219 protein-coding genes and 6 pseudogenes (2 of these 225 running past the window's edge) are annotated in these 222,117 nt (G+C 66.8%); 105 read left to right on the top strand and 120 right to left on the bottom strand.

Features of this window, described 5'->3' with window-relative positions:
- The 4 genes from WDLP6_RS33235 to WDLP6_RS33220 all read right to left on the bottom strand — a co-directional run.
- Positions 1-338, bottom strand: partial view of a hydantoinase B/oxoprolinase family protein gene (locus tag WDLP6_RS33235; protein WP_232077687.1) — the beginning only. The gene continues 1,309 nt to the left of window position 1, outside the view; only the first 338 of its 1,647 coding nucleotides appear in the window; its start codon is at positions 336-338; its stop codon lies beyond the left edge, outside the window.
- A 5-nt stretch (positions 339-343) separates the two neighbouring features.
- Positions 344-2,419 (bottom strand): hydantoinase/oxoprolinase family protein, encoded by a 2,076-nt coding sequence (locus tag WDLP6_RS33230; RefSeq protein ID WP_162595556.1) that lies wholly within the window; start codon positions 2,417-2,419, stop codon positions 344-346.
- A complete protein-coding gene (locus WDLP6_RS33225; RefSeq protein WP_162595555.1) occupies positions 2,416-4,014 on the bottom strand; it encodes an ABC transporter substrate-binding protein in 1,599 nt (532 codons plus the stop codon). The genes WDLP6_RS33230 and WDLP6_RS33225 overlap by 4 nt, the downstream gene beginning before the upstream one ends.
- A gap of 183 nt (positions 4,015-4,197) precedes the next feature.
- Positions 4,198-5,058: an IclR family transcriptional regulator gene (locus WDLP6_RS33220; protein ID WP_162595554.1), complete on the bottom strand. Its 861-nt coding sequence runs from the start codon at positions 5,056-5,058 to the stop codon at positions 4,198-4,200.
- A 117-nt stretch (positions 5,059-5,175) separates the two neighbouring features.
- Between WDLP6_RS33220 and gdhA the strand changes: the two genes are divergently transcribed.
- Positions 5,176-6,519 (top strand): NADP-specific glutamate dehydrogenase, encoded by a 1,344-nt coding sequence (gdhA, locus tag WDLP6_RS33215; RefSeq protein ID WP_162571912.1) that lies wholly within the window; start codon positions 5,176-5,178, stop codon positions 6,517-6,519.
- A gap of 30 nt (positions 6,520-6,549) precedes the next feature.
- Here gdhA and WDLP6_RS33210 read toward each other — a convergent pair whose 3' ends face one another.
- The gene (locus WDLP6_RS33210; RefSeq protein ID WP_162595553.1) at positions 6,550-7,383 is read right to left on the bottom strand and encodes an IclR family transcriptional regulator; all 834 of its coding nucleotides are present in this window, start codon (positions 7,381-7,383) and stop codon (positions 6,550-6,552) included.
- 105 nt (positions 7,384-7,488) lie between these two features.
- On the opposite strand from WDLP6_RS33210, the gene WDLP6_RS33205 reads away from it, so the two are divergent.
- The 5 genes from WDLP6_RS33205 to WDLP6_RS33185 all read left to right on the top strand — a co-directional run bounded on the left by WDLP6_RS33205 (position 7,489) and on the right by WDLP6_RS33185 (position 13,139).
- On the top strand, positions 7,489-8,373 hold the full coding sequence (locus tag WDLP6_RS33205) for an FAD binding domain-containing protein (RefSeq protein WP_162595552.1): 885 nt from the start codon (positions 7,489-7,491) through the stop codon (positions 8,371-8,373).
- Positions 8,366-8,860: a (2Fe-2S)-binding protein gene (locus WDLP6_RS33200; protein WP_162595551.1), complete on the top strand. Its 495-nt coding sequence runs from the start codon at positions 8,366-8,368 to the stop codon at positions 8,858-8,860. The genes WDLP6_RS33205 and WDLP6_RS33200 overlap by 8 nt, the downstream gene beginning before the upstream one ends.
- Complete coding sequence (locus tag WDLP6_RS33195; protein ID WP_162595550.1) at positions 8,857-11,217, top strand: xanthine dehydrogenase family protein molybdopterin-binding subunit; 2,361 nt, start codon at positions 8,857-8,859, stop codon at positions 11,215-11,217. The genes WDLP6_RS33200 and WDLP6_RS33195 overlap by 4 nt, the downstream gene beginning before the upstream one ends.
- 117 nt (positions 11,218-11,334) lie before the next feature.
- Entirely contained in the window at positions 11,335-12,333 is a 999-nt protein-coding gene (locus tag WDLP6_RS33190; protein WP_162595549.1) for an ABC transporter substrate-binding protein, read from the top strand.
- 92 nt (positions 12,334-12,425) lie between these two features.
- Positions 12,426-13,139: a DUF899 family protein gene (locus tag WDLP6_RS33185; protein ID WP_162595548.1), complete on the top strand. Its 714-nt coding sequence runs from the start codon at positions 12,426-12,428 to the stop codon at positions 13,137-13,139.
- 20 nt (positions 13,140-13,159) lie between these two features.
- Here WDLP6_RS33185 and WDLP6_RS33180 read toward each other — a convergent pair whose 3' ends face one another.
- The 10 genes from WDLP6_RS33180 to WDLP6_RS33135 form a co-directional block, all read right to left on the bottom strand.
- Positions 13,160-14,263: an ABC transporter substrate-binding protein gene (locus WDLP6_RS33180; protein WP_232077685.1), complete on the bottom strand. Its 1,104-nt coding sequence runs from the start codon at positions 14,261-14,263 to the stop codon at positions 13,160-13,162.
- A 52-nt stretch (positions 14,264-14,315) separates the two neighbouring features.
- The gene (locus tag WDLP6_RS33175; RefSeq protein WP_232077683.1) at positions 14,316-15,167 is read right to left on the bottom strand and encodes an ABC transporter permease; all 852 of its coding nucleotides are present in this window, start codon (positions 15,165-15,167) and stop codon (positions 14,316-14,318) included.
- Positions 15,164-16,003 (bottom strand): ABC transporter ATP-binding protein, encoded by an 840-nt coding sequence (locus WDLP6_RS33170; protein ID WP_162595547.1) that lies wholly within the window; start codon positions 16,001-16,003, stop codon positions 15,164-15,166. The genes WDLP6_RS33175 and WDLP6_RS33170 overlap by 4 nt, the downstream gene beginning before the upstream one ends.
- A gap of 8 nt (positions 16,004-16,011) precedes the next feature.
- Positions 16,012-16,836, bottom strand: coding sequence for an enoyl-CoA hydratase/isomerase family protein (locus tag WDLP6_RS33165; protein ID WP_162595546.1), 825 nt, complete (start codon positions 16,834-16,836; stop codon positions 16,012-16,014).
- On the bottom strand, positions 16,833-19,049 hold the full coding sequence (locus WDLP6_RS33160; protein ID WP_232077681.1) for an acetate--CoA ligase family protein: 2,217 nt from the start codon (positions 19,047-19,049) through the stop codon (positions 16,833-16,835). The genes WDLP6_RS33165 and WDLP6_RS33160 overlap by 4 nt, the downstream gene beginning before the upstream one ends.
- A 17-nt stretch (positions 19,050-19,066) precedes the next feature.
- Positions 19,067-20,050 carry an acrylyl-CoA reductase (NADPH) gene (gene acuI, locus WDLP6_RS33155; RefSeq protein ID WP_162595545.1) on the bottom strand — a complete coding sequence of 328 codons (984 nt, stop codon included), beginning with the start codon at positions 20,048-20,050 and terminating at the stop codon, positions 19,067-19,069.
- A gap of 148 nt (positions 20,051-20,198) precedes the next feature.
- On the bottom strand, positions 20,199-21,128 hold the full coding sequence (locus WDLP6_RS33150; RefSeq protein ID WP_162571902.1) for a LysR family transcriptional regulator: 930 nt from the start codon (positions 21,126-21,128) through the stop codon (positions 20,199-20,201).
- Between the two features lie 58 nt (positions 21,129-21,186).
- Complete coding sequence (locus tag WDLP6_RS33145; protein WP_162595544.1) at positions 21,187-22,173, bottom strand: Bug family tripartite tricarboxylate transporter substrate binding protein; 987 nt, start codon at positions 22,171-22,173, stop codon at positions 21,187-21,189.
- A gap of 31 nt (positions 22,174-22,204) precedes the next feature.
- Positions 22,205-23,326: a mandelate racemase/muconate lactonizing enzyme family protein gene (locus tag WDLP6_RS33140; RefSeq protein WP_162595543.1), complete on the bottom strand. Its 1,122-nt coding sequence runs from the start codon at positions 23,324-23,326 to the stop codon at positions 22,205-22,207.
- Positions 23,327-24,199, bottom strand: coding sequence for a TauD/TfdA dioxygenase family protein (locus WDLP6_RS33135; RefSeq protein ID WP_162595542.1), 873 nt, complete (start codon positions 24,197-24,199; stop codon positions 23,327-23,329).
- A gap of 99 nt (positions 24,200-24,298) precedes the next feature.
- On the opposite strand from WDLP6_RS33135, the gene WDLP6_RS33130 reads away from it, so the two are divergent.
- The 3 genes from WDLP6_RS33130 to WDLP6_RS33120 all read left to right on the top strand — a co-directional run bounded on the left by WDLP6_RS33130 (position 24,299) and on the right by WDLP6_RS33120 (position 26,223).
- Positions 24,299-25,255, top strand: a complete 957-nt coding sequence (locus WDLP6_RS33130) for a LysR family transcriptional regulator (protein ID WP_162595541.1) — start codon at positions 24,299-24,301, stop codon at positions 25,253-25,255.
- 59 nt (positions 25,256-25,314) lie between these two features.
- Positions 25,315-25,623 carry a UBP-type zinc finger domain-containing protein gene (locus WDLP6_RS33125; protein ID WP_162571897.1) on the top strand — a complete coding sequence of 103 codons (309 nt, stop codon included), beginning with the start codon at positions 25,315-25,317 and terminating at the stop codon, positions 25,621-25,623.
- Between the two features lie 111 nt (positions 25,624-25,734).
- Positions 25,735-26,223 (top strand): VOC family protein, encoded by a 489-nt coding sequence (locus WDLP6_RS33120; RefSeq protein ID WP_162595540.1) that lies wholly within the window; start codon positions 25,735-25,737, stop codon positions 26,221-26,223.
- Positions 26,224-26,239: 16 nt separating this feature from the next.
- On the opposite strand, the gene WDLP6_RS33115 is transcribed toward WDLP6_RS33120, so the two are convergent.
- From WDLP6_RS33115 to WDLP6_RS33105, 3 genes are read right to left on the bottom strand one after another with little or no spacing between them, the layout of a single operon-like run.
- The gene (locus WDLP6_RS33115) at positions 26,240-26,662 is read right to left on the bottom strand and encodes a hypothetical protein (RefSeq protein ID WP_162595539.1); all 423 of its coding nucleotides are present in this window, start codon (positions 26,660-26,662) and stop codon (positions 26,240-26,242) included.
- Between the two features lie 2 nt (positions 26,663-26,664).
- A complete protein-coding gene (locus WDLP6_RS33110) occupies positions 26,665-27,789 on the bottom strand; it encodes a hypothetical protein (RefSeq protein WP_162595538.1) in 1,125 nt (374 codons plus the stop codon).
- Positions 27,786-27,983: a hypothetical protein gene (locus tag WDLP6_RS33105; RefSeq protein WP_232077680.1), complete on the bottom strand. Its 198-nt coding sequence runs from the start codon at positions 27,981-27,983 to the stop codon at positions 27,786-27,788. The genes WDLP6_RS33110 and WDLP6_RS33105 overlap by 4 nt, the downstream gene beginning before the upstream one ends.
- A gap of 101 nt (positions 27,984-28,084) precedes the next feature.
- Between WDLP6_RS33105 and yghU the strand changes: the two genes are divergently transcribed.
- On the top strand, positions 28,085-28,969 hold the full coding sequence (gene yghU / locus WDLP6_RS33100) for a glutathione-dependent disulfide-bond oxidoreductase (RefSeq protein ID WP_162595534.1): 885 nt from the start codon (positions 28,085-28,087) through the stop codon (positions 28,967-28,969).
- Positions 28,966-29,598 (top strand): glutathione S-transferase family protein, encoded by a 633-nt coding sequence (locus WDLP6_RS33095; RefSeq protein WP_162595533.1) that lies wholly within the window; start codon positions 28,966-28,968, stop codon positions 29,596-29,598. Before yghU ends, WDLP6_RS33095 begins: the two co-directional genes overlap by 4 nt.
- A gap of 26 nt (positions 29,599-29,624) precedes the next feature.
- Here WDLP6_RS33095 and WDLP6_RS33090 read toward each other — a convergent pair whose 3' ends face one another.
- Both WDLP6_RS33090 and WDLP6_RS35580 read right to left on the bottom strand, forming a co-directional pair.
- Positions 29,625-30,071 carry a LysR substrate-binding domain-containing protein gene (locus WDLP6_RS33090; RefSeq protein WP_443083486.1) on the bottom strand — a complete coding sequence of 149 codons (447 nt, stop codon included), beginning with the start codon at positions 30,069-30,071 and terminating at the stop codon, positions 29,625-29,627.
- Positions 30,072-30,190: 119 nt separating this feature from the next.
- Positions 30,191-30,307 (bottom strand): annotated as a pseudogene (locus WDLP6_RS35580) (LysR family transcriptional regulator); the annotation flags it as partial.
- 35 nt (positions 30,308-30,342) lie between these two features.
- Here WDLP6_RS35580 and WDLP6_RS35315 point away from each other — a divergent pair.
- The 5 genes and pseudogenes from WDLP6_RS35315 to WDLP6_RS33070 all read left to right on the top strand — a co-directional run bounded on the left by WDLP6_RS35315 (position 30,343) and on the right by WDLP6_RS33070 (position 32,240).
- Positions 30,343-30,855, top strand: coding sequence for a Gfo/Idh/MocA family protein (locus WDLP6_RS35315; RefSeq protein ID WP_232077678.1), 513 nt, complete (start codon positions 30,343-30,345; stop codon positions 30,853-30,855).
- Positions 30,852-31,187: a hypothetical protein gene (locus WDLP6_RS35310; RefSeq protein WP_232077676.1), complete on the top strand. Its 336-nt coding sequence runs from the start codon at positions 30,852-30,854 to the stop codon at positions 31,185-31,187. Before WDLP6_RS35315 ends, WDLP6_RS35310 begins: the two co-directional genes overlap by 4 nt.
- A gap of 230 nt (positions 31,188-31,417) precedes the next feature.
- A pseudogene (gene glnQ / locus WDLP6_RS33080) lies at positions 31,418-31,599 on the top strand (glutamine ABC transporter ATP-binding protein GlnQ); the annotation flags it as partial.
- 57 nt (positions 31,600-31,656) lie between these two features.
- Positions 31,657-31,908 carry a hypothetical protein gene (locus WDLP6_RS33075; protein ID WP_162595532.1) on the top strand — a complete coding sequence of 84 codons (252 nt, stop codon included), beginning with the start codon at positions 31,657-31,659 and terminating at the stop codon, positions 31,906-31,908.
- Positions 31,902-32,240, top strand: a complete 339-nt coding sequence (locus WDLP6_RS33070) for a hypothetical protein (RefSeq protein ID WP_162595530.1) — start codon at positions 31,902-31,904, stop codon at positions 32,238-32,240. Before WDLP6_RS33075 ends, WDLP6_RS33070 begins: the two co-directional genes overlap by 7 nt.
- A gap of 56 nt (positions 32,241-32,296) precedes the next feature.
- Here the strand turns inward: WDLP6_RS33070 and WDLP6_RS33065 are convergent, their stop codons facing one another.
- Genes WDLP6_RS33065 through WDLP6_RS33045 form a run of 5 tightly spaced genes read right to left on the bottom strand, consistent with a single transcriptional unit; the run spans position 32,297 to position 37,372 of the window.
- Positions 32,297-32,980, bottom strand: coding sequence for an RraA family protein (locus tag WDLP6_RS33065; protein ID WP_162595528.1), 684 nt, complete (start codon positions 32,978-32,980; stop codon positions 32,297-32,299).
- Entirely contained in the window at positions 32,977-33,297 is a 321-nt protein-coding gene (locus tag WDLP6_RS33060) for a DUF4387 domain-containing protein (protein WP_162571884.1), read from the bottom strand. Before WDLP6_RS33060 ends, WDLP6_RS33065 begins: the two co-directional genes overlap by 4 nt.
- Entirely contained in the window at positions 33,294-34,652 is a 1,359-nt protein-coding gene (locus WDLP6_RS33055; protein WP_162595526.1) for an acyclic terpene utilization AtuA family protein, read from the bottom strand. Before WDLP6_RS33055 ends, WDLP6_RS33060 begins: the two co-directional genes overlap by 4 nt.
- Positions 34,649-35,635 (bottom strand): Bug family tripartite tricarboxylate transporter substrate binding protein, encoded by a 987-nt coding sequence (locus WDLP6_RS33050; protein WP_162595525.1) that lies wholly within the window; start codon positions 35,633-35,635, stop codon positions 34,649-34,651. The genes WDLP6_RS33055 and WDLP6_RS33050 overlap by 4 nt, the downstream gene beginning before the upstream one ends.
- A 30-nt stretch (positions 35,636-35,665) precedes the next feature.
- Positions 35,666-37,372 carry a thiamine pyrophosphate-binding protein gene (locus WDLP6_RS33045; RefSeq protein WP_162595523.1) on the bottom strand — a complete coding sequence of 569 codons (1,707 nt, stop codon included), beginning with the start codon at positions 37,370-37,372 and terminating at the stop codon, positions 35,666-35,668.
- Between the two features lie 77 nt (positions 37,373-37,449).
- Here WDLP6_RS33045 and WDLP6_RS33040 point away from each other — a divergent pair, with 77 nt between their 5' ends.
- A complete protein-coding gene (locus WDLP6_RS33040) occupies positions 37,450-38,151 on the top strand; it encodes a GntR family transcriptional regulator (RefSeq protein WP_162595521.1) in 702 nt (233 codons plus the stop codon).
- Positions 38,152-38,214: 63 nt separating this feature from the next.
- On the opposite strand, the gene WDLP6_RS33035 is transcribed toward WDLP6_RS33040, so the two are convergent.
- Complete coding sequence (locus tag WDLP6_RS33035; RefSeq protein WP_162595519.1) at positions 38,215-39,051, bottom strand: IclR family transcriptional regulator; 837 nt, start codon at positions 39,049-39,051, stop codon at positions 38,215-38,217.
- Between the two features lie 115 nt (positions 39,052-39,166).
- Between WDLP6_RS33035 and WDLP6_RS33030 the strand changes: the two genes are divergently transcribed.
- From WDLP6_RS33030 to WDLP6_RS32945, 19 genes are all read left to right on the top strand, one after another.
- Positions 39,167-40,072: an MBL fold metallo-hydrolase gene (locus WDLP6_RS33030; RefSeq protein WP_162595517.1), complete on the top strand. Its 906-nt coding sequence runs from the start codon at positions 39,167-39,169 to the stop codon at positions 40,070-40,072.
- Between the two features lie 45 nt (positions 40,073-40,117).
- Complete coding sequence (locus tag WDLP6_RS33025) at positions 40,118-41,701, top strand: FAD-binding oxidoreductase (RefSeq protein WP_162595515.1); 1,584 nt, start codon at positions 40,118-40,120, stop codon at positions 41,699-41,701.
- Between the two features lie 27 nt (positions 41,702-41,728).
- Entirely contained in the window at positions 41,729-42,991 is a 1,263-nt protein-coding gene (locus WDLP6_RS33020) for a 3-isopropylmalate dehydratase large subunit (RefSeq protein WP_162595514.1), read from the top strand.
- A 10-nt stretch (positions 42,992-43,001) separates the two neighbouring features.
- A complete protein-coding gene (locus tag WDLP6_RS33015; protein ID WP_162595512.1) occupies positions 43,002-43,535 on the top strand; it encodes a 3-isopropylmalate dehydratase in 534 nt (177 codons plus the stop codon).
- The gene (locus WDLP6_RS33010) at positions 43,532-44,392 is read left to right on the top strand and encodes an isocitrate lyase/PEP mutase family protein (RefSeq protein ID WP_162595510.1); all 861 of its coding nucleotides are present in this window, start codon (positions 43,532-43,534) and stop codon (positions 44,390-44,392) included. Before WDLP6_RS33015 ends, WDLP6_RS33010 begins: the two co-directional genes overlap by 4 nt.
- 55 nt (positions 44,393-44,447) lie before the next feature.
- Positions 44,448-45,608: an ABC transporter substrate-binding protein gene (locus WDLP6_RS33005; protein WP_162595508.1), complete on the top strand. Its 1,161-nt coding sequence runs from the start codon at positions 44,448-44,450 to the stop codon at positions 45,606-45,608.
- Between the two features lie 95 nt (positions 45,609-45,703).
- Complete coding sequence (locus tag WDLP6_RS33000; protein WP_162595506.1) at positions 45,704-46,591, top strand: branched-chain amino acid ABC transporter permease; 888 nt, start codon at positions 45,704-45,706, stop codon at positions 46,589-46,591.
- Positions 46,592-46,595: 4 nt separating this feature from the next.
- Positions 46,596-47,465 carry a branched-chain amino acid ABC transporter permease gene (locus WDLP6_RS32995; RefSeq protein ID WP_162595504.1) on the top strand — a complete coding sequence of 290 codons (870 nt, stop codon included), beginning with the start codon at positions 46,596-46,598 and terminating at the stop codon, positions 47,463-47,465.
- Complete coding sequence (locus tag WDLP6_RS32990; protein WP_162595503.1) at positions 47,462-48,283, top strand: ABC transporter ATP-binding protein; 822 nt, start codon at positions 47,462-47,464, stop codon at positions 48,281-48,283. Before WDLP6_RS32995 ends, WDLP6_RS32990 begins: the two co-directional genes overlap by 4 nt.
- Positions 48,255-48,950 carry an ABC transporter ATP-binding protein gene (locus WDLP6_RS32985; protein ID WP_162595501.1) on the top strand — a complete coding sequence of 232 codons (696 nt, stop codon included), beginning with the start codon at positions 48,255-48,257 and terminating at the stop codon, positions 48,948-48,950. The genes WDLP6_RS32990 and WDLP6_RS32985 overlap by 29 nt, the downstream gene beginning before the upstream one ends.
- Positions 48,951-48,999: 49 nt before the next feature.
- Positions 49,000-49,392, top strand: coding sequence for a DUF1801 domain-containing protein (locus WDLP6_RS32980; protein ID WP_443083485.1), 393 nt, complete (start codon positions 49,000-49,002; stop codon positions 49,390-49,392).
- 173 nt (positions 49,393-49,565) lie between these two features.
- The gene (locus WDLP6_RS32975) at positions 49,566-50,543 is read left to right on the top strand and encodes a Bug family tripartite tricarboxylate transporter substrate binding protein (RefSeq protein ID WP_162571863.1); all 978 of its coding nucleotides are present in this window, start codon (positions 49,566-49,568) and stop codon (positions 50,541-50,543) included.
- A 13-nt stretch (positions 50,544-50,556) separates the two neighbouring features.
- Positions 50,557-52,089 carry an acyl-CoA carboxylase subunit beta gene (locus tag WDLP6_RS32970; RefSeq protein ID WP_162571862.1) on the top strand — a complete coding sequence of 511 codons (1,533 nt, stop codon included), beginning with the start codon at positions 50,557-50,559 and terminating at the stop codon, positions 52,087-52,089.
- 1 nt (position 52,090) lies between these two features.
- Positions 52,091-53,443, top strand: coding sequence for an acetyl-CoA carboxylase biotin carboxylase subunit (locus WDLP6_RS32965; protein ID WP_162595500.1), 1,353 nt, complete (start codon positions 52,091-52,093; stop codon positions 53,441-53,443).
- 40 nt (positions 53,444-53,483) lie between these two features.
- Positions 53,484-53,705, top strand: a complete 222-nt coding sequence (locus tag WDLP6_RS32960) for an acetyl-CoA carboxylase biotin carboxyl carrier protein subunit (RefSeq protein WP_162571860.1) — start codon at positions 53,484-53,486, stop codon at positions 53,703-53,705.
- Between the two features lies 1 nt (position 53,706).
- A complete protein-coding gene (locus WDLP6_RS35305; protein ID WP_162595498.1) occupies positions 53,707-54,723 on the top strand; it encodes a Bug family tripartite tricarboxylate transporter substrate binding protein in 1,017 nt (338 codons plus the stop codon).
- Complete coding sequence (locus WDLP6_RS32955) at positions 54,720-55,961, top strand: CaiB/BaiF CoA transferase family protein (RefSeq protein ID WP_232077674.1); 1,242 nt, start codon at positions 54,720-54,722, stop codon at positions 55,959-55,961. Before WDLP6_RS35305 ends, WDLP6_RS32955 begins: the two co-directional genes overlap by 4 nt.
- A 12-nt stretch (positions 55,962-55,973) precedes the next feature.
- Positions 55,974-57,545, top strand: coding sequence for an acyl-CoA carboxylase subunit beta (locus WDLP6_RS32950; RefSeq protein WP_162595494.1), 1,572 nt, complete (start codon positions 55,974-55,976; stop codon positions 57,543-57,545).
- A 1-nt stretch (position 57,546) separates the two neighbouring features.
- Positions 57,547-58,104 (top strand): MarR family winged helix-turn-helix transcriptional regulator, encoded by a 558-nt coding sequence (locus WDLP6_RS32945; protein WP_162595493.1) that lies wholly within the window; start codon positions 57,547-57,549, stop codon positions 58,102-58,104.
- A 19-nt stretch (positions 58,105-58,123) separates the two neighbouring features.
- On the opposite strand, the gene WDLP6_RS32940 is transcribed toward WDLP6_RS32945, so the two are convergent.
- A complete protein-coding gene (locus tag WDLP6_RS32940; protein WP_162571855.1) occupies positions 58,124-59,089 on the bottom strand; it encodes a LysR family transcriptional regulator in 966 nt (321 codons plus the stop codon).
- Between the two features lie 140 nt (positions 59,090-59,229).
- On the opposite strand from WDLP6_RS32940, the gene WDLP6_RS32935 reads away from it, so the two are divergent.
- Genes WDLP6_RS32935 through WDLP6_RS32910 form a run of 6 tightly spaced genes read left to right on the top strand, consistent with a single transcriptional unit; the run spans position 59,230 to position 65,855 of the window.
- Entirely contained in the window at positions 59,230-60,201 is a 972-nt protein-coding gene (locus WDLP6_RS32935) for a Bug family tripartite tricarboxylate transporter substrate binding protein (protein WP_162595492.1), read from the top strand.
- A 13-nt stretch (positions 60,202-60,214) separates the two neighbouring features.
- The gene (locus WDLP6_RS32930) at positions 60,215-61,426 is read left to right on the top strand and encodes a CaiB/BaiF CoA transferase family protein (protein ID WP_162595491.1); all 1,212 of its coding nucleotides are present in this window, start codon (positions 60,215-60,217) and stop codon (positions 61,424-61,426) included.
- An 11-nt stretch (positions 61,427-61,437) separates the two neighbouring features.
- Complete coding sequence (locus WDLP6_RS32925; protein WP_162595488.1) at positions 61,438-63,015, top strand: acyl-CoA carboxylase subunit beta; 1,578 nt, start codon at positions 61,438-61,440, stop codon at positions 63,013-63,015.
- Positions 63,016-63,055: 40 nt separating this feature from the next.
- Positions 63,056-64,579, top strand: coding sequence for an acyl-CoA carboxylase subunit beta (locus WDLP6_RS32920; RefSeq protein WP_162595486.1), 1,524 nt, complete (start codon positions 63,056-63,058; stop codon positions 64,577-64,579).
- 19 nt (positions 64,580-64,598) lie between these two features.
- The gene (locus WDLP6_RS32915; protein WP_162595484.1) at positions 64,599-65,582 is read left to right on the top strand and encodes a Bug family tripartite tricarboxylate transporter substrate binding protein; all 984 of its coding nucleotides are present in this window, start codon (positions 64,599-64,601) and stop codon (positions 65,580-65,582) included.
- Between the two features lie 51 nt (positions 65,583-65,633).
- Complete coding sequence (locus WDLP6_RS32910) at positions 65,634-65,855, top strand: acetyl-CoA carboxylase biotin carboxyl carrier protein subunit (RefSeq protein WP_162595483.1); 222 nt, start codon at positions 65,634-65,636, stop codon at positions 65,853-65,855.
- 153 nt (positions 65,856-66,008) lie between these two features.
- Here the strand turns inward: WDLP6_RS32910 and WDLP6_RS32905 are convergent, their stop codons facing one another.
- Genes WDLP6_RS32905 through WDLP6_RS32860 form a run of 10 tightly spaced genes read right to left on the bottom strand, consistent with a single transcriptional unit; the run spans position 66,009 to position 75,704 of the window.
- A complete protein-coding gene (locus tag WDLP6_RS32905) occupies positions 66,009-66,932 on the bottom strand; it encodes an SMP-30/gluconolactonase/LRE family protein (RefSeq protein WP_162595482.1) in 924 nt (307 codons plus the stop codon).
- A gap of 26 nt (positions 66,933-66,958) precedes the next feature.
- Positions 66,959-67,951 (bottom strand): Bug family tripartite tricarboxylate transporter substrate binding protein, encoded by a 993-nt coding sequence (locus WDLP6_RS32900; protein ID WP_162595481.1) that lies wholly within the window; start codon positions 67,949-67,951, stop codon positions 66,959-66,961.
- A 31-nt stretch (positions 67,952-67,982) separates the two neighbouring features.
- Positions 67,983-68,987 carry a Bug family tripartite tricarboxylate transporter substrate binding protein gene (locus WDLP6_RS32895; protein WP_162595480.1) on the bottom strand — a complete coding sequence of 335 codons (1,005 nt, stop codon included), beginning with the start codon at positions 68,985-68,987 and terminating at the stop codon, positions 67,983-67,985.
- 30 nt (positions 68,988-69,017) lie between these two features.
- Positions 69,018-70,016 carry a tripartite tricarboxylate transporter substrate binding protein gene (locus WDLP6_RS32890; RefSeq protein WP_232077673.1) on the bottom strand — a complete coding sequence of 333 codons (999 nt, stop codon included), beginning with the start codon at positions 70,014-70,016 and terminating at the stop codon, positions 69,018-69,020.
- A gap of 49 nt (positions 70,017-70,065) precedes the next feature.
- Positions 70,066-71,136, bottom strand: coding sequence for a cyclase family protein (locus tag WDLP6_RS32885; RefSeq protein WP_162595479.1), 1,071 nt, complete (start codon positions 71,134-71,136; stop codon positions 70,066-70,068).
- 14 nt (positions 71,137-71,150) lie between these two features.
- Complete coding sequence (locus WDLP6_RS32880) at positions 71,151-72,083, bottom strand: NAD(P)-dependent oxidoreductase (protein WP_162595478.1); 933 nt, start codon at positions 72,081-72,083, stop codon at positions 71,151-71,153.
- Complete coding sequence (locus WDLP6_RS32875; RefSeq protein WP_162571843.1) at positions 72,080-72,769, bottom strand: RraA family protein; 690 nt, start codon at positions 72,767-72,769, stop codon at positions 72,080-72,082. The genes WDLP6_RS32880 and WDLP6_RS32875 overlap by 4 nt, the downstream gene beginning before the upstream one ends.
- 35 nt (positions 72,770-72,804) lie before the next feature.
- A complete protein-coding gene (locus tag WDLP6_RS32870) occupies positions 72,805-73,791 on the bottom strand; it encodes a Bug family tripartite tricarboxylate transporter substrate binding protein (RefSeq protein ID WP_162595477.1) in 987 nt (328 codons plus the stop codon).
- A complete protein-coding gene (locus WDLP6_RS32865; RefSeq protein WP_162595800.1) occupies positions 73,788-74,690 on the bottom strand; it encodes an amidohydrolase family protein in 903 nt (300 codons plus the stop codon). Before WDLP6_RS32865 ends, WDLP6_RS32870 begins: the two co-directional genes overlap by 4 nt.
- 36 nt (positions 74,691-74,726) lie before the next feature.
- The gene (locus WDLP6_RS32860; protein ID WP_162595475.1) at positions 74,727-75,704 is read right to left on the bottom strand and encodes a Bug family tripartite tricarboxylate transporter substrate binding protein; all 978 of its coding nucleotides are present in this window, start codon (positions 75,702-75,704) and stop codon (positions 74,727-74,729) included.
- Positions 75,705-75,834: 130 nt separating this feature from the next.
- Here WDLP6_RS32860 and WDLP6_RS32855 point away from each other — a divergent pair, with 130 nt between their 5' ends.
- The gene (locus WDLP6_RS32855) at positions 75,835-76,602 is read left to right on the top strand and encodes an IclR family transcriptional regulator (protein ID WP_162571840.1); all 768 of its coding nucleotides are present in this window, start codon (positions 75,835-75,837) and stop codon (positions 76,600-76,602) included.
- Here the strand turns inward: WDLP6_RS32855 and WDLP6_RS35425 are convergent.
- From WDLP6_RS35425 to WDLP6_RS32835, 4 genes are all read right to left on the bottom strand, one after another.
- Positions 76,599-77,012: an FHA domain-containing protein gene (locus WDLP6_RS35425; protein WP_162571839.1), complete on the bottom strand. Its 414-nt coding sequence runs from the start codon at positions 77,010-77,012 to the stop codon at positions 76,599-76,601. The two genes, WDLP6_RS32855 and WDLP6_RS35425, sit on opposite strands and share 4 nt — an antisense overlap.
- Positions 77,013-77,055: 43 nt before the next feature.
- On the bottom strand, positions 77,056-77,481 hold the full coding sequence (locus WDLP6_RS32845; RefSeq protein WP_162595474.1) for a PPC domain-containing DNA-binding protein: 426 nt from the start codon (positions 77,479-77,481) through the stop codon (positions 77,056-77,058).
- Positions 77,482-77,498: 17 nt separating this feature from the next.
- Positions 77,499-77,909 carry a DUF4189 domain-containing protein gene (locus tag WDLP6_RS32840; protein WP_162595472.1) on the bottom strand — a complete coding sequence of 137 codons (411 nt, stop codon included), beginning with the start codon at positions 77,907-77,909 and terminating at the stop codon, positions 77,499-77,501.
- Positions 77,910-78,003: 94 nt separating this feature from the next.
- Positions 78,004-78,546: a C40 family peptidase gene (locus WDLP6_RS32835; protein ID WP_162595470.1), complete on the bottom strand. Its 543-nt coding sequence runs from the start codon at positions 78,544-78,546 to the stop codon at positions 78,004-78,006.
- Between the two features lie 201 nt (positions 78,547-78,747).
- On the opposite strand from WDLP6_RS32835, the gene WDLP6_RS32830 reads away from it, so the two are divergent.
- The 4 genes and pseudogenes from WDLP6_RS32830 (at position 78,748) to WDLP6_RS32820 (ending at position 80,654) form a co-directional block, all read left to right on the top strand.
- Positions 78,748-79,182, top strand: a complete 435-nt coding sequence (locus WDLP6_RS32830) for a transporter substrate-binding domain-containing protein (RefSeq protein WP_232077671.1) — start codon at positions 78,748-78,750, stop codon at positions 79,180-79,182.
- Entirely contained in the window at positions 79,179-79,403 is a 225-nt protein-coding gene (locus WDLP6_RS35295) for a transporter substrate-binding domain-containing protein (RefSeq protein WP_232077669.1), read from the top strand. Before WDLP6_RS32830 ends, WDLP6_RS35295 begins: the two co-directional genes overlap by 4 nt.
- Before the next feature lie 3 nt (positions 79,404-79,406).
- A pseudogene (locus WDLP6_RS32825) lies at positions 79,407-79,838 on the top strand (cupin domain-containing protein); the annotation flags it as partial.
- An 84-nt stretch (positions 79,839-79,922) separates the two neighbouring features.
- Positions 79,923-80,654, top strand: a complete 732-nt coding sequence (locus tag WDLP6_RS32820; RefSeq protein WP_162595467.1) for an MBL fold metallo-hydrolase — start codon at positions 79,923-79,925, stop codon at positions 80,652-80,654.
- A 30-nt stretch (positions 80,655-80,684) separates the two neighbouring features.
- Here the strand turns inward: WDLP6_RS32820 and WDLP6_RS32815 are convergent, their stop codons facing one another.
- A complete protein-coding gene (locus WDLP6_RS32815; RefSeq protein ID WP_162595465.1) occupies positions 80,685-81,221 on the bottom strand; it encodes a cysteine hydrolase family protein in 537 nt (178 codons plus the stop codon).
- 245 nt (positions 81,222-81,466) lie between these two features.
- Between WDLP6_RS32815 and WDLP6_RS32810 the strand changes: the two genes are divergently transcribed.
- Entirely contained in the window at positions 81,467-82,537 is a 1,071-nt protein-coding gene (locus tag WDLP6_RS32810; RefSeq protein ID WP_162595464.1) for a lipocalin family protein, read from the top strand.
- Between the two features lie 27 nt (positions 82,538-82,564).
- Here the strand turns inward: WDLP6_RS32810 and WDLP6_RS32805 are convergent, their stop codons facing one another.
- The 5 genes from WDLP6_RS32805 to WDLP6_RS32785 form a co-directional block, all read right to left on the bottom strand.
- The gene (locus WDLP6_RS32805; RefSeq protein WP_162595462.1) at positions 82,565-83,629 is read right to left on the bottom strand and encodes a TAXI family TRAP transporter solute-binding subunit; all 1,065 of its coding nucleotides are present in this window, start codon (positions 83,627-83,629) and stop codon (positions 82,565-82,567) included.
- Positions 83,630-83,716: 87 nt separating this feature from the next.
- Positions 83,717-84,481, bottom strand: coding sequence for a hypothetical protein (locus WDLP6_RS32800; protein ID WP_162595460.1), 765 nt, complete (start codon positions 84,479-84,481; stop codon positions 83,717-83,719).
- 104 nt (positions 84,482-84,585) lie between these two features.
- Positions 84,586-85,446, bottom strand: a complete 861-nt coding sequence (locus tag WDLP6_RS32795) for a class I SAM-dependent methyltransferase (protein WP_162595458.1) — start codon at positions 85,444-85,446, stop codon at positions 84,586-84,588.
- Positions 85,447-85,489: 43 nt separating this feature from the next.
- The gene (locus WDLP6_RS32790; protein ID WP_162595456.1) at positions 85,490-85,639 is read right to left on the bottom strand and encodes a hypothetical protein; all 150 of its coding nucleotides are present in this window, start codon (positions 85,637-85,639) and stop codon (positions 85,490-85,492) included.
- A 116-nt stretch (positions 85,640-85,755) separates the two neighbouring features.
- Positions 85,756-86,280 carry a YgjV family protein gene (locus tag WDLP6_RS32785; RefSeq protein ID WP_162595454.1) on the bottom strand — a complete coding sequence of 175 codons (525 nt, stop codon included), beginning with the start codon at positions 86,278-86,280 and terminating at the stop codon, positions 85,756-85,758.
- A gap of 548 nt (positions 86,281-86,828) precedes the next feature.
- Here WDLP6_RS32785 and WDLP6_RS32780 point away from each other — a divergent pair.
- Together WDLP6_RS32780 and WDLP6_RS32775 are read left to right on the top strand one after the other, a co-directional pair.
- Positions 86,829-89,387: a beta-propeller fold lactonase family protein gene (locus WDLP6_RS32780; protein ID WP_162595452.1), complete on the top strand. Its 2,559-nt coding sequence runs from the start codon at positions 86,829-86,831 to the stop codon at positions 89,385-89,387.
- Between the two features lie 70 nt (positions 89,388-89,457).
- A complete protein-coding gene (locus tag WDLP6_RS32775) occupies positions 89,458-90,612 on the top strand; it encodes an NAD(P)/FAD-dependent oxidoreductase (RefSeq protein ID WP_162595450.1) in 1,155 nt (384 codons plus the stop codon).
- A 12-nt stretch (positions 90,613-90,624) separates the two neighbouring features.
- On the opposite strand, the gene WDLP6_RS32770 is transcribed toward WDLP6_RS32775, so the two are convergent.
- A complete protein-coding gene (locus tag WDLP6_RS32770; RefSeq protein WP_162595449.1) occupies positions 90,625-91,545 on the bottom strand; it encodes a LysR family transcriptional regulator in 921 nt (306 codons plus the stop codon).
- Between the two features lie 111 nt (positions 91,546-91,656).
- Here WDLP6_RS32770 and speB point away from each other — a divergent pair, with 111 nt between their 5' ends.
- Genes speB through argH form a run of 5 tightly spaced genes read left to right on the top strand, consistent with a single transcriptional unit; the run spans position 91,657 to position 96,838 of the window.
- Positions 91,657-92,637: an agmatinase gene (gene speB, locus WDLP6_RS32765; protein ID WP_162595447.1), complete on the top strand. Its 981-nt coding sequence runs from the start codon at positions 91,657-91,659 to the stop codon at positions 92,635-92,637.
- Positions 92,638-92,667: 30 nt separating this feature from the next.
- Positions 92,668-93,570, top strand: coding sequence for an amino acid ABC transporter permease (locus WDLP6_RS32760; RefSeq protein WP_162595445.1), 903 nt, complete (start codon positions 92,668-92,670; stop codon positions 93,568-93,570).
- Positions 93,567-94,379, top strand: a complete 813-nt coding sequence (locus WDLP6_RS32755) for an amino acid ABC transporter ATP-binding protein (protein ID WP_162595444.1) — start codon at positions 93,567-93,569, stop codon at positions 94,377-94,379. The genes WDLP6_RS32760 and WDLP6_RS32755 overlap by 4 nt, the downstream gene beginning before the upstream one ends.
- Before the next feature lie 7 nt (positions 94,380-94,386).
- Positions 94,387-95,307: a transporter substrate-binding domain-containing protein gene (locus tag WDLP6_RS32750; protein WP_162595443.1), complete on the top strand. Its 921-nt coding sequence runs from the start codon at positions 94,387-94,389 to the stop codon at positions 95,305-95,307.
- Between the two features lie 22 nt (positions 95,308-95,329).
- On the top strand, positions 95,330-96,838 hold the full coding sequence (argH, locus tag WDLP6_RS32745; RefSeq protein WP_162595442.1) for an argininosuccinate lyase: 1,509 nt from the start codon (positions 95,330-95,332) through the stop codon (positions 96,836-96,838).
- A 24-nt stretch (positions 96,839-96,862) separates the two neighbouring features.
- On the opposite strand, the gene WDLP6_RS32740 is transcribed toward argH, so the two are convergent.
- On the bottom strand, positions 96,863-97,807 hold the full coding sequence (locus WDLP6_RS32740; protein WP_162595441.1) for an aspartate/glutamate racemase family protein: 945 nt from the start codon (positions 97,805-97,807) through the stop codon (positions 96,863-96,865).
- A 117-nt stretch (positions 97,808-97,924) separates the two neighbouring features.
- Here WDLP6_RS32740 and WDLP6_RS32735 point away from each other — a divergent pair, with 117 nt between their 5' ends.
- Genes WDLP6_RS32735 through WDLP6_RS32725 form a run of 3 tightly spaced genes read left to right on the top strand, consistent with a single transcriptional unit; the run spans position 97,925 to position 101,270 of the window.
- Positions 97,925-98,926, top strand: a complete 1,002-nt coding sequence (locus WDLP6_RS32735; RefSeq protein ID WP_162571806.1) for a Bug family tripartite tricarboxylate transporter substrate binding protein — start codon at positions 97,925-97,927, stop codon at positions 98,924-98,926.
- Positions 98,927-98,940: 14 nt separating this feature from the next.
- Positions 98,941-99,912 carry a Bug family tripartite tricarboxylate transporter substrate binding protein gene (locus WDLP6_RS32730; RefSeq protein WP_162595440.1) on the top strand — a complete coding sequence of 324 codons (972 nt, stop codon included), beginning with the start codon at positions 98,941-98,943 and terminating at the stop codon, positions 99,910-99,912.
- Entirely contained in the window at positions 99,909-101,270 is a 1,362-nt protein-coding gene (locus WDLP6_RS32725) for an MmgE/PrpD family protein (RefSeq protein ID WP_162595439.1), read from the top strand. Before WDLP6_RS32730 ends, WDLP6_RS32725 begins: the two co-directional genes overlap by 4 nt.
- Here the strand turns inward: WDLP6_RS32725 and tcuA are convergent.
- Both tcuA and WDLP6_RS32715 read right to left on the bottom strand, forming a co-directional pair.
- Positions 101,261-102,775 carry an FAD-dependent tricarballylate dehydrogenase TcuA gene (tcuA, locus tag WDLP6_RS32720; protein WP_162595438.1) on the bottom strand — a complete coding sequence of 505 codons (1,515 nt, stop codon included), beginning with the start codon at positions 102,773-102,775 and terminating at the stop codon, positions 101,261-101,263. The genes WDLP6_RS32725 and tcuA overlap by 10 nt on opposite strands.
- On the bottom strand, positions 102,772-103,740 hold the full coding sequence (locus WDLP6_RS32715; protein WP_162595437.1) for a tripartite tricarboxylate transporter substrate binding protein: 969 nt from the start codon (positions 103,738-103,740) through the stop codon (positions 102,772-102,774). Before WDLP6_RS32715 ends, tcuA begins: the two co-directional genes overlap by 4 nt.
- Before the next feature lie 147 nt (positions 103,741-103,887).
- Here WDLP6_RS32715 and WDLP6_RS32710 point away from each other — a divergent pair, with 147 nt between their 5' ends.
- From WDLP6_RS32710 to WDLP6_RS32690, 5 genes are read left to right on the top strand one after another with little or no spacing between them, the layout of a single operon-like run.
- The gene (locus WDLP6_RS32710; RefSeq protein ID WP_162595799.1) at positions 103,888-105,351 is read left to right on the top strand and encodes an FAD-dependent oxidoreductase; all 1,464 of its coding nucleotides are present in this window, start codon (positions 103,888-103,890) and stop codon (positions 105,349-105,351) included.
- On the top strand, positions 105,348-106,121 hold the full coding sequence (locus WDLP6_RS32705; RefSeq protein WP_232077666.1) for an SDR family NAD(P)-dependent oxidoreductase: 774 nt from the start codon (positions 105,348-105,350) through the stop codon (positions 106,119-106,121). The genes WDLP6_RS32710 and WDLP6_RS32705 overlap by 4 nt, the downstream gene beginning before the upstream one ends.
- 40 nt (positions 106,122-106,161) lie before the next feature.
- Positions 106,162-106,743, top strand: a complete 582-nt coding sequence (locus WDLP6_RS32700; RefSeq protein ID WP_162571801.1) for a cysteine hydrolase family protein — start codon at positions 106,162-106,164, stop codon at positions 106,741-106,743.
- Positions 106,744-106,762: 19 nt separating this feature from the next.
- Positions 106,763-107,581 (top strand): aspartate/glutamate racemase family protein, encoded by an 819-nt coding sequence (locus WDLP6_RS32695; RefSeq protein ID WP_162571800.1) that lies wholly within the window; start codon positions 106,763-106,765, stop codon positions 107,579-107,581.
- Positions 107,578-108,975: an FAD-dependent oxidoreductase gene (locus WDLP6_RS32690; protein WP_162595436.1), complete on the top strand. Its 1,398-nt coding sequence runs from the start codon at positions 107,578-107,580 to the stop codon at positions 108,973-108,975. The genes WDLP6_RS32695 and WDLP6_RS32690 overlap by 4 nt, the downstream gene beginning before the upstream one ends.
- Before the next feature lie 16 nt (positions 108,976-108,991).
- On the opposite strand, the gene WDLP6_RS32685 is transcribed toward WDLP6_RS32690, so the two are convergent.
- The gene (locus tag WDLP6_RS32685) at positions 108,992-109,912 is read right to left on the bottom strand and encodes a LysR family transcriptional regulator (protein ID WP_232077664.1); all 921 of its coding nucleotides are present in this window, start codon (positions 109,910-109,912) and stop codon (positions 108,992-108,994) included.
- Here WDLP6_RS32685 and WDLP6_RS32680 point away from each other — a divergent pair.
- Complete coding sequence (locus WDLP6_RS32680; protein WP_162595435.1) at positions 109,911-110,885, top strand: electron transfer flavoprotein subunit beta/FixA family protein; 975 nt, start codon at positions 109,911-109,913, stop codon at positions 110,883-110,885. The genes WDLP6_RS32685 and WDLP6_RS32680 overlap by 2 nt on opposite strands.
- Positions 110,882-111,901 carry an electron transfer flavoprotein subunit alpha/FixB family protein gene (locus tag WDLP6_RS32675; protein WP_162595434.1) on the top strand — a complete coding sequence of 340 codons (1,020 nt, stop codon included), beginning with the start codon at positions 110,882-110,884 and terminating at the stop codon, positions 111,899-111,901. The genes WDLP6_RS32680 and WDLP6_RS32675 overlap by 4 nt, the downstream gene beginning before the upstream one ends.
- Here WDLP6_RS32675 and WDLP6_RS32670 read toward each other — a convergent pair.
- Positions 111,864-112,553, bottom strand: a complete 690-nt coding sequence (locus tag WDLP6_RS32670) for a zeta toxin family protein (RefSeq protein WP_162595433.1) — start codon at positions 112,551-112,553, stop codon at positions 111,864-111,866. The two genes, WDLP6_RS32675 and WDLP6_RS32670, sit on opposite strands and share 38 nt — an antisense overlap.
- Positions 112,553-112,900: a type II toxin-antitoxin system prevent-host-death family antitoxin gene (locus WDLP6_RS32665; protein WP_232077662.1), complete on the bottom strand. Its 348-nt coding sequence runs from the start codon at positions 112,898-112,900 to the stop codon at positions 112,553-112,555. Before WDLP6_RS32665 ends, WDLP6_RS32670 begins: the two co-directional genes overlap by 1 nt.
- 207 nt (positions 112,901-113,107) lie before the next feature.
- On the opposite strand from WDLP6_RS32665, the gene WDLP6_RS32660 reads away from it, so the two are divergent.
- Positions 113,108-114,133, top strand: a complete 1,026-nt coding sequence (locus WDLP6_RS32660) for a tyrosine-type recombinase/integrase (protein WP_162595432.1) — start codon at positions 113,108-113,110, stop codon at positions 114,131-114,133.
- Positions 114,134-114,177: 44 nt separating this feature from the next.
- On the opposite strand, the gene WDLP6_RS32655 is transcribed toward WDLP6_RS32660, so the two are convergent.
- Positions 114,178-115,722: an MFS transporter gene (locus WDLP6_RS32655; RefSeq protein WP_232077660.1), complete on the bottom strand. Its 1,545-nt coding sequence runs from the start codon at positions 115,720-115,722 to the stop codon at positions 114,178-114,180.
- Positions 115,723-116,135: 413 nt separating this feature from the next.
- Between WDLP6_RS32655 and WDLP6_RS32650 the strand changes: the two genes are divergently transcribed.
- The gene (locus WDLP6_RS32650) at positions 116,136-117,368 is read left to right on the top strand and encodes a CaiB/BaiF CoA transferase family protein (protein ID WP_162595431.1); all 1,233 of its coding nucleotides are present in this window, start codon (positions 116,136-116,138) and stop codon (positions 117,366-117,368) included.
- Positions 117,369-117,410: 42 nt separating this feature from the next.
- Complete coding sequence (locus WDLP6_RS32645) at positions 117,411-118,280, top strand: enoyl-CoA hydratase/isomerase family protein (protein ID WP_162595430.1); 870 nt, start codon at positions 117,411-117,413, stop codon at positions 118,278-118,280.
- Here WDLP6_RS32645 and WDLP6_RS32640 read toward each other — a convergent pair.
- Positions 118,277-119,065: an IclR family transcriptional regulator gene (locus tag WDLP6_RS32640; protein WP_162595429.1), complete on the bottom strand. Its 789-nt coding sequence runs from the start codon at positions 119,063-119,065 to the stop codon at positions 118,277-118,279. The genes WDLP6_RS32645 and WDLP6_RS32640 overlap by 4 nt on opposite strands.
- 11 nt (positions 119,066-119,076) lie before the next feature.
- Positions 119,077-119,844, bottom strand: a complete 768-nt coding sequence (locus WDLP6_RS32635) for an IclR family transcriptional regulator (RefSeq protein ID WP_232077658.1) — start codon at positions 119,842-119,844, stop codon at positions 119,077-119,079.
- A 204-nt stretch (positions 119,845-120,048) separates the two neighbouring features.
- On the opposite strand from WDLP6_RS32635, the gene WDLP6_RS32630 reads away from it, so the two are divergent.
- From WDLP6_RS32630 to WDLP6_RS32615, 4 genes are read left to right on the top strand one after another with little or no spacing between them, the layout of a single operon-like run.
- On the top strand, positions 120,049-121,215 hold the full coding sequence (locus WDLP6_RS32630) for an acyl-CoA dehydrogenase family protein (RefSeq protein ID WP_162595427.1): 1,167 nt from the start codon (positions 120,049-120,051) through the stop codon (positions 121,213-121,215).
- A gap of 24 nt (positions 121,216-121,239) precedes the next feature.
- The gene (locus WDLP6_RS32625) at positions 121,240-122,208 is read left to right on the top strand and encodes a tripartite tricarboxylate transporter substrate binding protein (protein WP_162595426.1); all 969 of its coding nucleotides are present in this window, start codon (positions 121,240-121,242) and stop codon (positions 122,206-122,208) included.
- 4 nt (positions 122,209-122,212) lie between these two features.
- Positions 122,213-123,199, top strand: a complete 987-nt coding sequence (locus tag WDLP6_RS32620; RefSeq protein WP_162595425.1) for an oxidoreductase — start codon at positions 122,213-122,215, stop codon at positions 123,197-123,199.
- Positions 123,200-123,249: 50 nt separating this feature from the next.
- Complete coding sequence (locus WDLP6_RS32615) at positions 123,250-124,434, top strand: acetyl-CoA C-acyltransferase family protein (protein WP_162595424.1); 1,185 nt, start codon at positions 123,250-123,252, stop codon at positions 124,432-124,434.
- A gap of 29 nt (positions 124,435-124,463) precedes the next feature.
- On the opposite strand, the gene WDLP6_RS32610 is transcribed toward WDLP6_RS32615, so the two are convergent.
- From WDLP6_RS32610 to WDLP6_RS32595, 4 genes are read right to left on the bottom strand one after another with little or no spacing between them, the layout of a single operon-like run.
- The gene (locus tag WDLP6_RS32610) at positions 124,464-125,654 is read right to left on the bottom strand and encodes a lipid-transfer protein (RefSeq protein WP_162595423.1); all 1,191 of its coding nucleotides are present in this window, start codon (positions 125,652-125,654) and stop codon (positions 124,464-124,466) included.
- 7 nt (positions 125,655-125,661) lie between these two features.
- The gene (locus WDLP6_RS32605) at positions 125,662-127,212 is read right to left on the bottom strand and encodes an AMP-binding protein (protein WP_162595422.1); all 1,551 of its coding nucleotides are present in this window, start codon (positions 127,210-127,212) and stop codon (positions 125,662-125,664) included.
- A gap of 13 nt (positions 127,213-127,225) precedes the next feature.
- The gene (locus WDLP6_RS32600; RefSeq protein ID WP_162595421.1) at positions 127,226-128,359 is read right to left on the bottom strand and encodes a DUF5938 domain-containing protein; all 1,134 of its coding nucleotides are present in this window, start codon (positions 128,357-128,359) and stop codon (positions 127,226-127,228) included.
- 40 nt (positions 128,360-128,399) lie between these two features.
- Positions 128,400-129,203: an SDR family NAD(P)-dependent oxidoreductase gene (locus tag WDLP6_RS32595; protein WP_162595420.1), complete on the bottom strand. Its 804-nt coding sequence runs from the start codon at positions 129,201-129,203 to the stop codon at positions 128,400-128,402.
- Between the two features lie 161 nt (positions 129,204-129,364).
- Here WDLP6_RS32595 and WDLP6_RS32590 point away from each other — a divergent pair, with 161 nt between their 5' ends.
- Complete coding sequence (locus tag WDLP6_RS32590) at positions 129,365-130,015, top strand: TetR/AcrR family transcriptional regulator (RefSeq protein WP_162595419.1); 651 nt, start codon at positions 129,365-129,367, stop codon at positions 130,013-130,015.
- A 31-nt stretch (positions 130,016-130,046) separates the two neighbouring features.
- Here WDLP6_RS32590 and WDLP6_RS32585 read toward each other — a convergent pair whose 3' ends face one another.
- The 3 genes from WDLP6_RS32585 to WDLP6_RS32575 all read right to left on the bottom strand — a co-directional run bounded on the left by WDLP6_RS32585 (position 130,047) and on the right by WDLP6_RS32575 (position 132,569).
- Positions 130,047-130,490 carry a hypothetical protein gene (locus WDLP6_RS32585; protein WP_162595418.1) on the bottom strand — a complete coding sequence of 148 codons (444 nt, stop codon included), beginning with the start codon at positions 130,488-130,490 and terminating at the stop codon, positions 130,047-130,049.
- A gap of 309 nt (positions 130,491-130,799) precedes the next feature.
- A complete protein-coding gene (locus WDLP6_RS32580; protein ID WP_232077657.1) occupies positions 130,800-131,570 on the bottom strand; it encodes a class II aldolase/adducin family protein in 771 nt (256 codons plus the stop codon).
- Positions 131,571-131,681: 111 nt separating this feature from the next.
- Entirely contained in the window at positions 131,682-132,569 is an 888-nt protein-coding gene (locus WDLP6_RS32575; RefSeq protein ID WP_162595417.1) for an IclR family transcriptional regulator, read from the bottom strand.
- 146 nt (positions 132,570-132,715) lie between these two features.
- On the opposite strand from WDLP6_RS32575, the gene WDLP6_RS32570 reads away from it, so the two are divergent.
- Positions 132,716-133,411, top strand: a complete 696-nt coding sequence (locus WDLP6_RS32570; protein WP_162595416.1) for a nitroreductase family protein — start codon at positions 132,716-132,718, stop codon at positions 133,409-133,411.
- Positions 133,412-133,461: 50 nt separating this feature from the next.
- Here WDLP6_RS32570 and WDLP6_RS32565 read toward each other — a convergent pair whose 3' ends face one another.
- Positions 133,462-134,721, bottom strand: coding sequence for an NAD(P)/FAD-dependent oxidoreductase (locus WDLP6_RS32565; protein WP_162595415.1), 1,260 nt, complete (start codon positions 134,719-134,721; stop codon positions 133,462-133,464).
- A gap of 10 nt (positions 134,722-134,731) precedes the next feature.
- Positions 134,732-136,102 (bottom strand): dihydroorotase, encoded by a 1,371-nt coding sequence (locus WDLP6_RS32560; protein ID WP_162595414.1) that lies wholly within the window; start codon positions 136,100-136,102, stop codon positions 134,732-134,734.
- Between the two features lie 222 nt (positions 136,103-136,324).
- On the opposite strand from WDLP6_RS32560, the gene WDLP6_RS32555 reads away from it, so the two are divergent.
- The 14 genes from WDLP6_RS32555 (at position 136,325) to WDLP6_RS32490 (ending at position 149,645) form a co-directional block, all read left to right on the top strand.
- Positions 136,325-137,194: a carbon-nitrogen hydrolase family protein gene (locus WDLP6_RS32555; RefSeq protein WP_162595413.1), complete on the top strand. Its 870-nt coding sequence runs from the start codon at positions 136,325-136,327 to the stop codon at positions 137,192-137,194.
- A gap of 124 nt (positions 137,195-137,318) precedes the next feature.
- On the top strand, positions 137,319-138,305 hold the full coding sequence (locus WDLP6_RS32550; RefSeq protein WP_162595412.1) for an LLM class flavin-dependent oxidoreductase: 987 nt from the start codon (positions 137,319-137,321) through the stop codon (positions 138,303-138,305).
- Between the two features lie 12 nt (positions 138,306-138,317).
- On the top strand, positions 138,318-139,349 hold the full coding sequence (locus tag WDLP6_RS32545) for a CobW family GTP-binding protein (protein WP_162595411.1): 1,032 nt from the start codon (positions 138,318-138,320) through the stop codon (positions 139,347-139,349).
- A gap of 32 nt (positions 139,350-139,381) precedes the next feature.
- The gene (npdG, locus tag WDLP6_RS32540) at positions 139,382-140,095 is read left to right on the top strand and encodes an NADPH-dependent F420 reductase (RefSeq protein ID WP_162595410.1); all 714 of its coding nucleotides are present in this window, start codon (positions 139,382-139,384) and stop codon (positions 140,093-140,095) included.
- Positions 140,096-140,134: 39 nt separating this feature from the next.
- Entirely contained in the window at positions 140,135-140,485 is a 351-nt protein-coding gene (locus WDLP6_RS32535; protein ID WP_162595409.1) for a RidA family protein, read from the top strand.
- Between the two features lie 9 nt (positions 140,486-140,494).
- Positions 140,495-141,649 (top strand): 7,8-didemethyl-8-hydroxy-5-deazariboflavin synthase CofG, encoded by a 1,155-nt coding sequence (gene cofG / locus WDLP6_RS32530; RefSeq protein ID WP_232077655.1) that lies wholly within the window; start codon positions 140,495-140,497, stop codon positions 141,647-141,649.
- 14 nt (positions 141,650-141,663) lie between these two features.
- Entirely contained in the window at positions 141,664-142,944 is a 1,281-nt protein-coding gene (cofH, locus tag WDLP6_RS32525; protein ID WP_162595407.1) for a 5-amino-6-(D-ribitylamino)uracil--L-tyrosine 4-hydroxyphenyl transferase CofH, read from the top strand.
- Positions 142,941-143,894 carry a 2-phospho-L-lactate transferase gene (cofD, locus tag WDLP6_RS32520; RefSeq protein ID WP_162595406.1) on the top strand — a complete coding sequence of 318 codons (954 nt, stop codon included), beginning with the start codon at positions 142,941-142,943 and terminating at the stop codon, positions 143,892-143,894. The genes cofH and cofD overlap by 4 nt, the downstream gene beginning before the upstream one ends.
- 6 nt (positions 143,895-143,900) lie before the next feature.
- Positions 143,901-144,515 (top strand): 2-phospho-L-lactate guanylyltransferase, encoded by a 615-nt coding sequence (cofC, locus tag WDLP6_RS32515; protein WP_162595405.1) that lies wholly within the window; start codon positions 143,901-143,903, stop codon positions 144,513-144,515.
- A gap of 8 nt (positions 144,516-144,523) precedes the next feature.
- A complete protein-coding gene (cofE, locus tag WDLP6_RS32510) occupies positions 144,524-145,291 on the top strand; it encodes a coenzyme F420-0:L-glutamate ligase (protein WP_162595404.1) in 768 nt (255 codons plus the stop codon).
- 304 nt (positions 145,292-145,595) lie between these two features.
- Positions 145,596-146,516 (top strand): ABC transporter permease, encoded by a 921-nt coding sequence (locus WDLP6_RS32505; RefSeq protein WP_232077653.1) that lies wholly within the window; start codon positions 145,596-145,598, stop codon positions 146,514-146,516.
- Positions 146,517-146,518: 2 nt separating this feature from the next.
- On the top strand, positions 146,519-147,334 hold the full coding sequence (locus WDLP6_RS32500) for an ABC transporter permease (RefSeq protein WP_162595402.1): 816 nt from the start codon (positions 146,519-146,521) through the stop codon (positions 147,332-147,334).
- A 109-nt stretch (positions 147,335-147,443) separates the two neighbouring features.
- Positions 147,444-148,448, top strand: coding sequence for an extracellular solute-binding protein (locus tag WDLP6_RS32495; RefSeq protein WP_162595401.1), 1,005 nt, complete (start codon positions 147,444-147,446; stop codon positions 148,446-148,448).
- A gap of 9 nt (positions 148,449-148,457) precedes the next feature.
- Positions 148,458-149,645: an ABC transporter ATP-binding protein gene (locus WDLP6_RS32490; protein ID WP_162595400.1), complete on the top strand. Its 1,188-nt coding sequence runs from the start codon at positions 148,458-148,460 to the stop codon at positions 149,643-149,645.
- Between the two features lie 51 nt (positions 149,646-149,696).
- On the opposite strand, the gene WDLP6_RS32485 is transcribed toward WDLP6_RS32490, so the two are convergent.
- The 6 genes from WDLP6_RS32485 to WDLP6_RS32460 are packed head-to-tail and all read right to left on the bottom strand — an operon-like array spanning position 149,697 to position 154,550.
- On the bottom strand, positions 149,697-150,179 hold the full coding sequence (locus tag WDLP6_RS32485; RefSeq protein WP_162595399.1) for an Lrp/AsnC family transcriptional regulator: 483 nt from the start codon (positions 150,177-150,179) through the stop codon (positions 149,697-149,699).
- 60 nt (positions 150,180-150,239) lie between these two features.
- Positions 150,240-151,340, bottom strand: a complete 1,101-nt coding sequence (locus tag WDLP6_RS32480; RefSeq protein WP_162595398.1) for a mandelate racemase/muconate lactonizing enzyme family protein — start codon at positions 151,338-151,340, stop codon at positions 150,240-150,242.
- A 38-nt stretch (positions 151,341-151,378) separates the two neighbouring features.
- A complete protein-coding gene (locus WDLP6_RS32475; protein WP_232077651.1) occupies positions 151,379-152,239 on the bottom strand; it encodes an amino acid ABC transporter ATP-binding protein in 861 nt (286 codons plus the stop codon).
- On the bottom strand, positions 152,236-152,913 hold the full coding sequence (locus tag WDLP6_RS32470) for an amino acid ABC transporter permease (RefSeq protein ID WP_162595397.1): 678 nt from the start codon (positions 152,911-152,913) through the stop codon (positions 152,236-152,238). Before WDLP6_RS32470 ends, WDLP6_RS32475 begins: the two co-directional genes overlap by 4 nt.
- Positions 152,910-153,575 (bottom strand): amino acid ABC transporter permease, encoded by a 666-nt coding sequence (locus WDLP6_RS32465; RefSeq protein WP_162595396.1) that lies wholly within the window; start codon positions 153,573-153,575, stop codon positions 152,910-152,912. Before WDLP6_RS32465 ends, WDLP6_RS32470 begins: the two co-directional genes overlap by 4 nt.
- A 39-nt stretch (positions 153,576-153,614) precedes the next feature.
- Positions 153,615-154,550, bottom strand: a complete 936-nt coding sequence (locus WDLP6_RS32460; RefSeq protein WP_162595395.1) for a substrate-binding periplasmic protein — start codon at positions 154,548-154,550, stop codon at positions 153,615-153,617.
- Positions 154,551-154,938: 388 nt separating this feature from the next.
- On the opposite strand from WDLP6_RS32460, the gene WDLP6_RS32455 reads away from it, so the two are divergent.
- Complete coding sequence (locus tag WDLP6_RS32455; RefSeq protein WP_162595394.1) at positions 154,939-155,808, top strand: aldo/keto reductase; 870 nt, start codon at positions 154,939-154,941, stop codon at positions 155,806-155,808.
- Positions 155,809-155,821: 13 nt separating this feature from the next.
- Here WDLP6_RS32455 and WDLP6_RS32450 read toward each other — a convergent pair whose 3' ends face one another.
- The 3 genes from WDLP6_RS32450 to WDLP6_RS32440 form a co-directional block, all read right to left on the bottom strand.
- On the bottom strand, positions 155,822-158,251 hold the full coding sequence (locus tag WDLP6_RS32450) for a hybrid sensor histidine kinase/response regulator (RefSeq protein ID WP_162595393.1): 2,430 nt from the start codon (positions 158,249-158,251) through the stop codon (positions 155,822-155,824).
- A gap of 95 nt (positions 158,252-158,346) precedes the next feature.
- Positions 158,347-160,218 (bottom strand): sensor histidine kinase, encoded by a 1,872-nt coding sequence (locus WDLP6_RS32445; protein ID WP_162595392.1) that lies wholly within the window; start codon positions 160,216-160,218, stop codon positions 158,347-158,349.
- A gap of 35 nt (positions 160,219-160,253) precedes the next feature.
- Positions 160,254-160,922 carry a response regulator transcription factor gene (locus WDLP6_RS32440; protein WP_162595391.1) on the bottom strand — a complete coding sequence of 223 codons (669 nt, stop codon included), beginning with the start codon at positions 160,920-160,922 and terminating at the stop codon, positions 160,254-160,256.
- A gap of 190 nt (positions 160,923-161,112) precedes the next feature.
- On the opposite strand from WDLP6_RS32440, the gene WDLP6_RS32435 reads away from it, so the two are divergent.
- Entirely contained in the window at positions 161,113-163,035 is a 1,923-nt protein-coding gene (locus WDLP6_RS32435; RefSeq protein ID WP_162595390.1) for a hypothetical protein, read from the top strand.
- A gap of 31 nt (positions 163,036-163,066) precedes the next feature.
- On the opposite strand, the gene WDLP6_RS32430 is transcribed toward WDLP6_RS32435, so the two are convergent.
- On the bottom strand, positions 163,067-164,200 hold the full coding sequence (locus WDLP6_RS32430) for a 3-deoxy-7-phosphoheptulonate synthase (protein ID WP_162595389.1): 1,134 nt from the start codon (positions 164,198-164,200) through the stop codon (positions 163,067-163,069).
- A 125-nt stretch (positions 164,201-164,325) separates the two neighbouring features.
- On the opposite strand from WDLP6_RS32430, the gene WDLP6_RS32425 reads away from it, so the two are divergent.
- Positions 164,326-164,544, top strand: a complete 219-nt coding sequence (locus tag WDLP6_RS32425) for a hypothetical protein (RefSeq protein WP_162595388.1) — start codon at positions 164,326-164,328, stop codon at positions 164,542-164,544.
- 35 nt (positions 164,545-164,579) lie between these two features.
- Positions 164,580-164,894 (top strand): ATP-binding protein, encoded by a 315-nt coding sequence (locus WDLP6_RS32420; protein ID WP_443083484.1) that lies wholly within the window; start codon positions 164,580-164,582, stop codon positions 164,892-164,894.
- A gap of 7 nt (positions 164,895-164,901) precedes the next feature.
- Here WDLP6_RS32420 and WDLP6_RS32415 read toward each other — a convergent pair whose 3' ends face one another.
- The 13 genes and pseudogenes from WDLP6_RS32415 to WDLP6_RS32355 all read right to left on the bottom strand — a co-directional run bounded on the left by WDLP6_RS32415 (position 164,902) and on the right by WDLP6_RS32355 (position 177,974).
- Positions 164,902-165,831 carry a YncE family protein gene (locus WDLP6_RS32415; protein WP_162595387.1) on the bottom strand — a complete coding sequence of 310 codons (930 nt, stop codon included), beginning with the start codon at positions 165,829-165,831 and terminating at the stop codon, positions 164,902-164,904.
- Positions 165,828-166,778 carry an SMP-30/gluconolactonase/LRE family protein gene (locus WDLP6_RS32410; RefSeq protein ID WP_232077650.1) on the bottom strand — a complete coding sequence of 317 codons (951 nt, stop codon included), beginning with the start codon at positions 166,776-166,778 and terminating at the stop codon, positions 165,828-165,830. The genes WDLP6_RS32415 and WDLP6_RS32410 overlap by 4 nt, the downstream gene beginning before the upstream one ends.
- Entirely contained in the window at positions 166,775-168,184 is a 1,410-nt protein-coding gene (locus tag WDLP6_RS32405; RefSeq protein WP_232077647.1) for an ABC transporter substrate-binding protein, read from the bottom strand. The genes WDLP6_RS32410 and WDLP6_RS32405 overlap by 4 nt, the downstream gene beginning before the upstream one ends.
- Positions 168,185-168,188: 4 nt before the next feature.
- Positions 168,189-169,013, bottom strand: coding sequence for a carbohydrate ABC transporter permease (locus WDLP6_RS32400; RefSeq protein ID WP_162595386.1), 825 nt, complete (start codon positions 169,011-169,013; stop codon positions 168,189-168,191).
- Between the two features lie 12 nt (positions 169,014-169,025).
- Positions 169,026-169,898: a carbohydrate ABC transporter permease gene (locus tag WDLP6_RS32395; protein WP_162595385.1), complete on the bottom strand. Its 873-nt coding sequence runs from the start codon at positions 169,896-169,898 to the stop codon at positions 169,026-169,028.
- A gap of 49 nt (positions 169,899-169,947) precedes the next feature.
- Positions 169,948-171,279, bottom strand: a complete 1,332-nt coding sequence (locus WDLP6_RS32390; RefSeq protein ID WP_162595384.1) for an extracellular solute-binding protein — start codon at positions 171,277-171,279, stop codon at positions 169,948-169,950.
- 33 nt (positions 171,280-171,312) lie between these two features.
- Positions 171,313-172,404, bottom strand: a complete 1,092-nt coding sequence (locus tag WDLP6_RS32385; RefSeq protein WP_162595383.1) for an ABC transporter ATP-binding protein — start codon at positions 172,402-172,404, stop codon at positions 171,313-171,315.
- Between the two features lie 10 nt (positions 172,405-172,414).
- Positions 172,415-173,188 carry a cytochrome b561 domain-containing protein gene (locus WDLP6_RS32380; RefSeq protein ID WP_232077645.1) on the bottom strand — a complete coding sequence of 258 codons (774 nt, stop codon included), beginning with the start codon at positions 173,186-173,188 and terminating at the stop codon, positions 172,415-172,417.
- A gap of 5 nt (positions 173,189-173,193) precedes the next feature.
- A pseudogene (locus tag WDLP6_RS32375) lies at positions 173,194-173,613 on the bottom strand (aldehyde dehydrogenase family protein); the annotation flags it as partial.
- Positions 173,614-173,824: 211 nt separating this feature from the next.
- The gene (locus WDLP6_RS32370; RefSeq protein ID WP_162595382.1) at positions 173,825-174,745 is read right to left on the bottom strand and encodes a dihydrodipicolinate synthase family protein; all 921 of its coding nucleotides are present in this window, start codon (positions 174,743-174,745) and stop codon (positions 173,825-173,827) included.
- Positions 174,746-174,758: 13 nt separating this feature from the next.
- On the bottom strand, positions 174,759-175,931 hold the full coding sequence (locus tag WDLP6_RS32365) for an L-rhamnonate dehydratase (protein ID WP_162595381.1): 1,173 nt from the start codon (positions 175,929-175,931) through the stop codon (positions 174,759-174,761).
- Positions 175,932-175,957: 26 nt separating this feature from the next.
- Positions 175,958-177,004: a 4-hydroxythreonine-4-phosphate dehydrogenase PdxA gene (locus WDLP6_RS32360; RefSeq protein ID WP_162595380.1), complete on the bottom strand. Its 1,047-nt coding sequence runs from the start codon at positions 177,002-177,004 to the stop codon at positions 175,958-175,960.
- A gap of 4 nt (positions 177,005-177,008) precedes the next feature.
- Entirely contained in the window at positions 177,009-177,974 is a 966-nt protein-coding gene (locus tag WDLP6_RS32355; protein ID WP_162595379.1) for a Bug family tripartite tricarboxylate transporter substrate binding protein, read from the bottom strand.
- Positions 177,975-178,086: 112 nt separating this feature from the next.
- On the opposite strand from WDLP6_RS32355, the gene WDLP6_RS32350 reads away from it, so the two are divergent.
- Positions 178,087-179,022 carry a LysR family transcriptional regulator gene (locus WDLP6_RS32350; RefSeq protein ID WP_162595378.1) on the top strand — a complete coding sequence of 312 codons (936 nt, stop codon included), beginning with the start codon at positions 178,087-178,089 and terminating at the stop codon, positions 179,020-179,022.
- 10 nt (positions 179,023-179,032) lie between these two features.
- Here the strand turns inward: WDLP6_RS32350 and WDLP6_RS32345 are convergent, their stop codons facing one another.
- The 4 genes from WDLP6_RS32345 to WDLP6_RS32330 are packed head-to-tail and all read right to left on the bottom strand — an operon-like array spanning position 179,033 to position 184,187.
- Complete coding sequence (locus WDLP6_RS32345) at positions 179,033-179,359, bottom strand: hypothetical protein (protein ID WP_162595377.1); 327 nt, start codon at positions 179,357-179,359, stop codon at positions 179,033-179,035.
- A gap of 23 nt (positions 179,360-179,382) precedes the next feature.
- On the bottom strand, positions 179,383-179,853 hold the full coding sequence (locus tag WDLP6_RS32340) for a FecR domain-containing protein (RefSeq protein WP_162595376.1): 471 nt from the start codon (positions 179,851-179,853) through the stop codon (positions 179,383-179,385).
- Positions 179,854-179,863: 10 nt separating this feature from the next.
- A complete protein-coding gene (locus WDLP6_RS32335; protein WP_162595375.1) occupies positions 179,864-182,512 on the bottom strand; it encodes a two-partner secretion domain-containing protein in 2,649 nt (882 codons plus the stop codon).
- A 22-nt stretch (positions 182,513-182,534) separates the two neighbouring features.
- Positions 182,535-184,187 (bottom strand): ShlB/FhaC/HecB family hemolysin secretion/activation protein, encoded by a 1,653-nt coding sequence (locus WDLP6_RS32330; protein WP_232077643.1) that lies wholly within the window; start codon positions 184,185-184,187, stop codon positions 182,535-182,537.
- A 215-nt stretch (positions 184,188-184,402) separates the two neighbouring features.
- On the opposite strand from WDLP6_RS32330, the gene WDLP6_RS32325 reads away from it, so the two are divergent.
- The 5 genes from WDLP6_RS32325 to WDLP6_RS32305 all read left to right on the top strand — a co-directional run bounded on the left by WDLP6_RS32325 (position 184,403) and on the right by WDLP6_RS32305 (position 188,252).
- Positions 184,403-184,633: a CopG family antitoxin gene (locus WDLP6_RS32325; protein WP_162595790.1), complete on the top strand. Its 231-nt coding sequence runs from the start codon at positions 184,403-184,405 to the stop codon at positions 184,631-184,633.
- Positions 184,634-184,868: 235 nt separating this feature from the next.
- On the top strand, positions 184,869-186,329 hold the full coding sequence (locus WDLP6_RS32320; protein ID WP_162595373.1) for a sensor histidine kinase: 1,461 nt from the start codon (positions 184,869-184,871) through the stop codon (positions 186,327-186,329).
- Entirely contained in the window at positions 186,326-186,952 is a 627-nt protein-coding gene (locus WDLP6_RS32315; RefSeq protein ID WP_162571741.1) for a response regulator transcription factor, read from the top strand. The genes WDLP6_RS32320 and WDLP6_RS32315 overlap by 4 nt, the downstream gene beginning before the upstream one ends.
- Before the next feature lie 113 nt (positions 186,953-187,065).
- Positions 187,066-187,560: a GlcG/HbpS family heme-binding protein gene (locus tag WDLP6_RS32310; RefSeq protein WP_162595372.1), complete on the top strand. Its 495-nt coding sequence runs from the start codon at positions 187,066-187,068 to the stop codon at positions 187,558-187,560.
- Between the two features lie 2 nt (positions 187,561-187,562).
- Positions 187,563-188,252, top strand: a complete 690-nt coding sequence (locus WDLP6_RS32305; RefSeq protein ID WP_162595371.1) for an ankyrin repeat domain-containing protein — start codon at positions 187,563-187,565, stop codon at positions 188,250-188,252.
- Between the two features lie 72 nt (positions 188,253-188,324).
- Here the strand turns inward: WDLP6_RS32305 and WDLP6_RS32300 are convergent, their stop codons facing one another.
- Genes WDLP6_RS32300 through WDLP6_RS32265 form a run of 8 tightly spaced genes read right to left on the bottom strand, consistent with a single transcriptional unit; the run spans position 188,325 to position 196,123 of the window.
- A complete protein-coding gene (locus WDLP6_RS32300; RefSeq protein WP_162595370.1) occupies positions 188,325-189,140 on the bottom strand; it encodes an SDR family oxidoreductase in 816 nt (271 codons plus the stop codon).
- The gene (locus WDLP6_RS32295; RefSeq protein ID WP_162595369.1) at positions 189,137-189,823 is read right to left on the bottom strand and encodes an EthD domain-containing protein; all 687 of its coding nucleotides are present in this window, start codon (positions 189,821-189,823) and stop codon (positions 189,137-189,139) included. The genes WDLP6_RS32300 and WDLP6_RS32295 overlap by 4 nt, the downstream gene beginning before the upstream one ends.
- 20 nt (positions 189,824-189,843) lie before the next feature.
- Complete coding sequence (locus WDLP6_RS32290) at positions 189,844-190,638, bottom strand: SDR family NAD(P)-dependent oxidoreductase (protein WP_232077642.1); 795 nt, start codon at positions 190,636-190,638, stop codon at positions 189,844-189,846.
- Positions 190,631-191,440, bottom strand: coding sequence for an acetoacetate decarboxylase family protein (locus WDLP6_RS32285; protein WP_162595368.1), 810 nt, complete (start codon positions 191,438-191,440; stop codon positions 190,631-190,633). The genes WDLP6_RS32290 and WDLP6_RS32285 overlap by 8 nt, the downstream gene beginning before the upstream one ends.
- A gap of 52 nt (positions 191,441-191,492) precedes the next feature.
- Positions 191,493-192,674, bottom strand: a complete 1,182-nt coding sequence (locus tag WDLP6_RS32280) for an ABC transporter substrate-binding protein (protein WP_162595367.1) — start codon at positions 192,672-192,674, stop codon at positions 191,493-191,495.
- 41 nt (positions 192,675-192,715) lie between these two features.
- Entirely contained in the window at positions 192,716-193,420 is a 705-nt protein-coding gene (locus WDLP6_RS32275) for an ABC transporter ATP-binding protein (RefSeq protein WP_162595366.1), read from the bottom strand.
- Positions 193,407-194,216, bottom strand: coding sequence for an ABC transporter ATP-binding protein (locus WDLP6_RS32270; protein ID WP_162595365.1), 810 nt, complete (start codon positions 194,214-194,216; stop codon positions 193,407-193,409). Before WDLP6_RS32270 ends, WDLP6_RS32275 begins: the two co-directional genes overlap by 14 nt.
- Positions 194,213-196,123 (bottom strand): ABC transporter permease, encoded by a 1,911-nt coding sequence (locus WDLP6_RS32265; protein ID WP_232077640.1) that lies wholly within the window; start codon positions 196,121-196,123, stop codon positions 194,213-194,215. The genes WDLP6_RS32270 and WDLP6_RS32265 overlap by 4 nt, the downstream gene beginning before the upstream one ends.
- 199 nt (positions 196,124-196,322) lie before the next feature.
- Here WDLP6_RS32265 and WDLP6_RS32260 point away from each other — a divergent pair, with 199 nt between their 5' ends.
- Positions 196,323-196,958, top strand: a complete 636-nt coding sequence (locus WDLP6_RS32260; RefSeq protein WP_162595363.1) for a TetR/AcrR family transcriptional regulator — start codon at positions 196,323-196,325, stop codon at positions 196,956-196,958.
- Between the two features lie 110 nt (positions 196,959-197,068).
- Here the strand turns inward: WDLP6_RS32260 and WDLP6_RS32255 are convergent, their stop codons facing one another.
- From WDLP6_RS32255 to WDLP6_RS32185, 15 genes are read right to left on the bottom strand one after another with little or no spacing between them, the layout of a single operon-like run.
- Positions 197,069-198,775 (bottom strand): flavin-containing monooxygenase, encoded by a 1,707-nt coding sequence (locus WDLP6_RS32255; RefSeq protein WP_162595362.1) that lies wholly within the window; start codon positions 198,773-198,775, stop codon positions 197,069-197,071.
- 22 nt (positions 198,776-198,797) lie between these two features.
- Positions 198,798-199,814 (bottom strand): branched-chain amino acid ABC transporter permease, encoded by a 1,017-nt coding sequence (locus WDLP6_RS32250; RefSeq protein ID WP_162595361.1) that lies wholly within the window; start codon positions 199,812-199,814, stop codon positions 198,798-198,800.
- Positions 199,815-199,838: 24 nt separating this feature from the next.
- The gene (locus WDLP6_RS32245) at positions 199,839-200,723 is read right to left on the bottom strand and encodes a branched-chain amino acid ABC transporter permease (RefSeq protein WP_162595360.1); all 885 of its coding nucleotides are present in this window, start codon (positions 200,721-200,723) and stop codon (positions 199,839-199,841) included.
- A 15-nt stretch (positions 200,724-200,738) separates the two neighbouring features.
- A complete protein-coding gene (locus WDLP6_RS32240) occupies positions 200,739-201,443 on the bottom strand; it encodes an ABC transporter ATP-binding protein (RefSeq protein ID WP_162571728.1) in 705 nt (234 codons plus the stop codon).
- Positions 201,436-202,197, bottom strand: coding sequence for an ABC transporter ATP-binding protein (locus WDLP6_RS32235; RefSeq protein WP_162595359.1), 762 nt, complete (start codon positions 202,195-202,197; stop codon positions 201,436-201,438). Before WDLP6_RS32235 ends, WDLP6_RS32240 begins: the two co-directional genes overlap by 8 nt.
- Complete coding sequence (locus WDLP6_RS32230; protein ID WP_232077638.1) at positions 202,194-203,075, bottom strand: SMP-30/gluconolactonase/LRE family protein; 882 nt, start codon at positions 203,073-203,075, stop codon at positions 202,194-202,196. Before WDLP6_RS32230 ends, WDLP6_RS32235 begins: the two co-directional genes overlap by 4 nt.
- 16 nt (positions 203,076-203,091) lie before the next feature.
- A complete protein-coding gene (locus tag WDLP6_RS32225; RefSeq protein ID WP_162595358.1) occupies positions 203,092-204,321 on the bottom strand; it encodes an ABC transporter substrate-binding protein in 1,230 nt (409 codons plus the stop codon).
- A 36-nt stretch (positions 204,322-204,357) separates the two neighbouring features.
- Entirely contained in the window at positions 204,358-206,688 is a 2,331-nt protein-coding gene (locus tag WDLP6_RS32220; protein ID WP_162595357.1) for an acyl-CoA dehydrogenase, read from the bottom strand.
- A gap of 19 nt (positions 206,689-206,707) precedes the next feature.
- Positions 206,708-208,369, bottom strand: a complete 1,662-nt coding sequence (locus WDLP6_RS32215) for a 3-(methylthio)propionyl-CoA ligase (RefSeq protein WP_162595356.1) — start codon at positions 208,367-208,369, stop codon at positions 206,708-206,710.
- 24 nt (positions 208,370-208,393) lie between these two features.
- Positions 208,394-209,152, bottom strand: coding sequence for an SDR family NAD(P)-dependent oxidoreductase (locus WDLP6_RS32210; protein ID WP_162595355.1), 759 nt, complete (start codon positions 209,150-209,152; stop codon positions 208,394-208,396).
- 11 nt (positions 209,153-209,163) lie between these two features.
- Positions 209,164-210,222, bottom strand: a complete 1,059-nt coding sequence (locus tag WDLP6_RS32205) for a tripartite tricarboxylate transporter substrate-binding protein (RefSeq protein WP_162595354.1) — start codon at positions 210,220-210,222, stop codon at positions 209,164-209,166.
- Between the two features lie 3 nt (positions 210,223-210,225).
- Positions 210,226-210,933 carry a TetR/AcrR family transcriptional regulator gene (locus tag WDLP6_RS32200; RefSeq protein WP_232077636.1) on the bottom strand — a complete coding sequence of 236 codons (708 nt, stop codon included), beginning with the start codon at positions 210,931-210,933 and terminating at the stop codon, positions 210,226-210,228.
- Between the two features lie 49 nt (positions 210,934-210,982).
- A complete protein-coding gene (locus WDLP6_RS32195; protein WP_162571720.1) occupies positions 210,983-211,759 on the bottom strand; it encodes an enoyl-CoA hydratase/isomerase family protein in 777 nt (258 codons plus the stop codon).
- A gap of 15 nt (positions 211,760-211,774) precedes the next feature.
- Positions 211,775-213,880 carry an acetate--CoA ligase family protein gene (locus WDLP6_RS32190; protein WP_162595352.1) on the bottom strand — a complete coding sequence of 702 codons (2,106 nt, stop codon included), beginning with the start codon at positions 213,878-213,880 and terminating at the stop codon, positions 211,775-211,777.
- A gap of 10 nt (positions 213,881-213,890) precedes the next feature.
- Complete coding sequence (locus tag WDLP6_RS32185; RefSeq protein WP_162571718.1) at positions 213,891-214,649, bottom strand: SDR family NAD(P)-dependent oxidoreductase; 759 nt, start codon at positions 214,647-214,649, stop codon at positions 213,891-213,893.
- Positions 214,650-214,728: 79 nt separating this feature from the next.
- Between WDLP6_RS32185 and WDLP6_RS32180 the strand changes: the two genes are divergently transcribed.
- Positions 214,729-215,292: a nuclear transport factor 2 family protein gene (locus WDLP6_RS32180; protein ID WP_162571717.1), complete on the top strand. Its 564-nt coding sequence runs from the start codon at positions 214,729-214,731 to the stop codon at positions 215,290-215,292.
- Positions 215,293-215,472: 180 nt separating this feature from the next.
- On the opposite strand, the gene WDLP6_RS32175 is transcribed toward WDLP6_RS32180, so the two are convergent.
- Positions 215,473-216,138 carry a TetR/AcrR family transcriptional regulator gene (locus tag WDLP6_RS32175; protein WP_162595351.1) on the bottom strand — a complete coding sequence of 222 codons (666 nt, stop codon included), beginning with the start codon at positions 216,136-216,138 and terminating at the stop codon, positions 215,473-215,475.
- 10 nt (positions 216,139-216,148) lie between these two features.
- Between WDLP6_RS32175 and WDLP6_RS32170 the strand changes: the two genes are divergently transcribed.
- Positions 216,149-216,541, top strand: a complete 393-nt coding sequence (locus tag WDLP6_RS32170) for a hypothetical protein (RefSeq protein ID WP_162595350.1) — start codon at positions 216,149-216,151, stop codon at positions 216,539-216,541.
- Between the two features lie 169 nt (positions 216,542-216,710).
- Here WDLP6_RS32170 and WDLP6_RS32165 read toward each other — a convergent pair whose 3' ends face one another.
- Positions 216,711-217,139, bottom strand: coding sequence for a DoxX family protein (locus WDLP6_RS32165; protein ID WP_162595349.1), 429 nt, complete (start codon positions 217,137-217,139; stop codon positions 216,711-216,713).
- Between the two features lie 101 nt (positions 217,140-217,240).
- Here WDLP6_RS32165 and WDLP6_RS32160 point away from each other — a divergent pair, with 101 nt between their 5' ends.
- Positions 217,241-218,149, top strand: coding sequence for a LysR family transcriptional regulator (locus WDLP6_RS32160; RefSeq protein WP_162595348.1), 909 nt, complete (start codon positions 217,241-217,243; stop codon positions 218,147-218,149).
- A 28-nt stretch (positions 218,150-218,177) separates the two neighbouring features.
- Here the strand turns inward: WDLP6_RS32160 and WDLP6_RS32155 are convergent.
- Positions 218,178-218,670: pseudogene (locus WDLP6_RS32155) on the bottom strand (fumarylacetoacetate hydrolase family protein).
- A gap of 115 nt (positions 218,671-218,785) precedes the next feature.
- Between WDLP6_RS32155 and WDLP6_RS35290 the strand changes: the two are divergent.
- Together WDLP6_RS35290 and WDLP6_RS32145 are read left to right on the top strand one after the other, a co-directional pair.
- Positions 218,786-218,959, top strand: a pseudogene (locus WDLP6_RS35290) (IS481 family transposase); the annotation flags it as partial.
- Positions 218,960-219,252: 293 nt separating this feature from the next.
- Positions 219,253-221,139 (top strand): feruloyl-CoA synthase, encoded by a 1,887-nt coding sequence (locus WDLP6_RS32145; protein ID WP_162595347.1) that lies wholly within the window; start codon positions 219,253-219,255, stop codon positions 221,137-221,139.
- On the opposite strand, the gene WDLP6_RS32140 is transcribed toward WDLP6_RS32145, so the two are convergent.
- Positions 221,121-221,588, bottom strand: coding sequence for a DUF3237 domain-containing protein (locus tag WDLP6_RS32140; protein ID WP_162595346.1), 468 nt, complete (start codon positions 221,586-221,588; stop codon positions 221,121-221,123). The two genes, WDLP6_RS32145 and WDLP6_RS32140, sit on opposite strands and share 19 nt — an antisense overlap.
- Positions 221,589-221,737: 149 nt before the next feature.
- Here WDLP6_RS32140 and WDLP6_RS32135 point away from each other — a divergent pair, with 149 nt between their 5' ends.
- A protein-coding gene (locus WDLP6_RS32135) for a Bug family tripartite tricarboxylate transporter substrate binding protein (protein ID WP_162595345.1) crosses the window boundary here: on the top strand, positions 221,738-222,117 show its 5' end (the start). The gene runs 604 nt beyond the window's last position; the window shows 380 of its 984 coding nt (coding positions 1-380); its start codon is at positions 221,738-221,740; the stop codon falls past the right edge of the window.

Below are 222,117 nucleotides of genomic sequence, written 5' to 3'. Positions count from 1 at the left end.
CGGCCGCCGGCGAACACCGGGCTGAAGAGAACGACGTCGGGCGTGTGCGTGCAACCCCGGTAGGGATCGTTGCAGATGAGGACATCGCCTTCCCGCCAGGTGTCGAGCGGGATCTCGCGGGCCGCGCCCTGCAGCGCATGGCCCATCACGCCCAGCTGGGCAGGAATCGTCTCGGCCTGCGCCAGCAATTCGCCGCCGGCCGTGAAGACCGCGCAGGAATAGTCGAGCATGTCCCAGATGATGGGCGAGAACGCCGAGCGCCGCAGTGCGGCCGACATTTCCTCGGCGATCGCGCTGAGCTGGAACTGGAAGACATCGCGGTCCAGAAGATTTGCCACGCCACTCATTGCGCTACCTCGCGATCACGGATTCGAAGAATGCCGCCCGGTGCGACGCACAGGCTCTGCTGCGGCAGAACGAACACGGTCGTGTCGGGCTGATTGACGACCAGCGGGCCGGGGACGGTGTCGCCCTCGCGCAGTTGCGAGCGCGCCATGACGCGGCTGCGCACCCATCCCGTTTGCGGCCCCAGATAGATGTCGCGCGTGCGCGGCGGCGCAGCGGGGCGGCTGTTGTCATCACGGTCATCGCGGTGCGTGTCCTGCTGCGCCTGCGGCCTGCGCACACGCCCGACCGCCTCGATGCGCACGTTGACGATCTCCGCCGGCGAGGCCGCGTCGGCGAAGCCGAACTCGCGTTCATGCCGCGCGCGGAACAGCTCGAACACATCCGCCGCGGACCACCAGTCTTCGAGCACGGCGGCAGGCATCTCGACCGTCAGCTCGTGCATCTGTCCCTGGAAGCGCAGATCGGCGAGCGGCCGCATGTCGCGGTCGGCGGGTGCGACCTCGTCCCGCGCGAACGCCTCTTCGGCGCGTTGCCGCAGCGCCTTGTAGGCTTCTCGCAGGGCCTCGGGCGCAACGGCCTCCAGGGATCCGTGAAAGGATTTCTGCAGCGCGTAACGAATGTCCGACAGCAACAGACCCTCCGCGGAAAGAACGCCCGGCCGCAGCGGAATCAAGACCTCCGACATGCCCAGGTCGCGTGCGAGGAAGGGCGCGAAGATCGAACCGGCGCCGCCGAACGACAGCAAAGCGAAGTTGCGTACGTCGTAGCCGCGCTCCACCGACAGCCCGCGGATCGCCTGCGCCATCTGGACATTGGCCATCGTCAGCATGCCGAAGGCCGCTTCCTCGATCGGCACGCCCAGCGGTTGCGCCACATGCGCATCGACGGCGCGGCGCGCGGCGGCCAGGTCGAGCTGCATCTCGCCATTCAGATACTCGTCTGCATTCAGCAGCCCGGTGATGAGCGCGGCGTCGGTCAAGGTCGGGTGCTCCCCGCCCAGGCCGTAGCACGCGGGGCCGGGCACCGAGCCGGCCGATGTGGGCCCGACGCGGATGGCACCACCGAGATCGACCCAGCCGATCGAGCCGCCACCGGCCGAGATGGTCTGGATGTCGAGCGACGCGATGCGCAGCACTTCGCCCTTGAGCAGCCGCTCATTCGCCATGCGCGACTGGCCGTCGCTGAGCAGGGAGAAGTCGGCCGAAGTGCCGCCCATGTCGAAGGTGATGAGCTCGGGCACGGCCAGGTCGTGGCTGATGCCCTGTCCCGCGATCACGCCGCCCGCCGGTCCCGAGAGCAGCATGCTTGCGGGGTTGTCGCGCGCGGCGCGCACCGTCGACACGCCGCCGTCGCTGCGCATCATCAGGATCGGCGCACGCACGCCGATCTTCGGCAACGCGCGCTCCAGCTTTCCGATGTACTGGTCGACGGCCGGGCCCACGTAGGCGGCCGTGACGGTGGTGTTGGCGCGCGGGTACTCCTCGATCTGCGGATTGATCACGCTGCTCAGGTACACCGGCACGTCGGGCAGGCGCTTGCGCAGCGCCTCCAGCAGCAGGCGTTCATGCGTGTCGTCGAGGTGGCTGAACAGAAGGCACACGGCCACGGCTTCCGGTTCGACCGCAGCGATCGCATCGGCGGCGCGGGCCGCGTCGGCCGCGGACAGCGCACGGACCACCTGGCCGGCCGAATCGGTCCGTTCGTCGACTTCGATCACGCGGGAGCGCGGCACCAGCGGCGCGAGCCGCTGCTGGGTCAGCGAGTAGGTTTGCGGCCGGCGCTGCGTGCCGATCTCGAGCACATCGCGAAAGCCGGCAGTGACCGCGAGCGCCACCCGCGCGCCCGACCGGGTGAGCCAGGCGTTGGTCGCGATCGTGAAACCGTGGACGAAGCTGTCGATGTCGCTCGCAGCCACACCGGCACGGCGCGCCAGCCGCTCGATGCCGTTGCAGATGGCGTCGCTGGATCCCGGTGTGCTGAGCACCTTCTCGGCATAGGTCGCGCCGGTGCGCCCGTCCGCGATGACGAGGTCGGTGAACGTGCCACCGACGTCTGCAGACAGCGCGATCATGCGACCACGATCTCGTCGAAGGGCGCGAGCGCGCCGAACACGCCGTTCGGAACGTTCTTCACCCGCTTGTGGTGGAACGTGACGTAGATGCTTTCGTTGGTCCAGATCAGCGGCAAGTCCGCGGTGACCGTCTTCTGGAAATCCGCGTACAAGGCGCGGCGCCTGCCGGGGTCCGGCTCCACGGCCGCGCGATCGAGCAGGTCGTCCACCTTCGGATTCGAATAGCCGCCCGTGTTGCTCCACGCCACCTTCTTGATGTTCGAGCTGAGGAAGGAACGATGCACGCCCACCAGCGGGTCGGACCAGTTCCACGTCGAATTCATCGTCAATTGATAGTTCCACTGTCCGACCTTGTTGGACCAGTCGGCGAGATCGGTGGACATGCGCAGCGTGATGTCGATGCCCACGCGCCGCAGCTGGGATCGCAGGTACTCGGCCACCAGCGACATGCTGTCCGGGTCGAAGGTCGGGATGTCCAGCGTCAGCGCGAAACGGGTGCCCTCTGCCTTTCGCAAATGGCCGGCCGCATCGAGCAAGGCGTTGGCCTTGGCCAGGTCGGTCGGATAGACCGTGACGGCCTTCGCGTCGAAGTACTCGTTCCCGCTGTGCAGCGGGCCGTCCAGCCGCTTCGACAGCTTGTGATGCAGCGTCTTGACGATGAAGTCCTTGTCGATCGCGTGGGCGATCGCCTGGCGTACGCGCAGATCGTTCAGTGGCGCCTGGCGCAGGTTCATCTCGAGGTAGGCAACAGGACCGAGTGCTTCATAGCCCGAGCGCACCGTCACCATGTTCGGGTTGGACCGCAGACTCACCATGTCCGGAATCCGCAGGAAGGAGAACGGGAGATAGTCGATATCGCCCCGTTCGAGCATGAGTCTGCGCGACAGAGAATCTTCGGCGATCTTCAGCACCACGCGTTCCAGGTACGGCCGATTCGGCCGGAAGAAATGGGGGTTGCGCTCCAGGATCACGTATTCGCCGGCCTTCCATTCGACGAACCGGAACGGGCCGGAGCCGACGGGTTTCGCGTTGGCCGGGTTGGTCTGGATCGGCCCGTTGGCCGGCCCGTAGACGTGCTCCGGGATGATCGGCGTGAGCGCCGGCGTCAGCACGCCGAACAAGCCTTGGAACGGATGCTTCAGGCGGATCTCCACCGTCAGGTCATCCACCGCGCGCACCGATTCGAGCACGGCCGAATAGGTCACCGACATCAACGGGTGCGATGCCTTGACCGTTTCGATCGAGAACGCGACATCGCGCGCCCTGATCGGCCGGCCGTCATGGAAGGTCGCGCCTTCGACGAGCTTGAAGCGAACCACCAGCCCGTCCGGAGAGACTTCCCAACTGCGGGCGAGGTAGGGCTGCGGCTTGAAACGACTGTCGAGTTGCACGAGCCCGGCGAAGATCTGCGTCGCCGGAACACCGGTCGCGTTGCCCGACTGGATCGCCGAGTTGAGCGTTCGCATGGTCTGGGACGCCAACGTGACGGTCCCACCTTGCCGCGCGGCCGGCTGAGCCCACGCCGGCGCGAGCGCCGTCAGCGAAAAGAGCAAGCCAGCCGATTGGCCCACGAAGTCGCGCCGGGATTCCTGCATGCCGTTCTCCATTCCGTTTCAAGATTTCGCGAGCAAGTCCCCGCGCAAGCTGTCCATCACCCGTTACTCGATAAATCGAATAGCGATATGCTTGTGGTGATAATCGATATGATGGATTTGAGCTTGTCCGTTGTCAAGCATGGGCTTGAAAGAACGGTCGACCTTGGAAACGCCGCGCGGATCTCAGGTTTTCCGGCGCGCCGCATTGCGCCGGCCGGGCACTGTCTGAGGGTGCAGGCCGACACGGAACGGCTCGGCATCCTTGGGTGAAGGCGGCGTCGTGCAAATCAGGCGCATTGTCTCCATCAGCATCGGCGCGATCTCCTCTTGCAGTCGATCCAGCGTCCACCGCGTGCTCGATCCCGAGACATTGATGCTCGCGATCGGTCGACCCATCCGATCGAAGATCGGCACACCGATGCCGAGGTCGCCCTGGTAGTACTCGCCGTTGGCGAGGCTGTAGCCGCGTTCGCGCGATTGAGCCAACAGCTCGAGCAATTCCGGGATCTCTGTCACGGTGGTCGGCGAGTAACGGCGTCGGTCCGAGCGCTGCAGGATTTCGCGCGCCGCATCTGTAGGCAATGCCGCCAGGTAGGCGCGCCCTGCCGCCGTGCAGAACATCGGCAATCGGCGCCCGACCGGCATGTAGACCGGCATGGTTTGACGGCCGGGGAAGCGGCCCACGAAGATCATGTCCACGCCGTCGGGTTCGGAAATGTTCACGGTCTCGCCGCACTGCCGATTCAACTCGAGCAGATAGGGATTCGCACGCTCGAGGGTGCGATCCACCTGCAGGTAGCGGTAGCCCAATTCAAGCACCCGGGGTGTCAGCGAATAGCGCTTGGACTCCGCATCCTTGGTCACATAGCCCAACGCCTCGAGCGTGAAGGCGAAGCGCTGTGCCGCGCTCTTGCTGATGCCGGCTGCCGAGGCGAGCTCGGGCAGGTTCATGCTCGTTCGACCCGCATCGAATGCGAGCAGCACGTCCAGGCCTTTCGCGAACGATTGAACGAACAACCCGCCGTCCACCACGCCTTCATTCATCGAGAGTCCCCGGCTTCTTCCATTGAGAGCAGCGCATTTTGCATGGTTCCTGCGCAGCAGTCGGCATCCCTCAAAATACGCGGCTCGATAAATTCAAGCCTCATTCCAAGGAGCCAGATGACGCACGCGACCGCCGATGATTTTCTTGCCTACGTAGGCCAACGCAACCCGGGGCAACCGGAATACCTTCAGGCGGTGACCGAGGTGATACAGAGCCTCTGGCCCTTCATTGAAAAGCACCCCAAATACCGCTCCTACGGGCTGCTCGAACGCCTGGTGGAGCCCGAGCGCGTGATCATGTTCCGTGTCTCGTGGGTTGACGATCGCGGCGAGGTCCAGGTCAATCGCGGATTCCGGATTCAGCACAGTCTGGCGATCGGTCCGTACAAGGGTGGCCTGCGCTTTCATCCCTCCGTCAATTTGTCGATCCTCAAGTTCCTTGCTTTCGAACAGACCTTCAAGAACGCGCTGACCACATTGCCGATGGGCGGCGGCAAGGGCGGCTCGGATTTCGATCCCAAAGGCCGCAGCCAGGGCGAGGTGATGCGCTTCTGTCAGGCGTTCATCACCGAGCTGTATCGGCATCTCGGCGCCTACACCGATGTCCCCGCGGGTGACATCGGCGTCGGCGCCCGGGAGGTCGGCTTCATGGCGGGCATGATGAAGAAACTCACGAACCGCGCGGACTGCGTCTTCACCGGGAAGGGTCTTTCGTTCGGTGGCTCGCTGATCCGTCCCGAGGCCACCGGCTATGGGAACGTCTATTTCGTGCAGGAGATGCTCAACCATGCGGGCCGCAGCCTCGACGGCATGCGCGTCGCCGTCTCCGGCGCGGGCAACGTGGCGCAGTACACGATCGAAAAAGCGATGGCGCTCGGCGCCAAGGTCGTGACCGTCTCGGACTCCAGCGGTACCGTGCTCGACGAAGAAGGATTCACGCCGGAGAAGCTGGCGATTCTGAGCGAGGTCAAGAACCACCTGTATGGCCGCGTCAGCGACTATGCCAGGCAGACCGGAACACGCTTCATCGCGGGTGCGACACCCTGGCACGTTCCCGTGGACGTCGCCATGCCGAGCGCCACGCAGAACGAATTGAACGAGGAAGATGCGAAGACGCTCGTCGGGAATGGGGTGATCTGCGTTTCCGAGGGCGCCAACATGCCGACGACGATCGACGCAGTGAGGGTGTTCGAGCAGCACGGCGTGCTCTTCGCGCCAGGCAAGGCGAGCAACGCGGGCGGCGTCGCGACATCCGGATTGGAGATGAGCCAGAACGCCGAAAGACTGTCCTGGCCGCGCGAAGAGGTGGACAAGCGCCTGCTCCAGATCATGCAAAGCATCCACGCGGCCTGCCTGCACAACGGCACCCGGGAGGACGGGCGCGTCAGCTATGTCGACGGGGCCAACGTCGCTGGCTTCGTCAAGGTGGCCGATGCCATGTTGGCCCAAGGCGTGACCTGACGCGACGAAGACGGCCTCGCGACCCAGGGCTCAGACCGAATCGCCCAGTTCGGACAGCAGCGCGGAGATCCGCGCGGCCGTTGCGCGCACGTCCCGTTCGATGCTGGCGCGCGCCCTCGGGCCGATCCGGAACGCCGGCCCGGCGACGGAGAGCGCCAGCACCACCTTGTCGGCCTGGCGGATCGGCACGGCAACCGCCCAGAGACCGGAGGTGATTTCCGCGCTGCTGTACCCGACATCGTCTGCGCGGATCTGGTCGAGTTCCTTGCGCAGCTGCGCGACAGCCTTGCCCTGGCCTCGTGCTTCGGCGCGAAGCTGCTGCAGGTAGCGCTCGCGCTCTGCGTCGGACTGGAACGCGAGCAGCACCTTCGGCGCCGCGCCGCGATGAAGCGGAAAGGCCGCGCCGAGTTCGTAGGCAATCCGCATCGCGTGCGGCGATTCCACCTTGTCGATGCACACGCCGTTGCCGCCTACGGGCTGGATCAGCAGCACCGTCTCTCCCGTTCGTGCCGCCAGGCTTGCGACCTCGGCCTTGGCAAGCTCCGGATAGCGGATGGCCTCGCGTCCCGCCGCGGCCACACGCAGCAGCGTCGGTGCGATGCAGTACCGGCCTTGCCCGTCATCGCTGAGAAAACCCATCTCCTTGAGCAGCGCCGCATAGCGGTAGGTCGTGCTGACGGGCGCGCCCACGGCTTCGGCCAGCGCGTCGATCGAGAGCCAGGGGCGCTTGGCGCTGAATTGCAGCAGCAGGCCGAGGACCTTGCGCGCGCTTTCGGCGCCCGTGGTCTGGCGGCTTGCCGGCCGCTTCGCGAGGCGATCGATGGGGGCGGGCGAAGGCTTTGACGGCTTGCGGGGAGGGGCCATGGGGGATCAGGTATTCGCGTCGTTTGACTGTTCTCAGTATGCGATAAATAATTCTCACCATGCAAGAACAATCCGCACAGCGCCAAGCTGCACTTCTGGAGCGCCATGAAGCCGCCGGTGTTTGACTATTTCGCGCCCACCTCGCTCGATGAGGCCTTGCATCTGCTCGATCTGCATGGCGAGGGCGCGAGGCCGCTTGCCGGCGGGCAGAGCCTGATGCCGGCCTTGAACTTCAGGCTGGCTGCGCCCAGCGCGCTGATCGATCTCAATGGCATCGAGGCGTTGTCGGGCGTTCGGGTCGAAGCCGATGGCTCGCTCGTGGCCGGTGCGATGACGCGGCATCGCTTCTTCGAGACCAGCCCGCTGATCCGCGAGCGCCTGCCGCTGGTCCACCACGCGATGCACCTGGTGGCCCACGTGGCGGTGCGCAACCGCGGCACCATCGGCGGCAGCCTCTGCTATTCCGATCCGTCGGCCGAGTGGCCCGCGCTGTGCCTCGCCTGCGAGGCGCAAATGGTGATGCAGGGGCCGGCCGGTGTGCGGCGCCTGCCGGCGCGGGATTTCCTGATCAACATGTTCGCGACCGCATTGGCCGCGGATGAAATCCTCACCGAGGTGGTTTTTCCCGCATGGCCGCCCACCCGGCGCTGGGGCTTTCAGGAAGTCTCGCGGCGCAAGGGCGATTTCGCGATCGTCGGTGCCGTGTGCGTGCTCGACATCGATGCCGATGGCCTGTGCGAATCGGCACGCATCGTCGTCTTCGGTGCGACCGACGGTCCGGTCGTTCTGCCCGAAGCGGCCGCCGAGCTGCAGGGACATCGACCCGATCCCGACCGCGTGCATCGGGCCGCGCTGCACGCGCGCGACGCGATCGAATGCCGCTCCGATCTTCATGCCAGCGCCGACTACCGCAGCGAGCTGGTGCAGGCGCTGACCACGCGCGCACTCCATCAGGCCCTGGCCGACGCCAACGCCTCTCACCATGCCTGACAAGATCTCGATCACCGCATTCGTGAACGATGCACCCGTGTCGGCCAGCGTCGAGCCGCGCTGGACGCTGGCGGATTTCCTGCGCGGCGCGCTGCGCCTGACCGGCACGCACCTCGGCTGCGAGCACGGCGTGTGCGGCGCCTGCACGGTGCTGCTGGACGGTGCAGCCGTGCGCTCCTGCCTGACGCTCGCGGTGCAGATCAACGGGCGGCGCGTGGTGACGGTCGAGGGGCTGTCGCCGCCGCGGGGACTGTCCGTGCTGCAGCAATGCTTCAGGCGCCACCACGCGCTGCAATGCGGCTTCTGCACGCCCGGCATGCTGGTCACGGCGCATGCGCTGCTGGCCGAGACACCGTGTCCGGCGCGCGAGCAGATCGTCGATGCCATCTCCGGCAACCTGTGCCGCTGTACCGGCTACATCCCGATCGTCGATGCGATCGAGGCCGCCGCCGCGCATCCACGCAGCGCGGACGGATCGGCATCATGAACCGCGATCTGCCTGAGGTCGGTCGTGCGCTGGAGCGCTTCGAGGACGCTCGCTTCCTGCGCGGCGAAGGATGTTTCGTCGACGACATGCAGCTGCCCGGCATGTGCCATGCGGTGATCGTGCGCAGCGCGGTGGCGCATGGGCGCCTCGTCGGCATCGATGCGTCTGCCGCGCTCGAGGTGCCGGGCGTGCTCGCGGTGCTCACGCATGCCGACATCGCCGCGTGGTGCTCGGAGATTCCGGTGCGCGTGGGGCCGGTGCCGGGGTTCGAGCACTTCCTGCAGCTGCCGATCGCCGTCGACACGGTGCGCTATGTCGGCGAGCCCTTGGCTGTCGTCATCGCGGAGGACCGCTATGTCGCCGAGGACGGCGCCGACCTCGTCTACGCGGACATCGAGCCGCTGGATGTGGTGGCCGACATGGACCGTGCCCTGCACGGCGAAGTCTTCGTGCATGCGCACCGGGCCAGCAACGTCGCCGCTCACTACGAGGTGAGCCGCGGCGATCCGGATGCCGTCTTCGCAAAGGCCGACTACGTGCGCAAGGAGCGCTTCCATTGCCATCGGCATTCGTCGGTGCCGCTGGAGACGCGCGGACTGCTGGCGCGGTGGGATGCCGCGACCGGGCGCCTGAGCGTCTGGGGTGCGGCCAAGGTGCCGTTCTACAACCGGCGCCTGCTGGCGCAGATGATGGGCCTGGCGGAAGACCGGATCGACCAGATCGAGATCGACGTCGGCGGCAGCTTCGGTTCGCGCGGCGAGTTCTATCCCGAGGATCTGCTGATCCCGGCGGCGGCGCGTCGGGTCGGCCGACCCGTGAAGTGGATCGAGGACCGGCGCGAGAACCTGATCGCGATGAACCATTCGCGCGACATCGATTGCGAACTGGAGATCGCGGCCACGCGCGAAGGCCGGATCCTGGGCCTGCGCGCGCGCATGCGCACCGACATCGGCGCCTATGCGCGCACCACCGGCGGCATCGTCTCGGCCAAGGCGGCGTCCTTCCTGCCCGGCCCCTACGACATCGCGAACTACCACTGCGAGGTGCATGCGCTCGTCACGAACAAGACGCCCTCGGGCACGTACCGCGGTCCGGGGCGCTACGAGGCCAACTTCTTTCGCGAACGGCTGATGGACATGATGGCGCAGGATCTCGGTCTCGATCCGGCGGCGATGCGCCTTCGCAACCTGATCCGGCGCGATCAGATGCCGTATCCGATGGGCAAGCTGGTGCCCTACGAGGGCGCGACGCAGTACGACACCGGAGACTATCCCGCGGTGTTCCGGCAGGCACTGGAGAAGATCGACTACGCCGCGCTGGCCGGCCTGCGCGGCCAGCAGGTGAACGGCAAGTTCCACGGCATCGGCATGGCCTGCTTCGTGGACAGCAGCGGCGCGGGGCCGGCCGAATATGCGCGCCTCGTCGTGCGTTCGGCGGACGAATTCGATCTGTACTCGGGCGCATCCAGCAGCGGTCAGGGCCATGAAACCACCTTCGCGCAGATCCTGGCCGACGAACTCGGCGTGGCCGCGCAACAGGTGCGCGTGCACCACGGCTCCACCACGGGCCTGGCGCACGGCTTCGGCACCTACCATGGCCGCGGCCTGGTCATGGGCGGCAGCGCGGTCAAGCGCGTGGGGGAGACCTTCGTGTCGCAATTGCTGAAGGAAGCGGCGCGGCGGCAGGAGGGTGCGGCGGACGATCTGCGCTACGAGCGTGGCGCTGTGATGAACGACCGCACGCAGCAACCCGTGCTCACGATCCGCCAGCTGTGCGAAGAGGCCGCGCAAGGCAGCGAAGTGGCACGCGGGCTGCTGGAAGTCGACGGCAGCTTCGAGCAGAAGGTCGTGACTTTCGAATACGGCTCGCAGATCGTTCACGTGACGATCGACCCGATGACCTGGGCGCTCGAGGTCGAACGGCTGGTCACGGTGGGCGATTGCGGCACGGTGATCAACCCGCTGATCGTGCACGGCCAGGTGCTCGGTGCTTCGGTCCAGGGATTGGGCGGCGCCTTGCTCGAGGAATTCGTTTACGACGAGCAGGGACAGATGGTATGTGGCAGCTTTGCCGACTACCTGCTGCCGACCAGCACCGACTTCCCGCGCGTGGAGGCTTACCACATGGATCTCGGGCCTTCGCTGCTCAATCCGCTCGGCGCCAAGGGCGTGGGCGAGGGCGGCATCGAGGGCGCGGGCGCAGCCGTTGCGAACGCGGTGGCCGACGCATTGCAGTCCTTCGGCGTCGAGGTCGTGGCGTTGCCCTTGTCGCCGAATCACATCGCACGACTCGTGCGCGAGGCGCGCCGCAGGTCGCTCAGCGATGGTCTTTCTGGTGCCTCGGACCCAATTGCGTGAATCCGTGGCCCGAGTTGGTGCCGATTCACGCGCAAAGGCGTCGCTGAGATTCGAATGCTTGACAGTCCGAATTATTGTGATCACAGTGTGTGATCTTCTCTATTCGGAGCCATTCCCATGACGACGGTTCGACGGTTTGCCAAGGTCCTTGTTCATTCGTTGCTCGGCATCGCCGTGTGGAGTTCGGTCAGCGCCACGGCCTTGGCCGCGGAGCAGGTCAATGTGCGATTCAGCTGGAAGCTCAAGGGCGAATACGCAGCCTTGTACGTCGCGAAGGAGAAGGCCTACTTCGCCCGCGAAGGCCTGGAGGTTCGCCTCGGCGAGGGCGCTGGCGCACCGGCCGCGCTGGGCGGATTGCTGCAGGGACAGGAGGATCTGGTGCTGCTGCCGGGCGTGTTCGCGCTGACCGCCATCAGCAAGGGCATGCCGATCAAGATCGTCGCGCTCTACCACCCGAGGACGCCGGTCGCGCTCATCTCCTGGCCCGAGAAGCCGGTGCGCGTGCCCAAGGATCTCGAGGGCAAGTCGATCGCGACATCGATCGGTGAAACCGGCACCACCTATCTGGACTCGTTCTGCAAGAAGAACCGCATCGATTGCGACAAGGTGAAGCGAGTGCAAGTGAATGCACAGACCCGCGTGACGCAGTTCATCCAGCACCAGGTCGACGTCGTGAGCGTCTACCAGACGAACGACCTGCCCATCATCGAAGAGAAGGAAGGCACCAAGTTCGTGGTGCTGGAGATGGACAAGCACGGCCTCGACGTGCCGGGCATGGCGCTGGTGAGCAGCGACGCCATCATCGCGAAGAAGCCGGAAGTCCTGCGCAAGTTTCTCAAGGCCGTCGGCGAAGGCGTGAGCGAGATGAAGAAGAACACGCCCGAGGCCGCCGAGATGATGATGAAGAACTGGCCCGGCCATCCGAGCGCTACGGCGGTCGCCGCGCAGGTCAAGGCGACGGCTGCGGCGATCCCGATGTCCAAGGGCCATCCCGTGGGCTGGACCGACGACAAGGTCATCGTCGATGCGTTGGCCATGCTCAAGGAGACCGGCGAGATCGAGGCGCCCAAGCCGAGCGCTGCCTACTTCACGAACGATCTGCTCGGCGGCAAGTAGCTTCATCCTGAAACCAGGCGGTGCTTGGCGTTCGGCCGGAAACTTGCCACCATGGCGGTGGAAGGAACGGTTGAACCCCAAGGAGCCGCCACATGACGCACGACCCGGCGCTGAAGCCCGCCACCCAACTTGCCAATGCCAGCCGCCGGCGCTTTCCCGGCGAGGGCGACGACTACCGCAGGGCGCGCACCGCGCTGCTCGCCGAGGAAATCGAACTGCGCCGGCACATCGAACGCGTCGCTGCCCAGCGCCGCACCTTGCCGCCGGGCGGCGTGGTGCCGCAGGACTATCGCTTCGAGGGCGAACGCGGGCCGGTTTCGCTGTCCGGTCTTTTCGAAGGGCACGACACGCTCGTCACCTACAACTGGATGTTCGGCCCGAAACGCGAGCGGCCCTGCCCGATGTGCACCTCGCTGCTGAGTGCGCTCGACGGCGAGATGCCGGACATCCTCCAGCGCGTCGCCTTCGCGGTGATTGCATCCTCGCCGCTCTCGCGCCTGACGGCGTTCAAGGCCGAGCGCGGCTGGCGCCATCTGAAGCTCTACGCGTCCGCGGGCAATCTCTTCAACCGCGACTACGCCGGCGAGACGCCCGACAGCGGCGACAACGCCGCCTTCAATGTCTTCCGGCGCGACGGCGACATCGTGCGCCACTTCTGGGCCGATGAGATGGGCATGGAAACGGCGGACCCCGGCCAGGATCCGCGCGGCCCGGTGGATGCGATGCCGATCTGGAACATCCTCGACAAGACCCCGGGCGGACGGGGAAAGGACTGGTATCCGAAGCTGAGCTACGAGGAGGGCTGAGGCAGGATTCGCTCGCCCGCCTACCGCGGTGCGCAGGCCTTCGCCTGTTTCACCACCGCTTCTGCATCGAAGTTGTTCACGCGCTCGAAGAAGCCTTCGTTCGCAACGATGAAAGTGGCGGGCGCGACCTTGCGCTCGATCATCCTGGCGTCGAGCATGAAGTCCTGCATGCGCCCGAAGGCCTCGGGCGTGGCGCGGCCCCAGAGCTTGCCGCCGTTCATCTCGAAGGCTGCCTTCATCGACTCGATCTGCGCGCGCAGCAGGTTGTCGTCCCAGCGCGCCAGCGTGGCATCGTCGCTGCCCGTCGGCTTGCTGTCGGGGAAGCGCGCCCAGTGCAGCTTGCGCACGCATTCGGGGTTGCTGACCGCGAACAGGCTGGCCTTGGCCGCGCCGCGCACGATGGCTTCCACCATCGCCGGGTCGCGCTCGGCAGTGCGCTGCAGCACGGTGAGCGAGAAGTCGGGCAGCCGCTGCCACTCGGGGCTGCGGAACAGCCGCAGCTTCGCGCCCGCGTTCTCGAAGCCCGCGATCGCCGCGTTCCAGAACATCAGCCCCTGCACGCGGTTGGAGCGCAGCGCCTCCAGCGCCGGCGCGCCGGCACCGGTGGGAATGATGTTCACGTCCTTGTCCGGGTCGAGTCCGTTGGCCTTGAGCAGCGAGCGCAGCAGCGGCAGGCCGCCGCTGGCCAGGCTCACGATGCCGATGTTCTTGCCCTTGAAGTCGGCCACCGTGCGCATCGGGCCATCGGCCTGCACTGCCACGGCCCAATCGATCACGCTGTTGTCCATCACCACCCGCGCCGGGATGTTGCTGGCGACATTGGCCTGGATCGCGACGTTGGAACTCACCTGCGCGAAGTCGACGTTGCCGGTGGCGAGCTGCTGCACCGCCTGTACCGAACCCGGCGCGGCGATGACGTTGACGTCGTAGCCCTCGCTCTTCCAGTAGTCGAGCGCGATCGGCATCATCAGCCAAGGATAGGTGACGTTGATCACGGTCACGCCGCCGAGCGCGATGCTGACTTTCTTCAGCGGCCTGGCAGCCTGGGCCGACGCGGCTGCCGGCACGATCCACGCGGCTGCGCACAGCGCGAGCGTGCATCCCATCTTCATCAGTCTCTGCATTCGGAACCTGCCTTTCATCGAAGGAAAAGTCGAAAGAAAAAAGAAGAGCGCTTCAAGCGCCCGAGATCCGCTCGTGCTCGGACTCGGCCCAGAACACCACCTTGCGCTCGGTCCACCGCACCACCCAGTGCAGGCCCAGCCCCATCGCCGACAGCAAGATCAGGATCGCGAACATGCCGGCCGTGTCCATCGAGAAGGTGCGTTGCAGGATCAGGTAGCCCAGGCCTGCCTGCGCGCCCACGAACTCGCCCACGATGGCGCCGATCACCGACAGCACGATCGAGACGTCGAGCCCGACGAAGACGAAGGGCAGCGCATGCGGAATGCGCGCCATCCGGAACACCTGCCAGCGCGAGGCGGTGAAGGCCGTCAGCAGCTCGAGCTGATCGGCCGGCACCGAGCGCAGCCCGACCACGGTGTTGGCCAGCACCGGAAAGAAGGCGATGGTCGCGGTGATCACGATCTTCGAGGCCATGCCGTAGCCGAACCAGATCACGAACAGCGGCGCGATCGCGACCTTCGGAATCGTCTGGAACGCGACCACGTAGGGATAGAGCGTGCGCTCGACCAGCGGGAACTGCGCGATCACGGCGCCCAGCAGCAGGCCCAGGCCGCCACCCAGCACGAAGCCCGCGATCGTCTCGTAGAAAGTGATGCCGAGGTGGTGGGTGAAGGTGTTGTTGCGGATGCCGTCCCATAGCGCGACGGCGACGGCCGAGGGCGCGGGCAGCAGCAGCGGCGTCACCTGCAGCAGGCGCACCGCGAGTTCCCAGCCGCCGACCACCAGCACGAAGAGCAGCGCCGACAGCGGCAGCTCGGGCCGAGGTCCGAGCCAGGCGAGGGCAGGGCGTTCGGCGATGAGCTCGTCGTGCGGCATGGCGGTATCGAGGGTTGCGGTGTTCATGCGTCGAGTCCCAGCGAATGGAAGTGCCGGCGGATGGCGGACACGTAGCCGCCGAAACGCTCCGAATTGATCATCTCCAGCGTGCGCGGCCGCGGCAGGTCGATCTCGAGGATCTCGGTGATACGCCCCGGGCGCGGCGACATCACGACCACGCGATCGGCGAGGAACACGGCCTCCGGAATGCTGTGCGTGACCAGCATCACCGTCTTGCGGCTCTGCGACCAGATGCGCAGCAGTTCGAGGTTCATGGTCTCGCGCGTCATCGCATCGAGCGCGCCGAAAGGCTCGTCCATCAGCAGGAAGGCCGGCTCGTGCACCAGCCCGCGGCTGATGCCCACGCGCTGCTGCATGCCGCCCGAGAGTTCGTTGGGGTACTTGTTCTCGAAGCCTTCGAGGCCCACCAGCTTGAGGTAGTCGCGCGCCCGCGGCTCGTACTCCTTCATCGACAGGCCCTGGATCTCGATCGGCACCAGCACGTTCTCGAGCACGGTGCGCCAGGGCAGCAGCACCGGCGCCTGGAACACCACGCCGACATCGCGGCTCGGCCCGTCGATCGGCCGCTGGCGGATCTTGACCGAGCCCGAGGAGCGCCGAAGCGTGCCGGCCAGGATCTTCAGCAGCGTGGACTTGCCGCAGCCGCTCGGTCCGACCACGGTGACGAATTCGCCATCGGCGATGTCGAAGTTCACGTCCGTGAGCGCCTCGATGTGGTGGCCCTCGCGCGTGCGGTAGATCTTGTTGAGGCCGGCGATCTCGATCAGGGCGCCGGAATCGCGCGCGGCCTGCGAGGTCTGCACGGAAGGCGCGATGACGCTGAGCTTGGCGGTCGCAGTCATGGCGCGCCTCAGGCCAGCGCTTCGCCGCCGAGCGCGAAACGTGCATCGCGCCACTTGAATGCCGCCTTCAATCCCTGCTTGCCCGCGACCTCGAAGAAGTCGCGCGACTCCTGCGATTCCGACATCAGCACCAGCGTGAAGATTTCCGCACCGAGGTCCACGGTGGACTGGAAGCCGCGCAGGTCATAGGCCCGGTTCAGGCCCTGCTTGTTCAGCTGCATGGCCGGCGGCGGAATCATCGCGAGCTTGAGCGCGAGCCGCTGCGCTTCCTTCATCAGGTCGTCCGCCGGCACCACGCGATTGGCCAGCCCGATGCGCACCGCCTCTTCGGCGCCGACGCGATCGCCGGTGAGCAGAAGTTCCTTGGTCTTCTTCATGCCCACTACCCACGGCATGATCGCAAAGGGTGGCGCCGACTGGAACTGGATCTCGGGCTCGCCGAACTCGGCCTTGTCGGCCGCGAGCGTGATGTCGCACACCATCGACAGGTCGCAGCCGCCGCCCAGGCAATAGCCGTTGACCGCGGCGACCACCGGCAGCCGCGAGCGCCAGATGCGGTACCAGGTGTCGTTGCCCAGCTTCACGTGCGCGCGCCAGTCCTGCACGCTGGTGAGAGGATCCTCGCGCGGGCTCAGGTCGAAGCCGGCGCAGAAGGCGCGGCCTTCGCCGGTGATGATCAGCGCGCGCACCGACTCATCGGCCTCCAAGGCATCGAGCGCGTGCTGCATCTCCAGCAGGATGTCGTCGTCCAGCGCGTTCATCTTCTCCGGGCGTGCGAGCGTGAGGGTGGCGATCCAGCGGTCGATGGACACGCGGATGCATCGGTAGTTCATGGCTTGTCTCCTGCTTTCGTTGATGGATGGGAAGGCGCGGCCCGCAGCTCGACGAGCGCGTCCAGCACGCGCACGCCCTGGCCCGCTGCGAGCACGGTCACGGGGTTGAGGTCGATCGCCTCGATGAAGCCGGCATAGGCGGCACCGATCTGCGACAGGCGCACGATCAGTGCCTCGAACGCCGCACGGTCGGCCGGCGGCGCGCCGCGAAAGCCGTCGAGCAGCCGCGCCGCGCGCGTGCCGCCCACCAGCGTTTGCGCGCGCGCTGCGCTCACCGGCGCCAGCGCGAGGCTGCTGTCGCGCACCAGCTCTACCCATACGCCGCCCGAGCCCGCGACCACCGCGTGGCCGAAGGGCGGCTGGTGCGACAGGCCGGCGATCATCTCGATGCCGCCGGCGACCATCTCCTGGATCAGCACGCCGTCGATGCGCGCCTCGGGCACGCGCCCGCGCACGGTGGCCAGCATTTCATCGAAAGCCGTGCGCACCTCGTCGGGGTCGCGCAGCGCGAGCCGCACGCCGCCGGCCTCGGTCTTGTGCGGGATGTCGGGCGAGTCGATCTTCATCGCCACCGGAAAGCCGATCGCGGCGGCGCACTGCGCGGCCTGGTCGGCATTCGCGGCACGCGCCTCGCGCGTGGCCCGGATGCCGTGCGCTTCGAGGAATCGCCTGGCTTCGTGTTCCGACAATGCGCGACCGCTCGCGAGCCGGTCGGCCCACGCGGGATCGGCGGCAAGCGGTGCTGCGTCGTCGTGCGTGGCGGGTGCCTGCCACAGATGCCAGTCGATGAAGTGCCGCATCGCGATCAGTGCAGGCCGCGCGCCCTGCAGCGCGGGCACGCCGCTGCCTTGCAGTGGTTCCACCGTGCGCGGATGCAGGCCGCCGCCGACATTGCTGTAGAAGGCCAGCGGCTTGCCGGTCCGCTTCGCCGCGGCGGCCGTGGCCTCGGCCATGGCGCGGTAGTTGTCGGCGCCCTTCGCGCCCAGGCCGACCGGGCAGTCCTGCGACACGGCCAGCAGTCCGACGTCGGGATCGGCCAGCAGGGCATCGATGGCGCGTGCGTACATCGTCATGTCGAACACTGCGGCGCCGGTGGCGTCCAGCGGATTGCTGGGCGTCGCGAAGGCCGGCAGGCAGCCGCGCAAGGCATCGATCGTGGCCGGCGCAAGAACCGACAGGCGCAGGCCCGTCGTCTGCGCGAGATCGCAGGTCAGCGCCACTTCGCCGCCGCTGACGTTGATCACCGCCAGTCCGTCGCCGGCCGGCCGCTTCGCCGACTCGGCCATCAGCGTGCAGGTCTCGACCATTTCGTCCATGTCCTCGACCAGCACCACACCGGCGCTGCGGAAGAAGTCCACCGCCGCCGCATGCGAGCCGGCCAGCGAACCCGTGTGCGCCGCGGTCGCGGCCGCGCCCTGCGTCGAGCGCCCGACCTTCAGCACCACCACCGGCTTGCGCGCCGCGCGCATGCGCTGCGCGGCGCGCAGAAAGCGCTCGGGATGCCGCACCGATTCCATGAAGAGCGCGGCCACGCGCGTGTGCGGATCGTCGGCGAAGAAGGCCAGGTAGTCGTCGATGTCGAGTACCGCGGCATTGCCCACCGACACCAGGTGGCTCAGCCCGAAGCGCCCGACGCCCGCGAGCGCGATGCAGCCCGAGCCCGAATGCGAGGCGATCGCCACGCCGCCGATGCGCAGCGGCTCCGGCAGCGGCGCGCTGTAGAGCGAGATGCGGTCGTGCAGGTTGGCCAGGCCGAGGCAGTTGGGGCCGCACACCAGCAGGCCGGTGCGCTTGCACAGCGCCGTCAGCTCGGCCTGCAGCGCACGGCCCGTGTTGCCGAGCTCGGCGAAGCCGCTGGCGAACAGCACTGCGGCGCGGATGCCGCGCGCGGCGGCCTGTGTCAATGCGGGCAGCACCTTGTCAGCAGGCAGCGCGATCACGGCGCAGTCAGGTGCCTCGGGAAGGCTCTGCAGGTCGGCGAAGCAGCGCAGCCCTTCGACTTCCGCCGCCGAAGGATGGATCGGATAGATGCGGCCGCCATAGCCGCCGGCCAGCAGGTTCTTCACCACCGAGTTGCCGAAGGAGTCGGGTCGCGGCGAAGCGCCGAGCACGGCGACCGACGAAGGGCGCATCAGGGGCGCGAGATCGCGCAGCGGCGCGGTTTCGGCAGGCAGGGCGGGCACGGATGCCGCGTCGAAGGAAGAGGGGCGCATCGGATGAGCGGCGGACATCAGACGCGCACGTTGACCACGGTCCGCCCGCGCACGCCGCCCGCGAGCAGCGCGGCGGCCGCATCCAGCGTCGCGGCCAGCGGGATCTCGTGCGTGATCGCGGCCAGGCGTTCATGGTCGAGCTCCTGCGACAGCCGCTGCCAGGCATTGAGCCGGTCGGCGCGCGGCGCCATCACCGAGTCGATGCCGATCAGGCTCACGCCGCGCAGGATGAAGGGCGCCATCGTGCCCGGCAGGTCCATGCCCTGGGCCAGTCCGCAGGCCGTGACCACGCCGCCGTATTTCGTCGTCGCGCAGGCATTGACCAGCGTGTGGCTGCCCACCGAGTCCACCACGCCGGCCCAGCGTTCCTTGCCCAGCGGTTTGCCCGGCGCGGAAAGCTGCGCGCGGTCGATGACCTCCGCGGCGCCGATGCGTTTCAGGTAGTCGGCCTCGGCGGCGCGGCCGGTGGAGGCGACGACGCGAAAGCCGCGCCCCGCGAGCAGGCTGATCGCCACGCTGCCGACGCCACCGGCGGCGCCGGTGACCAGGATCTCGCCGTCGTCCGGCCGCACGCGCTGGCGTTCCAGCGCCTGCACGCAGAGCATCGCGGTGTAGCCCGCTGTGCCGAGCGCCATCGCGGTGCGCGCGTCCAGCCGCTCGGGCAGCGGCACCAGCCATTCGCCCTGGAGCCGTGCGCGTTCGGCCAGGCAACCCCAGTGCTGCTCGCCGGCGCCCCAGCCGTTGAGGATCACGCGGTCGCCGGCCGAGAACTCGGCATGCGTGCTGTGCTCGACCACGCCCGCGCCGTCGATGCCCGGGACCATCGGCCACTTGCGCACCACGGGACCGCGGTTCGCGATCGCCAGTGCGTCCTTGTAGTTCAGCGACGAATAGTCGACGCGCAGCGTGACATCGAAATCGGGAAGCGCCGAGTCGTCGAGTTCGCGTACGGATGCGTCGAATCGCTCTGCATCTCGCTCCAGCAGGATGGCCTTGAACATGCCCGTCTCACTTCTCTTGGGTGGTTGACGGACGCGAATCTATCGCCGGGTCAATGCGCCGGGCAAGAACGGATTAGGTCGATATGCGTTCTCCAAATTCGCACGCAAGGGGAAACCCTCGGCGCCGGCGGCCGGTGGAAAAAGCCGCTCAGAGCTTGTGCCGCAGCACGTTCTCGATCTCCGCGATCAGCGACAGGCTGGCCACCGAGAGGTGCCTTCCCGCGCGCGTGCAGCACACCAGCACCTGCGGCTTGATGCGCGGATCGCGGATCGGCACGAAGGCCGCATCGGGATGGTTGGGGTCGCGCCCGAACAGGTACTGCGAGAGGATCGCGATGCCCACGCCGGCCGATGCGGCGCTGCGCATCAGCTCGTAGGAGTTGGTGGTGAGCACCACGCGCGGCTTCATGCCGACGCGCGCGAACATCTGGTCCAGCGTGGCGCGCAGGGCCAGGCTGGCATCGGGCATCACGATGTCGTAGGCCGCGCAATCGGTGAGCCGCACCCAGCTGCGCTTGGCCAGCGGATGCTTGCGCGGCACCATCACGCAAGAGCCCAGGCTGCGCTTGACCACGATCGCGAGGCCTGCATGCGCAGGCGGGTTGTAGCCGAGCGCGAAGTCGATCTCGTCGTCGAGCACGAGCGCCACCAGCCGCGGCGAACTCTCCACCCGCACCTCGTAGTTCACGCCGGGGTGCAGCCGGTGGAACTCGGCCAGCATCTGCGGCAGCAGCTCGCGCGAGAAGCCTTCGTTGACGCCGAAATGGACCGTGCCGCGCTGCAGGCCGCGCAGCGCATCGACCTCGGTGCGCGCGGTCGAGAGCTCGCCCATCGCGCGCTTGAGATGGTGGATGAAGATCTCGCCGGCGGCCGTGAGCTTGAGGCCGCTGCGTCCGCGGCCGCGCTCGAACAGCAGCGCGCCGACCTCCTCCTCCAGGTTCTTGACCTGCCGGTTGATCGCCGAAGCCGCGATGTGCGTGTGCTCCGCCGCGCGGCGAAAGGAGCCGGCTTGCGCCACCTCGTAGAAATAGCGCAGCGACGTCGGGTTCTTGAGATGAAGGCCGGGGTCACGGGACATGGTGACGCAGCTTAACCCGCGTGCGTCACCGCGAAATCCGGATCATCGAGAGGTCTTGCTATTCCCCGCGCAGGCCGAGCGTCTTGATCTTCGCGCCCCAGGTCGCCGTGTCGCGCGCCACGATGTCGACGAACTGCTGCTGCGACATGCTCTTGACCTCGAGGCCCTGCTCGCGCAGCTTGGCCGCGATCTCCGGATCCTGCAGGGCCTTGTTGACCGCGTCGTGCAGCTTCTGCTGGACCGCGGGCGGCGTGCCCGCGGGCACGAAGTAGCCGTACCACGGCTCGTACTCGAACTGCTTGACGCCGACCTCTTCCAGCGTCGGCAGGTTGGGCAGCGCCGGCGAGCGCTTCGCGCCCGAGGTGGCGAGCGCGCGCAGCTGGCCTTGCTGGATGAAGGGCATCACCGCCGGGATGGTCAGCAGCATGGCCTGGATCTGACCCGACATCAGGTCGACGATGGCCGGGCCCGAGCCCTTGTACGGCACGTGCTGCATCTTCAGCCCGGTGATCGACGACAGCACCGCCATCGGCACATGCCCCGCGCTGCCGACGCCGCCGGAGCCGTAGTTGACCTTGCCCGGGTTGGCCTTCGCGTAGGCCAGGAATTCGGCCGCGGTCTTGACCGGCATGCTCTTGGACACGACCAGCACGTTCGGCGTCGCGCCGATGTAGGCGACTGGCCGGATGTCGCGCGCCGTGTCGAAGGGCAGCTTGTCGTACAGCCCGGCGTTGAAGGCCAGGCCCATGTGCTGGACCATGACCGTGTAGCCGTCGGGCGCGGCGCGCGCGAGCATCGCGGTGGCGATGGTGCCGCCGGCGCCGCCGCGGTTGTCGACGACGAAGGACTGGCCCAGGTCGACGGCCAGCTTGTGGCCCAGGAGCCGCGCGATGATGTCCACCGTGCCGCCCGCCGCGAAGGGCGCGAGCACGGTCACCGGCTTGCTTGGGTAGCTGGCCGCGGCCGCATCGCCGCCCTGTGCCGTGGCGCACAGCGGCAGCCACAGCGCCATCGCCGCGAGCACGGCGATCTTCTTGAATCTCATGGATGTTGTCTCCTGCTTCGATCGCTGGGGGCTAGGCATCGAAGTGGTATTGCCTGATCTTGTCGTCGTCGAGCGTCACGCCCAGGCCCGGCCCGGCGGGCACGGCGATGCGGCCGCTCGAGAGATCGAGCTTGTGGGTGACGATGTCGTCCGCGGTCTTCAGCGGCCCCACGCATTCGAGCCCTTCGAGCACGTTCGTGCTGGTGCAGGCCAGCATGATCTCGGCGACCGTGTTGATGCCCAGGCCGAAGCCGTGGCCGATCACCACCTTCATGCCCGCGGCCGTCGCCGTCTCCAGCATGCGGCGGCAGGTCAGGAAGCCGCCCTGCTTCATGACCTTGAGCTTGACGATGTCCGCGCAGTCCGCGCGGATGACGTCGATGAGGCTGGCGTGGTCGGTGATCGATTCGTCGGCCATGACGGGGATGTCGATGGCCTGGCGTACGCGGGCCATGCCGGCCAGGTCGTCCGCCGCCACCGGCTGCTCCAGCAGCTGCATCGCGAAAGGTTCGAGCAGCCGGCCGAGCGCGATCGCGTCGTCCACCGAATAGCCCGCATTGGCATCGGCACGCAGGGCCATCTCGGGTCCGACCGCCGCACGCACGGCGCCGACGCGGTCGCGGTCCGCCTCGATGCCGCCGCCGACCTTGATCTTGGCCGAGCGGAATCCGCGATCGAACCACTTGCGCGCCTCGGCCGCGGCCTCGTCGGGCGAGAGGATGCCGATCCAGGCGTTGAAGCGCAGTTCGTCCACCATCTTGCCGCCGAGGTACTGGTGCACCGGAACGCCGAGGCGGCGCGACAGCAGGTCGATGCAGGCCATCTCGATCGCCGCCTTGGCATCGAGGTAGCCGGAGAGCGCCTGGTCCATGGTCTGCGAGAGCCGGTGTGGATTGCCGGCGTCCTGGCCTTGCACCGCGGGCGCGAGCCGCTCGCGCAGCGCGGTCAGCGATTGCTCGATCGTCTCGACCGAATAGCCCGGCGAGGGATCGATGTTGCCGAGGCCGACGCTGCCATCGTCGGCGGTCAGCCGCACGATGGCGCTCTTCTGCGCCTTCTTGGTGATGTAGGCATTGCGAAAGCCCGGGCCGACCAGCGGCACCGCGACGCCGAAGACCTCGACGCGGCGGATCGGAAGATGAAGCGCATCCATTCAGGCGGCCTCGAAGGCGGGCGCCACCGGCGTGCCCTTGATCTGCGTGCGGTGCATCACGCGGCGCGCCTCGGGGTCGAAGGAATCCCGCCGATGCAGCGTGCAGCGGTTGTCCCACAGGATCAGGTCATGCAGCTGCCAGACCTGGCGGAAGGTGAACTCGGGCTGCGTGGCATGCGCCCACAGTTCGTCGAGCAGCGCATTGCTGTCCGCGAGGTCGAGCCCGAGCACGTAGCTGTTGCGCCGGCGGCCGAGGTAGAGCGCCGCGCGGCCCGTGTCGGGATGGCGGATCACCAGCGGATGGTGCGCGCCGGGCGCTTGCCGCGGATCGGTCACTTCCTTCATGCCCTTGCGCATGATGCCGGCGCTGTTGTAGGTGGCATCGTGGATCGCGCGCAGGCCGGCGATGCGCTGCTTCGTCGCATCGGGCAGCGTCTCGTAGGCGAGGTACATGTTCGACCAGAAGGTGTCGCCGCCGCTCGGCGGGATTTCCAGCGCGTGCAGCAGCGCGGCGCGCGGCGGGCTCTCGACGTAGGTCATGTCGCAGTGCCACACCGCTTCGCCGTCGCCGAGGTTGCCGATGGGTGCGCCGCCGACTTTCACGTTGGAGATGACGTTGATCTCCGGAAACGCTTCCAGGAAAGGCTTGCCGTAGGGATTGGGACCGGGTGGGTCCAGCGGCCCGAGCAGGCGGCTGAGCGCGAGCAGTTGCGGATCGTCGAGCGCCTGGCCGCGAAAGCGAAGCACCAGGTGGGTGGCCCAGGCGTCCTTCAGCGCGGCGAGCGTGGCTTCGTCGAGCGGCGCGTGCAGGTCGATCCCGGAGATGTCGGCGCCGAGCGCCGGCGCGATCTTGGTGACGGTGATGCGTGGCATGGAGGCAGCGGAATGCGAAGTGGACATCCATCGAAGGTAGCAGCCATGGGTGATCGCGTAAACGATATATTTAAAGCATTCGGTGATATCAAGAATCAGATGGTCCAGATCAAACAGGCATCGCAGCAGCGCGCCGTGCAGCGCCGCCACCTCGAGGCGATCGTGGCGATCGACGACGGCAAGTCGGTCCACGGTGCCGCGCGCGCGCTCGGGCTGGCGCAGCCGGCGGTATCGCGCCTCCTGTCCGAGGCCGAGAAGGCGCTGGGCGAGCGCGTGTTCGAGCGTTCGAGCCGGGGCAGCCATCCGACGGCATGGGGCGAGCGCGTGCTGGCCCAGGCGCGCGCCGTGCTGCGCAGCCTGGAGCGCCTGGACCTGTCGGCCGGCCTCGATCGCGGGCCGGTGAGCCTCGGCTGCATCGCGCGCGCCATGCACACGCTGATGCCGAACCTGCTGGAGCGCGTCGCGCGCGACGGCGAGGCCTCCGGGCCCGTGCGCCTGCAGCTGATCGAGGAGAGCAGCACTTTCCTGTGGGACGCCGTGAGCCGCGGCACGCTGGACTTCGCGATCCTGCGCGGCCGCAGCGACACCGCGGGCGATGACGAGCTGCTCACCGAACGGCTGTACGACGAGCGCACCGTGATCATCTGCGCGCCCGATGCGGGCCCGCAAGGCAAGTCGGTGCTGTCCAGGGCCGAACTGATGCGCCAGCGCTGGGTGCTGCCCGATGCGCGCACCAGTTCGCGCGAGGCCTTCGATCGCTACTGCAGCGACGGCAGGCTGGGGCCGATCCATCCGGTCATCGAGACGCGCTCCTTCGAGACCGGGCTCGCGCTTGCGGCTCGCACGGGCTTCCTGTCGATCGCGCCCGAATCCATCGCGCGGCGGCACGAGGCCCTGGGCCTGGTGCGGGTGCTGCGCACGCGCGTGCCGCTGCCGACCAGTCCGACCGTGCTGGTCTTCAAGCGCTGGGCGGTGGAAGATCCGGTCCTCGCCGGCTTGCGCACGCAGATCCATGCGGCAGCCGCTGCGGCGCGCCATGCGCTGCGCGGGCGGTGAGTATGCTTGCCGTCGGATCGTGCCGAAGGCTGTCCGTTCGCACGTTCAAGGAGATCGAAATGAGCAGGTCCTGCACCCACACCGCCGGCATCGCCCACGTGGTTCCCAGCGCCCTCGGCTGCGAGGAGTGCCTGAAGATGGGCAGCGTATGGCTGCATCTGCGCCTGTGCCGCACCTGCGGCCACGTGGGCTGCTGCGACGATTCGCCGCATCGTCACGCGACCGCGCACTTCCACGCGACCGGGCATCCGATCATCGAGGGCTACGATCCGCCGGAAGGCTGGGGCTGGTGCTATGTCGATCGCGTGGCGCTCGACCTCGGCGAGGACACCACGCCGCAGAACGGGCCGATCCCGCGCTACTACTGATCGGCATCCCTGCAACGGCATCGGCTTCATCCGACAGACCGGGGCTCCGCGATGAGGACGATGGACGTTGTCCGGGCGGATGCCCGGCGCTCAACGCTTCAGGAGAAACGAATGACCCGCAAGAACACGGTCTGTCTCTGGTACGAAGGCGGCGCCGTCGAGGCCGCGAACTTCTATGCCAAGACATTTCCCGACAGCACTGTCGGCACCATCCACCGCGCACCGGGCGACTATCCCGATGGCAAGCAGGGCGATGTCCTGCTCGTCGAGTTCACCGTCGCCGGCATCCCCTGCATCGGCCTGAACGTTGGCCCGCAGTTCAAGCACAGCGAAGCCTTCTCTTTTCAGATCGCGACCGACGACCAGGCCGAAACCGACCGCTTGTGGAACGCGATCGTCGGCAATGGCGGACAGGAAAGCGTCTGCGGCTGGTGCAAGGACCGTTGGGGACTCTCGTGGCAGATCACGCCGCGCGCCGTCACCGAGGCGATGGCCGATCCCGATCGCGCGGTGGCCAAGCGCGTGTTCGACGCGGTGATGACCATGGGGAAGATCGACGTCGCCGCGATCGAGGCGGCACGGCGGGGCGGCAAGTCGTAGGCGGGCGTCGCTGGCGCTACTTGCCGAAGGTGATGAGGCTCCCCACGATGGCAACGAGCTGCGCGACGTTGATCACGATCGCGATGACGTGGGTTCGCCGAAATCCTGGAATGGCATCCATGACGTTCGACTGAATCTGCGCGCCGAGCGCGTCCATCTTGGGAATGATCTTCCTGCGCAGGACGACGGCAATCAACGCCAGCACTGCAGCACCCACCGCGAGCCCCGGGCGGCCCGCGCACGCAAGGCTGATCGCCGTGGCCATCGCGCTGGCGAAGGCAGCAACGTAGTAGGTGTTGAAGAAGCCGCGCACGAAGCGGGCGTCGAGCGGTGTGTCGTGCTTCAGAACCAGAAGCGGAATGGAGCCCATGATGAAGTAGGTCGTCGTGACGAGGAGTGCCACCGTGAAGAACAGAGCGGCGAACATGGCGGTCGACATCGTCAGTCCACCGTCCTGCGGCTGCGCACCCAGGCTTCGAACTCCTGGTCCTCGAAGCGGTAGACGCCGTGGTCGACCCGCGCCATGGCCTGCATCCGCGGGCCGGTGAGGCGCCGCAGGGAGGTTCTCGGCAGACTGGGCGTGACGTCCTCGGTGCCGAGCAGTTCGCGCAGTTGCTTCAGCGCCGCGGCGCCGTAGAGGTCCTGCACACCGGCCGCGGCGAGCAGCAGCACCGCGCGGTCCGGCCGGCCGAGCTCCTTCCAGGTCTTCGCATAGCCGGTGTCGTCATGCACGCGCGTCAGCGTGTGCGCCAGTGCCGCTTCGGGCCCCTGTTCCTGGTACAGCAGGTAGCGCTCGACATACCAGCGGAAGAACTCCGGCGTTTCCTTCAGCTTCCTGAAGGCCTGCTGCGCGACGGCCAGGGGCAGCGGCTGCTTGGCGAGCCGCTTGATGTGGGCCACGATCGCCACGACGAACTCGTCGCCGAGCAGCGGGAAGGGCTCGACCGGCGCCCAGTTGTAGAACGGCGCGGAGGCGCGCGAGAACATCTCGCGCAACGCGGCTTCCGAGGAGCCGGCGAACAGGACCTTGATGCCCGCCTTGCGAATGTCCAGCCCCGCGCGCAGCGAATGCGCGACCTGCCGGTGTTCCGGATTGGCGAGCACCTGGGCTTCGTCGAGCACCAGGACCAGGCGCTTCCTGCTCTTGTCGGTCAGCTGCAGCGCCGCCTGGATCGCGGGCACGGCCAGCTTCTCCTTGTCGGCCAGGTCGAGCTCGACCGAGCCCTCGACACCCATCGGCAGCTTGGCGCCGGCCTTCATCTTGCGCACAGGCGTCGACAGGTCGTCCCAGAATCGCGCCAGGCCCTTGGGCTGCACGGCGGACAGGATGGCGGCGGCAATGGCTTGGCCCGGATGGTCGGTGTCGTCCCAGAGATTGGTGTACGCCGCCGCGTACCCGGCGGCCTCGGCGGCCGGCAGCAGGTCGTGCTTGAGGAACTCGCTCTTGCCCATCCTGCGCCGGGCGAACAGCCCGCGGGCCGACACCAGGCCGAGGTCGAAGGCCTGCAGGTAGCGGCTCGCGAGGTCAGGGCGGGCAAAATGCCAGAGGTCGGCGGGGGTGCTCATCCGACAGATTCTGACATGGTTTTGTCAATTGACAGATGAGTGGAAATATTTGTCGGAAGGATCAGACCGGCTCGAGGAACAGTCACGATGGTGAGCGCGATGCCGATGAAGACCACGGCGATCCGCAGTGCCTTTTCGTTGAGTCCCGCAAACAGGAGGAGCGCGAACAACATGAGGTTCGCCGTGTCGCTCAATGGGGAAGGCGCAGGCCGGGCGTCGAATGCCGGCACCGGGCGAGGGACAAGCATTGCGCGGATACTGTGCGACTCTTCACTGCATCGAGAGAGATCGCCGCATGAATGGTGCTTCACCCTACACACCCCCTACGGTCTGGACCTGGAACGCTGCCAACGGCGGCAAGTTCGCGAACATCAACCGCCCGATCGCAGGCCCGACCCACGAAAAGGACCTGCCGGTGGGACGCCATCCGCTGCAGCTCTACTCGCTGGCCACGCCCAACGGGGTCAAGGTCACGGTGATGCTGGAGGAACTGCTCGAGCTCGGCCATCGCGGTGCGGAGTACGACGCGTGGCTGATCCGGATCAACGAGGGCGATCAGTTCGGCAGCGGCTTCGTCGCGGTCAATCCGAATTCCAAGATCCCCGCGCTGTGGGACCGCACCGAAGAAGCAAGGCCGGTGCGCGTCTTCGAGTCCGGTGCGATCCTGCAATACCTCGCAGAGAAGTTCGGCGCCTTTCTTCCGACCCATCCCGGCGAGCGGGCCGAATGCCTGTCGTGGCTGTTCTGGCAGATGGGCAGCGCGCCCTTCCTCGGTGGCGGGTTCGGACACTTCTATGCCTATGCGCCGAGCAAGATCGAATACGCCATCGATCGCTACGCCATGGAGGTCAAGCGGCAGCTCGATGTGCTGGACCGCCGCTTGGCCGAGAGCCCGTATCTGGCCGGGGACGCCTACACCATTGCCGACATGGCGGTCTGGCCCTGGTACGGCACGCTCGTGAAGGGGCAGCTCTACGAAGCGGGCGAGTTCCTTCAGGTCCACGAATACACCCACGTCCTGCGCTGGACCGACGCGATCGCTCAACGGCCGGCCGTGCGGCGCGGGCGCATGGTCAATCGAAGCTGGGGACAACCGTCGAGCCAGCTCCACGAGCGCCACGATGCCACCGACTTCGAGACCCGAACCCAGGACAAGATGACCGCGAAGGACCCCGCATGATCACGCTGTACGACTGCAGCACGGCGCCGAGCCCGCGCCGGGCGCGCATCCTCCTGGCCGAGAAGGGCATCGTCCACGAGACGGTCCAGGTGGACCTGCGAAACAACGAGCAGCTCGGCGACGCCTACCGCCAGCTGAATCCCCAGTGCACCGTGCCCGCACTGCGCACCGGAGAGGGCCCGCTGCTGACCGACAACGCAGCGATCACGGCCTACGCGGAGGCGCGCTGTCCGGAACCGCCGCTCCTGGGCATCACGCCCCATGAGAAGGCCGAGATCGCCAGCTGGAACTGGCGCATCGAGTTCGAGGGACTGATGGCCATCGCCGAAGCCATGCGCAACAGCGCGCCTTCGATGGCCAACCGGGCCTTGCCCGGACCGGTGGACTATGCGCAGATCCCCGAACTGGCGCAGCGCGGCCTGGCCCGGCTCCAGCAGTTCTTCGCCGTGCTGAACGAGCGTCTGGCGGGGCGCGATTTCGTCGCCACGGATCGCTTCAGCGTCGCCGACATCACGGCGGTGGTGGCCGTCGACTTCGCCCGGGTGGCGAAGGTGAAGCCGGGGGAACAGCACCCGCATCTGCAGCGCTGGCGCGCGGCGATGGCGCAGCGCGCGTCGATGTCGCTCTAGCGGAGCCGGGCCCTGCGCCCCTGCAGCTATCTGCCCAGCTTCGTCTTCAGCGCGTGCGGTCCATGCACGAGCTGTTTCTTCAGGAATTCCACGCACACCCTGACTTTCGCCGAGCCGGCCGACCGGGTGCTGGTCATGGCCCAGATGTCCGCCGGCTCGTGATGGGAGGGCAGCACCCTGACCGCGCGCCCGTCGAGCAGGGGCTGCGCGATATCCCAGACCGACAGCAGGCAGATGCCCTTGCCGTCGAGACTCCATCCCTTCACCACGTCGCTGTGGTTCGAGCTGAATCTGCTCGTGACCTTGACCGACTCGATGCCCTTCGGCCTGCTCAGTCGCCAGTTTCCGATCGGCTGGTCGCGCTCGCGGTAGAGCAGGCATTCGTGTTCCGCGAGTTCGGCCACCGTCTTCGGGTGGCCGCGTTGCGCGAGGTACTCGGGCGAAGTGCAAAGAATGTGCCTGCTCTCCACCATGCGTTGCGCAATGAGACTCGCTGGGTCGGGTCGCCCACGCGGATGTCGAGATCGAAGTTCTCGGTGATCACGACCCGGCGTGTCGTGCGATGGAACAGGCGCACACCCAGCTGCGCCTCCAGGATCGCAATGCGCTTGCTGATGTGCGCCGAGGTGGTCCCGATCTCGAGCGACGCCGCCACGAAACTGGAGCGGCGAGCCGCTTCGCAAGACACTTCGAGGTCCTTCAGGTCCATCGCTTTTTTATCAACGATTCGTTGATAAAAAGTCCATGAGCAAACTACCCATCGCCGTCATCGGAGCCGGTCTGATCGGCAAGACGCATATCGATTGCGCGCTGGCCGATCCGGACATCGAACGGGTCGGCATTGCCGATCCGACACCGGCTGCTGCCGAGCTCGCCAGAGTGATCGGCGTTCCCTGCTTCGCCGACTACCCGAGCCTGCTCGCCACCGCGAAGCCAAGGGGCGTGGTGGTGGCGACGCCGAATGCGACACATGCCCCGATCACGATCGACTGCCTCGAGCAAGGCGCCGCAGTGCTGGTCGAGAAGCCGATCGCCGACACGCTCGATGACGGACGGCGCATCTGCGACGCATCGCGAGCCACCGGCTTGCCGGTCCTGGTCGGCCATCAGCGCCGCCACAACACGATCATGCGCAAGGCCCGGGCCATCGTCGGCGCCGGCACGCTCGGCCGGCCGGTCAGTGCCACCGCGCTGTGCACCTGGCTCAAGCCGCGCGACTATTTCGACGTGGCGTGGCGCCGTGGAACTGGGACTTGAGCACCGGCGAGGCAGCGCGCTTTCCGCGCCAGGACATCAACGCGCACTTTTATTCGGGCACCGAAGGCTCGCTGACCTTGCCGCGCCTGGAGGTCTGGCGCTATCGCCAGGATCAGGGCCCTGCGCAGGGCTGGCACGACCCCTTGACGATGGAGCGCACCGCCGTGCACACCGGTTCGCCGTACAGCGAGCAGATGCGCCACTTCGCCGCTCTCATCGAAGGCAAGGAGCAGGCGGTCTGCTCGGCGCTGGACGGCTTGCGCACACTCGAAGCGACGCTGGCCGTGACGCAGGCGGCAGCGGCGAACACCGCGGTCGCGCAGCCTGCGTAGCGGCGGCCGCCGTTTCGGGCTGGTCGTCGGCCTGCTGACTTTGCTCGGCAAGCGCTCGTCGATCGCGCCGCTGCACTGGTTCGCCGAGGTCTACGTCGAGATCGTCCGCAACACGCCGTTCCTGGTCCAGGAACATCGATTCGGCCACGTTCCGCAGCTTCGAGGTGTATATCGTCGTCGCGCTGCTCTATCTGGCGATGTCGACGATCTTCTCGACGGTCTTCAAGGCCGCCGAGGAGGGCATGACGATGCTGTGCGTGACGCACGAGATGGGCTTCGCGCGCAGCGTTGCCGATCGCGTGCTGTTCATGGACCGCGGCGAGATCGTCGAGCAGGCGCCCCCCGAGGTGTTCTTCACCCACCCGAAGCACGAGCGCTGCGCGACTTCCTCGGCCAGATCCTGCCCAAGTGAGGACCATGATTCCTCTTTCCCTTGCCCATCTGACGGTGCTCGACGTGGCGCCGCCGCATGGCCGAGGCCGGCGTCGGCATCCACGACGTCGAGTTCATCCCGCTGACGCCGGAGATCCGTGTCGCCGACCATGCGCAGGCCATCGCACTGGCCGCCGAACTCGGTGCCCGGCGGCTCAATGTCTCCGGCGACGACGTGGATGTCGATCGCCTGGCCGAGCGCTTCGGCGCGCTGTGCGATCTCGCCGCCGCGGCCGGCATGGGCGTGGACCTGGAGTTCGTGCGGGCCGGCCGAATGGCAGGTTGCTGATCGACCTGCTGCATCTGTGGCGCTCCGGCGGCACGGCCGAGATGTTGCGCGATGTGCCGTCGAGCGCACTCGGCTCGGTGCAGCTGTGCGACGCGCGTCTGCAAGATCCGACCGATGCCGGCCTCATCGACGAGGCGCGGCAGGGGCGCCTCTTCCCGGGCGAGGGCGAGTTGCCTCTGAAGGCGTTCATGGACGCGCTGCCGGCCGCGATTCCGGTGGGGGCGGAAGTGCCCTGCGGCCAGACGCACCCCGGGCTCGGTCCCTGGGAACGCGCGGCGAGGGCTTGCGCGGCGTCGCGAGAATTCCTGGCGTCATGGCAGCCGTCCCGCTGATGACTCCGGTGCAAATTTTCTGCGTGGGCCCGAACGCGCCAACCGCGGCCGTCGCCCTACTTCACCTCGAACACCCGCCAGGCCGCAGCAAGCTTGTCGGCGTCGAGCCCGGGTGCGTTCAAGGCGGCGAGGAATGTCTGTTCCCGCTGCGCCACCCTTGCAATCGCCGCCGGCAGCGCATCCGCCAGGCCCGCGGGAATCACCACGCAGCCGTGGCGGTCGGCATGCACCAGGTCCCCCGGTGACACGGGCAGCCCGAACACGCTCACCGGCGTGTCGAACGCCACCATGTGCGCGAAGCCGGACCCGGGGCACACATTGCCGCCCAGCAGGCCGATCCCTGCGGGCAGCGTGCCGATGTCGCGGATGGCGCCGTTGGTCACCGCGCCCACCAGCCCCATCGCCTTGTGGATCGACACCTGGATCTCGCCCCAGATGCAGCCCATGCCTCGGCGCTCGCCGCAGTCTTCCATCACCACCAGTGACGGCCGGCGGGCCTGCTGCAAATAGCGGTAGTACGCGAAGCGGCGCGCCAGCATCGTGTCGTGGCTGTCCTTCGTCGGCTTGTCCGAAACGATCTTCGCCGTGAGCGCGTAGCCCGTGAACGGAGGCATCTCGGCGTTGGCCGCGACGACTGCATCCAGCGTGTAGTTCCTCCCCCGCAGCGACGGGTCGAGCACGATCATCGCGTTGCACAGCGTCCCCGTGTCCACGCCGGCAAGCGTTTCGAAGATGCTCATGCCGCAATCCTCAGCGTGGTGAGCGGCAGGTGCTGCTGGCAACCATAGACATCGCGGTCTTCCAGGTCACCCGAACTCACGGGGCGCTTGAGCGTGATCTTGAAGGCGCGCGCCGCGTCGAACGCGGTGCACACGAGCACATGCTCGCGCGGAACGGCAAACGCTTTCGCCATGGCGTCGAAGTTGATCGCGCCGCTTTCCTTGACGATGCGGTAGGCCTCGTCGCGGTCGAACATCACGTCGAAGGTCAACTCGAACGGCCCGGAGTTCTTGCTGCGGATGACCTTCGCGTAGTCGGTCAGGGGTTTGTCTGTCATCGGATTTCCTCGAAGCGCACCGGAAAGCATTCCAGCGGGTTGGCCACCGGCATCAGGTGATAGATGTTGTAGCGGTACGCAGGCCCCACCGGAATGCCGAAGGGCGAGAAGGGGTAGGCCATGTTGCCGGCGGTGGTGAGGATGCCCGGGTAGTCGGCGTGCTGCATCACGCCGCGAGTGAACATCGCCACCGCTGTCGCAAGGTCCTGCGTGGGCGCCACCGCATCGATCACCAGGCCCACTTCCTTGGGCACGAATGCCTTGTCCGGCTCCAGCGCGCCCATCACGCCATCCTTGCCATAGCTGCGGAACATCAGATGAATGCCATCGGACCGGGCGCCGAAGCGCTGCTCGGCGCGTTCCCTCGCATGCGCGATCACACCGTCGAGCTCGCGGATCATCACTGCGTCGCGGATGCCGACGATCACGATGCTGCGGTAGCCGATGCGCTCGGCGCCTTCGAGCTTCACGCGGTACTGTGCGTCCTGGATGAAGCGGCTGCCGGCGACCTTCACGCGTCGTGGGTCGACCTGCTCGAAGCTCGCGTTCGTCAGGTCATTGATGCCGCCGGGCCCGGCCTGCAGGAAGGGGTCGCTGCGCTCGTAGAGCGAGTGGCCCGCCACCGACACCGTGGTGCAGCGGTTGTTTGCGTTGCCGGGCTCCACCTCGAAGTGGTCTTCGCGCACGCGGCCGATCATCGGTTCGCCCAGGTCGTAGGGCAGCGCGGACAGGCCCGCGCATTCCAGGATCTTGCCGCAGTGCAAGGCCAGGCCCGCGTCGAATCCGCGCAGCACCGGCAGCGCGGCAAAGATCGCATCGTCGCAGGCGCGGCCCGCGATCACCACGTCGGCGCCGCCTTCCAGCGCGTGCATGAAGGGCTCCATGCCCATCTGCGCGACGATCGGCCCGGCCGCGTCGATCATGGCGGCGCTGAGGTCGCTGTCGGGGCCCATCGCCTCGACCTTGCCGTTCGCTGCCTTGGCCTTCAGGTAGGTCTTGTCGATTTCGGCGTCGATCACCGCGAGGCGAAACGCGAGCTTCTTTTCTTTCGCCACCTCGCGCACCATCTGCGCCATCAGCGCCAGTGTCCGGTTGGAGCCGTTCGTGATGGCGGAGCCGATCAGCAGCGGAATCCTGGCGGACCGCGCGGCAGCCAGCATCACTTCCAGGTCGCGTCGATACGCGGAGAGCGGCAGGAAGGGCTTGTCGTCGCCGTGGTAGTAAGGCCCCATGTCGGTGGAGCCTGCGTCTTGGCCGATGAAGTCGGGGTTCGCGGCCATGGCCCGCTTGAACGACTCGACGTTGTAGCCGCTGCCCATCGATCCCGAGGGCGCGACTCCGGTGATTTGTTTCATTGCTGCTGCTTGAGGTTGACGGTTTTTGCGAGCTTCGACCACTTGACGGTGTCGGCCTGAATGGCGGCCCTGAAGCTGGCCGGTGAGCCACCGCGGATTTCCATGCTGATGTCGGCCATCTGCTTCTGGAAATCCGGCTGCTTCAGGATGTCGTCCGCGACCTCGGCCATGCGCCGGACGGCCGAAGCCGGCATGTCGCGCGGACCCATCAACCCCATCCACGACGACACCTGGATGCCGGGCACGCCGGCTTCGGCGAACGTGGGTACGTCGGGCAGCGACGGCAGGCGTTTGTCCGCAGCCACGGCGATGGGGCGCACGTGACCCGACGCCGTCAGCCCCTTCGCGGAGCCGACGAAGGTGAAGAGCAGTGGCACTTGTCCGCCGGCCAGGTCCTGCAGCGCGGGGGCCGCGCCTTTGTACGGCACGTGGTTGAACTTGGCGCCCGTGGCCTGTCCGAGCAGCTCGATCGCCAGATGCGAAATGCCGCCCGCGCCTGTGGACGCGAATGCCACGGTGCCGGGCGCCGCCTTGGCGGCCGCGATCACGTCGGCCACGGTCTTGTAAGGCGTCTGGGCGTTGGCGTACAGCACGGCCACCTGGTCGGTGAGGTGAATGATGGGCACCAGGTCCCGCTCGGGGTCGTAGCTCATGCTGGTGTAGAGCAGCGGCGCCAGCGAGACCTGCCCGTTGCTCGCCAGGAACAACGTATAGCCGTCAGGCTTGGACTGCGCGACTTTCGCGCCCGCGATCAGGCCGCCCGCGCCGCCGAGGTTTTCGACGATCAGGGTCTGGCCGGTCGCCTGCTGGAATTTTTCGGCGAACGGCCGTATCACCGCGTCGAGCGAGCCGCCTGGCGGGTAGGGCACGATGACACGCACGGGCGCACTCGGGTAGTTCACCCCTTGCGCGAGGGCGGCCAGCGGCAGCACGAGCGCGAGTGCAGGCAAGAGGGACCGGCGCACTTTGGAGATCAAGCTCATGGCACTTCCTTCGGGCGTTGTCGGGCGCGTTCAACCCATCCACTGGCTGACGGGAACGGCCGTGTCCTGCAGTTCCTGGCAAATGACGTCGACGAGCGCAGGGCCGTCGTGCGCGAGCGCCGCCTTCAGCGCGCCGTACACGTCGGCCGGGTCCTCCACGCGCCACGCTTTCACGCCGAAGGCCTCGGCCACGCGCGCATGGTCGGTGCGGTTGAAGTCGACCGAGAAGTAGCGCTTGTCGTATCCGGTTTTCTGGCTGGCCTTGATCCAGCCGAACACCGCGTTGGAGAACACGATCATCTTCAGCGGCACACCGCGCCGCACGATGGTTTCCAGCTCGCCGCAAGTGAAGCCGAAGCTGCCGTCGCCCATCACCGCCGCCACCATCGCGTCGGGCCGGCCGAACTGCGCGCCCACGCCCGCCGACATGGAGAAGCCGAGCGCGCCGTGCGCACGGTTGGTGATGAAGTGGCGGCCCGATTGCGGCGCGTCGAAGTACGCCGAGAAGTAAGGGCAGGGCGTGCCGGGGTCGGCCACGACGATGGCTCCGGCGGGCAGCAGCTTGTTGAGCGCATCGACCACGCACTCGGGGCGAATCGGCTGCTCGCGCGACGCCGCAAGCTGGGAGAAGAAGGCGTACTTTTCCGCGCGCGCCCGGGCGACGAGCGCGCGGCCGTCGGCGACGCCGGCGGGCCGCTGCCGCACACGATCACCGGTGCGCGCGGCAACGGCATCGGCGAGCGCGGCCAATCCGAGCTTCGCGTCGCCCACCAGCGCGACGTCGGTGCGGTAGTTGGTCGCGATGGTCATCGGATCGACGTCCAGGTGCAGCAGCGTGACCTCGCGCGACGGCATCTTCCAGTGTTCCGTGGTCGTGGACCCCGCGCGCGCGCCGACGAAGAGCACCGTGTCGGCCTGCGCGATCACCTCGCGCGTGGCGGCCACGCCGCCGTTGGTGCCGATCACGCCGGCCAGCAACGGGTGCGCGCCGGGCAGGCTGCCCTGGCCGCTGATGGTCGTGCACACGGGCGCGTTCAGCAGGGTGGCGAGCCGCGCGAGTTCGTCGCTCGCGCCCGAGATCACCACGCCGCCGCCGCACACGATCACCGGTGCGCGCGCCGCGGCGAGCTTGTCGGCCGCGCGTTCCACCTCCTGCGGGTCCGGCGCGAAGCGGTAGGCCGGGAAGCTGTCATGACCCGGCTGCGCCCACACGTCCGCCGCTTCGAGCGTGTGCTTTTGCACGTCGTACGGCAGGCAGATGTGCGTGGCGCCTGGCCGTCCCGTCGTCATCGCGCGGAACGCGCTGCGCACGGCGTGCGGGATCTGGTCCACGCGGTCGATGGTGGTGTTCCACTTCGTGAGCGGCTGGTAGAGCGCCTGCTGGTCCAGCTCCGTGAGAGGAAACCTGCCGCGCGCGCCGACCGGGACGTCGGAGGTGATGCCCAGCACGGGAATGGCGGACTCGTTGGCTTCCACGATGCCGGGCAGCAAATAGGTGGCGCCGCCGCCGCTCGGTCCTTCGCACACGCCGGGCTTGCCCGTGACGCGCGCATACGCGTCCGCCATGTAGGCGGCGCTGCGCTCGTCCCGCGTGAGGATGTGGTCGATGCCGTGATCCAGCCGCGCCAGCGCGTCGTACAGCGGCAAGGTGGTGTCGCCGCACAGCCCGAAGATGTGCTTGACGCCATTGAGTTGGAGCATCCGCACCAGCGCGTCCGCGCCGCTCATCTGGGTCATCGGTTGTCCAGCTGACGTGGTTGAGAATGCAGTTCAGTATACTTAAAATGAGAAGGCGGTCAAATACAACCAAGGTCATGCATCCCGTCCCACGCCACAACATTTCCAAGACCCGACGCGAGCGCGGCTCCGGCGTGTTCAACACGCTGCGCGCGATGGCCATTTCGTACCAGTTGAAGCCGGGCGAGCGCGTCAGCGAGATCGAACTGGCGCAGCAGCTGGGCGTGAGCCGCACCCCCGTGCGCGAGGCGCTCACGCGTCTGGTGAACGACGGCTTCCTCACGCCCACCACGCGCGGCTTCATGCGCCGTCCGCTCGAAGTGCAGGAGACGCTGGACCTGTACGAGGCCCGTGTCGCCGTCGAGTCGTCGTGCCTGGCCATGGCGATCGAGCGCGCGACGGACGAGGAGATCGCCGAGGCCCAGGCCTTTCTGGCGAAGAGTCGCAAGGTGCCGCGCAGCACGCCCATCGAGCAGCTGGTGGAACTGGACGAAGGCTTTCACCTTCGCATCGCCGACATGGCGCGCAACGTGGAGCTCAAGCGCATCCTGGTGAATTTGAACGAGCGCATCCGCTTCATCCGCTGGATCGACATGGAAAGCGCGGGCCGCGACTTCACACAGCGCGAACACGCCGAGATCCTGCAGGCGCTGAAGGCGCGCGACCGCAAGGCGAGCGACAAGGCCCTGCGCGCGCACATCGGCCTGCGGCGCGACCAGATCGTCGAGGCGATCAGGCAGGGGCTGGCGAAGATTTATCTTGCGCAGGACGCGGCGTAGTCGCGCCGGCCCGGATGGAACCGGCCCTTGCGGATGCGATGCAGGCTTCGATCGTCATCGGCTTCATGATGCCTCACCGGAAGGCGCAACGGCCTCCATCGCGGCGACGATCTTGCGCACCTCGCGGTGCATCTGCTGCGCAATCACTTCCCGGCGCTCGGGCAGCAGGCGTCCGGAGATCGCCGCGATGCTGATCGCCGCGACCGGGTTGTGGGGCGGGAACGCGACGCCCATCGATGCGGTGCCGGGCGTGACTGCGCTGTCCAGAAAACAGTAGCCGCGTGCCCGGCCCTCGGCAATGGCGCCGTACAGGAAGTCGGCGGTGAAGGTGGCGAATTTCTCGTAGCGGTGGGCATTCGCCTCCACGATGGCGCGGGCCTCGGCCGGGGGCAGCGAGCACAGGATCGCCAGTCCGCCCGAGCCGACGCCCAGCGGCCTTCGGATGCCGATGTCGAGCGACAGCGACTTGATCGGGAAATCACCGAGCGCACGGTTGGCGCAGACGGCTTCGAGGCCGCTGCGCTCGCTCAGGTAGACCGTGTCCTGCGTGAAATCGGCCAGCCGGTGCAACGGCGCATCGCACAGTTCGGCGAGCCGGTAGCGCGGGCGCGCCAGCAAGCCGAACTCGTGCAGGAGCGGCCCGAGAAAGTACTTCTTCGTGTGCGCATCGCGGTCGACCATGCCTTCGCGTTCCAGGCGATGCAGCATGCGAAAGCAGGTCGCCTCGGCCAGGCCGGAGGTCGCGACCACCTCGCCGGCGCGCATGCCGCGGCGCCCGCGCGACGCGATCACGCGCAGCACGTCGATCACGCGCTCGATGCTCTGGGTGCCCGAGCGCGGGGCTCTACCTTGTGGAGTCGTCGCTGCGACCTTGCCTTTGTTCTCGGACTTCTTGCTCATAGGGAGGTCATCATGTTGGCGCCACATTGTGGCGGATATGGACGTTTACCCTGTGAGGCCGCCGATGGCCGTCTGCCTAACATCGCCACTCGAAAGGCGCCACGGCGAGAAGCGGATGAAGACATTCCAAGTAGGTTCGTACCACGTGACGCGTATCGAGGAAATGCTCACGCCGGGCTTCAAGCCGGCCTTCCTGTTTCCCGACTACACGCCGGACATCTTCGAAGAGCACAAGCTGCTGTCGGGACCGCGCTTCTGGGACGAGCCCACGCAGAAGGTCATGTCCAGCATGCATTCGTGGATGATCCGCGACGACCGGCACACGATCCTGATCGACACGGGCTGCGGCAACGACAAGACCCGCGCGCTGCCGCTGTTCGAGCGCTTCCATCAACTGCATCTGCCGTACCTGGAGCGGCTGGCCGAGGCCGGCGTGCGGCCCGAGGACGTGACGCTGGTGATCTGCACGCACCTGCACATCGACCACGTGGGCTGGAACACGAAGCTGGTCGACGGCCGATGGGTGCCGACCTTTCCCAACGCCAAGTACATCTTCTCGCGCCGCGAGTTCGCGCATTGGCAGTCGCCGACGGGTGGCCACCTGACGCTGCCCGAGAACATCGCCGTCATCGAAGACAGCGTGCTGCCGGTGATCGAGGCCGGGCAGGTCGAGTTCATCGACGACGGCTCGAAGATCATCGAGGGCCTGTTCTTCCAGGATGCGTTCGGCCACACCGCGGGCCACGGCATGCTGAAGCTCGAGTCCGGCAACGACGCGGCGATCTTTCCCGGCGATTCGCTGCACCAGCCGATGCAGGTGTTCCGTCCGGACTGGAACAGCCGCTTCTGCGAACAGGCCGCGCAGGCGCGCACGACGCGGCGCTCGATCCTCGACTACTGCAGCGATCGCCATGCCTTGCTGCTGCCCGCGCATTTCGGTGCGCCGCATGGCGGCTACGTCACGCGCCACGCAGGCGGCTACGACTTCGCGCCCGCGGACGATCTCGTGGTGGCCGGCTGAGTCCGGTCGCTTTCATTTCATCAGGCACTCGCCCCCGACGTTCCCATGCCAAACGAATCCTTCCTGTCTGCGCTGCGCGATGCCGTCGGTGCGGAGCAAGTGCTGTCCGACAGCGCGACCTGCGCGTACTACGCCAACGACATCTTCTGGCAGCCCGGCATCGCGCCGCTCGGCGTCGTGCTGCCGCAGACGCAGGCGCAGGCCGTGGCCGCGGTCAAGGCCGCTGCGGCGCACGGCATCGCCATCGTGCCGCGCGGCGGCGGCATGTCCTATACCAAGGGCTACCTGCCGGAGAGCGCGCAGACGATCGTGATCGACACGCGCAAGCTCGACAAGGTGCTCGAAGTCAACGTACCCGACCGCTACATCACGGTCGAGGCCGGCTGCACCTGGGCGCAGGTGCACGAGGCGTTGAAGGCGACCGGCATGAACACCGGCTACTGGGGCCCGCTGTCGGGCATCAATGCCACGGTGGGCGGCGCGCTGTCGCAGAACAGCGCCTTCTTCGGCTCGACCCGGCATGGCACGGTCGCGGCCAGCGTGCTCGGCGTGACGGTGCTGCTGGCAAGCGGCGAGGTGGTCACCACGGGCTCGGGTGGCCGCCTGGGCACCAAGCCCTTCACGCGCTATGCGGGCCCGGACATGACCGGCCTGTTCCTCGGCGACACCGGCGCTTTCGGCCTCAAGCTCGGCGCCACGCTCCAGCTCTCGCCGGCGCCGCAGCACCTGGACTACCTCGGCTTCGGCTTCGAGGACATGAAGTCGATGGCACTGGCCCAGGCCGAGATGAGCGCAGTGCAGGCCATCTCCGAAGGCTTCGGCATCGACCGCGCCAAGGCGCTGAACTCGGCCAGCGTCAACAAGCTGTCGGACGGCGTGAAGATCCTGGGCAGCGTCGCGCGCTCGTCCAAGGGCCTGCTGCAAGGCATCAAGGATGCGGTGAACGTGGCGACCACCGGCGCCAACTACCTGGCCGACCACGAATGCTCGCTGCACCTGGTCGTCGAGGGCAAGACGGCCGAGGCGCTGGCGACCGACCTCGCGGCGCTGCGCGCGATCGGCAACAGGTACGGCATCGAGATCGAGAACGCAGCGGCGCGCGTGATGCGCTCGCGCCCCTTCAACCCGGTGCGCGGCATGCTGGGCGCGGACGGGCAGCGCTGGGTGCCCATCCATGCGGTGTTCCCGCTCAGCGAGGCGGCGCGCGTGGTGGAAGCGAGCGCCGCCTATTTCAAGAGCCAGGCCGCGATGATGAAAGCGCACGGCATCATCCTGTCGCACCTCACGATGACCGTCGGCAACGAGTTCTTTCTCGAACCGGCTTTCTACTGGCAGGACGAGATCACGCCGCTGCATCGCAAGAGCCTCGGCGACGAGGTCGTCGGCCCCTGGCTCGATCGCCCCGCGAACCTGCCCGCGCGCGAGGCCGTGATCGCATTGCGCCGTGGCGTGCAGCAGGTCTACCTGGGTCTGGGCGGCGTCAACTGGCAGATCGGCCGCGACTATCCGTTGCAGCAGGTGATGCAGCCCGACACCTGGAACATGCTGGCGGCCCTCAAGACCGCGCTGGATCCGCAGGGGCTCATGAACCCCGGCTCGCTCGGGCTGCGCCATGCGGCGCGCGCCTGAACAGACATCCTCGAACAGGAGAGACCCATGGGCTTCACGATCACCGAAAAAATACTCGCGCGCGTCTCGGGCCTGCCCTCCGTCAAGGCCGGCGACGAGGTCATGGCCAAGCCCGACTTCGTGCTGGCCTACGACTTCCCGGGCTACACCGACGTGATCTTCAAGCAGCTGAAGAACGACTTCGGCATCACGAAGATGGCCGAGCCCGACCGCTTCGGCATCTTCATCGACCACATGGTCCCCGCGGTCAGCCCGGCGGAAGAAGAGCTGCACAAGGGCACGCGCGAGTGGACCGCCATCAACGACGTGAAGCTCTACGAGCGCAAGGGCATCGGCCATCAGGTCTCCTCCGAAGTGGGCTACGCGACGCCGGGCGCCTTCGTCGTCCACTTCGACGGGCATGTGAGCCAGCTCGGCACCTTCGGCGCGCTGGCCATCGGCCTCCGACGCAACGTGCTCGAAGCCTTCGCGATGGAGAAGGTGTCGATGCGCGTGCCGCAGACCACGCGGGTAGACCTCGTGGGCCGGCTGCAGCCCGGCGTGATGGCGCGCGATGTGTTCCATCACCTCGTGCGGGTGCTGGGCTCGGCGTCGTGCCGCTTCCAGGTGCTGGAGATCGGCGGGCCCGCGGTGGCCGACATGTCCAACGATGCCTTGCAGACCATCACCGGCCTGGCGATGTTCACCGGCGCGGTGACGGCGATCGTCAATCCCGACGCCAGGCGCCTGGCCTATGCGCTGCCGCGCGCGCGCAAGCAACTCGAGCCGGTGTACAGCGACGAGGACGCGGTCTATGCGGCACGCCACACCATCGACCTGTCGACACTGGAGCCGATCATCGTGATCCCGCCGAGCCCGGCCAACACGCGCGATCTCAAGGACTACCTGGGCCTGCCTCTGCAGACCGGCTACCTCGGCTCCTGCGCCTCGGGCCGCATCGAGGATCTGCGCGCCGCGGCGGACGTGCTGCGCGGGCGCAAGATCGCCGACGGCTTCGCGCTGCACGTGGTGCCGACCAGCCAGGAGATCATGGTGGCCGCCGCCAAGGAAGGCCTGATCGAGGTCTTCGCCGCCGCCGGCGCCTTCGTCTCCTCGCCTTCCTGCGACTACTGCTTCGGCCGGATCGCCACCATGTCGCCGGGCCAGCGCGCGGTATCGACCGGCACGCTCAACGTGCGCGGCCGCATGGGCAGCCCCGATTCCGAGATCTACCTGTGCAACGCGGCGGTGATCGGCGCCTCGGCGGTCGAAGGCAGGATCGCGGACCCGCGTCCATACCTTCGAGCTTGAAGGAGCGACCATGGCAATGCAGAACCTGCGCGGCCGCGTGGCCTTCAAGTTCGACGAGCTCGACTTCGATGTCGACCAGATCGTCGGCGTGAAGAACATCAAGACCTCCGACATCGACGAGCTGAGCAAGGCGGCGATGCAGGAATACGACCCCGGCTTCGCGAGCACCGTGCGCCCGGGCGACCTGCTGGTGGGCAACCACAACTTCGGCTACGGCCATCCGCACTACCCGCCGATGAAGGCGATGCGTCACATGGGGATCGCCGGCGTGGTCGCCGAGTCCTTCTCGCCCGGCTACTGGCGCGGCGAGATCAGCATGGGCTTTCCGCAGATCCCGTGTCCCGGCATCCTCGCCTTCGTCGAGCGATGGGACGAGATCGAAGTGGACTGGTCCGCGCAGTGCGTGCGCAACCTGACCCAGGGCACCGTGCTCGCCTTCGAGCCGCTGCCCAAGGCCGACCTGGAAATGCTCGAGGCCGGCGGCCTCGAGACCTACCTGAAAAAGCGATTCCTGAACGACACCCCCAAGGACCTCTCGCCATGACCCACCTGAAGCAACTGATCCAATCCAAGAAGACCGTCTGGGCCGCCGGCGCCTTCGATGCGCTGAGCGCGCGCCTGATCCAGGAGGCCGGCTTCGATGCGCTGCTGACCTCCGGCTACGGCATTTCGTCGTCCTTCCTCGGCGAGCCCGACACCGAGTTCTACACGATGACGGAGAACCTGGCGGTGACGCGCAATGTCTGCAACGCGGTGACCATCCCCGTCATCGCCGACATCGACACCGCCTACGGCAATGCGGTGAGCGCGATGCGCACGGTGCGCGAGTTCGAGAACGCCGGCGCGGCCGCGATCATCGTCGAGGACCAGGTCTCGCCCAAGCGCTGCCCCTGCTCGTCGGACCAGATCGACATCGTGCCGATGGAAGACCACATCGGGAAGCTGCGCGCGATGGTGGCGGCACGCAGGAATCCGGACATGCTGATCATCGCGCGCACCGATGCGGTCGACCCGGCCGAAGCCATCCGCCGCGGCCGGGCCTACGTGGCGGCCGGCGCCGACATCATCCAGCCGATCTCCAAGTGCTTCAAGGACTTCGCCGGCCTGAAGGCGATGCGCGAAGGCTGCGGCGTGCCGCTGTCGCTGCAGCTGCTGGCCTGGCTCGAGACCGACCTGGATCGCCGGCAGATCGAACAGGTCGCCGCCATTGCGACCTATCCGCTGGTCGCGCTGATGAGCGCGACGCAGGCGATGCGCACCAACCTGCGCGCGCTGGCCGAAGCGAAGTCGTCCAGGCAGTTGCCGCTGGCTGTGACCGGCCTGCATGACTTCAACGACTTCATCGGCTTTCCGCGCATCGATGCGCTGCAAAAGCAATACATGGGCGGCGAGTCCGCCTGAAGCCGCTGTTTCGCATCATCATCAACAAGACACAACCACCACCGAGGAGCAAGCAATGAGAAGCTGGCGCAGACAGAATGGTTCCTGGATGTTCGCGGCGTTGATCGCGCTGGCGGTGCAGGGCGCACCGGCGTCCGCACAGGGCCTGGCGGCGGGCGAATACAAGGTCGGCTTCATCACCGAGAACACCGGTGCGATCGCCTCGGCCGGCCAGTCCTACTGGAACGGTGCCCAGCTCGCGGCCGAGGAGGTCAAGGCCAACAAGTATCTGGGCGGCGCCTCGATCGTGCTCGATCCGAAGGAAAGCGGCAGCGATGCGGCGCGGGCGATCCAGAACACCAACCAGTTCATCGCCGACCGCTCGGTGCTGGCGATCAGCTGCTGCATCCTGTCGCCGGTCGCGGGTTCGCTGAAGCCCATCGTGACCGAGGCCAAGACGCCGCTGGTGATCTTCGGTGCGACGGCCGCCGGCCTGCCGCAGCTGCCGTGGATCTACAGCATGACGATCCTGCCCGGGCCGAAGGACACGGCCACCGCGGTGAAGGTCGTCGATGCGGTCAAGCCGAAGACCGCAGCCTACATCCTCGCGGCCGACAACGACGCCTTCAAGGGCCGCATGAATGCGACGCGCACGGCGCTCGAGGCCAAGGGCGTGGCGACCGCCGGCGTCGTCAACGTGCTGACCAAGGACACCGACTTCACCGCCGCCGCGACGCAGGCGATGGGCCTCAAGCCCGACGTGATCCTGGTCTACGCGACGCAGGGCGCGGCAGCCGGCGCGATCACCGCGCTGCACGATCGCGGCTATGCCAAGACCATCGTCGGCAACGACGTGCTGTCGCCGGCGCCGATCTTCAAGAAGATGGGTGACTCGGTGGTGGGTGTGCCGTTCCCGGTCAGCTTCTCGGACTCCATCGTCGAGTCTGCCGAAGCCAAGGCCTTCGTCGCTGCCTACCAGAAGAAGTTCAATGCACCGCCGGACATCTATTCGGCGCAGGGCTACCAGGTGGTCTGGTTCATCGCCCAGGGACTGAAGTCGATCTCGGGCGCGCCGACGCGCGAATCGCTGGCCACGGCGCTCTCGAAAGTGAGCAAGATCGACCACCAGGTCTACGGCGGCGAAGTGATGAAGGACGGGCAGGCCGAGACCACCGGCACGCTGGTCGTGGCCTGGTCGGCCGACGGCAAGATCGTGCCCTGGACGCCGCCGAAGTAAGCAGCGGATGAAGTACCCCCACGCTCATCACTGCGTGTATCGCTGCCCCCCGAGGGGGCGCTCAGCGCCCTTCGGGCGGCCGGGCGGCCACTGAGATGGAACTCTTCCTCGAGCAACTCATCAACGGTTGCGCGCTCGGCTCGCTGTATGCGCTGTTCGGTCTCGGATTCGGGATCGTCTTCGCGACCCTGGGGATCCTCAACGCGGCGCATGGCAGCTATGCGAGCTGGGCCGCGATCGCGGCGCTGGCGGCTGTCGAGCAGTTGAAGCTGCCGTTCATTCCGGCCCTGGGGGTCGGGGTGCTGGCGGGCGGACTGCTGGCGGTGGTGGTCGATCAGATCGCGTTCCAGCCGCTGCGCCGGCGCGGCAGCGGCATGCTGGGCGCGCTCATCACCAGCATCGCGTTCTGGATCATCCTCGACAGCCTGGCCGGCACCGCCACCGGGCAGCAGAGCCTGAGCTTTCCGCGCGGCAGCTATCCGGGGACCATGTTCCATCTCGGCGCGATCCCGCTGCCGGCGATGCAGCTCATCACGGTGGCGGCCATGCTCGCCGTCACGCTCGGCCTGCATCTGCTGATCCGCCGCAGCCGCTTCGGCGCGGCCATGCGGGCCGTCGGCTGGAACCAGACGGCCGCCGCACTGGGCGGCGTCAATCCGCGCTACGTGGTGATCATCACCGCCTTCATCGCGGGCGCGACCTCGGGTCTGGCCGGCGTGCTCGGCGGCGTGACCACGCACAACGTCTCGTTCCTGCTGGGCGAAGGCCTGTTGCTCAAGGGCTTTGCCGCGGTGGTGGTGGGCGGCTACGACGACGTGCGCGGCACCGCGGTCGCCGGCGTGGGGCTGGGCGTGCTGGAGGTGATGTCGGCGCAGTATCTTTCGTCGGGGCTGCGCGACGGCATCACCTACGTGCTGCTGCTGAGCTTCCTGCTGCTGCGTCCGCGCGGCCTGTTCGGCAGTGCCGGCTTCTCGCGGGCTTGAGGCGATGCAAGCTGTCGTCGATTTCTGGCGGGCGTACCAGAGCACGGTCGCGTTCGCGATCGTCAACGCCTTCTTCGGGCTCAGCACCTATGCGGTGCTGTCGGCCGGCATTCTCAGCTTCGCCACCGTGACTTACGCCGCCGCCGGCGGCTTCCTGGGCGCACGACTGGTGCTGCAGACGGGCATCGACCCGATGATCGCGCTGCCCGCAGCGGCGGCGGCCGGCGCGCTGCTGGCCTACGTGGTCGCGCTGATCTTCCTGCGCCTCGAGAGCCACTGGATGGCGCTGGCCAGCCTGGCACTGATCCTGATCACGCGCGTGGTCGTCATCAACGTGCCGGGCGTGACCGGCGGCGTCAACGGGTTGAGCGTGCCGGTCGGCATTTCGCTCGGCGTGCTGGTCCTGCTGCTGCTCGTGGCGGTCGCGGTGTTCTGGCGCTTGTCGGTGTCGTGGTACGGCATCGCTGCGCATGCGGTGCGCGAGGATCCGGCCGTCGCATCGAGCCTGGGCATCGCGCCGCGGCGGATCCAGACCATCGCCTTCGCGATCTCGGGTGCGGTCGGCGGCCTGGGCGGGATGCTGCTCGCGCTGGTGCTTCAATTTCTTTCACCCGACACCTACTTCGTCAACATTGCCTTCACCATGATCGCGGCGGTGGTGCTGGGTGGGTCCTACCACTGGGTAGGTTCCATCATCGGCGCGGCCGTGTTCACCGCGCTGCCGGTGATCGCGCAGGCGATCGTGCCGGCCTTCCAGGAAGTGGCGAACGGCGTCGTGCTGCTCTTGATCATGATCTTCCTGCCGCGCGGGCTGGTCGATCCGCGCGCGATCCGGCTGCGCCGCGCGGCGCGCACGAGCGGAGACGCGTCTTGACGGCCGCAGGCGAATCGGCGGCAGCCGCGCCGCTGTTGCTGGACGTGCAAGCCCTCGGCAAGAACTTCGGCGGCGTCGCCGCGGTCTCCGAGTTGTCGATGAGCGTGCGCACGGGCAGTGTCGCCGGCGTCATGGGCCCGAACGGCGCCGGCAAGACCACGCTGGTCAACCTCATCACCGGACTGCTCCCGTCGGACAGCGGCGCGATCCGCTTCGCCGGTGCCGAGATCCAGCGCTCGCCGGCCCACGACATCGCGGCGCGCGGCATCGCGCGCACGTACCAGAACGTGCGGCTCTTCAGCGGCATGACGGTGCTCGAGCAGGTGATGGCCGGTTGCTATGTGCGGCGCGGCGCCTCGCTGTGGGCCTCGTTTCTCGGGCTGCCGAAAGCGCGCGCGGCGCGCAAGGCGGTGGAGCAGCACGCCTTCGAACTGCTCGAACGCGTGCAGCTCGGCCGGCAGGCGCATCTGCTGGCGGAGACGCTGTCGTATGGCGAACAGCGCCGCGTGGAGATCGCCCGTGCGCTGGGCACCGGCCCGCGGCTGCTGCTGCTCGACGAGCCCACCGCCGGGATGAACGTGCAGGAGTCGAACGAGATCGGCAGCCTGGTGCACAGCCTGCGCGACGGCGGGCTGACCGTGCTGATGGTTGAACACAACGTGCGCCTGGTGAAGGAGTTCTGCGACCACGTCACGGTGATGAACTTCGGCCGGCTGCTGGCCCATGGCACACCGGCCGACTGCATCGCCCATCCCGATGTGCAGGCCGCCTATTTCGGGAACACTGCCGATGCTGACCGTATCCGCGCTCTGCGCTAGCTACGGCGCCATCCGCGCCGTCACCGACCTCAGCTTCGAGGTCGGGGCGAGCAGCATGGTCGCCATCCTCGGTGCCAACGGCGCCGGCAAATCGACCACGCTGCGCAGCATCGCCGGCCTGCATCGGCCGGTGCGCGGCTCGATCAGGCTCGATGGCGAGGAGATCTCCACGTTGCCGGTCCATCGCGTCGTGCGCCGTGGTCTCGCGCTGGTGCCGGAGGGCCGCATGATCGTGGCGCCGCTCACGGTGGAAGAGAACCTCAGGCTGAGCAGCTACGCCGGGCGCGGCGTCGCGCGCGATTTGATCGAGCGCGTCTACGATCTCTTTCCGCGTCTGAAGGAAAGGCGCGGCCAGATCGCAGGCCTGATGAGCGGCGGCGAACAGCAGATGCTGGCCATCGGCCGCGCGCTGATGACCGAGCCGCGCATGCTGGTGCTCGACGAACCCTCGATGGGCCTGGCGCCATCGATCGTGGACCTTGTCTTCCAGGCCATCGTCACGCTGCATCGGCAGGGCCAGTCGATCCTGCTGGTGGAACAGAATGCCGAGATCGCGCTGTCGGTCTGCGACTACGCGTACCTGATGAAGCGCGGATCGATCGTGATGCAGGGCACCGTGGCCGCGCTGCGTGCCGATGCCGGCGTGCTGGAGGCCTACCTGGCCTAGGGCTGGCGGATAGACTGGACGGACCCACATCCGAAGGAGATCCGGCCTCATGAAGAAGAGCGCAACGACCCAGGACGAATCGCCATCCCGGCTGATCGACGCGAGGATCCAGGAACTGGACGACTGGCGCGGCAAGGCGCTCTCGCGCGTGCGCGCACTCATCAAGCAGGCGGACCCCGAGGTGGTCGAGGAATGGAAGTGGCGCGTTCCGGTCTGGTCGCACGACGGCATCATCTGCACCGGCGAGGCCTACAAGCGCGCCGTGAAGCTGACTTTCGCCAAGGGCGCTGCGCTCGAGGATCCTTCGAGGCTGTTCAACTCGAGCCTCGAAGGCAATACCCGGCGCGCGATCGATCTCCATGAGGGCGATGCGATCGACGAGGATGCGTTCAAGGCGCTCATCCGCGCCGCCGCCGCACTGAACAACGCATCGGCCCGGTAGTCGTCCGGCACATGTGAGCCAGGCCGTCGCAGAGAAACACGCTCTAGAAGTCAACAATGTTGACTATTTGCGAATGCGCTCGTAGCATCGCACTCCTGCCAGCCGATGCGCGCACCGTGCCTTGTCACCCTGCGGCCGCGCACGGACTGCTTTCCCGAAGCATCAGGAGACGTATGAGAAGGCGCAACTACTTTCGCGTGGGTGCATGGCTGACGGCCATCGCCTTGTTCGGGCCTTGGGCTGCCCATGCACAGTCCTATCCAGAGCAGCCGATCCGCATGATCGTGCCGTACCCGCCCGGTGGATCGACCGACCTGATCGCCCGGCTCTATGCGGATGGCCTGGGCAAGGAACTCGGCCAGCCGATCGTGGTCGACAACCGCCCTGGCGCCGCGACGAACATCGGCACCGAGGACGTCGTGCGGGCCAGGCGCGACGGCTACACGCTGCTCTTCGGCAGCGGCGGCACGCCGCTCAACAGCGTCTTCGGGCCCAAGCCCAACTTCGATGCGATCCATGCACTGGCGCCGGTCAGCCTCATCGCGCGCGTGCCGTTCATGGTCGCGGCGAATCCGAAGGCGCCTTTTTCGAACACCCGCGAGCTGATCGCCGCAGCGAAGAAATCGCCGGGCAAGTTCAGCATCTCGAGCGCGCAGCTGAACGTCTACGTCGAGCTGATGAAGACGCAGGCGCAGATCAACGTGCTGCATGTGCCTTACAAGGGCGGCGCGGCCGCCACCACCGATGCGGTGGCCGGCCAGGTCGACATGGTCTATGCGCTGACGCCGGTGCTGCTTCCCCAGGTGCAGAGCGGCAAGCTCAAGGCCATCGGCGTGACGTCCGCCAGGCGACTGCAGAAGATCCTGCCGAATGTGCCGACCTTCTCCGAGGTCGGCGTCGACTACGACATCGACATCTGGTACGGGCTGCTGGCCCCGGCCTCGACACCGCCCGCGGTGCTCGGCCGGCTCAACGCCGCGACGCGCAAGGTGGTGTCCGATCCGCAGTTCGTCGCCAAGCTCGATGCCATCGGTGCCCAGGCCGTGTCCGGCGAGCCGGGCGAGCTGCGCCAGCAGATGGTGCGGGACCTGGCCACCTGGAAAAAGCTGGCGGTGCGGGTGCCGAGCCTCCTGGCCAGCGAGCAGAAGTAGGAACGTGCCCCTCATGAAATTCGACAAGCAGATTGCGGAGCACGCGCAGCGCACCCGGGCGGCACTCGCCATGGGCGGAGAAAAGAAGCTGGCCGAGCGCCGCAGCGAAGGCATCCTCAATGCACGCGAACGCATCGCCGCGCTGGTGGAGCCGGGCAGCTTCCTGGAGACGGGCCTGTTCGCCACCTCGGTCCGCGAAGAGGTCCGCAGCCGCTCGCCGGCCGACGGCAAGATCACCGGCTACGGGAAGATCGGCGGCCGCGACGTGGGGATCGTGTCCAACGACTTCACCGTCATGGGCGCGTCGAGCAGCACCGTCAACACCGCCAAGGTCGGCCGCGTCAAACGCGTGGCCTCGACGCGCGGCATGCCGATGGTGTTCCTCGGCGAATCCACCGGCGCGCGCATGCCCGACGTCATGGGCGCAGCCAACATCGGCGCCGGTGACAGGCCGACGCAGTACCGGCGCATGCGCGAGACGCCCTGGGTTTCGGCGGTGCTGGGCCATTGCTACGGCTCGTCGTCATGGTATGCCGCGCTCGCCGACTTCGTGGTGATGCGCAAGGGCGCGATCACGGCGGTATCGAGCACCAAGCTCACCTCGATGGCCATCTCGGAAGCGGTGGACCCGGAGGCACTGGGCGGCTGGAAGCTGCACACCGAGGTGACCGGCATGGTCGACCTCGCCGTCGACACCGACCAGGAGGCGCTTGCCGCGGTCGCGCGCTTCCTTTCCTACCTGCCATCGCATTGCAACGAGCCGCCGCCGGTGGCCGCGGTGCCGCCGGGTTCGGGCGAGAACGCGCACCGCATCCTCGAGATCCTTCCCGAGTCGCGCACGCAGGTCTACGACGTGCGCAAGATCCTCGCGCTCATCTACGACCTCGACAGCGTGTTCGAGCTCAAGCCGCGCTTCGGCAAATCGATCGTCACCGCGTTCGCGCGGCTGAACGGCCGATCGGTCGGCATCGTCGCCAGCAACCCGATGGCCAAGGGCGGCGCGATCGATCCCGAATCCTGCGAGAAGGTGGTGAGCTTCCTGGTGCTCTGCGATTCCTTCAACATCCCGCTGGTGTTCATGGTCGACCAGCCCGGCTTCCTGATCGGCGTGGAGGGCGAGCGCAAGGGCGCCATCGGCCGCGTCATGAACTGGATGAATGCGCTCTCGCTGGTGACCGTGCCGAAGATCTCGGTGGTGATGCGCAAGTCCTACGGGCAGGCGGTGCTGAACATGGGCGGCGGCGGCAACGCGGACGAGGTCGTGTGCTGGTTCAGCGCCGAGATCAACTTCATGGATCCGCGCTCCGCCGTGCCGATCGTGCATGGCGTGACGCAGGCCGACGATCCCGAGCGCCATGCCGAGCTGCTCGCCGAGATGACCAAGGGCACCACGGCCTACGACGCGGCGGCGGCGAATGCCGCGCACGCCGTGATCGATCCGACCGAGACCCGCGCCTACCTGACGCGCCTGCTCGAAATCCACGAGATGCGCATGAGCGGCGGCGTCGGCGAGCACCTCATGCGGACCTGGCCCACCAGCTACTGACATGTTCAGCAAAGTCATCGTCGCCAACCGCGGCGCCGTCGCCGCGCGCGTGCTGCGCGCCCTCCGGCAACTCGGCGTGCGTTCCGTCGCCGTCTATTCGGAGGCCGACGCCCATCTGCCCTATCTCGCGCAGGCCGACGAAAGCTACTGCCTCGGTGCGCCCGAGCCGCAGGCGAGCTACCTGAACCAGGACAAGCTGCTCGACGTGCTCGCCCGCTCGGGCGCGGACGGGCTTCATCCCGGCTACGGCTTTCTTTCCGAGAACGCGGGCTTCGCCGAACGCGTGAATGCCACCGGCGCGACCTTCATCGGCCCGAGCCCGCGCTGGATCGATGCGATGGGGCACAAGACCCGGGCGCGCGATCTCATGGCGCGCCACGGCATGCCGATGGCCCGCAGCTCGGGATTGCTGGCCGACGACATGGACGAGGCCCTGCGGGCCGCCGAGCGCATCGGCTTCCCGGTGCTGGTGAAGCCGGCCACCGGCGGCGGTGGCATCGGGATGCTGGCGGCCCATTCGCCCGAGGAATTGCGCGTCGCGGTCGAGCGCGCGCGCACGCTCGCCGCCCGCAGCTTCGGCAACGCGGAGCTCTACCTCGAAGAGCTGATGCTTTCGCCGCGGCACATCGAGTTCCAGGTGCTCGCCGATCGGCAGGGCCACATCCGCCATCTCTTCGAACGCGATTGCTCGGTGCAGCGTCGCCACCAGAAGCTGATCGAGGAGTCTCCCGCACCCCTGATCCCGCGCGCCGCGATCCTGAAGGCGGCGGACCGCATGACCGAGATCCTGCACACGCTGCGCTACGACGTCATCGGCACGGTCGAGACGCTCTACGGCGCCGCCGACGCGTTCCAGTTCCTGGAGATGAACACCCGGCTGCAGGTCGAGCATGCGGTCACCGAGGAGATCACGGGCATCGACCTGGTCGTTTCGCAGATTCGTCTGGCGGCCGGCGAGCCGCTGGCCTCGGTGCTGCCCGCGGACATCGCCGTGCGCGGGCATGCCATCGAAGTGCGCATCTATGCGGAAGACCCGGTGCGTTTCTTCCCGTCGCCCGGCACGCTGCGGACCCTGCGCTTTCCGAGCGGCCCGGGACTGCGCGTCGAAACCGGCTATGCCGAGGGCAGCGTCGTCACGCCCTGGTACGACCCGCTGATCGCCAAGCTCATCGTCCATGCCGAGCATCGCGAAGCCGCGATCGATCGCCTGGTCGAGGCCATCGACGCGACGGAGATCGCCGGCGTCAAGAACAACCTGCCGTTCCTGCGCCGCATGCTGATGTCCGCCCCATTCCGTTCGGGCCACGTCCATACCGGACTGGCGGCGCAAGTGCTGCAAGGCAGCGCCGCCTGATCACTGTCTCATCACTACGCATTCAAGGAACCTTCATCCCATGGCCAGAATAGAAATCAAGTCCGAAGTCACGGGCAAGGTGTGGAAGCTGCAAGCGAGCCCGGGCAGCCGGGTCACGCCCGATGAATCGATCATGGTGGTCGAATCCATGAAGATGGAAATCCCGGTGTTCAGCGCGGACGAAGGAACGCTGGTCGAGGTCCTCGTGGCCGAAGGCGATGCGGTCGAAGACGGCCAGGTCGTGGCGATCGTCGAGGCCTGACATGACGCATTCGCCCACCCTCGCCACCGGCCCCGCATTGAACCGGCGCGGCACCCTGGCCGTGCTGCTCGGCTCGCTGCTGGGCGCGAATGCGCGCGCGGCCGCGTGGAAGCCGACCGGCCAGGTCGAATACGTGATCCCCTCGGCCGCCGGCGGCGCCGTCGACATCTATGGCCGGGTGATGAAGAAGTTCTTCGACACCCACGATTCGCTCGGCGGCCAGGCCATGATCATCACCAACCGGCCCGGCGGGCAGGGGATGATCGCGGCCGCGCCGGTGGTGCAGCGCCCGGGCGACGCGGACATCTTCACGATGCTCTCGACCGGCTTCATGCTCGGGCAGATCCTGGGCGACTACAAGCACGACCTGCTGAAGGACTTCACGATCGGGCCGATCCTTTTCGAAGAGGCCCTGGTGGTCGCGGTGAAAGCCGATTCGCCGATCAGGAACGCCGCCGACATGGTCGCGCGCCTGAAGAAGGATCCGGGGTCGCTGCGCATCGCGGTGGCGCCGGGGCTCAACAACCACATCCACATCGCGATCCTGAAGCCGCTGAAGCTGGCGGGTGTCGCGACCGAGAAGCTGACGGTCGCGCCTTTCCGTTCCTCGGCGGAGTCGGTCGTCGCGCTGCGCGGCGACCACGTCGATGTCGTCTCCGCCAGTGCGGCCAACCTGGTGACCGGCGTGACGAGCGGCGCGCTGCGCGTGATCGCCGTGTCGTCCGCCGCGCGCCTGCCGGGCGCGCTGGCCCATGTGCCCACATGGAAGGAGCAGGGCATCGACAGCGTCTACACCTCGGTGGAAGGCATTCTCTTTCCGCCCCGGATCACGGCCGAGCAGATCGCCTTCTGGGACGAGCGCTTTCGCGAGCTTTCGCGCTCGCCCGAATGGGCGGCGACCTTGCAGGAATACGAGGTGACGCCGCGCTTCATGGACCACGCGCAGGCGCGGGCCTTCGTGGCGAGCGAACTCGAGGAATCGTCGCGCCTGCTGCACGCACTGGGGATGGTCAGTTGAACGCGGCGGCAGCTTCCTCCCCCAACGCCCTCGATGGCGTGCGCGTGCTCGAGATCTGCACCACCATCGCCGGCCCGGCCTGCGGCCGGCTGCTCGCCGACTTCGGCGCCGACGTCATCAAGATCGAGCCGCCCGATGGCGATCCGGTGCGCCAGCTCGGCAACCACGTCGGCGACGTGGCGCTCTATGCGGCCTCGATCCTGCGCGGCAAGCGCTCGATGGTGATCGATCTCAAGAACAGCGAAGGCGTGGCGCTGGCGCTGGCCCTGATCGCGCAGGTCGACGTGGTGCTCGAGAACAACCGCCCCGGCGTGCTCGAGCGCATGGGGCTCGGCTACGAGGCTGCGAAGAAGATCAAACCGGACATCGTCTATGCCCGCATCAGCGGCTACGGCCAGGACGGCCCCAGTTCGCAACTGCCCGGTTACGGCGCCATCTGCGAAGCCTTCGGCGGCGTGCGCCATCTCACCGGCGACCCGGACCGCCCGCCGTCGCGGGTCGCCCTGGCCACCACCGACTACCTGAGCTCGGTCTATGCCGCCTTCGGCATCCTGGCCGCGCTGCGGCACCGGGATCGCACGGGCTTCGGGCAGGTGGTGGACGTCGCACTCTACGAGGCCGCGTTCTCGCAGATGGAGTCGGTCGTGCCGGCCTACGACAAGCTGGGCAATATCCCGATCCGCCAGGGTCCGAACCTGCCGTCGATGGCGCCGAACAGCCTCTATCCGACCCGCGAGGGCGGCTACGTGCTGATCGCTGCCAACAGCCGATCGACCTACGAACGCCTCATCCAGGTGATGGACCGTCCCGACCTTCTGACGGATCCGCGCTACGCCACCATCCGCAGCCGCGGCCTGAAGGCGAACATGCAAAGCCTGGACGCGATGGTCGCCGACTGGACCCGCGGCTTCGATGGGCCGGTGATCGAGAAGCTGCTGCAGGACGCCGGCGTTCCGGCATCGCGGGTCTTCACGATCCAGGACATCTTCGACGACCCGCATTACGCGGCGCGCGACATGATCGCGCGTGTGCCGCATCCGGTGCTCGGCGAAGTCCGGCAGACCGGGGTGGTGCCGAAGCTCTCGGCCACGCCGGGCCGCATCCGGCACACCGGGCCCGAACTCGGCGCGGACACGGAATCGGTCCTGCGCGACGACCTGGCGCTCGCGCCGGACGTCATCGCCGCACTCGTCGACGCCGGCGTGGTGAGAACCACGTCGACGGTCGAAAGCCTCTGAGGACACACACCGATGAATGCAAGCAAGGAGTGGGGCCAGGAGCTGGCCGAGCTGGAGGTGCGACGCGGATTCGCAGCGCAGATGGGCGGCCCCGAAGCCATCGCGAAGTGGCAGGCCGTAGGGCGGCTGAACGCGCGCGAACGCGTCGACGCGCTGGTCGACGCCGGCTCGTTCCGCGAAATGGGAGCGCTCGCCGGCAAGGGGCGCTACCACGCCGATGGCACGCTGGACGCGGTCACGCCGTCGACGCAGGTCATGGGCCTGGCCGAGATCGATCGCCGCTCGGTGGTGGTGATCTCCGACGACTTCACGATCCGCGGCGGCTCTTCCGAGGCCGCGGTCGCGGAGAAATGGGTCTATGCCGACCGCTACGCCTACGAGTACCGCAAGCCGATCGTGCGCATGGTCGACACCGCCGGCGGCAGCGTGAAGCTGCTCAAGCAGACGGGCCACACGAAGATTCCGGGCTATGCCTTTCTGCCGGGCGCGCAGCTGCTCGGCCGCTCGCCGGTGGTGGGCATTGCGATGGGCGCGTGCGCGGGCCTGGGTGCGATCCGTTCCGCGCAGGCCCATTTCTCCATCATGCTGAAGGGCAAGAGCCAGGTCTTCGCGGGCGGACCGCCCGTGGTGAAGCAGGCGCTGGGCCACGACATCGACAAGGAATCGCTCGGCGGCTACGAGGTCCATCGCGTGAGCGGCGTCGTGCACAACGCGGCCGACACCGAAGCCGAGGCCTTTGCCCTGGCCCGGCGCTTTCTTTCCTATCTGCCGGCCAACGTCTGGGAGGCACCGCCGCGCACGCCCGGCGACGACCCGGCGGAGCGCGCCGATGCCTGGCTCAACGATGCCATTCCGCGCGACCGGCGCAAGATCTTCGCGCCGCGCAAGATCGTCGCCGCGCTGTTCGACCGCGAATCGGCGTTCGAGATGCAGCCGCACTTCGGCGCCTCGCTGCTGACCTTCTTCGCGCGTCTGAACGGCATCCCGGTCGGCGTGATGATCAACAACCCGGTGGTGATGGGTGGCGCGTTGACGCGCGCGGCTTCACTGAAGATGGAACGCTTCGTCGATCTCTGCGACACCTTCCACTTGCCGATCGTCAACCTCGTGGACCAGCCGGGCACCATGACCGGACTGGAGGCCGAACGCGACGGCACCATGTATGCCACGCTGCGCGCGGGTGCTGCCATCGAGCAGTCGTCGGTGCCCTGGTGCGCGATCGTGCTGCGCCGCTGCTTCGGGTTGGCCGGCGCGATGCTGAGCCCGAAGTTCGGCCCGGGCGGCACCGCATTGCCGCACCGCTTCGCCTGGCCCTCGGCGCGCTGGGGTTCGATACCGATCGAGGGCGGTGTCGCGGCGGCCTACCGCAGGGAGATCGAAGCCTCGCCGGACCCGATCGCCACCCGCTCGGGCCTTGAGGACGAGTACCACCAGCTGAGTTCGCCGTTCCGCACCGCGGAGCGATTCGGCATCGTCGACGTGATCGAGCCGGCGAGCACGCGGCCGCTCCTGTGCCGCTGGGCCGAAGACGCGCGCGCGCTCACGCTGCACGCGCTGGGGCCCCGGCCGCGAACGATGCGCTGAGGTGCAGGACAGCGCCGGATGCGTCGCCGACACCCAGGATTCGGTACGGCGGCGCGATGCTATATTGCCGCGCATGTTCACCCGCGCCCAGATCACCGCCCTCCAGAAATCGCGGCGCCATGGCATCGGACGGCTGCTGCTGCTGGCGCGCCAGGACTTCATCGCCCGCCTGTCCGAGAAGATGAACGGCCCGGACAATGCGGCGCTCCAGGCGCGCGGGCGCCTCTTGCCTTATATCGACGTCCACGGCACGCGCAGCATCGATCTGGCCCGCCGGCTCGGCGTGACCAAGCAGGCGGTCGCGCGCATGGTGAAGGATCTCGAGGACGAAGGCCTGCTCTGCCGCGACGCGGACGGCGCCGACGGACGCGCATCGCTCGTGCGCTTCACCGAGGCCGGGTTGGAATACATGACGCACATGCACAAATGCATTGCCCAGATCGAAAGGGAGTACGCGCGGCTGATCGGCAACGAGCAGATGACCGTCGTGCGCGATGCGCTGTCCATGATTGCCTACCGCGGCGAGCCTGCGGACTCGAAGGGCGCCGACCGGGCCTGAGGCGATCGACCGCGCATCTCTAGGCGCCGGGCAGCTTCGGCAGCAGGGATTCCACGAAGCCCCCGCGGGCCCGCGAAAACTGGCTTTGCAGGAACTCCCGCATCGCCTCCACCGCCGGCACGCCCGTGCGCGCGCGGCTGGTGTAGATGCTCATGGAGCGCACCACCACCGGATGGGTCATCGGCAGCATGCGCAGGTTGTGGATGTTCGTCATCGGGCGCACGTAGCCCGCACAGATGGCGCTGCCGAATCCGCTGGCCACCAGCGCCAGGGCGGTGCCGGTGTGGGCGACCTGCCAGGCGGCCTCGAGGACCGGCGTGCCGCCGAGTTCGGCGTTGATGCGCGCCGGGGTGTCGATGCCGGTGAAGACGAGCGGCTCGCCCGCCAGTTCCGACCATCGCAGGCTCTTGCGCCTGCCCCAGCGGCCGTCGCTGCGGCACACCACGTGAACGCGCGAATCGAAGGCCGGCGTGGCACGCAGGGCCGGGCCGACCGACGTGCTCAGCGTGATGCCGATGTCCGCGCGTCCCTGCTCCAGGGCCGGGAAGATCTCGTCGACGCCCAGGTCCATCGGCTCGAGCCGCACATCCGGCCGCGACTGCCGAAAGGCGGCGAACAGGGGCGGCATGAGGGCCCAGGTGACGACCTGGCTCGTGGCCATGCGGACCACCCCGGTCTTCTGGTCGCGCAGGTCGCTCGCCCATCGGCGCGCGCCTTCGACGTCCGCGAGGATCCGCTCGGCAAAGGGCAGGTACTGCTCGCCGGGACCGGACAGGCGCACGCGCCGCGTCGTTCTGTCGAAGACGCGAAAACCGAGCGAGGCCTCGAGTTCGGCCACCACGATGCTCAATGCCGCAGGCGTGACGTGCAATGCGCGCGAGGCCTCCACGAAGCTGCCGAGCTGAGCCACGGTGGCGAAAGCGCGAAGCTGCCGAAGACTCACGTCGATGGATCTCGGGCGGGCAAGGGGTTCGCTGGAATTCATAAGCGTTTCCTTGTGAATCGCTAAGAAATTTTAGCTTGTGGGCTGCGGCACTGCTGCCTAGAGTGGCCGGATGCGCGAAGGGCGAGAACTTGCAGGCGCGGCGCAGGGCAGGGCAGGGCAGTACAAGCAGGAGACATCAGATGATCAAGTTGGCAGGGCTTGCCGCGCTCGGCATCGCGTGGGGCTGCGTATCGGCACACGCGCAGGAGTGGAAGCCGACGGCGCCCATCGAATTCGTCGTGCCTTCCGGTCCCGGTGGCGCGGCAGACCAGTACGTCCGGGCCATGGGCCATCTGCTGGCGAAACACGACATGCTCAACGGCCAGTCCTGGGTGGTCGTGAACCGGCCGTCCGGCACGGGCGTCATCGCGCTGCAAAGCCTGCAGCAGCGGCCGGGCAATCCGCACGTGCTCACCCTGTCCTATACCGGCATCACGATCTCCCATCTCACCGGCGAGTTGAAGCTGGGCTTTTCGGATTTCACGCCGGTGGCCCTGTTCCTGCGCGAGACGATGGCGGTCACGGTGCGATCGGATTCCAGCCTCCAGAGCGCCGGCGATCTGGTCGCCAGCCTGAAGCGGGATCCCGCGAGCGTGCGTTTCGGCTATCTCGGGCATCACGTGCTGATCTCGCTGGCCAAGCCGCTGAAGGCGGCGGGCGTCGACCTCGGCAGGCTGACGCTCGCGCCGTACCGCTCCTCGGCGGAGGCGCTCACGGCCTTGCTGGGCGGCTACGTGGACGCCGTTCCGGCCAGCACGCCCAATCTGGTGGGCATGGTGTCGGCCGGCAGCGTGCGGCCCCTGGCGGTGTCGTCCGCGGAGCGCCTCGATGGCGTCTTCGCGCATGTCCCGACGTGGCGCGAGCAGGGCGTGGATTCGAGCTTCAGTTCGGTGTACGGCCTGATGCTGCCCAAGGACGTGCCGCCGCAGGCGGTGCGTTTCTGGGAAGGCGCGATCGAGAAACTTTCCAACGACCCCGAATGGCAGGCGCTGCTCGCGCGCAACGGCGCCAAGCCTCTCTACATGAACCAGGCCAAGACCATCGACTATTTCGACCGCGAGCGCACGGAACTGGCGCCGCTGGTCAAGGAGCTCAAGTTGGGTCAGAACTGACATGAGCGACACCATGAAGGAGACGCGCGGGCCCCTGGCCGGCGTGCGCGTGATCGAGCTGTGCAACACCTTCGCCGGCCCGGCATGCGGCAGGCTGCTCGCGGACTTCGGCGCCGACGTGATCAAGGTCGAGCCGCCGGAGGGCGATCCGGTGCGCCAGATGGGCATGTTCTCGGAGGGCGTGTCCTTGCAGGCCATTTCGATCCAGCGCGGCAAGCGCAGCATCGCGGTGGACCTCAAGACGCCCGACGGCAAGCGCATCCTGCACGAGCTGCTGGCCAAGGCCGACGTCATGCTGGAGAACAACCGCCCCGGCGTGATGGAGCGCCTCGGCTTCGACTACGACAGCTTGCATGCGGCCAATCCCCGGCTGGTGATGGTGCGCATCAGCGGCTACGGCCAGACCGGGCCTTATGCATCGCGCCCGGGCTATGGGGCCATCTGCGACGCCTTCGCGGGCGTGCGCGACCTGACCGGCGACCCCGATCGCCCGCCGAGCCGCGTCGCGCTCGCGACGACCGATTACCTCACTGCGATCTACAGCGCCTTCGGCGCCATGATGGCCTTGTTCCATCGCCAGTCGACGGGCCGCGGCCAACTGGTGGACGCGGCGCTGTACGAGACCGCCTTCTCGATGATGGAAGGTTTCGTGCCGGCCTTCGACAAGCTCGGGCACGTGCCTGCGCGCCAGGGGCCCAGCCTGCCGAACGTCGCACCCAATAGCCTCTATCCGACGACCGACGGCTATGTGCTCATCGCGGCGAACAACGACGCGACCTTCGCCCGCTTGCTGCGGGCCATGGCGCGCGAGCCGCTGGCGGTCGACCCGCGCTTCGCCAGCGTTCGCCTGCGCGGCCAGCACGCGGCCGAGCTCGACGAGGCGGTGGCCGAGTGGACGCGGCCGCACACCGGCGCGGAGGTGGAGCGCAGGCTGATCGAAGCCGAAGTGCCTTGCTCGCGCGTCTTCACCTTGCCCGACGTGTTCGACGATCCGCATTTCAAGGCGCGCCAGATGCTGATCGACGTGCCCCATCCGGTGCTGGGGTCGGCACGCCAGCAAGGGATCGTGCCGAAGCTGTCGGACACGCCGGGCAGCGTTCGATGGGCCGGCCACGAAGCCGGCGCCGACAGCACCGACATACTGGCCGGCGAACTCGGCTACAGCGCGGAAGCCATCGGCGAGCTGATCGCGCGCCGGGTCGTCTTCCGGCCCGCGTGCGCCTGATCGATCGCGCCATGCCTCAGTTTCCTTCACAACAGTGGAATGCCGAGCTCGAGGACATCGATGCCAGGCGCGCGACCGCAGCCCGGATGGGCGGGGCCGGGAATCTCGCGCGCACGCGCGAGCTCGGCATGATGAATGCGCGCGAGCGCATCGACCGCCTCGTGGATGCAGGCAGCTTCCGGGAGTTCGGCGCGTTGGCCGGCAAGGGGCGCTACGGCCCGTCCGGAGACCTCGAATCGTTCACACCCTCGGCGCACGTCATCGGGCTGGCGCAGGTGGGCGCGCGCAAGACCGTCGTGGCCTCCGACGACTTCACCCTGCGCGGCGGCTCCTCGGAAGCGACCGTGGCCGAGAAATGGATCTACGCCGATCGCTACGCCCATGAATACCGGCTGCCGCTGGTGCGGCTGGTGCACAGTGCGGGCGGCAGCGTGAACCTGACGCAGCAGCTGGGCTTCACGAAGATCCCGGGCTATGCGCTGCTGCCTTCCACGCAACTGCTGATGCTGGCGCCCGTGGTGGGCATCGTGCTGGGCCCGGCAGCGGGGCTGGGTGCGATCCGGGCCTGCAGTTCGCATTTCTCCGTGATGGTGCGCGGCCAGGCACAGGTCTTCGCTGGCGGCCCGCCCGTCGTGAAACAGGCGCTCGGCCTGACCGTCGGCAAGGAAGAACTCGGCGGCTGGGGTGTTCACAAGACCAGTGGCGTGATCAACAACAGCGCGGCGACCGAAGCGGAGGCCCTCGACCAGGCGCGCCGCTTCCTGTCCTTCCTGCCGCAGCACGTTTTCGCGCAGCCGCCGGTCGTGGCATGCACCGATCCTGCGGCGCGGTCCGAGCCGTCCCTGAACGACGCCATTCCCGCCGAGCGGCGCAAGGTCTTCGAGCCGCGCAAGATCCTTGCTGCGGTCTTCGATCGCGAATCGGTGTTCGAGATTTCCCCGCAGTTCGGCGGATCGCTCGTCACCTGCCTGGCTCGGCTGGACGGGCATGCCGTCGGCGTGATGATCAACAACCCGGTCGTGATGGGCGGCGCGCTGACGCGCGCGGCGGCGCAGAAGATGGAGCGCTTCATCGATCTCTGCGACACCTTCCATCTGCCGATGGTCAACCTGGTGGACCAACCCGGCTCGATGACCGGCCCGGACGCCGAGCGCGAAGGAACCCTGGCCGCGGTGCTGCGCGCCCAGGCCGCGATGGAGCAATCGTCCATCCCCTGGATCGCGATCGTCATCCGCCGCTGCTTCGGCCTCGCCGGCGGCATGCTCAGTCCCTGGGTCGGGCCGGGCGGCATGGCCTTGCCGCACCGTTTCGCGTGGCCATCGGCGCGCTGGGGATCGGTGCCGGTGGAAGGCGGCGTCGCGGCGGCCTACCGGCGCGAGCTCGAAGCCGCCGCCGACCCCGAGGCGCGCCGGCTCGAACTCGAGACGCTGTTCCACAAGATCGGATCGCCGCTGCGGACGGCGGAGCGCTTCGGCGTCGTCGACGTGATCGAGCCCGCGACCACGCGACCCTTGCTGTGCGATTGGGTGCGCGATGCCTACGCGGTCTGCGCGACCCGGCTGGGCGTGAAGCTGCGCGGCATGCGATGAGCCGGGTCCGCGCCATGACGAGAGACAAGGAACAAGGTTGATGGACCGGAAAGAAATCTCGGACGATTACGAACGCCGCCATGCGCAGGCGCTGGCGATGGGTGGCGCGGCCAAGCTCCAGCGCCGGCGCGACGCCGGCCTGCTCGATGCACGCGCCAGGCTGGCCGCGCTCTTCGACGAAGGCAGCTTCGCCGAAGTGGGCCTGTTCGCGTTCTCCGGCCCGGATGCGGGCAAGGCGCCGGCCGACGGCAAGATCGCCGGCTTCGGCCGCATCGCCGGGCGCGAGGCGGCGGCGATGTCGAACGATTTCACCGTCATGGGTGCATCGAGCACGATGGTCAACGGCCGCAAGATCGCCCACATGAAGCGCGTGGCGGCGCAGCGCGGCCTTCCGCTGGTCTTCCTCGGCGAGTCCTCGGGCGCGCGCATTCCGGAAACGATGGGTGCCGCCGGCATGGGTGCCAGCGGCAGCGATCCGGCGCAGTACCTGCGCTTGCGCGAAACGCCCTGGGCGGCGGCCATCCTCGGCCCCTGCTACGGGTCGTCGAGCTGGTACTCGTGCCTGAGCGACTTCAAGGTGATGCGCAAGGGCGCCTTGCTGTCGGTCTCGAGCGCACCCCTGGTGAAGCAGGCGACCGGCGCCACCCTCGAGCCCGAGGCGCTCGGCGGCTGGCTGCTGCATGCTGAGACCACCGGGCTGGTGGATCAGGTGGTCGACAGCGACGAAGAAGCGATCGACGCGATCCGCCGCTTCCTGTCGTACCTGCCCTCGCACAACGCCGAGACGCCGCCGCTGCAGCCGGTGCCGCCCGGCTCGGGCGACCTGATGCCCGGCATCCTGGAACTGCTGCCCGAGCGCGAGACGCAGGTCTACGACATGAAGAAGATCATCCGCGCGATCGTCGATCGCGACAGCTTCTTCGAACTCAAGGCGCGCTTCGGCAAGACCGGCATCACCGGACTCGCCCGCCTGGGCGGACGCGCGGTCGGCATCATCGCCAGCAATCCGCTGCACAAGGGCGGCGCGCTCGAGATCGCCGCCTGCAGGAAGATCGCATCCTTCATCGTCCTGTGCGATTCCTTCAATATCCCGTTGGTCAACCTGGTCGACGTGCCGGGCTTCGCGATCGGCCTCGAGGCCGAGCAGGCCGGGGCACCCGCGCGCATCATGAACTACATGACGGCGCTGCAACTCGCCACGGTGCCGAAGCTGACGGTGATCCTGCGCAAGCTCTACGGACAGGCCTATCTGAACATGGGCGGCGGCCGCAACTCCGACGAGATCGCGGTCTGGCCCACGGCGGAAATCGGATTCATGGCGCCGGCCGCGGGCGTGACCGTGGTCGATGGCCTGTCGCCCGGCGATCCGGGCTTCGACGACCGGCTGGCCGAACTGGCGCGCGAGACCAGCCCGTGGGTGATGGCAGCCAACTTTCACGTGCAGCAGGTCATCCGGCCGCATGAAACACGCGACTGGCTGGTGCGCATGCTCGAGGTCCATCAGGCGCGCGGCACGGCGGGCGTGGGACGGCACCTGATGCAGAGCTGGCCCTGCTACTTGTGATACCGCTTGGAGACGACCCATGACACCCGGATCGATACGCCGCTCGTTGATGGCCGCCATCGCATGCATCGGACTCGCCGCGGCCCTGCCGCAGGCCTTCGCGCAGCAGCGCTACCCGGGTCGCCCGATCACGATGATCGTGCCCTTCGCGCCGGGCAACGTGACCGATTCGATCGCTCGCCTGATCGCCGACCGGCTGCCGCAGGAACTCGGCCAGGCGGTGGTGGTGGAGAACAAGGCCGGTGCGAGCGGCGGCATCGGCATGGCGGCCCTCGGGCGGGCGGCGCCCGACGGCTACACCATCGGCCTGAGTGCCATCGGGCCCTTGGCACTCAATCCGGCGCTCTATCCCAAGCTGGCCTACGACGCGGAGAACGGCTTCTCGATGATCTCCGTCGTCTATCGCGGCCCGATCGTCGTGCTGGTCGACCCCAAGTCGCCGTACCGGACGCTCAAGGATCTGATCGAGCAATCGAAGCGTGCATCGATCGAGTATGCGACGCCCGGCGCGGGATCCTCGCAGCATCTCACGGCGGAACTGCTCCAGCATGTGAGCGGCGCCCGGCTCGTGCATGTGCCGAATCGCGGCAGTGGCCAGGCCGCTGCGCTGCTGCTGGGCAACCATGTGCCCGTGCTGTTCGAAGTGACGAGCGTCGCGGTGCCCTACGTGCGCAACGGCCAGATGCGCGCGCTCGCGATCAGCTCGGCCCAGCGCCTGCCGGCGCTGCCCGACGTGCCCACCGTCGCCGAGAGCGGCTACCCGGGATTCTCGGCCGAGGGCTGGCTCTGCGTGGTCACGCCCGCGGGCGTGCCGGCCGGGATCCAGCAACGGCTCGCCGATGCAGTGCGGAAGGTCATGCACCTGCCCGAGGTGCAGGCGCAGATCGCGAACTTCGGTGGTTTCGCCGAGAGCATGAGCCCGGCGCAGTCCACGGCGTTCGTGCATGCGGACACGGCGCGCTGGGGCGAGCTGATTCGATCCGCAGGGATCAAGCTGGAATAGGCGGACCGTGTTCCACAAGGTTCCGATCACGAAATCCGAAATGGAGAAGAAATGGCACGCATCGAAGTGAAGGCCGAAGTCACCGGCAAGATCTGGAAGGTTCTGCTGCCCGTCGGGTCGCGGGCGGATGCCGATGACACCCTCCTGGTGGTGGAGTCGATGAAGATGGAGATCCCGGTGCAATGCGAGGCCGCTGGCGTCGTCGTGGAGCTGCGCGCCGGCGAGGGCGATGCGGTGGAGGAGGGGCAGGTCGTGGCGATCGTCGAGACCTGAAGAGAAGGCTTGCCGGTGAGGCCCATTCGGTTTGGCGGAGGCCACGTGCGGCGTGTGTGACGGTTCTGACGTGCTGTACAGGCTGTTGTGGCCTCGATAGTTCGTCGACGGCCGGTCATGGCTGGATCGCGCGAATCTCTGCCGCTGGAAGTCTCAGTCCCCCGGCCCTCGATGAAGCCGCTGGCCGGGCACCTCGAGCGTCGCTCTCAACACATGGCCGTACGTCGAATCGGTGACGTACAGCATGCACCGATCGGCGCCGCCGAATGCGAGATTGGTGGTCGACGCACCGGCCGGACCGCGCAGCACGAGCACCGGCTCGGCGCGCCGGTTGAGAACCCACACATAGCCCAGCCCGGGGTTGGCGATGAGGAGACCACCTTCCTCGTTCATGGCCAGGCCATCGGGGCCGCTCGGGCCGTAGGAGGTGAAGAACTGGCCGACCTTGGCCACGCTGCCGTCGTCCATCAACGGCGCGCGCCATACGCAGTTGCCGCGCGTGGCGGCGACGAACAACACCTTCTCGTCCGGCGAGAGCACCACGCCGTTCGGACTCGGCACGTTGGCCAGCAAAAGATCGAGCCGGCCCTCGGGCGAGAGCCGATAGACGCGGCCGGTGGGTTCGTGCAGGCCACTCTGGCCCTGGTCGGTGAAGTAGAGATTGCCATGGGCGTCGAACACCAGGTCGTTGACGCCCTTGAAGCGTTCGCTGTTGCGGCGCTCCAGGAAGGACGTGACCTGGCCCGACGCGATGTCGAGCCGCATCAGGCCGTTCTTGTAGTCGGTGATGAGCAGTTCCCGCGCGTTGAGGAACTTCATGCCGTTGGGCTCGCCGTCGTATTCGGTGACCAGTTCCCACTCGCCCGCCGCGTCGATGCGAAAGATGCGACCGAAGGGAATGTCCGTCAGGTACAGGTTGCCGGTGGCGTCGAACACCGGGCCTTCGAGGAAGGAGTCGACCGGTTGGCCACCGCGGTTCGCATCGGCCCAGGCGCTGCGTTCCTTGCGCCGGAAGCGCTCGGGCATGCGGCTGAAGATCTCGAGTTCACGGACTTCGGGCGGCTGGACGAAGAACATGGCATGCGCTTTCTCTTTGTGTTGCGTTACTGCTTGTCGACCTGCGCGGTCGCCGCCACTTTGCCCCACAAGCGCGCGTTCTCGCGCAGCAGGGTCGCGAAGGCCGCGCCACTCACCACCGTCGGCACGCAGCCGAGGTCGTCGGCAAAGGCCTGGATGTCGGGACTCGCCATCGCGATCGCGATCTCCTTCTCCAGCCGTGCGACCACCGGTGCCGGCGTGCCCCTGGGTGCCCACAGACCGGTGAAGTTGATCACGCTGTAGTCCTTGACGCCCGCCTCGGCGAAGGTCGGCGTGTCGGGCACGGCCTTCAGGCGCTTGCTGCCGCTGATCGCCAGCAGGCGCACCTTGCCGCCCCTGACCTGGCCCATGACGCCGGGCGTCGAGGCGATCTGGAAGTCGATGCTGCCACCGAGCAGCGCCAGCGTGGCCTCGCCCGCGCCTTTGAAGGGCACATGCGTCGCATCGAGGCGGGTGGCGCTCTTGAGCGCTTCGGTCGCGAAGTGTGGCATGGTGCCGGCACCGCCGGTGCCGTAGTTGAGCTTGCCGGGGTTGGCCTTCGAGTACGCCACGAGTTCGCCGAAGGTCTTGAACTTCGAATCGGCCGCAACGACGAGCGCGACCGGCGCGAAGTTGAAGGCCGCCACCGGCACCAGGTCCTTCTCATGGTCCCAAGGCAACTTGCTGAAGACGTAGGGCAGGATCGAGTAGGTGGTGTCGTTGGCGAGCAGCGTGTAGCCGTCCGGCGCCGCGCGCACCACCTGCTGCGCGCCGATGGTGCCGGTGGCCCCGGCCTTGTTGTCGATGAAAAAGCTGTGGCCGGTCTGCTCGGTCAGCTTCTGCGCAATGCGCCGCGTGACCTGATCGACGGCGCCGCCAGGCGGGTACGGCACCACGATGCGCACGCCCTTGTCGGGGTAGGGGGTCTGCGCGAGCGCGCAGGGCGCGGTGAAAGTGAAAGCGGTCACTGCGCACAAGGCCAGCGCGGCGCGTCGATCGAGGATGAAACGGGGGTTCATGGGGTCCATTCTGTTGAATTCGTTGTCGGCTTCAATCGGCCTTGAGATCGAGTTCGCGCGCGATGCGCGTGTAGGTCGTCACTTCGCGCTGCATCCGGGCGCCGAAGGCCGAGCCGCAGACCGATTCGGCATCGAGGCCGAGCTTGTGCAGCTTCTCGGCGGTCGACGCGCTCTTCGCGAACTCGGTCGATACGCGCTCCAGTGCCTTCACGATCGGCTCGGGTGTACCGGCCGGCGCGAGAACGCCGTACCAGGCGTCGGCCGAATACTCGCCACCGCCGGCCTCCTTGAAGGTGGGCAAGTCGGGCAGCAGTGTCGAGCGATTCTTCGAGGCCACGGCGAGTGCTGTCAGCTGGCCGCTCTGGATCTGCGGCAGCACCGAGCCGAGCGTGGCGAACGAGCTGTCGAGCTGGCCGCCCATCAGATCCGTCACCACCGGCGCGGCTCCCTTGTACGGCACGTGATTCAGCGACAGGCCATTGGCACGCGCGAACATCTCGGTCGCGAAGTGTCCCGAGCTGCCGATGCCGGCCGTGCCCGCGGTCACGTGGCCGGGCTCGGCACGGGCCTTCGTCATGTATTCGGCCAGCGTCTTCACCGGCAGGCCGTGGCCGACCACGAGCACCGTCGGGCTCGACGCCACCGTGCAGATCGGCTGGAACGAGCGCACGGCGTCGAACTTGACGCGGTTGCTGTAGAGCGCGGGGATCATCGTGTGGTTGGTCGCACCGAAGAGCAGCGTGTAGCCGTCGGCGGGCGCGCCGGCCACCGCCTGGGCCGCGATGATGGTGTTGGCGCCGGGCTTGTTGTCGACAACGAAGGGTTGGCCGAGCGCACGGCTGGCGTGATCCGCGAAGGCACGCGCGACCACATCGGTTGGGCCGCCGGCGGCGAAACCGACGACCACGCGAACTGGCTTGGCCGGCCACACGTCCTGTGCCTCGGCCGGGCCGGCCGCGAAGCCCAGACAGTGCGCGGCCAGCGCGATCGAGGCGGCGAGCGCCGCGCGGCGATGGGAAAGATGGCATGAGGGCATGTCTTGTCTCGTGGTGAGAGGGTTGCGGACTCAATCGATCCGGATGCCGCTGGCCTTGATGACGCCGGCCCATCTGGACGACTCGCTCTCGACGAAGCGAGCGAACGCCTGCGAACTCGAGCCGACCGGCTGCACGCCGAGCTCGCTCAGCCGCCGCTGCAGTTCGGCGGTCCTGAGGGCGGCGCGGGTTTCGGTTTCGAGCAGGTCCAGCACGGCCTTCGGTGTTCCGGCCGGCGCGAACAGCCCGTTCCATTCGTTCACCTCGAAACCCGGAACGCCGGACTCGGCCACGGTGGGCAGATGCGGCCACTCCGGCACGCGCGCGGCCGAGGTGATGGCCAGCGCCCGCAGCTTGCCGCTCTTGACGAAAGGTCCCGACGCCGAGGTGGCGCTGAACATCAGATCGACCTGCCCGCCGACCAGATCGGTGAGCGCGGGTGCACCGCCGCGGTAGGGAATGTGCGTCATCGACAACTTCGCGCCCTGCTTGAACAACTCGCCGGCCAGATGCTGGGCTCCTCCGTTGCCGGCCGATGCGTAGCTGAGCTTGCCTGGGGCGGCGCGCGCGGACCGGATCAGGTCGGCCACCGATCGCAATGGTGACGCGGTCGGCACCACCAGCAGCATGGGCACCCGCGTCACTTGCGAGATCGGGGCGAAATCTTTCGCCGGTTCGTAAGCCAGCTTGGGAAACAGACTCGGATTGACGGTGAAGGCAGTCGCGTCGAGCAAGAGCGTGTAGCCGTCGGCCGGGGCCTTGGCCACCAGGCCTGCGCCGATGGTGCCGCCGCCGCCGGGACGGTTGTCGACGATCACCTGCTGCTGCAGTCGTTCCGACAACTGCGCGGCCAGCAGGCGCGCCGTGCTGTCCGCATTGCCGCCGGCCGGATAGGGAACGACGAGCCGGATGGACCGGTGCGGCCACGCGTTCTGTGCCCAGGCCGTGCCTGCGCCGAGCGCGAGCCAGCCCATTGCGGCGGCGGATGCCGCGAGCGTTGCGCGGCGATTGCGCTGGAACAGAGGGTTCATGTTTGTCTCCTTGCAGGAATGGAATTTGGATCGCGAACCGCGCCGGTGCTCAGACCGTGGCGATGGGCGTCGCCGGCGAGCCCGCGGCCCCCGGCAGGCGCAGCGGCGGCGCGGTCAACAGGAACCGGCTGCGCCCGTTGGCACGCAGCCAGTGCGCGAGCTCGCTCAGGTACCAGAGCTCGCCCAGGTGAATGCCGTTCTTGAACAGGCAGTGCTCGTGCAGTGCGAGGCGCGGCTGGCGCATCGGCGCGCCGCCCTCGCCGAGCCGCTTGGGCTGCACCAGTTCGACGGCCGGGTTGTCCGCGATCAGGCAGGCCAGCCGCACGTCGACGATCCAGTTCAGCAGCCTGGCGTCATGGCCATCGAGGCCGCTGCCGGTTTCGTGCAGGTGCTTCACGTCGGGCTGGCGGTTCATCGCCAGCAGCGTGTCGGCGAAGCCGGTGTGCATGCAGACCATGTCGCCGGGCTCGACCTCCACGCCGTCGGCTTCCAGCACGCGCATCAGCGTGTCGTAGCCGACGGCCTGGCGCCGGCGGCCGAGGTGATGCGCAAGATCGATCAGCACGCCGCGCCCCTGCACGCCGTGCGCGGCCAGTTGCTCGATCCCGAGCGCACCGGCCCGCGGGCCGGGGTAGCGCGCCCAGGGCTCGACCGCGTGCACATCCTCGGCAGCCGGTTGCAGTTGCTCGCCGGCGCGAAAGCCGTTGTAGAACACGGCTTCGGCCACGCCGTCGCCATCGGCATCGAAGCGGCTGCCCATGTGGGCGAGGCTGTCCCACTGCGTCGAGTACTGCAGGCTCATCAGCACCACGTCGTCGCAGACCACGTCGCTGAGGTCCGGATCCTCCGACTGGTACGACCAGCAGAAACCCTGCTGCCCGTCGCTCGCGCCATCGCGCAGCGTGGAGAAGGTGCGTGGCGGCATGCGGCGCGGATTCAGCGCGCGGCCGCCGGGCACGTCGAGCGGCAGCGACAGGCAGAAGGTGCGGCCTTCGCGCACCTCGGCGATGCCCTGCAGGACCTTCGCGGCATCCACCAGGTTCATGCGCCCGCGCTGGTCGTCAGGGCCGAATTCGCCCCAGTGGCTGCCGGCGGGTGCGTGCTTCCAACGTTGTGGCATGCGGCCTCCGGCACTCAGGCGCCCGCAGCGGCCGGCTGGCGCGCCAGCGAATCCAGCAGATTCTTCGCCGCGCCGACGCCCATGTTCACATAGGCGTCGCGGGTCACGCCGCCGATGTGCGGGCTCAGCACGATGTTCTTCTCGCCCTGGAACGGATGGCCGGGCGTCATCGGCTCGATGGCGAAGCTGTCGAGGCCCGCACCCGCGACCTGTCCCGAGCGCACGGCGTCGAGCAGCGCCACCTCGTCGATCAGGCCACCGCGCGCGGTGTTCACCAGGATCACGCCGCGCTTGCATTGCGCGAGCGTCTTCGCGTTGACGAGGCCGCGGTTCTCTTCGCTCAACGGACAGTGCAGCGAAACCGCATCGGATTCGCGCCAGATCGTTTCCAGGTCCACGCGCTGCACATAGGGCGGCAGGCTGCCGGCGAACGGATCGAAGCCGATCACGCGCATGCCGATCGCATCCGCCATCTTCGCAAAGCGCAGGCCGATGGCGCCGAGGCCGACCACACCGACCGAGCGCCCGCCCAGCTCCAGGCTCTTGTGCGTGGCCTTGTCCCAGTGGCCGGCGTGCATGCGCGCGTCAAGCGGCACCACCGACTTGGCGCAGGCCAGCAGCAGCGCGAGCGCCTGCTCGGCCACCGCAGCCGCGTTGGCACCGACGGCGGCAGCCACCTCGATGCCACGTGCCTTGGCCGCGGCCTTGTCGATGGTGTCGGTGCCGCTGCCGTGCTTGGAGATCACCTTGAGCGCGGGTGCAGCGTCCATCACCGCGGCGCCGATCCTGCCGTAGCGCACGATGATCGCCACCGGGTCGTGCGCGCCGCACAGGGCCACGAGATCGGCCTCGGTCGGCGCCTTGCCGGCAAAGACGATCTCATGCGCCTTCAGCAGCGCGAGCGCCTCGGGCGCCAGGTCGGCGCCCGTCACGAGGATGGTGCTCACAGGGTCTGCCCTTCCTTCAGCACGCCGGCGGTGCGCAGTGCGGATGACAGCCACTTCGCGGCGGTGTCCCCGGCTTTGATGGCGGCGATGCGCGCGGCCTCGTCCTTGACTTTCTTCGCGGCGAGCGGCAACAGGGCCTCGATCTTCTCGCGCTCGACGACGACCACGCCGTCGCCGTCGCCGATCACGAAGTCGCCGGGCCGCACCGTCACGCCGCCGACCGTGACCGGATGGCCGATGCGGCCGCCGATGTTCTTGGTCGGGCCGTTCGGATTGGTGCCGACAGAGAACACCGGGTAGTCCATCTCGTCGAGCTCGAGACTGTCGCGCACCGCGCCGTCGATCACCACGCCGGCAAGACCCAGTTGCCGGCAGGCGGTCATCATGATGGTGCCCATCAGCGCCGAGCTCTGGTCGCCCTTGCCGTCGATCACCAGCACGTCGCCCGGTCGGGCCATCGCGATGGCGGCGTGGATCATGAGGTTGTCGCCCGGGCGCACCTCGACCGTGAAGGCGGTGCCGGCCAGCTTCATGCGCGGACGCAAGGCCTTGATGCGGCCGTGCAACGCGCCGCGCCGGCCGGCCACGTCGGCGAGGATCGCGGGCTGGAACGCGGCGGCCTGCGTGACGATGTCGGCAGGCACGCGTTCGAAGTCGCGGATGATGTCGGGAAGGATGGAGGACATGAGGTTTCTTTCGTTGGAGAGAAGGCGGGGGTTGATCAGTCGGCTTTGATGCCGGCGCTCTTGATGACCTTGCGCCACTTGGCAAGGTCGGCTCTCTGGGTGTCGGCGAGTCGCTGCGGGGTGCTGCCGACGAGCGAGACGCCGAGCTTGTCGGCCATGGCGACCAGGTCGGGCTCCTTCAGGATGCGAACGATCTCCGCGTTGAGCCGCTGCACCACGGGTTGCGGCGTGCCGGCCGGCGCATAGACCGCCTGCCATTGCTCGACCACGAAATCGGGAATGCCGGCCTCGGCCATGGTCGGCACATCGGGCAAGGACTTGAGGCGTTTGGCCGAAGTGACGGCCAATGCCTTGAGCTTGCCGCCCTCGACGTGCGGCAGCGCGGCGGCGGCCGGCGCGAACATGAAGCTGGCATGGCCTCCCAGCACGTCCTGGATGGCGGGCGTGTCGCCCTTGTAGGGGACATGGGTCATGCGGGTGTGCGACTGCATGCACAGCAGTTCGCCTTGCATCTGCAGGATGGTGCCGTTGCCGCCCGAAGCGAATGACAGGGTGTCCGGCCTGGCCTTCGCCTCCGCCAGCAGATCGGCCACCGTGCGAAACGGCAAGCCGGCACCGACGACCAGCACGTGCGGGATGTTGCCGATCAGCGTGACGGGCTCGAAGGCCTTGACCGGGTCGTACTGCATGTGCTGCAGCAGGCTCGGCACGATCGCCTGCGGACCGATCGAGGTGCCGAGCAGCGTGTAGCCATCGGGCGCTGCCTTGGCGACGAAGGCCGAGCCGATGGTGCCGGTGGCGCCCGCCTTGTTCTCGACGATGACCGCCGTGCCCAGGGCGCTGCCCAGCCGTGCGGCGATGGCGCGACCCAGGATGTCGGTGGTGCCGCCGGGCGGATAGGGCACGACCCAGGTGATGGGCTTGCCACCCGGCCAGCCGCCTTGCGCGCCGGCAGGCATGCAGGCCAGCGCGAGCAGCGAAAACGCGAGGGCGCCCAACGTGCGCCGGCGGATTGAATTCATGATGTCGCCTCGTGAGGAGTTGCGTTGGAAAAGCCGTAGAGCGCAGCGGGGTTGTGGACCAGCACGCGCCGCAGCGTGCCTGCATCGCCCGTCCATTCGGCGAGCAGCGCCATCTGCCGCGCGTCGTCGGGCATCGGCTGGTGACCGGCCGAGGCGGAGGCATGCGGCCAGTCGCTGCCCCAGAGCACGCGCTCGGGCGCGGCGTGCAGGTAGCTGCGGGCGAGCGGCGCTACGTCGGCGTAGTGCGGCGGGCCCTGCTCGGTGACGATGTAGCCGCCCGACAACTTGATCCAGGCCCGGCCTGCGCCGAGCAGGCGCAGCACCAGCGCATGCGCCGGGTGATGCCCGGCCATCGAAGGCGCTATGCGGCCGAAGTGATCGAACACGACGGGCACCGGCAACCGGCCGAGCACGTCGGCCAGACCGGCGAGCAGGTCGGGCGGCGCTAGCAGTTGCAGATGCCAGCCCAGTGCTGCGATGCGTTGCGCCAGCAACTCGAGCCCGGCGATCGCGCCGATGAAACCGAGCGACAGATTGAAACGGATGCCGCGCACGCCGGCTGCATGGAGCCGTTCCAGCACCGCGTCGTCGACGCCTTCGTCGATCACGGCCACGCCACGCGCATCGGAGCCGAACGCGAGCAGCGCGTCGAGCATCGGCCGGTTGTCGGTGCCGTAGGTCGAGGGCGTGACCACCACCACGCGCCGGGTACCGGTGCGCCGCTGCAGCAGGCGGTAATCGTCGACGCCGGCATCGGGCGGCGTGAGCCGCGCGCCCACCGCCGCGGGGTAGCGCGCGTCGTACACGTGCATGTGGCAATCGCAGGCGCCTGCCGGCACCGCGACCGCAGCGCGGCCCCGCCCGGCGGAGAACGGCGTCGCGAGCACTTCGTCGTCCATCGTGTTCATCGCGCCATGCGTTCGGCGTCGAGCCGTTCAGTCGATCGTGGCGCCCGATGCCTTGACAACCTTGCCCCAGCGACCGATGTCGTCACGGATCAAGGCGCTGAACTTTTCCGGCGTGCCGGTTTCCACATCCGCCCCCTGGGCCGCAAGCTTCTTGCGCAGGTCGGGCGCGGCCAGCGCGTTGTTCAACGCCGCGTTCCACTTCACGACGACGTCCCTGGGCATCGCGGCCGGGCCCACCAGGCCGAACCAAGTCACCGCTTCGAAACCCTTGTAGCCGGACTCGGCCACGGTCGGGACATCGGGCAGATCCTCGGCGCGCTTGGCCGAGGTGACAGCCAGCGCGCGCATCTTGCCGCCCTTGACGAAACTGATCAGCGTCGGCACCGACGACACGTAGAGTTGAACCTGCCCGCCGATCACGTCGGTCACGCCCTGCGACGCGCCCTTGTACGGCACGTGCGTGAGCTTGACGTCGGCAGTGCGCTGCAGCATCTCCGTGGCCAGGTGCGCGACCGTGCCGTTGCCCGAGGTAGCGAAGTTGAGCACGCCAGGTTTGGCCTTGGCTGCGGCCACGACATCAGCCAATGTCTTGTACGGCGAGTCGGCAGCCACCACGATGGCCAGCGGCGAGGATGCCACCAGGCCGATGGCGGCGAGGTCTTTGACGGGGTTGTAGGGCAGCTTGGGATACAGCGTCGGGTTGATCGCGAGGTTGCTGGTCTGGCCCATCACCAGCGTGTAGCCATCGGGCGCGGCCTTGGCAGCGGCATCCACGCCGAGGTTGCCGCCGGACCCGGGTCGGTTGTCGATCACGACGGTCCACCCCTGTTCGGTGACGATCTTGTTGACCAGTTCGCGCGCAATGATGTCGGTGCCGCCACCCGGGGGGAACGGCACGATCAATCGGATCGGCCGAGAGGGATAGGCCTGCGCCAGCACGGCGCCGGACGCCAGTGCGAGCGCCATTGCGATGCTCGCGCGGCGGGTCATGCGGTTGATCTGCATCTCGTGTCTCTGTCTTGTTGAAGGTCCTCGACGCGGGCTGCGTTCGGGGCTGGCCGAGACTTTAGAGGGGCGTTCCACCAGCTACAATGGGGTTGCATGCAGTGAACCATCAACCACGGTATGAAACAAGATGCGGAAAATCGCCGAAGCCCCCTCGAACGAAGCTGAAGCCGGCTCGGGCGGTGTCGTCGCGGTCACGCGAGCGCTCCAGTTGCTCGAAGCCTTCGGCATGGCCGAGACGCGCCTGTCCCTCGCGGAACTGAGCCGCCGCAGCGGGATGCACAAGACCACGGCACTGCGCCTTGCGCGCACGCTGGCCCAGTCCGGCTATATGGTTCAGCGCGACGACGGCGAGTGGCGGCTCGGGCCCGCGGCCGGTTGGCTGGGTGCGCGTTACCAATCGAGCTTCGACGTCAACAACGTTGTCGAGCCGATGCTCAGGGCGCTATCGCACAAGACCGGTGAGAGCTCCGCGTTCTATGTGCGCGAGGGCAACTTTCGCACCTGCCTCGTCCGGGTCGAAGGACCGCAGCCGATCCGTCATCATGCGCGGATGGGGGAAATGCTTCCGCTGGACAAGGGCTCGCCAGGCCGGGTCATCCTTGCGTTCTCGGGGGAGCCGGGCAAGCTCTACGAAGAGATCCGCCGGCGTGGCTATCACCTGTCGATCGGCGAGCGGGAGAAGGGCGTTGCGACGGTGTCGGCTCCGGTGTTCGGCCTTCACTGGACGCTGCTGGGGTCGGTATGCATTTCCGGCCCTGCCGACCGGCTGTCCAAGAGCAAGCTGGTCGGGCACGCCAAGACCGTGATTCAAGCGGCCAACCATCTCTCGTACGCACTGGCCGGCGGGGCGACCGACAAGACGCCGCCGGTCGTGTCGACCTGGCATCCGAACTAGGTCGATTTGGGACGGCGCGCATCCTCGTCCGGCCCCGCGGCATCGGGCGCCGTGGGCGCATGCTCGTCGAGCATCCAGTTCGGCACCGACGACAGGCGCTGGGCCACGACCTCGCTGAACTCCTGGTCGCCGGCGATGAAGTGCAGTTCGCACTCGCCCATGCGGATCACGTCACCATCGGCCAGCGACTGGGTCTGCACGCGCACGCCGTTGACGAAGGTGCCGTTCTGGCTGGCGAGGTCGCGGATGGTGGTGAACGCGGCTTCGACCACGATGACCGCATGCCGGCGGCTCGCGAAGCGCGAATTGAGCACGATGTCGTTGTGGATGTTTCTGCCCAGCGTGTTCTCGTGGGGCTTGAGGTCGACGTGCCGGGTTTCTCCTGCCGACGTCATCTGCAGCTTTGGCATTGCCTGATCATACTTACCACGCCGGGCGGTGAAGTCCGCTCTTTCAAGCGTCGGGAATCCGCCGGACGACAAGTTCCGCCCATCCGGTGCTCGGGTCGGGTTCGCGCGAGAAGTGCCATTGCGGCAGCAGAACCAGCAGCACCTCGGCCGTCGTGCGAACGATGCAGCCATAGCAGGCATGGCCGCCCAGCACGCGACCCTGGCCATCGCTCACGCTCATGTGCAGGTGCGAGCCGCCGGCCGCGATGCTGCCCGAGAGGGTGAGAAGTTCTGTATCCGAATCGATCCTCAGCGCGCCGTGCGCGCCGGCCATGCGGATCTCGGCGGGGCGAAGACTTCCGACGGCCGACAGCACGAAGGCGGCCGTCCCACCTTCTGCTGCCACCACGGATTCGAGGGCCCGCCTCAGGTCGTCGCCGGGGCGAAGGCGGACCGGAAGGGTTCGCGCGGAGGGTTCAGGCACAGCCATGGTTCATGCGCCGATGCTCAGCGCGGCGAGCAGATGCTGACGACCACCTTGCAAGGCTGCGTGGGCAGATGGCTGTCGCACTGCACGGCCGCCGCCTTGCCGGCAGCGGCGGCCGTCGAGGCGATGGCGGTGCCCCATTCCCCGTAGTTGCCGGTCGCGAGCGCACCGCAGGAGCGATCGAAGTACGCGCGGATGGCACAGGTGCCCGAGCGGCCCGCCGCGCGGTCGCATTGGGCGCGCGCCGCAAGCTCCGCCGCGGCGCGCGACGGGTGGTTGAACGAGTAGCCGTAGCCGCCGGCGTCCCTGGACGCGATCGCTCCCCAGCTGGGGCCAGGGCCAGGGTCGGCATGGGCCGGATCCGCGGCGATGCCGGCAAGGGCGCAGCACAGCAGCAGGGCCACGAACAGGGATCGATCGATGAGAGGCATGGCAAAAGCGCCATGCTACGCGAGCAGGAAACGACTCGCCGGGGTGGTGATGCGCGCGGCCCGAGCGGAAGGGGAGCGGCTGCCCCGACGCTCGTCAGGGCCTGCGGACCTCGAGCCGCTGGCGCGACCAGTAGATCCCGTCGAGGCGGTCGAGCCGCACTTCACCGCCGGTCGACGGCGCGTGCACGAAACGGCCGTCGCCCACATAGATGCCCGCATGCGAAGGCGGATTGCCGCCGAAGAGCACCAGGTCGCCGACACGCAGATCGCTCGCGCTCACCGGCTGGCCGAAGCGCGACAACGCGGCCACGGTGCGCGGCGGCGCTGTCCCCACGCTCCCGCGGTACACGTAGCCGATGAGCCCGCTGCAGTCGAAGCCGCCTTCGGGGGTGTTGCCGCCGTAGCGGTACGGTGTGCCGACGAGGCCCATCGCATGGATCGCGATATCGTCCGATTGCCCGGCCGATAGCGGCGTGTAGGGGGTCGAGGGCAGCGGTGGCGGCCGGGTCGCGCAGCCCGCGGCCAGCAGGCAGGCGCACAGCAGCACGGATTCGAGCAGCGGGCGACGGGCGCGCTTCGAACCTGTCGCATTGAACGAGGGCGAGGCGTCGCGTCGAGAGTCGGATGCAGGGGTCATGGCGGATGTCCGCATTCTGCCGGGCTGGCGCTCGGAATGTCCGCAATGCACGGATTTGCATGACATGCAACAGCGCGAGCGCCAGGCCTCAATGGGAAATTCGCCGCCGGCACGAGGCGATTTGCACGAGGTGCAAGACTTGCGACGCTTCTGAAACACCCGAATCATCGAGGCCTTCATGCACTTCAGCCGAGGTACCCGATGATCTTCCCGAAGCCCGTTCCCGAGATCGGCCGGCGCTCGCTCTGCGCCTTCCTGATGGCTGCCGGTCTTGCCTGCGTCGCCCACGCGCAGCCCGGCACCTACCGCATCGCCACCGAGGGAACCTATCCGCCGTGGAGCTTCAAGGATGCGCAGGGCCAGCTGCAGGGATGGGATGTCGACATCGCCCATGCCCTGTGCGAGAAGATGCAAGCGCGGTGCGAGATCGTGGCCCAGGATTGGGACGGCATCATCCCGGGCCTCGTCGCCCGGAAGTTCGACCTGATCGTCGCCAGCATGGCGATCACCGAACAGCGGCGCCAGCGCGTGGACTTCTCCGACAAGTACAAGGAAACCATCTCGCGCTTCGTCGCGAAGAAGGGCACGCCGGCCGACGTCTCGCCGGCCGCGTCGACTACATCCTCGGCAACATGAGGACCTACTTCGTGGGCTTCATGAAGACGCCGGACGCCGCCCACTTCGCGTTCGTCGGCCCGGACCTCAAGGGCGGCCTGCTCGGCGACGGCAACGGCATTGCCGTGCGCAAGGGCGACACGGCGACGCTGGCCAAGGTGAACGCAGCGCTGGCGGCCATCCGCGCCGACGGGACGTACGACCGCATCACGGCGAAGTACTTTCCGTTCAAGCTGATGTGAGTGCCAAAGGCCGGGATGCTCGACAAGATCGCGACCGTGCTCGATGTGCCGATGTCGCGCTTCTTCGTCGATCAGGTCCGGCGGCTGGACATGTCGCACGTGCCGGCCGGCAAGGGGCTGAAGGTCGAGCGCGTCGATGCCGTGAAGGGCTACCACTACGAGCTGCTGGGGCATCTGCTGTCCGGCAACCTGTTCGTCGAGCCCTACCTGATCACGCTGTCCGACGAAGCCCGGCCCTATCCCGCGTTCCAGCACCCGGGCGTGAAGTTCATCTACATGGTGTCGGGCCGCGTGAAATACCGCTACGGCAGCCGCACCTTCGAGGTCAGGCCGGGCGATTCGCTGCTGTTCGATGCGCGCGCGCTGCACGGCGCGGAGGTCTTGCGCGAAGGGCCGGTTTCCTATCTGTCGATCGTGTTCACGCTGCGCGAATGAAGATGGCGCACGAGCGCCCGGCCGTGTAAGGTCGGACCTCCGGCGACCCATCTTCGGTTATTCGACAGGACACAGGAGACGCACATGATCACCAATCCGCAATCCGGCACCAACGTCCAGGAAATCGCGGCGGGCATCTTCCGCATCAACACGCCGGTGCCGCTGCCCGGCGGCCAGTGGTTCAGCTTCAACCAGTACCTGGTGGTCGACGATCAGCCGCTGCTGTTCCACACCGGGCCGCGCCAGCTTTTTCCGATGGTGAGCGAAGCCATCGCGAGCCTGATGCCGATCGAACGCCTGCGCTACATCGGGCTGTCGCATGTCGAAGCCGACGAATGCGGCGCGATGAACCTGTTGCTGGCGGCGGCGCCGCAGGCCGTGCCGCTGTGCGGCGGCATCGCCGCGATGACCTCGATGGGCGACCTGGCCGACCGGCCGCCGCGCGCGCTGGCCGACGGCGAGGAACTGGCACTCGGCCGTCACACGATGCGCTGGTTCGACACGCCCCATCTGCCGCACGGCTGGGAATGCGGGCTGATGATGGACACGCAGACGCGCACCTTCTTCTGCGGCGACCTTTTCACGCAGCCGGGCGACAGCCAGAAGGCGCTGACCGATGCCGACATCCTCGGCCCCAGCGAGGCGTTCCGCCACCAGATGGACTACTACGCGCATTCGCCGCAGACGGCCGCGCTGCTGGCCGGGCTCGCGACGCACGAGCCGCACACGCTCGCGTGCATGCACGGCAGTGCCTGGCAAGGCGACGGCGCGTCGCTGCTGCGCCAGCTTTCGCAGGCGCTCTCGATCGCGCATTGAGCGGCTCGCGAGGGGCGGTCCTGTCGTCGTTCAGGCCGCGACCTGCAGCGCTTCGGCCGGGACGACACGAACGCGCGGCCCGAAGGTGCGGATGTTCGAGAGCGTCAGGTTGTGATGGCGGATCACCTGCGGCGCGGACAGATGCGCGTTGCCCTCGCTCGTATGCGCGTCCTCCACCAGGACGACGGGAAAGCCCAGCGCCAGCGCCCGCCGGACCGTCGTGTCGACGCAGAACTCGGTATGCATGCCGCAGACCACGAGCTCGGTGACGCCATGCGCCTTCAGCGTGGCTTCGAGCTCGGTGCGATGGAAGGCATCCGGCGTGGTCTTGCGGATGCGCAGATCGGACGCTTGCACATCCAGGCCCGTCGCCAATTGCCAGGCCGGCGTGCCGTGCTGGAGCTCGAAGGACGACTCGTGCTGGATGAAGACGACCGGCGCACCCGCCGCCCGGGCCTTGGCCGCGACCTGGTTGATTCGTCCGATGACGGCCTGCGATTCGAAGGCCTCGTGTTCGCCTTCGCACAGGCCCTGCTGGACATCGATGACGAGGAGGGCGGTGGTCAAGCTCTGGCTCCGCGGGGTTGGAAAAGAACAATGCGGCATCATCCCGGAATCGGCCGACGTTGTGAATGCCGGCCTTGTTCTTGCCTCTCTCCCATGCACCGCAGATGAATGCCGACGATCAACCCAGAAGAAGCCGCAGCCGGTCCAGCCGGAGCGCGTCGCGCTCCCCGCACTCGCCTCGCAGGTCGCGGTCGCGCTCGGCGCGGCGCAAGAGGACGCGGTCCTACCTCGCCGCGCTGCTCGCCGTGGCCATCGTGGCCGTCGTCGCGGGATTGCTGTACGCGGGGATGTCCGCGCCGGACCGGCCGGCCCTCGCATCGGCCGCATCGCTCGACCCGGTGCGCAAGCCGGCCGAACGCACCGCGGCACTCGCGCCCGTGAACCTGCCGGCCGACGATGCGCCGCACGGTTCCGGCATGGAATGGTGGTACTACAACGGCATCCTCGATGCGGCGACGGGCCAGCGCTACGCATTCCACGTCGCCGTCTTCGTCGCCAACGGACTGGTCAAGCAGACGGTCATGCACGTGGCCTTGACCGATCTTCAGACCGGCCAGCGCTATGCCGACCAGGGCCGCACCGGCGGTCTTCCGGCACAGCATGTCGCCAACGGATTCGACTTCCGGCAGGACGATTGGCAGGTCGCCGGATCCGGCCCTTCGCAGAAGCTTCGCGCCGCCTTCGAAGGCGTCTCCATCGCGCTCGACCTGACCGATTCACATGCGCCGATCCTGCATCGCGCTGCGAACTCGGCCACGCCAGGACTGCTCGACTTCGGCCAGAGCGGCATCAGCTACTACTATTCGCGCCCCCGCATGGCGGCGAAAGGCGAGATCACGGTCGGCGGCAAGCCGGCCCAGGTCAGCGGCGACGTGTGGTTCGATCACCAGTGGGGGGACTTCGATGTGCTGAGCCTCGGCTGGAACTGGTTCGCGCTGCATCTGGCGGACGGTTCCGACGTGATGCTCTACCAGCTCTTCGATGCGCAGGGGCACAAGGTCATGACGGCCGGCACGGTCTCGAATGCGAAGGGCTCCGTGCCGCTGAAGCCGGAAGACGTCGAACTGACGCCGGTCACGACATGGACCAGCCCGCATACCCGGATCCCCTATGTCGTCGAATGGCGCGTGCGGCTTCCGTCGGGCGTGCTGAACATCAAGCCCTTCGTTGCCGACAGCGAATTCGATGCGGGCCGGACCACCGCCAATGTCTATTGGGAAGGGCCGGTCAAGGTGACGGGCAGCATCGACGGCCAGGGATTCCTGGAGCTGAGCGGTTACGACCGGCTGAACGCGGCGCAGTCGAATCGCAGGTGAGGGGCTCGTCCTGCAGGCATTGAAGATTCACCGCTTGCAGATCCCCAGCACCAGCTCCTGCTCCGTGCAAGTCCTCGATGATTGCGCGGCGGTCGGGGCGCCGAAGGGCGCCCGCTGGGCGATGCAGGCGCGCAGGCGCTTTTCCATCGGCGGGTAGTAGCGCCATCCCTGGTTCAGGGGAGGGAGCTCGAGTCGCACCTGCTTCCATTTGGGATGGCCGTTGGCCTGCAGCTTGTCGAAGTTCGCGCACAGGGAGTCGGCGAAGCGCATCAGGTTTCCGACTGTCGACTGCAGCCCGTAGTCGTAGGTGACGAGGTAGGCCTTCACGGTCAGGGTGGGCACGTCGTCCTTGAGCCAGGTCGAATAACTGGCGGAACGGATCACCGCGGGAAAGTAGGCTTTCTTCGCGCGCGCCGTCTCGGGCGCCGCCTCGTCGAGCTTCAGGATCTTGATGTAGTTGCGTGCCTCGGCCTTCATGTCCGTGAACAGCTTGGCCGGCTGGCCGGCGACGATGATGGCGACGTCGATCGACTTGTCGACCGTGAGCCGGGCCAGCGACTCCTCGTTGCTGAGGTACTGCGTGTTGGCGGGCGGCAGCGGCTCGCCGAACATCAGCTGGTAGAGCGTCCTGGAGGTGAGGGCCGTGCCGCTGCCCAGCGGTCCGACGGCGATCTTCTTGTTCTTGATGTCGTGGATGCTGTTGAGCGGCGAGTCGGCGCGGACGATGAAGTAGATCTCTTCGTCGTAGAGCGGCATGATGAGGCGCAGAGGACGGATGATGTCGCCGGCATCGGCGTTGCCGGCCTTCGCCTCGTCCAGGAAGGCCTGGTAGACGTCGGACTGCACCAGCGCCAGCTTGACGCCGGGCTCGTAGCGCAGGCGCTGGACGTTCTCCGCCGAGCCCTTCGAATCGAGCGCTTCCAGCCCGATGTCGGCGGGCTCGGCGACCCACTTGGCCAGGTCCTGGCCGATCTGGATGTAGGTGCCCGTTTTCGTCGCGGTGACGATCTTGTATTCCGCCCGGGGCGCTGCTGCCGCGCACGCGAGGCAGGCCGTCCACAAGAGTCCTGTCAGCAGGGATCTGATTGGCATGCTGGCTCCATCCAGGGTTGGTGATACCGCCAGTGATGCTGGCTCATTCTTGCAGCTCGGGCTTGCTGTTTCTCTCTGTTCGCACCTCTATTTCTGCGTGCACAGGGCCAGCGCCGCGAGCGCGTCGCTGCATGCCTTGCCGTCGGTCACCGTCGCCGCGACGGCAGGTGCCGAAACGACGGGTGGTGGCGCTGCCGGTGGCGGCGATGGGCGTGCAGCGGTCTCGTCCAGTCCCAGTGCGCTGAAGGTCTCCCGCGCGTCGTGCGCAGGCAGAGGTTGCGGCTGAGGCACAGGCAGCGGCTGCTGAGGCTGAACACGCGGGATGGATGGTGCCTGCACGCGCTCGGCGGCGAGCTCGGGCGCTTGCGGCCTGGCAGCCGGTTTCCGATCATCGGCATCGATCCGGCCGAGTTCCGGAAAAGCAAGCCCGATCAGGACCAGCACCGGCACGGCGCCGATCGCCAGATGTCGGGAGGTCGCGAAACGCGCCGTCCAATGCGTCTTTGCGCCGCCTGCCTGCGGCGGGCTTGCCCGGGACGGATCGAATCCGACAAGGTCCGTTTCGAAATCCGACCCTGCTGCTGCGGCGCTTGCACCTTCCTGCGCGCCAGGCTGCACGGTGTCCATGAAGTCGAAGCCCTCGGGAGCGGGCGCTTCATCGCTGGCCGGGATGCCGTCTCGCGGCTCGATCGCCGGTCGTGCATTGTCGACAGCGACCGGAGCCAACTGGTCCGCGAAACAGAACAGGCAAAACCGGTTCCCCTCCTGCAGCAGCCTAGCGCATCGCCTGCAGGGTACTGAGAACGATGGGTCCGGCTCGTCCGGGGTCGCAATGGCTCGCAAACGTTCCATGCTCGCAACGGGGTCCAGTGATGTGTAGATTTTGGACCTACTTTTGTGCCGTACCAAGTGCGTTTTCACATCGGCCGCTGCAGCCGTTGCGCCGGCCGCGAAGGCTATGTCGTTGCCACCAGCAGCTCCTCCGCATGGTTCGGCGGGCGCAGACCATCGGTCCTGCCCATGAAGTAGCGCCGGGTCAGGTCGGCCGCCGAGACATGACGCGATTCGGCAAAGCCGGCTTCGCGGGCCAGCGTCATGATCTGGGGCGGGGTGAAGAAGCTGAGGAAGGGGGTTCCGCTGGCGCGCGCGCCTTTCTCTGCCATCTCGAGCCCGGGACGCACCTCGGGGTCCGCCAGTTCCAGCGGGAGCAGGAAGGTCATGGCGAGCGTCGATCCCGGCGCGAGGGCCGCGACCTCGCGCAACGCCGCCGCATTCGCCTCCTTGCTGAGGTACATGCTGACACCCGTGGAGACCACGATGGCCGGCTTGCGCTCATCGAAGCCGGCCGCCACCAGCCTGTTCCGCCAGGCCTCTCCGGCTTCGAAGTCGACCGGCACGAAGCGCAGCCAGTCCGGGATGCCGAAGCCGAGCTCCACCAGGCGCCGGCGCTTCCAGGCCTGCGGGCCCGGCGGGTCGATCTCGAACACCCTGAGATGCGACGCGATCTCAGGCCTGCGCTGGGCGAAGCTGTCGAGACCGGCACCGAGGATCACATACTGCGCCAGCCCGCGGCCGGCCTGTTCGACGACCAGGTCCTCGATGAAGCGCGCACGCGCCACGATGGAGGCGCGAAAGGGCCGCGTGAACTGCAGATCCATGTCGCCGCGGCGGCGCCAGTCCGGGTCGGGCGCGAGCAACTGGAGGCCGATGTCATCGGCCAGCACATGCGGCGGCGGATCGGCCTCCACATGCAGCGCGCGCCACAGGGCGACCCGCGCTGCGGTGCTGTCCGGTGCTGCATCCTGCTTGTCGCTCATCGCTTTCCATTCTGCCTGTTTCGTGCTCGCGGCCGACTCGCTTTCACGCCGTGAGCGGGACCCAATCGACGCTGCGCATCCTGCGCATCCCTGGCATCAGCAGCACGCTGAATTCGACATAGCAGATCGGCGCAAGGTTGCTGCCCGTCGAGTGCAATTCCACCGGAAAGACCTCGGTCAGGACGATCGGCATCGGGCCTCAGAAGACGCTCATGGCGGCAGGAAGCACGACCGCCCGGCGTCCCCGCCGGTCGGACAGATGGCTGGATGCCGTTGTACCGGACTGCCGCGCTTGTCTCGCCGCGCGTTTCAGGCCGGAGCCTGAATCGACATCTGGCGTGCGCGCCAGGCGCCATACGACGCCGCGCCGCCCGAGGCGAGATTGGCGATCATCTGCCACCAGGAGTTGTAGGCCCAGGCGTTGTACATCCAGAGCGACGCAACCAGCACCATCGCCAGCCGCAGGTGCATGCCGCGCAGGTAGAACATGGCCCATGTCCCGACCAGGGAGCCCGCCCCGGTACAGAGGGTGGCCCATCCATTCCAAGTGAGGATGCTCGCGGTGAGCGTGATGGCGATCACGGCCGCGAATGCCAGCAGGCGCGTGCGCGACGTTCGGTCCTGCACGGCTTCGGCCGACGCTTGCCGTCCGACGGAGACCATGCTCAGCGCTGCGGCGGTGTGGGCGCCCAGCAGAAAATTATTGACTGCCCAGATCGCGGAAGCAATGCCGGTGGAGCGCCGCAGTGACTTGTCGCTGGCGCCGACAAGTCCTCGAACATTCAGGGAAAGAGCAACGATGCCGGTGGCATCAATGAGGTGAGACGCGTCCATGGGGCCTGAGCCGGAAATAACCGAAGCGCGCAGAAGGTGCGCGAGGGGCTATTGTACGGCCTTGACTAAGGGTTAACCCGATGACTTGATGGAACTGATGCCCAGTCGCGCGTGATTTTCAGGGGCGGTGGCTTCTCAGGTTTTCGGCACGCAGCGTGCGACTGGCAAAAATTATTAACATAAGATAGATTGTATTTTCAATGAAACGAACCCCGGGCATCACTTCAACTCGATGCCCGCCTGCTGGATCAGATCGCCCCATTTGCGCAACTCGCTCTGGCGAAGCCCGCGAGCTCGGCGGCCATTCCACCGCCCGATCCGGCGCGCGTCGCGTCGGAGCCACGCAGCATGACTACTTAGTTATTCATTGCCATCGACTGCTTCTGCTTGAAGTCCTGCGAACTCCCAACAAATTCACGCTGGCCGCGTGCAGCTTTTTTGACATTTGAAAATGGAGCGCATGCTCCGGCTGCGCAATGTGGTCGATGCTACCCGCAGGGAGGAACGGCCGAGCGGCACCTCATTCCCCAGTCTCTTTCCTCTTCCTCATGCACCCACGCAAACTCCTGGGCCTCGCGGCCGGTACCTTGTTGACGCTGACGCTGGCCGCCTGCGGAGGAGGAGGAGGAGGCGGCGGCGCGTCGTTCCCGCTGATCGCGCCCGCGGCACCGAGCACACCCGCGCCGACCTACAAGATCAGCGGCACCGCAGCCTATGGCCATCCCGTGGCCGGACAAACGGTCCAGGTGCAGGACGCGACCGGCAAGGTCTGCGCGTCGACCACCACGGCCAGCGACGGCAGCTATTCCATGGACACCACAGCCTGTGCGGCCGGGTCCGCCGCGGTCTTTCTGGCGGGCTACACCACGCCCGCCGGCGCGCCGCTGGAAGCCGTGGCCATTCCGCCGCAGGGCACGCCGGTCATCGATGGCGTGGTCAACGTCGACCCGCTGACCACCATGCTCGCCTATGCGGCCGCAGGCCTCGTGCTCGACACTTCGGCGCCGGCCGACAACGCCCACGTGCTCGCGCTGCTGTCGAAGGTCAGCGCCGCGCAATACCAGCAGGCCAGGACCTCGCTGCTGATCGCGCCGCTGCTGCAGGTGCTGCAGTCCACCTATGGTGTCAGCACGAATGGCTTCGATCCGACCACCTCGACCTTCGCCGCGGACGGCCAGGGCCTGGACGCCTTCTTCGATGCCTACCTGTTCACGGCGACCCCGACCAGCGTGCAGCTTCAGGCGCCGGGATCGATCGGCCCGCTGGTGCTGGTCACGTTGCCGACGACGGCAGGCGGCGGCTCTGCCGTGACCTCGACCACGGCCTACAACATCGGCGGCACGGTGTCGGGACTCTCGCCGGGCGATTCGGTCACGCTGCTGCTCAACGGCGGCCATGCCTTCACCACCAACGCCAACGGCAACTTCACCTTCCCGACGCCGGTCGCCGGCAACTACAGCGTCACCGTGGGCACGCAGCCTGCGGGCAAGATCTGCACGGTGTCCAACGGCACGGGCGCCGGCATCACGGCCAGCGTCTCGAACATCGGCGTCACCTGTTCCGCCATCACCTACACGGTCGGCGGCACGGTCGCCGGGCTGACCGGCACGCTCATGCTGCAGAACAACGGCGCTGACACGAAGACCGTCAGCGCCAATGGTGCCTTCACCTTCGCCACGCCGGTGGCCTGGCACGGCAGCAGCAACGTCACTGTCAACACGCAGCCCGCGGGCCAGACCTGCACGGTCACGAACGGCACGCAGTCCAATCTGGCGGCCAACGTCACCAACGTCAATGTCACCTGCTCGACCAACACCTACACCATCGGCGGGACGGTCAGCGGCCTGACCGGCACGCTTGCGCTGCAGAACAACGGCGCCGATACGCTCGTCGTCAACGCCAACGGGAGCTTTACCTTCTCCACACCGGTCGCCTGGTCCAGCACCTACAACGTCACCGTGAACACGCAGCCTGTCGGGCAGACCTGCACGGTGACCAACGGCGCGGGCGCCAATGTGGCGGTCAATGTCACCAACGTCAGCGTCGCGTGCGCCCTCACGCCGCAGCCGGTCTTCGTCTATGTGCCGGACTATGGCAACAACAGGGTCCTGGGCTATCGCGTCGATACGGCCACTGGCGTGCACACGACCATTCCCGGAAGCCCGTTCGCCGCCGGCACCGACGACCGCTGGGTCGCGAGCGCGACCACGCCAGGCGGCACTTTCCTCTATGCGACGAATCAGGCCACCAACAACATCTCGGCTTACAGCGTCAATCAGTCCACCGGCACCCTCACTGCGTTGACGGGAAGTCCGTTCGCGGGCGGCGCGCAGCCGGGTTCCATCACGGTCAATCCAGCGGGAACCTTCGCTTACGTGGCGAACAGGCAGGGTGCCAACGTCTCGGCCTACCGCATCGACCAGACCACCGGCGCGCTCACCGAGATCACGGGCAGCCCGTTCGCCGCAGGCGTCATTCCGATCCGCATCGCCATCAATTCCGCAGGCACCTTCGCCTATGTCGCGAACCAGAACGGCGGCAACGTTTCGGGCTACAGCATCAATCAGTCCACCGGCGCGCTCACCGAAATCACAGGCAGTCCGTTCGCCACCGCCGGCAGTCCCTACTCCGTCGCAGTCAATCCGGCCGGCACCTTCGCCTATGTGGCGAACTTCGAAGGCAGCATCTCGGGCTTCAGCATCAACCCCAGCACCGGCGCGCTCACGCCCCTGACCGGCAGCCCGTTCACCGGGTCGTACACCGCTGCGGGATGGCAGGCGATCACGGTCAACCCGGCCGGTACATTCGTGTATGCCAGCACCGGCAACGCCAACGGCCACAACGGCCCGGTGGTGGTCTTCAGCATTGATGCCGACACGGGCGCGCTCACCAATGTGCCGGCCGATTCGTACCTGGACGGCTCGGGCGTCTTCTACACCACCTTCGATTCGACGGGTGGCCTGGCCTATGTGGGGAGCTTCATCAACATCACCGTTGCGCTGGCCCACGTCGATCCGCTGACGGGCGCACTCACCAGTTTCGCCGGAAGCCCGTTCAACGTCGGCGCACGGCCCTACAACCTGGCCGTGGTGAAGCCCTCGCCCTGATGCGCAAGCGCCGCATGGCTTCTGATCCAATACCGATCGCGAAGAAGGCTTCGCCCTATCGAAGGAGTCCGTGGCCGAGCGCATCCATACCATCGTCGTCGGAGCCGGCATCGTCGGCCTCGCGATTGCACGCCAGCTCGCGCCGCAGGCCGGCGAGCTGCTGATCCTGGAGCGCGCCGATGCCATCGGCACTGGCACCTCGTCGCGCAACAGCGAGGTGATCCATGCGGGCATGTACTACGCGCCGGGCACGCTCAAGGCACGCAGCTGCGTCGCGGGCCGGCGCATGCTCTACGACTACTGCCGCACGCACGGCGTCGAGCATCGCCGCGTCGGCAAGCTGATCGTGGCGACCGAGCCGGCGCACGTCGATGCGCTCGGAGTGATCGCCGAGCGCGCCGTCGCCAACGGACTCACCGCGCCCGACGAAGCGCTGCAATGGCTGGCCGCCGACGCAGCGCACGCGCTCGAGCCCGAACTGCGCTGCCTCGCCGCGCTGTGGTCGCCAGCCACCGGCATCATCGACACGCATGCGCTCATGCTCGCCTGTCTGGGAGATGCGGAGCGCGACGGCGCGGTGCTGTCGACCGGCACCGCCTTCGTCGGCGCCAACCGCGATGGCGATGGCTGGCGGGTGCGCACACGCGGCGCCGACGGCGAGTTCGAACTGGCTTGCACGCATCTCGTCAATGCCGCCGGACTGCAGGCGCAGCACGTGGCGGCCGGCATCGAGGAACTGGACGCGCGCCACGTGCCGCCCGCGCTCTGGCTCAAGGGCAATTACTTCACCGTCGCCGGGCGACGGCCGCCCTTTCGCCATCTGATCTATCCGGTGCCCTCGGGCGGCGGCCTCGGCGTCCATCTGACGCTCGACATGGGCGGCCAGGCACGCTTCGGTCCCGACACCGAATCCGTCGATCCGGCCGCAGCGATCCATGACGCGCCCGACTACCGCGTCGATCCGCGGCGCGCCGATGTCTTCTACGAAGCCATCCGGAGCTACTGGCCTGCCCTGCCCGACGGTGCACTGCAGCCGGCCTACTCGGGCATGCGTCCCAAGCTTGCGCGCGGCGGTGCGGGGCTCGATGCCAACGACTTCGAGATCAGCGGTCCCGAGCGGCATGGCCTGCCGGGGCTGGTCCAGCTCTTCGGCATCGAGAGCCCGGGCATCACCGCCTCGCTCGCGCTTGCCGAAGAGGTCGCGCGGATGCTGCGGCCCCATTGAGGCTGCTTTTTTTCAGAGCTTGCCAGCGGGCCGCTTGCGCTGCTGACTCGCGGACACCAGGTGGTCCAGAAAGCCCTGGACTGCGCGAGCCGGTTGCGGACTGTGGCGCCGGATGGCCTTGAACTCGAGATGCGTGCGAAGGCGATGCGGATTGATGCGCTTGAGCAGGCCGCTCTGTTCCCACGGATGCGCATAGTGCGCCGGCAGGAAGCCAAGGTAGTTGCCTGACAGGATCAGCAATGCGCGGCCCTCGACGTTGTCGACCGAGGCAGCCGCTTCGGCGATCTGCAGCAGCGTCAGCTCCTGGCCGCCGAGATAGGTGCGCGCCGCCAGCTTGGAGCGGCTGATCTCCTCGAGCTGGCGCGGGCCCGGCGGGCAGGAGTAGACCGGGTGCGGCGAGGCGCAGTACAGCAACTGCTCCTCGCGGTAGAGGGTCCTGTAGTCGAGGCCTGCGACGCGATCGGGAAAGGGTCCGAGCGCGAGATGCAGGCTGCCGTCGAGCACGCGCTGCTCCATGCCCGCGGGCGTGTCCATCACGATCTGCAGATGGACGTCGGGCGCCACGCGCACGAAGCTGCGGATCGCAGGCAACAGCGGCGACTGGTCGTCCGTCAGCGTGGCCTCGATCACGCCGAAGCGCAAGGCGCCGCGCAGTTGCTTGCTGAGCGCACCCGATTCGAGCGAGAAGGTGTCGACCGCGCCCAGCAGCCGTTGCGCGGCCTCGTGCAGATGGGCGCCGTCCTCGGTCAGCCGGAAGCCGGCGCGGCCGCGCTCGCACAGCCGCACGCCCATGCGCGTCTCGAGCTGCGACATGTACTCGCTGATGCGCGATCCGCCGAGATTCAGGGCCGACTGGGCGGCCGCGTAGCCGCCGCAGCGCACGACGGTGTCGAACACGCGCAGCAGCTTGAGGTCGGCGTCCTGGACTTGCATGGGGCGTTTCGAATACTTCCGGATTTCCGGAAATGAAGATCTCGAACTTGGGATTTTACCGGAGAAAGCTTGTGCCCAGAATTCGGCCATTCAACGTCCCGAAGGAAGCCCGTGAGCCACGTCCCCGACAAGAACCGCTATGACCAGGGCCGCCTGGACCTGCCCTTCGTGGGCATCTGCACCTTCGGCAAATCGCCGCTGTGCCTGGACTGGGACGCCATCGACGCCGACGTCGCCGTGATGGGCGCGCCCTTCGACTGCGGCACCCAGTGGCGTGCCGGTGCGCGCTTCGGCCCGCGTTCCATCCGCGAGGCCTCGACGCTGTTCGCCTTCGGCCACGGCGGGGCCTACGACTTCGAGGACGACGTGGTCTACATGCCCGCCGACGAAGTGCGCATGGTCGACATCGGCGATGCCGACATGGTCCACACCGACACCGAGAAGTGCCACGCGAACATCGAGTACGGCGTGCGCAAGATGCTGGCCGCGGGCGCGCTGCCGGTGGTGATGGGCGGCGATCACTCCATCAACATTCCCTGCATCGCGGCCTTCGAGGGGCAGGCGCCCTTCCACGTGGTCCACATCGACGCACACCTGGACTTCGTCGACGAGCGCCACGGCGTTCGCCACGGGCACGGCAATCCGCTGCGGCGCGCGGCCGAAAAGGCGGTGGTCTCGGGCATGACGCAGATCGGCATCCGCAACGTCTCGTCGACCGCGCGCGAGGGCTACGAGGAGGCGCGGCGCATGGGCTCCGACATCATCTCGGTGCGCCAGCTGCGCCGGCTCGGCGTGCAGGGCGTGCTCGACCGCATTCCGAAGGGCGTGCGCTACTACCTCACCATCGACATCGACGGCTTCGATCCCTCGATCGCGCCCGGCACCGGCACGCCGAGCCACGGCGGCCTGACCTATTACGAAGGGCTGGAGATCTTCGCCGGCCTGGCGCAACAGGGCGAGGTGGTCGGCATCGACCTGGTCGAGGTCGCGCCCGACTACGACCACTCGGGCTCGACGGCGATCCTGGCGGCGCAGCTGCTGCTCAACACCATCGGCCGCGTGATGCACCAGCGCAAGATCAAGCGGACCTGACGACCCACCGCAGACAAGGAGACAAAATCCATGGACAAAGATCCTCGCGCCGCGCAAGCCCTGCCCTCCCTGGCCGGCATTCCGCGCGTGCCCCTGCGGCATCCCGGCCGCTGGATTTCCGGCGTGCTGTCGGCGGCGGTGCTGGTGTTCCTCGTGCACGCGTTCGCGACCAGCAAGATCGAATGGGACTACGTGCGGCGCTTCCTCACGGCGCCGGCCATCCTGCACGGCGTGCTCAACACGCTGATCCTCACGGTCTGCGCGATGGCGCTGGGCATCGTCCTCGGGCTGCTGGTCGCGCTGATGCGGCTGTCGTCCAGCCCGGTGTCGCGCTTCGTCGCCTCGGGCTACATCTGGTTCTTCCGCGGCACGCCGATCTACCTGCAGCTTTTGCTGTGGTTCAACCTGGCGCTGGTGTTCCAGACCATCGGTCTGCCCGGCGTCTGGCAGATCGGCACCGTGACGCTGATGACGCCCTTTCTCGCGGCCTTGCTCGGGCTCGGCGTCTGCCAGGGCGCCTACACCGCGGAGGTGATCCGCGCCGGCATCCTGTCGATCGACGCCGGCCAGTACGAAGCCGCGCAGGCGCTGGGCATGCGCCGCACGCAGGCGATGCGCAAGATCGTGCTGCCGCAGACGCTGCGGGTCATCATGCCGACCCTCGGCAACGAAGTGATCAGCATGCTCAAGACCACCTCGCTGGCGGCCGCGATCGACTACCAGGAAGTGATCCACTCGGCCTCGCTCATCTACTACGTCAACAACCGCGTGATCGAGCTGCTGTGCATCTGCGCGATCTACTACCTGGTGACGGTCACTGTGCTGAGCTATCTGCAGCGCAAGCTGGAGCAGCGCCTGGCGCGCTCGCTGAACCGCGTCAACCCGGCACGCGCCGGCACCGCCGCACCCGCCATCGTGGAGGTGACCGCATGAACCCGATCGCCGTGGCGCGCGACGTCTGGAAATCCTTCGGCGATGTCCAGGTGCTGCGCGGCATCTCCCTCGAAATGCAGGCCGGCGAGGTGTTCGGCATCGTCGGTCCCTCGGGCAGCGGCAAGAGCACCTTCCTGCGCTGCTTCAACCAGCTCGAGACCATCGACCGCGGCGAGCTCTTCGTCAACGGCGAAGTGGTGGGCTATGCATTGCGCGACGGCAAGCTGTACCAGCACGGCGACCGCAAGATCGCCGCGCAGCGCAGCCAGGTCGGCATGGTGTTCCAGAAGTTCAACCTGTTCCCGCACATGACCGTGCTCGAGAACGTGGCCAGCGGCCCGGTGATCGTCAAGGGCACCGAGCGCTCGAAAGCCGAGGCGCAGGCGCGCCGGCTGCTCGATCGCGTCGGCCTCGCGAGCTTCTGCGACCGCTACCCGTCGCAGCTTTCCGGCGGCCAGCAGCAGCGCGTGGCCATTGCACGCGCGATCGCGATGGAACCCACGATGCTGCTGCTCGACGAACCCACCTCGGCGCTCGACTCCGAACTGGTCGGCGAAGTGCTGGCCGTGATGAAGGACCTGGCCGCCGAGGGGCGCACCATGATCCTGGTCACCCACGAACTGGCCTTCGCGCGCGAGGTCTGCGACCGCGTGGCCTTCATGGAAGACGGCTGCGTCGTCGAGTGCGGGCCGCCGGAACAGCTGTTCGGCAATCCACGGCAAAGCCGCACCCGCGAGTTCCTGCAGCGGCTGCATCGGCCTGCGGCCGCGACGTCACCTGTCATCCCCACCGCATCCCTTTCCCACTGAGGTCATCATGAAGAAAATCATCGCGCTCCCATGCCGCCAGCTGCTGGCCCTCGCACTCGGGCTGTCGACGGCCATCGCTGTCTACGCTGGCGATCCGGCGCCAGCGGCCGCGAACAGCGCCGGCGCGCTCGCCACGCTGGCCTCGCGCGTGCCGGAGAAGTTCCGCCAAGCCGGCAAGATCGTGGTCGGCACCAGCCCGACCTACATCCCGCTCGAGTTCAAGGACCCGGAAACGCAAAAGCTCATGGGCCTGGACATCGACCTCGTCGAAGAGATCGGCAAGCGCCTCGGCCTGAAGGTCGAATGGCAATCGCAGTCGCTGGACCAGATCATCAATTCGATCGACACCGGCCGCATCGACATCGGCGCCTCGGTCATCGCCGACATCGCGGCGCGCCGCGACAAGACCGACTTCGTCGACTACTTCGCGACCGGCACGCAGCTGTTCGCGTTTGCCGACCGCGCGAAGGAATTGAAGACGGTCGAGGACGTCTGCGGCAAGACCGTGGCCGTCAACCGCAACGGCATCTTCTTCATCCGCCTGAAGGAAGTGAACCAGAGCGTGTGCGTCGGCAAGGGCCGGCCCGAGATGCAGTTCTCGCTCACCGACAAGACGGCCGATGCGCGCATGAACCTGATGCAGGGCCGTGCCGTGGCCGCCGCGGCGAGCGTGGATTCGGTGCGCTTCCTCAACGAGGATCCGAAGTCGCCGGACAAGGGCAAGTTCGTTTTGATCGGCAAGCCGGCCACCGTCGATCTCGCGGGTCTGGCCTTCGCCAAGTCGAACGCGGCACTGCGCGACGTGGTCGCCGAGGCGCTGGCTTCGATGATCAAGGACGGCAGCTACGCGAAGATCTTCAGTGCCTGGAATCTCGGCTACGCCAAGGTCGACCAGGTGACCATCAACACCCAGGCGCGCCAGCCCTGAGTGCGGCGCGAGGACCCACCCGATGAAGCAACCCGACACCGGCTACCGCGGCTTTCGTTCCGCCGGCACCCGCCTGACCGAGGAGCCGCTCGCGCACCTCGACTTCCACCGTTCGAGCCTGCTGGGCGAATCGGTGCATGCAATCCACGCCTTCGACAAGGCGCATGCCGTGATGCTCACCGAGACTGGCATCATCCCGCGCGACATCGGTGCCGCGCTGCTCGGCGGCCTGCTGGCGATGGAAGAAGAAGGCGTGGCAGAAGCCCGCAACCGCGTCGACGGCGGGATGCACTCGGGCGAGCACTACCTGATCGGCACGCTCGGCGACGACGTCGGCGGCTACCTGCACATCGGCCGCAGCTCGGGCGACCTGGCCGAGGTCGCGCGGCGCCTCACTGTCCGCAACCACGTGCACCGGCTGATGGCCGCGCTGTGCGAGGTGCGGCAGGCGTTGATCGAACTCGCCGGGCGCCATCGCGACACCGTGATGCCCGGCTACACCCACGGCCAGCATGCGCAGCCGACCACCTTCGCGCACTGGCTCACGATGTTCGAGGCGGTGTTCGCGCGCGACACGGCGCGGCTGATGTCCTTCCACCTGCGGCTCAACAGCTCGCCGGCGGGCGCGGCGATCCTCACCGGCAGCGACTTCCCGATCGACCGCCATCGCGTCAGCCAGCTGCTGGGCTTCGACCAGCCGCTGCCGCACACGATGGATGCGATCCTGAGCCAGGACATCCTGATGGAGTACGTGGGCGTGCTCGCGACGCTGGCGCAGGGGCTGGCGCGGATGGCCGAGGACCTGTTCCTGTGGTCGACCACCGAGTTCGCGATGGTCGAGCTGCCCGACCGCTACTGCGGCACCAGCAGCATCATGCCGCAGAAGAAAAATCCCGATGGCCTCGAAGACATGAAATCGATCTCGGCACGCGCGATGGGTGCGGTGACCACAGTCATGGTGGCCGAGCGCGGACCGACGGGCTTTCCGATCATGGAGCGCCGCAGCAGCCAGGCCATCCTCTGGGAACTGGGGCGCGACCTTGCCGTGCGGCTGGAGACACTGGGGCCGCTCCTGCGCGACCTCAAGGTGCACGACGACCGCATGCTCGAACTCGCCGGCGCCAACTGGGCGCAGGTGACGGACCTGGCCGGCGCGCTGGTGCGCGACACCCACATCCCTTGGCGCACCGCGCACCAGATCGTCGCCGTGTTCGTGCGCCAGGCCAAGGAGGCCGGCATCGCGCCCGCCAAGGCGACCAGCCGCCAGCTCGACGCGGCCGCGAAGACGCTCGGCCATGCGGCGCCCGGCCTTTCGGCCGCCGCGTTCGCTGCCGCGATGAACCCGGCGACCTTCGTCAAGCGCCGCGTGCTCTACGGCGGCCCGGCGCCGAGCGCGGTGGCGAGCGAACTGGTGCAGCTCGCCAAGAGCCTCGAAGCCGATCAAGGGCGCGTGGACGCGATGGCCGGCCAGGCCGAGGATGCGCGGCAGATGCTGGAACAGACCGTGCGATCCTTTGCCGTGGCGGCCTGAGACGCCGCGGCCAGCGCTTTTCTTTCAGCGGGCGGACGAAGCGGGCGGCTGTGCCGCCGGCGCGACCGGCCCGCCCGAGAAATCGCCCTCCTTGCGGTCGAGTACCCCCAGCACTTGCCGATGGTGCGCCAGCATGGCCTCGGTCGGCTTCGCATAGAGCAGCGCGCGGCTCGTGTCCAGGCAGCGGCTCGCGCGGGCGCGCGCCAGGAAGGCCGCATGCTGGAACAGCACGCCGAGCGAATCCAGCACCACCGCGCCCTGCACTTCCAGCATGCGGTGCCGCACCAGGAATTCGTTGAGCACGCCGTCGCCGGGGATGATGACTTCGGCGCCCAGCCGAAGCGCTTCGCGGCATGAAGCAGCGAAGCTCTGCCGGATGGTCTCGGTGGCCGCACCGCCCTCCTCCAGATCGAACAGGCGCACCGCGGGCTCCATGGCGACCACGCCGGCCAGGCGGCTCGTGAGGCCGTAGGCCTGCGCCAGATCCTCGGTCAGCATCTTCTGGAAAGCGGTCAGCGAAATGACGGCGAACTTGCGGCCCAGCGAACAGGCCGTGAGCATGCAGCTCTCGGTGAGGCTGACGACCGGGATGTCCACCAGCGAACGCGCCGCATGCAGCGCCGGGTCGAAGAAGCAGCCGAGCGCGAAGGCGTCGTAGCCCGCCTGCTCGGCCGCCAGCGCGGCCTCGCACACCTGCGGGTCGTTGAACAGGCGAAGCCCGGCGCGGCTGTTGACTTCCATCGGCGCGATGCCGGGCGGGTAGGTGCCGGGGCGCAGGCCATGCATGACGACCGTCGCGTCCTCGCCCATCACGGCGCGCCCATGCGCCTGAAGGGTTTCGCGGTAGAGCGGAAAGGCGTCGAGGTCGGTGAAGCTTTGATGCCAGATTTTCAGGATGTCCTCCGGTGGCGCGGCGAAGCGAAGCAGCGCCTGCGATCGTAGGCCGCGTGCGAGGGCGCGCAGATTCATGAAATACGAAAAGTGCCTTCGCCGCCGGAGCGTCCGGTGCCGCGATGCGCTCTTTAGACTGCCGGATGCTGCAAGGCGCGCTGTCGCGTGCCACGACATTCTTCGGAGACAAAGTTCATGCCCAGGTCCTCGCGCGCGGTCCATCTTCTCACCCGCCGGCTGGCGTTCGCGGCGCTGGCCGGCTGTTCGCTGCTCGCAGCCGGCCTCAGTGCGGCGCAGGACTATCCGGCCAACCGGCCGATCCGGCTCATCGTCGGCTATCCGCCGGGCGGCTCGAACGACATCGTCGCGCGCATCATCGCGCCGGCGCTCGGCGAGGCGCTCGGCACGGCGGTGGTGGTCGAGAACAAGGCCGGCGTGAGCGGCGTGATCGGTGCCGACTACGTTGCCAAGGCGACGCCCGACGGCTACGTGCTGCTCGCGGCCAGCGCCAGTCCGCTGGTGATCACGCCGCACACGCTGGCGAAGGTGCCCTTCAACACGCTCACCGACCTCATCGCCATCAACACCGTGGGCCTGACGCCCGAGGCGATCGCCGTCGGGCCGCAGGTCGGCGTCAGCGACCTCAAGGGCCTGCTGGCGCTGGCGCGCACGCGCCAGGTCAACCTCGCGTCGTCGGGCACCGGCGGCCTGCCGCACCTGACCATCGAGCTGCTGATCAAGGCCGCCAACGGCAACATCGTGCACGTGCCCTACAAGGGCGCCGGGCCGGCCGCGGCGGACGCGGTGGCCGGCCACGTCGACGGCATCGTGATGGACGTGCCACCGCTCTATCCGCTGTTCCAGGGCGGCCGGCTGAAGCCGCTCGCGGTCACCAGCAGCAAGCGCGTCGAGTTCCTGCCGGACGTGCCGACGGCACAGGAAGTGCTGCCGGGCTTCGACGTCAGCAACTGGGTCGGCGTGTTCGCGCCGGCGAAGACGCCGAAGGCCGTCATCGACAAGCTCAATGCCGCGCTCGAGAAGGCCGTGGCCCAGCCCAATGTGCGGCAGCAACTGCTGAAGGTTGCCGTCGTGCCCTCGTCCATGGCCTCGCCGGCCGCCTTCCAGACATTCGTCGGCCAGGAGTACGAGCGCTGGGGCAAATTGGTGAAGGAAAAAGGCATCACCACCGCCGACTGATCGAACGACAAGCCATGACCTTCTTCTCTCCCCGCCGTGCATTCCTTCTCGCCGCCCTGACGATGGCCTCGGCCACTGCCTGGTCGCAGGCCTATCCCACGCGTCCGATCCGCCTGGTGGTCGGCTACCCGGCCGGCGGCGCCTCCGACGTCGCGGCCCGCATCGTCGCCCAGAAGATCGGCGAGCGCATGGGCCAGGCCGTGGTGGTCGAGAACCGCCCGGGCAGCGCCGGCAACATCGGCGCCGATGTCGTCGCCAAGGCCGCGCCGGACGGCTACACGCTGCTGCTCGGCACCATCTCGCTGTCGGTCAATCCGAGCCTCTATCCGAAGATGAGCTACGACCCGGTGAAGGACCTGACGGCGATCTCGATGATCTCGTCGACGGCCTTCCTGCTGGTCACGAATCCGAATGCGCCCTACCCCACGACGAAGGCGCTGCTCGATGCCGCGCGCGCCAGGCCCGGCAGCATCAACTACGCCACGGCCGGCAATGGCTCGGGCTCGCACCTGTTCACCGAGCTCTTGGCCAGCACCGCGGGCATCAAGCTGACGCACGTGCCGTACAAGGGCGCGGCGCCGGCGATGAACGACGTGCTCGGCAACCAGGTATCGCTGACCTTCGACAACATCATCACCACGCTGCCGCTGGTGAAGTCGGGCAAGCTCAGGGCGCTGGCGGTCAGCACGAAGAAGCGCTCGCGCGTCGCACCCGACATTCCGACGCTCGACGAAAGCGGCGTGCCCGGCTTCGATGCCACCGCATGGTTCGGCCTGTTCGCGCCGGCCGGCACGCCCAAGGACATCATCGCCCGCCTCAACCACGAGGTGGTCGAGGCGGTGAAGGATCCGGTGGTCAGCGCGCGGCTGCTCGAACTGGGTGCCGAGCCGAGCACCGGCACGCCCGAGGCCTTCGAAAGCTTCTACAAGGGCGAGGTCGCCAAGTGGCGCAAGGTCGTGCAGTCGGCCGGGATCCACGTCGATTGAGCACGCCGTCCCTCGGCCGTGAGCTGGTGCGGCTGCTGCTGCGGCGGCAACGCGAAGGCTTGCCGGCCTCCGTCCTCGCCAAGGCGCGGCTGCACATCGCCGACGCGGTCGGCATGGCCCTGGCCGCGCACCGCACGCCGCTGGCCGCGCAAGTGCTGGAGGCGATGGCGGCCGGCGTCGACGGCGGCGCCTGCCGCGTGCTCGGTACTGCGCGCCGCATGCCGCCCGCGCAGGCCGCGTTCGCCAATGCGGCGCTGATGCACATCCTCGACTTCGACGACATCCACGATCGCGCGCGCCTGCATCCGACCACGGTCACGCTGGCCGCCTCGCTCGCGACCGCCTCGTGGTGCGATGCATCGGGCCAGCGCGTGGTCGAAGCGGTCGCGCTCGGCGACGAGCTGATGTGCCGGCTCGGCGTCATGGTGTCGCCCTCGGGCGAGGGACCGGGCTCCGACTGGTTCCTGACGCAGCTCTTCGGCTATCTCGGTGCGGCGCTCGCAGCCGGCATCGTGCGCGGCGACGGCGAGGACGCCATCGTCGCGTCGCTCGGCCTCGCCTACATGCAGGCGGCGGGCGGCAAGCAGGCGGGTTTCGGCACCGGCTCTACCGCGCGGGCGATCTATCCCGCGTTCGCCGCGATGGGCGGCGTGCAGGCCGGTCTGATCTGCGCGGCCGGCATCGACGGACCGGAGTTGTCTCTCGACGGCGCGGCCGGTCTGTTCCGGATCTATCTCGGCAGCGCGCCGACCGCGGCGCAGCGTGCGTTGCTGCTCGATCCCGATGCATGGCATTTCGAGCAGGTCGAGATCAAGCCCTGGCCTAGCTGCCGACTCTCGCATCCCTACGTGGCCGCGGCGCTGGCTTTGCGCGAACGGATGGCGGACGCGGGCCTGGCGCTCGACAGGGCGAGCCGCATCGAGGTCGGCGTCAACGCATCGGCGGCCAAGCTGTGCCGGCCGATCGACGACCGGCGACGGCCGGCCACGCTGCAGGACGCCAAGTACAGCATTCCGTGGATGGTCGCCTTCACGCTCTCGCGCGGCACGGTCGACCTGGCGACGCTGAACGATCGCGCGCTTGCAGCCCAGGACATCCACGCGCTCGCCGACCGCGTCGAGATCGTCGAGAACCTGCCCGACAACCCGGGCCATCCGCCGGCCGAGATCCGCATGCGCGTCGACGACCGCGTGCTGCAGAGTCCACCAGCGCATTCCTTCGGCGCATCGCCCGAACAGGCGCGCCGCAAGTTCGACGGCTGCCTTGCCGAAGCGGGGCGCGCGGCAGCGGCACCCGTGCTCTGGCAACGCCTGCTCGCGCTCGACGCCGAGGCTGGCGTCGATTTCGTCTACACCTGAGCGACACGAGCGCTGCGCGCGTGCAGTGCCGCGGCCCGGCCCGCGATGCGGCCGAACACCGAGCCCGAGGTCAGTCCCGCGCCGCCCGGGTACTTCGTGTAGTACAGGCCGCCCACCAGTTCGCCGGCGGCATACAGCCCGGGCATCGCCTCGCCTTCGACCGACTGCACCTGCGCCTCGGTGTCGATCGCGAGGCCGGCGTAGGTGCAGGTGATGCCGGTCGTCACCTCGTAGGCCACGAAGGGCCCTTGCGACAGCGCCACCGACCAGTTGCTCTTGTCGATCGCCAGGCCGCGCGTGCAGCGGCCGTCCTTGATCGCGGGATTGAAAGCCTTGCTGTCGTCGATCGCCGCGTTGTAGTCGGCGATGGTGCGCAAAAGGCGTGCGCGGTCCACGCCTTCGAGCCTGGCCACCAGTGCCTCGAGGGTGTCGCCGTGGATGCGGCTCGCATGCTTCACGCGGTATTCCTGCGGCAGCATGCCCACGGTCTGTGCATCGAAGATCTGCCAGCCGCGGCCGCCCGGCTGGCGCAGCAGCTCGGCGCCCATGCGCGAGTAGGTGTAGTTGCGGAAGTCCTCGCCCTCGTCGATGAAGCGCTCGCCGCGCGTGTTGACCACGATGCCGAGCGTGAAGTAGTTCTTCTGCTGGTCGAGCAGCGCGATGTCGCCGAACTGCGGCGCATTGGCGTCGTAGAACACGCCGTGGCAACCCGACCAGTGGCCATGCGCACGCGCGCCGTGGGCCATCGCGATGCGGATGGCGTCGCCGGTGTTGTAGCGCGAGCCGCGCACTTTCGCCAAGTCCCAGCCGTTGCCGAGATAGCTCGCGCGCCACGCCGCGTTGGCATGGAAGCCGCCCGCACCCAGCACCACCGCGCCGGCGCGCAGCGGCCGCGGCAGGCCGCGGTGCATGGCGAGCACGCCGGTGACGACGCCGTCCTCCACCCGCAGATCCTCGATGCGGTGCTCGTAGTCGATGCGCACGCCCAGGCGCTCGGCGCGTGCGAACAGCGATTCGACCAGTCCGAAGCCGCCGCCCGCGGCCTCGATGGTCAGGCCACCCCAGAAGATCTGCCGGCCGTCGACCTTGTAGGTCTGACGGCCATAGCTCGGCAGGAAGCGCACGCCGTGCGAGCGCATCCACTGCAGCGTCTCCAAACTGCGCTCGACCATCCGCTCGACGAGCGGCAGGTCGGCGCGAAAGCTGCTCATCTCCATCAGCTCGTCGAGGAAGCGCTCGCGCGCGTAGCTGCCGAAATCGGTGTTCGCCAGATCGCTGGCCGAGAGGTCGGGCACCAGCGCGTGAATGTCGGCGGCGCCGTCGTAGGCGACGCGGAAGGCGCCGCCCGAGAAGGCAGAGTTGCCGCCGCGCCTGTCCGCCGGTGCGCGCTCGAGCACGCGCACGCGGGCGCCGTTCTCGGCTGCCGAGATCGCGGCGCACAGCGCGGCATTGCCGGCGCCGACGACGATGACGTCGACGGCTTCGTCGTTCTCCGCGGCGCTCATTGCAGCCCGCCGATCTTCGGAATCAGCGTCTTCCAGCGCTCGAGGTCGTCGCGGATGTAGGTGGTGAATTGCGCGGGGTTCTCCAGCATCACTTCGCCGCCCTGGTCGATGAACTGCTTGCGGAACTCGGGGCTCTGCCCGGCCTTGGTCAGTGCCGCATAGATCTTCGCCACCACGGCCGGCGGCGTGTGGGCCGGCGCGAGCAGGCCGTTCATGGTGCCGATCTCCATGCCCTTGATCCCGGCCTCCTCGAAGGTCGGCACGTCGGGCATCACGGCCAGCCGGGTGCGGTTGGCGACCGCCACCACATCCACCTTCTTCGCGGCCATCAATGCCTGGGCCGAGGTGTAGGTGGTGAAGGTCAGCTGCACTGTGCCGGCCGCCACGTCGTTGAGCGCCGGGCCGGCGCCGTTGTATGGCACGTGCACCATGTCGAGCTTGGAGCTCATGCGGAACAGCTCGCCCGCCAGGTGCGGCGCGCCGCCCTTGCCGCTCGACGAGAAGTTGAAGGTACCGGGATGGGCCTTGATCAGCGTCACCAGTTCGGCCACCGATTGGGTGTGCACCGTCGGCGACTTGAACAGCGCCAGCGGCAGGAAGGCGACGCGGCTGATCGGCGTGAAATCGCGCACCACGTCGTAGGGCACCGGCATCAGCGCGGGATTGGCCGTGAGGTTGGTCGAGGTGTAGAGCAGCGTGTAGCCGTCGGGCGCGGCCTTGGCGACGATGTCGGCGCCGATGTTGCCGCTGGCGCCGGGCCGGTTGTCGATCAGGAAGTTCTGGCCGAGCTCGGTGGACAGCGCACGCGCCAGCACGCGTGCCAGCAGATCGGTGCTGCCCGCTGCCGCGAAGGGCACGACGATGCGCACGGGTTTGGACGGGTAGTCGGCGGCTTGCGCGCCGGCCGCGCCGGCGATCAGCGCCAGCAGGCCCGCGGCCAGCATGTGCCGGCGGATCGAAATCATGGGTGTCTCCTCGGGGTCGATATGAAGCTCGACGATTCTGGATGCCATGCGCCGCGCGCCCATTCGCCGAAGCCAAAATATCAATTCAGTTTCTTCGACGCCGGGATCGCCAAAGTTGGGAAATGATCGTCGGACCTGATGGAGACGATGCGCGTGAACGACAAGGAATTCGATGTGGTGGTGGCCGGCTGCGGTGCGGCAGGTCTTTCGGCGGCAGTGGCGGCGGCGCAGGCTGGTGCGCGGGTCGCGGTGATCGAGCGCGCGACGCGCGAGGAGCGCGGCGGCCAGAGCCGCTACACCGAGGCCTACCTGCGCATGAAGAGCCACACCGAGGTCAGCGACGACTTCGAGACGCACCTGGCGGAAAACGGCTCGGGCAGCGTCGACCCCGAGCTCGTCGCCGAAGCCGCGACCGAGGTCGCGCACCGCCCTGCCCTCGTGCGCGCGCTCAGCATCGCCGACCCCAACGTCATCGAACGGCTGGCCGGCAGCGCCGGCGACACGATCGCGTGGCTCGAACAGATGGGCGTGCGCTTCGACTTCCTGCCGACCCAGTTCCTCACCAAGGCGCAGCCGCGGCTCTTGCCGGTGGGCGGCGGCCGGGCGCTGGTCGAGGCGCTGGCGGCGCGCGCCGAATCGCTGGGTGTCGACTTCTTCTACGAGACCACGGCCTCGGCGCTGGTGCAGGCCGACGACGGCAGCGTCACCGGCCTGAAGGTCACGGGCCGCGGCAACGCGCGCTTCGTGCTGCGCGGCGAGGTGGTGCTGGCCTGCGGCGGCTTCGAAGGCAATGCCGAGATGATGACCCGCTACATCGGACCGCGCTCGGTCCATCTGCGGCCGGTCTGCAAGGGCGGCTACTACAACCGCGGCGAAGGCATCCGCATGGCGCTGGACATCGGCGCTGCGGCCTGCGGCGATTTCGGCAGCTACCACGCGGAGCCGGTGGATCCGCGCTCCGGCGTCGCCGAGCCGTCGATCTTCATCTTTCCCTATGGCGTGCTCGTCAACCTGGATGGCGAACGCTTCACCGACGAAGCGCCAGGCACGGTCGACGCGCACTACGAGCGCGTGACGCGCCGCATTTACGAACAGCGCGAAGGCACGGCCTGGGTGGTGCTCGATGCGAAGCACCAGCGCATTCCGAATTACCGGCTCGGCATCCGCACCGACCAGCCGCCGGTGGTGGCCGACAGCCTGGATGCGCTGGCCGCGAAGATCGGCGTGCCGGCCGAGCGGCTGGCGGCCACCATCGAGCGCTACAACCAGGCCTGCGTGCCCGGCACGTCGCGTCCGCTCGAACTCGACGGCCTCGCCACGCGCGGTCTGTCGCCGCCCAAGTCCAACTGGGCCGTGGCGCTGGACGAGGCGCCCTTCCATGCCTATCCGATCATCTCGGCCAATGTGTTTACCTTCGGCGGATTGAAGGTCGATGAATCGGCCCGCGTGGTCAATGGCGACGGCGATGCGATTCCCGGGCTCTATGCGGCAGGCGAAACCGCGGGGCTCTACTACGGCAACTACACCGGCGCGACCTCGGTGCTCAAGGGTCTGGTCTTCGGCCGCATCGCGGGCACGCTGTCGGCCGGTCGTCGCGCGGGGGCCCGATGAGCGGCGCGCAGGATTTCGTCGGCCGCGTCGCGCTGATCACCGGCGGCAATGGCGTCATCGGCAGCGCCGTGGCGGCCGCGTTGCGCGCCGAGGGCGCCACGGTGGTCACGGCCGACGGTGCGGCCGCGGGGTCGTGGCAAGAGGCCGATGCCGCATCGCTCGCCGTGCAGGCCGTGCGGCTCGACGTCACGGACCGGCAGGCCATCGACGGCCTGGTGCAGCGCATCGCGCAGCGGCTGGCGCCGGTCGACCTGCTGGTCAACGTCGCCGGCGTGGTCTCCTTCGGCGATGCGGAAACCCTGGCCGAGGCCGAGTGGGACCGCGTCATCGACATCAACCTGAAAGGCAGCTTCCTCGCCTGCCAGGCGGTGATCCCCGGCATGAAGCGGCTGAAGTTCGGCCGCATCCTCAACATCGGTTCGGTGGTCGGCAAGAACGCCGGCAACGCGCGCCCCTGGATCGACGTGGCCGAACAGCAGCGCGCGGGCAACGTGGCCTATGGCGTCTCGAAGGCCGGCGTGCACGTGATGACCGGCTTTCTCGCCAAGGAACTCGCGGCGCACGGCATCACGGTCAATGCGATCGCGCCGGGGCCGATCGCGACGCCGATGACCACCGATTTTCCGGCGCAGCTCCGATCGCTGATCCCGGTCGGCCGCATGGGCACGGCGCGGGACATCGTTCGCGCCGCGCTGTTTCTCGGCGCGCGCGATGCGGGCTTCATCACCGGCGAGGTGCTCGACGTCAACGGCGGCATGTTCTGCGATTGAGCGCAGTCTCTCTTTTTCTTCCAACGGCAAATCAGTTCTCATGAAATCAATCTACCTCGTGCTCGACATGCAAAACGACCTCGTCCACGCGGACGGTCCGAACGGGAAATCGCCCATGGGCGAGCAGGTGCGTGCGCGCCAGGTGGTGGCGAACACCGCCGCCGCGCTCAGGAAGGCGCGCGATGCCGGTATCGCGGTCGGCTTCGTGCGCGTCGGCTTCTCCGCCGACTACCACGAGTGCCCGAAGAGTTCGCCGGTGTTCGGTGCAGCGGCCAAGGCCGGCATCTACAAGCTCGGCACCTGGGGCACCGAGATCCATCCGGACCTGGCGGAGCAGCCGGGCGACGTGCAGGTGGTCAAGCATCGCGTGAGCCCTTTCTACTCGACCACGTTGATGGCACAGCTGCGCGCGGCCGGCATCGAGCGCATCTACTGCTCCGGCGTGTCGACGCAGGCGGTGGTGCAGGCCACGGTGCGCGACGCCCACGACCGCGACTTCGATGTCGTCGTGATCGAGGACGGCTGCTGCGCGCACTCCGAGGAGGAGCACCGCAACTCGATGGGCAGCATCGCGCGCTTCTGCCGCGTCGTGAATTCCGGCACCGTGGACTTCAAGTCCTGAATCTTCGAGCGAGCGCACCATGAGTATTCGCATCTGGCATCAGAGCTTCACGGTCCTGTCGGACCTCGGCGCCTACGACGCGGCGCTGAAGACCCACTTCCAGCGGGTCGCGCGCCCCGATACCGAGATCGTCATGCACGGCATGCGTGCCGGCACCTACCCGACCAACTACCCGGGCACCGACATCCGCTATGCCGCGGTCCAGCACCTGCATGCGACGCAGTTCATGCAGGCCGGCATCGCGGCCGAGCAGGAAGGCTTCGACGCCTATGCGATCAGCACGCTGCCCGATCCCGCGTTGCGCGAGATTCGCTCGCTGCTCGGCATCCCCGTCGTCGGCTACGGCGAGTCGGCGATGCTGACCTCCTGCCTGCTGGGCGCGCGCTTCGCCGTGGTGATGTTCATCAGCCAGATGACGCCGCTGATCGCGGAGAACGCCAAGCGCTACGGCCTGTCGGAACGGCTGGCCGGCGTCTCCGATGTCGGCTTCGTCTTCAACGATGTGCTGCGCGGCTTCTCGGAGCCGGCGCCGCTGATCGAGCGCTTCCGCACCGCGGCGCGGGCGCAGATCGCGCGCGGCGCCGAGGTGATCATTCCGGGCGAGGCGCCGCTGTGCGTGCTGCTGGCGAGCCAGGGCGTTTCCAGCGTGGACGGCGTGCCGGTGCTCGATTCGCTGTCGTGCTGGATCAAGCATGCGGAGATGCTGGTCGACCTCCAGCGCCAGAGCGGCGTCGAGCGCTGCCAGAACGGCTACTACAACGAGCCGCCGCCGCGCGAACGCGTGCTCGAGCTGCTGGATTTCTACGGCCGCTCGCAGACCGCGGCCGCGGCGTCATGACGAAGACGGTGCAGACACAGCTGCTGGTGATCGGCGGCGGCCTCGCCGGCTTCGCCTGCGCGCTGCAGGCGGCCGAGGATGGCGCCGAGGTGCTGCTCATCGAGAAGACGGCCACGACCGGCGGCTCCTCGGCCATGAGCGGCGGCTGCCTCGCCTTTGCCGGCACGGACCTGCAGCAGCGCAACGACATCGAGGACTCCGACGAACTGCTGAGGCGCGACCTGATCGAGGTCGGGCAGTCGCAGAACGACGCCTCGCTGGTCGAGGTGTATGTCGCCCACCAGCTGGACACCTACCACTGGCTGCGGGGCCACGGCGTCGAATTCAGTCCGGTGATCGAGGCTTCGTCGGGGCAGTCGGTGCCGCGCGTGCACACGGTCGATCCGGCGGACATGGTGCGCACACTGGCCGAGAAGTGCAAGGCCACGGGCCGCGTCAGCGTGATGATGTCGACCGCCGCGAAGCGATTGCTGCGCAGCGACGAGCGCGCGCCGGTGCGCGGCGCGACGGCGGTGGATGCGAGCGGCCAGGCATTCGAGATCCTCGCGCGCGACGGCGTGGTGCTGGCCAGCGGCGGCTTCTGCCGCAATGCCGAGCTGGTGAACCGCTTCGCGCCGCACTACGCGGAGGCGGTGTTCGTTGGTGGCGAAGGCAACGTCGGCGACGGCCTGCTGATGGGATGGAAGCTCGGCGCCGACGTGCGCGACATGGCCTACATCAAGGGAACCTTCGGCAAGCATCCGGTCGACACGCTCAACAACCACAGCTGCCTGGCGGTCTACAAGGGCGCGATCGCGGTCAACCAGGAAGGCCGGCGCTTCGTCGACGAGTCGCTCTCGTACAAGCTGCTGGGCGATGCGGTGATGGGCCAGTCGTACCACAGCGCGTTCCAGGTCTTCGACCAGCCGATCTTCGACAGCGGCGACGACCGGGTGCGCATCCTCGACTTCGGCCGGCGCATGGAAGAGGGCCTGATGGTGAAGGCCGACAGCCTGCAGGCGCTGGCGCAGCAGATCGAGGTGCCCTACGAGACGCTGCGCGCGACCGTCGATGCCTACAACCTGGCGGCCGATGCCGGCGAAGACGCGGTGTTCGGGCGCAAGGCGCTGGTGCACAACCACGGCCGCCTGCTGCGCATCGAGACCGCGCCCTTCTATGCCTATCCGTCGACGGCGGCCGTCTTCGGCACCTACTGCGGATTGCGCATCGATGCGGGCATGCGGGTGATCGACGTCTTCGGCGACCCCATCGCCGGCTTGCTGGCCGCGGGCGAAGTCGTCGGCGGCTTTCACGGCGGCGCCTACATGACCGGCTCGGCGCTCGGCAAGGCGGCGGTCTTCGGACGTCTTGCCGCCCGCGAGGCCTTGAAGGCCGAGACGCAAGCCGCCGCCTGAGCAGCGACGGGTCGGATCAGCGCTTGCCCAGCGCCCGCACCGCGACCGCGCGCGTGGCGCTGGGCCGGCGTTCCGAATCGAGCACCTCGACCAGGAATTCGGTGAAGGCGCGCACCTTTGCCGAACTGCTGCGGGCCTTGGCCGTCACCGCGTAGAAGGTCTTCACGGCGGTGGTCCATTCGGGATAGAGCCGCACCAGCTCGCCGCCGTCGAGCAACCGGTGGGCGAAGATGTCGAGCACGTGCACCGCGCCCACACCTGCGCGCGCGGCCATCAGCAGCGCGTCGCTGCTGTTGAAGTGCAAGGGACCCTGCGGCTTGATCTCGACCTTCTCTTCGCCGCGTTCGAGCTTCCAGCCATTGGCGTGGCTGCGTTCCTCGGCGAGGATGCCGAGACAGCGGTGCGGATCCAGTGCCGCCGGGTCGGCAGGCAGCGAGGCCGCCAGCCGCGGCGCGCAGCAGACGACGTAGCGCGCTTCATAGATCGGACGCGCGATCAGGTCGGCGTCTTCTACCGAGTCCATGCGGATCGCGATGTCGATTGCGCGCTCGATCATGTGGTGCGGCTGGTTCGTCAGCGTGATCGCGGTCGAGATGGCGGGATGGCGCTGCGCGAAGGTCGGCAGCGCCGGGCACACCAGCGCGTGGCCGATCGAGATCGGCATCTCGATGTGCAGCGCACCGCGCAGCTCGCCCATCGAGGTGCGGACTTCTTCCTCGGTCTGCGCCACGGAGTGCAGCAGCTCGCGCGCACGCGGCAGGTAGAGCTGGCCTTCTTCGGTGAGCCGCAGGCGCCGCGTGTCGCGATGAATCAGCGTGACGCCGAGATGGCGTTCGAGATTGCGCACGCAGGTCGTGACCGTGGCATTCGCCAGGTTGAGCGAGTCCGCCGCGCGCGAGAAGCTGCCGCATTCGGCGACGCGGACGAAAACTTCCATGGCCCAGAGCCTGTCGATGTCGAACCCCTGCACGCTGTTGAAGGAATCAGCGGTGCCGATCCCGGGGCGCGATTGTAGCGACGGGCTCGCCGCGCCTTCGCGCCCGTCGCGGCATCGAAGGCGCGGCCGGATGCCAAATTGTGTTTTCGGACGGCGCTGCTTGCCCGGGCCGGGCCGCTCCGGAGAATCGGCCGCCGAAGGAATCCATGCAATGAATACGCTCGTGCTGCTGGCGGGAATCGCCGATCCCAAATGGCCGCTGCCGCGTCCGCTGACGGCGGATGCGCTGCGCGCGCATCAGGCGCAGCATCAGGTGCTGGGGCCTTTCGACGAGGCCGCGCTGGAAGTGGCGCTCAAGCTGCGCGATGCCGCGCCAGACATGCAGTTGCGCGCGATCGTGGTGGGCGGCGAGGCGCTGGCGCGCCAGGTCGCCGGCTTTCGCATCGACACGCTGGTGCGGCTCGATCCGGCGGCCCTTGCGCCGTGGAGCACGGCCGAGCTGGCGGCGGCGCTGCGCGCATCGATCGATGCGTTGCCCGATCTGCTGCTCATCGGGCGCGAGTTCGGCGATCACGACGACGGCAGCGTGCCGGCGCATCTCGCGCAGTGGCTCGCGTTGCCCCATGTGAGCCTGGCGCTGTCGATGCAGCGCGTTGACGCCGGCCTTCGCATCGTGCGCCAGGGTGGCGAGACCTTGCAGCGCGTGGACGCCACCCTGCCCTTGCTGGCCAGCGTGACGAACGATTCGCACAACCGTCTGCGGCAGCCGCTGCTCAAGAACGTGATGGCGACGCGGAAGATGCGCTTCGAGGCCGCGCTGTCCGATGCGCCGTCCGGGGTCGTCGCGCTGGCGTCGATCGAGGCCGCCACCGTTGGCGCGCGCGAGAAGGCGTGCCGTTTTCTTGGCGGCACGGTCGACCAGCAGGCGGACGAACTGGCCGGCATCCTGTCGCGCCTGGGAGAGGCCGCATGAGTGACATGGAAGCAGGGTCGCTGCGCATCGTCGTGCTGCTCGCGGGTGGGGACGCGGGCGACGGAGATGGGCAACGCGAAGCCCTGATCGCAGCAGCGCGGTCAATGCTGAGCGAGCCATGGCAGGGGCGCGTGGAGTTGATGCGATTGCGTGGCGTCGGCCCTGCGTCGACGCCCGCGCTCGCGGGCCTGTCGACCTGGTGGGATGTCACGCATCCAGGACTCGGCGCCGATCCATCCGCTGCGGTGTGGGCCGAGGCTGCGATGCAGGCGCTGGATCGGATCGGCATTGCGGCGCCGAGCCGCGCGCTGGTGTTGCTGCCGTCTGGTCCGTTGGGCGTGGAGCTGGCCACCTGCCTCGCGGTGCGTTGCGGCGGCGTGTCCTTGGGCCGCTGCCAGGCTCTGAGCGTCGAGGCCAACGTCGTGCTCGCACGCAAGGCGGTATTCGGCGGACGCGTGGTCGCGGCGCTGCGATCGGCGACATGGCCCTGCTTTGCTGCACTTCGGCCCGAACGCATGAAAGCCTTGCCGACGATGCAAGTCTCGGGCGAGCTCCGTTCGATCACGCTGGACGGCGCGCTGCCCGCGGACTTCGCGACGCAGCCCGTCGACAGCGGCGATGCGCAGCGCGCGCTCGTCGGCGCCCGGGTGGTGGTCAGCGGAGGACGCGGCATGCGCGGCCCCGAAGGCTTCGATCTGCTTGGCCGGCTGGCAGCGCAGCTCGACGCCGCCGTGGGCGGCAGCTTGCCGGCCGTCGATGCCGGGTGGTTGCCGGTCGCGCGCCAGGTCGGCCAGTCGGGCAAGTTCGTGGCGCCGCGCACCTACGTTGCGGTCGGTATCTCGGGCACGCCGCAGCATCTGGCGGGCGTCTCCAGTGAGTCGTCGATCATTGCGCTGAACAGCGACCCCGATGCACCGATCTTCGAGATGGCCGACGTGGGGCTGGTGGGCGACTGGCAGGAGATCCTGCCGCGGGTGCTTATGCACCTGGCGGCGCGGGAGCGCGACGCCGGTTGATGCCGGCCTGCTGCTCGATGGCCGCCTGGACGATCGGCCGCGCCCAGGCGGGCGTCGCTTGCAAGGCCGCTGCGTCGTTTGCTGCGGGGAGGCTCATCCGGCCATGGACCATCTCGAGCACCAGCACGGGGTCGGGAATGTCTTCGCCAACGGCAGCTTCGGCGCTGTTGTCGAACACCTGCAGGCGAGTCAATTGCGGCAGCAGTCGGATCAGATTCAGGCGCGAGGCGACCCAGCGCTCCCGGATCTTGTTCTCGGGGATGTCGTGGCCGCCGCTGGCGACGCGCGATTTGACGCGCTGCAGATGCAGCTTCGGCGAGGCCAATCCGCAATACAACATCAGGACGTCGTGGGTGCGTGAGGCCGCAGCCAGCAACGCCGGGATGGTCGTGGCGCCCAGCGTGGTTTCGAAAGCGTGGTTGGTGCCATTGGAAATGGCGGTGTCGAGCTGTGAACGGCCATGCTCCCAGGCGTGGCCGTTGGCCTCCTCCAGGCTCAGCCCCAGCCGTGCCGTCAGTTCGCGCGCATAGGTGTCGGGGTTGAACCAGTCGAGTCCATGTTCGACCAGCATGGCACCGCCCACCGAACTCTTGCCGGCGCCGTTGACGCCAGCCAGCACGAAGATGAACGGGCGTGCGGCCCGCGACTTCATCAGAACGACGCGCCCGCCTTGGGCCGCTTGCCGAGCCTGCCCTTGGCATCGAACAGCGCCGTCACGTTGCGAACGGTGCCGGGCTGTTGCAGCACGGCCAGCCGCGCGGCGAACCGATCGGCCAGCTCGTCCAGGACCGATTGCTCTCGTGCCTTGAGCGCAAGCAGATCCTGCGTCAGTTGGCGGTAGGTGGCGGCGTCGAGCAGCACCATCTCGACCGCGGCGTGGTTGGTGATGGCCACGCTGCCTGTCCGATGGACCTGGCGTACAACATCGCCCCACTTGTTCTTGACCTGTGAGGCGTTCTGGCGAGGCAGGTCATCGAGGTTGATCAGTTCGGTCATCATGACGGTACGATTGCGTTCGGGTCATTATGCCAATAATGTCCAGATCGCACGGGAGACTCTCCGATACTCTATGGGCGATGTGGGCTGAACGCAAATACACTAACGGTATACCAGTTTCTAATCCAGGAACACCTGCTATCCAGCTCCTTTCATTATGTTCCACTGCCGCGACCATCACCCACACGTTTGCCGTTAGCGTATTTTTAGATGCAACCCCTTTCCCTGTTCGATGAGGCCTCGAGCGGCACCCACCAGGCCGCGTTCGAGCGCTGGCTCACGGACCAGCGCGACGCCGGTGCCCTGCGCCAGCCCTCCTCCATCCAGGTCTATCGCGACATGTGGAGCAGCTTCACCGCATGGTGCCTGGGGCAGTCGCCTACCGTGACGCTCGCGTCGCTGGATACTGGCGATCTGCGCGCGTTCCAGCAGGCGCGCTTCGGCATGAAGAGCGCAGACCTGTCGCTCTCCCCGCGCCATGCGCTGCGGCTGCTGCGGCTGATCGACCGGGTGTTGCGCCACCATGCGGCAGCGACCGGCGCGCGCGCCAACACGGCCGCGGCCGACTGGATCGCGGCGCAGCCGCACGTTCGCTATGCGGAGGCCGCACATGCCGATCCATTGCCCGAGTTTCTGTCGGTCTCCGAGGCCAGGCACCTGATCACCTTCCTTTCGGACGCGCGCCCTCGTCCGACCGCAACGGGCACGCGCCGCGACGGCCAAACCGCCCTGAGCTGGCAGCAACTCAGGAACCGCGTCGCGGTGGCCTTGCAACTCGGCGCCGGGCTGACGCCGGGCGATGTCCGGGTCCTGACCCTGCAGGCGCCGACCTCGCAAGGTGGTCGCGCGCGGCATCGGCCCTGGAAGATCGCCGTGCCGGGCAACGGCAATTCACCGGCGCGCGAGACGCCGATCGCACCGTGGGCGGGCGAGCTGCTGCAGCATTGGCTGCAGGTGCGTGCCGAGTCGAAGATCGCCGGCGATTTCCTGTTTCCGTCGACACGCACGGGCAAGCCGTGGAGCAAGGAAGCGCAGTACCTGGCAGCCAGGCAGGTGTTCGCGGACGCCGGACTGGACGTCGCCGATGGCGGATCGTTCCGCTTGCGTCATACCTTCGCGTTGCGCCAGCTGCGCCGCGGCACCGACGCGGACCAGGTGGCGCGCTGGCTGGGCATCGAAGTCGAAGCGATGGGCAAGTACCGGCGGGTGGTCGCCGGACCCGAGCAGGTCGTCTAGCCTGCGGCCCCTCGGGATCGGCGACGGTCGGCGGCGACCGCACGTCAAAGCTCGTGAAAGCCCTCCTGGGGCTGGATCCTGGACTTCGAGCGGAAGCTGATCTTCGGCATATGGCGCACGCCCAGCAAGCCGAACAGACCGACCGCGATGGTCAGCCAGAAGCCGGTGTGGATGGCGCTGACCAGCGCTTCGCGCGCCATGCCGATCAGGACCGTCCCGTCCCTGCCAGCCGCGGCCAGGTGGCTCAACAGGGCCATCTGCATGTCGTGGTTGAGCAGCACCTCCGGGTCCGCCAGCTGCTGCCGCCACGCGCCATCGGCGCTGTCTTCCAGCGCACGCCCGATCCCGCTGCGATAGGCCCAGTTGACCACCGCGCCGGTCAGCGCCGTCCCGAGCATGCCGCCCACCATGCGTTGCGACTGGAGCAGCGCGATCGCGATGCCCACATGCTCTCTCGGCGCCGACTGCTGCATGGAGATGGTCAGGTTCGGCATCATCAGCCCCATTCCGAGCCCGCCGCACATCATGACGGCCAGCAGGTAGCCGTGCGAGGACACCGGACGCGCCAGCAGCATGCACAGGCCGCACAGGGTCGTCATGGCAAAGCCCAAGTAGACCATCATGGCCGAATGCGGCAACCGCAGAAGAATGCGGCTGTTGGCGATGTTGGCGACCGCGATGAAGGCCACCAGCGGCGTCACCAGCAGCCCGGCCGTGCGCGCCGACAGGTCGAAGCCGCCCTGGAACATCAGGGGCACGTAGACCAGCAGCGAGAACATCATGAAGCCGCTGGCGGCCGCCAGCAGGAACATGCTCGCGAGCGCCCGGTTGCGCATCAGCTCCAGCGGAATGAGCGGATGCGCGGCGCGGCGTTCCCACCAGTAGAGCGCGACGAAGGCGAAGCCGCACGCGGCCAGAAGACAGATCATCGAGACGGTGAAGCCGCGCTGCGGCACCAGCTCGACCAGCAGCTGCATGCTGCCCAGGCCGGTCGCGATCAGCAGCGCGCCGGGCCAGTCGATGCGGGCCTTGGCGCCGGCGATGCCATGGCGGAAGTGCGGCAGGAAGCGCCAGACCGAATACAGCGAGACGAGGCCCACCGGCAGGTTGATGTAGAACACCCAGCGCCAGCCGAGGTACTGGGTGAGAAGGCCGCCCAGCGACGGCCCCAGCGTGTTGGAGATGCCGAACGCCGACGCCATCATGACCTGCCAGCGCAGGCGAACGACGGCATCGGGAAACAGGTCGACGATGCAGGCGAAGGCGCTGCCCACCAGCATGCCGCCGCCCAGGCCCTGCAGTGCGCGCGCCAGCACCAGCGCGTCCATGCTGTTGGCCAGGCCGCACAGCGCGGACGCCACGCTGAAGATCACGATCGAGGTCAGCACGAAGGGCTTGCGGCCGAACTGATCGCCCAGGCGGCCGACCACCGGCACCGTGATCACCGAGGTCAGCAGGTACGAGGTCGCGACCCAGGCGTAGAGATCGAAGCCGTGCAGTTCGGCGACGACGGCCGGCAGCGCGGTGCTCACCACGGTCTGGTCCAGCGCCACCAGGGTGGCCACGAAGCACAGGCCCAGCATCGCCATCAGCGAATCCCGGTTCGAGAGTCTCTGCCGCGCCGAGTACGCGGATTCAAGCTTGGATATCGAAGTCACATGCGGGCCGTTGTGGCGGCCGGAAGCCGCCCGTTCATGATGGGGACGCGCGACCATCCATCGTCATCGGGAGAGAGCACGCGAACGGCGCGACAGCCGGGCACGCCGGCTGGCGATCGCATGCTGATTGCCAGTTGGAATTGTGCCGCGTTTGGAAAGAACCACGGGCGCAGTCAACCATGTGAACCATGTGCGAAGCGGCCGGCCGCCTTTTGCAAGCGCCATCCGGGGCACTCGTGATGCATCTGCCATCGGTTGATGTTTAACATGTCAAAACGCGGATTGCGGCATATGCGACGCGCCATGAAACTCGGGGCACTCAGCTTCCAACGGATCGATGTGCCATGACCTCCTCCACGCCGCCCCCTGGCACTCCTGCCGCGAACGCCGGGCCGCTGGCCGGCATCCGCATTCTCGACATGGCAACCGTGATCGCCGCGCCCTTCTCGGCCACCCTGTGCGCCGACCTGGGCGCTGAAGTCGTCAAGCTCGAGCTACCCGATGGCAGCGACTCCCTGCGAACGCTCGCCCCGGTCAAGGATGGGAACGCGCTCTACTGGAAGGTGACCAATCGCGGCAAACGCGGCATCACCCTGGATGTGCGCAAGCCCGAAGGGCGGGAACTGTTCCTGCGGCTGCTGCCGCAGTTCGATGTGCTGGTCGAGAACTTCCGCACCGGCACCATGGATCGCTGGGGACTCGATCTCGCCACGCTGCACGCGGTCAACCCGCGCCTGACCGTGCTGCGCCTGACCGGATTCGGCCAGACCGGTCCCTACGCCCAGCGCCCGGGCTTCGCACGCATCTTCGAGGCGATGAGCGGATTCGCCCACCTGACGGGCGAGGCAGACGGCAGCCCACAGCACATGAACTATCCGCTCGGCGACGTGGTTGCCGGACTGTTCGGCGCCTTTTCCATTGCCTCCGCGATGGCCGAGCGCGGCCGGCGCCCGGACCTGCCCGGTCGCGAGATCGACCTGTCGGCCACGGAAGCCATGCTGCGTCTGCTGGAGCCGCTGGCGGTGGAGTTCGAGCAGCTGGGCGAGGTGCGGCAGCGTGCAGGCACCCGCGCCACCTACACGGCGCCCTCGAACATGTACAAGACATCGGACAAGGTCTGGGTCACGGTCGTGGGCTCTTCCGAGTCCATTTTTCGCCGGATCTGCGAGGCCATGGGGCGGCCCGAACTGCTCGACGATCCGCGCTTCACCACCAACCCCGATCGGCTGCGCCACCTCGACGCGCTGGACGGCATCATCGCATCCTGGTGCGCGGCGCAATCCTTCGAATCGCTTGCCGCGGCGCTGAGCCGCCACGAGGTTCCCTTCAGCAAGGTCTATGGCATCGACGACGTTCTTGCCGACCCGCATTTCCAGGCGCGGGAAGCGATCATCCGCCTGCCCGATCCGGACCTCGGCAGCGTGCCGGCGCCCTGCGTCGTGCCGCGCTTTTCCGGCAGTCCCAGTCCCGTGCCGCGTTCGGGTCCGGGTGTCGGAGAGCACAACGGCGAAGTCTTCGCGGCCCTGGGGCTGGACGGCGCCGAATTGCAGCGGCTCAAGGACGCGCGCGTCATCTGATTCTTCACTCCCTGTCGATATTGGACCTGCCCTGCCCCAGGAATGACGAACCCACCCATCACCACCTACCGGCGCCACGCCGATGTCGCCGAGATCCAGCTGCTGAATCCGCCCGTCAACGGCCTGGGGCACGAAGTGCGGCAATCGCTGCACACCCATCTGCGAGAAGCCCTGGCGGACCCGCAAGTGCGCGCCATCGTGCTGACCGGCGCCGGCAGGATGTTCTGCGGCGGCGCGGACATCCGCCAGTTCGGCACACCGAAAGCAACCACGCAGCCGATGCTGCGAGACATCAACCGCCTGATCGAAGCCGCCGGCAAGCCGGTGATAGCGGCCATCCACGGCAACGCGCTCGGCGGCGGCCTGGAATTGGCGATGAGCTGCCACTACCGCATCGCGGCGACAGGCACGCGACTGGCGCTGCCGGAAGTCAAGCTGGGCATCCTTCCCGGCGGCGGCGGAACGCAGCGTCTGCCGCGCCTCGTCGGCATCGAGACGGCCTTGGACCTGATCGTGTCGGGCGATGCGATCGACGCTGACAAGGCGCGCGCATGCGGCTTGCTCGACGCGGTGGCGTCCGGCGATCTGCTGGACGCAGCGCTGTCACTGGCGCGCACCGCGGCCGATGAAGGCCCCGGGTCGCTCCCCGTGACTTCGGCGCGTCAAGTGCGCTTCGACGGCGATGCCCCGGCGTACTTCGAGGCGCAGCGGGCGCGCATCGCGCAAACCTGTCCCAGCCTCCCTGCGCCTCTGGCATGCCTCGAATGTCTCGAGGCCTCGCTGACGATGCCCTTCGAGGATGCGCTGATGCTGGAGAGGGCCAAGATCCAGGTGTTGGTGGACAGCCCGGAATCCAGGGAATTGCGCCGCCGGTTCTTCGCCGCGCGCGCAGCTGCCAAGCCGGGCGCCTAGCGCAGACCCAGCGCCACTTCCACGCTGCGCACCAGCGTGACGAGCCGCAAGCCCACGCGCTGCCTGACTTCCCGTGCCGGCGCCTGAGAAGCAGGCACCGTGCAATTGAACACCACGATCTCGGAGTTCACCGCCGTGGCCACCGGCACCGCGACCGCGAGCCGATCGCGGCGATAGTAGCCCGGGTTCGTGCTGTAGCCACGCGATGCGAAATCACGCAGCGCCTGCGGCAGGCGCTGCGCATGGTCGGCGAACTGCTGCGGATAGCGCACCTTGATCTGGTTGAGCGCTGCCTCCCGTTCCTTCGGTTCGGCGCGGGCCAGCCACGCGTGGCCGATGGCGGTCGCGAGCAAAGGCATCGACGCCCCGATATCGATCAGCGGCGCATCGCCGTCCTCCGACCGGCAGGTGTCCATCAAGACCATCTCGGCGCGATCGCGAATGCCGACGCTCACGGTGCCTCGCACTTCGTCGGCCAGCTCGTTCATCAACGGCCGCGCGATCTGGCGCAGGTTCATGCTGGCCAGCAACGGATAGGCCATCGACAGGACCGGCGCACCGAGGCGGTATTTGCCCAGTCGCGTGTCGTGGCGCAGATAGCCCAACTGGACCAGCGTGTAGGTCAGACGTGAAACGGTGGCTTTGTCGAGCCCCGTTCGGGCGACGAATTCCTTGTTGCCCAGCAACGGCTCGTCGGGCTTGAAGCACAGCAGAAGTTCGAGGCCCTTGGCAAGGGTGCCGGCGAACTGCTTGTCTTGCGGAATCCCGCGGGGACGCATGGCCATGGAAGTCGGTTTCAGTACGCGGTGCGCTGCTGCGCCAGGTAGGCGCGCTCCACGTCGCGAACCATGCGCACGAGCCTCGGACCGACATCGGTCTCGAGCGTGCGGCGGCCCAGCAGCACCGCGGGCACGCCGCAATTGAAGACCAGTGTCTCGCCGTCGACGACGCGTTGCATCGGCACCGCGACCGCGTGAACATCCTGCTGCCAGTCGCCGCGCGCGACGCAGGCGCCGGTCGCCTCGAGACTGCGCAGCGACGCCTGGACGGCACCGCGGTGCTTCTTCCATGCGCCCGGGTCTTCGGCCTGAATCTGCTGGAGTGCCTGACGGCGCAGTTCATCGCTGGTGCCGCCCAGCCAGGCCCGCCCCATGGCCGTGGTCAGCAGCGGCAGCGAACCGCCGATGTCGGGGCGAAAGGCAATCGCCTCATGGCCGCGGCATGTCTCGATGTACACCATATGGGAGCGGTCGCGCATGCCCAGCGACACCGAGCCGCGCGCGTGGTCGGCCAGCGCCTTCATGAAGGGGCGCGCCACCTGCCGGATGGTCAGGCTCGCCAGCAGCGGATAGCCCGCCGCCAGCGTCGCCGAGCCGAGGCGGTAGCGCCGCTGCTCGGCGTCGTACCTCAGAAACCCCAGTTCGCCCAGCGTATAGGTCAGACGCGAGACCGTGGCCTTGGACAGCCCGGTGCGCTCGACGAATTCGCGATTGGCCAGCGCAGGTTCCCCCACCTTGAAGCTCTTGAGAATCAACAGCCCGTTGGCCAGACTGGTGGCGAACATCTGGTGGCGTGGGGGTTGGGGTGGCGATGTGTTCATGCGCAGTTGATCGGGACACGGAACAGCAGCAAGTTGCCGCCTGGATTATCGGATCAACGGGTTCGCTTGGAGTTTAATATAGCGAAACACAAGCCTCGATATCGACGGTTCCTCCTTATAGTTCTTCCAACCCGTGCGCTCGGCGCGGAAGAGCAAGCAGGAGACAAAGTGATTCGAGATCCTCAGGGCTTCGAGATATTTCTCGGCAAGCTGCGCGACTTCGTTCGCAACCGTCTGGTACCCCGCGAGGCCGAGGTGGCCCGCCTCGACGAAGTGCCGGCCGACGTGGTGGCCGAGATGGCTGCAGGCGGCCTGTTCGGCTACTCGATTCCGGAAGCCTACGGCGGCGCCGGCATGACCACCGAGGAGCTGGTGCTCGCGGCGATCGAATTGTCCCAATGCTCGGTGGCCTTTCGCGCCCGTATCGGCACCAACACCGGCATCGGTTCGGAAGCCTTGGTGATCGAAGGCTCCGATGCGCAGAAGCAGCGCTACCTGCCCGACATGGCGAGCGGCCGCCTCACCGGTTGCTTTGCGCTCACCGAACCCGAAGCGGGCTCGGATGCGGCAGCACTCAAAACGACAGCCGTCCGCAGCGGCGACAGCTATGTGCTCAATGGCAGCAAATGCTTCATCACGAACGCACCCATCGCCGGCCTGTTCACCGTGATGGCCCGCACCGACCCGGCCAATCCGGGCGCGGCCGGCGTCTCCGCATTCCTGGTTGAACGCGATACGCCGGGCCTGAGCACCGGCACGCCTTACGCCAAGATGGGACAGGCCGGCTCGCCGGTGTCGGAGGTGCACTTCGACAACTGCCGCGTACCCTCGGCGAACCTCATCGGCGGCGAAGAAGGCCGGGGATTCAAGATCGCCATGAAGGTGCTCAACAAGCAGCGCATTCATCTCGCGGCGCTGTGCATCGGCCCGGCCATCCGCATGCTGGACGACATCGTGCAGCACACCGCGAACCGCACGCAGTTCGGTCAGCCCGTGGGCGCCTTCCAGCTGGTGCAGGCCATGATCGCGGACTGCCAGACCGAGATTCACGCCGCGCGTGCGCTGGTGCTCGAGACCGCGCGCAAGCGCGACGAAGGCATCGACGTCACGATGGAAGCGTCCATCTGCAAGTACTTCGCGTCCGAGATGTGCGGCCGCGTGGCGGACCGATGCGTGCAAATGCTCGGCGGCTACGGCTTCATCGCGGACAACAGCATCGAGCGCTTCTACCGCGACGTGCGGCTGTTCAGGCTCTACGAAGGCACCAGCCAGATCCATCAGATCAACATCGCCAGGCGCACCTTCGGCCAGGCGGGATACGACATCAAGAGCTGACTCGAAAGAAACGGAGACATCGCCATGCAACCAAGAAATCTGCTGACCCTCCTCGGGACGTTGACGCTGCTGGCCACCCAGGCCGTGGTGGCGCAACCAGCCTATCCGTCGAGGCCGATCAAGGTGATCGTGCCCTACGCCGCCGGCGGCGGTACCGATACGGCGGCGCGCGCCATGAGTCAAAAGCTCGGCGAGCTGCTCGGCCAGCCGGTGATCGTCGAAAACAAACCGGGCGCATCGACGCAGGCAGGCACCGCCTACGTCGCGAAGGCAGCGCCCGACGGCTACACCCTACTGATGGGAACCGCCAATCTGGCGACCAACGTCCCGCTGTTCGCCAGGCTGCCCTACAACGCGCAGCAGGATCTGGCGCCGGTGTCGCTGGTGACCAGGGTGCCCGTCTATGTCTTTGCCAACGCGAAGTCTTCCGTCAAGAGCATCGCCGATCTGATCGCGCAGTCGAAGAGCACGGCGGGCGGCCTGTCCTATGCAACGGCAGGCAACGGCAGCATTCCCCACCTGGCCGGCGAGCTGTTCAAGGCCGAGTCGAAAAGCCATCTGGAACACATCCCGTACAAGGGCAGTGCCGAGGCCGCGACCGCGGTGATCGGCGGGCAGGTGCCGGTGAGCTTCGACAACCTGCCCCCGATGCAGGCGCACGTCAAGTCGGGCGCAGTGGTCCCGCTGGCCATTGCGATGCCGGCACGCTCCAGCCTGCTGCCCAACACGCCGACCCTCAAGGAACTGGGCTACCCCATGGAGGCCTATTCGTGGTGGGGCATCCTCGCGCCGCACGGCACGCCCGCGCCCGTCGTCGAACGGCTCAACAAGGAGATCCAGAAGGTGTTGCAGACCCCGAAGATCCGCGAGGTCCTGCTGCAGCAAGGCATCGAACCGGTCGGCAGCACACCGGCGGAATTCGCTGCACACATCCGGCAAGAAACCGCGAAGTGGACCCAGGTCGTCACGAGCGCGGGCATCAAGCCGGAATGAGTCCATGCACACGTTCAAAGCCTTTCGCCTGCTGGCGGGTGACAGCGCACCGATTCGCCAGTTTGCCGAGCTGTCCGTCGACGATCTCAGCCCCGGCAATGTCGTCATCGACGTCGCCTTCTCCAGCATCAACTACAAGGATGCCCTCGCCTCGAAAGGCCTCAACGCCATCATCCGCGCGTGGCCCCGGATCGGCGGCATCGATCTGGCGGGCACCGTGCGCGAATCGGCCGATCCGCGCTTCAGGGCCGGCGACGAAGTCGTCGTCCATGGCTTCGGCATCGGCGTCGACCATGACGGCGGTCATTCGCAGGTCGCCCGGGTGCCGGGCGACTGGGTGATGCGCATCCCCGACGGACTGAGTCTCTTCGATGCCGCCGCGCTGGGCGCAGCCGGCTACACCGCGGGTCTGTCGCTGCACCTGATGGAGCTCAACGGGCTCGCACCCGGGCAAGGTCCGGTGCTGGTCGACGGCGCGACGGGCGGCGTGGCCAGCGTGGCGATCGACATGCTGGCGCGGCGCGGCTATCAGGTGACCGCGATGAGCGGCAAGATCGCCGAGGCGCCGTATCTCGAGAGCCTGGGCGCCAGCGAAGTCATCGGTCGCGTTGCGCCGGAGGACAAGCCCAAGCCGCTGGAAAAGGCCCGGTGGGCCGGCGCCGTGGATTCCGTGGGAGGCGCCACGCTGGCCTGGCTGACCCGCACGATGCAGCCGGGTGGCGTGATCGCCGCCTTCGGCAACGCCGGCGGCGCCGAACTGGCCACGACGGTGCTTCCTTTCATCCTTCGCGGCATCCGGCTGCTGGGTGTCAATGCCAACTCGCCGATGCCGCTGCGCGAGGAAGTCTGGAACAAGATCGCCAGCGAATACCGCCCTGCCCGTCTGGCCGAGATTGCCGGCGTCATCGGCATGAACGAGTTGCCCGAGCACCTGGACCGCATGCTGGAGGGCCGGCTTCGCGGACGCACCGTCATCGACATGCGCCGCTGAGCTGGCACCGGATGGGGCCCGTTAAAATTCCCGCGTTGAAAGGACTCCCCATGACCTCACGCGACATCTTCGTGGTCGGCACCGCCCGCACCGCCATCGGCACCTTCGGCGGCGCGCTCAAGGACGTGCCCAACACACAGCTGGCCACCACCGCCGTCAAGGCCGCCATCGAACGCAGCGGCGTCGCGCCGGATGCGATCGGCCACGTGGTGATGGGCAACGTGATCCCGACCGACGTCAAGGACGCCTACCTCAGCCGCGTCGCCGCGATCGATGCCGGCTGCCCGATCGAGACGCCGGCCTTCAACGTCAACCGCCTGTGCGGCTCGGGCCTGCAGGCGATCGTGTCGGCCGCGCAGGCGATTGCGCTCGGCGACTGCGACATCGCCATCGGCGGCGGCTCCGAATCGATGAGCCGCGGCCCCTACTTCGATACCTCGGCACGCTATGGCGCGCGCATGGGCGACGCGGTGCTGGTCGACTACATGCTCGGCATCCTGCACGACCCGTGGGAGAAGATGCACATGGGCATCACGGCGGAGAACGTCGCGGCACGCTACGGCATCACGCGCGACCAGCAGGACGCGCTCGCGGCCACGAGCCACCAGCGCGCCGCGGCCGCCATCGCCGCCGGCCGCTTCAAGGCACAGATCGTCCCGGTCGAGGTGAAGACGCGCAAGGGCGTCGTCGTGTTCGACACCGACGAGCACGTGCGCGCCGACACCACGGTCGAGACGCTCGCGAAGATGAAGCCCGCGTTCAAGAAGGACGGCCTGGTCACCGCCGGCAATGCCTCGGGCATCAACGACGGCGCGGCCGCCGTGGTGCTGGCCGAGGGCGCGCGCGTGAAAGCGCTCGGGCTCAAGCCGCTGGCGCGTCTCGTGGGCTACGCGCATGCGGGCGTCGAGCCGGCGTACATGGGCATCGGCCCGGTGCCGGCCACGCGCAAGGTGCTGGAGCGCACCGGCCTGAAGGTCGGCGATCTGGACGTCATCGAGTCGAACGAGGCCTTTGCCGCGCAGGCCTGCGCGGTCATCCAGGAACTGGGCTTCGATCCGGCCAAGGTGAACCCCAACGGCTCGGGCATCTCGCTCGGTCACCCGGTGGGCGCGACCGGCGCGATCATCACGACCAAGGCGATCGCCGAGCTGCACCGCACCGGCGGGCGCTACGCGCTGGTCACGATGTGCATTGGCGGCGGCCAGGGCATCGCCGCGATCTTCGAGCGCGTCTGACTCCGGGCGGCGCGCCGCCCGCAGCTTCTTCAACGGCCCTGGTACAGCGTCACGACGCAGGCGCCGCCCAGCCCAAGGTTGTGCTGCAGCGCGTTGCGCGCGTTCGGCACCTGGCGCTGCTCGGCCGTGCCGCGCAGCTGGTGCGTCAGCTCGTAGCACTGCGCGAGGCCGGTGGCGCCGAGCGGATGGCCCTTCGACAGCAGACCGCCCGACGGGTTGGTGACGACCTTGCCGCCATAAGTGTTGTCGCCCGCGTCGATGAATGCGGCGGCCTCGCCTTCCGCGCACAGGCCGAGGGCCTCGTAGGTGATCAGCTCGTTCTGCGCGAAGCAGTCGTGCAGTTCGACCACGTCGAGATCCTGCGGGCCGATGCCGGCCTGCGCGTAGACGCTGCGCGCCGCGGCCTGGCTCATCCCGTAGCCGACGAGTTGCATCATGTCGCGGCTGTCGAAGGAATCGGGCTTGTCGGTGGTCATCGATTGAGCCGCGATGAAGACACCGGCGCGCAGTCCATGGCGCGCGGCGAACGCTTTCGACACCAGCACAGCAGCCGCGGCGCCGCAAGTCGGTGGGCAGGCCATCAGCCGCGTGAGCACGCCGGGCCAGAGCATCGGCGCGTTCATCACGTCGTCGACCGTGAGTTCCTTTCGCAGCAGCGCGAGTGGATTTCGCGCCGCATGGCGGCTGGCCTTGGCGCGCACCTTGGCAAAGGCTTCGAGCGGCGTGCCGTACTTGCGCATGTGGCTCTGGCCAGCGCCGCCGAAGTAGCGCAGCGCGAGCGGCAGCTCGGGCATGTCGACCAGTTCAGCGGCCTCGCGGTCGAAATCCTCGAACGGGCTCGGCCGGTCGTTGAACACCGTGCCGAGTGCGCCGGGGTTCATCTGCTCGAAGCCGAGCGCGAGCACGCAGTCCGCGGCGCCGCTCTCGATGGCCTGGCGCGCGAGGAACAGCGCAGTGGAGCCGGTCGAGCAGTTGTTGTTGACGTTGAAGATCGGAATGCCGGTCATGCCCAATGCGTAGACCGCCTTCTGGCCGCTGGTCGAATCGCCGTAGACATAGCCGACGTAGGCCTGCTCGATCGCGTCGAAGCCGATGCCCGCGTCGGCCAGCGCGAGTTGGCCGGCCTTCGCGGCCATGGCGGGGTACGGTTCGTTGGCGCCGGGCTTCACGAAGGGAATCATCCCGACGCCTGCAATGAATGCCTTGTCCTTGTTTGCCATGGGTTCCTCAATGCGCCCGGCCGGCCTGCCGGGCCAGCATCTCGGCGCGAATGTCCTTCTTCATCACCTTGCCGACCTTGGAGCGCGGCAGGTCGGGCCAGATCTCCACCCGCTTCGGCGCCTTGACGCTGCCGATGCGCGCCTTCACGAAGGCAACGATCTCATCGGGCTGCACGCTGCGGCCCGCATGCAGTTGCAGCACCGCGACCACCTTCTCGCCCCACTTGTCGTCGGGCAGGCCGATGACCGCGCTGTCCTGCACGTCGGGGTGCTGCATCAGCGCCTGCTCGACCTCCACCGAATAGACGTTGAAGCCGCCCGTGATGATCATGTCCTTGGCGCGATCGACGATGTAGAGGAAGCCGTCGGCATCGAGCCGGCCGATGTCGCCGGTGTGGTGCCAGCCGAAGCGGCCGACTTCCTCGGTCGCTTTCGCGTCCTTGTAGTAGCCGCTCATCACGAGCGAACTGCGGATCACGATCTCGCCGGTCTCGCCGACCGGCAGCAGCCGGCCTTCGCCATCCATCGCGGCGACCTGCACCAGCGGACCCGGACGGCCGGCCGACGAGAGGCGCTCGCGCGCCACCGAACCGTCGGCGTGAAAGTGTTCCTTCGGCGCCATCGTCGAAATCATCATCGGCGCCTCGGTCTGGCCGAAGAGTTGCGCCATCACCGGGCCGATCTTCGAAAGCGCCTCCTCCAGCCGCGCGGCCGAGATCGGCGCCGCGCCATACCAGAAGCATTGCAGCGAATCGAGCCGGGTCGCCGCCAGCTTCTCGTGCTGCAGCAGCATGTAGATCAGCGTCGGCGGCAGGAAGGTGTGGGTGACGCGGTGCCGTTCGACGAGCGCAAGGAACTCGCCCAGATCGGCCTTCGGCATGATCACCACGCGGCCGCCGAGCGCCATCACCGGCAGGCACAGCACGCCGGCCGCATGCGTCAGCGGCGCGAGCGCGAGATAGACCGGGCGGCCGTCGAAGGGATAGCCCATCAGGGTCAGCGCCGACATCGTCTCCAGGTTGCGGCCCGACAGCATCACGCCCTTGGGCTGGCCGGTGGTGCCGCCGGTGCCGGCGATCATCGCCAGATCGTCGACCGTGGCGATCTCCAGCGGCGCGGCGCCCACGCCCTCGACCCATTGCGCCCAGGACGGCGCGAAGGGCTGCACCGCATCGAGGCAGACGAACACCCGCACCTTCGGCAGGTTCGCGCGCATCTGCTCGACCATCGGCGCATAGGCGCTGTGGAAGATCAGGCAGCTGCAGTCGAACGCGTCGAGCACGAAGCGGTTCTCGGAGGCTTCATTGCGCGGATTCACCGGGCACCACACCGCGCCCGCGCGCGAGATGCCGAATACGCAGGCGAAGGCCAACGCATCGTTGCTCGAGAGCACGGCCACCTTGTCGCCCGGCGCGATGCCCGCGCGCTGCAATGCGCGCGCGACACGGTGGCTGATGCGCTGCACCTCGCCGTACGAATGGTCCGTGGCGCCCATCGTCAGGCAGGGTGCGTCCTCGCCGAGCATGGCTCCCTTGTCGAGGTAGTCGATCAGGCGCATGCGCGGGCTCCGGTCAGTGGTGCACGCTCAGCACCGGCGCCTGCACCAGGCCGAAGCCGCGCAGCGCGCCCAGCAACTCGTGATGGCCGAAGGCCTGGCAACCCGAGGCGAAGCCGACGCGTCTTGGCGCCTGCTGCAGCAGCGCCGCAGCGGCGAAGGCCTGCAGCAGTCCGGTCTGCTTGTAATTGCAGTTGCCGAAGATCACGCAGTGCGCGCGCGCCAGCGGGCCCGATGCATGCACCGAATCCACCGACTTGTTGATGCGCGGGTTCTCGCGCGGCGGCATCGTGTTCATCACGCCGGCCGCGGTCTGCGCCAGTGCGGCGTAGCGGTCGTCGGGGTTCATGCCTTCGGTGGCCTTCAGCGCGGCGGCGACGATCTGCGGCACACCCAGCATCAGCGGCTTGTTGAACACACCGCCCAGCACCTTGACGTTGGCCACGCGCGGATCCTTCTTGAACCACACGGGGTGCGAGGTGCCACCCCACGGCAGCGCCAATGCGGCTTCATGCTGGCCCGGGATCGACAGGCTGTAGAGGCCGGCATCGGGCTGCCATTCGACGTAGCGATTCTGTTCGAGGTAGAAGGCCTTCGAGGTCGCCGCGTTGACGAGGATGGTCTGCGTCGAGGCGATGGTCGGGCTGCCGCCCCAGAACACGGCGATGTCCAGCGTGTCCAGGCCCGGCGTCTCCAGGCACAGCTGCGCGGCGATCTCGCCGGTGGTGTACATCTGCGCGAGGCCCGGCGACAGCAAGAGGCCGGCTTCGGCGAACTTGGCACCGAACTGCTCGTCGAGCGTGATGAGCCAGTCCTGCTCGCCGGTGGTGTCGGTGTAGTGGCACTTGGACGCCAGGCAGGCGGCAACGACTTCGGGCCCGAATCGGGCGAACGGGCCGACGGTGTTCAGCACCACCGACGCGCCGCGGAACAGCTCGGTCAGCGCTTCGACGGTGTGCGGCACCTCGATCACTTCGTAGCTCGCGGTCTCGATGCCGGCGACGTTCGATTTCATCGCCGCATTCAGCTTGTCCGCGCTGCGGCCCGCAGCGATGAAGGGAATGTTGTACTCGCGCAGGTACTCGCAGACCAGCCGGCCGGTGTAGCCGGAGGCGCCGTAGACCACGACGGGCTTCTTCGTGTTGCTCATGATCGTCTCGTCCTTGTTCGTTGGTGCGTGCTGCCGCTTGTCACATGCCCATGCCGCCGTCCACCGGCAGGCCCGCGCCGGTGATGAAGCGCGCCGCGTCCGAGCACAGGAACACGACCGCGTCGGCCATGTCGGCGACCTCGCCGAGCCGGCCCGCGGGCGTCTGCTCGACGATCGCGCCGACCGCCGCTTCGGGCGACGGGAACAGGCCGGCGGCGACCACGTCGGCGGCCAGCTTCATGCCCATCTCGGTGGGCACCAGCCCCGGGTAGATGCAGTTCACGCGCACGCCGTAGCCGAGCTTGCCAGCCTCCATCGCGGCCACGCGCGTGAGGCGGTCGACGGCCGACTTGGTGGCCGAGTAGCCGGCGATCGCGGGGAAGGCGATGGTGGCCGCGACCGACGAGATGTTGACCACCGCACCGCCCTTGCCCGCGCTGCCGCCCGGGCGCATGGCGCGGAATGCGTGCTTCAGGCCGAGCGCCGTGCCGACGATGTTCACGTCGAGCATGCTGCGCAGCGTGGCGGGGTCGATGTCGGCCACCAGCGCGGTGACCTCGATGCCGGCGTTGTTGATCAGGATGTCGAATCCGCCGAGCGTCTCGACGGTGGCCTTGACGGCGGCGAGCCAGTCGTCTTCCAGCGTCACGTCGAGCTTCACGAAGCCGGCTTTCGCGCCACCGGCCGAGAGCTTGCCGGCCGTGTCGCGGCCGATCGACGTGAGCACGTCGCCGATCATCACCGATGCACCGGCTGCCGCCAGCGCCTGGGCCATGCCTTCGCCGAGGCCGCGTGCGCCCCCCGTGACCAGGGCCCTGCGGCCGGTCAGATCGAACTTCGTCATGTCTGTCTCCTGTGATTTTTGGACGCCCGTCAAGGAGCGCGAATGGATCGTAGGAGTCGTCTTGACGACTGTCAAGAAAATACTGGGCAACCGTCAAGCGCACGAATCCGGCGCGCTCGGCGCCCTAGGCAAGCCGTGCTCCGGCTCTCTACAATCTCGGCATGGACAAGACCCTACGCAAGCCGGATGACAAGTTCGCCGAGCGCCGCACCGAGCTCGGCGAAGCCGCGCTGCAGACCCTGGGCGAACTGGGCTACGCGCGCACCAGCCTGCGCGAGATCGCGCAGAACTCGGCGTTCTCGCATGGCGTGCTGCACTACTACTTCACCGACAAGATCGACCTGATTCTGTGCAGCGTGCGGCAGTACAAGGCGCGCTGTGTGACGCGCTACGACGAGGTGACGGCCACCGCGACCCGCTTCGACGAACTGCTCGAAGGCTTCGCCGACGCGCTCGGCGACACGCTGCGCACCGAATCCTCGATGCATCGCCTCTGGTACGACCTGCGCTCGCAGTCGCTGTTCGAGGAGGCCTTCCGCGCCGACGTGGCGGCGATCGACAAGAGCCTGGAGAAGATGATCTGGCGCGTGATGCTGCGCCTCGCGGAACTCGCCGGCGCGCCCGTGGGCGCTCCCAGCCACCTCGCCTACGCCATGTTCGACGGCGTGTTCCAGCAGGCCCTGCTGCGGCACCTGTCCGGCGACAGGAAGGCGATCGCCTCGATGAAGGCCAGCGTCCGGTTGATCGTCGCGCAGCTCATCACGCCGCCGGAGGCTGCGCCGGCGCGCAAGCGCAAGGTGGCCATGGCCTGAATGAAGGGCTGAATCCGAGCCCCGGCACGATTCAAGGGCCGGCTTCGTGGCCGAGCGACAGCCCCCAACGCAACAGCCACCAGTGCCACTTGGCGACGGTGTGGAGGGGTTTCCCGCTGGCCGGATCGGGGATCGGCTGGCCGTGGACCATCTGGTGCGTGACCGTCGAGGGCGCATCGGGACGGAGCTGGCACTTCCAGTTGCGGCCGTCCTTGATCTCGCAGTCCGTGAACTTGCCCGAGGTCTCCGAACCGCCGGCGTTCCAGACCAGCACTTCGCGGTGCGCCTTGAGGATGCGAAAGCGCACCCGGTGCGCGGCGACCATGCGCCCATTGCAACGCTGCCCCTGCCAGCTGCCCTGCTGGCAGTCGACGGTGTAGACGGTGCGCTCGCCTTGCAGCGTGATCTTGTCGCCGAGCCAGAGTATGGAGGCGAGCAGCGCCATGCCCACCAGGATGAAAATCAGGAATCGCATCGACACATTGTCGTTCAGCCGGGCCCCGGCGTTGCCGGCCTCGATCGCGCTGGGTCTCAAGGCTTGCGGTCCGGCCTGGCGGTCGGAGCGCGGCGGCCCTCGCGGACCGCCATGACGATCATGACGACCAAGGCACAGAGGGCCAAGGAAACGAGTATCTGGGTACCGGACATGGAAGCGCTTTCTGGGGTGGGCTCACATCCTACGCGTGCGCTCCTGACTGGACGCCCACGTGGGTTTGCAGGTGTTGCGCTATCCGGTGACGATCGGCCTTGATCGAGCCCCCAGCCCGGCCAAGGCGCTGCGCGCCTAGTCCTTGAACGAGGGATCGATTTTTTCCATCAGCCGCAGCATGGCAGCCAGCGTGAGTTCGCCATCATCGCCATCCAGCACCTGGGCATGTTTTGCGGCCACATCGGCAGACACTTTTCGGATGGGGACGTTCATCGCGAGCGCACTGGTCTGCACGCGGCACGCAGTTTCAAACCAATAGAGGCGCTGGAACGCCCGCGCAATCGAAGTACCGCACGTCAGCAGGCCGTGATTACGCAGGAGCAGATAGTTTCGATCGCCAAGACTTTCGACCAGTGCGGCGCAGTCCGATGCATCCGCATGAACCCCGGCGAAGTCGTGGTAGCTCACGCGCCCGTGCGCAGCGGAACCCGCGAAATCCACGGGCAGGATTTCCGTGTCTGACGCCGCCATGGCCATGCCCGCGGTAGTGTGCGTGTGCATCACGCAAACAGCGTCTTCGCGGGCTTGGTGAATCGCGCCGTGGATAAAGAATCCAGCCGGGTTCACCGGGTACTTGCTGGGTTCGACGATGTTCGCGTCCACGTCGATCTTCACGAGGTTCGACGCAGTGACCTCATCGAATCTGAGGCCGAATGGGTTGATCAGGAAGTGCTTATCTGGTCCGGGAACCGCGACCGTGATATGTCCAAAGATGAGGTAGTCCCAGCCCAGATATGCGAAGAGCCGATAGGTCCCCGCCAGCTGTACGCGCAGCTCATGCTCCGAGGCTGCCTGGGGGCCGCGGCTGAGTTCCGCGAGCGAACGCACCGTTCCATAACTTCCCACGACGGCTCCTTACGAAAAGTTGTTGAACGCAATGGCACCGGCATTGCGATATTTTTGTATCGTATAGAGAACCTCTGACTTACGCAAGCGGCGCCGGCCCCTCTGCCGCCGCTATCCTTTGGACAGCGCTTTGCTCGAAGGGTGACCCAGCGCGGCGGAAATCTCGGAGGCGGTTCTCACCGCGATCGGCATGAGTTTGGCTGCCACTTCTTTCACGCTCCACCTCGACGTCGGGACCGCGATGTTCACTGCTGCAAGAATGCGTCCGGCCCAATTGAAGACGGGTGCAGCGACCGAGATATCGCCAACGAAAGCCTCCTGATTGCTGATGAAGTAGCCGTTGCGCCTGATCTGCTTGAAGGTGCCAACGATCTTCTGCTTGTCAGTGATGGTGTAGGGCGTATAGGCCTTGATGTCGGACTTCTCGAGGATCCAATTCGATTCGACCTCCTCCATGTACGCCAGGATCGTACGACCGGGCGCGGTACAGAAGGCCGGCAACTTCGAGCCTATGGACAGGTCCACGCTGATCTGATGGAAGCCTGGATAGCGCATCAGGTACACGACACTCAACCGATCGAGGAGCGTGAGATTGATCGTCTCTTCAGTCTGAAGGTTGGCAGCTCGCAGGAAGTGCGACGCCTTCTCCCGCAAGCCTTCGGCTCCGAGGTACGACTGCGCCAAATCCAGAATCTGTGCGGAGATCGAATAGGCCTTGGTCTCCTTGTCCTGGTTCACATATCCGAGCGCCGTGAGCGTATGCAGGAAGCGCTGAGCCGAGCTCTTCCCCATCGCCGTCACCTTGACCACTTCGGACAGGCCCATGGGAATTGGCGAGGTGCCGAGAATGCGCAAGACCTCGAACGCCTTTTCAACGGATCCGACAAAAAGGCCGCTTTCAGCCTTTCCCGAGGTTCTCTCCTCGTTCGCGGCATCACCTGTGGAATCTTCGGTTTCGAGGGGGGCGGCTGTGCGGTCTTCGCCAGGGCGGGCTGCCATACATCTCCATTCGGCTGAAATTTGGTGTCTAGTATGCGGCTTCAGGCATCGTTGACGCCTTGACGGTATCGCAATAAGATCAAAGTATATCGAGTATTGATGCCCCTGCGTACGGGCGACAGGGAGCACTGCGATGATCGGCTTCTGTGAATCATCTTGCTGCCATTTCCGACTTGAAACCGCTCGGAGTCTTGACCCCGTGGCAACGTGAGACCGTCGAGTCGGTCCCCGTTGCAGACCACCACGTCTTTGCCCAAACAAGGCAGTCCGTGCGGAGATATGCACCCGACGCCGTCGAGGACAACGTCCTGGATCGTCTGTTTCGTGCCGCCGTCGCGGCGCCCTCCGCTCACAACCGGCAACCCTGGCGCTTCGTGGTGGTCACTGAAGCGAGCCCCAAACAGCGAATTGCAGAAGCCATGGGAGCGAAACTGCGCGCGGACAGGCTCGCCGATGGCGACACCCACGGCGATGTCGAGGCCGATGTCGCGCGATCCAGAAGTCGAATTTGCGAGGCACCCGTGCTGGTGTTTTCGTTCGTCACCATGGAGGACATGGACGCGTATCCGGACGCCAAGCGCCAGGCGGCCGAGTATCAGATGAGCGTTCAAAGCACTGCAATGGCCACTCAAAACCTTCTCGTGGCCGCGCACGCGGAAGGTCTTGGTGCCTGCATCATGTGCGCCCCGCTGTTCTGCAGTGACGCAGTCACGCAAGTGATCGGTGCACCGCGGAATTGGACAGCCCAGTCACTGGTGACTCTCGGCTGGCCAGGCATCGTTCGCCCTCCTCGTGAACGACTGCCGTTGTCAGCTGTTGTCTGGCAACTGCGTTCCGAGTAGCCGCCCTCGAGAGAGCGGTCTGCGGATCCAGGATTGCTCCTGGATCTCACTTAGAACCGGTCAGCCCGATAGGCTTGAATATCGATCGCCGGTGTCTTGCCGGCAATAAGATCGGTAATTACCTTTGAAGTCATCGGCGCACACGTCATTCCCAGGTGCCCATGGCCGAACGCAAAGTAGACCGAGGGATAGTTGGATGAGCGCCCAATAACCGGAAGTGAGTCAGGCAGGCATGGGCGATTTCCCATCCACTCGCTGTATTTTGCCGCACGCAGGCTAGGAAACAGGGCTTTGCTATGCCTGAGGAGCGCCTCCACGCGACGCGAGTTGGTCGGGGCCGTCAGGCTTCCGAACTCCACCGTTCCAGCGACGCGAAGGCCTTGCTCCATGGGTGTGGCAAAGCACTTTGTCTCCGAAGCAACCACCGGGCGCTTGATCTCCACGCCTGAATCGGAAAACATGACGTGATAGCCGCGTTGGGACTCCAGTGGCACGATGTCGCCCAACTGTGAGGCGAAGGGAAGAGACCAAGCTCCCGCGGCCACCACGATGTGATCGGCATCGATCGTTTCATTGCCGGCAAGGATTCGTACGTTCTTGCTTGCATCGATTTCAAAGCCGCGCACCGCGACCTCTTTGATGACCCCGCCGTTCTTCTGAATCGAGGCTCCGAGTTCTCTGATGAGTCGCGACGGATTAATGATCATTCCCTCGTTGGGAAGATAGATGCCATGCGTAAAGGCAGGTGCGATCGCTGGCTCGAGATCTCTGATTTCGCCTCGGGACACTTCCTGGACGGTCACGCCGCGTGCGCGGCGCAAGGACCAGCCTGCCGCATCCTTCTGGCGTGCTTCCTCGCTCGAGTAGACCTGGAGCTGACCGGTCACCTGAAGGAGAGATCGCGCGCCGATCTGATCGACGACGTCCTGATAAATCTGAATCGAAGGAGCTGTGAGCGCCTTCAAGGCATGCGATATTCGCTCGACACTGTCAGGCTTGGACGCTGCGAGGAAACGAACGAGCCATGGCAAGACTTGTATGGCATGGTCGCCTCGAATATGCAGAGGCCCATCCGGATCAAGCATCCAACCGGGAACCTGTTTCCACATCCCAGGCATGCCCAGCGGGGCGACGGACCCTGCGCTCACACTGCCGGCGTTTCCGGTGGAGCAACCCAGTCCGAATACTTCCCGCTCGAGGAGCGTGACCTCGAAGCCCGTGCGAATCAGGTTCCAGGCGGTCAGCATGCCGACGATGCCACCGCCAATAACGACCACCCGACGCGATGCGTTGTTGTTTGCTTTGATCATGGCGTCGTTGTCAGTCAATACGCGTCGATTTGCGCGCGATGAACCGGCCATGGCCGGGGCTGCCGACAAGTGCGCCGTCCCGCATGACGGTCGTTCCCCTCACCATCGTCAGGATGGGCCACCCTTTGAGTGACCAGCCGTCGTAGAGGCTGTAGTCAGCGAAGGAGACGAAATCCTGGGCCCGCATGATCTTTTCCATCTGCAGATCGACGATCGTGAGATCCGCGTCATATCCGATCGCAATATCGCCCTTGAAGTCGCCGATGCCAAAGATGGTTGCCGGATCCTTGCAAAGAAGTTGAGCGATACGTTGCAGGCTCAGCCGCCCCTTGTGATAGCCCTCGCTGAGCAAGACCTGGAGAATCGTCGGCGTGGCCGGAAAGCCCTGCGACGATTGCCAGATGTCCTTTTCCTTTGTTGCCTTCTTGCGCGCGACGTGGTCCGCGCCCACCACCTGGATCGTGCCGTCGGCGATCGCTTCCCAGAGTGCTTCGACGTCGTCTGCTGTTTTCAGCGGGGGATTGGCCTTACCCATGCTTCCGATGTCGGAGTCCATGGTGTGGGTGAGATATTGCGGGCAGGTCTCGGCGTGCACGAGATTCGAATGACGACGAAACGCCCGAATTTCGTCGAGGGCCAGTCGGCTGGTGACGTGTACAAAATAGATGGAGCAATGGGTCTGTTTCGCGACGTACAGCGCCTTGACCGTATCCAGCGCTTCGTTGATCGTGGGTTTGGATTCGCTCCAGGCTCGCAATGAATCTTTCCCTTCGCGCTGCAGCTTGGCGCGTGTGCGCCGAACAATCTCGATGTTCTCGGGATGGATCGATAGCTTCGCCTGGGGATATCGGGCAACCGCTTGCATGAGATCGAGCATGAAGCCCTCATCGGCTCCTGTGAGGCCAAGGTAGAGGCCCTCGTCTCCCTTGAAGTTCGTGAAATACTTGAAGGACGTCACGCCGAATTCTTCGACGTAGCGGGGCACTTCTTCCAGATGCTCCTCTTTCGCCATGCCGAAGTGGTAGGCGAAATCGATGTGAGCCTGGCTTTCGCCCAAGGCCTTCTGCTTCGGGAAGGTCTCGGAATAGGGAACGCTATTGAGCAGGTATCCGAGCACGGTCGTGAAGCCGCCCTGGGCCGAGGCGCCGGTCTCGGTGGCGTACTCGTCGGGACTGCCGGCGATCCCGAAGTGCATGTGGGCATCGATGAGCCCCGGGAAGACAAACTTGCCCGCGGCGTCAATCGTCTCGCTGGCGGTGTTCGGCAGACCGGGTTCAAGGATGGCGGCAATCTTTCCGCCCACTATCCCGAGGTCGACCCGGCCCTCGCCGCGGTCGGGGAAGACAACGATGCCATTACGGACAATGCAATCGAACTTCATGCGATGGTCTCCAGAACGTTCGCGAAAAAATACCGATCCCGCTCACCGCGCGATCTCGGCCGCCATGAACAAGGCGGCTGGCCTCTTTCGTGCGAAGGAGGGCTCCGAAAGGCTTGACCTCAATGTCGGATCGGCATACGATAAAAACGTATCTTATTAAGATACTCGGGAGCCGTCAAGGAGATGGCTGGGCCCGGAACCGTTTAACCTTGAAGGAAGCCCATGAGCAAGAAATTAGTCGTAGGTTCGGCACAGACCGGGCCGGTTGCGTCGGATGACATGACCTCGATGGTCCCTGTTGCAATATCAATGATCGAACAGGCTGCGGAGCGGGGCGTGAAGATGCTCACCTTCTGTGAACTGTTCATGTCGCCGTTCTTTCCGAACAAGCTGATCGAACAGTTCGACCACTTCTTCGTGCGCTCGGACTCACCGGTTCTTGCGGAAATCCGGGCGGCGGCCAAGAAGCACGAGATGGCCTTGATCCTGCCTTACGGTGAGAAGGCCGATACCGGCATGTACAACTCCGCCATGGTGTGCGACAGCAAGGGCAAGGTCGTGGGCACTTATCGCAAGACCCACATCCCCGCATACTTCCCGAACGAGAAGGCGGGCGGCACGGGCAGCTTCGAGAAGTTCTACTTCACGCCAGGCAACGACTTGCCGGTGTTCGACGTCGACGGCGTGCGCATCGGCGTCCAGATCTGCAACGATCGTCTCTATCCAGAGCCGTCGCGCGTACTCGCAATGCGCGGCGCAGAAATCATCTTCATGCCAATCTGCTACTCGGTGTACAGCGACCCGGAACATCGCAATGCGATGTGGCCCCTCGCGATGCGCTCACGGGCACTCGAGAACGGCGTGTACGTCGTGGCGTCCAACAAGGTGGGTGCCGAGGGCGTTCGCGAGCACCTCGGTCGCAGCATGATCGTCGACCCGCGCGGCACGATCCTCAATGAGGCGAGCAACTCCACGGCCGAACTGATCGTGCAGGAAATCGATATCGACAATGTCTCCGCGCAACGCAAGAAGTTCCCATGGTGGCGCGACCGTCGCCCTGACCTGTACGGCATCCTCTCGAGCGGCGAGTAATCCCGTACCCCGTGCTCTCGACTCGACTTGGCTGCGCAAGGCGCAGCCAACGTCGGATCATCCGGTGTCGCCGGCCTCTGTCCGCGACGCCGTACATCCAGCCCTGCTTCCAAGGAGTAAAGAGATGAAATTCAGTGTTGGCACCTATCCCAACGTCAGTGCGCAAGAAATGGTCGCGACGGGGGTTCTGGCCGATCGCCTCGGCTTCCACACGATGTGGGTGCCCGATTCGCACCTGCTATGGCGCGAGGCCTATGTACTGCTCGGCGCCATCGCGAGCCAGACAAGCAGAATCCGACTCGCGACCGCAGTGACGAATCCGATGACGCGGCATCTCACCGTGACCTCCAGTGCATTCTCGACGTTGGACGAACTCAGCGGCGGCCGCGCGACGCTGGGCATCAGCGTCGGAGATAGCGCGCTGAAGACGATGGGTCTGCAGATCTCGACGGTGGACAACTTCGAGGCGTCGCTCAAGATGATTCAAAGTCTCTTGCGCGGCGAAACCGTCGATGTGCCTGGCGGCGACACTGCGACCATCAGTCACGCCAAGAATCGCAAGGTCCCGGTCTACGTGGCGTCGACCGGTCCCCGGATGCTCAAGTTGGCGGGTCGAATGGCCGACGGCGTCGTCCTGATGAACGGTGTGGCCCCCGATCTGCTTCAGGCTGCGATCGACAAGGTGCACGAAGGAGCCAAAGAAGTGGGGCGCGACCCGAAAGAGGTCAAGATCGTCGTCTGGGCTGCCTGTCATGCCAATGACCAGAATCCTGCGGAATCGATCAACGCGGTGAAGTACAACATTGCCCGCGCCATTCTTCGAGGCATGCCTGGCGATGTCGATGACCTGACCAAGGCAACGGCGGAAAAGGTCAAGCAGGCCTACAACTATGCGCAGCACGGAAGTGCGGAGGCAGACTTCGCGGCATTGGTTCCGGATGAGCTCGTCCCGCGATACACGTTTGCCGGTACCGGCGCTGACGTCAAGAGGCAAGCGCAAAAACTCGAGGGGATGGGCATCGACGAGATCGCCTTCGCCATTCCCGATGCCGCAAGCATCAAGCCTCGAGACGAGGTCATCGAGGTTCTCGCAGCAAACGTACTGAAGTAAACGTTTCGAGCCATGGCCGCGCTGTTTCCGGCATCGACATCGATCACGTTCTTGACCGGCTTCCTCGGGAGTGGCAAGACGACGGTCTTGAACGTGCTGTTGCGTGACCGTCGTCTGAAAGATACGGCTGTCATCGTCAACGAGTTCGGCGAGGTCGGTCTGGATCATCTTCTGATTTCGCAGGCGGATGAGAACGTTGTCCTGCTCGACTCCGGATGTATCTGCTGCACCATCGGCAATGGCCTCAGTGAGACCTTGGAGACCCTGTACCGTCAGCGACTCCAAGGCAAAGTGCCGAACTTCAGCCGCGTGGTTGTGGAAACGACGGGCCTGGCCGATCCGTTCCCGATGCTGCGGCTCGCACTGAGCGACTACTTTGTGTCCAAGCACTTCGTGATCAACGGTGTGCTGACAACGGTTGACTCGGCCAACGGCCTGAGCCAACTGGTCAATCACAGAGAGGCACGAAACCAGGTCGCCGTTGCAAGCCGTATCACCGTCACGAAGACGGATCTGTGCACGCCGCACGAGGTCGAGCAACTGAGCGACGCGATCCGAGGCATCAACGCGAATGCGGTCGTGACTGAGTCGGGCCAGTCTCCTGCGGGCGACGTGATGCTTTCGGACGAAATCTACGAATTCATCATCAATCGCCCGGCTGCCGAAGAATGGTTGAAGGAAGCCGTGAGTTCGCACGCATTGTCGAGCGCGGACCACGGCCACGCTTCAACGATGCCCGGTCCGTTCAACCATGACGAGCGCATCGAATCGCATGCTTTCTATTGGGATGAGCCCGTTGCGTGGGATCGCTACACGGGTTGGCTGGATCAGCTGCGCACGCTTCCAGCCGAGGACCTCATGCGGGTCAAAGGGCTCGTGGCGCTGGGCGAAGGCCAGAAGCCGTATGTCATTCAGGGCGTTCAGCACGTCTTCGCAGCGCCATTGAGGCTTGCTGCCTGGCCATCCGAAGACCGTCGAAGTCGGTTGGTCGTGATCGCGAGGGGCGTGCAACGCCCGGCGCTCGACCGCATTTTTTCCAGCTAGAACAAGTCAGGCCCACGGCCTTTGGAACCAACATGAGCACCAACAGCAGCACTCTTTCAGATTCAACGATCGCGATCCTGGGTGGGACGGGCCCCCAGGGGCAAGGACTGGCGCTTCGATTTGCGCGAGCCGGCGTGCCGGTCGCCCTCGGTTCTCGCGATGGGGAGCGCGCGAAAGCCATCGCCGCCGAACTCAATGCCAAGCTGAGCGCTTTCCCCGAATCCTGCTTCATCACCGGTGTCGACAATCACGCTGCAGTGGAGGCGGCACCGCGCGTGGTCATGCTTGCCGTACCGTACGCAGGGCACGATGACACCTTGCAATCGATCAAGGCGGCACTTGCGGGCAAGGTCCTCGTGGATCTCGTGGTGCCTCTCGCCCAAGGCAATCCGAGAGCGGTAGCCATGCCCAAGGAGGGGTCGGCCACGGAAGCTGCGCAGGCCCTGCTTGGCTCGGAGGTCAAGGTTGTCGGTGCGCTGCACAACGTCTCCGCGCATACGCTCAATGCGCTCCATGAGTCGATCAACTGCGACATCCTCGCCTGTGGCGACGACGTCGAGTCAACGGATGAGGTGGTCGATCTCGTCGAGCGCTTGGGTGTCAGCGCCTACAACTGCGGGCCGGCGCTCAATGCCCGTTGCATCGAAGCCATCACGCCGATGCTCATCCGGCTCAACATCAGCAAGAAGGTGCCGTTCAGCCATGCAGGTATTCGCATCTGGGCGCCCGGCACACACGCGGCCTAGACAAGCGCCAAGTCCTGAACACTTCACGAATCGAAACCCATGTCCATCCAGAGAATCAAAGTCGGGCCTCGGCTGTCGAAAGTCGCCGTTCACAGCCAGGTCGCCTACTTCGCCGGCCAGGTGCCGCAGGATCCAGATGCCGGCATCGAAGGTCAGACGCAGCAGGTGCTCGCCCAGATTGACGGCCTTCTGAAGGAGGTCGGCTCCGACAAGGCGATGATTCTGCAATGCCAGATCTTCCTCTCAGACATCAAGAATATGGATGCGATGAATGTCGTCTGGGACAGGTGGGTTGCGCCAGGCAACTCGCCGCCTCGCGCGACGGTCGAGGCCAGGCTGGCAAACCCGAAATGGCTGATCGAGATCGTGCTGTCTGCGGCAGTTGCTTGAGGAATGGGTGTGACTGCTTCTGAATTCCTTCTCTACGAACATGCGGAGGGAACGCTTCTGAGGCGACTTCTCGAGCGCGCTGCGGAGAAGCGCGACGAGGCCTGGGGAAAGACAGCGACGTACTCACGCAAAGTTTTCATCCCCTTGACCAATCTATGCCGTGACAGCTGCGGCTACTGCACCTTCGTCAAGCAACCGGGCGAGCCCGGCGCGGGATACCTCGGCCCGGATCAGGTCATGAGCATCGTGAGGCGAGGCCAGGAACTTGGGTGCAAAGAGGCTCTGTTCTCGCTCGGCGAGAAGCCCGAGCTTCGATATCCCGAGGCTGCCGCCATGCTGCGCGACCTCGGATACGAGACGACGCTGGACTACACAGTCGCGATGTGCAGGATGGTGCTCGAGCACAGCAGCCTCGTGCCACATGTCAATCTAGGGACGATGACTCGTGCCGAGATGGCGCGAGTCAAACAGGTGTCGGGCAGTGCCGGCCTGATGCTGGAGAACATCAGTCGCCGGCTGGTGCGGACAGGCATGGCCCACCACGCCTGTCCCGACAAGGTGCCCGTGCAGAGAATCCGAACATTGGAAGCCGCGGGTCTGGAGTCGGTGCCCACGACGACCGGCATTCTGATCGGTATCGGAGAGACCTGGTCCGAACGCCTCCAGAGCCTCCAGGCGATCGCTCAGATCCACGAGCAGCATGGGCATATCCAGGAGGTGATCGTGCAGAATTTTCGCGCCAAGCCTGGCACCTTGATGGCGCGGCATCGGGAGCCAGATCTGACGGACATGCTGCGCACGCTCGCTGTGGCGCGATTGATTCTTCCAGCGTCGATCTCGCTGCAGGCGCCACCCAATCTGAGCGAAGAGTTCGAGGCCTATCTGGACGCTGGCATCAACGATTGGGGTGGTGTCTCGCCATTGACGGCCGATCACATCAATCCCGAGCGGGCCTGGCCTGCGGTGGACGAGATCGCTTTCCGTTCGGAGGAAAAGGGAATCCGGTTGGTTGAACGCCTCACCACCTATCCTGCTTACCTGAATCAACCCGAGCGGTACACCGCTGAACTGCCCAGAGCTGCGCTGAGGCGCCTGGCGCGCGCGGACGGCTATGCCTTGAATCAGGCGCACCACCCGATGGACCCGGCTGCGTTGGTCAGCTGAAGGAGGATTTGAACATGCCGAGCCCCGAAAACCATCAACCCAAGGCGCTTGACCAATTGGACGTGCCGATCGAACAGCTCCTGGGGCCATGCAGTGCCGCAGTACGCGGTGTGATCGACCGTATCTTGAGCGGCACGGAACTCAGTCGATTGGACGGGGAAATTCTCTTCCGTGCTTCAACCCAAGAGCTGCCGGCGCTGATGCGCGCCGCCGACATCGTGCGGCGGCAGCGGTCCGGCAGCGATGTGAGCTTTGTGATCGTCCGAAACATCAACTTCACCAACGTCTGCTACATGGGCTGCCGCTTTTGCGGCTTTGCCAAGCGCAAGGAAGACGAGGAGGCGCAGTGGATCGGCATGGAGGAGGTGGCGCATCGCGCGCAGGTGGCCTGGGATCGTGGCGCGACGGAGGTCTGCATGCAGGGCGGACTTCACCCCGATCTGCCCCCGACGTACTATCGCGACTTGACGCGCGCCGTGAAGAAGCAGGTTCCCGGGATGCATATCCATGCGTTCTCGCCTTTCGAGATCTGGTTCGGCGCCCACAAACGCAAGATGCCTACGAAGGAGTTCTTGTTGGAGCTCAAGGATGCGGGATTGGGGTCCATGCCTGGCACGGCGGCTGAGATCCTAGATGTCGAGGTCCGTCGAAAGTTGACGCGGAACAAGCTGACGACGCAGGCATGGGTCGAAACAATCCGAGCCGCGCACGAAGTCGGTCTGCGCAGCACGTCGACGATCATGTACGGCCATGTGGATGGACCGGAGCATTGGGCCGCGCACATCGATCTGCTTCGCTCGATTCAGAAGGACACGGGTGGATTCACGGAGTTCGTGCCGCTGGGCTTCGTGCATTCGGAATCGCCGCTGTATGTCGAGAAGGCGATCCCCGGGGTTCGTGCGGGTGCGACCATGGAGGAGCACATCAAGATGCATGCCATCGCCCGCTTGATGTTGACGAAGTGGATCGACAACATCCAGGTCTCCTGGGTGAAGCTCGGCGCCGAGCGTGCTGCAGACTTGCTGCACGCCGGCGTGAACGACATGGGTGGGACACTCATGGACGAGTCCATTTCGCGGTCGGCAGGTGCGGACTTCGGAGAGGAGCTGACGCCGCCGGAGATGGTGAAGCTCATTCGCCACACCGGGCGAAGGCCGGTTCGACGCAATACGCTCTACCACGTGGTGGAGGCCTATGACGACCACGATCCGATCGACCTGGGTACGTTGAAGGCGCGGGCCCATGATCCGATCAAGTTCATCAAGAATGCGGCCACGCAGCGGGAAATCGCATGACCAGCCGGCCGGAATGTCTGAAGGTCGTCGTTCTGGCCGGCGGTGTCGGCGGCGCAAGGATGGCTCGGGGATTTGCGCGCATTCCGAGCGTGAAGCTGAGCGTCGTCGTGAACGTCGGCGACGATGACTGGTTCCATGGGCTGAAGGTATGCCCGGACCTGGACACTGTGTTGTACACGTTGTCGGGTGTCGTCAATCGCAGTCAGGGCTGGGGCGTTGCAGATGACGCGACGCGCGCGCTCGACACCTTGCGAAAACTCGAATCTCCCGACACCTGGATGACGCTCGGCGATGCCGACCTGGGACTTCACATCTACAGGACGCAGGCCTTGCGATCAGGGCAAATGCTGACCCAGACCATGTCCCATGTGGCGCGGCGCTTTGGACTCGGGGCGTCGCTTTTGCCGGTATCCGACCAAGAGTGCCCGACACTCGTCGATACCGAAGAGGGACTGCTGCGCTTCCAGGAATGGTTCGTCAAGTCACGTGGAATGCCGCGGGTTCGGGGACTCAGCTTCCAGGGAGCGGCGCAGGCCAGCGTCACCTTGGAAGTCAGCCAGGCGTTCTCGAACGCGGACCTCATTGTGATTGCGCCTTCGAATCCCTTGCTGTCGATAGATCCGATGCTTGCGATCCAGGGCTTTCGCACGCTTGTTTCGGAATCGAAGGCACCTCGGGTCGCCATCTCCCCGTTGATTCGAGGTCGCGCAGTGAAGGGGCCCCTCGTCAAGCTGCTCGAAGACCTCGAGGCCCCGGCGACTTCCGAGGCCATCGCAAGCCACTATGCAGGCCTCGTGGACGCCTTCGTCGTCGACCAGGAGGAGCCTGCCGAGGTGGTTGCCGGCGTTGCGCATCACATGCGCGCGTTGCAAATGCCGACGCTCATGTCCGATGAGGCGCGCTCGCAAGAACTGGCTGGCAAGCTGCTCGCCTGGCATCAAAGTATTTGAGACGACATGAAGACCGTCATCGCGATTCCAATGAAGGACACGGCGGATGCAAAGACACGATTGGCGCCTGTTCTTTCTCCGGCTCGGCGTGCGCACCTGGCACTCACCCTGTTCGACCGCGCGGTGGACTTCTTCGGTGCGAGCGTGCCCCGCGCGGAGCGCGTGGTCATCACCTCATCGCCTTCGATTGCCACTCGCGCGCGCGCGGCGGGAGCCATGGTGTTGAGCGAAGGACGTGCGCAAGGCCTCAACCGGGCTGCTGCGATCGCGCTGAGTTGGGCGCGTGCGAACGCCTTCGATCGCCTTGTCATCGTGCCAGCCGATATTCCGGTCTGGCTGTTTCAGGAGGTCGAGGTGCTGCTGACGGCCATGGTCGAGCGCGACGTGGTCATCGCAGCTGCGCACGACGAAGGGACCAATGCGCTGGCGCTCAACCCCGCGCGCGTGGGGGAGTTCGAGTTTTCCTATGGCATTCAATCGGCTCTCAAGCACGAGGCGGTGTGCCTGGCGCGTGGGCTCAGCCATGAGACCCGGCGTTTCCCATTCCTCGGCCACGATATCGACACCATCGAAGATTGTCTGGTGTTGAGCCAGTCGCTGCTCGAAGCCAAGGTTCATTGAGGAGCATCGTGCGCGTCGAACTGTTTTCACTTCCAGCCATCCCTGAAGTTCATCCCGGGGACGTGTTGAGCACGCTCATCGATCGCGCGATGCGTGGCATGGGCGAACGGTGGCAGGAAGGCGATGTCATCGCCATCGCCCAGAAAATCGTCTCGAAGTCCGAAGGGCGTTTTCGATGTCTGGCCGACATTGCGCCCGGTACACGGGCGTTGGAGATCTCTCATCAGTGCGGCAAGGACGCGCGCAAGGTTCAGGCCATTCTGGACGAGAGCACGGACATCCTGAGGGTCGTCCCCGCGCCCCCCGACGGCATCATCATTGCCCGGCATGTGCAGGGGTGGGTCTGCGCGAACGCGGGTATCGATGAATCGAATCTGGGTGACGCGGAGGGACAGCTTCTGCTGCTTCCGCTCGATCCGGACGCCAGTGCTTCTCGAATTGCCTCGGACATCGAGGCAGAGAGTGGCATCCGACCTGGCGTGGTGATCACCGATACCTTCGGCAGGCCGTGGCGAAAAGGGCTAGTCAATATCGCTCTTGGTGCAGACGGCATCGATCCTTTCGTGGACTGGGTAGGCCGCAATGACGCCTACGGCCGCCGCCTGGCCGTGACCCAGCAGGCTCTTGCCGACGAAGTCGCCGCAGCCAGCGGCCTGTTGATGGCCAAGGATGCTGCAACGCCGGTGATCGTGTTGCGCGGGCTGTCGTGGGCCCGAAGCGACCAACCCAGTTGCCGGCGCTACGTGCGGGCGCTGACTGAAGATCTGTTTCAGTAGACGCGCATCGCGCTGACATTGCTCGCTCGCCTGCCCACGGTCGCTGGTGAGCTTCGAACGAGTTGCGCTCGGAACGCTTGAGCGAGCGAGCCCCTGCGCATGAATGGCGCACTTCCCGCACGATCGCCGACGCACCTCGCCGGCATGACGCGCGCACGGATGCGCGCAATGCGCACGCGGACAGGGCACGCCGGCGCCTTCCGATTGAAATCAGCGGGAAAACCCTAGGCACGCTTCATGCATTCCAGCTTGCCCATCTGGCAGGATCGCCATACGATAAAAGAATATCGCAAAAGGAAGTTCTGTGCGCCAAGTCGACGACCCCCGTCTCTGGAGATTGCTGCTCATTGCGCCACTTGCCGTGTCGCTTTTGTTGTTCGCAGTGCCCCAGTATTTCTTCATCACGACCAGCTTCCACCAGAACCTCGGGTACGGCCGCATCGGCGATGCGTTCACGCTCGACAACTACCACCGCATCTTCACGGACTCGTTGTTCGTCGCGGCGCTGGTACGCACGGTGGCCTTGTCGGCCATCACCGCGCTGGTTTGCCTGGTCCTCGGGTTTCCCGTCGCCTACGTTCTTGCACGGGCCCAGTCCAAATGGACTTCGTTCCTTCTCGGACTGCTGGTGACCGCCACCTTCATCACCCCCGTGGTCAAGGATCTGGGTCTCATCATCCTGCTGAGCAAGAATGGCGTCGTGAACGGCCTGCTTGGCGCAGTCGGCGCGATCTCGGCGCCGGTCGTCTGGCTCGGATCCGAAGCCGGCGTGGTCATCGGGCTGGCGCACTACACGCTGCCGCTGATCGTTCTCATGCTGCACACCATCATCCAGACGGTGCCGCGCAGCCTCGAGGACGCCGCCCATGCGCATGGGGCGTCTCGTTTGCGGGTGTTCTACGGCGTCATCATTCCCATCGTGAAGCCTGGCCTGGTCGCAGCAGCCTTGATGGTCTTCAACCTCGCCGCAGGTGCGTTCACGACACCTGCCTTGCTCGGCGGAGGACGCGTGCTCACGTTCTCCATCCTGATCCAGCGGGCGGTGATTCTGGACGTGGACTATCCGTTCGCGGCAGCGTTGTCGACCTTGCTGCTGGTTTTCGTATTTGCGCTCAATCTGCTGTCCGGCTACCTGATGATCAAGCAGACGCGCGCACGCCCAGTGGCCAAGAAGCCGTCCTCGAAGGGCGCGTCCCCTGCCCGACTGACTTTGAAGGGAGCATGAGAATGCGTGCTGCAGCGATTCGGCGCTGGATGGCTTTTGGCCTTTGCCTCCTCGTCTACCTCTACCTTGTTGCCCCCGTCATCGTGGTGGCCGGCGCGTCCCTGGATCAGGGATCGATGTTCGCCGCCATATTCCCTCCGCAATCCATCGGGCTGCGCTGGTACTACGAGATTCCGGAGAAGTACTTGCATGCGCTGGCGATCAGCGCGACGGCCGCGGCCATCGCATCGGTGATCTCGGGCGCTCTGGGCACCCTTGCCGCGCTCGGCGTGGTCCGCGGAAAGATTCCGGGCACGGAATGGTTGCGCGCTCTCTTTCGGGCTCCGCTGCAGATTCCGTTCGTCGTCACCGGCGTGGTCTTTTTGCAGTTCTATTACGGCCTCCAGGCGTTCACGGGCGTGGAACTCGCCGCGACGCTTCCCGGCCTGATCGTCGCTTACGTATTCGTCGGGACGCCTTACACGGTGAACACGGTCGGCGCCGTGCTGGAGCGCCTGAACCCGCGGCTGGACGAGGCGGCTGCAATTCTCGGCGCGAGCCGGTGGAGCACGTTTTGGCGGGTCACCTTTCCATTGATCCGCCCCGGGCTCATGGCAGGCATGCTCTACGCATTCATCATCGCGTTCGGCGACGTTCCGCTCTCGATCTTTCTCTCGTCCCCGGACTACGCCACGCTGCCGGTGGTCATCTTCCAGACGCTGCAGTTCGACTTCAGTCCTACCGTGCTATCGATCTCCACACTCATCGCACTGATGTCTGTCTTTTCGCTCTGGCTGGTCCAGCGCTTCGTCGGCCTTGACTTCGTAGCCAAACGCTAACCGTTTTCCTAACGCAATCCAATAGAGGTGCAACATGAAATCTCGATTCTCCCGCTTCGCCGTGAAACTCCTTTCGACTGCCGCTTTCGCCGTCGCGCTTCCGACGTCGATGGCCATGGCGCAGGGCCAGCGTTTTGATGGCGTCACGCTGCGTGTAGGCACCTATGGCGGTCCTTGGGGCGATGCGGTCAAGGCCAGCGTGGGCAAGAAGCTCGAAGCCATGGGCGCGAAGGTCGAGTACGTCATCGGAAACCCCGCCGAGAACTTCTCCAAGGTCGTCAGCGCGCGCGGCCGAGCCATGCCGATCGATGTGATGGAGATAGGGCCTGCCGAGAGAATCGCGATGACCCGCAATGACTTCCTGGAGGATCTGCCGGTCGAAAAGATTCCGAACCTGGCCAAGCTCTCGGTCAAGGTCGCCGACAAGAAGGCCATCGCGCATCAGATGGTCGAAAACGGCATCCTCTTGCGTACAGACAAGTTCGAGGCCGACAAACTCCCGATCCCGAAGAAGTTCGAAGACCTTCAGGATCCGAAGTTCGCGAGTCGCGTTGCATTTCCCGATGTCACGACCCCTCAGCATTGGCCCGCCGTCGCGGCAATGTCGAGCGACGCAGGAGGCAGCGAAGCGACGCCGGAGAAGGGATTCGAGCAGGCCCTGAAAATGAAGCCGCTCTACTATTACGGCGCCGCGACCGAGCTCGCGCAGAAGATGACGATGGGCGACGTCATTGTTGCGCCATCGCACGCGGGAATGGCGGTCAGATTGCACAACGCAGGTCAGCCGGTCGAGTTCGTGCACCCGCAGATCGGAACCAAGCGCGGTGAGGTCGAATACAACTATCTCGGCATCATCAAGGGTACCAAGAACCTCGATGCCGCCGCGGCCTTCGTCAATGCATTCCTGGACACGCAGGCTCAAGCGGAATTTGCCAAGCCGATGGGCGTCGTGCCGACCAATCGCGAGGCGCGTGAGATTCTGATGAAGGATCCGGTCATGAGCCGGTTCATGCTGCTCTCGGACAAGGACATTGCCAACGCCTACACCATGGACTGGTCCAAGGTCGACGTCGAGAAATGGCGCGGCGCTTGGGCGCGCACGGTGAGCAAGTAAGGAAAGACGATGGCGCGCGTCACACTAGAAGGTCTTGGCAAGCACTTTGGCGCGGACAAGATCATTGACCATGTCGACCTCGAGATCAAAGAGGGCGAATTCCTGACCTTGCTCGGCCCGTCCGGTTGCGGCAAGACGACGACCCTCCGGATCGTGGCGGGATTCCTGTCGCCGAACGTCGGGCGCGTGCTGTTCGACGGCAAGGACGTCACCAGGGTGCCCACGCAGAGCAGAAAGCTGGGCATGGTTTTCCAGGACTACGCGCTCTTTCCGCATCTCACCGTGGCCGAGAATGTCGGTTTCGCACTGAAATCCCATGGAATGCGCAAGGCAGACGCAGACAAGCGAGTCAATGAGCTGCTGGCCCTGATTCGCTTGCCCGCGGTGGCAAATCGCTATCCGCTCGAACTGTCGGGCGGCCAGCAGCAGCGCGTGGCCATTGCGCGGGCACTGGCCCACACGCCCGCTGTGTTGCTGATGGACGAGCCACTGGGTGCGCTGGACCTGAAATTGCGAGAGGCCATGCAGAACGAACTGCATTCCATTCAGCGACAGCTGGGCATCACGACGATCTATGTGACGCACGATCAAGAGGAAGCGCTGAGCCTGTCGCACCGCATCGCCCTGATGCGCTTCGGCCGTATCGAACAGCTCGATACGCCGAAAGAGATCTACTCCAGACCGAAGACGCCGTTCGCTGCGTTCTTTCTCGGGAAAGTCAACTTCCTGCAGGGTCATGTGGTCGGTCGCGTCGGAAGCAACTACGAGATCAAGGTGGGGCGCGAAACCCTGCTCTGTCCCATCGATGGCCAGCACCAGAGCTTTGACCTTGATGCGCATGTCGTGCTCGGCGTGCGCCCGGAACAGCTGCGGCTGAACCAGGCGCAGCAAGCCGGCGGCCAGAACGTTCTCCACGGTCGCATCGCGCGAGAGAAGTTCATCGGGAAGGTCGTGCAATTCGACGTCGAGGTCGATTCCGGTGCCACCATCGTGGTGGATGGCTCGCTCGAACAGGCCAAGGGCGTCGGCTCCCACGTGCAGCTTGTGTGGGACGCGCGCATGACACACCTCTACCCCTTCGCCGAAGATCCGGAGCTTGGGATTACCCGTGCGGAAGACAAGCGGCGAGCGATCGGCGCTCCGGCTGCGATCGACGCCAGAGGAGACTTGGAGACGAATCGGATGGCTCCGGCATGAGGCTTGCAAACGAACTGCGCAAGCTGCTGCCCGAATGAGAAATCGCCGGTATCAGGTCGCCACCGGCAGCGACATCGAGAACTTGACCTTGCGCAACGTGAAGCTCGAATGGATGTGTCCCACCGCCGCGCAGGAGAAGACCGCATCCTTCAGGAATTTTTCGTATTCGCCATTGCTTCGCACCACGACGCGCAGCACATAGTCCGATTGACCCGCCACGGAAAAGCACTCCAGCACTTCAGGGCGCCGTGCCACGCTTCTCTCGAACTCCTCGATGCTCTTCACGTCGTGCTTGGCGAGCGTGACGTGCGCAAATATGCACTCCTTGAAGCCCAGCTTCTCGGCGTCGAGCATGGCGACGTAGCCCTGGATCATCCCGCGGTCTTCGAGCGCCTTGACACGGCGCCATGTCGCGGAGCTGGAAAGCCCGACCTCATCGGCCAGGTCCTGGGTGCTGAGCCGGGCGTTGACCTGAAGCGCGGCCAGAATCGCCAGCTCGCCGCGGTCCAGTTCTTCAGGTTTGTTGAATAGCAAGTTTCTTCCTCAGGCAGGATCCCGTGGATGCAGCGCCATCTCGGACCAAATGGCGAAGCGTCAAGCCGCCTTGACGGCGAACTGCGCAAGATAGACCGGGTCGGGATCAAAGCCAAGTCCCGGCGTTCGCGGCACGGCGAAGACGCCCTCGTGCGGTTCCATCCTATCGCCGTAGGGCCGGCCCTCCAGGCCGATGTTGAAGTATTCGATGAAGCAGGGCTCCGGCTGCGAGGCGATCAGGTGCAGCGTCGCCAGGAAGCCGGGGCCGTAGTACGGCGAATGCGGCGCCAGCGTCGCACCCTTCGCCTCCGCCAGCGCGATGACCTTGCGGAACTCGCTGATGCCGCCGACCTTGGTCACGCTCGGCTGCACATAGGCGGCGGCACCCGACGCGAGGATCTTCTGGAATTCGTGCGAGGTGCATGCGTTTTCGCCCAGAGCGAGGGGCATGCCGGTCTGGCGGCCGATCCTGGCGAGCGTCTCGAAGTCCTCGGGCGGATACAGCGGCTCCTCGAGCCACTTGACATCGAACTCGCGCATTTTCCGCGCCATGTCGAACGCCTCCGACACGCTCCACGCGCAGTTGGTGTCGACCATGAATGTCGCCTCGCTTCCAAGCGCCGCCCGGGTGCTGCGCACGTCTTCCAGGTCGCGCGCATGGACCTTGACGCGCCGGAAGCCCTCGGCGGTGGCATCGGCCGCGGCCCGCGCCACGCGCTGCGGATCGCCGAAGCGAAACAGGCTCGCATAGCCATCCACCGCGGGGCGCACCATGCCGCCGAGCAGATCGACCATCGGCATGTTGGCGCGCTTGGCCGCGATGTCCCAGAGCGCGATGTCGATGCCCGACAGCGCGAAGTTGAGGATGCCGGAGCGCCCGTACAGATGCATCAACTTCTGAACCTCGTGGGACAGCCCGTTGATGTTGCGCGAGTCGCGCCCGACGAACAGGGGCGCGAGCATGGTGTCGACGGCCGACTTGACCGGCGCCTGGCAGTTGTACGAGAAAGCCTCGCCCCAACCCGTGATGCCGTCGCTGGTCTCGACCCTGATCAGCAGCGCCTCCAGCGCGCCGTAGTCGCGGCCGCGCCACGCCGGCATGTCCGAGCGGCTGCTGAAGGGCACGGAAAGCGGGATGGCTTCGATTCTTTCGATGTTCAAGACAGAGGCTCCAGGTGTGCGACGCCGTCGACGCAGGGTTAGAGAATCGACCGCAGGAACTCCTGCGTGCGCGGATGCCGTGGGGCCGACACCATCTGCATGGCGGGACCCTGCTCGACGATCTCGCCGTCGTCCATGAAGATGATCCGATCGCCCACTTCGCGAGCGAAGGCGATCTCGTGGGTGACGATCACCATCGTCATTCCCTCCGAGGCCAGGGCTTTCATCTGAATCAGGATCTCTTCGATGATCTCGGGATCGAGGGCCGAGGTGGCCTCGTCGAACAGCATGATTTCGGGATTCATCGCGAGCGATCGCGCGATGGCCACGCGCTGCTTCTGGCCGCCGGAGAGCTGCGCGGGATAGGCGTCCGTCTTGGTCCCCAGGCCCACGCGCGACAGTTCTCTCTGCGCGATCTTCCTGGCTTCGCCCTCGGAACGGCCCAGCACGCGGATCTGCGCCAGCATGACGTTCTTCAGCGCCGTCTTGTGCGGAAAGAGGTTGAAATGCTGGAACACCATGCCGATGCGCCGACGCAGCTGGCGCAGTTCTCTTTCGAACTGCAGCCGCTCTCTCAGGCCCTTGCGGTGGCCGGCCGTGATGGTCTGGCCGCCGAACTCGACCGTGCCGGTCTCCGGAACCGTCAGCATGTTGATGCAGCGCAGCAGCGTGCTCTTGCCGGACCCGCTCGGTCCGATGATGACGACGACCTCTCCCTTGTCGACGGACAGATTGATGTCGCGAAGCACGTGGTGGGGCTTGCCCGCCTTGCCGAAGAGTCCGATCCTGCGTCCGGGAAAGGTCTTGTTGATGTTCGTCAGCGTCAGCACGGGCGCGTCGGATGCGGACTTGCCCGTCACGACGGCGTCCTCTGGCTGCATTGCGAGATCGATGCTCATGCGCTTTGCCTCATGTGCTTGTTGAGCTGGTACTCCAGGACGTTCCCGATCCAGGAGACAACCAGAACGATGGCGAGGTAGATCACGGCGGCAACCGAATAGAACTCGAAGGACCGCAGTTCCAGGTTTGCGGCGCGGATGGTCTCGTACATCAGATCGCTCGCGCCGATCACCGCGACCACGGCCGAATCCTTGACGATCATCGCGAACTGGCTGATCAGCAACGGCACCGCCGTGGCAAGCGCCTGCGGCATGACGACGTCGTAGAAGACGGCGCCGCGCTTCATTCCCAGACTGCGCGCGGCTTCGAGCTGGCCGCCGCCGACGCTGTTGATCGTGGCGCGGAATATCTCCGACAGGTAGGCGCTGTGCAGCAGCGTGATGGCGATCACGCTCGCCACGTACGGCGAGAGGTTGATGCCGGTGGAGACGGCCAGGCCGAAGTAGATCCAGATGATGTAGATGTAGATCGAGATCGCCCGGAAGAACTGGGTGTAGCCGAAGGCGAAGGCCGAGACCGCCTTGAGGTTCGACATCCGCATCAGCGCGATGGCCAGTCCGAACACCAGCGAAAGCGCGAAGCCCGTGAACGAGATCTGCAGCGTGAAGACCACGCCTTTCATCATCGACGGCAGGTGCGGGAGGACGGCCTCCCAATCCATCTGATAGCTCACGGATGCGCCACCAGTCTTTCCGTCGCCGCGATCGCCAGCGACAGCACGAAGACGATCGACACGAAAATCAGCAGGACCGCGGTGAAGGCCTCGAAAGGCACGAAGCTGTTCATGTTGAGGCTTTGCGCGGCATGCAGCAGATCGGGCACCGCGATCACGCCCATCAGGGTCGCGCTCTTGAGCAGGCCGATCAGCACGTTGCCCAGCGGCGCCACCACGACGACCGCCATCTGGGGAAAGATCACGTCCCAGTACGTGTGAAAGCGGCTCAGCCCCATCGACGTGGCCGACTCGAACTGGCCCCTGTCGACCGCCAGGATCCCCGAGCGGAAGATCTCCGCCGCATAGCCGGCACCCGTGATGGTCAGCACGGCGACGATGCTCTGCAACGGCGTGAACGCCACGCCCGCCAGGCGCGAAACGCCGAAGTGGACCCACAGCAGCAGCACGTAGGGAGGGATCGCACGCGCGGCCTGGACGAAGGCGAAGGTCGGCACGGTCAGCAGCCTGAGACCGCTCAGCCGCCCCATCGCGATCAGCAGGCCGGCCACACAGGCGAGCGCAAAGCCGAACAGGCTGACCCAGACGTCAACCCAGGCCCCCAACAGCAGGACGGGCAAATGGTTGACGACGACCTGCCACTGGAAGTCGTAGTTCTGCATCCCTTGTCTCCGTGGATCGCGCGCAGCGGCCGGCGATGCTCAGCCCTTGATGACCAGCGGCTCGCCGCCGGACCCGACGCCGATGCCGGGGATGCCGTACTTGTCGCGCGCCTCGGTGCCGAACCATTTGTTCTGCAGGCCCACGATGGTTCGCAGGCTGCCCTGGTAGCGCAGCCAGTTGGTGACATAGGCCCACAGCTTGAAATCGTTGTGCGGCATGAAGAAGGTGTTGGGAATCGCGTTGACCGACTCGCCCAGCACCTTGACCTCGGGAAAGGTCTTGGACATGGTCGTGACGAAGAAGGCGTCGGTGATCAGCGCATCGACCAGGCCGCCACCGACGGAACTCGCGGCATCGGCGACCTGCGGGAAAGTCTGGATCGTGGCGAGCGGGAACACCGAGCGAAGCGTCGTCTCTTCGGACGAGCCCTGCTGGCAGGCGATCTTGACGTCCTTGCGGTTCAGCTCGGCCAGTGTCTTGACCCTGGAGCCGGGCTTCAGGTACGCGACGTTCTGCTGGTAGTAGGCGGGAAATCCGGCGAACGTTCCCCGCAGGCCGCGGCTCGGCAGGATGGTGACGAAGGTGCCGATCATGTCGAACTTGCCGGCGGCCAGTGCCGCGAAGGTTTGACCGAAGGGCATCTCGATGTATTCCGGCGTGGCGCCGATGTCCTTCATGAGGAGTTCGAGAAACTCGATGCCGAGCCCCGTCGGCTTGCCGGCCGTGTCGCGAAAGCGCAGCGGCTTGTTGTTGAGGTCGACGCCGATGCGGGCCTTGCCGGTCTTGACCCAGACGTCCAGCAGGGACTCCTGCGCGCCGTTTCCGCCCTGCGCCGCGGCCTGCCCTGCCATCGCGAATGCGCCCGCACCGGCGAGCGCGGTGCCGCCTGCCGCCAGAAAGCTGCGCCGGATTCGAAGACTCTTCGCCGCCTCGCTGGAAGGCGCTTCCTGAACGGCACTCGGTGAGGTACTCATGGAGATTCCTTGGGATTGAACATCGACACGTTGTCGGCTTGTCGCGGGATGCGAAGGCCCGACGAAAAAGTGTAGGTGGGATGCTCCGCGAAAGGATTTCTAAATGGCGGCTCTTCGCGATCCAAACTGGAAGAATTCTTCGCCAAAGCACTCGAATCCGCCCGCAGCAGCGAAGTTCTACCCGCTGACCTTTTGAGCGGCAGACAGCGGCCTAGCTTCGCCGGGCTGCGCGGCACTACCGCGGTCACACGTGCGGATCTTCCGGCCTCGAGCAACCAGCGTCACGCACACCCAGCGCCCCAAAGGCCCCGTCGGCACCAGGCCTTGGACGCATCGACTAAGGTTGCTCCGAGCCCCAAGCAATCCCCCAAACACCAGGCTTTGACCCATGTCTCATACCAACGCCTCTTCAGCCGGCCAGTTCACCCTCGGCGATCTCCAGATCCACCGCCTCGGATTCGGCGCGATGCGCATCACCGGTCGCGGCATCTGGGGCGAGCCCGACGATCGGGCCGAGGCGCTGCGCACCTTGCGACGCCTGCCCGAGCTCGGGGTGAACTTCATCGACACCGCCGACAGTTACGGGCCCTATGTCAGCGAAGACCTGATCCGCGAGGCACTGCACCCCTACGACGGACTGCTGATCGCCACCAAGGGCGGACTCACCCGCTCCGGGCCCGATCAGTGGGCGCCGGTCGGCCGTCCCGAATACCTGCGCCAGTGCGTGCACATGAGTCTGCGACGGCTGGGCGTCGAGCGCATCGATCTGTGGCAACTCCATCGCATCGACGCCAAGGTGCCGCGCGAGGAGCAGTTCGAAGTCATCCGCGAAATGCAAAAGGAAGGACTGATCCGCCACGTGGGGCTCAGCGAAGTCGGCATCGAGGAGATCGAAGCTGCGCGCAAGATCTTCCAGGTGGTCACGGTGCAGAACCGCTACAACCTGATCGACCGCGGCAGCGAGGCCGTGCTCGACTACTGCAGCGAGAACGGCATCGGCTTCATCCCGTGGTTCCCCCTCGCTGCCGGCGATCTGGCCAAGCCAGGTTCGAAGCTCGACGAGATCGCGCGCAAGGCCGGCGCCACGACGAGCCAGGTTGCACTCGCATGGGTGCTCCGGCGCAGCCCGGTCATGCTACCGATTCCGGGTACCGGCAAGGTGGCGCATCTGGACGACAATGTCGCCAGCGCAGGCATCCAGTTGTCCGACGTGGATTTCAGGACACTGGACTCGCTGGGTCGCGCGGCTTCGGCCTGAACGTTCTCTCGCCTCAGGCCCGCCGCCGAAACAGCGCCACCAGCGCCTCCGGCTGCACCGGCTTGATCAGGTGATGATCGAAGCCCGCCGCGCGCGTGCGCTCGCGGTCATGCGCCTGGCCCCAACCGGTTTGCGCGACCAGGGTCGCCGCGGCGCCCCATGGCGTCGCGCGGATCTGCCGGCATGCCTCGTAGCCGTTGAGCCGCGGCATGCCCAGGTCCAGCAGCACGACCTCGGGCTGCATGGCCCCGGCCAGGCGAAGGGCCTGTTCGCCGTCGTAGGCCACCTCGACGACGTGGCCCATGGCCTCGAGCAGCAGCGCCAGGCTGTCCGCCGTGTCCCGCAGGTCGTCGGCAATCAGGATGCGATAGCCGGGCTCGGCCAGGGCGCCGGGCCCAGTGCGCGCTTCGGCCGAATCCGCCGGCGCGGTCCGCGGCGTCAGCGGCAGACGGATCTCGAAGCGGCTGCCCTTGCCCACGCCTTCGCTGAAAGCGCTGATCGTCCCGCCGTGCATCTGCAGCAGTCCCTTGGCCAGAGAAAGGCCGATGCCCTGCCCGCCCTGCGAGTGGTCCAGCGCCGACTCCACCTGTCCGAACATCTCGAAGATCTGCGCCAGGTGCTGCGGCGCGATGCCGATGCCGCTGTCCGTCACCGTCACCACCGCCTCGTCGCCCTGGCGCTGGACATCGAGCGCGATCGCGCCCCGCGCCGGCGTGTACTTGGCGGCGTTGATCAGCACGTTGGAAAAGACCTGGGCCAGCCGCGTGAGATCGCCCTCCAGGTCCAGGCTCTGCGCGGGCAGCGTGACGGTGAGCGCGTGGCCGCCGGCATCGATCAGCGGCTGCGCGATCTCCACCGCCTGTTCGATGGCGCTGGCCAGGCCGAGCGGCTGCAGCCGCAGCCGCAGCTGGCCGCGCGTCAACCGCGACACATCCAGCAGGTCGTCGAGCAGGCGCGCCATCTGCATCACCTGCCGATCGATCACGTCGTGGCACCAGCCGACCTTGGGATCGGCCGCGTCGATGCGGCGCAGCAGATAGATCGCATTGCGGATCGGCGCCAGCGGATTGCGCAACTCGTGCGCGAGCACGGCGATGAAGCGGTCCTTCTTGCGGTCCGCGTCGCGCAGCATGTCCTCGACCTGCTTGCGTTCGCTGATGTCCATGGTGACGCCGAAGCTGCGCAGGGGGCGGCCCTCGGCATCGTATTCGGCCTGTCCCCGATGGCCGACCCACACTGGCGTGCCGTCGGGCCGCTGGATGCGGAACTCGTGGAAGAAAGGCCGGTGCTCGGCGATGGCCTGCGTGCGCATGCGCAGGAAGGTGTCCCGCTCGTCGGGATGGATCAGCGCGAGAACGCCCTCCGGCGTCGGCACGAAGTCCTCGGCGCTGACGCCGAAGAGGGGGTACATCTGCGGCGACCACCACAGGGCGCCATCCCTGAGGTTCATGTCGTAGGCCCCCATGCGGCCGGCGCCGAGCGCCAGGTCGAGGCGCTCGCGCTCGATCCGCAGCTGCTCCTGCGCCTGCTCGCGCTCGGTGACGTCGGCGCCCTCCACGAAGATGCCGGTCACCGTGCCGTCGGCATCCTTGATGGGCTGGCAGACGAAGTCCAGACAGCGCTCGACCACAGGCCCGCCCGGCACGGCCTCGACGCTGAACTTCGCGCCGCTGGCCGCGAAGGCCTCGCCGCTGGCGAAGACCTGGTCGAGCCGCGCGAGGTAGCCTTGTTCGACGGCCTCGGGCAGCGCCTCGGCGAGGGTTCGGCCCAGCACCTGCCGGTGGCCGATCAATCGCAGGTAGCCGGGATTGGCGATCTCGAACCGGTGATCCGGGCCGCGCAGCAGGGCCATGAAGGTCGGCGCCTGTTCGAAGAGCTGGGCCAGCCGATCGCGTTCGGTCGCCAGCCGACGGGCCGCGACCATCTGCTGCGTAGTCTCGGTGCAGACCACCAACACGCCGCCGATGCCGCCGGGCGCGTGCTCGTCGTCGATGGGGCTGTAGCTGTAGGTCCAGTACACGTCCTCGCGCCGGCCGTGGCGCGTGATCGGCAGCAGCTGGTTGACGTGCCAGGTCGCGCCGCCGCCGGACATCACCTGCTCGATCTGCGGCCCGATGACGTGCCAGATCTCGTCCCAGACTTCGCGCGCGGGCCGGCCCAGCGATCCGGGATGGCGTTCCGGCCCGATCGATTCGCGGTAGGCATCGTTGTAGAGGCAGGCCCGATCGGCACCCCACCAGATGTACATCGGATGCCCGCTGTTGAGCATGAGGCGAACGACGGTGCGCAGCGCCTGCGGCCACAGCGCGGGCGGCCCGAGCGAGGAGCCGCGCCAGTCGTGCGCGCGCATCAGCGCGCCCATCTCCCCGCCGCCGGCCAGGAAGTCGGGCACGGCCTTGGCTTGGGCGGGGCTGCGCTCAGGGTCGGAGGGCTTCTGATTCATGTCCGCGCCGTCGGCTCCTTTGTCCAACGAGCTTAACCGAGCGAACGCGGACCGGGCGGCGAAGACTTCGGCGCAGCGCCCGCATGCGGTGCCGGCTATCCGGCAGTGTCGGCCCGGGTTCTTCGCCGCTCGACCCGCCATTCCAGCGCAACGCAGGTCCCGCCGCCTGCCGATGGCTCGAGACGAAACACGGCGCCGATGGCGGCCGCCCGGGCCCGCATGTTGTCCAGGCCGCGGCCGTGAATCTGCGCCTCGCTGGCACCCTCGTCCGTGCGAAGTCCGATGCCGTTGTCGGCGATGCGCAGCAGCACGCGCGGCGCATCCTCGTCGCGCCAGCGAACCTGCACCGTCACCTGCGACGCTCGCGCGTGCTTCAGCACATTGGTGAATGCCTCCAGCAGGATCCGCTGGACATGCAGCACGACATGCGGCGGCAGCTGCTGGAGCTCCGGCAGCTCGGCCACGTCCCAGACCACGGCGACGCCTGCGGCCTGCAGGCGCGATTGCAGGCGATAGCGCAGCGTCGCCAGCAAGGTGGAGAGGTCGTCGTGCGCCGGCTGCAGCGAATCGACCGCCATGCGCATTTCATCGAGCGCCAGCTGCACCTGGTCCTTCAGCGCGGCGGCATCCGCGCCTTTCTGCGTCACCATGTTCAACAGGCCGACGAGTTGCGAACCCACGCCGTCGTGGATCTCCCGCATGATGCGCTGCCGCTCGTTCGACACCGATTGATGGTGCTGCTGCTCCCTGAGCGAATCGAAGGCTTCGTGCAGCTGGCGCTCGCGCTCCTCGACGCGGCGGGCCAGGTCGGCATTGAGTGCGTGGTAGTTCGCCACCGAACGGCTGTACCGCTCGGCGATGAACCAGGCCATGAGCAGGACGAACGCGAACAGTGCATGTTGCGAATAGGTGTTGCGCAAGCCGCTCGCGCCGGCGATCCGGATCATGACGATGTCATACACGCCCGTCGCCATCGCGCCGGCGATGGCCGCCGCAAGAACCCACGCCTTCGTGCTGTGACGAACCCATGCCACGCGCGTGATCGCTGCCAGCGTGGCAAGTCCGAGGATCGGCAGAAGGACGAGTCCCAGGGTCATGAGCAGCGGCAGGTGCAGCGCGAAGGCGAGGATGTCGAGGATCGCCGCCGCCGCCATGACCCCATCGATGGCGCGCTGCATGCCGCGCGGGACCGGACCCAGCGCCATCAGCACGAACCGGCACATCAACGCGATATGGGCCGAATAGCAAATCGCAGCCACGGCGCCCAGCAGCGGCCAGGGCAGCGGCAGATCGGCCCACGAGCGATCGATCACGCGCGTCACGCCCAGGAATGCGGACAGGCTGAACCAGCCATAGAAAGGGTCGCGCTGCCGCCACCAGAGCAGTGCGGTGAGCGCGCCCATCCCGATCAGGCCGGCCGCGAAGAGCAGCATCGCGAGATCCCGCCACAGGATCTGCGCGTCGTACAGATCTTCGATCGCCTCGCGAGGGCCGTAGCGCAGCACCGAGAGGCCGCCCAGGCGCTGGGGCTGGATCGTGACCTCGACGCGCAACGCGTTGGGACGGTCGGCATGCAGCAGGGCCGCCGGCAGCGTCACCATGCGCATGGTCTTGCTGGCGTCGTAGACCGGATCGCCCAGGTCGCCCCAGCGCTGGACCGTGGTTCCGTTCACCAGCACGTGCACCTGGTTGCCGACACGGGAGAACAGCAAGGCCATGGGCTCCGACCCGACGCGCGGCGGCAGTGCGACGTCGTAGGTCGCGCGGCCGCCCAGGCCGGGGAAGTCGCGGTCCCAGCGCCGCGCGAGGTCGACCTCGCCCTCGCGCGGCGCGGCGCCCCGGGGCTCCAGCCGCGCGTGGGCCGCTTCGAGCGTGATGATCCCGTCATCGGTCGCGGCGAACGCCGGCGTGAACCCGGGCAGCGCCATCAGGGCGCAGAGCATCAGGATCGAACAGGCGCGCGCCATGCGCCGCATCACCTGGCAACCGGCCTGCGGCAGCACTAGCGCAGCAGGCCGAGTTGCCTGGCCTCGAAAACGGCCTCGGCCTTGTTGTGCACGTCCAGCTTGCCGTAGATGTTGCGCACGTGGCTCTGCACCGTGGAGAGCAGGATGCCCATGCGTTCGGCCGTCTCGGCGTAGGTGAAGCCGCGCGCGACCAGCGCCAGCACCTCGCTCTCGCGCGGCGACAGGGCGTCGCTCGCAGGCAGCACATCGGCCTTCGGCGCCTCGGTGCGGCCCTGCCACCGCACCAGCAATTGGCGCGCGATGATCGGCGACATCGGCGAGCCGCCCGCATGCAGGCTCAGCACGTGCGCGGCCAGGTCGGCTTCCGTCCCGTCCTTCAGCAGGTAGCCGCCGGCGCCGGCCTCGAACGCGTTCAGCATGTTCATCTCATCGCCGAAGATGGTGAGAACCATCATCGCGCAGGCCGGCTGCAGATCGCGGCAGCGTCGAATGACCTCCCGGCCCGAGCAGTCCGGCAACCCCAGATCGACGAGCAGCACATCGACCGCGTTGTTCGCAAACCACTCGAGCAGTTCGCCGGCCGTCGATGCCCCGAAGGCGAAGCGCAGGCTGGGCTCGGCACGGATGACGCGTTCGAAACGCGCGCGCATGCCCGGGTCGTCCTCGACGAGGGCAACGCTGACGGGGGCTCGGGGGATCGGCATCGGCAGACAACAGCTCCTGGGGCAGGCATCGAATGTTCGCACGCCCGATCGTGACATATGCACATGGGGTACCCCATGAACTGCGGATGTCCCTGCATTCGGCTGCCGGTAGTTTCCAGGGGGCGCCGACCGTGCCCTTCAGAAGGCGCATCGATCGCACACAAGCATCTTTTGGAAACTGGAGCAGGAATTGAAGAAATCAGCAGCACGTTGGAAGTTCAAATACGCAAGCCTGGCGCTGGCGGCATCGTTGGCCGCCTGCGGCGGCGGAGGCGGCGGCAATGGCGGCAGCGGCAGCCTCGCCGGGTTCGGTAGTCTCGCAGAGACCGGCGGCGGCAATGGAACCGGGACGGGCACTGGCGGCAACAGCGACAACGCAGGCGGCGTTGCCGCCACGGGCGCGCAGATCTCCGGCGTCGCCGCGATGGGCGCACCGCTGGTGGGCTCCGTCACGGTGAAGGACTCCCTCGGTGCCACCCGGATGTCCCCGATCGGCACCAACGGCGCCTACACGGTCGATGTCGGCGGGATGACGGCGCCCTTCGTCTTCCGCGCCGAGGGCACGGTCAACGGCATGACCGTGACCGTCCACTCGGTCGCGACCGAGGCCGACATCGACGGCAAGATCAACATCACGCAGCTGACCAACCTGGTCGTCTCCAACATCGCGGGGCAGATCGCGGCGAACTACTTCGACAAGTTCGACCAGAGCGGCAATGCCGGTCTGGCCAGCAAGGCGCTGGTCGATGCCGAGGTCAGCAAGCTGAAGGAGAAGCTGCTGCCCGTGCTGACCGCCCTCGGCGTCGACGCGGCCATCGATCTGCTGCACGGCACCTTCACGCCGCTCGCCGACCCGATCGACAAGGCGCTCGACGTGATCCGCGTGCAGTACGACACGGCGGCCAACACGGCGACCATCTCCAACATCCTCAACGCGATCACGGTGCTCGACGACCTGTCGAAGCAGGCGGCCGCCGAGCCCTCGCCGGCCACCTTGAGCAGCGACAACGTCGTCACCGGCCTGTCCGACCAGGCGCTCGTGAAGAAGGTGCTGGAAGACTTCTCCGCCAAGTTCGCGACCGGCCTGCCGAACTCGTCGGATCTCTCGCCGCTGATGACCAGCACCTTCATGTGGAACGACCAGAACCGCGCAACCTGGCTCAATCAATTCATCCAGGCTTCGGATTTCATCGGCATCTCGTTCACCGACATCGAGATTCACCAGATCGACTACAGCGACCCGACCAAGATCACCGCGCACGTCTCGCTGACACCCAAGACCGGCCAGGGCATCGAACTCGGCCGCATCGAGGACTGGAAGATTCGCAAGGGCACCGACGGCATCTGGCGGCTGCACGGCGACCAGCGCGACCTCGACCTCGACTGGTTCGCCACCACGTCGCTCCACCATGGCATGCCGGGCGCGAGCGCGGTCACCTGCACGGACACCGGCATCGAGTTCAACATCGTGGACCGCAACAACGCCAACAACGGCGGCACGATCAAGTACATCCTCGTGACCGGCGCCGGCCTGCCCGCCGGCGGGCTGCGCTACGAGGAGCCCGTGCCGGGCGAACGATGGAAGATCGTCGGCCGGGGCATCGAGACCTATGTGATGGCCTCGGACTGCCCGGGCGCGACCACCGTTCTCGGCGATGCGGCCATTGCCGCGATCCCGGACGATTCGGTCTACACGCTGAAGGCCTACGACAGCGCCGGCACCCAGGTCGTGATGCCGACCGGCACCCCCGACGGCGCCTACCGCATGAAGGTCCAGCGCCGCCCGCTGACCCTGGCCGAGGCCGCGGCCCCCGGGGTGTTCCCGGTCATCGCACCGGACACGGTCACCGCCTTCAACAGCTTCACGTCGGGAACGCTGGCCTTCTCGGCCAGCAACGTCTATCCGCTGAGCCAGGCCACCGTGCAGATGCGGCGCCAGGATGCCGCGTTCGCGCCCGTCGATCAGGTCGAGACCTCGGTGCTGCCGGCCGCGGCCGGCACGGTCAGCACCACCCTGAACTTCCTCGCCGACCCGCAGGTCGCATCGAGCACGATGTGGGTGGAATCGCCGGACCGCTATCGGCGCAATATCCAGAGCTACTATTTCAAGTAGTCGTCGCCGCAAGAAAGCGCCGGGCCCGGACTCAGCGTCCGGGCGCAGGCGATGAACTTCGCCGCGCCCGAACCGCCGAAGCCAGCGCCTGCAGCACCGGCACGGTCTGCGAAAAGCCGATGCATGCATCGGTGATCGACACGCCGTGCCGGAGCGGCGTGCCCGGCACGAGGTCCTGCCGCCCTTCTTCGAGGTGGCTCTCGATCATCACGCCGGTGATGCGATGCTCGCCCGCCGCGATCTGCGCCGCCACCTCGTGCGCGACGACGATCTGGCGCGCGTGCTGCTTGCTGCTGTTGCCGTGCGAGACGTCGATCATGACCTGCGGGCGCAGGCCGGCGGCTTGCAGCGCCTCGCAGCTCGCCGCCACGTCGGCGGCCGCATAGTTGGGCGCCCTGCCGCCGCGCAGGATCACGTGGCAGTCCTGGTTGCCGCGCGTTTCGAAGATCGCGGCCATGCCCATCTTCGTCATGCCCATGAAGGCGTGCGCGGCGCGTGCCGCGAGGACCGCATCGGCCGCGACCTTGATGCTGCCGTCGGTGCCGTTCTTGAAGCCGACCGGGCAGCTCAGTCCCGAGGCGAGCTGGCGGTGGCTCTGGCTTTCCGTGGTACGGGCGCCGATCGCGCCCCAGGCAATCAGGTCGGCGATGAACTGGGGGCTGAGCAGATCGAGGAACTCCGTGCCGGTGGGCAGGCCCATCGTGGTCAGTTCCAGCAGCAGGCGGCGCGCGCGCTCGAGTCCTTCGTTGATCGCGAAGCTGCCGTCGAGGTGCGGGTCGTTGATGTAGCCCTTCCAGCCGACCGTGGTGCGCGGCTTCTCGAAGTAGGCGCGCATGACGATCAGCAGGTCGTCCTGCAGCGCATCGGCGACCTCCTTCAGGCGCTGGCCGTATTCGAGCGCCTGGTCGTGGTCGTGGATCGAGCAGGGTCCGACGATCACGATCAGCCGGTCGTCGCGGCCGTGCAGCACGTCGGCGATCGCGGCGCGGCTGGCTTCCACCAGCGCGAGCGTGTCGTCGCGCACCGGCACGCGCTCCTGCAGCAGCGCGGGCGTGATCAGCGGGCGCACCGCGCCGATGCGCACGTCGTCGATGCGGGTGGTGTCGAGGGTGCTGTCGCGCGAGCCGATCTCGGCATCGTGCAGGGGGTCGTCAAGTCGGGTCATGAGGTCGGCGGTGGGTCGGTCGAACGAGAGTATCGGCCATCCATGCGGAAAGTATTTTCCCTATGACGCGCCGCCCATCCGGCCATGACGCTGCGTCCTGCCGGAACAGGCGCCAAAATAGGGCCATGACCGACTTCGGCACCCTCTCAGCCCACGATGCGCCCGCGCCTGCCGATCGGCCCCGTGGCAACGTTCGATCCGACGGCCGGCCCTCCGAGTTCGCCCGCGCGCCCGAGGGTGAGGCGCAGAGCCGCTTCGGCGCCGCGGCCGACCTTCTGGATCGCCTCGACACACGGCCGCTGGCGCTGCGCCTGCGGCGGCGCCCGTGGTGGCGCTTCTGGTGAAGCATCACGCGAACCATCGCAACCGGACCTGAGCGATGGACGAACCCATGCGCGGCGCCCCCGTCGATGACTCGGCCGGATCGCTTCGCCCGCCGGCCCGGCCGCACCGGCCCGGCTGGCTGCCCGATGTCGACACGGCGCGTTGCACGGGCTGCGGCTGGTGCGTCGCCGCCTGCGACATCCACCTGCTCAGCCTCGAGGTCGTGCAATGGCGCAAGTCGTCGGTGCTGCACGAGGCCGATCGGTGCACGGGCTGCAGCGATTGCGCCGTGGTCTGCCCGTTCCATGCGATCACGATGAGAAAGGGCGGCGCCACAGAATCCATCGCGGCGCACGGGCCCGGCCGATAGGCGGCATTCATAGCATCACCACGCGCGAGACATCCGGCTCGCGCTGGGTGGCGATGAAGCGCTCGAAGGCCAGCGTCTGCATGTTGAAACAGCCGATCCGATCATCGTCCTGGCTCACGAAGGCGAGCGGCCGGCTCGGATGGAAGCTGAGTGCGATCGCGCGTGCCGCCATCGGGATGCGGGCCATCTCCTTCAGGCTCGCCGGATCGACCACCGAGAGGCTGCGCTCGCCGTAGTTGGTGACCAGCAGCCGCCCGTCGCGATGCAGATAGAGCCGCGTCGCATCCTCGCGCGAGGGCGCTTCGCGCAGCACCTTCATCGTCGCGGTGTCGATCGCGGCGAGCGTGTGGCTCCAGCGGTTGGTGACGTAGAGCGTCTTCTCGTCGGCCGACAGCGCATAGCCCTCGGGCTTCTGGCCCGGCGAGCAGGCGAGCGGCGCGACGGTGGCATCGTGCGGCCGCACCCGGGTCACGGTGTGCGAGAGCAGGTTCATCACGTAAGCCGTCTGCCCGTCGCGCGTCAGCGCGAACAGGTGGCTCTTGATGCCGCCGCTCGGCACCGCGCGGGATGGCGCGCTGTCGCGCTCCGGATGGTCGAGCACCACCAGCTGCGCGCGCTCCTCGCTCAGCGCGTAGAGGCGTCCCTGCGCGTCCATCTGCATGCCGTGCAGGCGGTTGAAAGGCGCGATGTCGATGCTGCGCGCGAGCCGGCGCGCGGCCAGGTCGATCTGGAAGATGCGCGTGCCGCCCGCGCCCAGGTGGCCCGAGGTCTCGACGCCGTAGTGCCCGACGTAGGCGTAGCGCGTCGCCGCATCGACCACGAACTCGTGCGGAAACTCGTCGAGCAGGATGCTGTGCAGCCGCTCGCCGCTGTCGATGTCGTAGTAGCTGAAGCAGTGGCTGCATTTCTCCACCAGCAACAGGATCTCGCGTGTCATGGGCGTTGGATTCCTTCGGTACGAAGCGTGATGCGGTAGAGCGAGCTGCTCGCCGCGATGTAGAGCTGGTCGCGCTGCGCGCCGCCGAAGGTGAGATTGCCCACCTTCTCGGGCACGCGGATCTTGCCCAGCAGCGAGCCGTCGGGGTGGTAGACCTGCACGCTGTCGAGGCTGCTGGTGTAGATCCAACCCTGCGCGTCGAGGCGGAAGCCATCGGGCAGGCCGGGCGCGACCTCGGCGAACACGCGCGCGTTGGCGAGCGCGCCGCCGCGCACCTCGAACACCATCAGGCGATGGTGGCCGCTGCCGTCGCTGCGCATCGCGGCCGAGGTGTCGCTGACATAGAGCAACGATTCGTCGGGCGAGAAGGCCAGTCCGTTGGGTTCCTGCGCGGCGTCGGTCATGGCGTCGAGAACACCGCTCGACGGATCGAAGCGGAACACGAAGTTGGCCGGCTGTTCGCGCTCTGCCTTGTGGCCTTCGTGGTTGCTCGCGATGCCGTAGGGCGGATCGGTGAACCAGATCGTGCCGTCGCGCTTCACCACGATGTCATTGGGCGAGTTGAGACGCTTGCCGAGGTAGCGGTCGACCACGATCTCGTCGGGCGTGCCGGCCCGCACGCCGCCAGCCGACACGCGCGTGCGCACGATGGCACGCTGGCCATGCGAGCAGTGCAGCAGGTCGCCGCCGAGATCGCGCGTGTGGCCGTTGGTGAACTCGACGCCGGTGCGCCACACGCTCATGCCGTCGGCTTCGGACCAGCGCAGCATGCGGTCGTTCGGAATGTCGCTCCACAGCACGGCGCCGTCCTCGTGCATCCACACCGGGCCCTCGCTCCATCGCGCGCCGGTGCACAGTTTCTCCAGGCGTGCGCCCGCGACGATGGGCGCCAGGCGAGGGTCGAACACCTCGATGCCGGCAGCCGCTTCCTGCATGGGATGCGTCATGTCCGCTTCTCCAGCGCGCGCGCGGGCGTTCGTCGCGCCGCCGCCGCCGCCTCGGGCGGCCCGATCCAGCCGCCGCTTCGCAGCAGCGATTCGAGCCGGGGCACGGTGGAGACCAGCGCGTCGCGCGCCGTGCGCCGGCCCGTCAACACATCGGGCAAGGCCTGGCCGATGATGTCCTTGCTCATCTCGTCCCATTCGGGAATCAGCGGCCGCCAGTCGGGATTGGCCGCGCGCAGCGCGAAGGGCAGGATGCCCTGCTCGGGATTCCTGATCTTGAAGTCCACATTGGCCAGCGTCGACCAGCGGGCGGTGTTGCCGCCGAGCGTCGCGACCCGCAGGTCGTTGGCCTTGCTCGTGAGCCACTGAAGGAACACCCAGGCGGCCTCGGGATGGCGCGCGTTCTTCGGAATCGCGAGGCCGAAGCCGCCGGTCTGGCCCGACAGACGCGTGCCGCTCGGATGCATCGCGTAGGCCACCTTGTCCGCCACCTTCGAGCGTTTGGGATCCTTGGCCGGACCCATGACGGCCAGCGTGTCGAGATAGAACGCGCACTCGCCGTTCAGGAACGCGGCCTGCATCTCGTCGAAGCCGGCCTTGCCGGCCGGGACCGGGCCGGTCTCGACCAGGCGGGCCAGCGTCTCGGCGGCCCGGATGCCGGGCTCCTCGTGCAGCACCGGCCTGAAGCCGGCGTCGAACACCTGGCCGCCGAAGGGCGACAGGTGCAGCAGCCAGGCATGCGTGATCTGGTGGCCGGCCTGCGAGCGCGAGGCGACGCCGGCGATCTTTTCCTTGTCGCGGATGAGCTCGCAGGCGCGCAGCAGCTCGTCGTAGGTGGAAGGCACCTGCAGCTTCCGCCGCTCGAGGATGTCGCGCCGGAAACCGAGCACGCTGGTTTCCGCGCCGTAGGGCAAGCCGTACAGCCGCGCGCCCGGTCCGGGCAAATACATCTTCGGGCCGCCGACCCGGCCGATGGCCTGCACGTACGCGGGGATCAGGTCCTTGAAATCGTAGTCGGCCATCGCCAGCCGCGGATCGTCCAGCATGTCGTCGAGCGGGCGCAGCAGACCCTGCTTGACGTACTCGGTCTTCCACGCGATCAGGTAGGTGACGACGTCGTAGTCGCCCTCGGGCTTGCGCATGGCGGCCAGCTGCCGCGCCTTCATGTCGAGGTAGGGCGCGCGGTCGCGCTCGATCCGGATGCCGGTGGCCCGCGTGAAGTCGCCGAAGAGCTGCTCGGCCGCGTCGTAGTGCGGGTGCGGGCCGGGATAGCTCACGCACAGCGTCTGCCCGCGCAGCTTGTCCCACACGCCCTGTGCGCGCGCCGCGGGCATCGACCCGATGGCGCCGTACGCGGCAGCGGCCTGGATCAGCGCCCTGCGGCGCAAGGTGGCGGGCGGGTTCGGCATGTCGTCATCCCTTGACTGCACCGGCCGTGAGCCCGGTGATGATTTGCCGCGCAGCGACGAAGGTGAAGATCAGCGGCGGAATCGCGATCAGGCTGCCCATCGCCATGACCTTGCCCCAGTCCACACCGAGATCGGTGATGAAAAGCGAGGCCGCCACCGGCAGCGTGCGGGTGTGGCGGTCGGTCAGCACCAGCGCCAGGATGAATTCGTTCCACGCGATGCGGAAGGTGAAGATCGAGGCCGCCGCCAGCCCCGGCGCCATCAGCGGCAGCAGCACCTTGACGAACACCTTGACCGGGCCGCAACCGTCGATGGCCGCGGCCTCTTCCAGCTCGATCGGCACCTGCAGCACGAAGCCGTAGAGCAGCCAGATGGTGAAGGGCAGGTTCACCGCCACGTACAGCAGCACCAGCCCCCACAGGCTGTTGACGAGGTGCCACCGGCTCCAGATCATGAAGACCGGGATCGCCAGCACCGCCAGCGGCACGGTGCGCAGCAGCAGTGTGGTGCAGGCCACCGCGCGCCGGCCCGGAAAGCGAAAGCGCGCCAGGCCATAGGCCGCCATGCAGCCGAGCACCAGCGTCACCGCCGTCGAGACGATGCCGACGAACAGGCTGTTCATCAGATAGCTGCTGAACCTGTCTTCCTGCAGCACGGCGCGGTAGTTTTCCAGCGTCGGCGTGAAGATGAAGTCGAGCGGCGCGGCGAAGATCTGCACCTGCTGGCGAAGGCTGGTGGCGAAGATGATTGCAATCGGCGCGACGCACAGCACGGCCAGCGCGATCAGCATGCCGTAGTGCAGCGCGACGATCAGGGGAGGACGTTTCATGATGCCCGTGCCTCAATCGTTCTCGAGCGGGTTCGACAGCCGCAGCGCGCCCCACGACAGCAGCGCCACCACCCCCAGCAGCAGCACCGAGATGGCCGCCGCGGCGCCGAGCTGCTGCCCGACGAAGGCGGTCTTGTAGATGTGCAGCGCGAGGATCTCGGTGGAGTCGCCGGGTCCGCCGAAGGTCAGCACATAGATCACTTCGAGCACGCGGAAGGCGTCGATCAGCCGCATCATCAGGGTGATGGCGATCACGTGCATCACCATCGGCAGCTTGACGCGGAAGGTCATCTGCCACCAGCCCGCGCCGTCGATGCGCGAGGCTTCGATCACCGCGCCGTCGACGTTGGCCAGCGCGGCCACCATCATGATGAAGACGAAGGGCGTCCACTGCCAGATGTCGGCGACGACGATCGCCGCGAAGGCCAGGGTCGGGTCGGCCAGCCAGCCGCGCGCCGCGATGCCGAACAGGCCGAGCACCGCATTGATCAGACCGAACTGCGCATCGAACAGATAGCGCCACGCCAGGCCCACCGCGATCGGCGCGATCATCATCGGCAGGATGAACAGGGTGCGGAAGAAGGCCGTGCCTCGCACCGGCCGCTCCAGCGCCAGTGCGAGCGCGATGCCCAGCACCATCTCGGCGCTCACGCACACCGCCGCGAACAGCAGCGTGGTCCCCATCGACGACCAGACGCGCGGATTGGAGAAGGCCGAGACGAAGCTGTCGAAGCCGACCCAGCGCGCATCGTGCCATGGCGTGCCCATGCGCCAGTCGAAGAAGCCGAGCCGGAAGGCCGACAGCACCGGATAGAGGCAGGCCGCCGCCATGATGAGCACGGCCGGGCCGAGAAAGAGGGCCGGAACCCAGGCAGGCCTGCGCATCAGGCCTCCGGCGACGGCGAACGGGCGTGGGTGCGGCGGCACATGATCGTCAGACCTTGTAGCCGCCTTCGCGCATGATCTGCGTGACCGGCGCGACCAGGTCGTCGAGCGCGCGCTCGGCCGTCTTGCGGCCCGTCAGCGCTTCCGAGATGCCCACGCCCAATGCCTGGACGTTGATCTTGTCCCACATCGGAACGATGGGCCGCCAGTCGGGGTTGGCGTACTTCAGCGCCTCCCTGAAGGTGACGAACTCGGGATACTTCTTCACGAGCTCGGCATCGAGCAGGGTGGAGCTGCGCACCGGCGTGCCGCCGACCCGGGTGCAGGCCTTGTCCTGCGCCCTGGCGGTGAGCCACTGCATCAGCAGGAAGGCGGCGTCGGCGTTCTTCGCGTTCTTCGGAATCGCCAGGCCCAGGCCGCCGGATTGCGACGCGCGGCGCACGCCCATCGGATGCAGTGCCCAGCCCACCTTGCCGACGATCTTCGATTGCGCGGGATCGCTGACCAGGCCCGACATCAAGGTCGAGTCCAGGTACATCGCGGCCTGCCCTTGCAGGAACGCGGTGTTGCTTTCGCCCTGTCCGTACGCCGGAATCCCGGCCGGCCCGGTGGCCACCACCTCCTGCAGGAACTTCAGCGCCTTGATGCCCACCTCGTCGTTGAAGCGCGGCTTCCACTGATCGTCGAAGATGCTGCCGCCGAGCGGGTTCAGGTGCAGCAGCCACGCATGCACGCACTGGTGCCCGGCCTGCCCGCGCGAGGTCAGCGCGCCGATGCCCTCCTTGTCCTTGAGCACCGGCAGCAGTCTGGCGAACTCGTCGTAGTTGGTGGGCGGCTGCAGGTTGTGCCTGGCGAAGATGTCGCGCCGGTAGGCGAGCACCGAAGTCTCGGCGCCATAGGGCAGGCCGTAGAGCCTGGCACCAGGCCCGGCCAGGTAGCCCTTCGGGCCGCCGACCAGGCCGATGTTCTCGAGGTAGATCGGAATGATGTCCTGGATGTCGTAGGCCGGATCGGCCAGCGCGGCATTCTTGAAGAAGGGCTCGAGCGGATGGATGAGGTTCTTCGCGACGTACTCGCCCTTCCACATCACCACATAGGACACCAGGTCATAGTCGCCCTGCGGCTTGGCCATCTCGAGCAGCTGTTTGTCCTTCATGCGGGCCATCGAGAGCTTGTCGATCTCGACCTGGATGCCGGTTTCCCTCGTGAACGCGGGCAGGATCTTGAGCATTGCGTCGTAGTGCGGATGCGCGGGGATGTTGAAGGTCACGGTCTGGCCGGCGTACCTGGCATGGCGGCTTTCCGCGAGCGCGCGGCCGAGCGGCAGGCCGGCACCGATCAGCGTGGCGCCGGTGCCCTTGACGAAGTCTCTTCTTTTCATGGTTCTTTTCCTCTCTCTGTGGTTGGAAAGCGATCAGCGGCGCAGGGAGCGCCCGCTGTCGCTGTCGAAAACATGCAGGTCTTCGCTGTCGAAGCCGAGATCGAGGTCGTGGTGCAGCAGCGCGTGGGCATTGCCCGGCAGCATCGTGGCCACGCGCTGGCCCGAGGGCGTGACCATGTGGCCGACGATCTGGCTTTCGGTGCCCAGGTACTCGACGACATCGACCTTCACGCGCAGGCGCGCGGCGCCGGGGCTGGCATGCAGCGCCTGCGGGCGCAGGCCGAGCGTCAGGCCCTGCTCGGGTCCGGGCGGGCTCGCCGCCAGCCAGGCAGGCGGTTCCCAGGCAAAGCCCTCGCCGCGCAGCAGGCACCGGCCGGCCTCCTCGACGCAGCGGGCCTTGAAGAAGTTCATGGTCGGCGTGCCGATGAAGCCGGCCACGAACAGGCTCGCCGGCCGCGTGAACACCTCCGACGGCGTGCCCACCTGCTGCACGCGGCCCTGGTCGAAGATCACGATGCGCGAGGCCAGCGTCATCGCCTCGACCTGGTCGTGCGTGACGTAGACCGTGGTCTTGCCGAGCCGCTCGTGCAGCAGCGCGAGCTCGGCGCGCATGTGCCCGCGCAGCTTGGCATCGAGGTTCGACAAAGGCTCGTCGAACAGGAAGACGCGGGGCTCGCGCACGATCGCGCGGCCGATCGCCACGCGCTGGCGCTGGCCGCCCGACAGCTCCTTGGGCTTGCGCGCGAGCAGGTGGCCGATGTTCAGCACCTTGGCGGCGGCCGCCACCTTCTCGTCGATCTCGGCCCGCGGACGCCCCGCCAGGCGCAACGCGAAGGACATGTTCGCGCCGACGTCCATGTGCGGATAGAGCGCATAGTTCTGGAACACCATCGCGATGTCGCGCGCCATCGGCGCCGAGCGCGTGACGTCGCGCCCGCCGATCGCGATGCGGCCTTCGCTCACCTCTTCGAGCCCGGCGATCATGCGCAGCGTGGTGCTCTTGCCGCAGCCCGATTCACCGAGCAGCACGACGAACTCGCCGTCCTCGATGACGAGATCCATCTGCTGCACCACCGTCACGTCGCCGAAGCGCTTGACCACGTTGTTGAGTTCCAGCCCGGACATCATGTCTCCCTCAGTAGCGCCGCACGCCCCAACCGATGGGGGCTTGTCGATGACCCGGGTGCGAACGGCCCGGTCCCCAGATCGCCTGGTAGGTGTCGATGCAGCGCCCCTGCCGTTGCAGGCCGATGAATGCGATGCCGAAACCCGACCACCAGCCCGCGAGCACGACCGCCATCCAGCGCGGCGCATCGGCGACGGCCAGTCCCAGAACGATGTTGACCACCGCCAGCACGATCGCCAGCCAGCCCAGCGACTTGTGCAGCCGCTCGAAGCCGATGCGTCGGCGGGTCATGTCGTAGTGGTCGCCGCGCAGCCGGACATCGGTCGGCCCGCCCTTGCTGCCGCGCAGCAGGCCGCTCGCGATCTGCAGCCAGCCTGCGGCGCACAGGCTCCAGCCGAGCCACGCGTGCACGCGCGCGGCGCTGCCGTGGCCGCTGCCGAGTCCCCATGCGAGGCCCAGTCCGACGGTCATGGCCCACACGCCGGCGTACTGCAATGCACGGTGCGCGCGCCACCATGTCTTGTTGTCGAGCTGCCGCGGCCAGTCCTGTCCGGGCAGGATCTTGAAGAAGCGCGCGCCCAATGCGCCGAGCGGCAGCAGGACGCCCCAGCCGAGCACCATCAGCCGCGCATGCCATGCCGTGCGGCTCGCGATGTGATGCGCGCCGGCGCCCGAGAGCGGGGTCAGCAGCCAGTCCCACGGCTGCGCCAGCGCCGCATGCGCGACCACCGGCACAGCCAGCAGACCCATGAGGGCGATGAAGCATGCGGGACGCGCAGTCATGTCTTTCAGCCGGCTTGCACATAGGCCGTCTTGACCACCGTGAAGAACTCCTGCGCATAGCGCCCCTGCTCGCGCGGCCCGTAGCTCGAGCCCTTGCGCCCGCCGAAGGGCACGTGGTAGTCCACCCCCGCCGTGGGCAGGTTCACCATCACCATCCCCGCCTGGCTGTGGCGCTTGAAGTGCGTCGCGTACTTCAGGCTCGTCGTCGCGATGCCCGCCGAGAGGCCGAACTCGGTGTCGAGCTTCAGGCGCTCGCCGCCCGCGGCCAGCGTGGCGCCTTCCTTTCTGCCGATCTCGATGTATTCAAGATCCTGCTGGAGCTGGCTGCCGCTGGAGACCGGACCGATGTCGGTGCCCTGTGCCAAGGCATCGCCGACCTGGATCCTGGCCATGCGGGCCTTCATGGCTTCGATGAGGTTGTCGTGTTGTCGCATATCCATGGTCCTCCCTGGCGCAATGCGCCTTTCGCAACGCAGGAAAAAAAGCCAGATCGGCTCAGGGTCCATTCAAGAAACACCGCGGAACCGGCTCCGCCGGCCCGCCGGTGTTGCCCCCGGCAGGGGGTAGGCGAAGCGACACGAAGTGCGCGCAGCCCGGGGGCGAGTCAATGCATTGCGCGCAGCCTGGGGGCGAGCTTTACCGCAGCACCATCGCATCGAGCCGGCGCGCGGTCTCGATCAGCAGCGCGCGGCTGGCCGGATGCAATTCGGGAAACGGATGCCGCGGCGCCTCGCAGGCGATCACGCCGCCCTCTTTCATCAGCGCCTTGGCGGCGAGCGGCCCGCACTGGCGGTTCTCGAGGTTGATCAAGGGCAGCCAGCGCTCGCAGGCCGCGATGGCTTCGTCGCGCCGACCCGCACGGTAGGCATCGAGGATCGGCCGGATGCCATCCGGAAATCCGCCGCCGGTCATCGCGCCGGTGGCACCGGCTTCGAGATCGGGCAGCAGCGTGATCGCTTCCTCGCCATCCCACGGCCCTTCGATCGCATCGCCGCCCAGGCGGATCAGCTCGCGGATCTTCGAGGCCGCACCGGCCGTCTCGATCTTGAAGTACGCCACATGCTCGATCTCCTTCGCCATGCGTGCGAGGAACGCAGGCGACAACGGCGTGCCGGCGGCCGGTGCGTCCTGGACCATGATCGGAATGCCGATCGCATCGGACAGCCGCGCGTAGAACGCGTGGATCTGCGGCTCGGGCACGCGGAAGGTGGCGCCGTGGTAGGGCGGCATCACCATCACCATGGCCGCGCCCATGGCCTGCGCGCGGCGGCTGCGCTCGGCGCAGACCCGGGTGCTGAAGTGCGTGGTGGTCACGATCACCGGCACGCGGCCGGCCACGTGTTCCAGGATCGTGCGCGTGAGCAGCTCGCGCTCGTCGTCGGCCAGGAGGAACTGCTCGGAGAAGTTGGCCAGGATGCACAGGCCGTCCGAACCCGCATCGATCATGAAGTCGACGCAGCGCTTCTGGCTGGCGAGGTCGAGCTCGCCGCGCTCGGTGAAGGGCGTCGGCACGACGGGAAACAGGCCCTGATGGCGGGCGGCCGAAGGACGGGTCATCACGGTCTCTCGGCTATTCGATGATGTCGAAGTGCTCGAGGTACTCGGTCTTCAGCGTGAGGCCGAGGCCGGGCTTGTCGTCGTCGAGCTGCACGAAGCCGTTCTCGGCCACCGGCTCGCCGTCGAAGATGTAATAGAAGAGTTCGTTGCCCACTTCGACGTCGAACATCGGGAAGTACTCGCTCATCGGCGAGGCCAGCGTGCTCATCGTCAGGTGGTAGTTGTGCATCTGGCCCGCATGCGGAACGACGGGCACCGACCAGGCCTCGCACAGCGCATTGATCTTGTGCGCCGCAGTGATGCCGCCGACGCGATTGGTGTCGTACTGCACCACGCTCACCGCCTTGCGTTCGAGCAGCTGCTTGAAGCCGTAGAGCGAGAACTCGTGCTCGCCGCCGGAGATCGGAATGGTGGTGAGCCGGTTCAGCTCGGCGTAGCCGTCGATGTCGTCGGCGATCACCGGCTCCTCCACCCAGCGCGGCTGGAACTTCTCGAGCTTGGGCAGCATGCGCTTGGCGTATTCGACGTTCCAGCCCATGTAGCACTCGAGCATCAGGTCGTTGTCGTAGCCGATCACTTCGCGCAGCGCTTCGACCGCCTTCAGATTTTCCGAGACGCCCTTCGTGCCGTGCGCCGGGCCGTAGCCGAAGCGCGACTTGAACATCGTGAAGCCTTCGTCGAGGTACTTCTGCGCCTCGGCCTGCATCGCATCGAGGTCGGTGCGGTACAGCTTGGAGTAGTAGCAGGGAATCTTCTCCTTGGTGCGGCCGCCGAGCAGCTTGAACACCGGCTTGCCGACCGACTTGCCCAGGATGTCCCAGATCGCGAGGTCGACCGCCGAGATCGCGGCCATGGTCACGCCCTTGCGGCCCCACGCGTGCGTGGCGCGGTACATGCGCTGCCACAGGTATTCGTAGTCCCACGGATCGTGGCCGATCACCAGCGGCGCCAGGTACTGGTCGATGATGGCCTTGGCAATGCCGGGCGCCAGCGCCACGTTGCCGAGGCCGACGATGCCGTCGTCGGTCTCGATCTCGACCACGGTCCACGCGTGGAAGCGGAAGGTGCTCATGGTCTCGGCCGGCGAGTAGAGCAGGTCCATCGCGTTGGAGCAGAAGTTGCCCTGCGGCGGAACGGTCTTGCCCTTCCACTGGAAGACGCGGGCGCGGACGGATTGGATCTTCATGGTGCGGTCTCGGGTTCTGCGGAAGTTCAGAAGGGCTCGACGAAGTCGAGGCGATGCGCGGCGCCCATGCGGCTCGCGATGCGGAAGGCCTGCCACGTCGCTTCGACGTCGGCCTTGCCCTGGCCGGCGATGTCGTAGGCGGTGCCGTGCGCCGGCGTGGTGATCGGGATCGGCAGGCCGCCCTGCACCGTGACGCCGCGGCGAAAGCCCATCAGCTTGATCGCGATCTGGCCCTGGTCGTGGTACATGGTCACGATCGCCTGGTACTCGCCTGCCTGCGCCTTGAGGAAGATGGTGTCGGCGGGAAAGGGGCCGTGGAAAGGCGACGCGCTCGGCCAGCGGCGGGCCTGCAGTCGCGCCACTGCCGGGACGATGATGTCGATCTCCTCGCGCCCGCACACGCCGCCGTCGCCGGCATGCGGGTTGAAGGCGGCGATCGCGATGCGGGGCTCGGCGACGCCGTTGTCCCGCAGCGAGCGGTAGATCAGCTCGGCCGCCTGCTCGATGCGCTCGATGCTCAGGTAGTTCGCGACATCCTTCAGCGGCACGTGCGAGGAGATGCGCGAGGTCCACAGATCGCCGAGCGTGTTGAACTCGCAGAAGCAGCCGGTCACGCCCAGGTGCTCGGCAAAATGATGCAGTTCGTCCTCGTGCTGCAGGCCGCCGATCTTCATGGCCTGCTTGTTGAGCGGTGCGAAACAGATCGCGTCGATGTCGCCGGCGAGCGTGGCGTCCATGCACTGGTCGAGCACCTGCAGCACCGACCGGCCGCCCGGCGCCTCGGCCTGGCCGCGATGGACCGCTGCGGGATCGATGCTGCGCACTTCGAGGAACGCGGGGCGCGAGGTGTCGGTGCGCGCCCGCACCTCGGCGAGCGTTCGCACCTCATCGGTGGCGACGCGGGCGCCCGCGATGCGCTGTCCGTCTTCCCACAGCCAGCGGTCGCCGACCAGCACGACATTGGCCAGCGCGGTGGTCCCGGGCCGGGCCAGCAGGCGGGCGATCAGCTCGGGGCCGATGCCGGCGGGATCGCCGAGCGTGAGCGCGACAACGGGCAGGGACGTGGGGTTCATGGCGTCAATCGATGTGGATGTTCTTCTTCTGGATCAGCTCGCCGTAGCGCTTGTATTCGGCGGCCTGGAATTCCACGAACTGCGCCTGCGTCATCGGCGTGATCTCGGCGCCGACGGCCGCGAGGCGGGTGTGGGTCTCGGGCATCGCGAGCACCTGGTTGACCGCGTCATGCACCTTGGCCTGCACCGCCTTCGGCGTCGAGGCGGGCATGTAGATGCCGTACCAGGCACTCATCTCGACGCCGGGCACGCCCGCCTCGGCCAGCGTCGGCACCTCGGGCAGTTGCGCATTGCGTTTCGCCGTGGTCACCGCGAGCGCGCGGATCTTGTGGTTCCTGATCTGCCCGATCACTGCCGGCAGTGTGTCGAAGCTCATCTGCACCTGCCCGCCGATCAGGTCGACCAGCGCCGGGCCGCTGCCCTTGTACGGCACCTGCGCGATGTCCACGCCGGCTGCATCCTTGAACATCTCCGCGGCGATGTGCTGGGTGCTGCCCGAACCGCTGCTCGCGTAGTTGAGCTGGCCCGGTTCCTTCTTGGCCAGCTGCACCAGCGCCTTCACCGAAGTGGCCGGCACGTCGTTGTTGACCACCAGCACATTCGGGACGGCGCCGACGAAGGCCACCGGCACCAGGTCGCGGTTGTTGTCGTAGTTGAGCTTGAGCAGGTGCGGCGCGATCGCGTGGGCCGTGACGACGCCCATGACCATCGTGTGCCCGTCGGTGGCCTTGGCCGTCGCGTCGGCCGCCAGGGTGTTGGAGGCGCCGGGCCGGTTCTCGACCACCACCGATTGCTTGAGCAGCGGACCGAGGCGATCGGCCACCGCACGGGCCATGGCATCAGTGCCGCCGCCGGGCGCGGAACCGACCAGGATCCGGATGTTGCGCGTGGGCCAGTCCTGGGCGAGCGCAGGGCCCGCGCAGAGCGCGGAAATCATCGCCGCGGCCGCGATGGCCATTCGTTTTCTCATGCCGTGTCTCCGGGTTGTGGTCGATATCTGTCGAGTGGTGCCATCGTAGGGACGCGATTGATCCCGGTAAACTGAAAGCTATCTATCGATCAATATCCTGAGGTAATCAATCATGGGTTCCATCGACAGGCAGGATTCGACCCCCCGGCTGCTCAACCGGATTCGCATGCGGCAGGTGGCGCTGATGCTGGCGGTGGAGGAACGGCGCACGCTGCGCGCGGCCGCCAATCAACTGGGCCTCACGCAACCGGCCGCCACCAAGATGCTGCATGAGCTCGAGAGCGCGCTGGGCCAGCCGCTGTTCGATCGCGTGGGGCGCGGCCTGCAACTCAATCCCGCGGGCGAGCGCGTGATGGGCTACTTCAGGGGCATCCGCGGCAGCATGGAAGCGCTCAATCGCGAACTGCACGAGTTCGAACTCGGCAGCATCGGCAAGTTCTCGCTCGGCAGCATCATGGCGGCCTCGCCCGGCCGGCTGACCGATGCGCTCGCCGAGCTCAAGGCGGCGCATCCGCTGCTGGCCATCGAGATCGCGGTCGACACCAGCGACAAGCTGCTCGCCCAGTTGCACGAGGGCGTGCTCGAGGTGGTGGTGGGCCGGCCCGTCGGCACCGAGGCGGCGCTGTGCAGCTTCAAGGCCATCGCCGACGAATCACTGGCCGTGGTGGTCGGCAACGCGCATCCGCTGGCCGCACAGTCACGCGTGGCGTTCGCCGATCTGCTGAGCTACCCGTGGATCCTGCAGCCGGCGAACAGCCCGATGCGCGACGTCATCGAGCGCGAGTTCCAGGTGCATCACGCGCCGATGCCGCGCGGCCTGATCGAGACCGGCTCGATCCTCACGACCATCAACCTGATCCGCAAGTCGCACATGATCGGCGTGATTCCGGCCACGGTCGCGCGGCGCGACGCCGAGCATGGCGTGCTCAGCATCGTGCGCTATCCGATCCGGCACAAGCTCTCGACCTACGGCAGCATCGTGCGCAACGACAGGCCGCTGAGCCTGCCGGCGCAGCAGTTCCTCGCGCTGCTGCACAGGAAGCGATGAGTACGGGCGCTCAGCGCACTTCGCAATCCACTGCGTTGGATTTGGCGCTGGCCGATGTCGTTGCCGGACCGGTGCTGGTGCTGAACGCAGGCGGCGGCGTGAACTGGATGCCCGGGTTCTTCGGCACCACGACCGGGGGTTGCTGGATGGAAGCCGTGTAGCCGAACTGCCCTGCGGCGAAGTTCGAGGTACCGGTCGGATTGGTGACGTGGATCAGTCCGTCGAGGACCTGCACGTACAGGCCCGGCGGCAGCGTGAGGCTCGGCGGCTTCGGCGACTGGGCCAGGGCGGCGGCGCCGTGCCATCCGAACAGCAGGACGATGAGCAATTTGTTCATGGCGTTCTCTTGTTTCTTGCGGATCAATGCGCGTTCGGATCGAGGGAGACGACCATGCTGGCACTCCCCTTGAGCACGCCCATGGGCGTCTGGATCACGGTGGCCTCGGTGCTGCGCCGTGCCAGCTTGCCGATGTTGCTGCGCATGGCGCCCTGCGCCAGGCCGAGCTCGACCTTGTCCTGCTGCGGCTTGTCGGCGTCGTAGGCATAGCGCGTGACGACCAATACCGATCCGGGCTGCAGCGTGATGTCGGCATCGTCCTTGAAGACCACGCGGGCGTAGCTGTTGCGTTCGGTGCTCAGCGTATCGCCCTCGCGCACCGGCGAGTTCAGCGCCAGCACGCGGCTCACGCCATCGGCGCCGCGGGACACCAGGGTGCCCCTCAGGTCCTGCACCGAGCCGACGGCCTGTGCGTGGGCGGCCGGGGCCGCGAGCAGCAGGGCCACCAGCGGCAGCAGAAGAATCGGGAATCGTTGTCGTTGATCGAATGGCATCGCGTGCACCTCAGTTGCAGTACATCTTCTTGACGGGCTCGGATTTGCTGGCGACGCCGGTCGCCGCGACTTCCTTGGTGTCCGTCTTGGCGTCGGTCTTGCTGTCGCTGCCGCTGCTGGACGAAGCACCGGAGGACGAGCCGGAGGAAGCGTCCAGGAAAGCCGGCGGCTGGTTGCTCACCGGCGTCGACTGCATCGTCGTCACCGTCTTGATGACTTCGTTGCTGGCTTGCTGGATGGGCTTCACCGGCTCGGACGCGGTCGGCGGCGACAGCACCTGGCACAGCGCCGAATTGGGCGCAATGGTGCAGATGTCCGCGGAGGGCGGCGGCGAGACCGTGGCCGTGGACGGGGGCGGCAGCACCGCCGAGCAACCCGGCAGCGACGGGCTCACCTGGCACGAGGCCAGCGTCGGCAGCACCGCCAGGCAACCCGCGAGCGATGGCGTCGCGGTGCAGGAGGCCAGGGTCGGCAGCACCAGCATGCAGCCTGCGATCGACGGCGTGGCCGTGCAGGCGCCCAGCGAAGGGACCACCGCCGCGGTCACGCGTGCCGCGGCCGTGCCTTGCGCGGGATAGCTCACCGACAGCGAGGCCACGCCGCCGGACCCTGAGGCGGCCGGCGCCACGACCTGGTCGAAAGTCCCGCCGTTGTTGCTGCCGCGCGCGACGATGAAGTCGGCATACGCTGCATTCGCCGGCGCGAAGCCGTTCAACGCATTGATGTTGAGCGTGCCGCCGAGGCGCGCAGACCCGTCCACGTCGAGCAGATCGAACTGGCCGGTTCCCAGGCCACCCAGCTTGACGTCGAGCACGCCGCGGCTGCCCTGCGTGTAGCTGCCCTGCACGGCGAGCATGCCCGTCGTGCCGGCCGTGCCCGGCGCCACCGTGCCGTTGTTGAACAGCGTGGCGCCGTCCGAGCCGCCCATCGCGAGGGTGCCGGTGCCGCTGATGCTGCCGTTGTTGTAGATGCTGGTGCCGCCGGTGCCAAGTTGCCCCCCGCCTTGAAGCACGATGGCGCCGTTGTTCGGATTCGCCTCGCCGAAGTGCGCGTCGAGTGTCGCGCCCTGCCCGATCTGCACCATGCCCTGATTGCTCAGGCTGCCCGAGATCGCGGCGCCCGCGCTGCTCACCGACAAGGTGGCGCCCGACGCCACGTTCACGGCGGCGGCATGGATCGCCGACGTGGCCGCGCCGAGGGAGGTCGTGCCGCTCATGATGTCGATCGTGCCGTTGCCGCTGCCGCCCTCTCCCTCCGACACGTTGAGCACGCCGCCATGCAGGTTCAGGTTCGCATTCAACTGCACCGCGTGGTCGGCGCTGGGGTAGCCGCCCGTGTAGTTGCTGTTGAGGTTGAGCCCGAGCGCGCTGCTGCTGCTGGTGATGGGCGCGTTGATGACGATGTTGTTGCTGGCGTTCAGCGTCAGCGTCGAATCGATGCTGCCGGTCTTGGCGATGGGCGCCGACACGGTGATGTTGCCCAGCGACGGGCCGCTCCAGGGGCCGGTGGTGATGCTCACGTTCGTGCCGAGGTCGAGCTGCGCGGTGAGGGTGTCGGCACCGATGTGCGCGCCCGATTCGTTGGACACGATGGCATTGCTGCTGTCGGAGACGCCGCCGCTGCCCGATGCCACGATCTCGATGTCGAAGGGATCGATGTGCCACTCGCCGCCGCGGCCGACCGTTGGCACGTTGACCACGTCCAGCGAGCCGTGGCCCGAGGTGTCGACGTAGCCGCCCTTGCCTGCGCTGCCCGTGGCGGCGACGCGGCCGTCGATCGAGGCCGCGCCGTCGGCGATGAGTTCGACGCGGCCGCCGGTGGTGCCGCTGGCGCTGATGTCCGAAGCCGCCGATGTCCTGAGGTCACCCGATGCGCGCAGGAAGATGCGGCCGCCTTCGCTCACCGCGCTGTCGGCATCGATGCGGCCGCCGTTGCTGACCAGGCCCGCCGCCAGGCCGATGCGTCCGGCCTCGGCGACGATGCGTCCGAGGTTCTTCGCTTCGCCCTGCGCACCGGTGATCGCGACGGACACGCCCGGCGTGCCGGTGTCCATCAGCTGCACGTTCTGTCCGGCGGCCAGCAGCACTTCGCCGTGCGGCGCATTCAGGGTGCCGGTGTTGGTGACGCTCGGCGCCACCAGGTAGATGCTGCCGCCGCTCGCCGCGCGGATGGTGCCGGCGTTGCGCACTTCGCCGGCCGTGGCGCCGCTCGTGAATGTGAGTCGCCCCGCGAGGAAATCGCTGTCGCTGACATTGAGCGTGCTCGCCACGAAGCGCGCGACGTCGATGCGCGCACCCGCGCCCACCATGATGCCGGCCGGGTTGATGAGCCACAGCGCGCCGTTGGCCTTGATCTGCCCGTAGATCTGCGACGGGTCACCGCCCGTGGTTCGCGCCAGCAGTGCCGCGCTGGCGCTGGGCTGCTGGATGTCGACCAGCGCGCCCGAGCCCACATTGAAGATCTGGAAGTTGACCAGCGCCTGCGGCGTGGTCTGCAGGATGTTGAGCGTCGTGCCGTTGCGGCTGATGGCGGCGGCGCCGGACGTGACGTTCCAGCCCGTCGGCAAGGCGCCCGGCAGGACCTGGGCGTGCAGCGGCAGGCCGATGGCCGTGCACAGCGCGGCGAGGGCGAGCGGAAGGTGGCGGAGCCTGAAGCGCATGGGATGTTCCTTCTTCTTGTCTTCAGTACGACAGCACGGCGCTGAACTGCGCACGCCAGTCGCCGCGCTTTTCGGTCGCCGAGTTGCCGGCATCGAGCACGCGGGCCACATCGAGGCGCAGGCCGAAGTCGCGCGTCCAGACGTAGCGCATGCCGACGCCGGCGCTGGACACATTGACGCTGCGCGGCACCACCGTGCCTTCGGTCCGGTTGTTGTTGCCATGGCCGGCGTCGACGAAAGCCAGCAGCCGCAATTGGCCGGGAATGCCGGCGAGGCCCGCCAGCTCCGGCGTATAGAGCTCGGCATTGACGACCAGCCCGCTGTCGGCGGCCACCGCGCGCTCCTCGAAGCCGCGCACCAGTGCCGCGCCCGTCAGCGAGAACTGTTCGCTGCTCACCAGCGGCGAGTGGCTGTACTGCGCGACGCCCGCCAGGCGCGCCTGCCAGCCGCCGGCGAAGGCCTTCGAGAACGAAGCCGCGCCGTTCACGGCCATGAAGCCGTCCCGCGTGTCGCGGTTGCCGGAAGTGAGGTACGAATAACGATCCGTGCGTCCGTCGATGTTGGTGAAGCTCTTGCCGCTCGGGATGTTGCGCGACACGCCGGCGCTGTAGCTCAGGCTCTGGTCGATGCCGTCGCGTTGCCCGAAGTACGTGAGGCTCAGCGGCGTCGTCTGGTAGGGCACGCACGAAGCGATCGGCGGCGTCGGCCCGTCGATGCTGACCTGCTGGCCGCCGACGCTGCAGCGCGAATCGATGTTCTTGTGGTCGAGGCCGAGCACCAGCTTGGCGAAGCTCTCGCCGTCGCGGCCCAGGAAATGGTTCCAGCGCACGCCGAACACATCGCCCTTGCCGGTGAAGCCGAGCACGCCGCCGAGCGTGGGCGATGCGGCCGGTGCGTTGGTGTTGGACTTGCCGTAGACGAAGTCCAGGCTGTCGCCGATGCCGTAGAACGGAATGCGATAGCCGAACGAGTACAGGTCCATCTGCACGCCGTTCGGTTTGCCGGGCGAGGTCGTGTAGGCCAGCGTGCCGACCTGGTCGCGGTCGAACAGATTGGCATCCTGCAGCGCGACGCCGGCGCGCCAGCGGCCGGTCGCCGGCGTGCCGCTGTTGTCGAGCGTCGCGGTGAGCCGAAGCGGCTGGTAGTCGGTCACCGCCACCTTGGCGTCGATGGTGCCGGGCGCGGCGCCCTCGGCGAGCGTCACGCCGATCTGCTTGGCCGGGTTGTCGTTGGCCAGCTGGATCGATTCCGAGATCGCGCGCAGAACGGGCGCACGGCCCACCTGCAGCGGCGCCACGCTGGCGCGGATGTTGTCGGCGTCGAAGTGCTGGTTGCCGGTGACGGTGACCGAGGCGATCACGCGCTCGGTGACCTGGATGCGGACCACGCCGCCCGTCAGTTCCTGCTCGGGCAGCGAGACCGTGACGGTCGTGTAGCCGGCCTCGCGGTAAGCGTCCTGCAGTGCCTCGACGGCCGATTGAATGTCGCCGTAGGCGCGCCCCGGCCCGGCCAACGCGGCGACGCGCTGGTCGATCTGCGCGGGCGTCAGCAAGGTATTGCCTTCGACCTGGAAGCGCGCAATGTCGAAGCGCACTTCCGGCGTCGCCGCCATGGCTGCTGCGCTTGCAAGCGCCAGGAGAGGGGCAAGGCATCGGGCCAGGAATCGCGTCGTCAAGCTTCCACTCATTTGTTCTTTTCTGCCTTGAGCCAATCGCTGAGGGGCTGAACAAATGACCCGCGGGGCGGGCACCAACAATGTCCAGGGCGGCGCGATGGTAGCTTCCTGCGAGGCCATTGCCGGCCCTGGTGACGATTCGGCCACACCAGGCGGCCCCGCAACAGCGGCTTATTTCACGAACCCTGCGGGCGGACGCGGATCAGAGCCGCGCGATGGCGCGCATTGCAGAGCAGATTCAAGCGATCCCGAAGTTCACCACCGAAGCACAAGAGCGTGCGTACTGGGAAAAACATGGCTCCATGGACCACCTTGACGGGTCGAAGGCCAGGAAGGTCACGCTGCCCAACTTGAAACCCACGACCAAGACAATCTCGCTGCGCTTGCCTCAGCACCTGCTGGATTCGATCAAGGTCTGGCTGCAGGAAAAACTGCACACTCACTGACCCGACGAATCCGGCTCTTTCGCAATAAGCCGCCCATGGCGCGGGAGGGCGCGAAGCGACGGTCTTCTCGCCGACACGCGAACAGTTCGCATGGGCCCGCGAGTTCGTCGCGGCAATGGCGCAGGCAGCGATGGAGGGTCGGGGCGCGATCAAGGATCGGCACGGCGAGATTCTCGGCCATGCCGGCCTCCGAGAAGTTCCGCCGCATCTCGCGCGCTGGCGCAGAATCCGCGCCATGAAGCATCCCTTGCGCGCACTCGCCGGCTGGTGCATCGCGTGGCTGCTGCTGAGCGCAGCCGGCGCGGTGTGGATCGCGCGCGCCGAACTGCAGCAGCTGCACGAGGCCTTCGACACCGACGCCCGCATTGCCCATCGCCTGCTGAGCCAGCAGGTCGTGCAGTACGACGCCGTGCTGGCCACGCTCGCACTGCTCGGCCAGGCCGATGCAGTGGACCAGCCCGAGCAACGTCTGAGCTCGGTCTATCCATCCATCCTGTCGGTGCAGCGACGCGTGCGCGGCGCCAGTTGGCCGGACCCGGCCGCGACGGAAGCCGAAACACTTTCACGCAGCTTGCGCCGGGCCGCGCTCGCGCAGGTCGATCTTCCGCATGGGCGCTACCGCCTCGTGATGGCGGCGGATCCGGTGAGCTATGAACTGGACATCGACCTGGCTGCGACCGTGCCCTCGCGGGACTGGCCTTCGGACCCGCTGACGAGCCCGGCCCGCGTCGCGATCGAACAGGGCACGCAGCAGTTCGTCGTGCAGCCGGGGCAGCTCGCGCCGGGCGGTTGGCATTTCGGATTCCGCAAGATGCTGGCCTCCGACAGCCAGCCCTTCGACGTCGTGGCCGAGCGCCGTGTCGGCTGGGACGAGCTGCCGTGGCTCGGGATGATCGGCTGGTCGCTCGTCATGGGCCTGCTGCTCGGCGGAACACGCATGCTGCTGCGCCAGCGCAGCGCACGCCGGCGCGCGGAAGAGCTGCTGCGCCTGGGCCAGGTGGCGCGGCTCAATGCGCTGGGCGAACTGGCGGCCGGCATGGCGCACGAACTGAACCAGCCGCTGACCGCGGTGCTGGCCAACACCCAGGCAGCGCGCCGCCTGCTCGACGACGAGCCGCCGGAACTGCAGGCCGCGCGCGGCGCGATGGGTCAGGCCGTGGAGCAGGCGCGCCGCGCCGCCGACGTCGTGGGCCGGCTGCGGCGCGCGATCGAACGGCCCGACACCGGGGGCCGCGGCGAACCGGTCACACTGCAGAACGCCGTGCGCAGCGCGCTCTACCTGCTGGAGCCCGAGTGCGCGCGGCGCGGCGTGGACGTCGCGTTCGACGCCGCGTCGCCGGTGCGCGTGCTGGCCGATCCGGTGGCGCTGGAGCAGATCGTTCACAACCTGCTGATCAATGCGCTGCAGGCCCTCGAACAGATGCCGGCCGGGACGCGGCGGATCGCCATCGACGTGACGGCGCAAGGATCGACGGGCCGCCTCGTGGTGAGCGACAACGGGCCCGGCATCCCGGCCGACGCGCTGCCTCGCCTGTTCGAGCCTTTCTTCAGCACGCGCGAAGGCGGGCTCGGCCTCGGCCTGAGCCTGAGCGAGACGCTGGCCGGCGGCATGGGCGGCGCGCTCGCGGCCGGCCTCGCCCCACCGCACGGCGCGCGCTTCACGCTGAGCCTGCCACTGGCAGGCGCCACGCCATGAACCCGCCCCTGTCTCCGCTGATCCACCTCATCGACGATGACCAGGCCGTGCGCGACAGCCTGGCGCTGCTGATCGGCACGGTCGGGCTGCGCGTGCAGACATGGGCTGCACCGCTGGCCTTCATCGAGGGCTTCGACCGCAACAGCATCGGCGCGATCGTGCTCGACGTGCGCATGCCCGGCATCAGCGGCCTCGCGGTGCTCGACCGGTTGATCGCCGACGGTGTCGACCAGCCGATCATCATGCTGACCGGGCACGGGACTGTCGAGATGTGCCGCCGCGCCTTCAAGGCCGGCGCGGCGGAGTTCCTGGAGAAGCCCGTCAACGACGAACAGCTGCTCGAAGCGCTGCAGCAGGCCGTGCACCAGCACGTGCGCTCGCGCGAGCGCGGCCAGGCCGATCAATCCGCGCGCGAGCGCTTCGGCCAGCTGTCCGACCGCGAGCGTGAAGTGCTCGGCATGATCGTGGCGGGACTCACCAACAAGGAAATCGCCCGTGCGCTGGGCCTGTCGCCGCGCACGGTGGAAACCCATCGCGCCAACCTGTTCGCCAAGCTCGGCTGCGATTCGCTGGCGCAGCTGATCCGGCGCTACGCCGCGCTGGCGGAACAAGACGCTCCGTAGAACTACGCAGCGAAGCGTGTAGCCGTACGGATGGCGAGCGGACGCGGCGATTTCTATAGTCGTGAAGCGGTCGGCGCAGTGCCGGCACGATCCTTCACATCGGAGATTCCCCCATGCATTCCACCCTTCGTTTCGGCGCGCTCGCGCTGGCATTCGCGGCCTTCGGCGCCCAGGCCCAACAAGCCGTCCGCACAGAGAAGAACATGTCGCTCGATCTGGCCAACCAGCTCGCGTCCGCCGCCGTCGCGGCCTGCGCCGCCAACGGCTACAACGTGTCCGCCACCGTGGTCGACCGCGCCGGCACCGTGCGCGCCGTGCAGCGCGCCGACAACGCCGGCCCGCACACGCTGGCGTCGAGCGAACGCAAGGCCTGGACCTCGGCCTCGGCCAAGTCGCCGACGCAAGCCATGATGGAAGGCGCGCAGAAGAATCCGGGCGGTGCCAACCTGGTCTACCTGCCGGGCGTCCTGCTGCTCGGCGGCGGCGTGCCGGTGAAGGCCGGCAACGAAGTCATCGGCGCCATCGGCGTCGGCGGCGCGCCGGGCGGCAACCTCGACGAGCAATGCGCCAACGCAGCGCTCGAAAAGGTCAAGGGCCTGCTGGGCTGATCATGCGGCGGCGCGATCTGGGCCTGTGGCTGCTCGCGATGGCCGCGGCGGCGACGCAGGCGAACGCCCAGGTGGCCCCGTCGCCGGGCGAGGTGCAGGCCTACGGCGGATTGCACCGGGCCGCATGGTCCGGCGACCTGCCGCGACTCGGCGCGCTGATCCGGCACGGCGCCGATCTGCAGGCGCGCGATGGCCGCGGCCGCACCGCGTTGCACGTGGCCACGCATGCGCACCAGCGCGAAGCCATCCGCGTGCTGGTCCAGGCGGGCGCCAGGCTCGATACGCTCGACGACGATCGCTACGACGCAGTGACCATCGCGGCCGTGGCCGACGACCCCATGACGCTGGCGCTGCTGCTGTCGCTCGGCGCGAGTGCGAAGCAGACCACCAGCCGCTACGACGGCACCGCGCTGATTGCGGCCGCGCACCTCGGCCACGACGAGGTGGTGCGCCAGCTCATCGCGGCCGGCGCGCCGCTGGACCATGTGAACAACCTGCACTGGACGGCAGTGATCGAATCGATCGTGCTCGGCGACGGCGGCGCGCGGCATCAGCGCACCCTGGGTTGGCTGGTCGATGCCGGGGCCGACCTGCAACTGGCCGACCGGCAGGGAAATACGCCGCTGCAGCTGGCGCGTACGCGCGGCTATGCGGCAATGGTGGACAGGCTCAAGGCGGCTGGCACGAGTTAGGCAAGGACGAGAAGCGCACGCTGCGCGGACGCCGGCATGAAGACCATCGACGTCACACCCAACATGCTGAGATCAGTACAAGCTCATGCCGCCGTCGATGACGAGCGTCTGACCGACCACCAGGTCGGCCTGCGGCGAACACAGAAAGGCGACGAGACGGCCGATGTCCGCCGGCATCGCCGTCTGGCGCGCGGGTGCAGTCGCGCGAAACATTGCCATGCGTTCTTCCGCAAGCTCATCGCCGCGCACGGCACGCATGGCTGCCGTCTTGACTGCACCCGGCGACACGGCGTTGACACGGATGCCTTGCGGCCGCAACTCTGCGGCCAGGTAGCGCATCAGGTGCTCCAGCGCGGCCTTGGGCACGCCGAGCAGTGCATAGTCGTCGAGCACCCGATGCGCGCCGAGTGACGTGATGCCGATGAGCCAGCCCGCGCCACGACGGCGCATGATCGGCGCGCTCGCCTGGGCGAGGTACAGGAATGCGGAGCATGTGATCTCCATCGCGCGTTGCCACTCGGCCTCTGTCACGTCCATCAGCGGCTTGGTCAGCACCTCCACCGAGTTGGACACCACGATGTCCGGTCCGCCCAGGACCGCGTCGATGCTCTCGATCATCCCGAAGAGATCGGCGCGGGAGGAGACGTCGCATCGAAATGCCTCGGCTCGGACGCCCAGCGCACGTACGGCACCGACCGTCTCTTGCGCACCGGCTGCGTTGCGAACGTAGTTGACCGCGACATCCGCGCCCAGGCGCGCCAACTCGATTGCGATGCCCTGGCCAATACCGCTGGAAGCACCGGTGACAAGCACGGTCTTGCCGGCCAAAGAACTGCTCGCGCTGTCCTGCGTTCCGTGCGCTGCGTGCAATGCTTGCGCGTCGATCATGGCTGCACTCCGACTTCCACTCGCGTCGGCACATGGACGTCGACGATGAAGCTGTACACCGACGCTTCCAGTGCCCCGGCCCGCGCGTGGAGACGGTCGATCGCATCGCGCATCGTGTGCGGCGAACGGTCGCCGACCCAGATCTCGTCGATGCAGTCGATCGGCACTTGCTCGTAGGTGGCCTCGCCTCGCTCGATCGTGCGGCTGGTCACGAAATTCTGCGTGTAGCCTTCGAGGTCGGGGACGGTGGCGGCCCAGGTGACACGATCGCGCTTCCAGCGCATCGTGAAGTCGGAAGCGCCCACGCCGGGCCCGCGAGTGACGAAGGCAACGATCTTCGTCAGTGGCTTTTCCGCGGCCGAGACAACAACCTCCTGATCGACGACGAAGGTCCGCAGCGCTTCGATGAACTTCGCCTCGTCGTCCATCAGCTGCTGCTTCATCTCGGGTGAGAACACGCCCTGCATCGCCGAAGGGTCCGGGAACAACAGCTTGCATATGCCGTCGATGACCATCGCCTTTTCCTGCCCCGACGACGCGTTCGAAGCGAATCGCCCAACCACGACGTTCTGCTCGTAGCGCTGCAGACCCGGGATGCGCATCGCGATCGGCGCATGGATCTTCTTCCAATGGGTTCGGAACGCTTCGGTCCCGAGCGCGGTCTTCTTCCGGAAGATGCTCATCCTGACGACCATGCGGCCTCCTAGAGCATGACCCGGCCGCCATCGATGCGAAGGCTCTGTCCGGACATGTGGCTTGACAGATCGGAGGCCAGGAAGAGCATCGCATTCGCGATGTCCAGGGGTTCCGCGAGACGGCCATTCGGCGAATCGTCGGCGTACTTCTGCATCGCGACCTCCACCTGCGTCGGTTCCTTGCCCTTGGCGAGCGAGCGCAGCATCGGCGTGTCGACCGCGCCCGGACACACCGCGTTCACGCGGACGCCAAACCTCGCTCCCTCGAGCGCGGCGGTCTTCGTCATGCCCAGCACGGCATGCTTGCTGGCGGTGTAGGCGACCAGTCCGGGTGAGCCCACATGGCCCGCGATCGACGCGGTATTGATGACCGCGCCGCGCCTTTGCGCGTACATCACGGGCAGCACGTGCTTGAGCCCCAGAAAGACGCCGCGCAGGTTGATGGCGATGACCTTGTCGAACACATCGTCCGGGTAGTCGACGAGGCTGCGCACCTCGCCCTCCCAGGCAGCGTTGTTGACGAAGACGTCGATGCGGTCGTAGGCCCCGATCGCCGCGCGCACGTACTGGACCACATCCTGCGCCCTCGAGACATCGGCCTGCACGAAGACGGCCATGCCGCCCAGGCCCGTGATCGAGGCGACCGCCGCTTCGCCGAGCTCGGCGTTCACGTCGACCACCACGACATTGGCGCCGGCATTCGCGAACGCCAGTGCCGCGGCGCGGCCGATGCCGCCGCCCCCACCCGTGACGAGCGCGGTCTTCGCGGTGAAGTCCAGCGCGCCGGGTCGCCTGTCAGGCACGAGGGACCCCGTTGACGTCGCAGGTCGCGGCCACGCAGGGCGGGTAGCGCTTCAACACCTTGCCGTAAGGCAGGGTGAAGTTGTAGTAGCCCCACGAAGCCCGGACCATCTTCTCCACGGGCAGCTTGAAGCAGGGATTGAGCACCGAGTCCGAATCGAAGCTCACATTGCCCGGACCGGTGAACGCTTCGACCTTGCCATCGGAGCCGGTCACGGTACTTTTCTCGGTTCTGACCATCACCAGTTCGCAGACCTCGGGCGGCGCGCCCTCCTCCGGGCTCGGGATGACCTTGAGCGTGACGGCCGGCGCACTCGGCCCGGGCTGAAGCAGATCCCGCGGCCGCACCACGCCCGTGACCAGTCGCTTCCCCGTCGGCCGCTCGGCGTAGGCCACGATCAGGTTGTTCTCGCGTTCGAACTTGATATTGGCGAAGAGCTTGCCGAAGCCGTAGGGTTCGCGTCCGGTGATCAGGCCTACCTCGTTGTCGACCAGGATGGTGTCGTAATAGATGACGGCCTCGCCCTCCCAGAAGCAATTGATGCCGAAGATCGCTTCGTTGTAGCAACCGACCGTGCTGAAGTGGAAGCGATTGAACGTGACCAGCGCGGTCGCGTTCTTCTCCGGCAGCATCAGGCCTTGGGGAAGGATCGACGCGGCGGCTTCGGTCGAGGTCTCGTAGACGAAGCTCATCGACTCGACATTGCGAAAATAGTAGGGCGGCCGGTCGATCGGCGGATTGCTCACCGGCATCGTGAAGCCGAAATTCTCGGGACTGAAGCGCCCGCTCACCTGATTTGCCATCTGTTGGACCTTTCCTGAAGTGTTCACGTTGAAGATGCGTCGACCCGGCCGATCACTGGACCTTGACGAACTTGCCGTTCTGAATCTTCATGAAGTACATGGCCGTCGCGCCCAGGCCATGCTGGTCGGGACCGTAGCTGACGTTGTCGACGATCCAGGCGCCGTTCCAGTCCTTCATCTCCTCCATCGCCTTGATGACCTTCTCGCGCGTGAGGTCCGGGCCGGCGCGCTTGAGCGCCTCCACCGTCAATTGGGCAACGTAGGTCCCGAGGAACATGTAGTGGCTGACTTCCTTGCCCGGCAGGTACTTGGCCGCGAATTCCTTGAGTTCCTTCATCTTGGGATCGTTCGGTTCGGCCACCAGCGTCTTTTGATAGGAGGAGAAGATGACGCCCTCGGCCGCCGGTCCGGCCAGGTTGCTGACCGAGATGTCGGCGGCCGCATAGCTCACGAGGAACTGCGTCTTCAGGCCGAGCTTGGCGGCATCCTTGAGGAATTGCGCGGCGGGCTTCTGCGCCGGCGCAAGGATGACCACATCGGGATTCGCGGCCTTCAGTTTCAGGACCGACGAGCTGAAGTCCATGTCGGTGGGGTTGTAGGGCAACGCAACCACGGGCTGCATCTTGTCCTTCTTCAACTCCTCGGTCACCGCGGCCACTTCGTCCTTGCCGAAGTCGTCGTTCTGATACCAGATGGCGACCGACTTCGCGTGCAGCTTGTCGATCGCGTAGCGCGCGAGCGTCTTGCCGTCGGTACCGTAGTCGGGGTACATCTGGAAGATGTTCTTGTAGGCGAGCAGCTTCTTGCTGCCGGTGATCGCGGGCACGACGGGAACGTTGCGCTCGGCGAGATAGTCGGCAATGGCCGCGGTCGTGCCGGCGCCGAGTGTGTTCATCATGAAGACCTTGTCGACTTCCACCAGCTTCTTCGCGACCCCGACGGTCTTCGACGGATCGTAGGCATCGTCGTAATAGACGAACTTGAGCTTGCGCCCGTTGATTCCGCCCTCGTCGTTCGTCTTCTTGAAGTAAGCATCGATCGTCGGGTAGATCACGCCACCGGCAGCGGCCAGGGGACCCGTGATCGTCGCGTTCGCGCCGATGAGAATGCTGTCGGCCGTGACGCCTGGCACGGTCGAAGGCGCCTGCGCGGCGCAAAGGCCCGACAGCGCCCATGCGGATGCCGCCGCCCAGCAGCGGACGGCCCGTCGTGCCGAAGATTTCTGGAAGTTCATACCTGTTTCCTTTGTCATTGAAAGATCGGTCGCGCCACGGATCACCCGCCGAGATAGGAACGACGCACCTCGTCGTTGCGCTTGAGTTCGGCTGCCGGGCCTTCGCAGGAGATCTCGCCCGTTTCGAGGACATACGCGTAGTCGGAGATATCGAGCGCCATGTTGGCGTTCTGCTCGACCAGCAGAATGGTCGTTCCACGCTTGTTGATCGCACGGATGATCGAGAAGATTTCCTGGACCAGGATCGGGGCCAGGCCCAGCGAAGGTTCGTCCAGCAACAGCAACTTGGGTTTGGCCATGAGGCCGCGGCCGATGGCGAGCATCTGCTGCTGGCCACCGCTCAATGTTCCAGCCATGCTCGCGAGCTTGCTCTTCAGGATCGGGAAGAGTTGCAGCACGTCGTCGAGATCGCGCGCGACTTCGGCGCGATCCCGGCGCGTATAGCTGCCGAGCCTGAGGTTCTCTGCCACCGTCAGCTCCGGAAAGACCTGGCGGCCCTCCGGCACCATCACGATTCCGCGTTCGACGATGCGTTCAGGTTTCGAACGCTCGATGCGTTCGCCCTCGAAGCTGATCGCACCACTGCGCGGGCGCAGCAGGTTGCTGATGCTCTTCAGGATGGTGGACTTGCCCGCGCCGTTGGCGCCCAGCAGCGCGACGACCGCACTCTTCTCGACCCGCAGCGAAATGCCCTTGAGCGCCTTGACGCTGCCGTAGCTCGCGTGGATGTCGTCAAGCACCAGCATGCGCGACCTCTTCCTCGTTCTGTTTGCCGAGATAGGCCTCGATGACGCGGGCGTCGCGGCTGATCTCTTCGGGTGTGCCGTGCGCGATGCGCTTGCCGAAGTCGACGACGCAGATCTCGTCGCAGATACTGCGCACCAGACCCATGTCATGCTCCACGAGCAGGACGGAGATGCCGTCTTCGTCTCGCAGTTGACGAATCAGTTTCGTGAGTTCTTTTGTCTCGCTCGGGTTGAGACCGGCCGCCGGTTCGTCCAGGAGAATGAGCCGCGGGGAAGACACCAATGCGCGACCGAACTCCACCATCTTCTGCACGCCGTAGGGCAGTGAAGTCACCGTCGAATGAGCATAAGGCGAAAGGCCGAACCGGTTCATGACCTCGGCCGCCCTGCGCCTGACCGCCGCTTCGCTCGCACGCGACTTGCCGAGGGACAAGGCTGCACTGCAGAAGCCGGCCTTGATGGCACCGTGCTGGCCGACCAGGAGGTTGTCCTGAACCGTCATGCTCTTGAAGAGTTCCATGTTCTGAAAGGTTCTCGCGATGCCCCGCGGCAGGACTTCGTGCGGACGCGCGGAAAGCAGGTCGAAGCCGCCCATCGTGATGCGGCCGCTGTCGGGCTTGTAATAGCGCGCGATGCAATTGAACACGGTCGTCTTGCCGGCGCCGTTCGGGCCAATGAGCCCCACGATGGCGCCTTCGTCGACGACGAGGTCGAGCGAATCGATGGCCTTCAATCCGCCGAAGCTTATTGACAGACCGGCGATCTCGAGGAGTGGTTGCCCAGTACCGCGGGTCATGGCTCGGCCCGCCTTGCAGCGACCTTCGCGGGAATGAAGCGTTCGACGAATCTGGCCCCGACCTGATAGATGCCGGCCAGGCCCTTGGGAAAGAACAGGATGATGATCAGCAGGGCGCCGCCGAAGAGGATGCCCGAAAGGCTCTTGCTGCCGGCGAAGATCTGGGGAACGGCGGTCATGAAGGCCGCGCCGAGCATGGCACCCGCAATGCTTCCGATACCGCCGACGAAGACCATGCAGAGGAAGGTCAACGAGACCCAGCTGTTGAAGTCCGACGGACTGATGAAACCGACCACATGCGCATAGAGGCTGCCCGCCACGCCGGCCAAGAATGCGCTGAGTACGAAGGCCAGGATGCGGTACTTTGCAATCGGGATGCCCATCGCTTCGGCACCCGCTTCGCTGTCCCGCGACGCGATGAAAGCGCGACCGATCTTGGAGCGCAGGATATTGCTCGTGACCCACACCGCCAGGACCACAACCGCGAGGATCAAGAAGTAGAGCTTGAATTCGCTGTCGAGCACGAACGAGCCGAAGGCTGGTTTCGCGGGCTTCAGCCCGTTGTAGCCATTGGTGACCTCATCCCATTTCAGGAGAATCTGAGGCAACGCTTCGCCCAGTCCCAGCGTGGCAATGGCGAGGTACAGCCCCGACAGCCGAAGTGCCGAGAGCCCGAGCAACAGCCCGGCCAGTCCGGCGACGACGCCGGCAGCAGGCAACGCGAGCCAGAAAGGCAGGCCGAGACGGATCGTCAGCAATGCCGACGAATACGCGCCGATCGCAAAGAGAGCGGCATGGCCGAGCGAGATCTGTCCGGTGTAGCCGATCAGGAAGTCGAGCCCGATCGCGACGACCATGTAGATCCCGACGAGGCAGGCGAAATACAGGACGTAGCTGTTGTCCTGGAATACCAGCGGAAACGCAATCGCCAAAGTCACGAGGGCCGCCTTGCGCGCCGTGGAAAGACCCGTGCTGCTGGAGTCGAAAGGCGAATGATCGTCGGAAGACTTCCTTCCCAGCATCCTGACCCGTTTGCCGAGGATGCCCTCCGGCCGAACGCAGAGCACGGCCAGCAGCAGCACGAACGAGAAAGTGTCCTTGAGATCGGTCGACACATAGCCTGCCACCAGGTTCTCGAGGATGCCCAGCACGAGACCGCCGATCACGACACCCGGATAGCTGGTGAAGCCACCCAGCACGGCCGCGGTGAATGCCTTGAGCAACAGCACCGACATCATGTTGGTGTCGAGGAAGGTGGTGGGCGCGACAAGGAAGCCCGCGACGCCGCCCAGGATGCCGCTCAGCCCCCAGGTCATCGCGAACATGCGATCGACGCTGATGCCCATCAGGCTCGACGCGGTCACGTTCTGCGACAGTGCTCGCATGGCGATGCCGGTCATCGTGAACTTGAAGAATCCGAACAGGAGCAGCATCAACAGGACGGTGACAGCAAGGTTGAACAGGTCCTCCCGGCTGACGACGATGCCGAACAGGGCGAAGGGCTTGCCTTCGAACACGGTCGGAAACGGTTGCGGATCCCAGCCCCAGATCAGCCCCGCCACCGCCGAGAAGATCATGTACAGCGCCAGCGTGGCCACGATGACGGAAGAACCGCTCTTCGCAGGCCGCAACATCTGTTGCACGAGGACAGCCAGCAGTGCCGAGAAGACCAGCGCGCCGAGGAATGCGAAGGCATAGCCGACGCCCAGTTGGGCGAGCAGCGTGTAGCCGAAGAAGGTGGAGAGCATGGCCATCTGGCCATACGCGAAGTTGATGAGGTTGGTGGACTTGAACACCATGATCAGGCCCAGCGCGACCAGCGCATAGAGGCTGCCCATCGCCAGACCGCTGAAGACCAATTGCCCGAGCATGCTCATGTCGGGCGCCTCCGGGACCAGCCATGGCACGCGTGCGCGCGATCATGGTCAGCACGGACATCGGACGAGGTGTCGGATGGTCCTGCATTTGGCGAAATTGAATCTATGGATCCTTGCATGGGGTGAGGTGTTCCGCTCAAGTAAATCGTTGTCTCGATCGATCTCGACAATCTTCGCATTGTGCTAACTAAGCGCCCGCTTATACTGATCAACTTTCAATCCTCAGTCAATGGGAAATACCAACCCTTCTCGATCTGGAACGACTGGCGACCTCGGCACCGTCAGCAACGACGACCCCTGGAGTCTGTTGCCGGTCGGCCCGCGCAGGCAGCTGGCCCAGGCAGCTGCTTCGGAATTCGGCAAGCGGGGCTATCACGCGACAACGACGCGCGACATAGCCGAGTGCGTCGGCATGAGCCCGGCCGGCATGTATGTGCACTACGCATCCAAGGCCGATCTGCTGTTCACGATCGCGCGCGTCGGCCACCAGTCGGCCTTCGATGCGATGCATCTCTCGATCGAAGGCATTTCGGCGCCCAAGGAACGCGTTCGTTCGATGGTGCGCGCATTCACGCGTTGGCACGCCATGCACCATGTTCTGGCAAGAGTCCTTCAATATGAACTGAGGGCGCTCGAGCCCGCGCATTACAAGGTCATTGCCGCCATTCGGAGAAAGACCGAGCAGTTCGCTGCGGATGAGTTGCGCCAGTTGGTACCGGACGAGTCGCGAATCGCCATGTGCACTATCGCGGTCCTTTCGCTCGGCATCGATACTGCCCGTTGGTACAGCATCGGCAAATCGCCGTCACCCGAGGAGTTAGGAGAGTGCTACGCCGATCTGGTACTTCGGATGCTGCGTCGTTGAGCCTTGACGCGTCGTCGATCTTGTCCGTAGCCTTCTAAGGTTCGGCGGCAGGTATGCGGCGAAGAGCGGGCTTCGGGATTCCCGCACCACGAATGAAAATTCGGAGCTTGCTAGACGCCGGTCACCGGATCCGCCGCCGCGATGCGCGGCTCGCACGTCGGCGGCGCCGATGTCGGGCCGAACCTGAAGTTGCGATAACCGTCATCCGCCGCCGCCGCCGCGTATTGGCGGTATGCTTGAAAGCCGCCAACGAACATGGTCAGGCCAGACGGCTTGTCCTTGACGTTCGTGCCCACCCACCAGGTCTTGGCCTTGGTGATCAGCGAACGTTTGGCCAGGTTGCGCACGGTGTCCATCCAGCTCTCCTCGGCCTCGGCGGTAGGTTCAATGGTCGAGAGTCCGCGCGCCTTCATGTGCGTCATCGCGGCGGCGATCCAGTCCACGTCGTGCTCGCTGATCCGGATGATGTTCGCCAATGCCGCCGGACCGTTGGGGCCGGTGGTCATGAACAGATTCGGAAAGCCCTCCATCATCAGCCCGAGGCAGGAACGTGCGCCATCCTTCCACTTCTGCGTCACCCGGCGCCCATCGCGCCCGACGACGTCGACGGCCAGCATCGCGCCGGTCAGGCCGTCATAGCCGGTGGCGAGGATCAGCATGTCGAGTTCGATCTCGCCGGATTCGGTGCGCACGCCCTTCTCGCTGATTTCGACGATCGGATCGCTGAGGCAATCGACGAGGTGCACGTTCGGCAGGTTGTAGGTCTCGTAGTAGCTCGAATCGAGGCAGGGCCGGCGCGCGAAGATCGGGTAGCCCTTCGGCTTCAGTCGCTCGGCGGTGTCGGGGTTCTTCACGATCTCCGGGATCTTGCTACGGACGAATTCGGCCACTTCTTCGTTCGCCGTCTCGTTGAGCATCAGATCCGAGAAGGTGCCGAGCATCGCAAGCCCGCCCTGCTTCCAGGCGTCTTCAAGCAATGACCGCCGCTGTGCCGGCGTGACGCTGAAGAATGCGCGGGTCGACTGCGGTCGTACACCGCCGACCGCGCTGTTGCGGGCGGCCTCGCGGATGCCGGGATAGTTGCGCTTGACCTCGGCCACGTAGTCCGCTTCGAGCGGCACGTTGCGCATCGGCATGGTGAAACTCGGCGTGCGTTGGTAGACATAGAGCTCGCCCGCCTGCGGTCCGACGTCCTGCACGATCTGGATGCCGGTGGAGCCGGTGCCGATCACACCCACGCGCTGGCCCGCGAAGCTGACCGGCTCGTGCGGCCATCTGGCCGCATGAATCAAACGGCCCTTGAAGCGCTCGACGCCCGGAATGTCCGGTGCTTTCGGAATCGAGAGCGGGCCGGTGGCCATGATGCAGAAAGGCGCCTCCCAGGTTTCGCCGCGATCGGTCGTCACCACCCACACTTCGCGGGCCGCGTCCCACGTGGCCTGGTCGACGCGTGTGTTGAATTGGAAGTGGGGCCGCAAGCTGAGCTTGTTGGCGACGAAGTCGATGTAGCGCAGCAGTTCGGGCTGGGCCGCGAACTGTTCCGACCAGGTCCACTCCTGCTCGATCTCCGGCGAGAAGGCATAGCTGTAGTCAATGCTGGGCAGATCGACGCGGGCGCCCGGATAGCGGTTCCAGTACCAGACGCCGCCGACGTCGCCGCCGGCCTCGAAGGCCTGCAGCCGCAGGCCCATCTCGCGGAAGCGATAGACGGCATACATGCCGCCGAAGCCGCCCCCGATGATGAGCACATCGACGCGCTGCGCGCCGGCCTTCGCGGGAAGGGGATCGGAAATGGCTCGGGATGTCTCGGCGTTCATGCGAATCTCCATCGGTTTCGAATCAGGAAAATGGGTGTGCAGCGGCGTCCGCGGGGCCCCTGCCGCCCACCTCGGGCGCAGGCGCCGAAGGCGACAGAGGGGGGCGTTTGAACTTTGCATTGATCTCACCGACGATGCCGCGGCGAAACAGCATCACCACCAGCACGAACACCACGCCCTGCACGATCAGCACCACCTCGGCGAAACCCGAGAGCGCGTTCTCCATGCTCACCACGACCAGCGCGCCGACCACCGGGCCGAGCAGGGTCTGCAGGCCGCCGACGATGCCCATCAACAGCGCCTCGCCGGAGGTGACCCAGCTCACGTCGGTGAGCGTGGCGATCTGGAACACGATGCTCTTGATGCCGCCGGCCAGCCCCGCAAGGGCGGCCGAGAGCGTGAAGGCGAGCAGCTTGTAGCGATTGACGCGGTAGCCCAGCGAGATCGCACGCGGCTCGTTGTCGCGGATCGCCGTCAGCACCTGGCCGAAGGGCGAATACACCACGCGCCAGATCAGCCAGAAGGCGGCCACCACCGCGACCATCACCACGTAGTAGAGCGTGAGGTTGTCGTCGAGCTTCAAAAGGCCGAACAGGCTGCCGCGCGGCACGTTCTGGATGCCGTCCTCGCCGCCCGTGAAGGGCGAACGCAAGGCGATGAAATAGACGAGTTGCGCGCAGGCCAGCGTGATCATCGAGAACGCGATGCCGGCGCGCCGGATGGCGAGCACACCGGTGAGCGCGCCGATCGCCGCTGCCACGGCAGCCCCGAACAGCACGCCGAGCGCCGGATCGAAGCCCCAGACCTTGACTGCATGCGCGGTCGCATAGCCGGCCGCTCCGAAGAACATGGCATGGCCGAACGACAGCAGCCCGACATAGCCGACCATCAGGTTCAGCGAAGCGGCCAGCAGCGCGAAGCACATCAGCTTCATCAGGAAGATCGGATAGGCCACCCACGGCGCCGCCAGCAGCACGATCGCGCCACCGCCGAGCAGGAGCAGCCGGTGGCGCTCGAAAAAGGTAGGGACCGGGAACATATGTCGTTTCTCCTTCCGGCGTCTTCAGCGCAGGCTGCCGAACAGGCCCTGCGGCCGGACCGCGAGCACGATCAGCATGACCACGAAAACCACCATGCCGGCGCCATCGGGATAGACCAGCTTGGTGATGCCCTCGATCACGCCGAGGCCGAAGCCCGCCACGATGGCACCCATGATCGAACCCATGCCGCCGATCACCACCACGGCGAAGACGACGATGATCAGCTGCGAGCCCATCAGCGGATTCACCTGGTAGATCGGTGCCGCCATCACGCCGCTGAAACCCGCAAGCGCCACGCCCAGGCCGTAGGTCAACATCAGCATGCGCGGCACGCGCACGCCAAAGGTCCGCACGAGGTTCGGATTTTCGGTGGCGGCGCGCAGGTAGGAACCGAGCTTGGTGCGCTCGATGACGAACCAGGTCAGGATGCACATGCCCATCGATGCGGCGATCACCCACAGCCGATACCAGGGGAAGAAGGCCAGCGGCGTGTCGAGGCCGCCGCCGATCGGGTTCGGATAGGGCTCGCCGGTGGCGCCGAACTTGTAGCGGAATGCGCCTTCGAGGATCAGCGCGAACCCGAATGTCAGCAGCAGCGCGTAGACGTGGTCGACGTGATAGAGCCGCCGCAGCAGCGTGCGCTCCAGCGCGATGCCGGAGAGGCCCACCAGCAAGGGCGCCAGCAGGAGGGCCCACCAGTAGTTCAGGCCCAGATACTCCAGCAGCCCCCAGGCCACGAAGGCACCGAGCATGTACTGCGCGCCGTGAGCGAAGTTCACCACGCGCAACAGGCCGAAGATGATCGCCAGCCCGAGGCTCATGAGCGCGTAGAGCGAGCCGTTGATCATGCCCACCAGCACTTGCCCGGCGACGGCGGCGAGCGGGAATCCGAAGAAGGTGTCCGGCATGAAGCTCTCCGGTCTTCAAACGCCCAGCAGCGCTTCGATGCGCGCCTGGTCGGTGGTCAATGTCCGTCGGTCGAACTCTTCTGCGACGCGGCCTTCCTCGATCACGTAGAAGCGATCGCCCACGCGGGAGGCGAAGCGGAAGTTCTGCTCCACCATCAGGATGGTGAAGCCGCGCTGGCGCAGGATGCCGATGGCCTGCCCGATCTTCTCGATGATCACCGGCGCAAGGCCTTCGGTCGGCTCGTCCAGCAAAAGCAACTTGGCGCCCGTGCGCAGGATGCGCGCGATCGCCAGCATCTGCTGCTCGCCGCCCGACAGCCGCGTGCCGGGGCTCTTGCGCCGCAGCTTGAGATTGGGAAAGAGCGTGTAGATCTCGTCCAGGCTCATGCCACCCGGCATCAGCACCGGAGGCAGAAGCAGGTTCTCTTCGACATCCAGGCTCGCGAAGATGCCGCGTTCCTCGGGGCAATAGGCCACGCCCAGGCGCGCGATGTCTTCCGGCGCCATCCCTTGCGTCGGACGGCCGTTGATCGCGATGTGGCCGTGGCGCTTCGTCAACAGACCCACCACCGCGCGCAGCGTGGTGGTCTTGCCGGCGCCATTGCGGCCAAGCAGGCAGACCGCCTCGCCGGATCGAACCGTGAAGTCGACGCCATGCAGCGCCTGCGTTTCGCCGTAGAAGCCGGTCAGGCCGCGCACGTCCAGACAGATTTCAGGCATGGACACCTCCCACGTAAGCTTCGCGCACCAGCGGGTCGTTCGAGACTTCGTCGTAGCTGCCTTCGGCAAGCACCTCGCCGGCCTGCAGCACGGTGATGCGGTCGCACAGTTCAGCCACGACCTTCATGTTGTGCTCGACCATCAGCACGGTGCGGCCCTTCGCCACTTGCGCGATCAGGCGCGTGACCGGGCCGATGTCCTCGTGGCCCAGACCGGCCATCGGCTCGTCGAGCAGGATCATTTCGGGTTCCAGCGCGAGCGTGGTCGCGAGTTCGAGCGCGCGCTTGCGGCCATAGGACAGGTCCGCGGCGACATGCTGTGCATAAGGCTCGAGGTTGACCGCCGCCAGCAGCTCGCGCGCGCGCGCAGTGTGGCGATCCAGCACCCGATGACTGCGCCAGAAGGCGTAGGTGCCGCCGGCTTTGCGCTGCAGCGCCACCCTCACGTTGTCGAGCACGCTCATCTGGCCGAACACCGCCGAGATCTGGAACGATCGCACCATGCCCCCGATCGCCACGCCGGCCGGATCGCTGCGCGTGATGTCACGACCGTTGTAGTGGATGCGGCCGGCGCTGGCCGGGATGAAGGCAGTCAGCAGATTGAAGCAGGTGGTCTTTCCGGCGCCGTTCGGGCCGATCAACGCGTGGATGTCATGACGCCGCACGCACAGCGACACGTTCTTCACGGCATAGAAACCCAGGAAGGACTTGCTGAGGCCCTCCGTGCGCAGAATGAAGTCGCCCTCCGCGCTCATCCCAGCGCCTCGTCGTCGAAGAGTACTTCCGGCAGCCCGCGCACGCCGACGCCGTGGAAGGCCACCAGAGCACCCGCATCCGGATGGTCGCTGCGCAGCAGATTGCCGGAGTTGCTGATGCTCGTCAGATAGATCACGTCGAGCTCCGGCCCGCCGAAGCAGGGGCAGGTCGGGTACGGCACCGGCGAATCCAGCAGCAGCAGGAGCTTGCCGTCGGGCTGATAGCGGCCGAGCTTGCCGGAAAGCGGCAGCGCGATCCACAGACAACCCTCGGCATCGACCGTGGCACCGTCCGGCGGCGAGCCCTGAGCCTCGGTGCTGAACAGCGTGTGCCGGGGGCCGACCGCGCCGCTCACCGGGTCGTAATCGGCCACGCTCACCGCGCCGCTCAGGCTGTCGGCATGGTACAGACTGCGGCCGTCCAGGCTGAAGCAGGTGGCATTGGCCAGCGCGATGCCGTCGAAGAGCGCGGTCGCATCGCCGTTCTTTTCCAATCGGTAGAAGCCGCCGTCGAGATCGCGCCGATGCATGACCATCGATCCGACGACGAATCGGCCCTGCCGATCGGTGCGGCCGTCGTTCATGCGCATGGTCGGCCCCTTGTGATGGATCTCGGCCAGGCGCAGCGTGGCGCCGCTTCCGAGGTCCATCAGATGGAAACCGTCTTCGAGCGACAGCACCAGCCGGCCGCGGCGCGTCAGCGCGATCGAGCCCACATCGCTCGGCGTGGCCCACTCGCGGTACGCACCCTTGGCCAGGCGCTGCACCCGGCGCGCCTTGGAGTCGATCCAGTACAGCGACTGGTCGCGCACGTCCCAGAGCGGGCATTCGCCCAGCCGGTCGCGCTGCTCGCCGATGATCTCGTGTCGGATGGTCATGCCGCTCGGGTGTCGCTTACTTCTTCACGAAGTCGCAGCCGCCTTCGGACAGTGGACGGAAGACATGCTCCGGCGGGATCGCGGCACCGACCGTGTAGAAGTCGTTCTTGCCCTTGGACTGGGCGGGCGTCTTCACTTCCACCGGATAGACCGGGCGCATCACCTGGCCGTCCTCGCGGATCTTCACGTCCTTCGACATGAAGTCGTTCACCGGCGTGGCTTTCATGTTGGCGACGACCGCGGGGCCGGCATCGGTGCCCGTGGCCTGCACGCTCTTCAGGTAATGCGTCACCGCGCTGTAGACACCCGCCATGATGTAGGTGGGCACCACCCCGTTGTTGCGTTCCATGAAGCGCTTGCTCCAGGCGCGCGAAGCCTCGTCACGATCCCAGTAGAAAGGCACCGTGATGTGCAGCCCCTGCGCCGTGTCCAGACCCATCGCCGACACGCTGTTGATGGTCATGCCGAACACGCTCACGATCTGGCCGCCCTTGGTGATGCGGAACTCGGCTGCCTGCTTGAGCGAGTTGGAAAGATCCAGCCCGGCATTCAGGATCACGATGGCCTTCGCGCCGCTCGACTGCGCCTGCAACAGGTAGGAGGAAAAATCGGTGGTGCCCAACGGATGTTTGACCGAACCGACCACCTTGCCGCCACCCTGCTCGATGAAGCGCGTGGCCTCGGCCTGCAGTGCGGCGCCGAAGGCGTAGTCCACAGTGACGAAGAAGAAGGTCTTGACGCCCTTGTCGAGCAGCGTCTTCACGCCGGCCTTCGGCAACGAGTAGGTGTCGACCAGGAACTGGAAGCCCATGGGCGAGCAGGCCTTGCCGGTGAGATCGGAGGTCACGGTGCCGGCGATGAGATAGGGCTTCTGCTTGTCTTTCATCAGCGTCTGCACGCCGAGCGCGATCGACGAGGCCGAACCCCCGACGATCGCGTCGACCTTGTCGGTGTCGAGCCATTTGCGCGCCGCGTTGAGCCCGACGTCGGGCTTGTTCTGGTCGTCGACCGTCACCAGCTCGATCGGCTTGCCATTGACCTTGCCGCCGAAATCTTCGATGGCCATGCGTGCCGCCACCACCGAGCCGGGACCACCATTGCCCGAGTAGGGACCGCTCAGGTCCGCCATGAGGCCGATGCGCACCACGTCGTCCGAGATCTGCGCATGGGCGAGGCCGGCCGCGGCCAGCGCGGCTGTCGCGAAGACGGCACGCAATGCCGTGAGGGAGTGCCAAAGTCTCTTCATCTTGATGTCTCCTGCTGTCGTCGTTGATGGAAAGGGTCAGCGGCCCGAAGGCAGCGCCAGGATCTGCTTGGCGAGGATGTTTCGCTGGATTTCATTGGAGCCGCCGAAGATCGCCGGCATGCGCGAATCCAGGTACTGGTTCATCACGTCCACTGCGATGCCGTCGATTTGCACGTCGTCGATCTGGCCACCGTGATCGCCCGCGAGCTGCACCAGCTCGTCGGTGATGCGCTGGTAGGTCTCGGTGCCCCAGACCTTGAGGTACGAGACTTCGGGCCCGAGTTCCTCGCCGCTGCGCAGGCGTCCCATGAAGAGTTCGAAGGCCGACTTGAGGTCGCGCACGTCCAGCACGAGCTGCGCGTAGCGGTCGCGGAAGTCCGCGAGCCGCAGCGCGCGCGTCGCCTGGGCCAGCCGGTCGAGCTGGGCCAGCGCGTACTCGCACTGACGCGGCGTGCCGAAGAAGATGCGCTCCTCGCGCAGGAAGGAATTGGCCACGCTCCAGCCATCGTCGATGCGACCGACCACGTTCGAGACCGGGACGCGCACGTTGTCGAAGAAGACTTCGCTGAACTCGCCCTCGCCTTTCAGATTGACGATCGGCCGGACCTTCACGCCGGGCGTCTTGAGGTCGATCAGCAGGAAAGTGATGCCGCGCTGCTTGGCGCCTTCGACCTTGCTGGTGCGCACCAGCGCGAACATCCAGTCGGCACCCGGGCCGAGCGTGGTCCAGGTCTTCTGGCCGTTGACCACCAGGTCGTCGCCGTCGCGATCGGCGCGCGTGCGCAGGCTCGCGAGGTCGGAGCCGGCGTTCGGTTCGGAGTAGCCCTGGCACCACATGATCTCGCCGCTCAGGACGCGCGGCAGGTGATAGCCGATCTGCTCGGGCGTGCCGTGCATCAGCAGCAGCTTGCCGATCGCGAGGCCGTGGTCGGGAATGCGCGCGCAGCCATGCCGGGCGATCTCCTCGGCATAGATCACCTGCTTGATGGCGGACAGGCCCATGCCCCCGGCCGACTTGGGCCAGGCCGGCGCGAGCCAACCCTTCTTCGAGAGCGACTGATACCAGTCGGAGATGTCGGCGTAGTAGGCGCGCTTCTTCATGAAGCGCTTCTCGGGCGGGTAGTGGGACGCGATCCAGGTGGCGAGCACGCGGCGGAACTGCTCGTCGGACAGATCGGCCACGTCGACGCCGTCCGCCACCGTGAGCGGCTCGCTGTCGGCGCTGCGCACGCGCCCGGTCTTCAGCAACTCGCCGAGAAAGCTCGTGCGCTGCCACAGCGAATTGCCAAGCCAGGCAGAGAGCGCCAGCGCGCGCTTCAGGTAGAGCCCGATGTCGGTTTCGTCGGCGATGCCCATGCCGCCATGCAGATGGATGGCGTTCTTGCCGACGAAGAGCGCCGCGCTGCCGGCGCGGGCACGCGCTGCGCGCAGCGACTGAACGCGCGTCGCGTCGTCCGCGGGCCGGGTCCAGTCGAGCAGCGCGTTCTCGGCCGAGGCACGCGCCAGTTGGCACTGCATCCACATGTCGACCATGCGGTGCTGCAGCGCCTGGAACGAGGCGATCGGCTTGCCGAACTGGACGCGCTGCGACGTGTAGGCGACGGTGATTTCCAGGGCACGCTCGGCCAGGCCCACCAGTTCGAAGGCGCTGGCGAGGCGCGCCAGTTCGATCGCGTCGGCGACCGCGTCGCGCACCGCCGGGCCGCGCGCGAGGCAGGCGTGCGTCTCCAGCCTCACGCCCGAAAGATCCAGGTCGCCGAAATTCAGTCCGTCGATCGTGCGCGTGCTGCGGACCGGGGCGTCCTCCACCCAGAACAGCGCAGGGCTGCCATCCTGCTGCGCATAGACCAGAAAGCCGTCGGCGGCATCGGCCAGCGGCACGAAGCGCTTGACCGCGCCCTGCGCGCCGTCCGACTCGAAACGCCAGCCCGAATCGCTGCGCACGGCGCGCAGTCGCACATCGTCGACGGACAGCGCGCCCGCCGTCTCCTGCCAGGCCAGCCCCACCAGCTTGCTGCCCGCCAGCACGCCGTCGAGCAAGGACCGCACGGCCTGCGATTGCGCGGCCAGCGGCACCAGCGCCTGCACCACCATGAGGCCGCAGGCCACGAAGGGTTCCGGTGCGAGGCCTCGGCCGAGTTCGCTGGCGATCAACATGGCTTCGGCCGCGCCGAGTCCGTGACCGCCGAGCGATTCGGGCACGAGCACGCCGCTCCATCCGGCCTCCGCCATGTTGTGCCAGACGGCGCGGTCGACGGGAAGCGGCTGCTCGCGCAACCGGCGCACCCGCTCGGGCCCCGGCTGTCGCTCGTGGAAGTCCTGCACGCTATCGCGCAGCATCGTCTGGGTTTCGTCGAGATGAGTCATGAAATAAAGTGGCGTGAAGCTAGGCGCCGCGACCGATGGCGATTTCGTCCGTTGGCAGCGGGTGGGCGCGGAACTGCTCGCGCAAGATGAGCTTCTGGAGCTTGCCGGTGGCGGTGTGAGGCAAGGTGTCGACGAAGACCACATCGTCTGGCATCCACCACTTCGCCACCTTGCCGCTCATGAAGTCCAGGATCGACTCGCGCGTCGGCCGGGCGCCGATTTTCGCGACGATGAGCAGCAGCGGCCGTTCCTGCCAGCGGCTGTGGGCGACGCCGATCACGGCCGCCTCCTGCACCTCGGGATGGCCCATCGCCGCGTTCTCGAGATCGATGGACGAGATCCATTCGCCGCCGGACTTGATCACGTCCTTGGAGCGGTCGGTGATCTGGACGAAGCCGTCGGGATCGAGCGTGGCCACGTCACCCGTCGGGAACCAGCCCTGGTCGTCCACCGCATCCGCATCGGCGCGGTAGTAGCCGGATGCCACCCACGGGCCGCGCGCCTTCAGGTCGCCGAAGGCCTTGCCATCGTGCGGCAGCGGCTGGCCGTCCTCGCCGAAGATCTCGATCTCGACGCCGTAGATCGCGCGGCCCTGCTTGGCCTGCATGTCGTAGCGCTGCTGGAGGCTGAAATCGCGGTGCTTGTCCAGCGGCATGCCGATGGTGGCCAGCGGGCTGGTCTCGGACATGCCCCAGGCATGGATCACATAGGCACCGAAGAGCTCTTCGAATTTCTGGATCATGGCGCGCGGCGCGGCCGAACCGCCGACGACCAGGCGCTTGAGCACGATCTGCGAGAGGTCGAGCGAATCGCGATGGCGCTCGATGTAGTCGAAGAGGCCGAGCCACACCGTGGGCACGCCCAGCGAGAAGTTGCAACGCTCGTCTCGCAGCAGGCGGTAGATGTTCTCTCCCGAGAGATGCGGGCCGGGCAGCACCAGCTTCGCGCCGCACATCGCGCCGGCATAGGGCACGCCCCACGCATTCACATGGAAGAGCGGCACGACCAGCAGCACGCTGTCGCGTGCCGAGACGGCAAGTCCGTCGGCTGCGCAGGCGAGAAAGGAATGCAGCACCGTCGAGCGATGGCTGTAGAGCACGCCTTTGGGATTGCCCGTGGTGCCGGAGGTGTAGCAAAGCGACGAGGCGGTGTTCTCGTCGAAGACCGGCCACTCGCAGTCGGCGGATGCCTGGGCCAGCAGGTCCTCGTAGCACAGCAGGTGGGGCAGTGGCACATCGGGCATCTGCGCGCGTTCGCACATCGCGACGAAGCCCTTCACGTGCCCAAGCTGCGGGGCCAGCTCGGCCAGCGTGGCCGCGAAGCTGATGTCGAAGAAGACGTAGCCGTCCTCGGCATGGTTGACGATATAGGCGATCTGCTCGGGAAAGAGCCGTGGGTTCACGGTATGCAGGACGGCCTGCATGCCCGAGACGCCGAAGTAGAGCTCCAGATGCCGATGCGTGTTCCAGGCCAGCGTCGCGACCCGGTCGCCCGGCTCCACGCCCAGCCGGGCCAGGGCGTTCGCCAGTCGCTTGGCGCGCTGCTGCACCGAGCGCCAGTCGCTGCGATGGATGCTGCCGTCCACCATGTGGCTGACGATCTCGCGGTCGCCGTGGTAGGCGGCAGCGTGGTCGATCAGCCCGGAGAGCAGCAGTGGTCGTTGTTGCATCAGGCCGTGCATGGCTTGTTCCTTTTCCGACGCCTGTCAGTGGTAGCTGCGCCCGCCGTCGACCGCCAGCACGATGCCGGTGACGAAGGACGACTCGGCGCTGCTCAGGTAGAGCGCGGCCAGCGCGATCTCGTGCGGCTCGCCGATGCGGCCCAGGGCGTAGCGCGGGCCGACCTGCTCGCGCAGCACCTCGGGCGAATAGCCGCCGCGCACCATCGGCGTGTCGACCGCTCCCGGGCAGACCGTGTTGACCCGCACCAACGGCGCCCATTCCATCGCGAGCGAACGGCTCATCGAGATCACGCCGGCCTTCGATGCCGCGTAGGCGCTGCGCTGCTTGAAGGGCGACAGGCCCTGCCCGGAGGCAAAGTTGACGATCGTTCCTCCGCCGGCGTCGCGCAGATGCGGCAGACAGGCGCGGCAGACGATGAAGCTGCCGGTGAGGTTCACGTCCAGCACGCGCCGCCAGTCGGCCAGGCTCACCTGATCGGCCCAGTCGGTATTGGCGATGCCTGCCGCGTTCACCACGCCGTCGATGCCGCCCAAGGCCGCGCAGGCCTCGGCCACGGCACACTCGACCGCGGCTTCGTCGGTGACATCGGCTTCGAGGCCGATCGCGTCGGCGGGCAGCGCCGTCGGGCGCTGACGGTCCAGCGCAGCGACACGCGCGCCGGCCGCGCCGAACAGCGTCGCCACGGCATGTCCGATGCCCGAGGCGGCGCCGGTGACCAGGATGCGTCTGCCGGCCAGCCGGCCGGCAACCTGCACGGCCGAGATGTCGACGGGTGTGTGCATGGGCATGGCCCTCAATTCGCCTTGATGTTCTTGCTGCGGATCACCGGACCCCAGCGCTCGGACTCCGCCTTCAGGTAGGCGGCGAATCCGGCCTGGGTCAGGAGCAAGGGCTCAACGCCGGCGCGGTCGATGGCGTCGCGCATTTCGGGCGTGTCGAGCACCGCGCGGAGCTCGGCGTACAGCCGCGCCTGCAGCGGCTTCGGCGTGGCCGCGGGCAACAGCACGCCGAACCAGCTGGCGGTCGCGAAGTTGGCGAGTTCCGGCACACCGGATTGCGCGATCGGCTTGAGGTCCGGCGCGAGGGGCGAAGGCTTGAGCGAGCTGACGCCGATGGCTTTCAGCTTGCCCGCCTTCACGAACGACAAGGAGGCCTTCGAGTCGAACATGCCCTGCACTTGCCCACCGACCAGATCGGTCAGCGCGGGCCCGTTGCCGCGATAGGGCACGTGCACGATCTGGACGCCGATCTGCGAAGCGAACAACTCGGCGCCGATGTGCGGGCTGGAGCCGTTGCCCGATGAGGCAAAGGTGAACGGCTTGCCCGAGCTTCGCATGTACTTGACCAGCGAAGGCAGGTCATCCGCCGGCACCGAGGGATGCACGAAGAGGATGGCCGGCGCCACCGCGACCATGGCCAGCGGCTCCAACGCGCCTTCCTTGTAAGGCAGGTCCGGCATCAGAAAAGGGTTGGTCGTGTAGCCAAAGCTGGTCACCAGAAGCGTCCGGCCGTCGGCCGGAGCGCGGGCCGCCGCAGCGGTGCCGATCACGGTGCCGCCGCCGGCGCGGTTCTCCACCATCACCGGTTGGCCCCAGCGCACGGACAGGCGCTGGCTCAACGCGCGTGCCAGGTTGTCGGTGAGCCCGCCGGCCGCGTAGGGAACGATGAGCGTCGTCGGGCCGTGCAGGAAGGGTGCATCCGCCGCGCTCTGCGCGAACGAAGTCGGCGGCGACAGCAGCGCGACCGCCGCGAGCAAAGCGGCCGCGCGATGCAGCAGCCGCGCGGCGAAACTCGTTCGTCCGGCCGACCGGTAAGGACCGATATTGCGCTTCGGCTCGAGAGACTTCTTCATGATTCAGGCAGATGTCGTTCCGACCGTGCGGCACAGCTTCTGCGCGCGCGGCGTGGTGGTGGACGATGAAACCGGTGCGTCGGAGACCGAAGCTTCCGCATTGCCGCGTGCCTCGACGCACAAGCCCTGCAGCGCCATGTCCAGAAACTGCGCCATCACTTGCGCTGCCGAAAGCCGACCGTCCGACCGATGCCAGTGGCTCATCTGGTTGAGTCCCGAAAGAAGGAAGCGGCCGGCCAGCGCCGGATCGACCGCGCGCAGCTCGCCGCTCTCGACACCTTCGGCGATGCAGCATCGAAGCAGGCTCTCGTAGCGGTCACGCAGCGCGATCGCCGCGAGATGTTGCCCTCCCCTGCCGCCTTCGTGAAAGGCACGGGAGCCTGCGATCCAGCGGTCGCGGGCGTGGTCGAGCACCTGTGCCGAGGCCAGCATGAACGCGCGGATGCGCGCCGTGGGCGAATGCACCAGCGCCACCGCGCCGCACACATCGTCGAACAGCGCCTGCATCGAATCGACCACCACGCGCTCGTACAGCGCTTCCTTGTTGGGGAAGTAGTAGTACAGCGCGGCCTTGGTGATGTCCGCCGCTTCCGCGATGTCACGCAGCGAGGTGCGCTCGAATCCGTCGCGCGCGAACAGCTGCCTGGCGATGGCCAGCAACTGGCTCTCGCGCGATTCGAGCGCCGCGGGGCCGATCGACGTGGCGGGCATTCGGTGCAGTTGCATGGCAGCGTGACAAGTCGAAGCGAGGGATCGAAGCTCAACGGCCGGTGAAGACCGGTTTGCGCTTCTCGAAGAACGCCTTCTGAGCTTCCTTGGTGTCCTCGGTCTTCGAAAGGGCCACGGTGTTGCCCTGCTCGTAGCGGTAGGCATCGCGCGGCGGCATCGTCAGCGTCAAGCGGGCTGCCTCCTTCGCCAGGCGCACCGCGATCGGGCTCTTGGATGCGATCTCGCGCGCGATGTCCATCGCGTAGGGCATCAGTTCCGCGGCCGGCAAGCAAGCCTCGACCAGTCCGAGCCGATAGAGTTCTTGCGCGGTCACCTGCATGCCGGTGTAGAACATGCGCCGTGCGCGCGACTGGCTGAAATGCTTCTGCAGAAAGGTCACGCCGCCGGCCAGGCCGACGTTGATTTCAGGCATCGAGACATACGCGTCTTCCGAGGCGACCCAGATGTCCGAGCCCATGACCAGGCCGAAGCCTGCCCCGAGCGCGGCGCCGTTGATTGCGGCGATCACGGGCTTCGAGCATTCGACCACCGCGTAGTACGACTCGCGCACGATGCGGTTGTGCCGCCCATAGGCGCCCGGCGTGGCGGCGAGATTCGGCCGCTCGCGGATGTCGGCGCCCGCCGAGAAGCATTTGCCGGCGCCGGTCAACACGATCACGCTGACGTCATCGCGGTCGCTCAGCTCGTCGAACACCTGGATGAGCTCGTTGCGCAGGTCGGCATTCTGCGCATTGACCGGCGGGCGATTGAGCGTGACCACCGCGATGCGGTCTTCGACGGTCAAGAGAAGGGTCTTGAAGCTGTCCATGAGCGTTCCTTGTGACTAGTGGGAAAAGACGGCGGCCTGGCGAGTGGAGATCAGTGCATCCAGGCACACCGCGCCTTGGGGTTTGACGACGAAGGGATTGATGTCGATACCGGCCAGCTGGTCTGCATGACGCACCGCGAATTCCGACAGTCGGCTGAGCGCATCCGCCAAGGCCGCCGTGTCGAAGGCCGGCCCCCCGCGCCAGCCCTTCAACAGGGCCGACGAGCGCACCGCATTCACGAGCGAGTTCGCTTGCGCGGGCGACAGCGGCGCGGAGGCGAAGGCTACGTCCTTGAACAACTCGACCGCGGTACCGCCGAGGCCGAACATCACCATCGGGCCGAACACCGGGTCCATGTGAATGCCGATGATGGTCTCGACGCCGCCCTTGACCATCGGCGCGATCAGCACGCCGTCGATCCGGGCCTGCGGCGCGCGTTCGGCGGCGCGGGACATGAGCGTGTCGTAAGCGGCCAGGACCGACGGCCGGTCCGGCAGGTCCACCAGGACGCCACCGACTTCGGTCTTGTGCGGAATGTCGGCCGACACGATCTTCGCCACCACGGGGTAGCCCATGCCATCGGCCGCGCGCGCCGCGGCCTCGGCACTGTTGCAGATCTGCTCCGGGAGCACGGGGATGCCGGCAGCGCCGAGGATGGCCTTCGCCTCGGCTTCGGTGGCGGCCGGCGGCAACGCTTCGGCAACGGCGGTGGGAGCGACAAGGCGGCGCAGCTGGCGCCGCAGGCGCGCCATGCGCGCCGCGCCGCCGACGGCACGCACCGCGCGCGACGGGTCGGCGAAAACCGCGACGCCGGCGGCCTCCAGCCGCTGGGTCACCGACGGGTCGGACAACATCACGAGTACCAGCGGTTGCTGCGGATGTTTCGCGCGCAGTTCGATCAGGTGTTGCTCGGTCGCTGCGAAGCGAGTGGGCGAGAGGCCCACGTGCGCGAGGTACGCGAACAAGCTGCCGAATGGCGAACCCGGCAGCAGCATGGCTTCGAGGGTGCGCGGCACACCGTCGGGCACGGACGTTACTTGTGCGGTCGTGTCGTAGGGATTGGCCGGAACAGCAAAGGGCAACAGCTCGCGCAGCGCTTGCTCCGACTGGGCGGTCAGCGGCGGCAGTGTCAAACCCAAGTCGGTAGCGTCATCCGCCATCAGGATGCCGATGCCGCCCGAGCCGGTCATGATGCCGATCTGCTCGTTCGCAGGCAGATGTCCGCAGACGGCGCAGAGATGCGCGATGTCGAGCATCTCCTCGATCGAGCTCGCGCGGTGGGCACCACATTCGGCGAATACTGCGTCGTAGATCGCATCGTTGCCGGCGAGCGAACCGGTGTGCGTGGCCGCCGCGGCGGCACCGACCTCGGTGCGACCGATCTTCATGATCACCACCGGCTTGCCCGCCTGCGCCGCCTTGCACAGCGCGGCGCGCAGGCGCGCGCCGTCCTTGCAGGCTTCGAGCGCGGCGCAGATCACCCGCGTGTCGGCGTCGTCCACCAGGTAGTCGATGCATTCGGCCACGTCGACGTCGGCCTCGTTGCCGGTGGCGATCACCCGGCTCAGCCCGATGCCGCGCAGTGTCGCCATGCCATAGGCGGCCGAGCCGAATGCGCCGCTCTGCGTCGCCATGCCGATCACGCCCGGCTTGGGCCGCAAGCCGTTGAGCGCGGTGGAGAAGGTGGCGTAGAAGTTGGCGGAAGGATTGAGCAGGCCGAGCGCGTTGGGTCCGACCATGCGCATGCCGGATTCGCGGCAGATGCCCACCAGCCGCGCCTGCAGTTCGGCACCGGCTGCGTTCGCCTCGGCGAAGCCGGCGGTGAAGACCTGCACCACCCTCACACCCTTGAGAGCACAGTCCTGCAATGCGGCCTCCACCCCGGACACCGGCACCGCGACGATCGCATGGTCCACCGGACCCGGCACGTCGGCCAGGCTTGCATAGGCAGGCAGGCCCTGGATCTCGGCGGCACCGCTGCGGTTGACCGGATACATGGCACCGGCAAAGCCGGCTTCGACCAGGAAGCGAAGCGGACGGCCGCCGATGCGCTCGGGGTCGGAAGACGCGCCGATGATCGCCACCGACGACGGAAAGAAAAGCGGATGAAGGGGATGCATGCCGGATGGATCAGAGAAAGGCGTGCGTCACGCCGCCGTCGACGAGCAAGGATTCGCCGGTGATGAAGCCGCTGTCGCTGCTGGCCAGGAAGAGTGCAGCGCGCGCGATATCTTCAACCTGCCCGAGCCGGCCGACCGGCGTGCGCGCGATTCGCTTGGCGATGCCGGCCTCGTCCACGTTGATGCTCACGCCCTCGGTCATGATGGTGCCGGGCGAGATCGCGTTGACGCGGATCTTGCGCGGACCCAGCTCCACGCCGAGCGCACGCGTCAGACCGAGCACGCCCGCCTTGACGCCGCAATAGATCACGCCGTTGGGCATGCCGAGATAGCCCGCGGCCGAGGCGATGTTGATGATGCAGCCGCCACCATTCTTTTCCATCAGCGGTGCCGCGACCTGGGTGCCCCAAACGACCGAGTTGAAGCCGGTGCCGACCATGCGTTCCAGCATCTGTGGCGTGACCGCGTCGATCGGCCCGTAGCGGACCCAGATCGCGTTGTTGACCAGCACGTCGAGCCGGCCGAACTCGCGCTCCATCGTGTCTACCGCGGCTTCGAAGGTGCCGCGCTCGGCCACATTGCCGCTGCACGCGACGGCCTTGCCGCCCTGCTCGCGGATCGCCTGCGCAGCGCGCTCGGCATTGTCCGCCTTGATGTCCAGCACGCCCACTGCCGCGCCTTCTGCCGCGAACGCATCGCAGATCGCGCGGCCGATGCCTTGCGCGCCGCCAGTGACCAGTGCAACCTTGCCAGCCATTCGAGAGGTCATGCTTGTTTCCCGCTTTCTGTGCAAAATTCTACCGGCCGGTTAGTAAGTCGGCGATCCACAATCACCTAGGAGATACCCTATGAATGCAAACGTTCTGGAGCGCCGCGTCGGCGAACTCATGGACCGAGAGGCCATCCGCGAGTGCATGAACCGCTATTGCCGCGGCATCGACCGCCAGGACGAGGAAGCCTTGCGCAGTGCCTACTGGCCGGACGCCACCGACCGTCACGGCGCCTACCAGGGCAGCGCCGCCGGCTTCATCGACCGTGCGCTGGAAACGCTCGCCACGCGGGGCGAACGCTCGATTCACAACATCACCAATTTGTCGATCGAACTGCACGGCAGGCAGGCCGCGGTCGAGACCTACTTCCTGGCACTCCAGCGCGACCGCGATGACGAGGGCCGACCGCGCGCCGTTTTCCTGGCCGGCCGTTACGTGGACCGGTTCGAGAAGCGCGCGGACGAATGGCGCATCGCGGCGCGCACCGTGGTCTATGACTGGATGCGCCCCCTCGACGTGGCCGAGGGCAGCGAGGCCGAGCGCTTCGGCCCGCGCACGCCGATCGGTGGCACGAAGCCGGACGATCCGCTCTACGCGTTGCTGGCAGAGATGCGAATGGCGCCAGCCACCCGCTCGGATTGATGCCGGCAACCGATGTCCGCCAGAACGAACGACGCGCCGGTGACGGGGACGGCCGAGTACATGTCGACGCGTGCGCAGTTCGGCCGATCGCTCTCTGCCAAACAGGCCGTGCGCCATCCGCTGGCTCGCCAGCGAGCCTCGCACAGAAGTCCGCGCACGCGGCCGTTCACAAGCCCGAGGTTAGGCTTTGCCAGCCTTCGGAGGCTTCCTCGATGGGCCGACCGACCGGGTCGTCATCACGGCCGAGTCGCGCCGCCGCGAAGTCGTCTGCGCCTCGTGTGTCCTCATGCCGATCAGGATGATCTCGAGGTATTGCTCGATCACCTGGCGTGGCGTGAGCGGCCCGTCGCGCTTGATCCAGCGCGTCATCTGGTTGAGGGTGGAAAGCAGCAGGCGGCCCGCGATGGCCGGATCGACTTTGCGGAATTCGCCGGACGCCACACCCTCCGCGATGCATGAGCGCAAGAGCTTCTCGAACTTGTCGCGGCGCCCGACCGCGGCGGCGCGGATCTGCGGCCCCATGCTGGACCAGAACACGTTCGATCCGGCGATCCATGCATCGGGCGCGCCGGCGAACACGTCCGCCGCACTGAGCATGAAGGCGCATACCTTTTCGGTTGCGCTCCCGGCCTGCACGACAGCCTCGCTGACCCGGTCGATCAGGGCCTGCAGGCTGTCGACCACGATCTGCTCGTAGAGCGCTTCCTTGTTGGGAAAGTGGTAGTAGAGCGCGGCCTTGGTGACGCGCGCTTCCTCCGCGATGTCGCGCAGCGAGGTTCCGGCGTATCCGCGAGCTGCAAACAGGCGCGACGCAATCTCGATCAATTGCGTGGGGCGATCTTCCACCGCGTCGACCTTGTTTGCTTTCGTGCCTCGTGCTGCTTTGCCGCTTGCCATCCGTGCCCTCGTGTTGCGCATGAATATACGTCATGCGTGGCCGAGGCGGACGGCGACGGCAAGCCCTGGTACGGCTTTGTCTGCAGGAAAAACTGCGCACTCACTGAACAACGGACTGAAGTTGACGCGATTTCCAACGCGACGCTTCGCGGTCCTGCCGGAAGCCGTGCATGGTCCCTGGCCGAAACCTTCAGGCACGATCGCAGAACGTCCAACGGGCAAGAAAGCACTACCGGAACAAGAGGCTGATGCCAAAGACAATTCCAGCCATCGCGAACGTTGCCAGCAGGCAGGGAAGAATGAAGAGCGCGGCTCCGAAGTCTTCGTGATGTCTATCAATGAATTCCCATAGCTTCATCTCAATCTCCGAGACAAGTTGAAGGTTAAGTCCGGTTCGCTTCGCATAGAAGCCTGAATCTTTCGAATCGATCCATCGAGATGGACGATAGATAGACTGAGGCCTATCTGTCGGCGATAAGGAAAATCCGCCCCATGGCCGGGGCGGACGGGACGTTCCCGACCTACTGAGCGACCAAGGTGCGGCGGAGCACTTGCTTGCGGTTGTCGATGCTGAATGCGCCCGCGCCGAACGCCACAACCTGGATCAACCCCCCGGCCATCGCGAGGTTCTTGAAGAAGTGGAACAGCTGGTTCTGATCGCCGAGCGCGTGGTGGAAGATGAGCGCGGAGACGATCGAAAACGCGGCAAGCCCCGCCGCAACCACGCGGGTGCGGTAGCCTGCCAGCAGGAGCAAGCCGCCACCCAGTTCGATGACGATGGAGGCCAGGTAGCTAAGCACCGGCACGGGCAGCCCGACCGATGCGATGTATCCCTGGGTCGCCTCGGGCGCCGCGATCTTTCCCAGGCTGCTGACGATGAAGATCGCGGCCAGGAGGATTCGTCCGACGAACGGCAGGACGGTATGGTTGTGTTCAGAAGTCGTGTTCATGATGTGTTCCTTCGGTTGATGACGTGCCCTGAAGGTTATGAGCTGGACATCCCCTTTGGAAGCCTATATCTTTCGATGCAACCCATCGGCAGGAGCGATCGATGCTGGACGGCGTATCCATGGATCAGCTGCGAACCTTCATTGCAGCGGCGGACGAAGGCAGCTTTTCGGCTGCGGGGCGCAAGCTGCGCCGGGCTCAATCGGTCGTCAGCCAGACCCTGGCCAACCTCGAAGCGCAGATCGACGTACAGCTGTTCGATCGGTCGGCGCGCTATCCGCAGCTCACCAAGGAGGGCACGGCGCTCCTCGCGGAGGCCCGCCTGGTCGTCAACGGCATGGACGGCTTCAAGGCGAAGGCGCGGACCATTGCCGAGGGCCTGGAACCCGAGCTATCGGTCGTGGTGGACGTGATGTATCCCATGGAGTCCATGACCGTGGCCGTCGGCCTGTTCCGGGCGGCATTCCCGCACACACCGCTTCGCCTCTACGTCGAAGCGTTGGGTGCGGTCATTCAGCCGGTGCTGCAGGGCACTTGCCGGCTCGGCATCATCGGATCCTTGTCTGTCGTGCCGGACGCCGTCGATGCCGAGAAGCTCCTCGACGTGCAGATGGTCACAGTGACCGGCAACGCCCATCCTCTCGCGCGCCGCAAGGGCGTCATCCGGCTGCGCGAACTGGAGCAGCACGTGCAGCTGCTCCTGACGGACCGCACGACACTGTCCGACGGCAAGGCCTACGGCGTCTTCTCGCCACTCACCTGGCGTCTTGCGGATCTGGGTGCGAAACATGCATTCCTGCGCGCAGGGTTCGGCTGGGGACACATGCCGGTCGCGATGGTCCGCAATGATCTCGATGCCGGTTCTCTCGTGCAGATCCAGGTCGAGAACTTTCAGCCGCGAACGCCGCCGATCGCGATGCTTGCGGTCTATCGCAAGGATTCGCCCCCAGGGCCGGCCGGTCGCTGGTTTCTCGACCAGCTCAAGCAGACCGATGCGCCATCTCGATCTTGAACGTTCGGGGACTGGTGCCATAGGCAAGTCAACCGACCCGCACACTCAACTCGCCCAGGCCGTCGATGCCGCCCTTCATCGTCTGCCCTCTCTCGACCTTGCCCACGCCTTCCGGGGTTCCCGTGTAGATCAGGTCACCGGGACGCAGTTCGAAGAACGTGGAGAGATTGGCAACGATCTCAGCGCATAACCAGATGAGCTTTGCAATGTCGCTGCGCTGGCCGGACCAGGATGTCGCGCCCTGCCCTCCCAATGGCAATCACCAGCTCGATCTCGTGCTGAAAGTCCATGCTCTGCGACGGATACGAAATGCCGATGGTCTTGCCCGGCGGCACCACGACGATCGCGTTGTCGGGCTTGCAGAAGAAGAACGGAGGCTCCCGTTCGGGGTCGAAGCCCATCTCGCGGGCATGCGCGGCATAGTTGCGGCCGACACAGTAAATGCGCCGGACAGGAAAGGCAGCATGGCTTCCCACGATGGGGATGCCGACCTGCGGCTCCGGTTCAAAGACGAAAACCATGGGACGAGCCGTTCTAGTTGTGAAGCTTCAATAGGTTGTATCCGGTGTTCATCCGGATTGGGTTTGAGAGACTGGAAGTCGCCAAACACCCAATCCACTCAGGACGCCCAACCGAATGAACACCCATAAGCATGCCCGACTTACTTTTGCCCGCCGAATCGAGATGGTCAAACAGATGACCTTGGAAGGCCTTGATGCCGTGCAAGCGGCAGCCGCGCACGGCGTCACTGCGCCAACGGCACAACCTCTTGACGCTTCACACCTAGATGTGTCCAACCATCCGTCGCGCGGCGAAGAGCAGGCCGATTTGATCTACCAGAACGTCCTGCGCTCAGTCGCGGACAACGATCCAAGATGAATGATCTAGAACCCTTTGCAAAGCTGGCGCAAACGTTGCCATTGGATGCCCCCTTTGAACGTCGGGGCGTCAGAAATGCCCAGGCTCGATAGTTTTGCAGGTTACGTCATGGGCCGCTTCTGCCACTGAATATGGGGCTCGCAGGCAGCGAGGCCGCTGGCTGCGCAAGGCTGTCGTCGTTTGGCAGGACACCGTCGCCTTACAGAGTTCCTTAGCATCGGCCGATGTCTGACCTTCCCGAATCGCTCCCATCGGGCGATGCGCCCTACCGTCGGATCCCGCTGGGACCGTGCCACGTCGATGTGACCGCGCGCGACGACGGCAGCCTCCTCGTGTGCTCCGGCGAGGCCGCCATGCCCTACCCGGCCAAGTTGACGGACAAGCTGTCGGAAGGGGCGGCCATTCACCCGCATCGCCTGTTCCTTGCCGTCCGGAAGCCCGACGGCGATTGGCAGCGCATGACGTATCGGGAAGCCATGGACCGGGTCCTGCGCATCGCGCAGTCGCTGCTGGAGCGAGGCCTGTCCGAAGAGCGGCCGATCGCCATTCTGTCGGGCAGCAGCATCGAGCACGCGCTCCTTGCGCTGGCCGCGATGCATGTCGGCATTCCCCACTGCCCCGTGACACCGGCCTACTCGCTGGTCTCGACCGACTTCGCCAAGCTGAAGCACGTGCTCGCCCTGCTCACACCGGGCCTGGTGTTCGTGGACGATGGCGCGGCTTTCGACAAGGCCATTGTGGAGGTCCTTCCGGCCGACGTCGAAGTCCTGACCTCGACCTCGCCACTGGTCTCGCGCACAAGTACGCCGTTCGAAGCGCTGCAATCCAGGCCGGCGAGCGCGCAGGTCTCTCGCGCGAGTGCAGCGGTCATGCCGGACTCGACGGCGAAGATCCTGTTCACATCCGGTTCGACCGGCATGCCCAAGGGGGTCATCAATACCCAGCGAATGCTGAGTTGCAACCAAGCCATGTTCGCGCAGGCCTTTCCCGTCATCTTCAGCCAGCCGCCGATCATCGTGAGCTGGCTGCCCTGGCATCACACCTCGGGCGCCAACCAGATGATGGGGCTGACGATCTTCTGCGGCGGTTCGCTCTACGTCGACGACGGCAAGCCGATTCCGGGCGAGATCGGCAAGACCGTGGCCAACCTGCGCGAGGTCGCGCCGACGATCTACTTCAGCGTGCCGCGCGGATTTGCTGAACTGATCCCCTATCTTCGTGCGCAGCCCGAACTGCGGCAGAACTTCTTTTCGAAGCTTTCGCTGCTCTACTATTCCGGCGCGGCGCTCGGCGATTCGCTGGTCGCGGACCTCGATGAACTCGCCGTGCGGACGGTCGGCGAGCGCATTCCCATGATGTGCGGCTATGGTGCGACCGAAACGGCCCCGCTCGCCCTGGCAACCAATTGGATCTGCAGCGAAACCGGTCTGGCCGGACTGCCGGTTCCGGGTTGCGAACTGAAGCTCGTCCCGGTGGCAGAAAAATACGAGGCCTGCCTGCGCGGACCGCACGTGACGCCGGGCTACTGGCGCCAGCCGGAACTCACGCGCAAGCTCTTCGACAGCGACGGCTTCGCCCGGATGGGCGATGCGCTGTCGTTCGTCGAACCCGGGAACATCGCGCGCGGTCTGGCCTTCGACGGCCGCCTCGCGGAAGACTTCAAGCTGTCGACCGGCACCTGGGTCAACGTCGGCACGCTGCGATCAAAGATGATCCTCGAGGCGAAGGGCGTGTTCCTTGACGTCGTGCTGGCGGGCGAGAACCGCGACGAGATCGCGGCCCTGCTCCTGCTTGATCGCGCCGCCGCCTATGCACTGTGCGACATGAATCCGCAGACAACGGAATGGCTCGAACTGCTGGCCCATCCCGGCCTGCGGGCTGCCGTCCAAACCGTCCTCGACACGCTGGCGCGCCGGAGCACCGGCAGTTCGACGCGCATCGCACGCGCCATTGTTCTCGAGGAAGCGCCGAGCGCCGCGGCGGGCGAATTGACCGACAAGGGCTCCATCAACCAGCGCGCACTGCTGGCCCATCGTTCGACGCTGGTCGATCGGCTCTACGCCGCATCGCCCGTGCCGGCGGTCCTTGTCGCTCAGAGCACAGTGAAGTAGCGGATCACGTTGCCGGTCTCCATGCGTGCGCCGACGCCGATGAACAGATGCCGCGTCAGCCAGTCGTGCTTGCCGGGTGGCGTCTCGAAGGTCGGCGAACACCGGAAGTAGTAGCTCGCCGGGTCCACGGTCTCGCCCGGCGGCAATTGGTACAGCCGGTCCATCACCTCCGGCGCGCCGTGGCGGAAGCCTCGGTTCTGGATGTAGATCAGGGTGCCGTCCTGTTCCTCCATGAAGTAGCGCGCATCGAAGCAGAACACGCCGTCGGCGCGCACATGGGGGAACTCCCCACCGTGGTTCAACACCTTGCCCCTGAGGCGCGGGCCTTCGAATTCGCCGCCGACGACAGGCACCGACAGGCGTGCACCGCCGATCGGCGGGTTGTCCAGGCGCAGGCGCGGCGCGAGCGTCAGGCGGGTTTCGAATGCGAATTCAAGCTGGGGTTCCATGGCCGCTCCTTCATTCAGGCAATCATAGAAAGAGGCGGACGCTGGCGGCGGTCGTACCAAACGACGACAGAGGTTGTCGTGTTTTCGTACGACGGCGCGCTGTCACGCGCACGGCTATCTTGGCATCCATGTCATCCAGAGACCGCGCCATGAAGATCCATCGCAGGGACGCCCTCTGTGCCGCCGCGGTCCTGCTCGCGGGGTCGCGGGCCTGGGCGCAGAAGCTGCCTGCCGACAGGCCGGTGCACATCGTCGTGCCCTTCGCGCCGGGCGGCACGACCGACATCATCGCGCGCCAGGTGTCGGTGAAGCTGTCCGAGGTGCTGAGCCAGTCGGTGGTGGTCGACAACCGGCCGGGCGGGGCCGGCACGATTGCCGGCGCGCTGGTGGCCCACGCGGCGCCCGACGGATCGACCTTGCTGCTCGGCGGCCTCGACCTCGCGACCGGCGCCACCCTTCTCGGCGGCCACACCAGCTTCGATCCGCCGCGCGATCTGAGCGCGATCGCCCCGCTCACGCTGGGCCCCGT

Origin of the sequence: Variovorax sp. PBL-E5 (assembly GCF_901827185.1) — a bacterium.
Lineage (GTDB): Bacteria > Pseudomonadota > Gammaproteobacteria > Burkholderiales > Burkholderiaceae_C > Variovorax.
The sequence above is the reverse complement of the archived record's forward strand: the minus strand, read 5'-3'. Positions and strand labels throughout refer to the sequence as shown.

What these genes read in the sequence shown, in the direction of transcription:
- WDLP6_RS33230 (WP_162595556.1), bottom strand. Translation starts at nt 2,419, where the DNA reads ATGATCGCGCTGTCTGCAGACGTCGGTGGCACGTTCACCGACCTCGTC.
- WDLP6_RS33225 (WP_162595555.1), bottom strand. Translation starts at nt 4,014, where the DNA reads ATGCAGGAATCCCGGCGCGACTTCGTGGGCCAATCGGCTGGCTTGCTC.
- WDLP6_RS33220 (WP_162595554.1), bottom strand. Translation starts at nt 5,058, where the DNA reads ATGAATGAAGGCGTGGTGGACGGCGGGTTGTTCGTTCAATCGTTCGCG.
- gdhA (WP_162571912.1), top strand. Translation starts at nt 5,176, where the DNA reads ATGACGCACGCGACCGCCGATGATTTTCTTGCCTACGTAGGCCAACGC.
- WDLP6_RS33210 (WP_162595553.1), bottom strand. Translation starts at nt 7,383, where the DNA reads ATGGCCCCTCCCCGCAAGCCGTCAAAGCCTTCGCCCGCCCCCATCGAT.
- WDLP6_RS33205 (WP_162595552.1), top strand. Translation starts at nt 7,489, where the DNA reads ATGAAGCCGCCGGTGTTTGACTATTTCGCGCCCACCTCGCTCGATGAG.
- WDLP6_RS33200 (WP_162595551.1), top strand. Translation starts at nt 8,366, where the DNA reads ATGCCTGACAAGATCTCGATCACCGCATTCGTGAACGATGCACCCGTG.
- WDLP6_RS33195 (WP_162595550.1), top strand. Translation starts at nt 8,857, where the DNA reads ATGAACCGCGATCTGCCTGAGGTCGGTCGTGCGCTGGAGCGCTTCGAG.
- WDLP6_RS33190 (WP_162595549.1), top strand. Translation starts at nt 11,335, where the DNA reads ATGACGACGGTTCGACGGTTTGCCAAGGTCCTTGTTCATTCGTTGCTC.
- WDLP6_RS33185 (WP_162595548.1), top strand. Translation starts at nt 12,426, where the DNA reads ATGACGCACGACCCGGCGCTGAAGCCCGCCACCCAACTTGCCAATGCC.
- WDLP6_RS33180 (WP_232077685.1), bottom strand. Translation starts at nt 14,263, where the DNA reads ATGCAGAGACTGATGAAGATGGGATGCACGCTCGCGCTGTGCGCAGCC.
- WDLP6_RS33175 (WP_232077683.1), bottom strand. Translation starts at nt 15,167, where the DNA reads ATGAACACCGCAACCCTCGATACCGCCATGCCGCACGACGAGCTCATC.
- WDLP6_RS33170 (WP_162595547.1), bottom strand. Translation starts at nt 16,003, where the DNA reads ATGACTGCGACCGCCAAGCTCAGCGTCATCGCGCCTTCCGTGCAGACC.
- WDLP6_RS33165 (WP_162595546.1), bottom strand. Translation starts at nt 16,836, where the DNA reads ATGAACTACCGATGCATCCGCGTGTCCATCGACCGCTGGATCGCCACC.
- WDLP6_RS33160 (WP_232077681.1), bottom strand. Translation starts at nt 19,049, where the DNA reads ATGCGCCCCTCTTCCTTCGACGCGGCATCCGTGCCCGCCCTGCCTGCC.
- acuI (WP_162595545.1), bottom strand. Translation starts at nt 20,050, where the DNA reads ATGTTCAAGGCCATCCTGCTGGAGCGAGATGCAGAGCGATTCGACGCA.
- WDLP6_RS33150 (WP_162571902.1), bottom strand. Translation starts at nt 21,128, where the DNA reads ATGTCCCGTGACCCCGGCCTTCATCTCAAGAACCCGACGTCGCTGCGC.
- WDLP6_RS33145 (WP_162595544.1), bottom strand. Translation starts at nt 22,173, where the DNA reads ATGAGATTCAAGAAGATCGCCGTGCTCGCGGCGATGGCGCTGTGGCTG.
- WDLP6_RS33140 (WP_162595543.1), bottom strand. Translation starts at nt 23,326, where the DNA reads ATGGATGCGCTTCATCTTCCGATCCGCCGCGTCGAGGTCTTCGGCGTC.
- WDLP6_RS33135 (WP_162595542.1), bottom strand. Translation starts at nt 24,199, where the DNA reads ATGCCACGCATCACCGTCACCAAGATCGCGCCGGCGCTCGGCGCCGAC.
- WDLP6_RS33130 (WP_162595541.1), top strand. Translation starts at nt 24,299, where the DNA reads ATGGTCCAGATCAAACAGGCATCGCAGCAGCGCGCCGTGCAGCGCCGC.
- WDLP6_RS33125 (WP_162571897.1), top strand. Translation starts at nt 25,315, where the DNA reads ATGAGCAGGTCCTGCACCCACACCGCCGGCATCGCCCACGTGGTTCCC.
- WDLP6_RS33120 (WP_162595540.1), top strand. Translation starts at nt 25,735, where the DNA reads ATGACCCGCAAGAACACGGTCTGTCTCTGGTACGAAGGCGGCGCCGTC.
- WDLP6_RS33115 (WP_162595539.1), bottom strand. Translation starts at nt 26,662, where the DNA reads ATGTCGACCGCCATGTTCGCCGCTCTGTTCTTCACGGTGGCACTCCTC.
- WDLP6_RS33110 (WP_162595538.1), bottom strand. Translation starts at nt 27,789, where the DNA reads ATGAGCACCCCCGCCGACCTCTGGCATTTTGCCCGCCCTGACCTCGCG.
- yghU (WP_162595534.1), top strand. Translation starts at nt 28,085, where the DNA reads ATGAATGGTGCTTCACCCTACACACCCCCTACGGTCTGGACCTGGAAC.
- WDLP6_RS33095 (WP_162595533.1), top strand. Translation starts at nt 28,966, where the DNA reads ATGATCACGCTGTACGACTGCAGCACGGCGCCGAGCCCGCGCCGGGCG.
- WDLP6_RS33090 (WP_443083486.1), bottom strand. Translation starts at nt 30,071, where the DNA reads ATGGTGGAGAGCAGGCACATTCTTTGCACTTCGCCCGAGTACCTCGCG.
- WDLP6_RS35315 (WP_232077678.1), top strand. Translation starts at nt 30,343, where the DNA reads ATGAGCAAACTACCCATCGCCGTCATCGGAGCCGGTCTGATCGGCAAG.
- WDLP6_RS33075 (WP_162595532.1), top strand. Translation starts at nt 31,657, where the DNA reads ATGGCCGAGGCCGGCGTCGGCATCCACGACGTCGAGTTCATCCCGCTG.
- WDLP6_RS33065 (WP_162595528.1), bottom strand. Translation starts at nt 32,980, where the DNA reads ATGAGCATCTTCGAAACGCTTGCCGGCGTGGACACGGGGACGCTGTGC.
- WDLP6_RS33060 (WP_162571884.1), bottom strand. Translation starts at nt 33,297, where the DNA reads ATGACAGACAAACCCCTGACCGACTACGCGAAGGTCATCCGCAGCAAG.
- WDLP6_RS33055 (WP_162595526.1), bottom strand. Translation starts at nt 34,652, where the DNA reads ATGAAACAAATCACCGGAGTCGCGCCCTCGGGATCGATGGGCAGCGGC.
- WDLP6_RS33050 (WP_162595525.1), bottom strand. Translation starts at nt 35,635, where the DNA reads ATGAGCTTGATCTCCAAAGTGCGCCGGTCCCTCTTGCCTGCACTCGCG.
- WDLP6_RS33045 (WP_162595523.1), bottom strand. Translation starts at nt 37,372, where the DNA reads ATGACCCAGATGAGCGGCGCGGACGCGCTGGTGCGGATGCTCCAACTC.
- WDLP6_RS33040 (WP_162595521.1), top strand. Translation starts at nt 37,450, where the DNA reads ATGCATCCCGTCCCACGCCACAACATTTCCAAGACCCGACGCGAGCGC.
- WDLP6_RS33035 (WP_162595519.1), bottom strand. Translation starts at nt 39,051, where the DNA reads ATGAGCAAGAAGTCCGAGAACAAAGGCAAGGTCGCAGCGACGACTCCA.
- WDLP6_RS33030 (WP_162595517.1), top strand. Translation starts at nt 39,167, where the DNA reads ATGAAGACATTCCAAGTAGGTTCGTACCACGTGACGCGTATCGAGGAA.
- WDLP6_RS33025 (WP_162595515.1), top strand. Translation starts at nt 40,118, where the DNA reads ATGCCAAACGAATCCTTCCTGTCTGCGCTGCGCGATGCCGTCGGTGCG.
- WDLP6_RS33020 (WP_162595514.1), top strand. Translation starts at nt 41,729, where the DNA reads ATGGGCTTCACGATCACCGAAAAAATACTCGCGCGCGTCTCGGGCCTG.
- WDLP6_RS33015 (WP_162595512.1), top strand. Translation starts at nt 43,002, where the DNA reads ATGGCAATGCAGAACCTGCGCGGCCGCGTGGCCTTCAAGTTCGACGAG.
- WDLP6_RS33010 (WP_162595510.1), top strand. Translation starts at nt 43,532, where the DNA reads ATGACCCACCTGAAGCAACTGATCCAATCCAAGAAGACCGTCTGGGCC.
- WDLP6_RS33005 (WP_162595508.1), top strand. Translation starts at nt 44,448, where the DNA reads ATGAGAAGCTGGCGCAGACAGAATGGTTCCTGGATGTTCGCGGCGTTG.
- WDLP6_RS33000 (WP_162595506.1), top strand. Translation starts at nt 45,704, where the DNA reads ATGGAACTCTTCCTCGAGCAACTCATCAACGGTTGCGCGCTCGGCTCG.
- WDLP6_RS32995 (WP_162595504.1), top strand. Translation starts at nt 46,596, where the DNA reads ATGCAAGCTGTCGTCGATTTCTGGCGGGCGTACCAGAGCACGGTCGCG.
- WDLP6_RS32985 (WP_162595501.1), top strand. Translation starts at nt 48,255, where the DNA reads ATGCTGACCGTATCCGCGCTCTGCGCTAGCTACGGCGCCATCCGCGCC.
- WDLP6_RS32980 (WP_443083485.1), top strand. Translation starts at nt 49,000, where the DNA reads ATGAAGAAGAGCGCAACGACCCAGGACGAATCGCCATCCCGGCTGATC.
- WDLP6_RS32975 (WP_162571863.1), top strand. Translation starts at nt 49,566, where the DNA reads ATGAGAAGGCGCAACTACTTTCGCGTGGGTGCATGGCTGACGGCCATC.
- WDLP6_RS32970 (WP_162571862.1), top strand. Translation starts at nt 50,557, where the DNA reads ATGAAATTCGACAAGCAGATTGCGGAGCACGCGCAGCGCACCCGGGCG.
- WDLP6_RS32965 (WP_162595500.1), top strand. Translation starts at nt 52,091, where the DNA reads ATGTTCAGCAAAGTCATCGTCGCCAACCGCGGCGCCGTCGCCGCGCGC.
- WDLP6_RS32960 (WP_162571860.1), top strand. Translation starts at nt 53,484, where the DNA reads ATGGCCAGAATAGAAATCAAGTCCGAAGTCACGGGCAAGGTGTGGAAG.
- WDLP6_RS35305 (WP_162595498.1), top strand. Translation starts at nt 53,707, where the DNA reads ATGACGCATTCGCCCACCCTCGCCACCGGCCCCGCATTGAACCGGCGC.
- WDLP6_RS32950 (WP_162595494.1), top strand. Translation starts at nt 55,974, where the DNA reads ATGAATGCAAGCAAGGAGTGGGGCCAGGAGCTGGCCGAGCTGGAGGTG.
- WDLP6_RS32940 (WP_162571855.1), bottom strand. Translation starts at nt 59,089, where the DNA reads ATGAATTCCAGCGAACCCCTTGCCCGCCCGAGATCCATCGACGTGAGT.
- WDLP6_RS32935 (WP_162595492.1), top strand. Translation starts at nt 59,230, where the DNA reads ATGATCAAGTTGGCAGGGCTTGCCGCGCTCGGCATCGCGTGGGGCTGC.
- WDLP6_RS32930 (WP_162595491.1), top strand. Translation starts at nt 60,215, where the DNA reads ATGAAGGAGACGCGCGGGCCCCTGGCCGGCGTGCGCGTGATCGAGCTG.
- WDLP6_RS32925 (WP_162595488.1), top strand. Translation starts at nt 61,438, where the DNA reads ATGCCTCAGTTTCCTTCACAACAGTGGAATGCCGAGCTCGAGGACATC.
- WDLP6_RS32920 (WP_162595486.1), top strand. Translation starts at nt 63,056, where the DNA reads ATGGACCGGAAAGAAATCTCGGACGATTACGAACGCCGCCATGCGCAG.
- WDLP6_RS32915 (WP_162595484.1), top strand. Translation starts at nt 64,599, where the DNA reads ATGACACCCGGATCGATACGCCGCTCGTTGATGGCCGCCATCGCATGC.
- WDLP6_RS32910 (WP_162595483.1), top strand. Translation starts at nt 65,634, where the DNA reads ATGGCACGCATCGAAGTGAAGGCCGAAGTCACCGGCAAGATCTGGAAG.
- WDLP6_RS32905 (WP_162595482.1), bottom strand. Translation starts at nt 66,932, where the DNA reads ATGTTCTTCGTCCAGCCGCCCGAAGTCCGTGAACTCGAGATCTTCAGC.
- WDLP6_RS32900 (WP_162595481.1), bottom strand. Translation starts at nt 67,951, where the DNA reads ATGAACCCCCGTTTCATCCTCGATCGACGCGCCGCGCTGGCCTTGTGC.
- WDLP6_RS32895 (WP_162595480.1), bottom strand. Translation starts at nt 68,987, where the DNA reads ATGCCCTCATGCCATCTTTCCCATCGCCGCGCGGCGCTCGCCGCCTCG.
- WDLP6_RS32890 (WP_232077673.1), bottom strand. Translation starts at nt 70,016, where the DNA reads ATGAACCCTCTGTTCCAGCGCAATCGCCGCGCAACGCTCGCGGCATCC.
- WDLP6_RS32885 (WP_162595479.1), bottom strand. Translation starts at nt 71,136, where the DNA reads ATGCCACAACGTTGGAAGCACGCACCCGCCGGCAGCCACTGGGGCGAA.
- WDLP6_RS32875 (WP_162571843.1), bottom strand. Translation starts at nt 72,769, where the DNA reads ATGTCCTCCATCCTTCCCGACATCATCCGCGACTTCGAACGCGTGCCT.
- WDLP6_RS32870 (WP_162595477.1), bottom strand. Translation starts at nt 73,791, where the DNA reads ATGAATTCAATCCGCCGGCGCACGTTGGGCGCCCTCGCGTTTTCGCTG.
- WDLP6_RS32865 (WP_162595800.1), bottom strand. Translation starts at nt 74,690, where the DNA reads ATGGACGACGAAGTGCTCGCGACGCCGTTCTCCGCCGGGCGGGGCCGC.
- WDLP6_RS32860 (WP_162595475.1), bottom strand. Translation starts at nt 75,704, where the DNA reads ATGCAGATCAACCGCATGACCCGCCGCGCGAGCATCGCAATGGCGCTC.
- WDLP6_RS32855 (WP_162571840.1), top strand. Translation starts at nt 75,835, where the DNA reads ATGCGGAAAATCGCCGAAGCCCCCTCGAACGAAGCTGAAGCCGGCTCG.
- WDLP6_RS35425 (WP_162571839.1), bottom strand. Translation starts at nt 77,012, where the DNA reads ATGCCAAAGCTGCAGATGACGTCGGCAGGAGAAACCCGGCACGTCGAC.
- WDLP6_RS32845 (WP_162595474.1), bottom strand. Translation starts at nt 77,481, where the DNA reads ATGGCTGTGCCTGAACCCTCCGCGCGAACCCTTCCGGTCCGCCTTCGC.
- WDLP6_RS32840 (WP_162595472.1), bottom strand. Translation starts at nt 77,909, where the DNA reads ATGCCTCTCATCGATCGATCCCTGTTCGTGGCCCTGCTGCTGTGCTGC.
- WDLP6_RS32835 (WP_162595470.1), bottom strand. Translation starts at nt 78,546, where the DNA reads ATGACCCCTGCATCCGACTCTCGACGCGACGCCTCGCCCTCGTTCAAT.
- WDLP6_RS32830 (WP_232077671.1), top strand. Translation starts at nt 78,748, where the DNA reads ATGATCTTCCCGAAGCCCGTTCCCGAGATCGGCCGGCGCTCGCTCTGC.
- WDLP6_RS35295 (WP_232077669.1), top strand. Translation starts at nt 79,179, where the DNA reads ATGAGGACCTACTTCGTGGGCTTCATGAAGACGCCGGACGCCGCCCAC.
- WDLP6_RS32820 (WP_162595467.1), top strand. Translation starts at nt 79,923, where the DNA reads ATGATCACCAATCCGCAATCCGGCACCAACGTCCAGGAAATCGCGGCG.
- WDLP6_RS32805 (WP_162595462.1), bottom strand. Translation starts at nt 83,629, where the DNA reads ATGCCAATCAGATCCCTGCTGACAGGACTCTTGTGGACGGCCTGCCTC.
- WDLP6_RS32800 (WP_162595460.1), bottom strand. Translation starts at nt 84,481, where the DNA reads ATGGAACGTTTGCGAGCCATTGCGACCCCGGACGAGCCGGACCCATCG.
- WDLP6_RS32795 (WP_162595458.1), bottom strand. Translation starts at nt 85,446, where the DNA reads ATGAGCGACAAGCAGGATGCAGCACCGGACAGCACCGCAGCGCGGGTC.
- WDLP6_RS32790 (WP_162595456.1), bottom strand. Translation starts at nt 85,639, where the DNA reads ATGCCGATCGTCCTGACCGAGGTCTTTCCGGTGGAATTGCACTCGACG.
- WDLP6_RS32785 (WP_162595454.1), bottom strand. Translation starts at nt 86,280, where the DNA reads ATGGACGCGTCTCACCTCATTGATGCCACCGGCATCGTTGCTCTTTCC.
- WDLP6_RS32780 (WP_162595452.1), top strand. Translation starts at nt 86,829, where the DNA reads ATGCACCCACGCAAACTCCTGGGCCTCGCGGCCGGTACCTTGTTGACG.
- WDLP6_RS32770 (WP_162595449.1), bottom strand. Translation starts at nt 91,545, where the DNA reads ATGCAAGTCCAGGACGCCGACCTCAAGCTGCTGCGCGTGTTCGACACC.
- WDLP6_RS32760 (WP_162595445.1), top strand. Translation starts at nt 92,668, where the DNA reads ATGGACAAAGATCCTCGCGCCGCGCAAGCCCTGCCCTCCCTGGCCGGC.
- WDLP6_RS32755 (WP_162595444.1), top strand. Translation starts at nt 93,567, where the DNA reads ATGAACCCGATCGCCGTGGCGCGCGACGTCTGGAAATCCTTCGGCGAT.
- WDLP6_RS32750 (WP_162595443.1), top strand. Translation starts at nt 94,387, where the DNA reads ATGAAGAAAATCATCGCGCTCCCATGCCGCCAGCTGCTGGCCCTCGCA.
- argH (WP_162595442.1), top strand. Translation starts at nt 95,330, where the DNA reads ATGAAGCAACCCGACACCGGCTACCGCGGCTTTCGTTCCGCCGGCACC.
- WDLP6_RS32740 (WP_162595441.1), bottom strand. Translation starts at nt 97,807, where the DNA reads ATGAATCTGCGCGCCCTCGCACGCGGCCTACGATCGCAGGCGCTGCTT.
- WDLP6_RS32735 (WP_162571806.1), top strand. Translation starts at nt 97,925, where the DNA reads ATGCCCAGGTCCTCGCGCGCGGTCCATCTTCTCACCCGCCGGCTGGCG.
- WDLP6_RS32730 (WP_162595440.1), top strand. Translation starts at nt 98,941, where the DNA reads ATGACCTTCTTCTCTCCCCGCCGTGCATTCCTTCTCGCCGCCCTGACG.
- tcuA (WP_162595438.1), bottom strand. Translation starts at nt 102,775, where the DNA reads ATGAGCGCCGCGGAGAACGACGAAGCCGTCGACGTCATCGTCGTCGGC.
- WDLP6_RS32715 (WP_162595437.1), bottom strand. Translation starts at nt 103,740, where the DNA reads ATGATTTCGATCCGCCGGCACATGCTGGCCGCGGGCCTGCTGGCGCTG.
- WDLP6_RS32710 (WP_162595799.1), top strand. Translation starts at nt 103,888, where the DNA reads ATGCGCGTGAACGACAAGGAATTCGATGTGGTGGTGGCCGGCTGCGGT.
- WDLP6_RS32705 (WP_232077666.1), top strand. Translation starts at nt 105,348, where the DNA reads ATGAGCGGCGCGCAGGATTTCGTCGGCCGCGTCGCGCTGATCACCGGC.
- WDLP6_RS32700 (WP_162571801.1), top strand. Translation starts at nt 106,162, where the DNA reads ATGAAATCAATCTACCTCGTGCTCGACATGCAAAACGACCTCGTCCAC.
- WDLP6_RS32695 (WP_162571800.1), top strand. Translation starts at nt 106,763, where the DNA reads ATGAGTATTCGCATCTGGCATCAGAGCTTCACGGTCCTGTCGGACCTC.
- WDLP6_RS32690 (WP_162595436.1), top strand. Translation starts at nt 107,578, where the DNA reads ATGACGAAGACGGTGCAGACACAGCTGCTGGTGATCGGCGGCGGCCTC.
- WDLP6_RS32680 (WP_162595435.1), top strand. Translation starts at nt 109,911, where the DNA reads ATGGCCCAGAGCCTGTCGATGTCGAACCCCTGCACGCTGTTGAAGGAA.
- WDLP6_RS32685 (WP_232077664.1), bottom strand. Translation starts at nt 109,912, where the DNA reads ATGGAAGTTTTCGTCCGCGTCGCCGAATGCGGCAGCTTCTCGCGCGCG.
- WDLP6_RS32675 (WP_162595434.1), top strand. Translation starts at nt 110,882, where the DNA reads ATGAGTGACATGGAAGCAGGGTCGCTGCGCATCGTCGTGCTGCTCGCG.
- WDLP6_RS32670 (WP_162595433.1), bottom strand. Translation starts at nt 112,553, where the DNA reads ATGAAGTCGCGGGCCGCACGCCCGTTCATCTTCGTGCTGGCTGGCGTC.
- WDLP6_RS32665 (WP_232077662.1), bottom strand. Translation starts at nt 112,900, where the DNA reads ATGATGACCGAACTGATCAACCTCGATGACCTGCCTCGCCAGAACGCC.
- WDLP6_RS32660 (WP_162595432.1), top strand. Translation starts at nt 113,108, where the DNA reads ATGCAACCCCTTTCCCTGTTCGATGAGGCCTCGAGCGGCACCCACCAG.
- WDLP6_RS32655 (WP_232077660.1), bottom strand. Translation starts at nt 115,722, where the DNA reads ATGGCGATGCTGGGCCTGTGCTTCGTGGCCACCCTGGTGGCGCTGGAC.
- WDLP6_RS32650 (WP_162595431.1), top strand. Translation starts at nt 116,136, where the DNA reads ATGACCTCCTCCACGCCGCCCCCTGGCACTCCTGCCGCGAACGCCGGG.
- WDLP6_RS32645 (WP_162595430.1), top strand. Translation starts at nt 117,411, where the DNA reads ATGACGAACCCACCCATCACCACCTACCGGCGCCACGCCGATGTCGCC.
- WDLP6_RS32640 (WP_162595429.1), bottom strand. Translation starts at nt 119,065, where the DNA reads ATGGCCATGCGTCCCCGCGGGATTCCGCAAGACAAGCAGTTCGCCGGC.
- WDLP6_RS32635 (WP_232077658.1), bottom strand. Translation starts at nt 119,844, where the DNA reads ATGTTCGCCACCAGTCTGGCCAACGGGCTGTTGATTCTCAAGAGCTTC.
- WDLP6_RS32625 (WP_162595426.1), top strand. Translation starts at nt 121,240, where the DNA reads ATGCAACCAAGAAATCTGCTGACCCTCCTCGGGACGTTGACGCTGCTG.
- WDLP6_RS32620 (WP_162595425.1), top strand. Translation starts at nt 122,213, where the DNA reads ATGCACACGTTCAAAGCCTTTCGCCTGCTGGCGGGTGACAGCGCACCG.
- WDLP6_RS32615 (WP_162595424.1), top strand. Translation starts at nt 123,250, where the DNA reads ATGACCTCACGCGACATCTTCGTGGTCGGCACCGCCCGCACCGCCATC.
- WDLP6_RS32610 (WP_162595423.1), bottom strand. Translation starts at nt 125,654, where the DNA reads ATGGCAAACAAGGACAAGGCATTCATTGCAGGCGTCGGGATGATTCCC.
- WDLP6_RS32605 (WP_162595422.1), bottom strand. Translation starts at nt 127,212, where the DNA reads ATGCGCCTGATCGACTACCTCGACAAGGGAGCCATGCTCGGCGAGGAC.
- WDLP6_RS32600 (WP_162595421.1), bottom strand. Translation starts at nt 128,359, where the DNA reads ATGAGCAACACGAAGAAGCCCGTCGTGGTCTACGGCGCCTCCGGCTAC.
- WDLP6_RS32595 (WP_162595420.1), bottom strand. Translation starts at nt 129,203, where the DNA reads ATGACGAAGTTCGATCTGACCGGCCGCAGGGCCCTGGTCACGGGGGGC.
- WDLP6_RS32590 (WP_162595419.1), top strand. Translation starts at nt 129,365, where the DNA reads ATGGACAAGACCCTACGCAAGCCGGATGACAAGTTCGCCGAGCGCCGC.
- WDLP6_RS32585 (WP_162595418.1), bottom strand. Translation starts at nt 130,490, where the DNA reads ATGCGATTCCTGATTTTCATCCTGGTGGGCATGGCGCTGCTCGCCTCC.
- WDLP6_RS32575 (WP_162595417.1), bottom strand. Translation starts at nt 132,569, where the DNA reads ATGGCAGCCCGCCCTGGCGAAGACCGCACAGCCGCCCCCCTCGAAACC.
- WDLP6_RS32565 (WP_162595415.1), bottom strand. Translation starts at nt 134,721, where the DNA reads ATGATCAAAGCAAACAACAACGCATCGCGTCGGGTGGTCGTTATTGGC.
- WDLP6_RS32560 (WP_162595414.1), bottom strand. Translation starts at nt 136,102, where the DNA reads ATGAAGTTCGATTGCATTGTCCGTAATGGCATCGTTGTCTTCCCCGAC.
- WDLP6_RS32555 (WP_162595413.1), top strand. Translation starts at nt 136,325, where the DNA reads ATGAGCAAGAAATTAGTCGTAGGTTCGGCACAGACCGGGCCGGTTGCG.
- WDLP6_RS32550 (WP_162595412.1), top strand. Translation starts at nt 137,319, where the DNA reads ATGAAATTCAGTGTTGGCACCTATCCCAACGTCAGTGCGCAAGAAATG.
- WDLP6_RS32545 (WP_162595411.1), top strand. Translation starts at nt 138,318, where the DNA reads ATGGCCGCGCTGTTTCCGGCATCGACATCGATCACGTTCTTGACCGGC.
- npdG (WP_162595410.1), top strand. Translation starts at nt 139,382, where the DNA reads ATGAGCACCAACAGCAGCACTCTTTCAGATTCAACGATCGCGATCCTG.
- WDLP6_RS32535 (WP_162595409.1), top strand. Translation starts at nt 140,135, where the DNA reads ATGTCCATCCAGAGAATCAAAGTCGGGCCTCGGCTGTCGAAAGTCGCC.
- cofH (WP_162595407.1), top strand. Translation starts at nt 141,664, where the DNA reads ATGCCGAGCCCCGAAAACCATCAACCCAAGGCGCTTGACCAATTGGAC.
- cofD (WP_162595406.1), top strand. Translation starts at nt 142,941, where the DNA reads ATGACCAGCCGGCCGGAATGTCTGAAGGTCGTCGTTCTGGCCGGCGGT.
- cofC (WP_162595405.1), top strand. Translation starts at nt 143,901, where the DNA reads ATGAAGACCGTCATCGCGATTCCAATGAAGGACACGGCGGATGCAAAG.
- WDLP6_RS32500 (WP_162595402.1), top strand. Translation starts at nt 146,519, where the DNA reads ATGCGTGCTGCAGCGATTCGGCGCTGGATGGCTTTTGGCCTTTGCCTC.
- WDLP6_RS32495 (WP_162595401.1), top strand. Translation starts at nt 147,444, where the DNA reads ATGGCCATGGCGCAGGGCCAGCGTTTTGATGGCGTCACGCTGCGTGTA.
- WDLP6_RS32490 (WP_162595400.1), top strand. Translation starts at nt 148,458, where the DNA reads ATGGCGCGCGTCACACTAGAAGGTCTTGGCAAGCACTTTGGCGCGGAC.
- WDLP6_RS32475 (WP_232077651.1), bottom strand. Translation starts at nt 152,239, where the DNA reads ATGAGCATCGATCTCGCAATGCAGCCAGAGGACGCCGTCGTGACGGGC.
- WDLP6_RS32465 (WP_162595396.1), bottom strand. Translation starts at nt 153,575, where the DNA reads ATGCAGAACTACGACTTCCAGTGGCAGGTCGTCGTCAACCATTTGCCC.
- WDLP6_RS32460 (WP_162595395.1), bottom strand. Translation starts at nt 154,550, where the DNA reads ATGAGTACCTCACCGAGTGCCGTTCAGGAAGCGCCTTCCAGCGAGGCG.
- WDLP6_RS32455 (WP_162595394.1), top strand. Translation starts at nt 154,939, where the DNA reads ATGTCTCATACCAACGCCTCTTCAGCCGGCCAGTTCACCCTCGGCGAT.
- WDLP6_RS32450 (WP_162595393.1), bottom strand. Translation starts at nt 158,251, where the DNA reads ATGAATCAGAAGCCCTCCGACCCTGAGCGCAGCCCCGCCCAAGCCAAG.
- WDLP6_RS32445 (WP_162595392.1), bottom strand. Translation starts at nt 160,218, where the DNA reads ATGGCGCGCGCCTGTTCGATCCTGATGCTCTGCGCCCTGATGGCGCTG.
- WDLP6_RS32440 (WP_162595391.1), bottom strand. Translation starts at nt 160,922, where the DNA reads ATGCCGATCCCCCGAGCCCCCGTCAGCGTTGCCCTCGTCGAGGACGAC.
- WDLP6_RS32430 (WP_162595389.1), bottom strand. Translation starts at nt 164,200, where the DNA reads ATGACCCGACTTGACGACCCCCTGCACGATGCCGAGATCGGCTCGCGC.
- WDLP6_RS32425 (WP_162595388.1), top strand. Translation starts at nt 164,326, where the DNA reads ATGACCGACTTCGGCACCCTCTCAGCCCACGATGCGCCCGCGCCTGCC.
- WDLP6_RS32420 (WP_443083484.1), top strand. Translation starts at nt 164,580, where the DNA reads ATGGACGAACCCATGCGCGGCGCCCCCGTCGATGACTCGGCCGGATCG.
- WDLP6_RS32415 (WP_162595387.1), bottom strand. Translation starts at nt 165,831, where the DNA reads ATGACACGCGAGATCCTGTTGCTGGTGGAGAAATGCAGCCACTGCTTC.
- WDLP6_RS32410 (WP_232077650.1), bottom strand. Translation starts at nt 166,778, where the DNA reads ATGACGCATCCCATGCAGGAAGCGGCTGCCGGCATCGAGGTGTTCGAC.
- WDLP6_RS32405 (WP_232077647.1), bottom strand. Translation starts at nt 168,184, where the DNA reads ATGCCGAACCCGCCCGCCACCTTGCGCCGCAGGGCGCTGATCCAGGCC.
- WDLP6_RS32400 (WP_162595386.1), bottom strand. Translation starts at nt 169,013, where the DNA reads ATGAAACGTCCTCCCCTGATCGTCGCGCTGCACTACGGCATGCTGATC.
- WDLP6_RS32395 (WP_162595385.1), bottom strand. Translation starts at nt 169,898, where the DNA reads ATGCGCAGGCCTGCCTGGGTTCCGGCCCTCTTTCTCGGCCCGGCCGTG.
- WDLP6_RS32390 (WP_162595384.1), bottom strand. Translation starts at nt 171,279, where the DNA reads ATGAAAAGAAGAGACTTCGTCAAGGGCACCGGCGCCACGCTGATCGGT.
- WDLP6_RS32385 (WP_162595383.1), bottom strand. Translation starts at nt 172,404, where the DNA reads ATGTCCGGGCTGGAACTCAACAACGTGGTCAAGCGCTTCGGCGACGTG.
- WDLP6_RS32380 (WP_232077645.1), bottom strand. Translation starts at nt 173,188, where the DNA reads ATGACTGCGCGTCCCGCATGCTTCATCGCCCTCATGGGTCTGCTGGCT.
- WDLP6_RS32370 (WP_162595382.1), bottom strand. Translation starts at nt 174,745, where the DNA reads ATGACCCGTCCTTCGGCCGCCCGCCATCAGGGCCTGTTTCCCGTCGTG.
- WDLP6_RS32365 (WP_162595381.1), bottom strand. Translation starts at nt 175,931, where the DNA reads ATGAAGATCCAATCCGTCCGCGCCCGCGTCTTCCAGTGGAAGGGCAAG.
- WDLP6_RS32360 (WP_162595380.1), bottom strand. Translation starts at nt 177,004, where the DNA reads ATGAACCCCACGTCCCTGCCCGTTGTCGCGCTCACGCTCGGCGATCCC.
- WDLP6_RS32355 (WP_162595379.1), bottom strand. Translation starts at nt 177,974, where the DNA reads ATGAGAAAACGAATGGCCATCGCGGCCGCGGCGATGATTTCCGCGCTC.
- WDLP6_RS32350 (WP_162595378.1), top strand. Translation starts at nt 178,087, where the DNA reads ATGGGTTCCATCGACAGGCAGGATTCGACCCCCCGGCTGCTCAACCGG.
- WDLP6_RS32345 (WP_162595377.1), bottom strand. Translation starts at nt 179,359, where the DNA reads ATGAACAAATTGCTCATCGTCCTGCTGTTCGGATGGCACGGCGCCGCC.
- WDLP6_RS32340 (WP_162595376.1), bottom strand. Translation starts at nt 179,853, where the DNA reads ATGCCATTCGATCAACGACAACGATTCCCGATTCTTCTGCTGCCGCTG.
- WDLP6_RS32335 (WP_162595375.1), bottom strand. Translation starts at nt 182,512, where the DNA reads ATGCGCTTCAGGCTCCGCCACCTTCCGCTCGCCCTCGCCGCGCTGTGC.
- WDLP6_RS32325 (WP_162595790.1), top strand. Translation starts at nt 184,403, where the DNA reads ATGGCGCGCATTGCAGAGCAGATTCAAGCGATCCCGAAGTTCACCACC.
- WDLP6_RS32320 (WP_162595373.1), top strand. Translation starts at nt 184,869, where the DNA reads ATGAAGCATCCCTTGCGCGCACTCGCCGGCTGGTGCATCGCGTGGCTG.
- WDLP6_RS32315 (WP_162571741.1), top strand. Translation starts at nt 186,326, where the DNA reads ATGAACCCGCCCCTGTCTCCGCTGATCCACCTCATCGACGATGACCAG.
- WDLP6_RS32310 (WP_162595372.1), top strand. Translation starts at nt 187,066, where the DNA reads ATGCATTCCACCCTTCGTTTCGGCGCGCTCGCGCTGGCATTCGCGGCC.
- WDLP6_RS32305 (WP_162595371.1), top strand. Translation starts at nt 187,563, where the DNA reads ATGCGGCGGCGCGATCTGGGCCTGTGGCTGCTCGCGATGGCCGCGGCG.
- WDLP6_RS32300 (WP_162595370.1), bottom strand. Translation starts at nt 189,140, where the DNA reads ATGATCGACGCGCAAGCATTGCACGCAGCGCACGGAACGCAGGACAGC.
- WDLP6_RS32295 (WP_162595369.1), bottom strand. Translation starts at nt 189,823, where the DNA reads ATGAGCATCTTCCGGAAGAAGACCGCGCTCGGGACCGAAGCGTTCCGA.
- WDLP6_RS32285 (WP_162595368.1), bottom strand. Translation starts at nt 191,440, where the DNA reads ATGGCAAATCAGGTGAGCGGGCGCTTCAGTCCCGAGAATTTCGGCTTC.
- WDLP6_RS32280 (WP_162595367.1), bottom strand. Translation starts at nt 192,674, where the DNA reads ATGAACTTCCAGAAATCTTCGGCACGACGGGCCGTCCGCTGCTGGGCG.
- WDLP6_RS32275 (WP_162595366.1), bottom strand. Translation starts at nt 193,420, where the DNA reads ATGCTGGTGCTTGACGACATCCACGCGAGCTACGGCAGCGTCAAGGCG.
- WDLP6_RS32270 (WP_162595365.1), bottom strand. Translation starts at nt 194,216, where the DNA reads ATGACCCGCGGTACTGGGCAACCACTCCTCGAGATCGCCGGTCTGTCA.
- WDLP6_RS32260 (WP_162595363.1), top strand. Translation starts at nt 196,323, where the DNA reads ATGGGAAATACCAACCCTTCTCGATCTGGAACGACTGGCGACCTCGGC.
- WDLP6_RS32255 (WP_162595362.1), bottom strand. Translation starts at nt 198,775, where the DNA reads ATGAACGCCGAGACATCCCGAGCCATTTCCGATCCCCTTCCCGCGAAG.
- WDLP6_RS32250 (WP_162595361.1), bottom strand. Translation starts at nt 199,814, where the DNA reads ATGTTCCCGGTCCCTACCTTTTTCGAGCGCCACCGGCTGCTCCTGCTC.
- WDLP6_RS32245 (WP_162595360.1), bottom strand. Translation starts at nt 200,723, where the DNA reads ATGCCGGACACCTTCTTCGGATTCCCGCTCGCCGCCGTCGCCGGGCAA.
- WDLP6_RS32240 (WP_162571728.1), bottom strand. Translation starts at nt 201,443, where the DNA reads ATGCCTGAAATCTGTCTGGACGTGCGCGGCCTGACCGGCTTCTACGGC.
- WDLP6_RS32235 (WP_162595359.1), bottom strand. Translation starts at nt 202,197, where the DNA reads ATGAGCGCGGAGGGCGACTTCATTCTGCGCACGGAGGGCCTCAGCAAG.
- WDLP6_RS32230 (WP_232077638.1), bottom strand. Translation starts at nt 203,075, where the DNA reads ATGACCATCCGACACGAGATCATCGGCGAGCAGCGCGACCGGCTGGGC.
- WDLP6_RS32225 (WP_162595358.1), bottom strand. Translation starts at nt 204,321, where the DNA reads ATGAAGAGACTTTGGCACTCCCTCACGGCATTGCGTGCCGTCTTCGCG.
- WDLP6_RS32220 (WP_162595357.1), bottom strand. Translation starts at nt 206,688, where the DNA reads ATGACTCATCTCGACGAAACCCAGACGATGCTGCGCGATAGCGTGCAG.
- WDLP6_RS32215 (WP_162595356.1), bottom strand. Translation starts at nt 208,369, where the DNA reads ATGCACGGCCTGATGCAACAACGACCACTGCTGCTCTCCGGGCTGATC.
- WDLP6_RS32210 (WP_162595355.1), bottom strand. Translation starts at nt 209,152, where the DNA reads ATGCACACACCCGTCGACATCTCGGCCGTGCAGGTTGCCGGCCGGCTG.
- WDLP6_RS32205 (WP_162595354.1), bottom strand. Translation starts at nt 210,222, where the DNA reads ATGAAGAAGTCTCTCGAGCCGAAGCGCAATATCGGTCCTTACCGGTCG.
- WDLP6_RS32200 (WP_232077636.1), bottom strand. Translation starts at nt 210,933, where the DNA reads ATGCCCGCCACGTCGATCGGCCCCGCGGCGCTCGAATCGCGCGAGAGC.
- WDLP6_RS32195 (WP_162571720.1), bottom strand. Translation starts at nt 211,759, where the DNA reads ATGGACAGCTTCAAGACCCTTCTCTTGACCGTCGAAGACCGCATCGCG.
- WDLP6_RS32190 (WP_162595352.1), bottom strand. Translation starts at nt 213,880, where the DNA reads ATGCATCCCCTTCATCCGCTTTTCTTTCCGTCGTCGGTGGCGATCATC.
- WDLP6_RS32185 (WP_162571718.1), bottom strand. Translation starts at nt 214,649, where the DNA reads ATGACCTCTCGAATGGCTGGCAAGGTTGCACTGGTCACTGGCGGCGCG.
- WDLP6_RS32180 (WP_162571717.1), top strand. Translation starts at nt 214,729, where the DNA reads ATGAATGCAAACGTTCTGGAGCGCCGCGTCGGCGAACTCATGGACCGA.
- WDLP6_RS32165 (WP_162595349.1), bottom strand. Translation starts at nt 217,139, where the DNA reads ATGAACACGACTTCTGAACACAACCATACCGTCCTGCCGTTCGTCGGA.
- WDLP6_RS32160 (WP_162595348.1), top strand. Translation starts at nt 217,241, where the DNA reads ATGCTGGACGGCGTATCCATGGATCAGCTGCGAACCTTCATTGCAGCG.
- WDLP6_RS32145 (WP_162595347.1), top strand. Translation starts at nt 219,253, where the DNA reads ATGTCTGACCTTCCCGAATCGCTCCCATCGGGCGATGCGCCCTACCGT.
- WDLP6_RS32140 (WP_162595346.1), bottom strand. Translation starts at nt 221,588, where the DNA reads ATGGAACCCCAGCTTGAATTCGCATTCGAAACCCGCCTGACGCTCGCG.